Origin of the sequence: Pseudomonas sp. UW4 (assembly GCF_000316175.1) — a bacterium.
Taxonomy (GTDB): domain Bacteria; phylum Pseudomonadota; class Gammaproteobacteria; order Pseudomonadales; family Pseudomonadaceae; genus Aquipseudomonas; species Aquipseudomonas laurylsulfatiphila.
In genome coordinates this window covers 4837241-5062007 of record NC_019670.1, presented here as the reverse complement: position 1 = coordinate 5062007, position 224767 = coordinate 4837241, and the positions used below count along the sequence as shown (strand labels likewise).

205 protein-coding genes, 1 tRNA gene and 1 pseudogene (2 of these 207 cut by a window edge) are annotated in these 224767 nt (G+C 59.8%); 111 read left to right on the top strand and 96 right to left on the bottom strand.

Annotation, left to right across the window (positions count from 1 at the left end):
- A protein-coding gene (locus PPUTUW4_RS22365) for a molybdopterin oxidoreductase family protein (RefSeq protein WP_015096689.1) crosses the window boundary here: on the top strand, positions 1-1730 show its 3' portion. It extends 379 nt beyond the left edge of the window; only the last 1730 of its 2109 coding nucleotides appear in the window; its start codon lies beyond the left edge, outside the window; it ends in the stop codon at positions 1728-1730.
- A 97-nt stretch (positions 1731-1827) separates the two neighbouring features.
- Positions 1828-2169 carry a Grx4 family monothiol glutaredoxin gene (grxD, locus tag PPUTUW4_RS22360; protein WP_007971318.1) on the top strand — a complete coding sequence of 114 codons (342 nt, stop codon included), beginning with the start codon at positions 1828-1830 and terminating at the stop codon, positions 2167-2169.
- A gap of 187 nt (positions 2170-2356) precedes the next feature.
- On the opposite strand, the gene bfr is transcribed toward grxD, so the two are convergent.
- Entirely contained in the window at positions 2357-2833 is a 477-nt protein-coding gene (gene bfr / locus PPUTUW4_RS22355) for a bacterioferritin (protein WP_007985870.1), read from the bottom strand.
- A 198-nt stretch (positions 2834-3031) separates the two neighbouring features.
- Positions 3032-3250, bottom strand: coding sequence for a bacterioferritin-associated ferredoxin (locus PPUTUW4_RS28405; protein ID WP_007985869.1), 219 nt, complete (start codon positions 3248-3250; stop codon positions 3032-3034).
- A gap of 312 nt (positions 3251-3562) precedes the next feature.
- Between PPUTUW4_RS28405 and PPUTUW4_RS22345 the strand changes: the two genes are divergently transcribed.
- A complete protein-coding gene (locus PPUTUW4_RS22345; protein WP_007971324.1) occupies positions 3563-4165 on the top strand; it encodes a peroxiredoxin C in 603 nt (200 codons plus the stop codon).
- A gap of 187 nt (positions 4166-4352) precedes the next feature.
- Here the strand turns inward: PPUTUW4_RS22345 and rnt are convergent, their stop codons facing one another.
- Entirely contained in the window at positions 4353-5030 is a 678-nt protein-coding gene (rnt, locus tag PPUTUW4_RS22340; protein WP_007972317.1) for a ribonuclease T, read from the bottom strand.
- Positions 5027-6073, bottom strand: a complete 1047-nt coding sequence (gene pyrC / locus PPUTUW4_RS22335; protein ID WP_015096688.1) for a dihydroorotase — start codon at positions 6071-6073, stop codon at positions 5027-5029. Before pyrC ends, rnt begins: the two co-directional genes overlap by 4 nt.
- A gap of 159 nt (positions 6074-6232) precedes the next feature.
- Here pyrC and PPUTUW4_RS22330 point away from each other — a divergent pair, with 159 nt between their 5' ends.
- Complete coding sequence (locus tag PPUTUW4_RS22330) at positions 6233-7138, top strand: OmpA family protein (protein ID WP_015096687.1); 906 nt, start codon at positions 6233-6235, stop codon at positions 7136-7138.
- 129 nt (positions 7139-7267) lie between these two features.
- On the top strand, positions 7268-8485 hold the full coding sequence (locus PPUTUW4_RS22325) for an argininosuccinate synthase (RefSeq protein ID WP_007972320.1): 1218 nt from the start codon (positions 7268-7270) through the stop codon (positions 8483-8485).
- Between the two features lie 149 nt (positions 8486-8634).
- Here the strand turns inward: PPUTUW4_RS22325 and PPUTUW4_RS22320 are convergent, their stop codons facing one another.
- Positions 8635-9345 carry a hypothetical protein gene (locus PPUTUW4_RS22320; protein WP_015096686.1) on the bottom strand — a complete coding sequence of 237 codons (711 nt, stop codon included), beginning with the start codon at positions 9343-9345 and terminating at the stop codon, positions 8635-8637.
- A gap of 471 nt (positions 9346-9816) precedes the next feature.
- Here PPUTUW4_RS22320 and PPUTUW4_RS22315 point away from each other — a divergent pair, with 471 nt between their 5' ends.
- Positions 9817-10443 (top strand): response regulator transcription factor, encoded by a 627-nt coding sequence (locus tag PPUTUW4_RS22315; RefSeq protein WP_007972324.1) that lies wholly within the window; start codon positions 9817-9819, stop codon positions 10441-10443.
- An 80-nt stretch (positions 10444-10523) separates the two neighbouring features.
- On the opposite strand, the gene PPUTUW4_RS22310 is transcribed toward PPUTUW4_RS22315, so the two are convergent.
- The 8 genes from PPUTUW4_RS22310 to metG all read right to left on the bottom strand — a co-directional run bounded on the left by PPUTUW4_RS22310 (position 10524) and on the right by metG (position 17371).
- Positions 10524-10703 carry a hypothetical protein gene (locus tag PPUTUW4_RS22310; RefSeq protein WP_007972325.1) on the bottom strand — a complete coding sequence of 60 codons (180 nt, stop codon included), beginning with the start codon at positions 10701-10703 and terminating at the stop codon, positions 10524-10526.
- Between the two features lie 106 nt (positions 10704-10809).
- Entirely contained in the window at positions 10810-11448 is a 639-nt protein-coding gene (nth, locus tag PPUTUW4_RS22305; RefSeq protein WP_007972326.1) for an endonuclease III, read from the bottom strand.
- Positions 11449-11473: 25 nt separating this feature from the next.
- Positions 11474-12058 (bottom strand): Rnf-Nqr domain containing protein, encoded by a 585-nt coding sequence (locus PPUTUW4_RS22300; RefSeq protein ID WP_015096685.1) that lies wholly within the window; start codon positions 12056-12058, stop codon positions 11474-11476.
- On the bottom strand, positions 12051-12662 hold the full coding sequence (locus tag PPUTUW4_RS22295) for an RnfABCDGE type electron transport complex subunit G (protein WP_015096684.1): 612 nt from the start codon (positions 12660-12662) through the stop codon (positions 12051-12053). The genes PPUTUW4_RS22300 and PPUTUW4_RS22295 overlap by 8 nt, the downstream gene beginning before the upstream one ends.
- Positions 12659-13645, bottom strand: a complete 987-nt coding sequence (locus PPUTUW4_RS22290) for an RnfABCDGE type electron transport complex subunit D (protein ID WP_015096683.1) — start codon at positions 13643-13645, stop codon at positions 12659-12661. Before PPUTUW4_RS22290 ends, PPUTUW4_RS22295 begins: the two co-directional genes overlap by 4 nt.
- Positions 13632-14645 carry an electron transport complex subunit RsxB gene (gene rsxB / locus PPUTUW4_RS22285; protein WP_015096682.1) on the bottom strand — a complete coding sequence of 338 codons (1014 nt, stop codon included), beginning with the start codon at positions 14643-14645 and terminating at the stop codon, positions 13632-13634. The genes PPUTUW4_RS22290 and rsxB overlap by 14 nt, the downstream gene beginning before the upstream one ends.
- Positions 14642-15211 (bottom strand): Rnf-Nqr domain containing protein, encoded by a 570-nt coding sequence (locus tag PPUTUW4_RS22280; RefSeq protein ID WP_015096681.1) that lies wholly within the window; start codon positions 15209-15211, stop codon positions 14642-14644. Before PPUTUW4_RS22280 ends, rsxB begins: the two co-directional genes overlap by 4 nt.
- 108 nt (positions 15212-15319) lie before the next feature.
- Positions 15320-17371, bottom strand: a complete 2052-nt coding sequence (gene metG, locus PPUTUW4_RS22275; protein WP_015096680.1) for a methionine--tRNA ligase — start codon at positions 17369-17371, stop codon at positions 15320-15322.
- Between the two features lie 213 nt (positions 17372-17584).
- Here metG and apbC point away from each other — a divergent pair, with 213 nt between their 5' ends.
- Positions 17585-18679 carry an iron-sulfur cluster carrier protein ApbC gene (gene apbC / locus PPUTUW4_RS22270; RefSeq protein ID WP_015096679.1) on the top strand — a complete coding sequence of 365 codons (1095 nt, stop codon included), beginning with the start codon at positions 17585-17587 and terminating at the stop codon, positions 18677-18679.
- A 137-nt stretch (positions 18680-18816) separates the two neighbouring features.
- On the opposite strand, the gene PPUTUW4_RS22265 is transcribed toward apbC, so the two are convergent.
- Complete coding sequence (locus PPUTUW4_RS22265; RefSeq protein WP_015096678.1) at positions 18817-19575, bottom strand: SDR family oxidoreductase; 759 nt, start codon at positions 19573-19575, stop codon at positions 18817-18819.
- 166 nt (positions 19576-19741) lie between these two features.
- On the opposite strand from PPUTUW4_RS22265, the gene PPUTUW4_RS22260 reads away from it, so the two are divergent.
- From PPUTUW4_RS22260 to groL, 4 genes are all read left to right on the top strand, one after another.
- Positions 19742-20473, top strand: coding sequence for a HugZ family protein (locus PPUTUW4_RS22260; protein ID WP_015096677.1), 732 nt, complete (start codon positions 19742-19744; stop codon positions 20471-20473).
- Between the two features lie 66 nt (positions 20474-20539).
- On the top strand, positions 20540-21016 hold the full coding sequence (locus PPUTUW4_RS22255) for an FxsA family protein (protein ID WP_015096676.1): 477 nt from the start codon (positions 20540-20542) through the stop codon (positions 21014-21016).
- Between the two features lie 248 nt (positions 21017-21264).
- Positions 21265-21558: a co-chaperone GroES gene (locus PPUTUW4_RS22250; protein ID WP_007985847.1), complete on the top strand. Its 294-nt coding sequence runs from the start codon at positions 21265-21267 to the stop codon at positions 21556-21558.
- A 49-nt stretch (positions 21559-21607) separates the two neighbouring features.
- Positions 21608-23254, top strand: coding sequence for a chaperonin GroEL (gene groL, locus PPUTUW4_RS22245; protein WP_015096675.1), 1647 nt, complete (start codon positions 21608-21610; stop codon positions 23252-23254).
- Positions 23255-23448: 194 nt separating this feature from the next.
- Here groL and PPUTUW4_RS22240 read toward each other — a convergent pair whose 3' ends face one another.
- A complete protein-coding gene (locus PPUTUW4_RS22240) occupies positions 23449-24192 on the bottom strand; it encodes a phosphatase PAP2 family protein (protein ID WP_015096674.1) in 744 nt (247 codons plus the stop codon).
- Between the two features lie 217 nt (positions 24193-24409).
- Between PPUTUW4_RS22240 and colR the strand changes: the two genes are divergently transcribed.
- The 5 genes from colR (at position 24410) to PPUTUW4_RS30425 (ending at position 28127) form a co-directional block, all read left to right on the top strand.
- Positions 24410-25093: a two-component system response regulator ColR gene (colR, locus tag PPUTUW4_RS22235; RefSeq protein WP_007985839.1), complete on the top strand. Its 684-nt coding sequence runs from the start codon at positions 24410-24412 to the stop codon at positions 25091-25093.
- Positions 25083-26357, top strand: a complete 1275-nt coding sequence (locus PPUTUW4_RS22230) for a HAMP domain-containing sensor histidine kinase (protein WP_015096673.1) — start codon at positions 25083-25085, stop codon at positions 26355-26357. The genes colR and PPUTUW4_RS22230 overlap by 11 nt, the downstream gene beginning before the upstream one ends.
- Positions 26358-26510: 153 nt before the next feature.
- Positions 26511-27179, top strand: coding sequence for a class I SAM-dependent methyltransferase (locus tag PPUTUW4_RS22225; protein WP_015096672.1), 669 nt, complete (start codon positions 26511-26513; stop codon positions 27177-27179).
- A 4-nt stretch (positions 27180-27183) separates the two neighbouring features.
- Positions 27184-27897 carry a lipopolysaccharide kinase InaA family protein gene (locus PPUTUW4_RS22220; RefSeq protein ID WP_015096671.1) on the top strand — a complete coding sequence of 238 codons (714 nt, stop codon included), beginning with the start codon at positions 27184-27186 and terminating at the stop codon, positions 27895-27897.
- Between the two features lie 2 nt (positions 27898-27899).
- Entirely contained in the window at positions 27900-28127 is a 228-nt protein-coding gene (locus PPUTUW4_RS30425; protein ID WP_015096670.1) for a hypothetical protein, read from the top strand.
- 182 nt (positions 28128-28309) lie between these two features.
- On the opposite strand, the gene PPUTUW4_RS22215 is transcribed toward PPUTUW4_RS30425, so the two are convergent.
- From PPUTUW4_RS22215 to PPUTUW4_RS22185, 7 genes are all read right to left on the bottom strand, one after another.
- Positions 28310-31336, bottom strand: a complete 3027-nt coding sequence (locus PPUTUW4_RS22215) for a multidrug efflux RND transporter permease subunit (protein ID WP_015096669.1) — start codon at positions 31334-31336, stop codon at positions 28310-28312.
- Between the two features lie 13 nt (positions 31337-31349).
- Complete coding sequence (locus tag PPUTUW4_RS22210) at positions 31350-32498, bottom strand: efflux RND transporter periplasmic adaptor subunit (protein ID WP_015096668.1); 1149 nt, start codon at positions 32496-32498, stop codon at positions 31350-31352.
- A 199-nt stretch (positions 32499-32697) separates the two neighbouring features.
- Positions 32698-33798, bottom strand: coding sequence for a DUF1513 domain-containing protein (locus tag PPUTUW4_RS22205; RefSeq protein ID WP_015096667.1), 1101 nt, complete (start codon positions 33796-33798; stop codon positions 32698-32700).
- A gap of 14 nt (positions 33799-33812) precedes the next feature.
- Positions 33813-34877 (bottom strand): imelysin family protein, encoded by a 1065-nt coding sequence (locus PPUTUW4_RS22200; RefSeq protein ID WP_015096666.1) that lies wholly within the window; start codon positions 34875-34877, stop codon positions 33813-33815.
- Between the two features lie 27 nt (positions 34878-34904).
- Positions 34905-36332, bottom strand: coding sequence for a di-heme oxidoredictase family protein (locus tag PPUTUW4_RS22195; protein WP_015096665.1), 1428 nt, complete (start codon positions 36330-36332; stop codon positions 34905-34907).
- 283 nt (positions 36333-36615) lie between these two features.
- Positions 36616-37959, bottom strand: a complete 1344-nt coding sequence (locus tag PPUTUW4_RS22190) for an imelysin family protein (RefSeq protein ID WP_015096664.1) — start codon at positions 37957-37959, stop codon at positions 36616-36618.
- Between the two features lie 226 nt (positions 37960-38185).
- On the bottom strand, positions 38186-40237 hold the full coding sequence (locus PPUTUW4_RS22185) for a bifunctional diguanylate cyclase/phosphodiesterase (RefSeq protein ID WP_015096663.1): 2052 nt from the start codon (positions 40235-40237) through the stop codon (positions 38186-38188).
- A gap of 1193 nt (positions 40238-41430) precedes the next feature.
- Here PPUTUW4_RS22185 and PPUTUW4_RS22175 point away from each other — a divergent pair.
- Positions 41431-41694, top strand: a complete 264-nt coding sequence (locus tag PPUTUW4_RS22175) for a DUF6124 family protein (RefSeq protein ID WP_041474947.1) — start codon at positions 41431-41433, stop codon at positions 41692-41694.
- Positions 41695-41877: 183 nt separating this feature from the next.
- Here PPUTUW4_RS22175 and PPUTUW4_RS22170 read toward each other — a convergent pair whose 3' ends face one another.
- The 3 genes from PPUTUW4_RS22170 to PPUTUW4_RS22160 all read right to left on the bottom strand — a co-directional run bounded on the left by PPUTUW4_RS22170 (position 41878) and on the right by PPUTUW4_RS22160 (position 43649).
- On the bottom strand, positions 41878-42474 hold the full coding sequence (locus PPUTUW4_RS22170; protein ID WP_008022038.1) for a Fe-Mn family superoxide dismutase: 597 nt from the start codon (positions 42472-42474) through the stop codon (positions 41878-41880).
- 164 nt (positions 42475-42638) lie between these two features.
- Positions 42639-43241, bottom strand: coding sequence for a LysE/ArgO family amino acid transporter (locus tag PPUTUW4_RS22165; protein ID WP_015096661.1), 603 nt, complete (start codon positions 43239-43241; stop codon positions 42639-42641).
- A 6-nt stretch (positions 43242-43247) separates the two neighbouring features.
- Positions 43248-43649 carry an ACT domain-containing protein gene (locus PPUTUW4_RS22160; RefSeq protein ID WP_015096660.1) on the bottom strand — a complete coding sequence of 134 codons (402 nt, stop codon included), beginning with the start codon at positions 43647-43649 and terminating at the stop codon, positions 43248-43250.
- Positions 43650-43745: 96 nt separating this feature from the next.
- On the opposite strand from PPUTUW4_RS22160, the gene PPUTUW4_RS22155 reads away from it, so the two are divergent.
- The 4 genes from PPUTUW4_RS22155 to PPUTUW4_RS22140 all read left to right on the top strand — a co-directional run bounded on the left by PPUTUW4_RS22155 (position 43746) and on the right by PPUTUW4_RS22140 (position 47801).
- The gene (locus PPUTUW4_RS22155) at positions 43746-44639 is read left to right on the top strand and encodes a LysR family transcriptional regulator ArgP (protein ID WP_015096659.1); all 894 of its coding nucleotides are present in this window, start codon (positions 43746-43748) and stop codon (positions 44637-44639) included.
- Positions 44640-44693: 54 nt separating this feature from the next.
- Positions 44694-45686, top strand: a complete 993-nt coding sequence (locus PPUTUW4_RS22150) for an NAD(P)-dependent oxidoreductase (RefSeq protein WP_015096658.1) — start codon at positions 44694-44696, stop codon at positions 45684-45686.
- A gap of 116 nt (positions 45687-45802) precedes the next feature.
- On the top strand, positions 45803-46675 hold the full coding sequence (locus tag PPUTUW4_RS22145) for a hypothetical protein (RefSeq protein ID WP_015096657.1): 873 nt from the start codon (positions 45803-45805) through the stop codon (positions 46673-46675).
- A gap of 277 nt (positions 46676-46952) precedes the next feature.
- Positions 46953-47801: a cache domain-containing protein gene (locus PPUTUW4_RS22140; protein WP_015096656.1), complete on the top strand. Its 849-nt coding sequence runs from the start codon at positions 46953-46955 to the stop codon at positions 47799-47801.
- 134 nt (positions 47802-47935) lie between these two features.
- Here PPUTUW4_RS22140 and PPUTUW4_RS22135 read toward each other — a convergent pair whose 3' ends face one another.
- Together PPUTUW4_RS22135 and pobA are read right to left on the bottom strand one after the other, a co-directional pair.
- Entirely contained in the window at positions 47936-49453 is a 1518-nt protein-coding gene (locus PPUTUW4_RS22135; RefSeq protein WP_015096655.1) for an MDR family MFS transporter, read from the bottom strand.
- Between the two features lie 78 nt (positions 49454-49531).
- A complete protein-coding gene (pobA, locus tag PPUTUW4_RS22130) occupies positions 49532-50716 on the bottom strand; it encodes a 4-hydroxybenzoate 3-monooxygenase (protein WP_177325123.1) in 1185 nt (394 codons plus the stop codon).
- Between the two features lie 191 nt (positions 50717-50907).
- On the opposite strand from pobA, the gene PPUTUW4_RS22125 reads away from it, so the two are divergent.
- Positions 50908-51804, top strand: coding sequence for a helix-turn-helix domain-containing protein (locus PPUTUW4_RS22125; RefSeq protein WP_015096653.1), 897 nt, complete (start codon positions 50908-50910; stop codon positions 51802-51804).
- Positions 51805-51813: 9 nt separating this feature from the next.
- On the opposite strand, the gene PPUTUW4_RS30080 is transcribed toward PPUTUW4_RS22125, so the two are convergent.
- Both PPUTUW4_RS30080 and PPUTUW4_RS22120 read right to left on the bottom strand, forming a co-directional pair.
- Positions 51814-51990, bottom strand: coding sequence for a hypothetical protein (locus PPUTUW4_RS30080; protein WP_007978514.1), 177 nt, complete (start codon positions 51988-51990; stop codon positions 51814-51816).
- Between the two features lie 205 nt (positions 51991-52195).
- Complete coding sequence (locus tag PPUTUW4_RS22120) at positions 52196-53101, bottom strand: LysR family transcriptional regulator (protein WP_015096651.1); 906 nt, start codon at positions 53099-53101, stop codon at positions 52196-52198.
- Positions 53102-53327: 226 nt separating this feature from the next.
- On the opposite strand from PPUTUW4_RS22120, the gene PPUTUW4_RS22115 reads away from it, so the two are divergent.
- The 3 genes from PPUTUW4_RS22115 (at position 53328) to PPUTUW4_RS22105 (ending at position 56904) form a co-directional block, all read left to right on the top strand.
- The gene (locus PPUTUW4_RS22115; RefSeq protein WP_015096650.1) at positions 53328-54206 is read left to right on the top strand and encodes an MBL fold metallo-hydrolase; all 879 of its coding nucleotides are present in this window, start codon (positions 53328-53330) and stop codon (positions 54204-54206) included.
- Between the two features lie 417 nt (positions 54207-54623).
- Positions 54624-55853: an alpha-xenorhabdolysin family binary toxin subunit A gene (locus tag PPUTUW4_RS22110; RefSeq protein WP_015096649.1), complete on the top strand. Its 1230-nt coding sequence runs from the start codon at positions 54624-54626 to the stop codon at positions 55851-55853.
- A gap of 28 nt (positions 55854-55881) precedes the next feature.
- Positions 55882-56904 (top strand): alpha-xenorhabdolysin family binary toxin subunit B, encoded by a 1023-nt coding sequence (locus PPUTUW4_RS22105; protein WP_015096648.1) that lies wholly within the window; start codon positions 55882-55884, stop codon positions 56902-56904.
- Between the two features lie 68 nt (positions 56905-56972).
- On the opposite strand, the gene PPUTUW4_RS22100 is transcribed toward PPUTUW4_RS22105, so the two are convergent.
- A complete protein-coding gene (locus PPUTUW4_RS22100; RefSeq protein ID WP_015096647.1) occupies positions 56973-57848 on the bottom strand; it encodes a LysR substrate-binding domain-containing protein in 876 nt (291 codons plus the stop codon).
- Positions 57849-58007: 159 nt separating this feature from the next.
- Here PPUTUW4_RS22100 and PPUTUW4_RS22095 point away from each other — a divergent pair, with 159 nt between their 5' ends.
- From PPUTUW4_RS22095 to PPUTUW4_RS22085, 3 genes are all read left to right on the top strand, one after another.
- Complete coding sequence (locus PPUTUW4_RS22095; RefSeq protein WP_015096646.1) at positions 58008-59645, top strand: 5-guanidino-2-oxopentanoate decarboxylase; 1638 nt, start codon at positions 58008-58010, stop codon at positions 59643-59645.
- Positions 59642-61090, top strand: coding sequence for an aldehyde dehydrogenase family protein (locus PPUTUW4_RS22090; protein ID WP_015096645.1), 1449 nt, complete (start codon positions 59642-59644; stop codon positions 61088-61090). Before PPUTUW4_RS22095 ends, PPUTUW4_RS22090 begins: the two co-directional genes overlap by 4 nt.
- A gap of 320 nt (positions 61091-61410) precedes the next feature.
- Entirely contained in the window at positions 61411-62514 is a 1104-nt protein-coding gene (locus PPUTUW4_RS22085; protein ID WP_007978499.1) for an extracellular solute-binding protein, read from the top strand.
- 39 nt (positions 62515-62553) lie between these two features.
- Here PPUTUW4_RS22085 and PPUTUW4_RS30420 read toward each other — a convergent pair.
- A pseudogene (locus PPUTUW4_RS30420) lies at positions 62554-62679 on the bottom strand (metal ABC transporter ATP-binding protein); the annotation flags it as partial.
- 28 nt (positions 62680-62707) lie between these two features.
- Between PPUTUW4_RS30420 and PPUTUW4_RS22080 the strand changes: the two are divergent.
- Genes PPUTUW4_RS22080 through PPUTUW4_RS22070 form a run of 3 tightly spaced genes read left to right on the top strand, consistent with a single transcriptional unit; the run spans position 62708 to position 65535 of the window.
- On the top strand, positions 62708-63616 hold the full coding sequence (locus tag PPUTUW4_RS22080; RefSeq protein WP_015096644.1) for an ABC transporter permease: 909 nt from the start codon (positions 62708-62710) through the stop codon (positions 63614-63616).
- Complete coding sequence (locus tag PPUTUW4_RS22075) at positions 63613-64461, top strand: ABC transporter permease (RefSeq protein WP_007978496.1); 849 nt, start codon at positions 63613-63615, stop codon at positions 64459-64461. Before PPUTUW4_RS22080 ends, PPUTUW4_RS22075 begins: the two co-directional genes overlap by 4 nt.
- An 18-nt stretch (positions 64462-64479) precedes the next feature.
- On the top strand, positions 64480-65535 hold the full coding sequence (locus PPUTUW4_RS22070; protein ID WP_015096643.1) for an ABC transporter ATP-binding protein: 1056 nt from the start codon (positions 64480-64482) through the stop codon (positions 65533-65535).
- A gap of 130 nt (positions 65536-65665) precedes the next feature.
- Here PPUTUW4_RS22070 and PPUTUW4_RS22065 read toward each other — a convergent pair whose 3' ends face one another.
- The gene (locus PPUTUW4_RS22065) at positions 65666-66595 is read right to left on the bottom strand and encodes an AraC family transcriptional regulator (RefSeq protein ID WP_015096642.1); all 930 of its coding nucleotides are present in this window, start codon (positions 66593-66595) and stop codon (positions 65666-65668) included.
- 338 nt (positions 66596-66933) lie between these two features.
- Here PPUTUW4_RS22065 and PPUTUW4_RS22060 point away from each other — a divergent pair, with 338 nt between their 5' ends.
- Both PPUTUW4_RS22060 and PPUTUW4_RS22055 read left to right on the top strand, forming a co-directional pair.
- Complete coding sequence (locus PPUTUW4_RS22060) at positions 66934-67287, top strand: antibiotic biosynthesis monooxygenase family protein (RefSeq protein ID WP_015096641.1); 354 nt, start codon at positions 66934-66936, stop codon at positions 67285-67287.
- 41 nt (positions 67288-67328) lie between these two features.
- Complete coding sequence (locus PPUTUW4_RS22055) at positions 67329-67559, top strand: hypothetical protein (RefSeq protein WP_015096640.1); 231 nt, start codon at positions 67329-67331, stop codon at positions 67557-67559.
- On the opposite strand, the gene PPUTUW4_RS22050 is transcribed toward PPUTUW4_RS22055, so the two are convergent.
- Both PPUTUW4_RS22050 and PPUTUW4_RS22045 read right to left on the bottom strand, forming a co-directional pair.
- Positions 67560-68189 (bottom strand): flavin reductase family protein, encoded by a 630-nt coding sequence (locus PPUTUW4_RS22050; RefSeq protein WP_015096639.1) that lies wholly within the window; start codon positions 68187-68189, stop codon positions 67560-67562. It abuts the gene before it with no gap.
- 203 nt (positions 68190-68392) lie between these two features.
- On the bottom strand, positions 68393-69712 hold the full coding sequence (locus PPUTUW4_RS22045) for an MFS transporter (RefSeq protein WP_015096638.1): 1320 nt from the start codon (positions 69710-69712) through the stop codon (positions 68393-68395).
- Positions 69713-70000: 288 nt separating this feature from the next.
- Between PPUTUW4_RS22045 and PPUTUW4_RS22040 the strand changes: the two genes are divergently transcribed.
- Positions 70001-71137 carry an IS3 family transposase gene (locus PPUTUW4_RS22040; RefSeq protein ID WP_015092973.1) on the top strand — a complete coding sequence of 379 codons (1137 nt, stop codon included), beginning with the start codon at positions 70001-70003 and terminating at the stop codon, positions 71135-71137.
- A 115-nt stretch (positions 71138-71252) separates the two neighbouring features.
- On the opposite strand, the gene PPUTUW4_RS22035 is transcribed toward PPUTUW4_RS22040, so the two are convergent.
- From PPUTUW4_RS22035 to PPUTUW4_RS22020, 4 genes are all read right to left on the bottom strand, one after another.
- Positions 71253-72578, bottom strand: coding sequence for a sigma-54 dependent transcriptional regulator (locus PPUTUW4_RS22035; RefSeq protein WP_015096637.1), 1326 nt, complete (start codon positions 72576-72578; stop codon positions 71253-71255).
- Positions 72572-74338, bottom strand: a complete 1767-nt coding sequence (locus PPUTUW4_RS22030; RefSeq protein ID WP_015096636.1) for an ATP-binding protein — start codon at positions 74336-74338, stop codon at positions 72572-72574. The genes PPUTUW4_RS22035 and PPUTUW4_RS22030 overlap by 7 nt, the downstream gene beginning before the upstream one ends.
- A gap of 252 nt (positions 74339-74590) precedes the next feature.
- Positions 74591-79240 (bottom strand): SpvB/TcaC N-terminal domain-containing protein, encoded by a 4650-nt coding sequence (locus tag PPUTUW4_RS22025; protein WP_015096635.1) that lies wholly within the window; start codon positions 79238-79240, stop codon positions 74591-74593.
- 208 nt (positions 79241-79448) lie between these two features.
- Positions 79449-80972 (bottom strand): fumarate hydratase, encoded by a 1524-nt coding sequence (locus tag PPUTUW4_RS22020; RefSeq protein WP_015096634.1) that lies wholly within the window; start codon positions 80970-80972, stop codon positions 79449-79451.
- Between the two features lie 397 nt (positions 80973-81369).
- Between PPUTUW4_RS22020 and PPUTUW4_RS22015 the strand changes: the two genes are divergently transcribed.
- Genes PPUTUW4_RS22015 through PPUTUW4_RS22005 form a run of 3 tightly spaced genes read left to right on the top strand, consistent with a single transcriptional unit; the run spans position 81370 to position 84183 of the window.
- The gene (locus PPUTUW4_RS22015; RefSeq protein WP_015096633.1) at positions 81370-82476 is read left to right on the top strand and encodes a GGDEF domain-containing protein; all 1107 of its coding nucleotides are present in this window, start codon (positions 81370-81372) and stop codon (positions 82474-82476) included.
- Positions 82469-83404, top strand: a complete 936-nt coding sequence (locus PPUTUW4_RS22010; RefSeq protein WP_015096632.1) for an iron-sulfur-binding ferredoxin reductase — start codon at positions 82469-82471, stop codon at positions 83402-83404. Before PPUTUW4_RS22015 ends, PPUTUW4_RS22010 begins: the two co-directional genes overlap by 8 nt.
- Before the next feature lie 29 nt (positions 83405-83433).
- Positions 83434-84183 carry an enoyl-CoA hydratase-related protein gene (locus PPUTUW4_RS22005; RefSeq protein ID WP_015096631.1) on the top strand — a complete coding sequence of 250 codons (750 nt, stop codon included), beginning with the start codon at positions 83434-83436 and terminating at the stop codon, positions 84181-84183.
- Positions 84184-84372: 189 nt separating this feature from the next.
- Here the strand turns inward: PPUTUW4_RS22005 and pyk are convergent, their stop codons facing one another.
- Positions 84373-85824, bottom strand: a complete 1452-nt coding sequence (pyk, locus tag PPUTUW4_RS22000) for a pyruvate kinase (protein ID WP_007978464.1) — start codon at positions 85822-85824, stop codon at positions 84373-84375.
- A gap of 170 nt (positions 85825-85994) precedes the next feature.
- Between pyk and PPUTUW4_RS21995 the strand changes: the two genes are divergently transcribed.
- Together PPUTUW4_RS21995 and PPUTUW4_RS21990 are read left to right on the top strand one after the other, a co-directional pair.
- Positions 85995-86378, top strand: coding sequence for a hypothetical protein (locus PPUTUW4_RS21995; RefSeq protein WP_015096630.1), 384 nt, complete (start codon positions 85995-85997; stop codon positions 86376-86378).
- A 234-nt stretch (positions 86379-86612) separates the two neighbouring features.
- Positions 86613-86972 (top strand): PilZ domain-containing protein, encoded by a 360-nt coding sequence (locus tag PPUTUW4_RS21990; protein WP_015096629.1) that lies wholly within the window; start codon positions 86613-86615, stop codon positions 86970-86972.
- A gap of 12 nt (positions 86973-86984) precedes the next feature.
- On the opposite strand, the gene PPUTUW4_RS21985 is transcribed toward PPUTUW4_RS21990, so the two are convergent.
- Together PPUTUW4_RS21985 and PPUTUW4_RS21980 are read right to left on the bottom strand one after the other, a co-directional pair.
- Positions 86985-88307, bottom strand: a complete 1323-nt coding sequence (locus PPUTUW4_RS21985) for a DUF58 domain-containing protein (protein WP_015096628.1) — start codon at positions 88305-88307, stop codon at positions 86985-86987.
- Positions 88304-89305 (bottom strand): MoxR family ATPase, encoded by a 1002-nt coding sequence (locus PPUTUW4_RS21980; protein ID WP_015096627.1) that lies wholly within the window; start codon positions 89303-89305, stop codon positions 88304-88306. The genes PPUTUW4_RS21985 and PPUTUW4_RS21980 overlap by 4 nt, the downstream gene beginning before the upstream one ends.
- A gap of 102 nt (positions 89306-89407) precedes the next feature.
- Between PPUTUW4_RS21980 and PPUTUW4_RS29660 the strand changes: the two genes are divergently transcribed.
- Positions 89408-89788, top strand: coding sequence for a hypothetical protein (locus tag PPUTUW4_RS29660; protein ID WP_144443129.1), 381 nt, complete (start codon positions 89408-89410; stop codon positions 89786-89788).
- 143 nt (positions 89789-89931) lie between these two features.
- Entirely contained in the window at positions 89932-92442 is a 2511-nt protein-coding gene (locus PPUTUW4_RS21975; protein WP_015096626.1) for an EAL domain-containing protein, read from the top strand.
- A 3-nt stretch (positions 92443-92445) separates the two neighbouring features.
- Here PPUTUW4_RS21975 and PPUTUW4_RS21970 read toward each other — a convergent pair whose 3' ends face one another.
- From PPUTUW4_RS21970 to PPUTUW4_RS21955, 4 genes are read right to left on the bottom strand one after another with little or no spacing between them, the layout of a single operon-like run.
- Entirely contained in the window at positions 92446-93609 is a 1164-nt protein-coding gene (locus PPUTUW4_RS21970) for a DUF4350 domain-containing protein (RefSeq protein WP_015096625.1), read from the bottom strand.
- A complete protein-coding gene (locus PPUTUW4_RS21965) occupies positions 93606-95150 on the bottom strand; it encodes a DUF4129 domain-containing protein (RefSeq protein ID WP_015096624.1) in 1545 nt (514 codons plus the stop codon). The genes PPUTUW4_RS21970 and PPUTUW4_RS21965 overlap by 4 nt, the downstream gene beginning before the upstream one ends.
- The gene (locus tag PPUTUW4_RS21960) at positions 95137-96114 is read right to left on the bottom strand and encodes a stage II sporulation protein M (RefSeq protein ID WP_015096623.1); all 978 of its coding nucleotides are present in this window, start codon (positions 96112-96114) and stop codon (positions 95137-95139) included. Before PPUTUW4_RS21960 ends, PPUTUW4_RS21965 begins: the two co-directional genes overlap by 14 nt.
- The gene (locus PPUTUW4_RS21955; protein ID WP_015096622.1) at positions 96111-96836 is read right to left on the bottom strand and encodes an RDD family protein; all 726 of its coding nucleotides are present in this window, start codon (positions 96834-96836) and stop codon (positions 96111-96113) included. Before PPUTUW4_RS21955 ends, PPUTUW4_RS21960 begins: the two co-directional genes overlap by 4 nt.
- A 198-nt stretch (positions 96837-97034) precedes the next feature.
- Here PPUTUW4_RS21955 and sbcB point away from each other — a divergent pair, with 198 nt between their 5' ends.
- Positions 97035-98465 (top strand): exodeoxyribonuclease I, encoded by a 1431-nt coding sequence (gene sbcB / locus PPUTUW4_RS21950; protein WP_015096621.1) that lies wholly within the window; start codon positions 97035-97037, stop codon positions 98463-98465.
- Between the two features lie 99 nt (positions 98466-98564).
- Here the strand turns inward: sbcB and mvaT are convergent, their stop codons facing one another.
- The gene (gene mvaT, locus PPUTUW4_RS21945; RefSeq protein ID WP_007933316.1) at positions 98565-98942 is read right to left on the bottom strand and encodes a histone-like nucleoid-structuring protein MvaT; all 378 of its coding nucleotides are present in this window, start codon (positions 98940-98942) and stop codon (positions 98565-98567) included.
- Positions 98943-99278: 336 nt separating this feature from the next.
- Here mvaT and purU point away from each other — a divergent pair, with 336 nt between their 5' ends.
- Both purU and PPUTUW4_RS30075 read left to right on the top strand, forming a co-directional pair.
- On the top strand, positions 99279-100127 hold the full coding sequence (gene purU / locus PPUTUW4_RS21940) for a formyltetrahydrofolate deformylase (protein ID WP_007977367.1): 849 nt from the start codon (positions 99279-99281) through the stop codon (positions 100125-100127).
- 86 nt (positions 100128-100213) lie between these two features.
- Positions 100214-100390 (top strand): hypothetical protein, encoded by a 177-nt coding sequence (locus PPUTUW4_RS30075; protein ID WP_015096620.1) that lies wholly within the window; start codon positions 100214-100216, stop codon positions 100388-100390.
- Between the two features lie 23 nt (positions 100391-100413).
- On the opposite strand, the gene PPUTUW4_RS21935 is transcribed toward PPUTUW4_RS30075, so the two are convergent.
- The 4 genes from PPUTUW4_RS21935 to PPUTUW4_RS21920 form a co-directional block, all read right to left on the bottom strand.
- Complete coding sequence (locus PPUTUW4_RS21935; RefSeq protein WP_015096619.1) at positions 100414-101409, bottom strand: lysylphosphatidylglycerol synthase transmembrane domain-containing protein; 996 nt, start codon at positions 101407-101409, stop codon at positions 100414-100416.
- On the bottom strand, positions 101406-102182 hold the full coding sequence (locus PPUTUW4_RS21930; protein ID WP_015096618.1) for a polysaccharide deacetylase family protein: 777 nt from the start codon (positions 102180-102182) through the stop codon (positions 101406-101408). Before PPUTUW4_RS21930 ends, PPUTUW4_RS21935 begins: the two co-directional genes overlap by 4 nt.
- A complete protein-coding gene (locus PPUTUW4_RS21925; RefSeq protein ID WP_015096617.1) occupies positions 102175-103287 on the bottom strand; it encodes a glycosyltransferase family 1 protein in 1113 nt (370 codons plus the stop codon). Before PPUTUW4_RS21925 ends, PPUTUW4_RS21930 begins: the two co-directional genes overlap by 8 nt.
- Positions 103288-103514: 227 nt before the next feature.
- Positions 103515-105404: a methyl-accepting chemotaxis protein gene (locus tag PPUTUW4_RS21920; RefSeq protein ID WP_015096616.1), complete on the bottom strand. Its 1890-nt coding sequence runs from the start codon at positions 105402-105404 to the stop codon at positions 103515-103517.
- A gap of 188 nt (positions 105405-105592) precedes the next feature.
- Here PPUTUW4_RS21920 and PPUTUW4_RS21915 point away from each other — a divergent pair, with 188 nt between their 5' ends.
- Complete coding sequence (locus PPUTUW4_RS21915) at positions 105593-107071, top strand: helicase HerA-like domain-containing protein (protein WP_015096615.1); 1479 nt, start codon at positions 105593-105595, stop codon at positions 107069-107071.
- Positions 107072-107187: 116 nt separating this feature from the next.
- On the opposite strand, the gene PPUTUW4_RS21910 is transcribed toward PPUTUW4_RS21915, so the two are convergent.
- Entirely contained in the window at positions 107188-107646 is a 459-nt protein-coding gene (locus PPUTUW4_RS21910) for a DciA family protein (RefSeq protein WP_015096614.1), read from the bottom strand.
- A gap of 307 nt (positions 107647-107953) precedes the next feature.
- Between PPUTUW4_RS21910 and secA the strand changes: the two genes are divergently transcribed.
- The 4 genes from secA (at position 107954) to PPUTUW4_RS21890 (ending at position 113746) form a co-directional block, all read left to right on the top strand.
- A complete protein-coding gene (secA, locus tag PPUTUW4_RS21905; RefSeq protein WP_015096613.1) occupies positions 107954-110689 on the top strand; it encodes a preprotein translocase subunit SecA in 2736 nt (911 codons plus the stop codon).
- 120 nt (positions 110690-110809) lie between these two features.
- Entirely contained in the window at positions 110810-112027 is a 1218-nt protein-coding gene (gene argJ / locus PPUTUW4_RS21900) for a bifunctional glutamate N-acetyltransferase/amino-acid acetyltransferase ArgJ (RefSeq protein WP_008015779.1), read from the top strand.
- A 145-nt stretch (positions 112028-112172) separates the two neighbouring features.
- A complete protein-coding gene (locus PPUTUW4_RS21895; protein ID WP_015096612.1) occupies positions 112173-112805 on the top strand; it encodes a glutathione S-transferase family protein in 633 nt (210 codons plus the stop codon).
- Entirely contained in the window at positions 112802-113746 is a 945-nt protein-coding gene (locus tag PPUTUW4_RS21890; protein ID WP_015096611.1) for a Nudix family hydrolase, read from the top strand. The genes PPUTUW4_RS21895 and PPUTUW4_RS21890 overlap by 4 nt, the downstream gene beginning before the upstream one ends.
- Before the next feature lie 134 nt (positions 113747-113880).
- Here PPUTUW4_RS21890 and PPUTUW4_RS21885 read toward each other — a convergent pair whose 3' ends face one another.
- Genes PPUTUW4_RS21885 through PPUTUW4_RS21875 form a run of 3 tightly spaced genes read right to left on the bottom strand, consistent with a single transcriptional unit; the run spans position 113881 to position 117464 of the window.
- On the bottom strand, positions 113881-114462 hold the full coding sequence (locus PPUTUW4_RS21885; RefSeq protein ID WP_015096610.1) for a cob(I)yrinic acid a,c-diamide adenosyltransferase: 582 nt from the start codon (positions 114460-114462) through the stop codon (positions 113881-113883).
- A gap of 2 nt (positions 114463-114464) precedes the next feature.
- On the bottom strand, positions 114465-116501 hold the full coding sequence (locus PPUTUW4_RS21880; RefSeq protein ID WP_015096609.1) for a HAMP domain-containing sensor histidine kinase: 2037 nt from the start codon (positions 116499-116501) through the stop codon (positions 114465-114467).
- Between the two features lie 45 nt (positions 116502-116546).
- Positions 116547-117464 carry a putative 2-dehydropantoate 2-reductase gene (locus PPUTUW4_RS21875; protein ID WP_015096608.1) on the bottom strand — a complete coding sequence of 306 codons (918 nt, stop codon included), beginning with the start codon at positions 117462-117464 and terminating at the stop codon, positions 116547-116549.
- 135 nt (positions 117465-117599) lie between these two features.
- On the opposite strand from PPUTUW4_RS21875, the gene PPUTUW4_RS21870 reads away from it, so the two are divergent.
- Positions 117600-118085 (top strand): YajQ family cyclic di-GMP-binding protein, encoded by a 486-nt coding sequence (locus PPUTUW4_RS21870; protein WP_007977344.1) that lies wholly within the window; start codon positions 117600-117602, stop codon positions 118083-118085.
- A gap of 135 nt (positions 118086-118220) precedes the next feature.
- Positions 118221-119063: a mechanosensitive ion channel family protein gene (locus PPUTUW4_RS21865; protein WP_015096607.1), complete on the top strand. Its 843-nt coding sequence runs from the start codon at positions 118221-118223 to the stop codon at positions 119061-119063.
- A 140-nt stretch (positions 119064-119203) separates the two neighbouring features.
- On the opposite strand, the gene PPUTUW4_RS21860 is transcribed toward PPUTUW4_RS21865, so the two are convergent.
- The gene (locus PPUTUW4_RS21860) at positions 119204-120532 is read right to left on the bottom strand and encodes an OprD family porin (RefSeq protein ID WP_015096606.1); all 1329 of its coding nucleotides are present in this window, start codon (positions 120530-120532) and stop codon (positions 119204-119206) included.
- A 910-nt stretch (positions 120533-121442) separates the two neighbouring features.
- Between PPUTUW4_RS21860 and PPUTUW4_RS21850 the strand changes: the two genes are divergently transcribed.
- Both PPUTUW4_RS21850 and PPUTUW4_RS21845 read left to right on the top strand, forming a co-directional pair.
- Complete coding sequence (locus PPUTUW4_RS21850; protein ID WP_015096604.1) at positions 121443-121868, top strand: HIT domain-containing protein; 426 nt, start codon at positions 121443-121445, stop codon at positions 121866-121868.
- Positions 121869-121871: 3 nt separating this feature from the next.
- The gene (locus PPUTUW4_RS21845; protein WP_007977339.1) at positions 121872-122078 is read left to right on the top strand and encodes a SlyX family protein; all 207 of its coding nucleotides are present in this window, start codon (positions 121872-121874) and stop codon (positions 122076-122078) included.
- A gap of 77 nt (positions 122079-122155) precedes the next feature.
- Here the strand turns inward: PPUTUW4_RS21845 and PPUTUW4_RS30570 are convergent, their stop codons facing one another.
- A complete protein-coding gene (locus PPUTUW4_RS30570; protein ID WP_015096603.1) occupies positions 122156-122758 on the bottom strand; it encodes a cold-shock protein in 603 nt (200 codons plus the stop codon).
- Positions 122759-123287: 529 nt separating this feature from the next.
- On the opposite strand from PPUTUW4_RS30570, the gene PPUTUW4_RS21835 reads away from it, so the two are divergent.
- The 18 genes from PPUTUW4_RS21835 (at position 123288) to nadA (ending at position 137698) form a co-directional block, all read left to right on the top strand.
- The gene (locus tag PPUTUW4_RS21835) at positions 123288-123623 is read left to right on the top strand and encodes a ribbon-helix-helix domain-containing protein (RefSeq protein WP_015096602.1); all 336 of its coding nucleotides are present in this window, start codon (positions 123288-123290) and stop codon (positions 123621-123623) included.
- Between the two features lie 136 nt (positions 123624-123759).
- Positions 123760-123981, top strand: coding sequence for a zinc ribbon domain-containing protein (locus PPUTUW4_RS21830; protein WP_007977333.1), 222 nt, complete (start codon positions 123760-123762; stop codon positions 123979-123981).
- 121 nt (positions 123982-124102) lie between these two features.
- Positions 124103-125878: an aspartate--tRNA ligase gene (gene aspS, locus PPUTUW4_RS21825; RefSeq protein WP_007977331.1), complete on the top strand. Its 1776-nt coding sequence runs from the start codon at positions 124103-124105 to the stop codon at positions 125876-125878.
- A 128-nt stretch (positions 125879-126006) separates the two neighbouring features.
- On the top strand, positions 126007-126753 hold the full coding sequence (locus PPUTUW4_RS21820; RefSeq protein ID WP_007995641.1) for a YebC/PmpR family DNA-binding transcriptional regulator: 747 nt from the start codon (positions 126007-126009) through the stop codon (positions 126751-126753).
- A 130-nt stretch (positions 126754-126883) separates the two neighbouring features.
- Positions 126884-127408 (top strand): crossover junction endodeoxyribonuclease RuvC, encoded by a 525-nt coding sequence (gene ruvC / locus PPUTUW4_RS21815; protein ID WP_015096601.1) that lies wholly within the window; start codon positions 126884-126886, stop codon positions 127406-127408.
- 114 nt (positions 127409-127522) lie between these two features.
- Positions 127523-128131 (top strand): Holliday junction branch migration protein RuvA, encoded by a 609-nt coding sequence (ruvA, locus tag PPUTUW4_RS21810; protein ID WP_007995640.1) that lies wholly within the window; start codon positions 127523-127525, stop codon positions 128129-128131.
- Entirely contained in the window at positions 128132-129193 is a 1062-nt protein-coding gene (gene ruvB, locus PPUTUW4_RS21805) for a Holliday junction branch migration DNA helicase RuvB (RefSeq protein WP_015096600.1), read from the top strand.
- A 127-nt stretch (positions 129194-129320) separates the two neighbouring features.
- Positions 129321-129788, top strand: coding sequence for a tol-pal system-associated acyl-CoA thioesterase (ybgC, locus tag PPUTUW4_RS21800; protein ID WP_007990726.1), 468 nt, complete (start codon positions 129321-129323; stop codon positions 129786-129788).
- Positions 129778-130473, top strand: a complete 696-nt coding sequence (gene tolQ, locus PPUTUW4_RS21795) for a protein TolQ (RefSeq protein ID WP_008052448.1) — start codon at positions 129778-129780, stop codon at positions 130471-130473. The genes ybgC and tolQ overlap by 11 nt, the downstream gene beginning before the upstream one ends.
- 23 nt (positions 130474-130496) lie before the next feature.
- Complete coding sequence (tolR, locus tag PPUTUW4_RS21790) at positions 130497-130949, top strand: protein TolR (RefSeq protein ID WP_162130368.1); 453 nt, start codon at positions 130497-130499, stop codon at positions 130947-130949.
- A complete protein-coding gene (gene tolA, locus PPUTUW4_RS21785) occupies positions 130949-132028 on the top strand; it encodes a cell envelope integrity protein TolA (RefSeq protein ID WP_015096599.1) in 1080 nt (359 codons plus the stop codon). Before tolR ends, tolA begins: the two co-directional genes overlap by 1 nt.
- A 17-nt stretch (positions 132029-132045) precedes the next feature.
- Positions 132046-133326 (top strand): Tol-Pal system beta propeller repeat protein TolB, encoded by a 1281-nt coding sequence (gene tolB, locus PPUTUW4_RS21780; RefSeq protein WP_177325122.1) that lies wholly within the window; start codon positions 132046-132048, stop codon positions 133324-133326.
- Positions 133327-133378: 52 nt separating this feature from the next.
- Positions 133379-133876 (top strand): peptidoglycan-associated lipoprotein Pal, encoded by a 498-nt coding sequence (gene pal / locus PPUTUW4_RS21775; RefSeq protein ID WP_003178634.1) that lies wholly within the window; start codon positions 133379-133381, stop codon positions 133874-133876.
- Positions 133877-133882: 6 nt separating this feature from the next.
- The gene (ybgF, locus tag PPUTUW4_RS21770; protein ID WP_015096597.1) at positions 133883-134722 is read left to right on the top strand and encodes a tol-pal system protein YbgF; all 840 of its coding nucleotides are present in this window, start codon (positions 133883-133885) and stop codon (positions 134720-134722) included.
- Positions 134723-134888: 166 nt separating this feature from the next.
- Positions 134889-135536: a 7-carboxy-7-deazaguanine synthase QueE gene (gene queE / locus PPUTUW4_RS21765; protein WP_007977310.1), complete on the top strand. Its 648-nt coding sequence runs from the start codon at positions 134889-134891 to the stop codon at positions 135534-135536.
- A 1-nt stretch (position 135537) separates the two neighbouring features.
- Positions 135538-136230 carry a 7-cyano-7-deazaguanine synthase QueC gene (gene queC / locus PPUTUW4_RS21760; RefSeq protein WP_015096596.1) on the top strand — a complete coding sequence of 231 codons (693 nt, stop codon included), beginning with the start codon at positions 135538-135540 and terminating at the stop codon, positions 136228-136230.
- 63 nt (positions 136231-136293) lie between these two features.
- Positions 136294-136369: transfer RNA gene (locus PPUTUW4_RS21755), tRNA-Lys, on the top strand.
- Positions 136370-136639: 270 nt separating this feature from the next.
- Positions 136640-137698, top strand: coding sequence for a quinolinate synthase NadA (gene nadA, locus PPUTUW4_RS21750; protein ID WP_015096595.1), 1059 nt, complete (start codon positions 136640-136642; stop codon positions 137696-137698).
- A gap of 135 nt (positions 137699-137833) precedes the next feature.
- Here nadA and PPUTUW4_RS21745 read toward each other — a convergent pair whose 3' ends face one another.
- The 12 genes from PPUTUW4_RS21745 to arcD (PPUTUW4_RS21690) form a co-directional block, all read right to left on the bottom strand.
- Positions 137834-138322, bottom strand: a complete 489-nt coding sequence (locus tag PPUTUW4_RS21745; protein ID WP_015096594.1) for an RDD family protein — start codon at positions 138320-138322, stop codon at positions 137834-137836.
- A gap of 95 nt (positions 138323-138417) precedes the next feature.
- Positions 138418-138630 (bottom strand): cold-shock protein, encoded by a 213-nt coding sequence (locus PPUTUW4_RS21740; RefSeq protein WP_007977299.1) that lies wholly within the window; start codon positions 138628-138630, stop codon positions 138418-138420.
- A gap of 403 nt (positions 138631-139033) precedes the next feature.
- Positions 139034-140158 carry a glycine cleavage system aminomethyltransferase GcvT gene (gene gcvT / locus PPUTUW4_RS21735; RefSeq protein WP_015096593.1) on the bottom strand — a complete coding sequence of 375 codons (1125 nt, stop codon included), beginning with the start codon at positions 140156-140158 and terminating at the stop codon, positions 139034-139036.
- A 36-nt stretch (positions 140159-140194) separates the two neighbouring features.
- Positions 140195-141571, bottom strand: a complete 1377-nt coding sequence (locus PPUTUW4_RS21730) for an L-serine ammonia-lyase (protein ID WP_015096592.1) — start codon at positions 141569-141571, stop codon at positions 140195-140197.
- 204 nt (positions 141572-141775) lie between these two features.
- A complete protein-coding gene (gene gcvP, locus PPUTUW4_RS21725) occupies positions 141776-144628 on the bottom strand; it encodes an aminomethyl-transferring glycine dehydrogenase (RefSeq protein ID WP_015096591.1) in 2853 nt (950 codons plus the stop codon).
- Positions 144629-144639: 11 nt separating this feature from the next.
- Positions 144640-145023: a glycine cleavage system protein GcvH gene (gcvH, locus tag PPUTUW4_RS21720; RefSeq protein WP_015096590.1), complete on the bottom strand. Its 384-nt coding sequence runs from the start codon at positions 145021-145023 to the stop codon at positions 144640-144642.
- Positions 145024-145453: 430 nt separating this feature from the next.
- Positions 145454-146962, bottom strand: a complete 1509-nt coding sequence (locus tag PPUTUW4_RS21715) for a sigma-54-dependent transcriptional regulator (protein WP_007977290.1) — start codon at positions 146960-146962, stop codon at positions 145454-145456.
- A gap of 202 nt (positions 146963-147164) precedes the next feature.
- Positions 147165-147527, bottom strand: coding sequence for a DUF5064 family protein (locus tag PPUTUW4_RS21710; RefSeq protein ID WP_015096589.1), 363 nt, complete (start codon positions 147525-147527; stop codon positions 147165-147167).
- 12 nt (positions 147528-147539) lie between these two features.
- Positions 147540-148469 (bottom strand): carbamate kinase, encoded by a 930-nt coding sequence (arcC, locus tag PPUTUW4_RS21705; protein ID WP_007977288.1) that lies wholly within the window; start codon positions 148467-148469, stop codon positions 147540-147542.
- A 154-nt stretch (positions 148470-148623) separates the two neighbouring features.
- Positions 148624-149634, bottom strand: coding sequence for an ornithine carbamoyltransferase (locus PPUTUW4_RS21700; RefSeq protein WP_007974406.1), 1011 nt, complete (start codon positions 149632-149634; stop codon positions 148624-148626).
- A gap of 82 nt (positions 149635-149716) precedes the next feature.
- A complete protein-coding gene (gene arcA / locus PPUTUW4_RS21695) occupies positions 149717-150973 on the bottom strand; it encodes an arginine deiminase (protein ID WP_015096588.1) in 1257 nt (418 codons plus the stop codon).
- A 33-nt stretch (positions 150974-151006) separates the two neighbouring features.
- Positions 151007-152434, bottom strand: coding sequence for an arginine-ornithine antiporter (gene arcD, locus PPUTUW4_RS21690; protein WP_015096587.1), 1428 nt, complete (start codon positions 152432-152434; stop codon positions 151007-151009).
- 410 nt (positions 152435-152844) lie between these two features.
- On the opposite strand from arcD (PPUTUW4_RS21690), the gene arcD (PPUTUW4_RS21685) reads away from it, so the two are divergent.
- Both arcD (PPUTUW4_RS21685) and PPUTUW4_RS21680 read left to right on the top strand, forming a co-directional pair.
- Positions 152845-154272, top strand: coding sequence for an arginine-ornithine antiporter (arcD, locus tag PPUTUW4_RS21685; protein WP_015096586.1), 1428 nt, complete (start codon positions 152845-152847; stop codon positions 154270-154272).
- Positions 154269-155132, top strand: coding sequence for a DNA-3-methyladenine glycosylase (locus tag PPUTUW4_RS21680; protein ID WP_015096585.1), 864 nt, complete (start codon positions 154269-154271; stop codon positions 155130-155132). Before arcD (PPUTUW4_RS21685) ends, PPUTUW4_RS21680 begins: the two co-directional genes overlap by 4 nt.
- 112 nt (positions 155133-155244) lie before the next feature.
- On the opposite strand, the gene PPUTUW4_RS21675 is transcribed toward PPUTUW4_RS21680, so the two are convergent.
- The 9 genes from PPUTUW4_RS21675 to gap all read right to left on the bottom strand — a co-directional run bounded on the left by PPUTUW4_RS21675 (position 155245) and on the right by gap (position 166351).
- Positions 155245-156591: a CoA transferase gene (locus PPUTUW4_RS21675; RefSeq protein WP_015096584.1), complete on the bottom strand. Its 1347-nt coding sequence runs from the start codon at positions 156589-156591 to the stop codon at positions 155245-155247.
- A gap of 170 nt (positions 156592-156761) precedes the next feature.
- Complete coding sequence (locus PPUTUW4_RS21670; protein WP_015096583.1) at positions 156762-158900, bottom strand: methyl-accepting chemotaxis protein; 2139 nt, start codon at positions 158898-158900, stop codon at positions 156762-156764.
- Positions 158901-159101: 201 nt separating this feature from the next.
- The gene (locus PPUTUW4_RS21665; protein ID WP_015096582.1) at positions 159102-159491 is read right to left on the bottom strand and encodes a YbaN family protein; all 390 of its coding nucleotides are present in this window, start codon (positions 159489-159491) and stop codon (positions 159102-159104) included.
- Between the two features lie 152 nt (positions 159492-159643).
- A complete protein-coding gene (locus tag PPUTUW4_RS21660) occupies positions 159644-160252 on the bottom strand; it encodes a biliverdin-producing heme oxygenase (RefSeq protein ID WP_015096581.1) in 609 nt (202 codons plus the stop codon).
- A gap of 113 nt (positions 160253-160365) precedes the next feature.
- Positions 160366-162930, bottom strand: coding sequence for a TonB-dependent receptor (locus tag PPUTUW4_RS21655; RefSeq protein WP_015096580.1), 2565 nt, complete (start codon positions 162928-162930; stop codon positions 160366-160368).
- A gap of 122 nt (positions 162931-163052) precedes the next feature.
- Complete coding sequence (locus PPUTUW4_RS21650; protein WP_015096579.1) at positions 163053-164018, bottom strand: FecR domain-containing protein; 966 nt, start codon at positions 164016-164018, stop codon at positions 163053-163055.
- Between the two features lie 121 nt (positions 164019-164139).
- On the bottom strand, positions 164140-164658 hold the full coding sequence (locus PPUTUW4_RS21645) for a sigma-70 family RNA polymerase sigma factor (RefSeq protein ID WP_015096578.1): 519 nt from the start codon (positions 164656-164658) through the stop codon (positions 164140-164142).
- Positions 164659-164735: 77 nt separating this feature from the next.
- The gene (locus tag PPUTUW4_RS21640) at positions 164736-165200 is read right to left on the bottom strand and encodes a methylglyoxal synthase (protein WP_015096577.1); all 465 of its coding nucleotides are present in this window, start codon (positions 165198-165200) and stop codon (positions 164736-164738) included.
- A 149-nt stretch (positions 165201-165349) separates the two neighbouring features.
- Positions 165350-166351 carry a type I glyceraldehyde-3-phosphate dehydrogenase gene (gene gap, locus PPUTUW4_RS21635; RefSeq protein WP_007974423.1) on the bottom strand — a complete coding sequence of 334 codons (1002 nt, stop codon included), beginning with the start codon at positions 166349-166351 and terminating at the stop codon, positions 165350-165352.
- 220 nt (positions 166352-166571) lie between these two features.
- On the opposite strand from gap, the gene edd reads away from it, so the two are divergent.
- The 11 genes from edd (at position 166572) to PPUTUW4_RS21580 (ending at position 180211) form a co-directional block, all read left to right on the top strand.
- Positions 166572-168398 carry a phosphogluconate dehydratase gene (gene edd / locus PPUTUW4_RS21630; RefSeq protein ID WP_015096576.1) on the top strand — a complete coding sequence of 609 codons (1827 nt, stop codon included), beginning with the start codon at positions 166572-166574 and terminating at the stop codon, positions 168396-168398.
- On the top strand, positions 168395-169354 hold the full coding sequence (locus PPUTUW4_RS21625; RefSeq protein ID WP_015096575.1) for a glucokinase: 960 nt from the start codon (positions 168395-168397) through the stop codon (positions 169352-169354). Before edd ends, PPUTUW4_RS21625 begins: the two co-directional genes overlap by 4 nt.
- Positions 169355-169541: 187 nt before the next feature.
- Entirely contained in the window at positions 169542-170273 is a 732-nt protein-coding gene (locus PPUTUW4_RS21620; RefSeq protein WP_015096574.1) for a response regulator transcription factor, read from the top strand.
- Positions 170263-171732 carry an ATP-binding protein gene (locus PPUTUW4_RS21615; protein ID WP_007974430.1) on the top strand — a complete coding sequence of 490 codons (1470 nt, stop codon included), beginning with the start codon at positions 170263-170265 and terminating at the stop codon, positions 171730-171732. Before PPUTUW4_RS21620 ends, PPUTUW4_RS21615 begins: the two co-directional genes overlap by 11 nt.
- A 226-nt stretch (positions 171733-171958) precedes the next feature.
- Positions 171959-173218: an AGE family epimerase/isomerase gene (locus tag PPUTUW4_RS21610; RefSeq protein ID WP_015096572.1), complete on the top strand. Its 1260-nt coding sequence runs from the start codon at positions 171959-171961 to the stop codon at positions 173216-173218.
- A gap of 117 nt (positions 173219-173335) precedes the next feature.
- Positions 173336-174634 carry an ABC transporter substrate-binding protein gene (locus PPUTUW4_RS21605; RefSeq protein ID WP_015096571.1) on the top strand — a complete coding sequence of 433 codons (1299 nt, stop codon included), beginning with the start codon at positions 173336-173338 and terminating at the stop codon, positions 174632-174634.
- 157 nt (positions 174635-174791) lie between these two features.
- Entirely contained in the window at positions 174792-175700 is a 909-nt protein-coding gene (locus tag PPUTUW4_RS21600; protein WP_007974433.1) for a sugar ABC transporter permease, read from the top strand.
- Entirely contained in the window at positions 175693-176538 is an 846-nt protein-coding gene (locus PPUTUW4_RS21595) for a carbohydrate ABC transporter permease (protein ID WP_007974434.1), read from the top strand. Before PPUTUW4_RS21600 ends, PPUTUW4_RS21595 begins: the two co-directional genes overlap by 8 nt.
- A gap of 4 nt (positions 176539-176542) precedes the next feature.
- Entirely contained in the window at positions 176543-177703 is a 1161-nt protein-coding gene (locus PPUTUW4_RS21590) for an ABC transporter ATP-binding protein (RefSeq protein WP_015096570.1), read from the top strand.
- 192 nt (positions 177704-177895) lie between these two features.
- Entirely contained in the window at positions 177896-179242 is a 1347-nt protein-coding gene (locus PPUTUW4_RS21585) for a carbohydrate porin (RefSeq protein WP_015096569.1), read from the top strand.
- Between the two features lie 114 nt (positions 179243-179356).
- Complete coding sequence (locus tag PPUTUW4_RS21580) at positions 179357-180211, top strand: D-hexose-6-phosphate mutarotase (RefSeq protein WP_015096568.1); 855 nt, start codon at positions 179357-179359, stop codon at positions 180209-180211.
- Positions 180212-180336: 125 nt separating this feature from the next.
- Here PPUTUW4_RS21580 and PPUTUW4_RS21575 read toward each other — a convergent pair whose 3' ends face one another.
- The gene (locus PPUTUW4_RS21575; protein ID WP_170948639.1) at positions 180337-181197 is read right to left on the bottom strand and encodes a MurR/RpiR family transcriptional regulator; all 861 of its coding nucleotides are present in this window, start codon (positions 181195-181197) and stop codon (positions 180337-180339) included.
- 226 nt (positions 181198-181423) lie between these two features.
- Between PPUTUW4_RS21575 and zwf the strand changes: the two genes are divergently transcribed.
- Genes zwf through PPUTUW4_RS21560 form a run of 3 tightly spaced genes read left to right on the top strand, consistent with a single transcriptional unit; the run spans position 181424 to position 184276 of the window.
- Positions 181424-182893 carry a glucose-6-phosphate dehydrogenase gene (gene zwf, locus PPUTUW4_RS21570; RefSeq protein WP_015096567.1) on the top strand — a complete coding sequence of 490 codons (1470 nt, stop codon included), beginning with the start codon at positions 181424-181426 and terminating at the stop codon, positions 182891-182893.
- The gene (gene pgl / locus PPUTUW4_RS21565; RefSeq protein WP_015096566.1) at positions 182880-183593 is read left to right on the top strand and encodes a 6-phosphogluconolactonase; all 714 of its coding nucleotides are present in this window, start codon (positions 182880-182882) and stop codon (positions 183591-183593) included. The genes zwf and pgl overlap by 14 nt, the downstream gene beginning before the upstream one ends.
- Positions 183594-183610: 17 nt before the next feature.
- Positions 183611-184276: a bifunctional 4-hydroxy-2-oxoglutarate aldolase/2-dehydro-3-deoxy-phosphogluconate aldolase gene (locus tag PPUTUW4_RS21560; RefSeq protein WP_015096565.1), complete on the top strand. Its 666-nt coding sequence runs from the start codon at positions 183611-183613 to the stop codon at positions 184274-184276.
- 300 nt (positions 184277-184576) lie between these two features.
- Here the strand turns inward: PPUTUW4_RS21560 and PPUTUW4_RS21555 are convergent, their stop codons facing one another.
- Together PPUTUW4_RS21555 and PPUTUW4_RS21550 are read right to left on the bottom strand one after the other, a co-directional pair.
- A complete protein-coding gene (locus PPUTUW4_RS21555) occupies positions 184577-185758 on the bottom strand; it encodes an aminotransferase class V-fold PLP-dependent enzyme (RefSeq protein ID WP_015096564.1) in 1182 nt (393 codons plus the stop codon).
- A 20-nt stretch (positions 185759-185778) separates the two neighbouring features.
- The gene (locus PPUTUW4_RS21550) at positions 185779-186015 is read right to left on the bottom strand and encodes a DUF3820 family protein (RefSeq protein ID WP_003227425.1); all 237 of its coding nucleotides are present in this window, start codon (positions 186013-186015) and stop codon (positions 185779-185781) included.
- A 202-nt stretch (positions 186016-186217) separates the two neighbouring features.
- Between PPUTUW4_RS21550 and PPUTUW4_RS21545 the strand changes: the two genes are divergently transcribed.
- The gene (locus PPUTUW4_RS21545) at positions 186218-186685 is read left to right on the top strand and encodes a PA2169 family four-helix-bundle protein (RefSeq protein WP_015096563.1); all 468 of its coding nucleotides are present in this window, start codon (positions 186218-186220) and stop codon (positions 186683-186685) included.
- A 125-nt stretch (positions 186686-186810) separates the two neighbouring features.
- On the opposite strand, the gene PPUTUW4_RS21540 is transcribed toward PPUTUW4_RS21545, so the two are convergent.
- Positions 186811-187281, bottom strand: a complete 471-nt coding sequence (locus PPUTUW4_RS21540) for a MaoC family dehydratase (protein WP_015096562.1) — start codon at positions 187279-187281, stop codon at positions 186811-186813.
- Between the two features lie 41 nt (positions 187282-187322).
- Entirely contained in the window at positions 187323-188267 is a 945-nt protein-coding gene (locus PPUTUW4_RS21535) for an alpha/beta hydrolase (protein ID WP_015096561.1), read from the bottom strand.
- Positions 188268-188506: 239 nt separating this feature from the next.
- On the opposite strand from PPUTUW4_RS21535, the gene fadD2 reads away from it, so the two are divergent.
- Together fadD2 and fadD1 are read left to right on the top strand one after the other, a co-directional pair.
- Complete coding sequence (fadD2, locus tag PPUTUW4_RS21530) at positions 188507-190195, top strand: long-chain-fatty-acid--CoA ligase FadD2 (RefSeq protein WP_015096560.1); 1689 nt, start codon at positions 188507-188509, stop codon at positions 190193-190195.
- Positions 190196-190580: 385 nt separating this feature from the next.
- Positions 190581-192281 (top strand): long-chain-fatty-acid--CoA ligase FadD1, encoded by a 1701-nt coding sequence (fadD1, locus tag PPUTUW4_RS21525; protein ID WP_015096559.1) that lies wholly within the window; start codon positions 190581-190583, stop codon positions 192279-192281.
- Positions 192282-192459: 178 nt separating this feature from the next.
- Here the strand turns inward: fadD1 and PPUTUW4_RS21520 are convergent, their stop codons facing one another.
- Positions 192460-192837, bottom strand: a complete 378-nt coding sequence (locus PPUTUW4_RS21520) for a hypothetical protein (protein ID WP_008054262.1) — start codon at positions 192835-192837, stop codon at positions 192460-192462.
- Positions 192838-193039: 202 nt separating this feature from the next.
- On the opposite strand from PPUTUW4_RS21520, the gene PPUTUW4_RS21515 reads away from it, so the two are divergent.
- From PPUTUW4_RS21515 to def, 3 genes are all read left to right on the top strand, one after another.
- Positions 193040-193231: a CsbD family protein gene (locus PPUTUW4_RS21515; RefSeq protein ID WP_015096558.1), complete on the top strand. Its 192-nt coding sequence runs from the start codon at positions 193040-193042 to the stop codon at positions 193229-193231.
- A 176-nt stretch (positions 193232-193407) separates the two neighbouring features.
- Complete coding sequence (locus tag PPUTUW4_RS21510) at positions 193408-194364, top strand: YihY/virulence factor BrkB family protein (RefSeq protein WP_015096557.1); 957 nt, start codon at positions 193408-193410, stop codon at positions 194362-194364.
- A gap of 2 nt (positions 194365-194366) precedes the next feature.
- Positions 194367-194906: a peptide deformylase gene (gene def, locus PPUTUW4_RS21505; protein ID WP_015096556.1), complete on the top strand. Its 540-nt coding sequence runs from the start codon at positions 194367-194369 to the stop codon at positions 194904-194906.
- A 130-nt stretch (positions 194907-195036) separates the two neighbouring features.
- Here the strand turns inward: def and PPUTUW4_RS21500 are convergent, their stop codons facing one another.
- Together PPUTUW4_RS21500 and PPUTUW4_RS21495 are read right to left on the bottom strand one after the other, a co-directional pair.
- Positions 195037-196173 (bottom strand): IS3 family transposase, encoded by a 1137-nt coding sequence (locus PPUTUW4_RS21500; protein WP_015092973.1) that lies wholly within the window; start codon positions 196171-196173, stop codon positions 195037-195039.
- Between the two features lie 111 nt (positions 196174-196284).
- On the bottom strand, positions 196285-196701 hold the full coding sequence (locus PPUTUW4_RS21495; RefSeq protein ID WP_015096554.1) for a GNAT family N-acetyltransferase: 417 nt from the start codon (positions 196699-196701) through the stop codon (positions 196285-196287).
- Between the two features lie 328 nt (positions 196702-197029).
- Between PPUTUW4_RS21495 and PPUTUW4_RS21490 the strand changes: the two genes are divergently transcribed.
- The 5 genes from PPUTUW4_RS21490 to PPUTUW4_RS30565 all read left to right on the top strand — a co-directional run bounded on the left by PPUTUW4_RS21490 (position 197030) and on the right by PPUTUW4_RS30565 (position 202579).
- Positions 197030-197971 (top strand): fatty acid desaturase, encoded by a 942-nt coding sequence (locus PPUTUW4_RS21490; protein WP_015096553.1) that lies wholly within the window; start codon positions 197030-197032, stop codon positions 197969-197971.
- A gap of 141 nt (positions 197972-198112) precedes the next feature.
- Entirely contained in the window at positions 198113-198904 is a 792-nt protein-coding gene (locus PPUTUW4_RS21485) for a PhnD/SsuA/transferrin family substrate-binding protein (RefSeq protein WP_015096552.1), read from the top strand.
- Between the two features lie 194 nt (positions 198905-199098).
- A complete protein-coding gene (locus PPUTUW4_RS21480) occupies positions 199099-199647 on the top strand; it encodes a sigma-70 family RNA polymerase sigma factor (RefSeq protein WP_015096551.1) in 549 nt (182 codons plus the stop codon).
- Positions 199644-200657 carry an ABC transporter substrate-binding protein gene (locus PPUTUW4_RS21475; protein ID WP_015096550.1) on the top strand — a complete coding sequence of 338 codons (1014 nt, stop codon included), beginning with the start codon at positions 199644-199646 and terminating at the stop codon, positions 200655-200657. The genes PPUTUW4_RS21480 and PPUTUW4_RS21475 overlap by 4 nt, the downstream gene beginning before the upstream one ends.
- A gap of 602 nt (positions 200658-201259) precedes the next feature.
- A complete protein-coding gene (locus tag PPUTUW4_RS30565; RefSeq protein ID WP_015096549.1) occupies positions 201260-202579 on the top strand; it encodes a PAS domain-containing methyl-accepting chemotaxis protein in 1320 nt (439 codons plus the stop codon).
- Between the two features lie 548 nt (positions 202580-203127).
- On the opposite strand, the gene PPUTUW4_RS21465 is transcribed toward PPUTUW4_RS30565, so the two are convergent.
- Positions 203128-203766, bottom strand: a complete 639-nt coding sequence (locus PPUTUW4_RS21465; protein ID WP_015096547.1) for a glutathione S-transferase — start codon at positions 203764-203766, stop codon at positions 203128-203130.
- Positions 203767-204165: 399 nt separating this feature from the next.
- On the opposite strand from PPUTUW4_RS21465, the gene PPUTUW4_RS21460 reads away from it, so the two are divergent.
- A complete protein-coding gene (locus PPUTUW4_RS21460; protein ID WP_007974480.1) occupies positions 204166-204414 on the top strand; it encodes a DUF6124 family protein in 249 nt (82 codons plus the stop codon).
- A gap of 193 nt (positions 204415-204607) precedes the next feature.
- Here the strand turns inward: PPUTUW4_RS21460 and PPUTUW4_RS21455 are convergent, their stop codons facing one another.
- Positions 204608-205639 (bottom strand): LacI family DNA-binding transcriptional regulator, encoded by a 1032-nt coding sequence (locus PPUTUW4_RS21455; protein WP_015096546.1) that lies wholly within the window; start codon positions 205637-205639, stop codon positions 204608-204610.
- A 215-nt stretch (positions 205640-205854) separates the two neighbouring features.
- Between PPUTUW4_RS21455 and PPUTUW4_RS21450 the strand changes: the two genes are divergently transcribed.
- The 3 genes from PPUTUW4_RS21450 (at position 205855) to PPUTUW4_RS21440 (ending at position 208966) form a co-directional block, all read left to right on the top strand.
- Entirely contained in the window at positions 205855-206388 is a 534-nt protein-coding gene (locus PPUTUW4_RS21450; RefSeq protein ID WP_015096545.1) for a gluconokinase, read from the top strand.
- 81 nt (positions 206389-206469) lie between these two features.
- A complete protein-coding gene (locus tag PPUTUW4_RS21445) occupies positions 206470-207822 on the top strand; it encodes a GntP family permease (protein ID WP_015096544.1) in 1353 nt (450 codons plus the stop codon).
- A gap of 121 nt (positions 207823-207943) precedes the next feature.
- The gene (locus tag PPUTUW4_RS21440) at positions 207944-208966 is read left to right on the top strand and encodes an IS110 family transposase (protein ID WP_015096543.1); all 1023 of its coding nucleotides are present in this window, start codon (positions 207944-207946) and stop codon (positions 208964-208966) included.
- A 391-nt stretch (positions 208967-209357) separates the two neighbouring features.
- On the opposite strand, the gene alaC is transcribed toward PPUTUW4_RS21440, so the two are convergent.
- Positions 209358-210575: an alanine transaminase gene (gene alaC, locus PPUTUW4_RS21435; RefSeq protein ID WP_007974487.1), complete on the bottom strand. Its 1218-nt coding sequence runs from the start codon at positions 210573-210575 to the stop codon at positions 209358-209360.
- 137 nt (positions 210576-210712) lie between these two features.
- Here alaC and PPUTUW4_RS21430 point away from each other — a divergent pair, with 137 nt between their 5' ends.
- The 3 genes from PPUTUW4_RS21430 to PPUTUW4_RS21420 all read left to right on the top strand — a co-directional run bounded on the left by PPUTUW4_RS21430 (position 210713) and on the right by PPUTUW4_RS21420 (position 212514).
- Entirely contained in the window at positions 210713-211375 is a 663-nt protein-coding gene (locus PPUTUW4_RS21430; RefSeq protein ID WP_015096542.1) for a LysE family transporter, read from the top strand.
- 67 nt (positions 211376-211442) lie between these two features.
- Positions 211443-211928 (top strand): GyrI-like domain-containing protein, encoded by a 486-nt coding sequence (locus PPUTUW4_RS21425; RefSeq protein WP_015096541.1) that lies wholly within the window; start codon positions 211443-211445, stop codon positions 211926-211928.
- 97 nt (positions 211929-212025) lie between these two features.
- A complete protein-coding gene (locus tag PPUTUW4_RS21420) occupies positions 212026-212514 on the top strand; it encodes an N-acetyltransferase (protein ID WP_015096540.1) in 489 nt (162 codons plus the stop codon).
- Between the two features lie 136 nt (positions 212515-212650).
- Here the strand turns inward: PPUTUW4_RS21420 and PPUTUW4_RS21415 are convergent, their stop codons facing one another.
- On the bottom strand, positions 212651-213136 hold the full coding sequence (locus tag PPUTUW4_RS21415; RefSeq protein ID WP_015096539.1) for a GNAT family N-acetyltransferase: 486 nt from the start codon (positions 213134-213136) through the stop codon (positions 212651-212653).
- A 141-nt stretch (positions 213137-213277) separates the two neighbouring features.
- On the opposite strand from PPUTUW4_RS21415, the gene PPUTUW4_RS21410 reads away from it, so the two are divergent.
- The 3 genes from PPUTUW4_RS21410 (at position 213278) to PPUTUW4_RS21400 (ending at position 215351) form a co-directional block, all read left to right on the top strand.
- Positions 213278-213703: a nuclear transport factor 2 family protein gene (locus PPUTUW4_RS21410; RefSeq protein ID WP_007974498.1), complete on the top strand. Its 426-nt coding sequence runs from the start codon at positions 213278-213280 to the stop codon at positions 213701-213703.
- A gap of 66 nt (positions 213704-213769) precedes the next feature.
- The gene (locus PPUTUW4_RS21405) at positions 213770-214114 is read left to right on the top strand and encodes a YciI family protein (protein WP_015096538.1); all 345 of its coding nucleotides are present in this window, start codon (positions 213770-213772) and stop codon (positions 214112-214114) included.
- A 1-nt stretch (position 214115) separates the two neighbouring features.
- The gene (locus PPUTUW4_RS21400; RefSeq protein WP_015096537.1) at positions 214116-215351 is read left to right on the top strand and encodes an RNA polymerase sigma factor; all 1236 of its coding nucleotides are present in this window, start codon (positions 214116-214118) and stop codon (positions 215349-215351) included.
- Between the two features lie 125 nt (positions 215352-215476).
- Here the strand turns inward: PPUTUW4_RS21400 and PPUTUW4_RS21395 are convergent, their stop codons facing one another.
- Complete coding sequence (locus PPUTUW4_RS21395) at positions 215477-216331, bottom strand: LysR family transcriptional regulator (protein ID WP_015096536.1); 855 nt, start codon at positions 216329-216331, stop codon at positions 215477-215479.
- A 90-nt stretch (positions 216332-216421) separates the two neighbouring features.
- Between PPUTUW4_RS21395 and PPUTUW4_RS21390 the strand changes: the two genes are divergently transcribed.
- Positions 216422-216859, top strand: coding sequence for a multidrug/biocide efflux PACE transporter (locus PPUTUW4_RS21390; RefSeq protein ID WP_015096535.1), 438 nt, complete (start codon positions 216422-216424; stop codon positions 216857-216859).
- A gap of 78 nt (positions 216860-216937) precedes the next feature.
- Here PPUTUW4_RS21390 and PPUTUW4_RS21385 read toward each other — a convergent pair whose 3' ends face one another.
- On the bottom strand, positions 216938-217696 hold the full coding sequence (locus tag PPUTUW4_RS21385; protein ID WP_015096534.1) for an SDR family oxidoreductase: 759 nt from the start codon (positions 217694-217696) through the stop codon (positions 216938-216940).
- 122 nt (positions 217697-217818) lie between these two features.
- Here PPUTUW4_RS21385 and PPUTUW4_RS21380 point away from each other — a divergent pair, with 122 nt between their 5' ends.
- The gene (locus PPUTUW4_RS21380) at positions 217819-218715 is read left to right on the top strand and encodes a LysR family transcriptional regulator (RefSeq protein ID WP_015096533.1); all 897 of its coding nucleotides are present in this window, start codon (positions 217819-217821) and stop codon (positions 218713-218715) included.
- 130 nt (positions 218716-218845) lie between these two features.
- Here the strand turns inward: PPUTUW4_RS21380 and PPUTUW4_RS21375 are convergent, their stop codons facing one another.
- From PPUTUW4_RS21375 to PPUTUW4_RS21365, 3 genes are all read right to left on the bottom strand, one after another.
- A complete protein-coding gene (locus PPUTUW4_RS21375) occupies positions 218846-219568 on the bottom strand; it encodes a TylF/MycF/NovP-related O-methyltransferase (protein WP_015096532.1) in 723 nt (240 codons plus the stop codon).
- Positions 219565-220431, bottom strand: coding sequence for a hypothetical protein (locus tag PPUTUW4_RS21370; protein WP_015096531.1), 867 nt, complete (start codon positions 220429-220431; stop codon positions 219565-219567). Before PPUTUW4_RS21370 ends, PPUTUW4_RS21375 begins: the two co-directional genes overlap by 4 nt.
- 214 nt (positions 220432-220645) lie before the next feature.
- Complete coding sequence (locus PPUTUW4_RS21365) at positions 220646-221668, bottom strand: transporter (RefSeq protein WP_015096530.1); 1023 nt, start codon at positions 221666-221668, stop codon at positions 220646-220648.
- A 271-nt stretch (positions 221669-221939) separates the two neighbouring features.
- Here PPUTUW4_RS21365 and PPUTUW4_RS21360 point away from each other — a divergent pair, with 271 nt between their 5' ends.
- Positions 221940-223565 carry a methyl-accepting chemotaxis protein gene (locus tag PPUTUW4_RS21360; RefSeq protein WP_015096529.1) on the top strand — a complete coding sequence of 542 codons (1626 nt, stop codon included), beginning with the start codon at positions 221940-221942 and terminating at the stop codon, positions 223563-223565.
- A gap of 51 nt (positions 223566-223616) precedes the next feature.
- Here PPUTUW4_RS21360 and PPUTUW4_RS21355 read toward each other — a convergent pair whose 3' ends face one another.
- Positions 223617-223922: a PepSY domain-containing protein gene (locus tag PPUTUW4_RS21355; protein WP_015096528.1), complete on the bottom strand. Its 306-nt coding sequence runs from the start codon at positions 223920-223922 to the stop codon at positions 223617-223619.
- Between the two features lie 209 nt (positions 223923-224131).
- Positions 224132-224767, bottom strand: the 3' portion of a protein-coding gene (locus PPUTUW4_RS21350; RefSeq protein WP_015096527.1) for a glycerophosphodiester phosphodiesterase. The gene runs 492 nt beyond the window's last position; 636 of the gene's 1128 nt are visible here — the last part of the coding sequence; the start codon falls outside the window, past its right edge — the gene reads right to left on this strand; the stop codon is at positions 224132-224134.

The window sequence follows — 224767 nt, the reverse complement described above, 5'->3', positions numbered from 1 at the left end:
TCGGCCTGCTGAAAACCCGCAACCGGTTTTCCGCGACGTCGGTCGATCAATTGCCCCATCACCTGACCAGTCATTTGATGTACGGCCACGGTTTGCTGCTCCCGATCCCGGACATCGATCACACCGATTTCATGCTGATCCTGGGCGGCAACCCGCTGGCTTCGAACGGCAGCATCATGACCGTGCCGGATGTGGAAAAACGCTTGAAGGCGATACAGGCCCGGGGTGGCAAAGTGGTGGTGGTCGACCCTCGCCGCAGTGAAACGGCGGCGATTGCCGATCAGCACCTGTTCGTTCGCCCGGGCGGTGATGCCGCGTTGTTGTTCGGGTTGCTCAACACCTTGTTCGCTGAGGGTCTGACCCGCGACAGCCATCTGCCGGTAGACGGTCTGGAGGACGTGCGGGAGGCCGTCGCGTCGTTCACCGCCGAGGCCATGAGTCCGTTGTGCGCCGTACCCGCCGAACAGATCCGCCAATTGGCGCGAGACTTCGCCGCGGCGCCCTCGGCTGTCTGTTATGGCCGCATGGGCGTCTCGACCCAAGCCTTCGGAACACTTTGTCACTGGGCGGTGCAGTTGATCAATCTGGTCACCGGCAACCTCGACCGCGTGGGAGGTGCCTTGTGCACCGAGCCGGCGGTGGATCTGGTGGCGACGACTTCGGGCGGACATTTCAATCTGTGGCAGAGCCGGGTTTCCGGGCGCCCGGAATACGCCGGAGAACTGCCAGTCTCTGCGCTGGCCGAAGAAATGCTCACCGAAGGAGAAGGGCAAGTCCGGGCGCTGATCACCGTGGCGGGCAATCCGGTGCTGTCCACGCCCAATGGCCGAAAGCTCGAGCAGGCACTGGACGGGCTGGATTTCATGGTCAGCATCGACCTGTACATCAATGAAACCACGCGCTACGCCGACCTGATCCTGCCGTCCACATCGGCGCTGGAAAACGATCATTACGACACTACATTCAACCTGTTCGCGGTGCGTAACGTCAGTCGTTTCAACCGCGCAATCCTCGCCAAACCCGAAGGGGCATTGCACGACTGGGAGATCTTCGTCGGGCTGGCCAAGGCATTTGCCGCCAGGACCGGCAAAGAGTTGAAACCTGCCATCGCGCCGGCGCAAATGATCGATCGCGGCCTGCGCATGGGAATGTACGGCGACACCTCAGAGCACAAGCTATCGCTGGCGACTTTGTTCGATCATCCCCATGGCGTCGATCTTGGCGCACTCAAGCCTAACCTTGCACCGCGCCTGAAGACTGCCAATCAACGCATCCAGGCCGCACCGGCGGCGATTCTCGCTGACCTGGCGCGCTTCGCTGCCTTGAAGGCGCCGGCCGCGGACGAGTTGTTGATGATTGGCCGCCGACATGTACGCAGCAACAACTCATGGATGCATAACTATCATCGGTTGGTGAAGGGCAAGCCACGACACCAGTTGCTGATGCATCCGGACGATCTGGCCAGTCGCGGGCTCAGTGACGGGCAACGTGTTCGGGTCAGTTCGCGGGTGGGTGTGATTGAGGTCGAAGTGCTGGGCAGTCTTGATATGATGAAAGGCGTGGTCAGCCTGCCGCACGGCTGGGGCCACGCGCGGCCGGGCGTGCAAATGTCGATTGCCAGCAGCCAGCCGGGCTCCAGCGCCAACGACCTGACCGACGAATGCCGGATTGACGAACTGTCGGGAAATGCCGCGCTCAATGGCGTGCCAGTGACCGTGGCGGCGGCTTGAATCAGTCTGACGGAGAGACCGAGCAGGGCGCTCGGCTTTCCGTTACAATGCGCCACCGTGCCGACCCATGAGTCGGAAAGTTCAGCCGAGGTGCTCCATGGATATCATCGAAACGATTAAAGAGCAGATTGCCAACAACACCATTCTGCTTTACATGAAAGGCTCGCCAAATGCCCCGCAGTGCGGCTTCTCCGCGAAAGCTGCGCAGGCCGTGATGGCGTGTGGTGAAAAGTTTGCGTACGTGGACATCCTGCAGAACCCGGAAATCCGCGCCAACCTGCCAAAATACGCCAACTGGCCAACCTTCCCGCAACTGTGGGTTGCCGGTGAGCTGGTCGGCGGTAGCGACATCATGACTGAAATGGCCGCTGACGGTTCGCTGCAGAGCCTGATCAAGGACGCCGCCGCCAAGGCCGCTGCTCCAAAGACCGAGGCCTGATCACGTTTCTCTGTAGGAGCGAGCTTGCTCGCGATGGACTCAAAAACGCCACGGGTCGTCAGGCTTCCCGCGTTATCGTTGAAGACCATCGCGAGCAAGCTCGCTCCTACAAGAGCAGGCAACAAAAAGCCCCGCCACTCGAAAGAGGGCGGGGCTTTTTATTGCATCGAAATTAATGGCCTGGAACTTACTCGTCTTCACCCATCTGCGATTGCAGATAGTTTTCGATACCGATTTTGTCGATCAGGCCCAACTGGGTTTCCAGCCAGTCGATATGTTCTTCTTCGGACTCGAGGATATCTTCAAGCAGCTCACGGCTGCCGAAGTCGCCCACTGTTTCGCAATGCGCGATGGCTACCTTGAGGTCGGCATGGCCGGTTTTCTCGATACGCAGGTCGCACTCGAGCATTTCCTTGGTGTGTTCGCCGATGTGCAGCTTGCCCAGGTCCTGGACGTTCGGCAGGCCTTCAAGGAACAGGATGCGCTTGATCAGCTTGTCCGCGTGCTTCATCTCGTCGATGGACTCGTGGTACTCGTGTTTGCCGAGCTTGTTCAGGCCCCAATCTTCGTACATGCGCGCATGCAGGAAGTATTGATTGATCGCGACCAGCTCATTGGCAAGGATCTTGTTGAGATGCTGGATGACTGTAACGTCGCCTTTCATGATGGGGTCCTGCCCTGTATTAGCTGTCAATAGAACAGAGTTTGAGCCGCGTACTTAATAGTGTCAAACCTAAGTTATTGAAACTTAAATGAAAATTAATCGGAATAAGAATGTTTGTGTTCCGCGTCTAGATCATAACTAGTTGATTTTGAGGCATAAAAAAACCGGACATATGTCCGGTTCTTTGAAAATCGATACTTAAGCGGCTGTAAATTCTGCTGGATATGGAATTGCAGCCTGGGCCGTTTGCAGTTTGGTCAGGGTCTCACGGACCACTTCCTTGGCGAGGCAGGCACATTTGCCGCATTGACTGGCAACGCCGGTAGCTACGCGGACTTCCTTGTAGCTGCAGCATCCTTCATAGATCGCATCGCGGATTTGACCGTCGGTGACGCCAGTGCAGAGGCAGACATACATAAGGAAGGACCGTCGCTGATTGTGACTCAATTGCGATGGATCTTAATGTTAACGAGAATGATTGTCAAAGTGGTTTCAGAGTACTTTTCGTCATAAGCGGGGGGCGGCTGACGAACGGTCAATATGGCAAACCGGCGATACAAAACCGTCGGGGATTTCATCGTACCGGGAAAAAACAGCTAAGCCAGCTCAAACACGCGGTGTATGATGGCCGGTCTTTTGCGACCGGGGTTCGTGTCACAGGGCTGTCGCCTCAGGGTGGCAGGCTGATGCGAACCCTGTTTCTCACGCTATTACACCAGGAGATATCCAATGAGCGTACTCGTAGGCAAACAAGCCCCTGACTTCACCGTACCGGCCGTACTCGGCAATGGCGAGATCGTTGACAGCTTCACCCTGTCTTCGGCGATCAAAGGCAAATACGGCCTGGTGTTCTTCTACCCGCTGGACTTCACCTTCGTTTGCCCGTCCGAGCTGATCGCTCTGGACAACCGCATGTCCGAGTTCAAGGCGCGCAACGTTGAAGTGGTCGCCGTGTCGATCGACTCGCACTTCACCCACAACGCCTGGCGCAACACTCCGGTCAACAATGGCGGCATCGGCGAAGTTCGCTACACCATGGCTGCCGACATCAAGCAGGAAATCATGAAGGCCTACGACGTTCAGTCCGCTGACGGCGTAGCGTTCCGTGGCGCGTTCCTGATCGACGACAAAGGCGTTGTCCGTTCGCAGATCATCAACGACCTGCCGCTGGGCCGTAACATGGAAGAGCTGCTGCGTCTGGTCGACGCTCTGCAATTCCACGAAGAGCACGGCGAAGTCTGCCCTGCCAACTGGAAGAAAGGCGACAAAGGCATGAACGCTTCGCCAGAAGGCGTTGCGGCTTACCTGACCGAGCACGCTGCCGCTCTGTAAGGCGCACGCTGCAGGTAAAAAAACCGGCCATCGAGGCCGGTTTTTTTATGCGCGGAAATAAATCTGTGACTGAAATCCCTGTAGGAGCGAGCTTGCTCGCGATGACCTCAAGAACACCGCTGGGTGTCAGGTTCCCCGCGTTATCGTTCACGACCATCGCGAGCAGGCTCGCTCCTACAGAAAGCCATCAATCGTTGAAGTCTTCCCAGCCACCCATCTGTTTCCAGCGATTGACGATGCCGCAGAACAGCTCTGCCGTCTTTTCGGTGTCGTAGCGGGCCGAGTGGGCCTCGCGACCGTCGAAGTCGATGTCTGCTGCCTGACACGCCTTGGCCAGCACGGTCTGGCCGTATGCCAGGCCCGCGAGTGTCGCGGTATCGAAACTGGAGAACGGATGGAACGGATTGCGCTTCATGTCCAGACGCGCAACCGCCGCATTCAGGAAGCCCAGGTCGAAGCTGCTGTTATGCCCGACCAGGATCGCCCGTTTGCAACCGTTGGCCTTGAGTGCCTTGCGCACGCCGCGGAAGATATCGTTGAGAGCAGACTCTTCACTCACGGCCATGCGCAGCGGGTGATCGAGCTTGATCCCGGTGAATTCCAGGGCGGCCGCTTCGATGTTCGCGCCTTCGAATGGTTCGACCCGGAAGAAGTAGGTGTGATCCGGGTAGACAAAACCCTTTTCATCCATGGCGATGGTGGTCGCGGCGATTTCCAGCAGGGCATCGGTGGCGGAGTTGAAGCCACCGGTTTCTACGTCGACGACAACCGGCAGGTAACCACGAAACCGTGCGGCCATTGGATGACGGGAACCGCCACCGCCGCCATTGCCTTCCAGTTCGTCGTCGAAATGGTCTTCACTCACGCGTGTTCCTCCAGCAGGCGCCAGCGCAGTTTTTCACCGGCGCGCAGCGGGATAACGGTCAGCTCGCCAAACGGCAGGCTGGCAGGGGCGGTCCATTCTTCGCGGACCAGGGTGATGCGATCGGTGTTGGCCGGCAGACCATAGAAACGCGGGCCGTTGAGGCTGGCGAAGGCTTCGAGCTTGTCCAGCGCATTGCGCTGTTCGAACGCTTCGGCGTACATCTCGATCGCCGCATAAGCGGTGTAGCAGCCGGCGCAACCACAAGCGGCTTCCTTGGCGTGCTGGGCGTGGGGGGCCGAGTCGGTGCCGAGGAAGAATTTTTCGCTGCCGCTGGTGGCGGCGTCGAGCAGGGCTTCCTGGTGCGTATTGCGCTTGAGGATCGGCAGGCAGTAGAAATGCGGCCGAATCCCGCCCACCAGCATGTGGTTGCGGTTGTACAGCAGGTGATGCGCGGTGATGGTCGCGCCAACGTTGGCCGAAGCCGAGTTGACGAACTGCACGGCGTCAGCGGTGGTGATGTGTTCGAACACCACCTTGAGGGTCGGGAAACGCTCGACCACACGACGCATGTGCTCGTCGATGAAGATTTTTTCGCGGTCGAACACGTCGACATCGCCACGGGTGACTTCACCGTGGATCAGCAACGGCATCCCGACTTCGGCCATGGCCTCGAGTGCAGGGAAAATCTTGTCGATGCTGGTGACACCAGAGTCCGAGTTGGTGGTTGCGCCGGCCGGGTAAAGCTTGGCGGCGTGCACGAATCCGCTGGCCTTGGCCTCACGGATCTCTTCAGGCTGGGTGCGGTCGGTCAGGTACAGGACCATCAGCGGCTCGAACGGGCTGCCGGCCGGGCGGGCAGCGAGAATCCGCTGGCGATAGCCGTCGGCTTCGGCCGCGTTGCGCACCGGTGGAACCAGGTTGGGCATGATGATGGCGCGGCCAAAGGTGCGCGCGACATCCGCGACGGTATTGGTCAACACGGCACCATCGCGAAGATGAATGTGCCAGTCGTCGGGACGCAGCAGGGTCAGGCGGTCGGACATGAGGGGATTCCAGGCGGGTCAAACTCAAGGGAATGCTACCGGAAAAGACTCTTGCAGGCACTCGCTATCAAGTTTTGCCCCAAGCTTCCGATATCCAACAGGTATGCCGTAAACATGTGTGTGTCGGTCTTTTCGTTGTAGAAGCCAGTGGAGCCTCCCGTGCGCCAGCGTTATTTAGCCTTGCTCAGTGTGTTTGCCAGCCTTCCCGCGATGGCGCTCACTTTTCAGACCCGCCTGGAGAGCATTGAGTGGACGGTCGAAGGCGACAAGTTCGAATGCCGCCTGACGCAGCCGATTACCGACTTCGGTTCGGGGGAGTTCGTGCGCAAGGCCGGTGAGCAGGCAACGTTCCGTCTGAAAGCCTATAACCCGATGATGGGCGGAGGTTCGGCGACCTTGCTGGCCGCTGCCGCACCGTGGCAACCGGGGCGTGACGATATCAACCTGGGCACGGTGAGAATCGGCAGCGGCAACGTGTTGTTCAACAGTTCACAGGTGCAGGCCGGACGCCTGATCAGCGGTCTGATGGACGGTCGCAGCCCGGTGGTTCGCCATTCCTCGGGAGATGGCCGGGTGTCGGAAGTGCGCTTGCTGCCGGTCAGGTTCACCAAGGCGTTTGCCGATTATCAAAGCTGCGTGGCCAAACTGTTGCCGCAGAACTTCGAGCAGGTGAAACAATCCCAAATCGGCTTCCCTGGCGGCGGGATCGAACTCGACAGTGCCGCGAAAGCCAAGCTGCAGGTAATGCTGGAGTACATGAAGGCTGATCCGACGGTCAATCACATCGAGCTCGACGGTCACTCCGACAACAGCGGCAACCGCCTGACCAATCGCGACCTGTCGCGGCGCCGGGCCTTGGCAGTGATGGAGTTCTTCAAGGCCAACGGCATCCAGGAGTCGCAAATCACCCTGCGTTTCCATGGCGAACGTTATCCGCTGGCGCCCAATACCAACAACGCCAACCGTGCGAAGAACCGTCGGGTAGCGGTACGCCTGGAGCGGGCAGCGCCTGCGGAACAAGTTGCCCCGCAAGCGACGAAAGCGGCCACTTCGGCAACTTCCTGACCATTAAGTCATGGTCGCGCTCTCGACAGATTCTGTCGCTTGGTCGTCATAAGCTGTCGCGCCTCTGTAAATTATCCTGCATGAGCGGTAGACTTCACGGCTTTCCGTAGAACCCCGTGGAGTGATGGCATGGCGGACGTAAACAAGGTCGTTCTGGCGTATTCCGGCGGCCTGGACACTTCGGTGATCCTCAAGTGGCTGCAGGATACTTATAACTGTGAAGTGGTGACCTTCACCGCTGACCTGGGTCAGGGCGAAGAGGTCGAACCTGCACGCGCCAAGGCTCAGGCCATGGGCGTCAAAGAGATCTACATCGACGACTTGCGCGAAGAGTTCGTGCGCGATTTCGTTTTCCCGATGTTCCGCGCCAACACCGTTTACGAAGGCGAGTACCTGCTGGGTACTTCCATCGCTCGTCCGCTGATTGCCAAGCGCCTGATCGAAATCGCCAACGAAACCGGCGCTGACGCCATTTCCCATGGCGCCACCGGCAAGGGCAACGACCAGGTTCGTTTCGAGTTGGGTGCGTACGCCTTGAAACCTGGCGTGAAAGTGATTGCTCCCTGGCGTGAATGGGACCTGCTGTCCCGTGAAAAGCTGATGGACTACGCCGCGAAGCACGCGATCCCGATCGAGCGTCACGGCAAGAAGAAATCCCCGTACTCCATGGATGCCAACCTGCTGCACATCTCCTATGAAGGCGGCGTGCTGGAAGACACCTGGACCGAGCACGAAGAAGACATGTGGCGCTGGACCGTTTCCCCGGAAAACGCTCCAGACAAGCCGCAGTACCTGGAGCTGACCTACCGCAACGGCGACATCGTCGCGCTGGACGGCGTCGAAATGACTCCGGCCACCGTGCTGGCGACCCTGAACCGTATCGGTGGCGAGCACGGTATCGGCCGTCTCGACATCGTCGAGAACCGCTATGTGGGCATGAAGTCCCGTGGCTGCTATGAAACCCCTGGCGGCACCATCATGCTGCGTGCCCACCGTGCGATCGAATCGATCACCCTGGACCGCGAAGTGGCTCACCTCAAAGACGAGTTGATGCCCAAGTACGCCAGCCTGATCTACACCGGCTACTGGTGGAGCCCTGAGCGTCTGATGCTGCAACAGATGATCGATGCGTCCCAGGTCAATGTGAACGGCGTTGTGCGCCTGAAACTGTACAAGGGCAACGTGATCGTCACTGGCCGCAAGTCCGATGACTCGCTGTTCGACGCCAATATCGCGACCTTCGAAGAAGATGGCGGCGCATACAACCAGGCGGATGCTGCGGGCTTCATCAAGCTCAACGCCCTGCGCATGCGCATTGCGGCGAACAAAGGCCGGAAGCTGTTCTGAGACCTTTGAGCTCATGATGGATACCTGACCTCGTCCTAGACGAGGTCAGGCACCTGAATATGGGGTGTGATGTCAGGTACTGCGTTGTCGGGTGTATTCGTCGCCGCTGACGGTTTCCTGTCTTTCTCCTTCCGATGGTCTGTCCTGCTCTACGCATTGTTGTTTGCCGGTTGGCCGGCTTGATCAATGACCGTCAACCTTTGCGAGACGGGATTGTAGGCAATGTAAAAGGCAGAGCAGTGCTTCCTGGTCTGTCTGGAATGTTTGAGCGCACTGGCCTTCAGTAAAGTCTCTGAAATGGCACTAGTGACAAACAGAATCACGTACGCCATCTTTTCCCGTGGCTTCTGGATTTTTTCCAGCAGCGTTTCAAATTCGACCTCCTGGTTCATACCGCGTGTATCAACGATGCGCAGGTCTTTTACAAATTCCGGTAACTGAAGTTGATGCTGAACGAAGACGGTGCTCTGCAGACCCATCTCCGTTGGCGGGTCCTGTGCACCGCAGGGCGACCGAGCTGGTTGCTGGCCATTCGTTGGCGTTTCCATAGCGGGATTCGCGGACGACTTCCCGGACGTTTTTTTTTCCGACCGCCCAGCATCTTCCATCGCCTTCATGAAATGTTTTCCCTTTTCAAAGTCGGAAGGCGCATACAGTGACCGGTAGTTGAAGTTGAGTGTCGCAAAAAAAAGCAAAAGTAAATAAAACGGAAAGCTGATCAGAAACCAGACATAGAGTTCTCTTTCCTCTTGGTCAAGGAAGGGGAGAGAAACGGCGGCCGAAGTTTCAGAGAGTGTTGCGAATATCGCAATGATTGTCATTGGGTTGGTGATTATCTTTCTGCCATGTTCTGTACTCATGTTGAATTCTCATTTGTTGAGTGTTTTTTGAAGTCTGTTTGATGTGGCTGTTTTGGGTTTTTTATGATTGCTGGTGGTGCTTTAATGATTACTCAAAAAATATAATTAGCTGTAAGAGTAATTGGATGTCTGGTGTGTGATATTTCTGGTGTGAGTGTTGAGTGCGTAAATATAAGTTACGTTTTAGCGCAGAAGTAAGTACTTGTGTTTGTGAGGGGCCGGCTGTTCACGCTGGCTTTTGGAAAATTCTGGTTGTAAATCGATAGGGTCGATTGCTGAAAACTGCGCCACCATGACGCTGATGCAGTTTTCAACTCATTCCGCTCGAGGGATTTTTGTAGGAGAAATCCGTGTTGTTTGTAGGGTATGTCTCTTGGTGTGGGTGGTTGGAAGGGGCGACATGCCATGGGTGAAACGACTAGGCTATTGTGCGGGCTCTAAAAATTCGAACAGCGAAAATTGGACTTGCCCATGAATAAAGTGCTGATCGTGGATGATCACCCCGTCATTCGTCTTGCGGTACGTATGCTAATGGAACGTCATGGCTACGAAGTTATTGCAGAAACCGATAATGGTGTGGATGCACTGCAACTAGCCCGTGAACTTACGCCGGATATTGTCATTCTGGATATCGGGATTCCGAAGCTGGACGGATTGGAAGTCATCGCGCGTTTGTCTTCGACCTCAATGCCGATGAAAGTGCTGATCCTGACTTCTCAGGCGCCGGGGCATTTTTCCATGCGTTGCATGCAATCCGGTGCGGCCGGTTATGTCTGCAAACAACAAGACCTGACGGAGTTGCTCAGTGCAATAAAGGCCGTATTGTCAGGCTACAGTTACTTTCCCAATCAAGCCTTGCATACCGTGCGTTGCAGTTTGGGGAACGCCAGTGAGGCCGACATGGTTGATCGGTTGTCGGGGCGGGAAATGATGGTCCTGCAGCAGTTGGCCAGAGGGAAGACCAATAAGGAAATTGCCGATGGGATGTTTCTCAGTAATAAAACAGTCAGTACTTACAAGACCCGCCTGTTGCTCAAGCTCAATGCAAGGTCCTTGGTCGATTTGATCGAGCTGGCACAACGCAACGGTCTGGTGTGATGGCGTATCTTTGCGACAAGGGGCGTTTGTTGAAGTATGGCACTTAAAAAAAAGCCTCCGTTTCGGGAGGCTTTCAGGTGTCATAAGTCAAAATCGTAGTCGGCCAATTGCTTTTGCAGTCGGCGCTCCTCCAGCAGATTGTCGATGGTGCGGCGTTTGCTCAGATTAGTTTTCGCTACTTCAACCACCGGCTCGGCGTCATCGGTTTCGGCGGTGGTGAAGTCGTCTTCTACGTCCAATTGCTCTTTGCCAGTACTCATTTAGTTGCTCCAGGCTAAGAAGGCCTTTGGCGCTCCTTATATCGACAATCTCCCGGCGGGTAAAAAAGATTTTTTCAATCGACTATTCAATAATCCCAATAGCGCCTCAATCGTCGGAGGTTTTGTGCTTGTATTCGCACAAGTCCTCGATCCGGCAGCTTCCGCATCGGGGCTTGCGGGCGAGGCAGACATAGCGGCCGTGAAGGATCAGCCAGTGATGGGAGTCGAGCAGGTACTCCCTGGGCACGAATTTCATCAGTTTTTTCTCGACTTCCACCACATTCTTGCCGGGCGCAATGCCGGTGCGGTTGCTGACCCTGAAAATATGTGTGTCGACAGCCATGGTCAGCTGACGGAATGCGGTATTGAGTACCACATTGGCGGTTTTGCGGCCGACGCCGGGCAGCGCTTCCAGCTCTTCGCGAGTTTGCGGCACTTCACCGGCATGACGCTCGACCAGCAAGCGGCAGGTTTCGATCACGTTTTTCGCTTTGCTGTTGTACAGGCCGATGGTCTTGATGTACTCCGACAGTCCCTCGACACCCAGGGCATGGATCGCCGCCGGGGTATTGGCCACCGGGAACAGTTTGGCGGTGGCCTTGTTGACGCCGACGTCGGTCGACTGCGCCGAGAGAATCACGGCAATCAGCAATTCGAACGGTGAGGAATAGGCCAGTTCGGTCTTGGGTTCCGGGTTGTCTTCGTGCAGTCTGCGGAAAATTTCCAGACGTTTTGCGGCATTCATGGGCAGTGCGTTTCCTCGTAGGCAATCAATGTGTGGGATTGGGGCGCCAGGCCTGCCAGGCGGCGATCAGCAGTCCGAGCAGAATGAACCCGCCAGGGACCAATGTGGCCAGGCGCAGACCACCATCGGCCACCAGCACCCAGCCTTGCCAGTCAGTTTGCGTTGCACCGGACAGCCACGATAGTCGGTTTCCAAGGGTTGCGTTGCCGATGAGTTCGCGCAACAGTCCCATAGCGATCATCAACGTGACAAACAAGCCACTGAGTCGCAGGCGCTGGCGCCAGCTGTTCTGAAAGAACCCGGTGTGTTCCAGTACGACGCACTGCAAGGCGATCATGGCGCCATAAAACCCCAGATGCTGCTGCCATTGCAGCGACCAGACTTGTGCCGTGAGCTCCGCGCAACTGGTGAGCGTGGCGGCCAACAGAACGCTGGCCGGAAAGCGCGCAGCCGGGACCAGTCGGGATCGCAGGGCGCCCATGGCCGGACTGAACAACCAGGTCACCACCATGAACATCAGGCACAGGCCAAGTGCGGCCATCAGCGAGTGGGTGGCACCGATCAGCGGCGTCAGCATCAGTGCGTTGCGCAGAGTGGATGAGTTATCCATGGGCAGGGTTCCCGAGCAGTTGTTGCCGGTGTTCATCAAAGTAGCGCAAGGCATCGTGCACGGCATTGATCACTGCTCTTGAGGTGATGGTCGCACCTGCGATCTGATCGAACTGCCCCTGATCCTTTTTCAGCGCCCAACCGCTGTCACCGGGCTCTGTTAGGGATTTTCCGGAAAAAATCTGCAGCCAGCCATTGGGCCAGTCGGCGATCCGTGCCCCCAGCCCAGGTGTTTCTGACTGTTTGAGGGTTTTGACGCCCAGCAACCTGCCATTGGCGTCGACAGCGATCATTAGCTCGATGGCACCGGTGTAGCCGAGGGTTTGACTACGCAGCAACACAGCGACGGGTTGCTCGCCCCGGGTCGCCATATAGCCACCCAGCAAGGTGCTGTTTGCCAGGGTGGTTGTTTCGATCCTGATGGGGTGGTCGAGTGGTTGGTTGTCGTAGCTGTCTGGCGGTATCAGGTCCAGCAGATTCCGGCTGTCGAGCAGGCGCTGTTCGGCCGCAATGCGCGGCGCGCTGCCGAGTTGCACGAAGTACGTCACGCCCATGCCCAGTGCGGCCAATAACACCAGAAGCGTGATGCTTGATGTCCGGTTCATGACGCCTCCGGCTGTTGTCTGGCCGCCACGAACCGCTCCAGCGCCGGCACACACAGGTTCATCAACAGCACGGCAAATGCGATGCCGTCCGGATAGCCGCCCCAGGTACGAATCAGATAAGTCAGGAGCCCGACGCCGACGCCGAACAGCAGTTTTGCTCCAGGGCTTCTGGCGCCGGATACCGGTTCGGTGATGATAAAGAACGCCCCGAGCATGGTTGCACCGCTCAGCAGGTGGAACAGCGGCGAGCCATGGGAGTCGGAGCCCGACCCGTTCCAGCACAACAGGCTGATGACGAACAGGCTGGCCAGCATGCCGACCGGTGCATGCCAGCTGATCACCCTTCGTTGCAGGAGAAACATTCCGCCCGCCAGAAACGCCAGGTTGACCCACTCCACACCGCGTCCACCGTAGTGGCCGAATGCCGGATTGCCGGCAAACAGTTCATCCATGGTCAGGCTTTTGTTGATCCGCAGGCTGTCCAGTGCCGTGGCCTGCACCCATGCATCCGGTGCCTGGCCGACACCGAACACTTGCTGCAAGCCACTCAACAGGTCCATGCCATGGGGCGATGGCCAATGGGTCATGGGTTGGGGAAAGGCCACCAGCACCAGAGCAAATCCGAGCATCGCCGGATTGAAGGGATTTGAGCCAACGCCGCCATATAAGTGCTTGCCGAAAATCATCGCAAAAGCGGCCGCGCTGAGGGTCAGCCACCATGGGCAGTAAGGCGGCAGCGCCAGAGCCAGCAAGGTGGCACTGACCAACGCGCTACCGTCACTCAGGGTTGGCCTCAGCGGTTGCTTGCGCCATTGCACGACGGCAGCTTCAACGGTCAGCGCAGCAGCGGCCGCCAGAACCAGGTTGATCAACACGCCCCAGCCGTATAACCAGAACGCTGCGAGCACTCCCGGCAGCACGGCCAGCAGCACCAGCTTCATGGCCTGCTGCAGGCGCTCATCAACGGTTTCAAGGGCTGGCATGGGCGTTCACCTGGCGTTCGGCTTCGCCGAGTGCGCGCTCCAGGGCTTCGATTTGCTCCGCCGGTGCTTCGTTGGCCTGAGCCTTCTTGAGTTCGGCACGGCGCATGGCCAACTGGATCTTGGCCCGCTTCAGATCGGCATCATTTGACGACACCGTTGCGACCGTCGGCGCAGTGGCAGGTGGCGCGGCGCTTTCCAGTTGCACCAGGTTTTGTTCGGCGTCTTCGAACTGCTGTTGCAGGACAATCAACTGTGATTGCTGTTCGAAGGTCGGTGGGTGTCCGAAGGCTTTCAGCGATTTGTGCAGCTGTGCCCGACTCATCGCCACATCGATCTTCGCCTTTTTCAGCGCGGCATCGGCAGTGGCGGCTTTCTGTGCGCGGACGCGCTTGAGGGCGGCCTGTACCGGGTCGACTGCCGCTTCGCTAGGTTGCGTGGCACGTTGCCGGGCTTGGCGTTCGGCGATTTTCTGTTGCTCTTCGCGCTGCAAGCGGGCATTGCGTTGTTCGAAGCGGCGCCGCGCGTGATCGCGCTTGAGGGCACGGGCCTGCTGCGCCTGCGGTGTGAGGGCCAGCCCCCCGACAACCGGCAATACAGTGTCCAGCGGCAGTGGACGCATTTCGATGCAGTCCACCGGGCACGGTGCTACGCAGAGGTCGCAACCGGTGCATTCATCGATGATCACCGTGTGCATCAGTTTGGCCGCCCCAACGATGGCATCGACCGGGCAGGCCTGAATGCACTTGGTGCAACCGATACACTCGGCTTCGCGGATATAGGCAATCTGCGCAGGTGCCGAGCCGCGAGTGATGTCCAGCTCCAGCACCGGCACCTTCAGCAACTCGGCCAGGGCCGCGATGGTTTCGTTGCCGCCGGGCGGGCACTTGTTGATCGGCTCGCCGCTGGCAATGCCTTCGGCGTACGGTTTGCACCCGGGGTGGCCGCATTTGCCGCATTGGGTTTGCGGCAAGAGTGCGTCGATGCTTTGAATCAGACTCATGTTTTGATCAATCCGCTGAATCCGAGAAAAACCACTGCGATCAGGCCGGCACCGATCAGGTCGATCGGCAGGCCGCGAAAGGGCAGGGGCACATCGTTGTCGAGTGTGCGTTGTCGCAGGTCCTGGAACAGACTCAGCACCAGCCAGAATCCCAGGCCGGCACCCAGGCTCAGGGCCGTGGCGTGAAACAATCCTTTATCTTCCTGGGCATTGAGCAGCGCCACCCCGAGCACACCAGCGTTACCCAGCAGCAATGGCCAGAGTCCCTCGAATGTCAGCGTCGAAAATAACCGTGCCAGCACGGTCAGTAACGGAGCGATCAGCAATACACTCAATGGCAGGAACACGAACAGGCGCAGCGACGTCAGTTGCAATGGGACCAGCAGCCAGTGGTAGAGCGCATAGCCGAGGATGCCGACAATCAGCATCAGGCACGTGGTCGCAATGCCCAGCGCATGGATTTGCCGACGTTCGCTGCCCAATAGCGGATCGACGCCCAGCGGCCAGTGCAACACGAAGTTGTTGATCAGGGCTGCACTGATAAGCGTCAGAAGCGTTTCGGTCATGATCGTCCATATCCGATGCTGGATAACTCTGTGGGAGTCAGTATGGGCCAGACATGAAAATCCCACAGTCGCGCCAGGCACGACTGTGGGATCGATTTGCCGCGGATCTTACTTGATACGCTGACCCGGCTTGGCGCCGCTGTCAGGGCTGAGCAGGTAGATCTCTTCACCGCCAGGACCGGCTGCCATCACCATGCCTTCGGAGATGCCGAACTTCATTTTCCGTGGCTTGAGGTTGGCGATCATCATGGTCAGGCGGCCATCGAGCTTGGACGGATCCGGGTAAGCGCTCTTGATCCCGGAGAACACGTTGCGTTGCTCGTCACCGATATCGAGGGTCAGGCGCAGCAGCTTGTCGGCGCCTTCCACGTGTTCGGCCTTGACGATCAGCGCGACGCGCAAATCGACTGCCGCGAAGGTGTCGAACTCGATTTCCGGCGACAGAGGATCCTTGGCCAGTTCGCCATTGCCGGCAGGTGCTGCTTCGCCGGTGTCGGTCTGGCTGGCGGTCAGGTCTTCTTTCGAGGCATCGGTCATGGCTTGTACCTTGACCGGGTCGATGCGGGTCATCAGCGGCTTGAACTCGTTCAACTGATGGTTGGCAAGCAAGGTCGCGTGGTCGCTCCAGGTCAGCGGTGCGACGTTGAGGAACGCCTCGGCGTCGGCGGCCAGCAGCGGCAGCACAGGCTTGAGGAAGATCACCAACTGGCGGAACAGGTTGACGCCGGTGGCGCAGATCGCCTGGACTTCATCCTGCTTGCCTTCCTGCTTGTTCAGCGACCACGGAGCCTTGTCGGCGATCCAGGCGTTGGCGCGGTCGGCCAGGCCCATGATCTCACGCATGGCGCGGGCGAAGTCGCGGGCTTCGTAGGCATCGGCAATGCCTGGCGCGGCGGCCAGGAATGCTTCGGTCAACTCAGGCGCGGCGTTGGTGTCGACCATCACGCCGGCATTGCCTTTGTGGATGAACCCGGCGCAACGGCTGGCGATGTTGACGACCTTGCCCACCAGGTCGGAGTTGACCTTCTGCACGAAGTCCTCGAGGTTCAGGTCGAGGTCGTCGACGCCACGGCCGAGCTTGGACGCGTAGTAATAGCGCAGGTATTCCGGCGACAGGTGATCCAGGTAGGTGCGGGCCTTGATGAAGGTGCCGCGGGACTTGGACATCTTCTGGCCGTTGACGGTCAGGTAGCCGTGCACGTTGATCCCGGTCGGCTTGCGGTAACCGGCGCCTTCGAGCATGGCTGGCCAGAACAGGGCGTGGAAGTTGACGATGTCCTTGCCGATGAAGTGGTACAGCTCGGCGGTGGAGTCCTTGCCCCAGAACGCGTCGAAGTCCAGTTCCGGCGTGCGGTTGCACAGGTTCTTGAAGCTGGCCATGTAGCCGATCGGCGCATCCAGCCATACGTAGAAGTACTTGCCCGGCTCGTCGGGGATCTCGAAACCGAAGTACGGCGCATCGCGGGAGATGTCCCACTGTTGCAGGCCGGCATCCAGCCATTCGGCGATCTTGTTGGCCACGGCATCCTGCAGGGTGCCGCTGCGGGTCCAGGTTTGCAGCATGGCCTGGAAGTCCGGCAGCTTGAAGAAGAAGTGCTGGGAGTCCTTGAGCACCGGGGTGGCGCCGGAGATAGCCGACTTCGGATCCTTCAGGTCGGTTGGCGCGTAGGTCGCGCCGCATTTTTCGCAGTTGTCGCCGTACTGGTCTTCGGTGCCGCATTTCGGGCAGGTGCCCTTGATGAAGCGGTCGGCCAGGAACATTTTCTTTTCCGGGTCGAAATACTGGGTGATCGAGCGCGTGGCGATGTGCCCGGCGTCACGCAGCTTCAGGTAGATCTGGCTCGACAGCTCACGGTTTTCTTCGGCGTGAGTGGAGTGGAAATTGTCGAAGTCGACCAGGAAGTCGGCAAAGTCGGCGCTGTGTTCAGCCTGGACGTTGGCGATCAGTTGTTCCGGGGTGATGCCTTCCTTTTCCGCGCGCAGCATGATCGCCGAACCGTGGGCGTCGTCGGCGCAGACATAGATGCATTGATTGCCGCGGTGCTTCTGGAAGCGCACCCACATATCAGTCTGGATGTATTCCAGCATGTGGCCAAGATGGATCGAACCATTGGCATAGGGCAGGGCGCTGGTGACGAGGATCTTGCGTGGCTCGGACATGGGGCTCGGCTACTTGATGAAACGGAGGTCGGCCACTATAAAGCGCCGGCGCATATTTTTCACCCTGTGCACCTGTTTCATTGGATGAGCAGCCAGAAAAGACCGCAGCCTGCGGCAGCTCCAACAGGGGGCACTCGTAGGAGCTGCCGAAGGCTGCAATTTTTTGAGGTACGATACCCATCATCTTTTCCAGTCCCGTTTTCGGAGTTGCCCATGAGCGCCGTCAATCGCGCAGCGGTGGAAGCCGTCCTTCGCCAATACACCGACCCTTACCTGAACCAGGACCCGGTCAGCGCCGGGTGCGTGCGCAACATCGACATCCAGGGCGACCGCGTCAGCGTCCAGCTCGAATTGGGTTACGCCGCCGGTCTGTTCAAGAGCGGCTGGGCGCAGATGCTGGAAATGGCCATTCAAGGTCTGGATGGCGTGTCGAGCGCCAAAGTTGATATCACCAGCGTGATTGCCGCGCACAAGGCCCAGGCGCAGATCCCGGGGCTGGCCAACGTCAAGAACGTGGTGGCCGTGGCGTCCGGCAAGGGTGGCGTGGGCAAGTCCACCACCGCGGCCAACCTGGCCCTGGCCCTGGCCCGCGAAGGCGCCAAGGTCGGGATTCTCGATGCGGACATCTACGGTCCGAGCCAGGGCATCATGTTTGGTATCCCGGAGCGCACCCGTCCTGAGGTCAAGGATCAGAAATGGTTCGTTCCGCTCAAGTCCCATGGCGTCGAAGTGATGTCCATGGCCTTCCTCACCGATGACAACACACCGATGGTCTGGCGCGGTCCGATGGTCTCCGGCGCCTTGCTGCAACTGGTGACCCAAACTGCGTGGGGCGACCTGGATTACCTGGTCATCGACATGCCGCCGGGTACCGGTGACATCCAGCTGACCCTGGCGCAGAAAGTGCCGGTGGCCGGTGCGGTCATCGTGACCACCCCGCAGGACCTGGCCTTGCTGGACGCGCGCAAGGGCGTGGAAATGTTCCGCAAGGTCAACATTCCGGTGCTGGGCGTGGTGGAAAACATGGCCGTGCACATCTGCTCCAACTGCGGACATGCCGAGCATCTGTTTGGTGAGGGCGGTGGCGTGAAGCTGGCCAACCAGTATGGCGTCGAGCTGCTGGCCTCGTTGCCGCTGTCGATGGTCATCCGCGAACAGGCCGATGGCGGCAAGCCGACGGTGATCGCCGAGCCTGACAGCCAGATCGCCATGGTTTACCAGGAACTGGCCCGTCATGTCGGTGCGCGGATCGTATTGCAGGAAGCTTTGACGCCGGCGATGCCGAATATCAGCATCAGCGACGACTAAAGCTTAGAAATACGATCCCCTGTAGGAGCGAGCTTGCTCGCGATGGACGTAAACGATGACGCGGGCTTTCTGGAAAAATGCATCGCCTTCGAGTACATCGCGAGCAAGCTCGCTCCTACAGTTGATTTACGCAGGACTTAGATCCGCAACCCGCCATCCATCTCCAGAATCCGACCGGTGTAATAGTCGTTCTCGAAGATGTAAGCCGCCGAATGGGCGATTTCCTCAGGTTTGCCCATGCGCTTGAGCGGAATGCCGGCGGTCATCTTCTCCAGCGCTTCAGGCTTCATGCCCAGGGTCATTTCGGTTTCGATGAAGCCCGGTGCAATTCCGGCCACGCGAATGCCGTAGCGCGCCAGTTCCTTGGCCCAGGTCACGGTCGCCGCAGCGACACCGGCCTTGGCCGCCGAGTAGTTGGTCTGGCCGACGTTGCCAGCACGGGAAATCGACGAGATATTGATGATCGCGCCGCTGTTTTTCAGCTCGACCATTTTCGCCGCGACTTCACGGGTGCACAGGAACACGCCGGTCAGGTTGACGTCGATGACCGCCTGCCACTGGGCCAGGCTCATCTTGGTCATTTCGCCATCCTTGACCTTGAGCAACAGGCCGTCACGCAGGATCCCGGCATTGTTGATCAGGCCGTGGATCGCGCCGAAATCTTCGGCGACCTGGGCGACCATGTGGGTCACTTGCTCTTCATTGGCGACGTTGCACAGGTAAGCTCGGGCTTCGACACCCTTGGCCTTGCAGGCCGCGACGGCAGCGTCGAGTTTTTCCTGGTTGAGGTCGACCAGGGCGAGTTTCGCGCCCTTGCCGGCGAAATACTCGGCCATGGAACGACCTAAACCCTGGCAACCGCCAGTGATAATGATTACTTTGTCAGTGAGTTGCATTCGCATGTCCCCCGGTGGCAGGTCTGAGTGGTTTCCTTGTAGAGAGCCTCTCGATCTGCGCCTGACGTGACCCGGCTACACATGAGAACTGCCCCCGATGGCATGCTGGGACTTTCGCCAGCAGCTTGTCCGTTTTTATGACGGATTCTATCTAAGGAGTCATAAATTGAGCGTTGAAGCGGCTAAGCATGCACGAGAATTGCTCCTCAAGGAATACCGTGGAGTGCTCTCGACGCATTCCAAATCAATGCCCGGTTTTCCGTTCGGCTCCGTGGTTCCGTACTGCCTGGACGAGCAGGGCCGGCCGCTGATCCTGATCAGCCGCATCGCCCAGCACACCCATAATCTGCAGAAAGATCCGAAATGCTCGCTGTTCGTGGGCGAACGTGGGGCTGAGGATGTCCAGGCCGTTGGTCGCCTGACCTATCTGGCGCAAGCGCAGCAACTCGAAGACGAAGCCGCCATCGAAGCCGCTTCCGAGCGTTACTACCGCTACTTCCCGGAGTCGCAGGGTTATCACAAGGCCCACGATTTCGACTTCTGGGTACTCAAGCCGGTGCGCCACCGTTACATTGGCGGTTTTGGCGCGATTCATTGGGTCAACGACCTGACCCTGGCCAACCCGTTCGCCGGCAAGGCCGAACTGAGCATGGTCGAGCACATGAACGCGGATCACGCCAAGGCCATCGCCCATTACGTCGAGCTGGCCGGGCTACCGAACAACGTGCCGGCGCAAATGGCCGGTATCGATACCGAAGGCATGCACCTGCGTATCGGCCAGAGCCTGTACTGGTTGCCGTTTCAAGCGCCTTGTAATACGCCGACACAAGTCCGCGAAGCCTTGGTTTCTCTGGCTCACGCCGAACATTGGCCGAAAAATGAAGTGGCCGACGCTTGAATTCACGAAACGGCGACGTCATCTAAGGTCAACTGGCAAGGCATTCTTGCGTTGAGGAACCATTTGATGCGCCCTTTTTTGTTGCTCTTTCTGCTGTTCCCGGTGTTGGAGCTGTTCGTATTCGTCAAGGTGGCAGGGTCCATCGGGTTTTTCCCGGCCCTGCTGCTGATCATTCTCGGTTCGATGTTCGGTGTGTTCGTGCTGCGCATCGCCGGCCTGGCCACGGCCCTGCGTGCCCGTGAAAGCCTGAACCGCGGCGAGTTGCCGGCCCAGACCATGCTCGAAGGCCTGATGCTGGCATTGGCCGGTGGACTGCTGATTCTTCCGGGTTTCATCAGTGATGTGATCGGCCTGTTCCTGCTGCTGCCGTTCAGTCGCCGTCTGCTGGCGGGCAAGATGCGCCAGCGCGCCGAAGAGCAGGCCATGCGTCAGCGAGCGTTCGCCGACGACCTGCAGGCACGCGGCGGTCCAGCCCCCCGTGAACCGTTGGGGCGTGAACCGAATGTGATCGAAGGCGAGTTCGAACACCGCGATACCAAGTAATACGCCCATCGACACGGCACCTTCGGGTGCCGTGTTCGTTTGCGGGGCATCGACCTGAAAAATTTTCGCTACCCGCCCTTGTAATAAGCTTATGCGCCCTTATGTAACGGTCACCGCAAGGTTTCTGGCGAACACGCCAGACAGACTTCCGCGGTTCGCTAGACGAACCGCAACCGGCACCGCCGGCCTTTGTTAAACCCGCCGGGACTACACCGGCCGATGAAAACCACAATTAGGAGAGATCGACAATGAAGCTTCGTCCTCTGCATGACCGCGTCGTCATCCGTCGCAGCGAAGAAGAAAAGAAAACCGCTGGCGGTATCGTCCTGCCAGGTTCGGCTGCTGAAAAAGCCAACAGCGGCGAAATCCTCGCTGTAGGCACCGGCCGCGTACTGGAAAACGGTGAAGTGCGTGCACTGTCCGTGAAAGTGGGCGACAAGGTTGTGTTCGGTCCTTACTCCGGCAGCAACACTGTGAAAGTCGACGGCGAAGACCTGCTGGTAATGAGCGAGAACGAAATCCTCGCTGTTATCGAAGGCTGATTACCCGCTCATTTTCCCGCTACTTCAAAGTATTTAAGGAATATCGATCATGGCTGCTAAAGAAGTTAAATTCGGCGATTCCGCCCGCAAGAAAATGCTCACCGGTGTCAACGTCCTGGCTGACGCAGTAAAAGCGACCCTGGGCCCGAAAGGCCGTAACGTGATCATCGAGAAGAGCTTCGGCGCTCCGACCATCACCAAGGACGGCGTTTCCGTAGCAAAAGAAATCGAACTGGAAGACCGTTTCGAAAACATGGGCGCGCAGCTGGTCAAAGACGTTGCCTCCCGTGCCAACGATGACGCAGGCGACGGCACCACCACCGCTACCGTTCTGGCTCAGTCGATCGTCAACGAAGGCCTGAAAGCCGTCGCTGCCGGCATGAACCCGATGGACCTCAAGCGCGGTATCGACAAAGCGACCATCGCGATCGTCAAAGAGCTCAAAGCCCTGTCCAAGCCATGCGCTGACACCAAGGCTATCGCTCAGGTAGGCACCATCTCCGCCAACTCCGACAACTCCATCGGCGACATCATTGCCGAAGCCATGGAAAAAGTCGGTAAAGAAGGCGTGATCACCGTTGAAGAAGGCTCGGGCCTGGAAAACGAACTGTCGGTTGTTGAAGGCATGCAGTTCGACCGTGGCTACCTGTCCCCGTACTTCGTCAACAAGCCAGAGACTATGGTCGCTGAGCTGGACGGCCCGCTGATCCTGCTGGTCGACAAGAAGATCTCGAACATCCGCGAAATGCTGCCAGTGCTGGAAGCCGTTGCCAAAGCCGGCCGTCCACTGCTGATCGTGGCCGAAGACGTTGAAGGCGAAGCCCTGGCGACTCTGGTTGTGAACAACATGCGTGGCATCGTCAAAGTCGCAGCCGTCAAGGCGCCAGGCTTCGGCGACCGTCGCAAGGCCATGCTGCAGGACATCGCCGTTCTGACCGGCGGTACCGTGATCTCCGAAGAGATCGGCCTGAGCCTGGAAAGCGCAACCCTGGAAAACCTGGGCAGCGCCAAGCGCGTGACCCTGTCCAAGGAAAACACCATCATCGTTGACGGTGCTGGCGTACACGGCGACATCGAAGCACGCATCACTCAGATCCGTGCCCAGGTTGCCGAGACTTCCTCGGACTACGACCGTGAAAAACTGCAAGAGCGTCTGGCCAAGCTGTCCGGCGGCGTTGCAGTGATCAAGGTTGGCGCTGGTTCCGAAGTTGAAATGAAAGAGAAGAAAGCCCGCGTTGAAGACGCCCTGCACGCTACCCGTGCAGCCGTTGAAGAAGGCGTGGTACCTGGCGGTGGCGTGGCACTGATCCGTGCCCTGGAAGCTATCCTGAACCTGAAAGGCGACAACGCTGACCAGGACGTAGGTATCGCTGTACTGCGTCGTGCCATTGAAGCACCGCTGCGTCAGATCGCTGCCAACAGCGGTGACGAGCCAAGCGTTGTGGTCAACGAAGTCAAGAACGGCAAAGGTAACTTCGGTTACAACGCTGCGACTGGCGAATACGGCGACATGATCGAAATGGGTATCCTGGACCCAACCAAGGTAACCCGTTCCGCTCTGCAAGCTGCATCGTCGATCGGCGGTCTGATCCTGACCACCGAAGCCGCTGTTGCTGAAGCACCGAAGAAAGACGGCGGTGCTGGCGGTGGTATGCCAGACATGGGCGGTATGGGCGGCATGGGCGGCATGATGTAAGCCAGCCTTACCCCTGTACGAAAAAACCCCGCCTGCGAAAGCAGGCGGGGTTTTTTATTGACGGGAATTTGAAGGGCGCCTCGGTTTAGTGTGGGAGCGGGCTTGCTCGCGAAAGCGATGTGTCAGACAACATGTTTGTTGAATGTTGAACCGCTTTCGCGAGCAAGCCCGCTCCCACATTTTTGATCTGTGTTTCAGGCACTCACCGGTTGTGCTTTGGCAACAGCGTCGGCTCGGGAAGCAGGCCGATACAGAATCCAGTAATACGACCCCAGGCAAATCAACCAGCAGAACACCGCCGTCCACACGTTGTGCGAGAAGAAGTGTGCGCCCTGCATCATCCGGCTGATGGAAAACACCGAACCCAAGGCAAATGCAAAGACAAATGCCGTACGGGCCATGCGCGGGCGGCGGTCACGCAGCACGAAGAACAACGCAAACAGGGTGAAACCGGTCGCAGCATGGCCACCGGGCCAGCAACGTCCAGGCTTTTCGGTATGCGGGCGAGGGCTCAACAGTTCGCTGTACGTCTCATGGCCGCCGAACTGCTCCAGGCTCCATGGGCATTGCACCGCCGTCACTGCTTTCATTGGCGTAACAAACGACGTCGCCAGCCCCAGCGAGAGCACCAGGCAACCCAGTTCGCGCTTGAACGGTTTGAGCCTGGCCATGAAGAACGAGGCGATGAAGCCGAGGATGGCAAACACCGAGAAGGCGATGACTACTTGCTTGGCGCGATCGTGCAGGATGTCCTCGAGAAAGTAACTGTGGCGTCCGATGAATTCCCCGGCGACCGGGTCGAAAAACAGCCTGGCCAGGTCCATATCCAGACTGGTCAATTCGAGCAACACCAGAATGATCGCGACAACGGCAGGGACTCCAAGGCACACCCAGAAATTGAGCGGGCGAGGAGCGGGGCGGGCTTGGGTCGAAACCATGCGAGTTCCTTGGTCGGTAAAGTGTTCTGAAAGGCGCAGCCACGCAGAGTTTGAACTCGATTGTGTCGTCAACCTGTGAGTCGACAGTGAAAAAATCGTTAATGCCGCAAACGTTTGATTTCAACGGTTACAGCAGCATGCAGTCCTAGCCCTGAGCCACACTTGGCCTTAAGCTGCGCGGGCCATGACGGTCGTTACTGTGGACGGAGAGATGCCCATGCGAATTCTATTGGTTGAAGACAACCGCGATATCCTGGCCAACCTGGCCGATTACCTGGGACTCAAAGGCTATACCGTGGATTGCGCGCAGGATGGTCTGTCTGGCCTGCATCTGGCGGCCACCGAGCATTACGACTTGATCGTGCTCGATATCATGTTGCCCGGCATCGATGGCTATACCTTGTGCAAGCGCCTGCGCGAAGATGCCCGGCGCGAAACGCCGGTGATCATGCTCACGGCCCGCGATCAACTGGACGACCGTCTGCAGGGCTTCAAGTCCGGCGCCGATGATTACCTGATCAAGCCGTTTGCCCTGTCTGAACTGGCGGCGCGTATCGAAGCGGTCATGCGCCGGACCCAGGGCGGCGGGCGGCGGACTCTGCAGGTCGGCGACCTGAGCTATGACCTCGACACCCTGGAAGTCACTCGCGAAGGCCGATTGCTGAAACTCAACCCGGTCGGCCTGAAATTGCTGGCCGTGTTGATGCAGAAAAGCCCGCATGTGTTGCGTCGTGAAATTCTTGAAGAGGCGCTGTGGGGGGACGACTGTCCGGACAGCGACAGCCTGCGCAGTCATGTCCACCAACTGCGCCAGGTGATCGACAAGCCGTTCGCCAAGCCGTTGCTGCAAACCGTTCACGGCGTGGGGTATCGCCTGGCCGAGGGGCGTGATGGAGTTTAAGCAGAGCCTTTCCCAACGAATCATCATTGCCTTTGCGTTGATGAGCGCACTGGTGGCGGGTGCCTTTGCCATGGGCATCGTCGCGACGGTGCACCTGGTGGAGGAAAAACTGATTTCGGCAGGCCTGGGCGGTGATTTGCAGCGCCTGTTGCTGATGGACAATGTCACGGACTGGAGACATCGCCCCGAGCCGGACCAATTGTTCTACTTCAGCAACGGGCCAGGCGATTTCAGGTTGCCCAAGGATTTGCGCCATCTGGAGCCGGGTTTTCACGAAGTCTTCCGTGAGAACCTGTCGTACCACGCCATGGTCGAAATCGTCGACGGCCGACGTTACGTGCTGTTGCAGGACCAGAGCGACTTCGAAGAGCGCGAGCGGGTGCTGTTTGCCGTGGTGCTGGTGGGTTTCGTGCTGAGCCTGGCGCTGGCGGTGTTTCTCGGCTGGGTCCTGGCACGCAAGGTCATGGCACCGGTGGTGCGGCTGGCCCGGCAGGTACGCCATCGCGATCAACTGCTCGGCCTGGCCCCACCTTTGGCCCCGGACTATGCCGCCGACGAAGTGGGCGAATTGGCCGTGGCCTTCGACGCTACCCTCGGGCGCTTGCGTCAGGCCCTGACCCGTGAGCGCTTGTTTACCAGCGACGTCAGCCACGAATTGCGTACGCCCCTGATGATATTGGCCAGTTCCTGCGAGTTGTTGCTGGAAAACCCCGGTCTCGATCAGCGTGGCCGCGCCCAGGTCGAGCGTATCGCCCGGGCCTGTGAAGAAATGCGTGAGCTGGTGCAAACCTTCCTGATGCTGGCCCGTGCCCAGCGCGAAGACGCCGGCATGTCGCCGCAACAGCCACTGGGCCAGGTGGCCGAGGGCCTGGTCGGTCTGTGGCGCGGACCCATTGAAAGCAAAGGGTTGAAGCTGATCTTCGAACCGGGCAGCCCTGAGGCCAGGAGTTACAACGCGACGCTCCTGCATGCGGTGATGGGTAACTTGCTGCGCAACGCCTTGCATTACACAGAACGGGGCTTCATTCGCCTGAGCCTGACGGGCACGGGATTTCTGGTCGAAGACAGCGGAGTGGGCATTCCCGAGGAAAAGCGCGAGGCGATGTTCGAACCCTTCGTTCGGGGCACTGAAAAGCGCGGGGAAGGCTTGGGCCTGGGGCTTTCACTGGTGCAGCGGATCTGTGAAAACCAGGGCTGGAGCGTCAGCCTGACTACGATGGAGCCCAGTGGCTGCCGTTTTCAGGTGGAGCTGTCCCGAACTTGATCTGTTGAGTCCGTCGTCCAGAAACCCCTATCAACTCAGTAAAACCCTGTAATAATTCCGGGTTTCCCATAACGATATTTTCACAAATGGATGACCAGTCACCGACACCACAAAATCTAAGGTAGTTGCATCAGAAGTTCAGGAGCCCTGATGATGGACGGCCCGATCAAGCTCGATTTTTCAGAAAAGTACGACGATCAACACGCGCAACGCTATTTGCGCAAACACCAGGAAGGTCTCGGCCGTCGATTGTCTCACTGGCGTGACGAACAACTGGCGCGCAAGGCGCTGGCCTTGGCTGGCGAGCCTGGTCTGGTCCTCGATTTGCCTTGTGGTGCAGGGCGTTTCTGGCCCTTGTTGGCGGAAAAATCCAACCGTGTGATCATCGGTGCCGATAACTCGAAGTCCATGCTGAAGGTCGCAACCCAGGCGCAACCGGCCGATGTGGTGAAGCGGGTACAACCCTTGCACACGTCTGCATTCGACATCGCCTTGCCGGACAACGCCGTCGACAGCATTTTTTGCATGCGCTTGCTCCACCACATCGGTGAAGCCGGGCATCGCATGGCTATTTTGCGTGAGTTCGAGCGGGTTTCCCGCGACAGCGTGATCCTTTCGCTGTGGGTCGATGGCAACTTCAAGGCCTGGAAACGCAAGCGTTCGGAGAAAACCCGTGGGCAGGAAGGTTACCAAAACCGGTTTGTGTTACCGGCCGCTACTGTAGAGACGGAGTTTGAGCAGGCGGGTTTCCGAATCCAGGAACAACTGGACTTTTTGCCGCTCTATGCCATGTGGCGAGTTTACGTATTACGCAAGAGGTAACAGGATGGCAGTGCAGTGTGCAGCAGAGACGGAAGTCGTTCCCCAGGACCGCTTCGATTACTTCTGGAATCAGCGCGGTGAATGGGTAGAAGAGCCCAACGTCCGTCGCGGCGGGGAAAGCGGCGTTCAACGCCTGATGGGCAACGATGGTCAACTGCTCTACGTCAAGCGCCAGACCGGGCATATCCATCGTAGCTTGCAGCACCCTTTCGGGCGGCCTACGGTCATGCGCGAGCATGCCGCGCTCACCGGTGTGACCGCGCTTGGCGTACGGGTTCCGGAAATCGTTTTCTGTGGGGCACAGCGCGATCCTGTGCACAAGTGGCGTGCCTTGCTGGTCACCAAGTCGCTGGACGGCTTCGAGGAAATCGATCGCTGGTACGCCGGTGGCGGTCGCGAACGTCATGGTGAAGCCATACACGAACGAGTGCTCAAGGACCTGGCTGAAAACCTGGCTCGCATGCACAAGGGCCGCTGGCAGCACGGTTGCCTTTACGACAAGCACGTATTCGTTCGCGTGACCGGTGAGGGCGAGACGGCCAAGGTCGAAGTGGCCCTGATCGATCTGGAGAAATGCCGACAGCGTTTGACGGCCCATCGCGCAGCTGTCCATGACTTGAAGCAATTGCGTCGCCACTCGTCGTTCAGCGACGCAGACTGGAAAAAGCTCGTCTACTTTTATGAGGCGGCGTTTGGCAGCGCTATCAAGGGTTTATAGCGATGAAACTCGAAATTGCACGAGGTTTGTTTCTGGTAGGAGCCTTGGCAGTTGCATCGATCGCGATGGCAACCTGGGAGCAACCACGCCCCCAGGTTCTCAGCTCGATAAGCGCAGAAGAACATTGTCCGTTGCCGCGGGTTGCGAAGGCATCCGTGGCCACTCGACCCGATCATGATCTATTGCTTTTCATGTTCGGACTTTCTCAGGGACTGAGGCCGCAAAGTTGAACCGATTGAAGCCAAAATGAAAAGGCCTCGCACCGACGAGGCCTTTTTTTTTGCCCGGATTTTCAACCTGCACGATTCAATGTGGGAGCGGGCTTGCTCGCGAAAGCGGCTCAACATTCAACAACGATGTTGTCTGACACACCGCTTTCGCGAGTAAGCCCGCTCCCACAGGTTTTTCTGCATCAGGGTTTATCCGGTTTGGCCAGCATCGTGTAGATGCAAGGCAACACAAACAGGGTGAACAACGTGCCGATCGACATGCCGGTCGCGATAACCGTACCGATGTCGAACCGGCTGACCGCGCCAGCACCGGTGGCGATGATCAATGGCACCATGCCAAACACCATCGCCGCGGTGGTCATCAACACCGGACGCAGGCGGATCGCCGCCGCTTCCTCCACCGCTTCCCGTGCCGTCAGGCCCTTGTCCTTGCGTAGCTGGTTGGCGAACTCGACGATCAGAATGCCGTGCTTGCTGATCAGCCCGATCAACGTCACCAGCCCGACCTGGGTGTAGATGTTCATGCTCGACCACCCCAGGAACAGCGGAATCAACGCGCCGCAGATGGACAGGGGCACGGTGACCAGGATCACCAGCGGGTCGCGGAAGCTTTCGAACTGCGCCGCCAACACCAGGAAAATGATCGCCAGTGCCAGGGCAAAGGTGACCCACAGGGCGCTGCCTTCCTGTACGTACTGCCTCGACGCGCCGGCGTAGTCGAAGGCAAAACCGACCGGTGCTTCTTCGCGGGCGATCTGGCGCACGAGGTCGATGGCTTCCCCCATGCTCACCAGCGGCACGCCGGACAGGATGGCGGAGTTGAGTTGCTGGAACTGGTTCAGCTGTCTCGGTCGAGCGCGGTCGGTGACCGTGATCAGGGTCGACAATGCCAACAGCTCGCCCTGGGTGTTTTTCACGTAGTAATTGTTCAGCCAGTCCGGATTGTCGCGGAACGTTCGCTCGACCTGGGCAATGACCTTGTAGCTGCGACCTTCGATGGTGAATCGGTTGATCTCGCCTTCACCCAGCAGAGTTGCCAGGGTTCCCCCCAGATCCTGCATGGAAACCCCCATCTGCGCTGCCTTGGCGCGGTCGATATCCACCACCACTTCCGGCTTGTCGAAGGCCAGGTCAACGTCGACAAATGCAAACTTGCCGGATTCCATCGCCCGTTTTTTTACCCGGTCGACCACTTGCAGCAGCAGTTCGTAATCGTTGGAGGAGTTGATGACGAACTGAAACGGCAAGCCTTCGCCGGTGCCCGGCAGGGACGGCAGGTTGAAGCCGAAGATCTGCAGCCCCGGGATCTTTTCCAGTTTGGCCTGCACCTCGGGCAGGATCTCCATTTGCGTGCGACTGCGATCGTCCCATGGCTTGAGCAGGAAACCGCCGATGCCCGATTGCACGCCGGTGAAACCGTTGATCTGGAATGACGAGTAGTACTCGGGAAACGACTTGAAGATCGCGACGAACTCGTCGGTGTAGGTGTTCAGGTAGTCGAGGTTGGTCGGTTGCGGGGCGTTGGCAATCATGAAAATGATGCCCTGGTCCTCATCCGGCGCCAGTTCCGATTTGGTGAACTTGAGAAGGACCGGAATCAGGCACAACACGATCACGGCGAACACCAGCACTACCGGGCGGGTGTTGAGGGTGCCGTGAAGCATGCTCTGGTAGCGGCGCTTGAGGCGTTCGAAAATCATGTCCAGGCGATGGGCCAGGCCACTGGGGTTCTCGTCGTGACGCAGCAGAAACGCACACATCATCGGCGACAGGGTGAGGGCGACGATGCCGGAAATCACCACCGCGCCGGCCAGGGTCAGGGCGAACTCCTTGAACAGCGCCCCGGTCAGGCCGGTCAGGAAACCGATCGGCGCATACACCGCCGCCAGGGTGATGGTCATCGAGATCACCGGCATGGCGATTTCCCGGGCGCCTTCAATGGCGGCATCGAACGGCGTCTTGCCTTCCTCGATGTGGCGATGAATGTTTTCCACCACCACGATGGCGTCGTCCACCACCAGGCCGATGGCCAATACCATCGCCAGCAGGGTGAGCAGGTTGATCGAGTACCCCATCATCTGCATGAAGAACATGACGCCGATCATCGACAGCGGGATGGTCACCACCGGGATCACCACCGAGCGCAGGGCGCCAAGGAACAGGAACACCACCACGATCACGATCAGCACCGCTTCGAACAGGGTCTTCACCACTTCGTCGATCGAGGCCTGGATGAACAGCGTGGCGTCGTAGGCGATTTCACCCTTGAGGTTCGGCGGTAGCTGGGCCTCAAGTTCCGGCATGATCTTGCGCACTTCCTTGATCACATCCAGCGGGTTGGCGGCAGGTGTCGCCTTGATGCCGATGTACACCGAAGGGGTGCCACCGAAGGAGCTGATGGAGTCGTAGTTTTCCGCACCCATTTCCACGCGTGCCACATCCCGCAGCAGCACACGGCTGTCGCCATCGACCTTGAGCGGAATCGCCCCGAAGGCTTCGGCGGACTTGAGTTCGGTATTGGCGTTGATGCTGGTGACCACGTATTCGCCTTTCACCTCGCCGGCAGCCGAGAGGAAGTTGTACTGGCGCACCGCGTTCGTCACATCGCTGGCACTGAGGCCGAAACCCGCGAGCTTCACCGGATCCAGCCACAGGCGCATGGCAAATACCTGGTTGCCGAGGATTTCGGCCTCGGCCATTCCGGGCAAGGTCGCCAGTTTGGGCTGGATCACCCGCGACAGGTAATCGGTAATCTGTGGGTTGCTCAATTCCTTGCTGAAGAAACTCATGTACATCAGCACTGACGCATTGGCAGATTCTTTGCTCAGCACCGGGTCTTCTGCGTCCTGGGGCAACTGGTTCTTGACCTCGTTGGCCTTGGCCAGCAGTTCGGTAAACAGGCGGTCGCTGTTGGAGCCGATGCGCGCGTAGATCGAGATCACCGAGAAATTCTGGCGACTGACCGAGGTCATGTAGTCGATGCCTTCGGCGCTGGCCAGGCTTTGCTGCATCGGTTGGGTGATGTAGCCCTGGATGGTCTCGGCGTTGGCCCCGGGGTAGGCGGTGGTCACCGTGATCAGGGCGTTTTCCATTTGCGGGTACTGGCGCAGCGGCAGCTTGCTCCAGGCCTGGAAGCCCAGCAGCACAATCAGCAGGCTGACCACGGTTGCGAGAACCGGGCGGCGAATGAACGGATCGGTAAAAGCCATAGGGATTCCTTGATCAGTCCGCGCGAGGCGGGCTGTTCTGCCCGGTCAGGGTCTTGTCGTCGCTGATGGCAATGTGTGCGCCGTTATCCAGTTTGAGCTGGCCGGCGGTCACCACTTTCTCGCCGTTCTGCACGCCTTTGGTGATCATCACTTGCCCATCGCGGCGTTCGCCGGTCTCGACAAACCGCCGTTCGGCGATCAGCACCGGTTGGCCCTTGTCGTCCTTTACCAGGCTGCCATCTTCGGCCTTCTTTGGTACGGCCACATACACCGAGTTGCCGTAGAGCGTGTAGGTAATCGCGCTTTCCGGCACCACGATGCGCGGTTGCGGGTCGGGCAGGAGCACCTGGAGGTTGGCGAACATGCCTGGCATCAACTTGCCATCGGGGTTGGCCAGGGTGGCGCGGACCTGCACGTTACGGGTGCTGTTCTCGACTTTGGGGTTGATTGCACTGATGGTGCCCGGGTACTCCTGGTTCGGATACGCCGCGACAATGACCTGCACTGGCTGGCCGAGTGCAATCTTCGGCACCGACTGCTCGGGCACAAAAAAGTCCACATACAGGCTACTGAGGTCTTGCAGGGTGGCGATCATGGTGCCACTGGCAAGATAGTCGCCAACGTCTACCTGACGAATGCCGATGGTCCCGCTGAAGGGCGCGAGGATGCTTTTTTTGCCGAGCGCAGCCTTGAGTTGATTGACCGTGGCCCTGCTCTTCTTCAGCACCGCCGAAAGTCGGTCGAACTCGCCTTTGGAAATGGCCTGGCTGCCGACCAGTTGGCTACCGCGACCGTAATCGAGCTGTGCCAGCCCGAGGTCGGCCAGAGCCGTTTCCAGCAGGGCACTTTCAACGGCGCTGTCCAGGCGCAGGAGTGGTTGACCGGCCTTGACCTTTTGCCCTGACTCAAATTGCAAATCGATGACGGTGCCATCGGTCTCCAGGCTCAGGTCCACGCCCTGCAATGCCTTGAGCGTGCCAACGGTAGGCAGGCGGGCTTGCCACGGGCGCTCGGTGGCGGTGGCCACGGCAACGCTGATGGCCGGTTTAGGCGCAGAGAAGCCTTGAACCATCGTGTAGATCGAGAAGGCTTTGTACGCGGCCAGGACCAGCACAATCAGTAGAACCACACCCAACATGATCAGCATGCGGCGACGCAGCATATTCCAGTTCCTTGGAGAAAATCAGGTGAGACAGCAGGGCACATTACCGGGAGTCTAGAGGTAATCCAACTGCCGTTTTTACAGGTTGTGAGGTATTAGAGGGGGGAAAGCCTGAAAAGATTCGCCGTCTTGGGTCGCACTGCGGGGTGTACGTCATCCCGATGCCGGCGCGGCCCAAGGCGGCGATCTTTTCAATGATTCAGGCCATCAGATGCAGATGGTTGTCCCAGAGCCCTGCGGGTAGCTCCAGCGGTTTGGCGACCAGGTTTGTCTGGCGGCAGTCGTAGTAACGGCAGCGCCCCTGGCCCGAGGTCACGACAAAACCATCGGCCACGGCGCCGACCCCGGCGCAATCGGGCAGGGGGGCATCCAGGCGTACTTCACCGCTGTCCAGGTCCCAGATGAAGAAGCGGTTGCCCCGCGGCGCAGTCAACGCCACCAGGCGCAAGTCGTTGTGCACCGCGACGCTGGCGGTGTAGTGCCCCATGGCCTGCAACTGGTGCTCGGGCACCGGGAACGCCACGAAGGGCTGGCCGGGCCGCTTGATCGCCAACAGCTCCGACGACTCGTGGGCCGCGCCCATGAACTGTTGGCTGGCGACGATGGTGCCGTCGCTGGCGATGGCCAGATGGCGCACGCTGTTCATCTGCTGGGCGAGGGTTTCCTTGCTCAGCAGGGTGCCGTCACGTTGCATCAGGACCAGGCTCGGTTCCATGGCGTTGAGGTTCATCTCCACCCGGCTTTCGGCCTCGGTGCGAATCCCGCCGTTGGCCACCACCAGGGTTTCGCCATCGGGCATCCACGACACCTGGTGCGGACCCAGGCCGTGGGTGGAAATCTCGCCGCTGTGCACCAGCCTTTCGCCTTCGAACTTATACACACCGAGCAGGCCGCGGCCCGGATCGGTGGTGTCATTTTCGGTGGCGTACAGCCAGTCGCCGCTGTGGTGAATGACCGCGTGTCCGTAGAAGTGCCGGTTTGGCTGCGACACCACGGTTTGCAGGAGCGCGCCGTCGCGCAGGTCGATCAGGTAGCTCTCGGTGCCCGGGCGGCGGGCGACGAACAGTGCAATGGGTTGTGTCGGGTGGTTGATGATGTCGTGGCAACGCTGGCCGACCCGGGTGGCGAACACCTGGGTGCCATCGAGCCGATAACCGACGGCGTAATGCTGGCCATCGGTATCGTCCCGTGCCGAAAGCAACAACGGACTCTTGTCCTTTTGCTTGAACAGCTTCCAGCCGCCCAGCGTCACCGCACCCAGCAGCAAACTCCCTAATGTCAGAACCTGGCGTCGCAGCATGGAACTGGCCCTCATCAGTCACCGTCGTTGGCGTTGAAGCCCAGCTGGATGCCCAATGCCTTGGCCAGATCGGCCTCGTGCAGGCGATGGACGACGTTGAGGCTGTCATACAGCTCGTTGAGTTGCTGGCGGCCGGCCTCGTCATTGAGCATGTCAGTCAGCGAGCGCTGGTTGCCGGCAAACAGTTTCAGCGAGGCGGCATAGGCGGCATCGATCTTGTCGGCCAACGGCTTCTGCTCGCTTGGCAACAGTCCGCGCAGGCCTTTGTTATCCACACCTTCCCAGACCGTTTTGGCGGCCGCGAGGCTGGCTTCGAGGCTGGTCAGGGACGACTGGCTGCGCCAGGCATCGGCCTGGAACGGTTGTGGCACGCCCTTGCTCTGGCGACCCATCGGCGTGCCGAGCTTTTTCTTCAGGGTGTCGATGGCGGTGACTTGAACCCGCAGCAGATCGGCGATCGCTTCGTGGGAGTCGGCGTAACGCTGGTTGGGGAATTTGCTCATCTGCGCGAGCATGCCGTCAGTGTTGTTCCAGCTATGCAGAATGTCTTCGGCCAACAGTTTCTGGCGCTCACCGATGGCGACCAGCAGCGGGCAGTATTTGCTCTTCTGCTCAGCGTTGGCCACGTCAGGCTTGCTGTCGAACAGTATGTATTCGTAGGCCGAGAGGCCTTGCACCACGACGCTGGATTTGACCAGGGCGGCGGCATCGATCTGCGGCTGGGCGCTGACCAGTTGCTCGACCTGACGGCCGACCAGGTTTTTCTTGTCCGGCCAGAACTGCACTTGCCACGAGCGGTTGCCTTCGGCCAACGGCCCGATCAGCAGCGGTTGCAGCTCGGCCCAGGCTTTTTGCGCATGCAGGAAGTCGGCACGGGCGGTTTCCAGGGTTTCCTTGCCTTCGCAGTAGGCGAGGGCGCTGACTGCCAATTGACGGTCGGCTTCAACCCAGCGGGTGTAGGTCGGCAGGATCACCGACTTGGCGATGGCCGCCGACGTGACCGCTTGCGGATCCTGGGGCGAGCAGGCGCCCAGGGCGAGGGCGGCAAGGCTGGTGAACAATAGTTTGGGACGGAACATGTCGGGCTCCCGCGAGTGGAATGCGTGTTAAAGGGAATTCAGGAACGCCAGCAACGCGGCGCGCTGCTCGGCATTGAAAGACAAAACCTGTTGCTGCGCCGCTGTTGCCTCGCCGCCATGCCAGAGCACGGCTTCGAGCAGGTTGCGGGCGCGGCCGTCGTGCAGGAACTGGGTGTGGCCGCTGACCGCCTGTGTCAGGCCGATGCCCCACAACGGCGGGGTGCGCCATTCGCGGCCACTGGCCTGGAATTCGCTACGGTTGTCGGCCAGGCCGTCGCCCATGTCATGCAGCAGCAGATCGCTGTATGGGCGAATCACTTGATTGGCCAGTTCAGGTTCGGCGGCGTTGGCGGCGGTGGTGTATTTCGGTGTGTGACAGGACTGGCAGCCGGCCTGATAGAACAGGGTTTTACCGGCCAGCACTTCAGGTGCGTTGACGTCACGACGGGCCGGTACGGCGAGGTTACGGCTGTAGAACAGCACCAGACGCAGGATGTTATCGCTGACTTCCGGCTCGCCATCGGGGCCGTTGCCACTCGGTGCCTGTTTGCAGGCGGTTTGCGCGTCCGTGCAGTCATCAAAGGGCCGCAGGCTGGTCGTGAGGCCCATATCGCCCGAAAACGCGTGAACATTTTGCTGATTGAGGTTCGGTTGTCCGGCTTTCCAGCCAAATCGTCCAAGCACAGTCTTTTGCTCAGCGTCATCCCAGACCCGGTTTGGTCGTCCGCTGATGCCATTGTTCGCCTTGGCCTGTGCCTCGGCGTTGGCCAGGATCGCCTCGTCAGGGATCGCCTCGAGCAGGCCCAGGCCAATCATCGGCGGCGCTACGCGCGCCGAGAAACGGGTATCGGGATGCATCGGGCCGTAGCCCAGTTGGGTGATGTTCAGGCTCGTTTTGCGCAGCTCGACTTCGGTGCCGTCCTTGAAGCGAACCGGCACGGCGGTGTAATCGACCCGCACTTTGCCTTCGGGGGCCACGCCGGGTACGGCCATGTCCTGGAACTGACCGCCGTAGACGGGCTCCGGCACTACGCCGATCTGCTCGATGACCCTGGCATACGCCGGGGTGTCGGGAATCGACAGGCGTACCAGCATCGACACGGCGTTCACATCGTCCGCAGTCGGCGGATGGCCGCGGCCGTCCTTGATGTGACAGCCCTGGCAGGCATTGGTGTTGAACAGCGGGCCGAGACCATCGCGCGCGGTCGTTGTCGAAGGGGCGATCACCCAAGGGCTGCGGAAGAAGCTGTTGCCAACGCTGAAATCCACACGCCGGGACGGCGGCAGGTTCGCCGAGGGCATGGAAAACGCGTTCTGATCGCTCTTGCGCACCGTCGCACTGCCTCCGGAGCGGGCTTCACCGGGTTCTGCCTGGGTGAATTTCGGGGCGTCATCGCAGGCACTCAGGCCCAGGGCCAGAAACAGTGCGGACAAGCGAAGAGGCAGCGAGGGCATCAGGGATCCTGCAAGACGAGCAAAACAAGGGCGCAAAGTCTAACAGGGGATAAGAATTTGAATAAGAGGAATTATCGTTTGCTTGATGTGGGGCAGGGTTTATCTGGAAACGATGACCCCTCTGTGGGAGCGAGCTTGCTCGCGATGGGGCCATCATGACCAATATCAATGTTGAATGTGCTACCGCTATCGCGAGCAAGCTCGCTCCCACAGGGGATGAGCTGTGGCGGACACAAAAAAGGCGACCCGAAGGTCGCCTTTCTACTCACTCAGCCAGCGTTGATCAGAATTCGTGATCAGCGTTGTCCGGGTTCAGGTCGTTGATGCCCAGTTTGCCAGCGGCGGCTTCGATCGAACCGGTCTGCTTGACCAGCGCAGCGATGGCGTCACGGACGATCTGATTGCCTGCGGTGTTGCCGGCAGCGATCAACTGGTCGTAGTGCTCGCCCTTGTTGGCGTGGTCGACCATGACTTGAAGCTTGGCTTCGGTAGCGGCCAGGTCGTCCTTGAGCGCGGTGTCGGCAGCCGGATCGGCCTTGGCCACCAGGGACGACAGGCTGGCGCCGGTCATTTTGGTGCCGTCGACACGGGTGTATTCGCCCAGGTACACGTTACGAATGCCCTTGGCATCGTAGAAGTGCGAGTTGTGGGTGTTGTCGCTGAAGCAATCCTGTTCGTCTTCAGGGGAATTGGCTTCCAGGGAAACCTTCATGCGCTCGCCCGCCAGTTCGCCCAGGGACAGACTGCCCATGCCGAACAGCATTTTGCGCAGGCCGGTTTCAGCCGGTTCCGCTTCCAGAGTGGCGCGGTAGTTGTCGGCCACGTTCGGCTTCCAGTTGCCGACCATTTCTTCCAGATCGCTGACCAGCAGCTGAGTCACGGACTTCAGGTAGGCACGACGACGATCATTGTGACCGCCTGTAGCCCCTTTGCCTTCCAGGTAGTCCGAAGCCGGACGGTTGCCGGCGCCAGGGCCGGTGCCGTTCAGGTCCTGGCCCCAGAGCAGGAATTCGATGGCGTGGTAACCGGTGGCGACGTTGGCCTCGGAACCGCCCAGCTCGTTCAGGCTGGCGAGTTTTTCCGGGGTGATGTCTTTGACGTCGACCTTGTCTTCGCCGATCTGCACTTCAGTGTTGGCGATGATGTTGGCGGTGGCGCCCGGGTTGCCCAAGGCGTGCTCGTAGGACTTGTCGACGTAGTCGATCAGGCCTTCGTCCAGCGGCCAGGCGTTCAGCTGACCTTCCCAGTCATCAACGATGGTGTTGCCGAAGCGGAACACTTCGCTCTGCAGGTAAGGCACGCGAGCGGCAACCCAGGCAGCCTTGGCGGCTTTCAGGGTGTCGGCGTTCGGTTTGGCGAGGAAGGCATCTACGGCGGTTTGCAGGGTCTTCGCGGTGGATTCGGCATCGCTGTAAACGGCGAAAACGATGTCGGCGTAGTGAGCGACAACGGCTTTGGCGGCGGCTTCGTCGATTTTACCGGCAGCGGCAGGTGCAGCAGCCGGGGCGGCCGCGGTGCTGGCAGCTGGCGCAGGCGCGGCAGCTTTTTCTTTGTCACCTTCGCCGCAACCGGCGAGGGAAATAGCGATGGCCAACAGACTGGCGGTAGCCAGAGGCATACGAATCATGGCGAACATCCTGCTTCGATAGGGGGTGGAGTGGCGCTATGCGCACGCAAAACTGCGACATAATGCAAATCTTTCGCATTATGTGTAAAGGGTTGTAGGTGGAAATATTTCTTATTCACTGTAGGAGCGAGCTTGCTCGCGATGGACGTCAACGATAACGCTGGGAACCTGATACCCCGCGGTGTTCTCAAGTCCATCGCGAGCAAGCTCGCTCCTACAGGGGGGGTTACAAAATAGCGGCGTTGCTGCGCTGGGCCTGTTTCAAATAGAGGCCAAGTTCCCGCGCCGGCAATGGCTTGCTGTAGTGATAACCCTGACCTTCGTGGCAGCCTTCGGAAATGATGTAGGCCTCTTGTTCGGCGGTTTCCACACCTTCGGCAATCACCTGCATGCCCAGACTCTTGCCCAGCTGGATGATGGCGCGAACGATGGTCGCATCATCGTCGTCATCGAGCAGGTCCTGAACGAAGCTCTTGTCGATCTTGATCTTGTCCAGCGGCAGGCTCTTGAGATAGCTCAAGGATGAATAGCCGGTTCCAAAGTCATCGATGGCGATCAGCGCACCGGAGCGGCGCAGGCTGAGCAGATGCTGGGCTGCGGTGCTGATGTCTTCCATCAGGCCGGTTTCGGTGACTTCCAGTTCCAGGCTGCGTGGCGGCAGGCGGTACATTTGCAGCAGATTGTTGACCACCCGTGGCAGTTCGGCGTGGTGCAATTGAACCGTGGACAGGTTGACCGCCATGCGCAGGTCACTGAAGCCCTGGTCATGCCACTCGCGTAATTGTTTGCAGGCCTGGTCCAGCACCCATTCGCCGATGGCGATGATGGTGCCGTTCTGCTCGGCCAGCGGGATGAACAGGTCCGGTGGCACCATGCCGTGTTCGGGGTGCTGCCAGCGAATCAGGGCTTCGACGCCCACCACGCGGTTGTCGCGGTAACTGATCTGCGGCTGGTAGACGAGGTAGAACTGATTGCGGATCAGGGCATCGCGCAGGTCTTTTTCCAGCTCGCGGCGGCGGCGCATTTCGGTGTCGACGCTGGCGATATAGAACTGATAGCGGTTGCGCGAGCGGGTCTTGGCCAGCGTCATGGTCTGCTCGGCCTTTTGCAGCAATTTCTCGGTGCTGTCACCGTCCTCGGGGAACAGGGTGATGCCGATGGTGGCACGCAGGCGAATCTCCTGATGGTCGAGGGCAAACGCCGCTTCGAGATCATCGAGAATGCTTTGTGCCAGCTCGGCGGCCTCGTAGGGTTGTTCGATATCGGCCTGGACCAGGGCGAACTGGTCGCCACCGAGGCGGGCGAGGGCACCCAGGCGACCGCTATGGCCACGCAGGCGATCGGCCAGGGCCAGCAGCAACTGGTCGCCGGTCTGGTAGCTGAACTGCTCGTTGATGCCCTTGAAATCGTCGAGGCCGACACACAACACCGCGACCCGGCGCTGCAATCTGCCGGCGTCGATGAGGATCTTGTCCAGTTGCTGCTGCAATTGCTGCCGGTTCGGCAGTCCCGTCAGGAAATCGTACTGGGACATGCGCAACAGGCTGTTTTCCGCCTCGTGGCGCAGATGGGTGTTGCGTTCGATGGACTCGAGCAACTGGTTGGCGGTGTTGATCCAGATGCCCAGTTCGTTTTTCTCGTGGCCCTTGAGCAGCGGAATCTTGTGTTCGCTGGGACGATCCGGATTGATTTCCGTGAGGTGCTCGATGATCCGCGACAGTGGCTTGGTCAGCAGCCAATGATAGACCAGATACAGCACCAGCCCCATGGCGAGCGCGCGCAGTACGCCGGAAATGAAGATGATCACCGAGCTGACAATGAACCCTTGGCCGTAGGTGGCGGTATCGAGGGTGATGCTCAGGTCGCCGTAATACTCGCTGTAAGGCCCGCGACCGACCAGCTGGGTGGTGAAGGTGCGTTCCTTGCCGAGAATCAGGTCAGTCAGCCAGCGGCTGTGGGAGTGCTGCAATTCGCGGTTTTTTTGCGCGAGCATGGCTTCGTTGGGATGGCCGATGGAGGCCTTGCGCACGGCGGCATCCTGAAACAGACCTTCGATCACCTGCATGCCCATTTCCCGGTCCAGGCTGTAGACGGCCTGGGTCGAGGGGTCGCGAAACATGTCGAGGATGCGTTCGGCATCGCTGGCGACGGCCTGGCGTGTTTTATAGGCATCGAACACGATCTGCGCGCAGCTCAAGACCACGCCTACGATCAATGCCGACAGGAGCACGACCCGGAGCAACTTCACCGACAAGCTGTTCTTGAGTTCCAGCTTCAAAGGGTTATTCCTTGTTCCGTGCGGGTAGCATCAAGTTGCCATGAGTATTGGCAATCCCGTGATGGCAGTCAAAGGGACAATCATCCTTGGGGGATTTTGCCTGCAGCTTGGCTGATTTGCAGTTGTCTTGACGAGTTAGCCTATTAGCACTGTGTCGGTTGTCGAGTCCTTCAACTTGAGGGGCGGGGTGGAGATATTTTCCTTTTGTTTGATGTTAGCCGTCTGTGGCGGTGGGGCAAGGGGCTCGAGGCTTGTTTCATCGTTGGAAAATGCCTTGAATTCTGTGGGGTGGTTTGGGGTTTTGACGGAGTACATATCCATTTCTTTGGTAACGGCGACTTACGGTTCCGCTCTTACAGCGGGTCACTTTTGGGAACGCCCCAAAAGTAACCAAAAGGTCTCGCCCCTTACGTACGGCCCCTCGCTGAGGCTCGGGTTTCCTTCGCTCCGGCATTCATCCGGGGGCATTGCCCTCCGGTCGGCTTCGCTTCGACCTACATGCAATGAGTTCGACTGCGTCGAACGGCGCTGCGCGCCCATCCCCGGATGAACACCTGCGCTCAGCCTGCCGATGGGGCGGGTGGATCAAGATCAAGAGCTGCAGGCGAGCTAACGCTCGGCCTGATGAGTGGTGAAGAGCCTCTGTGTACGCCGCTCTGCCTTTGCTCTTCTGTGGGAGCGGGCTTGCTCGCGAAGGCGGCCTGACAGCCGACCTGTATCTGGCGGATGTACTTTGACCCTGTGGGAGCTGGCTTGCCAGCGATGACGGCCTGTCAACCGACCAATCTCCCACGCCTCCAAGCTGATCAATCCCAGACGCCCGCGTGGGAGTGATGCCAGGGACGCTCCGCGTTACGTTTCTGCGAGATGGCGCGGTGTAGGAAAGCGCCAGAACTTTCCCACGCAGTTTTCAGGTTGTCCGTCGGAAGCGGGCTGAATAACCTTTGGTGATCGCTGAAATGCTTCAGCGATCGGGTGTGAGAACCCGCAAGAGAGTGTTAATCCAGCGCCAGTACCACCATAATTGCCGCCAGCTTATCCGCTGCCAGCAATGCTTTATGGCGGCTGTGTGCGGGCAGACCTCGGTCTGGCCGGATTGCTCTCTTGCCGGTTTCTCACTCCGCACATAGCTGCCACCTCTTCGCCCGCGTGAGAAACGGCGAGAGATGGCTCCAATCGATAAGGAGCATATTTTGGATAAGTTAATCCCCGATCCCCCCAGCAGCACCAAACCCTACAGCCCCCACACCATGTTCATGATCGTTCCCGACATGGACACTGAAACCCTTCTTGCCCACGCCTGTGAATCACTGGCTTCCGCCAATGTCCTGGCGAGTGATTTCGCCACCTACCTGAATGGCCCCCAGCGCAACACAGCGTTGGCCATTTCGCAGATTGTCATGTTGGCGGAGCTGGCGGTGAGTCGCGCGCTGGATAACCTCGATCCGCAGGGATAGGTATTCATTCAGGTTGACCGCGTCATCGTTCTTCGCGAGCAAGCCCGCTCCCACACTGGATCGGGTCGTATACAGATCAAATGTGGGAGCGAGCCTGCTCGCGAAGGGGCCCTGCCGAACGCTGAAAATCCCGGGCAATAAAAAACCCGGCTGATAAGCCGGGTTTCTTGACTGGCGTCGAACTTAAGCGGTGAAGGTTTTGCCTTCGAACTGCTCAGCCACGAATTTCCAGTTGACCAGGTTCCAGAACGCTTCGACGTACTTCGGACGCAGGTTGCGGTAGTCGATGTAGTAAGCGTGTTCCCAGACGTCGCAGGTCAGCAGCGGGGTGTCGCCGTTGGTCAGCGGGTTGCCGGCGCCGATGGTGCTGGCCAGGGCCAGGGAACCGTCAGCCTTCTTCACCAGCCAGCCCCAGCCGGAACCGAAGGTGCCGATGGAAGTCTTGCTGAACTCTTCCTTGAACTTGTCGAACGAACCGAAAGCTGCGTTGATGGCCTCAGCCAGTGCGCCGGTTGGTTGACCGCCGGCGTTTGGCGCCAGGCAGTTCCAGTAGAAAGTGTGGTTCCAGACCTGTGCGGCGTTGTTGAAGATACCGCCCGAGGAAGTCTTGACGATTTCTTCCAGGGTCTTGCCTTCGAACTCGGTGCCTGGCACCAGGTTGTTCAGGTTCACGACGTAGGTGTTGTGGTGCTTGTCGTGGTGGAATTCCAGAGTTTCCTTGGAAATGTGCGGCTGCAGGGCATCGTGTGCGTACGGCAGCGGCGGCAATTCGAAAGCCATGATGATTCTCCTAATCAGGTCAGTTGCGGTGAGCGCAAGGCCGATCACGGGCGGCCAGACAAGCGCCGGGGAGTTTGTACTCTTTGCGGCGCAGGGAGACGGATCATAGCACCGGGGGGGCGGCATAACCACGCAACAACTGTGTGGAATAGAGGTTCCGCCAATCAGATGGCCGCGATCAACTGCAGCGCTACGGCAAACATCATCACCGCCACCAACAGATCGAGAATTCGCCAGGTACCGGGGCGGGCGAGCCAGGGTGCCAGCCAGGCCGCGCCCAGCGCCAGGGTGAAGAACCACAGCAGCGAGGCACTGGCCGCGCCGACTACATAAGCGCCAGGCTCGGTTTGTTGTGCGCCCAGGGAGCCGATCAGCAAAACGGTGTCCAGGTAGACGTGCGGGTTGAGCAAGGTCACCGCCAGCGCGCTGAGCATGACCGCCCGCAGCGAGCGTACGGTCTGACCCTCGCCCTGCTCAAGGCTCTGTTTCGAAAAGGCCCGGCGCAGTGCCTGGGTGCCATACCACAACAGAAACGCTGCACCGCCCCAGCGGGCGATGGCCAGCAATGTCGGGTTCTGTGCCAATACCGTCGCCAGGCCGAACACTCCGGCCGCCACCAGCAGGGCGTCGCAGGCCACGCAGAGTGCCGCGACCGGCAGGTGATGTTCACGCCGCAGGCTTTGCGCGAGGACAAACGCATTCTGGGTGCCGATCGCCATGATCAGGCCAAAGGCCACCAACAGGCCGTTCATATAACTTTGCCACATGATTTTTTACTCCGCGTTGGCTGCCAGATCCCGCAGCACCTGCAGGGCACGGTCGGCGTCGGCCTGGCCGACAAACAAATGGTCGTGGTAGTAGCCGGCAATCACGTTGCAACTGATGCCGGCCTTGCCCAATGCCGTGGCGAATGCGGCGGTCAGGCCAACCGCTTCGAGTGCCGAATGCACGTTCAAGGTGATCCAGGCGGCGATGTAGTCGAAGCGCAGCCCGGCTTTTTCGGCGTGGGAGCGTTCGAGAATCACGGTCAGGCCTTCCTGCTCGCGGAAGCTGCCGACAATCTCCAGGCCCGCAGGCAACTGGCCGTCGCGCAGGGTGCAGAACACGTATTCGCCGGCATTGAGTTGTGGGCTCATGCTGCGCAGCAACGTTGCCAATGAAGTTTCGCCAGCCATGTGGGTGATCCTTGTTCAAGAGTTCTTGCTGGTCATTGTCCCTGCGAAGGCTGTATAAGAAAAACCAATCTTGCTGATCGCTCATTAGGAAAACTGATGTTCGACTATAAATTGCTTTCTGCCTTGGCCGCCGTGGTCGAACAGGCCGGTTTTGAACGGGCGGCCCAGGTGCTGGGCCTTTCGCAGTCGGCGATATCCCAACGCATCAAGCTGCTGGAAGCGCGGGTTGGCCAGCCGGTACTGGTGCGGGCCACACCGCCAACGCCAACGGAAATCGGTCGGCGGTTGCTCAACCACGTGCAGCAGGTGCGCTTGCTTGAACGGGATTTGCAAAGCCTGGTGCCGGCACTGGATGAAGATGGCCTGCCCGAACGCCTGCGGATCGCCCTGAACGCCGACAGCCTGGCCACCTGGTGGGCGCAGGCGGTGGGGGAGTTTTGCGCGCAACAGCATCTGTTGATGGATCTGGTGGTCGAAGACCAGACCGTCGGCCTCAAGCGCATGCGTGCCGGCGAGGTGGCAGCCTGTGTCTGCGCCAGCGAGCGTCCGGTGGCAGGCGCGCGCAGCGTACTGCTGGGGGCCATGCGTTACCGCGCGCTGGCCAGCCCGGCCTTTATTGCCCGGCATTTTCCGCAAGGCGTACGCGCCGATCAGTTGGCCCGCACCCCGGCGCTGGTGTTTGGGCCGGACGATTTCCTGCAGCATCGGTATCTGGCGTCCCTCGGCGTCGAGGGTGGTTTCGAGCACCATTTATGCCCGTCGTCCGAAGGTTTCATTCGATTGACCGAAGCCGGTCTGGGCTGGGGCCTGGTTCCGGAACTGCAGGTACGCGAGCAACTTGAAAGGGGCGTGTTGCGGGAGTTATTGCCAGATAAGCCGATCGATGTGCCGCTGTACTGGCATCATTGGCGTAATGGCGGTCAGTTGCTGGGGCTGCTCACCGATCAATTGGTCAGCGCATCCAAGCAATGGCTGGTGCCCTTGGACTGACGCGCAGCGTCAAGACCTCACGTAATACGCAAAACGAAATATTCGGAGCAATTCATGAAGATTCTGGTTACCGGCGCAAGCGGCTTCATCGGCGGACGCTTTGCGCGTTTTGCCCTGGAGCAGGGCCTGGACGTGCGGGTCAACGGTCGCCGGGCCGAAAGTGTGGAGCATCTGGTTCGCCGCGGAGCCGAATTCATCCAGGGCGACTTGAGCGACCCGGAACTGGCGCGCGAACTGTGTTCGGACGTCGAGGCCGTGGTGCATTGCGCCGGTGCCGTCGGTTTATGGGGGCGTTATCAGGATTTCCATCAGGGCAACGTCCAGGTCACCGAGAACGTGGTCGAAGCCTGCCTGAAGCAACGGGTTCGGCGGCTGGTGCATTTGTCGTCGCCGTCGATCTATTTCGATGGTCGAGATCACCTGGGCCTGACCGAAGAGCAGGTGCCCAAGCGCTTCAAACACCCTTACGCCGCCACCAAGTACCTGGCCGAGCAAAAAGTCTTCGGCGCCCAGGAGTTCGGTCTTGAAACCCTGGCCCTGCGCCCGCGCTTCGTGACCGGGGCTGGCGACATGAGCATCTTCCCGCGCCTGCTGAACATGCAGCGCAAGGGACGCCTGGCAATCATCGGCAACGGTCTGAACAAAGTTGACTTCACCAGCGTGCAAAACCTCAACGAGGCGTTGCTCAGCAGTTTGCTGGCCAGCGGTTCCGCGCTGGGCAAGGCTTACAACATCAGCAACGGCACGCCGATTCCCTTGTGGGACGTGGTCAATTACGTCATGCGCAAAATGGACGTCCCACAGGTCACCCGCTACCGTTCCTACGGCCTGGGCTACAGCGTGGCTGCGCTCAACGAGGGCGTGTGCAAGATGTGGCCGGGGCGTCCCGAACCGACGCTGTCGCGCCTGGGCATGCAAGTCATGAACAAAAATTTCACCCTGGACATCAGCCGCGCCCGGCATTATCTGGATTACGATCCCAAGGTCAGCCTCTGGACGGCGCTCGATGAATTCTGTGGCTGGTGGAAGGCGCAGGATATTCGCTGAGGCTCGAACAGCGCGCCATTTCTGAACCGGATACGGGCTTGGGGGTCAATGGTTGCGGCTGTGGGGTTTATACTGCGCGGCATAAAGCCATTATGTGATTCACAAAGGTTGATTCGATGTCCATGCGAAACGATGCCAACGACGACTTCGACGATGTACCGAGCCTGCGTGCAGACGTTCTCGATGACGACTTTCCGCCCACTGCTCGCACGGTCGTACATTCGCGCACGGCGCCGGTGGTGAAGGTCAAGGCGGCGAGTACCGGTCCCCTGTGGGCGTTGGTCGGGGCGTTGTTCTTTGCGTTCGCGGGCCTGGCCTGGTGGAGCTTTCAGCAGATCTCCCTGATGGAACAGCAACTGGTGGCGACCCAGGAAAGTTTCGCGCGGATCAGCGAAGAAGCGGCAGGGCGCCTGCAGGACATTTCCGGAAAGGTTGTGGCCAGCCAGACCAGTGTCACCACCGACAGCGAGGCCTTGAAGCTGCAAATCCGCCAGCTGGAAGGCAAGCTCCAGGACCAGAGCACCCAACAGCAAGGTGTGGCCGGCCAGGCCTCGGACCTGGACAAGCGACTGGCGCAAATGACCGCGCAAACCACTGAAGTGGACAAGCGCCTTGCACTGCTGACTGCCCAGAACACTGAGCATCAGGCGGTCAATACGCAGTTGCAGGCCGAGGTCAAAGCCTTGAGTGCTGAAGTGGCCGCCCTGAAGAGTGCCCCATCCGACTCTGAAAAATTCGATGCACAGTTGAAAAGCCTGGGTGCCGATATCGTCGCCCTGAAGAAGCAAGGCAACCCGAGCGCTGCCATCGAGCGTCTCGAGCAAGATATCGTCGTGCTCAAGAGCGTGCAGGACAACCGTCCAGCCGCCGCACCGGGCGCGACCAATACCGCGGAGTTCGATGCCTTCCGCAGCCAGGTCACCCGCAACATCAATACCCTTCAGGCGCAGATCCAGAACCTGCAACAGCAGTTGCGCGCCCGGCAGTAATACCAGCTCTTGTGGCGAGGGGGCTTGCTGTGGCGAGGGGGCTTGCCCCCGCTGGGTGGCGAAGCCGCCCCAAATCCATTCGCCGCGGTTTGCCAGATAAATTCCGGCACCTGTTTTACGACTGCTGCGCAGCCGAACGGGGCGGTGCGGCGATCCGACAAGCCCCCTCGCCACAAAAGCCCATCGCACCACAGCATTCCGTGTTTTCCTGAATATCCATGCCTCCCCCCATTGCCGTCTACGCTCTTGAAACACCATCAGGAACGAGGGATACGCAATGGGGTTTCTGCATAAGTCCGCCTTGTTATGCGGCATGTTTTTACTGTGCCTGGGCCAGGCACAAGCTGCCGGGACGGAAAAGGACGACAGCCAGGCGGCCATCGCCCTGCTGGAAAAAGCCTTGGCCTACTACCACGAGAACGGTGACAAGGCCTTTGCGGCGTTCAGTCGCCAGGGCGAGTTTGTCGACAAGGACCGTTACGTCTTTGTGCTCGACACCAAGGGCGTGATGCTTGCCAGCGGCGGACCGTCGTCGGCGTTGATTGGCCGGGACGTATCGCAGGTGCTTGGGCCGGACTTGCAGAAAACCTTCAAGGACGCCCTGAAGGTACCGGAGGGCAATGGCATTCAGCAGGCGGAGTATCGCTGGCAGAACTGGAACGACGGCAAGGTCGAGCGCAAGCATGTCTACTACCAGCGCGTCGGCCAGCGGATTCTGGCGGTCGGTTATTACCTGCCCCGGGCTTCCGCTGAACAGGCCATGGCCTTGCTGAATAAAGCGGCAACCGATCTGGCCAGGGACGAAAAGGGCACCCTGACGGCGATCAATTCCCTCAAGGGCGGCTACCTGCAGGATGACCTGTATGTGTTTGTCGTCGACCTGAACACCCGGCGTTATGTGGCCCACGGCACCAACCTGCGGCTGATCAATACCGATTTCAGCAAGATCGAAGACCCGGAAGGCAAGCCGGTGGGCGAGCCGATTCTGGCATTGATGGCCAAACAGGATTACGGCGAATACGAATACCGCTGGAAAAACCCGGTGACCGGCAAGGTCGAGAACAAGCATGCCTACCTGAAGAAGGTCGGGCATTTTCTGGTGGCTGTGGGGTATTACAGCCCTTGAATCCTTGTGACAGTTAGATTGCTATCGCGAGCAGGCTCGCTCCCACATTGGATCTCCAGTGATTGCAGAGTTTGTGTACGCCAGAGATCACTGTGGGAGCGAGCCTGCTCGCGAATACAGGCAACGCGGTCTACCTATCGAACCTTGTCCTCGCGCCCGCGCAACAACATGTTCGGCATGGCAATCGCCGCCGCCAGCCCCAGCAACGACACCACCGCACTGACCGTCAGCAAGTGCCGGAACGTCAGCAGCAATTCAGCACGCAAGGCGTTCTGCGCCTCACCTGGTGCGGCGTTCAACCCGTCGAGCAACACATTCCCCGAACTGCCTTCGGCAATCAGCGACGAGCCGGCCAGGTGCGCGAAGCTTGAATCCTGCAACAAAGCCAGCAGCAGCGCCGACATCAACGCCACACCCACGGCACCGCCCAGCGAACGGAACAGGTTGGTGGTGCTGGTGGCGACGCCTATGTCTCGCTGGTCCACCGAGTTCTGCGTGCCGACCAATGACGTAGGGAACTGCATGCCCGAGGCAATCCCGCACAGCAGCATGAACAAGCTGCTCACGACGAAGGCCTGCGGTGGGCTGAACGCCATGCCGGTAATCGCGATGGGCATCAGCGCGGCGCCGGTGAGGATCATCGGTTTGTAGCGCCCGGTCACCGAGGTGCGGCGGCCGGCGAAGTACGCGCCAATCGGCAAGCCCATGGCCAGCGGCAGCAGATGCAGGGCGGCGCTGTCGGCCCCGGCGCCGGTGACGCTCTGGAAGCGCAGCGGCATTAACACGATCAGCGAGATGGCCTGGAAACTGGTGAAGAAAATCGTGCACCAGCACAGGATCGCATGGCGGTTGGCGAACAGATGCATGGGCAGCAACGGCTCCCGTGCCCGCCGCTCATGCACCACGAACAGCCCAAGTACCAGTACCGCACAAGCGAGCAGCGCCAGCACCTCGGCACTGCGCCAGGAATGACCCTGACCGACCTGCGTGATGCCCAGCAACAATGCCGTCAGCCCGATGATCATCAACACGGTGCCCAGGTAATCGATGACCGGTTTGCGTTGCGGAACCGGCAGGCCCACCAGCGTGCGATGGGCCACCAGCCAGGCGCCCAGGCCCAGCGGCAGATTGATCAGGAACACCCAGCGCCAGGACAGGTATTCGGTCATGTATCCGCCAAGCACCGGGCCGGCCACGCTGGCCACCGCGTACATGCTGCTGAAATAACCCTGATAACGACCGCGTTCCCGTGGCGGCACGATGTCGCCGATGATCGCCTGGCTCACCGAAATCATCCCGCCGGCGCCAATGCCCTGGAAGATCCGCGCCAGAACCAGTTGCTCCATGCTCTGGGCCATGCCGCAGAATACCGACGCCAGGGTGAACAGGCCCATGCCGAACAGCATCAACTTGCGCCGCCCGTACAGGTCGCCCAGTTTGCCGTAGATCGGCACCGCCACGGTCATGGCCACCATGTAGCCGGAAATCACCCAGGCCAGCAGGCTGACGTCCTTGAACTGTGCGGAGATGGCCGGCATCGACACGGCGACGATGGTCTGGTCCAGCGCCCCGAGAAAGATCGCCAGCATCAGCGCGATCAGCACGCTGCGAATGGCGGGTTTGGGCGTTTCAGGCTGATGGAGGTTGGTCACGGGAAAACCTGCGGGCATTGATTGACCCGCACGAGGCAAGGCGAGCGGGGATGCTCGCCAGTGTAAGTCGATAGCAGGCTATTCGATAGCCTCATAAGGAAGCCCGACATAGTTTTCCGCAATGGTTTTTCGACCCGCCTCGGAACCGATGAAATACTCCAGTTCCGATTCGGCAATGCGCTGGCTAAAGGCATCGTGGTCCTCGAAACGGTGCAGCATCGAGGTCATCCACCAGGAAAACCGCTCGGCCTTCCACACCCGGCGCAGGCAGATTTGCGAGTATTTCTCCAGCAGATCAACGCGGTTTTCACGGTAAACCTTGAGCAGGATATTGAACAGCGTACTCACATCGCTGGCTGCCAGGTTCAGGCCCTTGGCGCCGGTGGGCGGAACGATGTGCGCGGCATCGCCGACCAGGAACATCCGCCCGTATTGCATCGGTTCGACCACGAAGCTGCGCAGCGGCGCGATGCTTTTTTCGATGGACGGGCCGGTCACCAGTTTGTCTGCCAACGCTTGTGGCAACCGCATCTTGAGTTCATCCCAGAAGCGTTGATCCGACCAGTTATCGACATGATCGCTGGTGGGTACTTGAAGGTAGTAACGGGTGCGTGTCGGCGAGCGCATGCTGCACAGGGCAAAACCGCGCTCATGGCGGGCGTAGACCAGTTCGTCGTGGACCGGTGGGGTATCGGCCAGGATCCCTAGCCAGCCGAAAGGGTAGATCCGTTCGAAGACTTTCAGGCTGTCGGCGGGAATCGATTGCCGCGCCACGCCATGGAAGCCGTCGCAACCGGCGATGTAGTCGCAATCGAGTCGCCAGGTCTCACCATCTTTCTCAAAAGTGACAAAGGCTTCATCGGTTTTCATTCCGTGGGGAACGACGTTGGCTGCCTGGTAAATCGTTTGCGCGCCGGCCTCCCGACGGGCGGCCATCAGGTCGCGGGTGACCTCGGTCTGGCCGTAGATCATCACGGTTTTGCCACCCGTGAGGGCGTGCAGATCGATGTGCACCTGGCGCCCGTCGAGGGCCAGTTCGAAGCCGCCATGCACCAGCCCCTCGGCGTCCATGCGCTGACTCACGCCGGCCTGGCGCAACAGCTCTACCATGCCTTGTTCAAGCACGCCGGCGCGGATTCTGCCCAGTACATAGTCCGGGGTCTGACGTTCGAGAATGAGGGTGTCGATACCGGCGTTGTGCAGCAATTGGCCGAGCAACAAGCCTGAAGGGCCGGCACCAATGATGGCGACCTGGGTTTTCAGCGTTTTCATTGTTTTTATGACTCGCAAGCTTCACGCGACCAGGGTCGGTGAATGATTTTTATGGATCGAGTGCTTGCATTTTTCCCTTGCGGGTCTGTCAATTGAAGGTGAAAACTGAGCCGATAGCTGTACATTCTGCCAATCGGTGCGATTATCGCCCGCCATCAAACTCCGAGGCCTGGATTGAAGTGATGAACAAGCCTGACCTGCCTTCGATTCCGGTGTTCAAGCTCTACGGTGAAAGCCTGGATTGGCCGACCCCGGACTTGCTGCACTGTGAAACCATTTCCAAACGCAGCCGCGAACATCATTGGGAAATCAAACCCCACCGCCACGCTGATTTATGCCAACTGCTCTTCGTATTCAAAGGTCAGGCAGAGCTTGAAATCGAAGGCCAGCGTACACAACTGCTGGAACCGGCGATCCAGATCCTGCCACCGCTGTCGGTGCATGGCTTTCGCTTTTCCGAGGACGTGGAAGGGTTTGTCGTGACCCTGGCTGCGCCGCTGATCGCCCACCTGCAGATGCAGTTGGGGCAATCGGTCAATGCCCTGGCCCAGGCCGAAAGTTACCCGGCAGGCAAGGACGCCGAGTACCTCAACAGCCTGTTCAGTGCCTTGCAGAGCGAATACAACAGTCATCAACCGGCGCGGGAAATGCTCATGCATTCGCTGGTCAGCGTGATCGTGGTGTGGGTCAGCCGTCAGGTGATCCAGCGTCGCACCGCCATGGCGCGACCGCAGCGGGCCCGGGAATACCTCAACGGCTTTATTCAACTGGTGGAAGAGACCTATCGCCAGCACGTCAAGGTCGAGGATCTGGCGCACCGGCTGGGGATTTCCGTATCGCACCTCAACGGCACCTGCCGTGAGCTGGCGGGGCAACCGGCGTTGCAGATCATGCACGAACGGCAATTGCTGGAGGCCAAGCGCTTGCTGACCTACACCAGCATGACCATTTATGAAATGTCCGACGTGTTGGGGTTTTCCGATCCGACCAACTTCACGCGCCTGTTCCGGCGTCGTGTGGGGATTTCGCCCAAGGCCTTCCGCGACCGCTTGAAGGCCGATCAGGACAACGAAGCCTGACCCCCTTCGTTACCGGAGGGCGTTGAGGGTGGCGTTATGGGGGATGCAGCGCTCGAAGTTGCAGCTCGCGGCTTCACGGGGCAGGTTGCGCAGTTGCTCTACGCGCCAGGCGGCAGCGCCATACAGCCCGAGCGTGACCGCGCAGGTGATGAAGATCGCGAGGTATCTTCTTGTTCTGATGTTCATGGCGTTGACCTCTGAACGAATACCTTTCGGTACTACATTGAGCATAGGTCAGCGCTGGTGGGTTGCCAGCAATCGCACGGTATTCAGAACACTGATGCCCCCTGTGGGAGCGGGCTTGCCCGCGAAAGCGGTACTTCATGCGCAAAGTTTGCGTCGGATGTACCGACCTCTTCGCGAGCAAGCCCGCTCCCACATTTTGATCGGGTTACAGGCCGATATCCCACGCCGGTTCTTCCGGAAATCTGAGTACCAGAAAATCCAGCAAGCTGCGCAGCGCCACCGGCATGTGCTTGCGTGAGGCATACACCGCATACACGTTCATTTGCCGGGGTTCGGCCGCCGGCAGCAGGCGAATCAATTCGCCGCTGTGAATGTGCACGCCGGCCTGGTAGGTGGGCAGCATCGCCACCCCGCCGCCGGCGATCGTTGCGCGCAACAGCGTGCTGGCTTCGTTGGCGCTGATGTTGCCCTGCACCGGTACTGAAACCTGCTCGCCGTCCTGCTCGAAATGCCAGAGGCTTTTGCCGAAGTAGGAATGGGTCAGGCAGTTGTGCAGGCTCAGGTCCTCGACCCGTTGCGGTGCCGGGTGTTCGCGCAAGTAGGCAGGGGAAGCGCAGATCACCGAGCGGCAAACCGTCAGGCGGCGGGCGATCAGGTTCGGGTCCAGATCGTTGCTGGTGCGGATCGCCAGGTCGATGCGCTCATCCACCAGGTTAACGGTGCGGTCGAGCATCTGCATGTCGACGCTGACGCCGGGGTAACGTTTGACGTAAGCGGCCATGGCATCGGCCAGTTGCGCCTGGCCGAACGAGGTGCTGACGCTGATCCGCAGCAGGCCGCGCGGTGCGTCGTCCGGTTCGCTGACGGCGGCTTGCATGTCGCTGGACAAGTCGAGCATCTGCCGGCAGCGGGGCAGGATCTCGTTGCCGGCGGCGGTCAGGCTCAACTTGCGTGTGGTGCGATGCATCAGGCGCGCGCCAACCCAATCTTCCAGTTCCGCCAGATACCGCGACACCACCGGCCGTGACAGCTCCAGGTGATCGGCGGCGGCCGATTGGCTGCCGAGGTCGACCACCGTGACGAACACACGCATTGCTTGAAGACGATCCATGATTTGCCCGCTTTCAGAAACAAACTATGTTCAAACATCGCATTTTTTGTACCGAGTCAGGCAACTAAGCTCTGTTCCCCTGTAGGAGCGAGCTTGCTCGCGATGGACCCCCAGGCGCCGCGTTTAACCGGCAAGTACGCGTCATCGTTTACGACCATCGCGAGCAAGCTCGCTCCTACAAAAAAGGGCATTCGCCAAGCACCGCATTCGGACAACGGAGCAACAAATGATCGGTTTCACCACCCTCAAGCGCGTTTTACTGGCCAGTGCCGCCCTCGGCTTCGCCGCCCATGCAGCCGCCTCGACCCTGACGCTGGATGTCTACAACCCCGGCGAAAAAGCCATTTTCCCGGTGACCTCGGTGCTGGTCAGCGGCGAAAAGGAAGCGATTCTGGTGGATGCCCAATTCGGCAAATCCCAGGCCGAGCAGGTGGTGGAAAAAATCCGCGCCAGCGGCAAGCAATTGACCACCATCTACATCAGTCACGGCGACCCGGACTACTACTTCGGTCTCGACACCCTGACGGCCGCGTTTCCCAAGGCCAAGGTCCTGGCCTCGCAGCCGACTGTTGATCACATCAAGCAAACCGTCGACGGCAAACTGGCCTTCTGGGGGCCGAAAATGGGCGCCGATGTGCCGACCAAAACCATCGTGCCGGACGTGCTCAAGGGCGACAGCCTGATCCTCGAAGGGCAGAAGTTGCAGGTGCTTGGACTTGAGGGGGCGCAGCCGGATCGCAGCTTTGTGTGGATTCCGTCGATCAAGGCGGTCGTCGGTGGTGTTGTGGTGGCGCAAAACATCCACGTGTGGATGGCCGACACACAAACGCCGCAGTCCCATGCCGATTGGCTGGCTACGCTGCATTCCATTGAAACCCTGAAACCGCAGGTCGTGGTTCCGGGTCATTACCTCGGCGAGAGCGATCGCTCACTGGCAGCCGTGCAGTTCACCGCCAATTACATCAAGGCCTTCGACGAAGAAACTGCCAAGGCCAGGGATTCTGCTGAACTGATTGCGGCAATGAAAAAACGCTTCCCGGCACTGGGCGATGAAAGCTCCCTGGAGCTGAGCGCCAAAGTCGCCAAGGGCGAGATGAAGTGGTAAGTCGTTAATTGTTTCCACGCAGGTGGGAATAGACTTGTACAAACACCTCGAATGTTCGGGGTGTTTGTGTAGGAAACATAAAATTCAATAGTAGCTCGAAGCTCAGATCATTCTTCCCGTCGACAATTAAATGTGCTTCGTGTTTTTTGTTGTGTGGGCGTTTTTTGAGCGTCTTGAGAATTCGAATAAATGATAAAAAGTTGCATGTGTATTGGTGGGATATATAAATATCTCTGATGTGATTAGCTTTGAGGTTATTTTTGTTTGAGTGTTTTTAATCGGTGGAGATAAGTCCTACGTAGTTTGGTGTGGACGGATGATAGTAGGTCGGTTGTTGGGGGCGTATTGTTTTATGGTCATGAGCTCTATTCGTTGCTTTGTGATGTGTATGAATATTAACTCAATCGTGGAGAATATATGGAAAATGATCTGGAGGCGGCTGCCAAGGAGTTGGAGGCCACGGGGGAACAGGTTCTTTCACAGTTGGAAGGTGTTAATAGCATAGTTGATGCTGCCAGATTTGTACCTGTGCAATACTTTGAAAAAAAGGCGGAAAATATTGATGATGAAACATTTATTGTCAAAAAAAATCATGTGGTAATGATTAAGCGTTATGTTCGTGCCGGGCTTTCGTTGCCAGTCAATATCGGCGAAATTGAAAATCATCTTGGGTACAAAAACGCGGGTCACCCGCTGCTTGAACCGACAAGCATGCAGCAGTTCTATCAGGAAATTCATTCGCATGCTTTATCTTGGGCAACCTTGGAGCGAGAGACTAAAAACATCGGAAACAGACTGGACTTGTTTGCCAGAAATTTTTTTGAAAGCGGATCGGCGATCATCAATCTCTTGAAGGCATCCGAAACATACAGGCGCGTGGAAGGCAATATAGATTCACTGAGTGAGGATGAAAAAAAACAACTAGCGTCAATTCCACTGAGTAGTACCGAAACAAAGCGTGTTGAAAGTCTTCAAAAGGCCCTTAAGTTCGCAAAAAAAGATGTTGCGGAATTTTACCTTGCGGTTGCTGGTGTCAATGCTTTGGCTATTGAGTTTTCTCGCAAGATATCGGACGAGTTATTGATCAAGCTTGCACTAAAAATGAACGCTGTCGATGAGGCGAATATCGACAAACATGAAGCTGTTGATGAGCTTCGTAAACAAATAAAGGAGCTTGATGAGACAATTGCTGAAAAGCAAGCGGAGTATGATGATCAGGTAGGGTATGCCTTTACTGGTTTGGTATTCGGTCCACTGGGTCTGATAGTGACAGGCGGTATATTCGGCGCCGAAGCTGAAAAAACCAGAGCGCAGAAAAATGAATTGCTAGAGCAAAAGAATCGATTGGTTGTTCAGATGTCGGCTGCTCGCCTGTCTCAAAGTTTAATAACGCTGACGACAAATTTTTCCGAGATGCACGCATTAATGAAAGATGCTGAAAATGGTATCAAATGCATTGAGGATGTACTCGGTATTATCTGGAATAGTCTGGGTGTGTCTTTGGAAGGGTTCGAAGACGGCGCGAGTGAGATGGATTTGATTTTGTTGGTGCTGAACCTTCAGGCGATTTTTAATCCGTGGAAAACTATTCAAGGGCATGCTCACGCGCTGTCCACGGTTTTCAATCAGGTTGTTGAGGGTAAGTAAATACTATGGTTCAAGGAGGAACTCTGCTATGAAAGACCATGAAACTATTACAAGTAATCATTATGTGCTGCCCGATACCGGCGCAATGAGACGTGCCAAGGATCGATTGAATATGAGTGTGAGTGACGGTGGATTTGATTTTTTGCCATCGTCACGAGAGAAATTATTGAGTGTCAGTAGTGAGCTGAATGATGCACATCAGCAGTTGTTTGATGATGTCAAGAAAATTACTGCGTTATTGGCCAACTCTGGCTTGGAAGCAACGTTGGCGAGTATTGAGGAAATTAATAGCAATACTGCATTGACTGCCTTGCAGAAAGATGAGCACGTTAGTCGGCTGCTGGAGCATGGGGTCGCACGGGTTGCTGAGTCTCAGATCGCATTAGTGGTTGCCAATAAATATTTAGTTCGGGTAACCGAAGATTTTGTTGCGACCCGTTTTGCCGAGTCAACCATTAGTTTGCGTCGTACCTTTGATAGTGAAGTGAACGCTATTGAACAGCGCATCGGGGCTGACGAGGGCGACCTGGAGACGCTAAAGAAGGACAAGCAGTTTATCGACGACGCTATCCAGAAATTCAAGGCCCCGGGCTGGCGGGATATTGTCAGTAGTCTGCTGCCGAGTGCAGAGGAAATCGAGGCCGCAATAAAGTTGGTTGCCACCGGGAAACCGGATAAGGAATTTTTGAAACTAGTATTGAACAAGCTTCAAGGTAACTTTGAAGCGCTCGACCGGGGGCGTCAATTCACCGACCTCGCCCAAGCGCGGGACGCAGTGCGTGATAGAATGAACGAGCTGAACGCCAGCATCAAGTCGGATCAATTACAAGTATGCAAGTTGCAGCGCAAGCTCGGTGCGTTGGATGAACTGGGCGCATTGGATTCGGTACTTTCAAGTTGGTCGGAGCAAGTCGCAAAGGTCGCTGAGGCATACTCGAATTTTCTCCGGGTAAACAACCCAAAATCGATCGCAGATGTGCCGACATTGAAGGGCACTGCCGAGCGTTTTGAAGTATTCTTGAATTACTTGAAGTCCATCAAAAAAAGCTGAGTGGTGATATAAGCAAAAGGCCATGCTTCGCGCATGGCCTGTCCGATTGAATGGGCCAACGCCAAGGTTCATCGCGCCTGTTCCACCAACCACTCCATCAGCTCGCGCAGTTTGGGCGAAGGCCCGGGTTTTTCCGGGAGCACCAGGTAATACGCAAGACCTGTTTTCACCTTCAATTCGAATGGCGTGACCAGCCGCCCGGCACTCAGGTCATCGCCGATCAGCGACCAGTCGCCAATCGCCACCCCCGTTCCCTGGGACGCCATCGACATCGCCAGGTCCAGTGTTTCGAAATGCTGGCCCTTGCCGACATTGGTCAAATTCACATCTGCGGCCTTCAACCAGGCTTTCCAGTCCCGTTCATCGCGGGTCGGGTGCAGCAGCAGGTGTTGTTGCAGATCGGCGGGTGTCTGCAGGGGCATGGGGCCTTCGAGCATCGGTCTGGAGCACACCGGCGTGAGTTGTTCATCGAAGAGTTTTTGCGACATCAATGAATGGTCCGGCGGTGCGCCGTACATCACCGCCGCATCGAACTGCTCGAGATGAAAATCCACGCCGTGCTTGACCGTGGTGGTCAGTTCCACCGGCACGTCCGGGCGTTCCCTTTGCCATTGCAGCAGGCGCGGCAGCAACCAGCGCATGACACAGGTCGGTGCCTTGAGTTGCAGGGTTTCGCGCTTCTCGCCGATCTGCTCCACGGCCTCGTCGATCAGGCCGAAAATCTGCTGCACCCGGGGCAACCACTCCCGTCCTTCGGCAGTCAGGTCCAGACCTCGGGCCTGGCGAATGAACAGCTCATAACCCAGGTGATCTTCCAGCCCGGCGATCTGCCGGCTGACCGCGCCCTGGGTAATGTGCAGTTGTTCGGCAGCCCGGGTGAAATTGCAGCACTGCGCGGTAATCAGAAAAGTGTGCAGCGCCGGCAGGGGAGGCAGTCGTTTCATTGGGATCCAAGGTATGACGTGAGGACATGGCTAGTATGACTTTTTATCCATTGTTGCGGCTACGTGTCGCCCGTTCCAATGAGGCCATTCCCGGGCCTGCCAATCCATCATAAACACAGCGCATGCCCGGCGTCTCAAACGAACAAGAAGGGCAAAGACATGGCGACGTGCGGCGAAGTATTGGTCAAGTTACTCGAAAACTACGGAGTCGAGCAGGTGTTCGGCATTCCGGGGGTTCATACCGTGGAGCTGTATCGCGGGCTGGCCCGTTCGAGCATCAACCACGTGACGCCGCGCCATGAACAGGGCGCCGGCTTCATGGCCGACGGTTACGCCCGCACCAGCGGCAAACCGGGCGTGTGCTTCATCATCACCGGCCCTGGCATGACCAACATCACCACCGCCATGGGCCAGGCTTACGCCGATTCGATCCCGATGCTGGTGATCTCCAGCGTGCAATCGCGCAGCCAGTTGGGCGGCGGTCGCGGCAAGCTGCATGAACTGCCGAACCAGGGCGCACTGTGCGCCGGTGTCGCGGCGTTCTCCCACACCCTGATGTCGGCGGCGGAATTGCCGGGTGTGCTGGCTCGCGCCTTTGCGCTGTTCCAGGCGGGCCGTCCGCGTCCGGTGCATATTGAAATTCCATTGGATGTGTTGGTCGAAGACGCTGACGAGCTGCTCAGCAGCCTGCCGGTCAACATCGACCGCGCAGGTGCTTCGCCGAGTGCCGTGTCGCGCATGACCGAATTGCTGGCCAACGCCAAGCGTCCGCTGATTCTCGCCGGTGGCGGTGCCATCGACGCGGCGGCCGAGCTGACGGCGCTGGCCGAGTTGCTGGACGCGCCGGTCGCCCTGACCATCAATGCCAAGGGCATGCTCGCCTCCGGCCACCCGTTGCTGATCGGCTCGACCCAGAGTCTGGTCGCCACCCGGGCGCTGGTCGCCGAGGCCGACGTGGTCCTGGCCATCGGTACCGAACTGGCCGAGACCGACTACGACGTGACCTTCGCCGGTGGCTTCGAGATTCCTGGCAAGTTGCTGCGCGTGGACATCGACCCGGACCAGACCGTGCGCAACTACCCGCCGCACGTGGCGCTGGTGGCCGACTCGCGCAACGCCGCCCAGGCCTTGCTCAGCGCCTTGTCGCACAAATCCCTGGCCGAACGCCGCAACGATTGGGGTCAGGTACGGGCCGCTCGTCTGCGTGAAGACCTGGCCACCACCTGGGACGCACCGACCCTGGCCCAGACCCGTTTCCTTGAAACCGTCCTGTACGAACTGCCGGACGCGGTGTTCGTCGGTGATTCGACCCAACCGGTATACACCGGCAACCTGACGTTCAACCCGGAGCGTCCACGTCGCTGGTTCAACTCGTCCACTGGTTACGGCACCCTCGGTTACGCCTTGCCGGCGGCGATTGGCGCCTGGCTCGGCGGCAGTGCTAAAGACGGTGCTCGCCCGCCCGTGGTGTGCCTGATCGGTGACGGCGGCCTGCAGTTCACCCTGCCGGAACTGGCCAGCGCCGTTGAAGCGCGCACTCCGGTCATCGTGCTGCTGTGGAATAACCAGGGTTACGAAGAGATCAAGAAATACATGGTCAACCGTGCCATCGAGCCGGTCGGCGTGGACATCTACACCCCGGACTTCATCGGTGTGGCCAAGGCCTTGGGCTGCGCGGCCGAAGCCGTCAGCAGTGTCGAGCAACTGCGCGGCGCATTGCGTGTGGCCCACGATCGCCAGGGCCCGACCCTGATTGAGATCGACCAGGCCGAGTGGATGAAGGCGGTGTCGAAATGACTTTCCCGACTACCCTGGATGGCCTGTACATCAACGGCCAATGGTCGGCCGGCAATGAACACCTGCGGGTGATCAATCCGGCGACCGAAGCCCTGTTGACCACGGTCAATGGCGGCGATGAGCTTGCGGTTGATCAAGCGGTGAGCGCGGCGACCCGGGCGTTCGTCGGCTGGTCGAAAACTACCGGTGCCGAACGCGCTGCCATTCTGCGCAAAATCGCCGCGGGCGTGCAGGCCAACCGTGAAAAACTGATGCACTTGCAGTCGAGCAACAACGGCAAGCCGCAATTCGAAGCCGCGATCGACGTCGATGACGTGATCGCCACGTTCGAGTACTACGCCGGTCTGGCCGAAGGGCTGGACGCGAAGCAGGACAGCGCCATCGAACTGCCGAGCGACGATTTCAGCGCTCGCCTGCGCCGCGAACCTTGCGGTGTAGTTGGCCTGATCGTGCCGTGGAACTTCCCGATGGTGACCACCGCCTGGAAACTCGCCCCGGCCCTGGCCGCCGGTTGCTGCGTGGTGCTCAAGCCTTCGGAAGTCACGCCGCTGCCAGAGCTGGAACTGGCAACGATTATCGCAGAAGCCGGCTTGCCGGCGGGCGTGTTCAACCTGGTGTGTGGCACCGGCCTGGCCGTTGGCGCGCCGTTGTCGGCGGATCCGCGTATCGCGAAAATTTCCTTCACCGGCAGCAACGCCATTGGCGTGCAGGTCATGCAGCGGGCGGCGGAAACCGTCAAAGGCGTGAGCCTGGAACTGGGCGGCAAATCATCGCTGCTGGTGCTGGCCGATGCCGATCTCGACCTGGCGGTGGATGTGGCTTGCGGCGGTGGTTTCTTCAACGCCGGGCAAATGTGCTCCGCCACCAGTCGCGTGCTGGTGGCCGATGAACTGGCCGATGAATTCCTCCGCCGCGTGAAGGCCCGTGCCGAAGCGATTCGCGTGGCCGACCCGTTTGACCCGAACGTGGAAATGGGCGCGCTGGTCAATCAGGCGCAATACCAGCGTGTCCTGGGCCACATCGATCGTGGTTTGAGCGCTGGCGCCAAACTGGTTTGCGGTGGCAATCGCCCGGCGGACCTGCCACGCGGATATTTTTTGCAGCCGACGGTTTTCACCGACGTGCCCCTCGACAGTGCGTTGTGGTGTGAAGAGATCTTCGGCCCGGTGATCTGCGTGCGCAGTTTTGCCTCTGAAGCCGAGGCGATTGCCCTGGCCAACGACAGCCAGTTCGGCCTGGTCGCCAGTGTGGTCACGCGCAATGCCGAGACCGCCGACCGCGTCGCCAACGCTTTGCAGGCGGGGCTTGTGTGGATCAACGCACCGCAGGTGATCTTCCCGCAGACCGCCTGGGGCGGCTACAAGCAGAGCAGCATAGGCCGCGAATTGGGGCCTTGGGGCTTGCAGGCTTTCCAGGAAATCAAACACGTGATCCGGGCTGTCTGACACCGATCACCTGTAGGAGCGAGCCTGCTCGCGAAGGACGTCAACGATAACGCGGGGTACCTGAATGAGCGCGGTGCCCTTGCGTCCATCGCGAGCAGGCTCGCTCCTACAGAAAAGCCATCCGCGTGCCCCGAAAGCAGGCATGCGCTGGCGTCATGGCTTCAATGAATTTTTATCGATAGTCAGGTGTTTTACGCGACCTCAGGATGAACTCACTGGTTCAGCCAAACCCCCGAAAACAGAGGGGTTAACGCTACCCAGTCGCGCGGATGCAACAGTTTCGACCTGCCTTATACCTACAAAAACAAAGGGAGTCCGTAATGGGCGAGCATGATCTGAACAGACGTCAATTCATCAAGACCGTGGGCGTAGCCTCGGTTGCAGCGGCAGCCATGAGCATGCCGTTCATCAAGGCCAATGCCAGCGACACACGCTTTGCCGGCAAGACCCTGCGTTTGCTGACCTGGTCCGATGACACCGGCCTGGCTGCACTGCGCAACATCGCCGCGACGTTCGAAGACAAGTACGGCTGCAAGGTCATCGCTGACCGCACCGGCAGTACCTCGGAAATGGTCGCCAAACTCAAGGCCGGCGGTGATCGTCCGCAGTACGACATCATCACCCTGGCAGGGGTTGGCGCCGAAGGTCTGGCCGCCGCCAACCTGCTGGAAAAACCCGACCTCAACCGCATTCCCAACCTGGTCGATGTACCGGAGAAATACCGCACCGGCGCCAATGGCCACGGTATCGGTTACCTGCTGTGGTGCAACAGTCTGGTCTACAGCACCCGCACCCAGAAAGAAGCCCCGACCAGCTACGCCTCCCTGTGGGATGCCGACGCGGCGCCGAACATCTTCCTCCCGCCGCCGAACTGGACCGAGGCCATGGACCTGATCATCATTGCCGCCAAACTGGCCGGTGGTGACGAGCACAACATCGAACCTGGCTTCAAGAAACTCGCCGAGCTGAAAGATCGTGTGGTGACCCTGGGTGAAAACCCGAACCAGATCGCCGAGCTGTTCCGCACCGGTTCCCTGGACATGGGCGGCCTGTACGCACCGGCGTTCTTCCCGAAACAGATCCGCGATCCGAACTACGGTCTGGGCGCGACCTTTGGCATGAAGGAAGGTTTCTACACCGACCTGATGCTCTCGGTGATGCCGAAGAACCGTCCGGGCGATACCGACATGGCCTATGCCTTCATCAACCACTCCCTGGACCCACTGGTGCAGGGCAAGATGGCTGAAGACATCTACAACGGTCCGGTCAACGCCAAGGCGATCATCTCCGCCGAAGCGCGCAAGAGCCCGTACATCCTCACGCCGGAGCAGATTGCCGAGAAGGCGATCATGCACGACAACGCCTTCCTGGCGACTGTGCATGACCAATGGATTCGTCGTTACACGGAAATCTTTTCTTCCTGATCGAGTGACCTACACAGGATCCTCAAACACTGAAGATCCCTGTGGGAGCGAGCTTGCTCGCGATTGCTGACTGTCATTCAACATTGATGTCGACTGATACACCGCTATCGCGAGCAAGCTCGCTCCCACAGGGGACGAAGTGATTTCGAGTCTTGTGTTTGTCAGCTGCTTTCCATTGACGAGACCCTTTGCTATGGAACACCAACCTCTGACCCATCCGGTGAGTGCCGCTCCCATGCGCGCCGCTCGGGGTGTTTCGCCAACGACGCGCGCCTGGTTTTTCCTCACGCCGTCGATGCTGTTTCTTGGCGTACTGATTGCCGCCAGCCTCTTGGTACTGCGCATGAGCGTGGGCACCAAAGGCGCGGAATGGTCCGGGTTCAGCCTGGCCAGCTACGCCCAGTTGCTGGAACCCTATTACCTCAAATCCCTGATGCTGACCCTGCGCCTGGCGCTGATCAGCGCGGTGATCGCAGTGATCCTGGCGATCCCGGTGGCCTACACCATGTCGCGCCTGACCTCGCCGTTCGTGCGACGGATCTTCCTGGCTGCGGTGTTGCTGCCGTTGCTGGTCAACCTGCTGCTGCAAAGCTACGGCTGGCTGGTGATCCTCGGTCCAGGCGGCATGCTTAACCAGGCCTTGATGGGCCTGGGCCTGATCAAGCGCCCGATCATGCTGTTGTATAACCAGAACGGCGTGTTGATGGGCCTGGTGCAAACCGCCTTCCCGCTGGCCGTGTTGCCGATCGCCAGCGCCATGCGCGGCGTCGCCCGCAGCTACGAAGAAGCCGCTGCCACCCTCGGCGCCAGTCGCTTCCAGGTGTTCCGCCAGGTGGTGTTGCCGATGAGTCTGCCGGGGATCATTACCGGTGCGACCCTGGTGTTCGCCTACAACGCCAGCAGTTTCGTGGTGCCCTTGCTGCTCGGTGGCCGGCGCGTGCCGATGCTGGCGGTGATGGTGCATGACCAGATTGCCCCGTTGATGAACTGGCCCGCCGCATCCGCTGCCGGCGTGGTGCTGATCGTCACCACCCTCGCGATCATGACCTTGTCCGAATACATCACTGGCCGTCGTCGGCGCATGCTGGAGGCTTCCCAATGAGCACCCTGACCAAGAAACGTTATGGGCTGTTGCCCGGCGAGACCGGCAAGTTCGCCGGCATCCTTTCGGGCTTCATCCTGCTGCTGGCGGTGCTGCCGATCCTGACCATGATCGTCATGTCGTTCAGCGGCGCGTCGAACCTCGACTTCCCGCCGAGCAGCTACAGCCTGCAATGGTACAAGGCCGCCTGGCACACCTTCGTGTCGCCGGACGCCAGCGACGTGCTGAGCCTCGGCCAGGCCATGAGCACCAGCCTGCTGGTGTCGTGCCTGACCATGATTTTCGCCACGATCATCGCAGTGCCGGCGGCCTACGCGCTGACCCGTTGCGAGTTCCGCGGCAAGGCCGTGGCCTTGCAACTGATGTCGTTGCCGCTGGTGTTCCCGATGGTGGTGTTGGGTCTGGCATTGCTGCTGGTGTTCGACAGCCTGCCGTTCCATATGACCACCTCTCGTCTGGTGATTGCCCACGTGATCCTGGCGCTGCCGTTCGTGGTGAAGAACTGCACGGCGGCGATGCTCTCCATCGGCAGCGAAGTCGAGGAGGCCGCGCAGATGCTCGGTGCTTCACCGCTGCGGGCGATTGTCGATGTGGTGGTGCCGTTGATGAAGTCGGGAATCCTGGCGGGCATGCTGCTGGCGTTCATCGTCTCGTTCAACGAATTCACCGTGACTTACTTCCTCTACACCATTGATGTGATGACCGTGCCGATCTGGATGTACAGCCGCACCGTGTCTTCACTCGACCCAACCGTATTTTCGTTTGCCGTGCTGATCGTGCTGATCGACTTCGTCCTGATCTGGGCGCTGGAGAAGCTGGTTGGTGAAGGTGGCGTTTCGTTCTGATTTCTTGAGGTACTTCAAATGTCTGGTCTGATTCTGGAAAACGTCGAGAAACATTACGGCTCGGCCTGCGCGGTAACCGATGTGAACCTGCATTTGCCCGAGGGCAAACTGGTGTGTTTCCTCGGCCCTTCGGGCTGTGGCAAAACCACGCTGCTGCGCATGATTGCCGGCCTTGAAACCCTGACCGGCGGCGAGATCCGCCTGGACGGTGAAGACATCGGCCACACCCCGGCCCACCTGCGCAACTTCGGCATGGTGTTCCAGTCCCTGGCGCTGTTCCCGCACATGACCGTGGGTGAGAACATCGCCTATCCGCTGAAACTGCGCGGAGTCAGCAAGGCCGACCAGCAGGCGCGGGTGGTGGAGTTGCTGGAACTGATCCAGTTGCAACCGATGATCGATCGTCCGGTGGCCAAGCTCTCCGGCGGGCAACGCCAGCGCGTGGCGATTGCCCGGGCGATTGCCAACCACCCGAAAATCCTCCTGCTCGACGAACCGTTGTCGGCGCTGGACGCCAAGCTGCGCGAATCGATGCAGGTGGAAATCCGTCAACTGCAACAGCGCCTGAACATCACCACCATCATGGTGACCCACGACCAGCGTGAAGCCATGACCATGGCCGATATCGTGGTCGTGCTGGGTGAACACCGGGTGCAGCAGGTCGGCACGCCGATTGAAATCTACCGGCACCCGGCCAACGAGTTCGTCGCGGACTTCATCGGTTCGGGCAACATCTTCCCGGCCACGGCGCTGGGTGACGGCAAGGTCAGCCTGCCGGGTGGCGATGCGCTGCAAGTGCCGATCTGCAAGAGCATTGTGGCAGGGGAAAAGGTGAAGATGCTGATTCGTCCGGAAGACCTGCAACTGTCGGCGCCTCAGGCGACGGCGGGCAACCGCTTGCTGGGCAAGGTGACCTTCGTGCGCGATATCGGCGCGACCATCGAGACCACGGTTGAGTGTTCCGGGGTGTCGTTTACCGCGCTGAGCACGCCGTGCCAGGGCTTTGGCCTGAGCGTCGGTCATCCGGTGTCGGTGACCTTGCCGGCTGAGGCTTGCCGGGTACTTGGGGCCTGATCCCGGTTTGATGCTGTTTGTACTGGCCTCATCGCGAGCAAGCTCGCTCCCACATTGGACGGTGTACGCTGGACCCTGTGGGAGCGAGCTTGCTCGCGATGAGGCCAGTACTGCTTGCAAAGAAACAAGTTCAGACTGACAACCGCAACCGTGCCAGATCCCGCAACGGCGGTGCCCCGAACAACCGGCTGTACTCCCGGCTGAACTGCGAAGGGCTTTCATACCCGACGCGATACCCCGCCGCCGAAGCCTCCAGCCCTTCGGCCAGCATCAACCGCCGCGCTTCCTGCAGGCGCAACTGCTTCTGATACTGCAACGGACTCATCGCCGTCATCGCCTTGAAGCGGTGATGCAGGGTCGATACGCTCAGGTTCACTTCCTTCGCCAGATCATCGATGCGCAACGGCTGTTCAAAGTTGCCATTGAGCCATTTGATCGCCTGGCTGACGCGATGGCTCTGACTGTTGGCGATGGCGATTTCGTACAGCCGATGTCCCTGTTTGCTGCGCAGCAGTCGATAGAGGATCTCCCGGCGAATCAGCGGCGCGAGCATGGCGATGTCTTTCGGCGTGTCCAGTAGCCTTGCCAGGCGCAGTACGGCATCCAGCATGGCCGTGTCGAGCCGCTCGACATACAGCCCGCGCCCGGTCGGCCGGGTGGGCACGCCGAGGGGGCCGGCGTCGGCGATCAGCGCGGTGATTTCCGCCGGATCGATGTCCAGGCGCAGGGCCAGGATCGGCTCCTCGGCCGAGACATCCACCACCCGTCCACTGAGCGGCATCGAGACCGAGACCACCAGGTAGTTCAACGGGTCGTAGTTGAAGTATTCGTTGGCCAACTGAACTTCCTTGCGCCCCTGGGCCATGATGCACAGTGCCGGTTGCGCGAGCACCGGGGCAAACTCATGGGACTGGCTGTGGCGGGACATGAACAGCGAGCCGATGGCCGTGGCATAACTGCCATCTTCGGCGGTGTTGCGGCGGATGATCGCCGCCAGTTCCGCGCGCTGCTTTTCCATGTCGGTGTCCAGCGGGGCTTGAAAGTGATCGAGCGACGTCATGCGCGGCATCCTCGGCAGGCATGGAGGGAATGGAGCAGAGCATAAGTTTGTGCAAGTGGCAGCGGTAGACACATCCTGCCGGATGCTTGCCTGATTCTGCATGGTGGTGACTGGCGGTGTAGCCACTAGAGCCTTGTGCCGCAAGAACTTGCTTGAAACTCGTAGGGCAGAACCGTGACAGGGTTTTACAGCTTGTTACAGGCTTGTCATGCAGTTTCGCAGGATTGTGCAACGCACCGGCAGGAATCGACTAACGAGACAGGCGTCGCGGCCCTTAACCTTTGATCCTGTCGCAGCCCGTCCCCCGGCTGCCACGCGACTCCCCGGGAGGGTTGAACATGTCCACGCAAATCCCCGTCAGTCATATGGCCTTCGTTCGAGCGCGCGCCGGGCGCTCTGCGGAACTCGGTGTGCGTCTCAGCGCCCTGATCGAACCGTCCCGCGCAGCGCCAGGCTGCCTGAGCTTTAGCTTGCAGCATTCGCAATGCGATCCGGAGTTGTGGCTGGTGTCCGGTTTCTGGAGTGATCAACAGGCCATGACCGCCTACTTCAACACGCCGGCGATGGAGATTTTTGCCGAGCTGGTGCAGGAACTGGTGGTCAACAGTCTGGATTTCCACACCTTCAAGGATGTCTCGGCGGCGCAGGCCCTGGGACAGTCCGCACTGGAGGTACACAAACTGGCCGGTTGAGGGTTTAATGACGGCATTCTCAATCAGCCAGGATGCGCGACATGGCACGTAAAGCCTTTGATCACTTCGAAGCTGTTTCCGCTGTAGTACCGGGCGAGGGTGGTTACCACGCCGCTATCGCCGTCAAGGCGCTGGGTGGTTCCGGCGCTCCGCGTTTTCACAAAGTGCTGGAAGGCCAGATCTTCAAGACCGCCCATGACGCCGACCTGGCAGCGGCCAAAGAGCTGACCCACCTCAAGGACGTCAAAGAAGACGCCGACCTGCTCTGGTGATCACTTCACCGCCTCCGGGCGGTACATCTTGAACAACGCCTCAGGCCCCAGCTGGAAATAATCCGCCGGCCCGCCGCCGCGCAGAATCGGTTCTGCCGCGGCGGTGTCGTATACCCCATCCTTCAACAGCCATTTGGCGATATGCACGGCGACCACTTCACCGAGGATCAGCCAGCTCGGCACCACATTGCCGTCCGCTCGCTGCAATTGGATGATCTGCGTGACCTTGCACTCGAAGGACACCGGGCTTTCGGCCACCCGTGGCACCTGAATGACTTTCGAGGCAACGGTCGTCAGGCCGGCCAGTTCGAACTCGTTGACCTCAGGCCCGACCATCGCGCAGCTCTGGTTCATCTGCTCGGCCAGCGGCCGTGTGGCCAGGTTCCAGGCGAACTCGCCGGTCTGTTCGATGTTGTTCAGGCTGTCTTTGCGTCCGACACTGGAAAAACCAATGATCGGCGGAATGTAGTTGAAGGCGTTGAAGAAGCTGTAGGGCGCCAGGTTCAAGCGGCCCTCGGCATCCTGTGAAGAGATCCAGCCGATGGGACGCGGGCCGACGATGGCGTTGAACGGATCGTGGGGCAGGCCGTGGCCGTTGGCGGGTTCGTAGAAGTGGATGTCGTCGGGCATTGGGGAGAGTTTCCAGAGCTTGCGGGGAGACGTGCATGGTGCAAGCACGCGCCGCGGATTTCCAGTCCGACCTTCCCCCTGTAGGAGCAAGCTCGCTCCCACATTGGACCGCATTCCTCCGAGGGTACGCGGTCAACCTGTGGGAGCGAGCCTGCTCGCGAAGGGGCTTGGCAGTCACCCTTGCGGTAACTGCCTGACGTCTGTCAGTCAGTGACGATCCGCGAATGTTTGCGGGTGTCTTTCATGGTGATGTACACCAGCAACGACACGGCAATACAGGCGGTCACGTACCAGTAGTAACCCGTCTCCATGCCGATGCTCTTGAACCACAGTGCGATGTATTCAGCGGTGCCGCCGAAGATCGAAACGGTCAGTGCATACGGCAGGCCCACGCCCAGGGCGCGGATTTCGGTCGGGAACAGTTCGGCTTTCACCACGGCGTTGATCGAGGTGTAGCCGCTGACGATGATCAGCGCCGCCATGATCAGGAAGAACGCGCCCCACCAGGTCGTGATGGTGTGCAGGGTGGTGAGGATCGGCACGGTGAACAGGGTGCCCAGGATGCCGAAGGCAATCAGGATCGGCCGGCGACCGATTTTATCCGACAGCCCGCCGACAATCGGTTGCAGGCACATGAACAGGAACAGCGTGGCGGCGGAAATGGTGGTGGAGTCGGAAATGCTCATGCCGACGGTGTTCACCAGGTATTTCTGCATGTACGTGGTGTAGGTGTAGAACGCCAGGGTACCGCCCATGGTCAGGCCGACCACGGTCATCAGTTCCTTGGGGTGACGCATCAAGGTGCGCATCGCGCTTTCCTTGGCTTTTTCTTTCTTGGTGAAGGACTCGGTCTCTTCCATGCCGCGACGCAGGTACAACGCCACCACGGCACACAGCGCGCCGATGGCGAACGGGATGCGCCAGCCCCAGGCGTAGAGCTCTTCGGTGGTCAGCAGTTGTTGCAGCACGATCAACACCGCCAGGGCGATGAGCTGGCCGGAGATCAGGGTCACGTACTGGAAGCTGGAGTAGAAGCCGCGACGTTCCTTGGTGGCCATTTCGCTGAGGTAAGTGGCGGAGGTGCCGTATTCGCCACCCACCGACAGGCCTTGCAGCAAGCGCGCGAACACCAGCAGGATCGGCGCACCGATGCCGATGACTTCATAACTCGGGCTCAGGGCGATCAGCAGCGAACCGAAGCACATCAGGTACACCGAGGCCATCAGGGCCTTTTTGCGCCCGACCTTGTCGGCATACAGCCCCATCAGCCAGCCACCGATCGGACGCATCAGGAAGCCCACGGCGAAGATCGCGGCGGTGTTGAGCAGTTGGGCGGTGGTGTCACCCTTGGGGAAGAAGGTCTTGGCGAAGTACAGGGAGAAGGCGGCGTAGACGTACCAGTCATACCACTCGACCATGTTGCCGACGGAACCGCTGAAGATCGATTTGATGCGGCTGGACGTGGTTCTTGCTTTGGCCGGCGCGACAGCCGACCCAAGCGGCAGGGAGTTGGAGTTATCCATTGAAGGATCCTTCGTTTAATTGTTTTTGTGGAGCGCGTTTAAACGCAGCCTGCAGGGGCTATAGCAGGAGCTGTGCCAAGGGGGAGAGGGCCGGTCTAGAGGGGGGGCGGGGTTTTGGTGAGCGGAAATCCGCTCATGGGAAATTTGGTGTGAGCGGAAAACTGCTCATCTGCTCGTAAAAAATGCTGTGTTTGTACCGGCCTCTTCGCGAGCAGGCTGAACTGGCCTAATGATTTTGGACACTTCAATCGGGCGCTATGATGGCGCCCAAATCTGAGGTGTTTGGATATGCGTAAATCTTATTCCAGTGAGTTCAAACTCAAGGCCGCCAGCATGGTGCTGGACGAGGGCCAGTCAGTTCCCGATGTTTGTGCCAGTTTGGATATTGGCCCTACGGCCTTGCGCCGTTGGGTCGACCAGGTTCGCAAAGAACGCTTGGGTTCGACCCCGGTGGGGGCCAAGGCAATCACCGCCGATCAGCGGGAGATTCAGCAGCTCAAAGCGTTGCTCAGGCAAAAAGACCTGGACATTGAAATCCTAAAAAAAGGCCAGTGCTCTCCTGCTTTTGGACTCCAAAGATCATTCTCGCTGATCAATGAGCTGGACGAGCAGTACGGCGTTAACAATTGCTGTCGGGCGTTTGGAGTCACCCGCAGCAGCTTTTACGCCTGGCGTCAGCGTCAGGGCAAGGTGAATCCTGAGCGGGAGAAACTTAAGGCCGTGCTGGTCAAGCATCACAAGGAATCCAGAGCGTCCGCAGGGTCTCGCACCCTGTCCAAGGAACTGCAAGCCAAGGGGCATCGTGTCGGGCGACATATGGCTCGCAGCTTGATGCGCGAAGCCGGTGTTGCCAGCCATCAACGGCGGCGGCACAAGTACAAATCTTCCGGCGTTGAGGCGCTGGTGGCGCCGCATGTGCTCAAGCGCAAGTTTGATGTCACTGCGGTTAACCAAGTGTGGTGCGGCGATGTGACCTACATCAAAGTCGGCACGCGCTGGATGTATTTCGCGGCGGTGCTGGATCTGTTTGCCCGCAGGATCGTGGGCTGGTCGTTTTCGATGATTTCCGATGCCACGCTGACCTGCGAAGCGTTGCGGATGGCGGTCGACCTGCGAGGCCGGCCAAAAGAGGTGCTGTTTCACTCTGACCAGGGCTGCCAATACACCAGTCATAAATTCAGGAAAGAAATGCGCAAACATGGCCTCCTGCAAAGCATGAGTCGCAAAGGTGAGTGCTGGGACAACGCTCCGATGGAGCGTTTCTTTGGAAGCCTCAAGTCAGAGTGGGTACCAGAAGATGGCTACCGCTCGGAACATGAGGCGCGGGTGGATGTGCAGCGTTATGTGATGCGTTACAACAACGTCAGGCTCCATAGCTACAACGGCTACCGGTCGCCGGTAGCTATGGAGAAACTGGCGGCATGAAACCGTAACTGGTGTCCAAAATTAGTTGACCAGTTCAGGCTCGCTCCCACAAGGGATCGGTGTACACAACACCAATGTGGGAGCGAGCCTGCTCGCGAAAGGGCCAGTTCAGACGCTACAGGAACATCTCTCTGCTCAACCCATGCCGCTGCATCTTTTCATTGAAGGTCCGCCGCGGCAGTTGCAGTTCTTCAAGCACCGCCTTGACGTCACCCTTGTGCCGGGTCAACGCGGCGCGCAGGCATTGCGCTTCGAACGCTTCCTGCTGCGCCGCCAGTGACTGGCCGGGCTCGATGCCCAATGGCTCCGGCTCACCGAGCCCCAGTACCTGGCGTTCGGCGACATTCGCCAGTTCGCGCACATTGCCCGGCCAGTCGTGGCTCAGCAGGTGACTCAACTGCGCACCGCTCAACGGTGGAAATTTACGCCCCAGCCGTTCGGCGGCGTTTTGGGCAAAGGATTCGAACAGCAGCGGGATGTCTTCACGGCGTTCGCGCAAGGGCGGTAGGCGCAGTTCAGCGACGTTCAAGCGATAGGCCAGGTCTTCGCGAAAACGTCCGGCCCGCGCTTCGTCGAGCAGGTCCGGTTTGGTCGCGGCAATGATGCGCAAATCCACGCGAATGCTCTGGTTCGAACCCAGTCGCTCAAGCTTCTGCTCTTGCAGCACCCGCAGCAATTTCACCTGCTGGGCCAGCGGCATGCTTTCGATTTCATCGAGAAACAGCGTGCCACCGTCGGCGTATTCGAGTTTGCCGATGCGCTTGCCGGACGCCCCGGTGAACGCACCGCTCTCGTGACCGAACAGTTCGGCCTCGAACAGTTGCTCGGGGATGGCCGCGCAATTGAGTGCGACAAAGGGCTTGTCGGCTCGCGACCCGAAGTCATGCAGGCAGCGTGCGACCAGCTCCTTGCCGCTACCGGTTTCCCCGCGAATCAGCACGTTGACCGGCAGGGCTGCCAGGTCCAGCACCTGCCGGCGCAGGGTCTGCAAGCCACGGGACACGCCGAGCAGCGTGGCATCGAGTTTGGCGCGGTTGTCCGCCTGCTCGTGCAGTGCGCGGTTTTCCAGCACCAGCCGGCGCTTGTCGAGGGCGCGGCGCAGGCTGCCGAGCAGGGTTTCCGGGCTGAAGGGCTTTTCGAGGAAATCGTAGGCGCCGTCGCGCATGGCCTCGACGGCCATCGGTACGTCGCCGTGGCCGGTCAACAGGATCACCGGCAAATCGGCATCCCGGCGTTGCACCTCGGCCAACAGTTCCAGGCCGGTCATGCCGGGCATGCGCACATCGCTGAGAATCACCCCGGCAAAATGCTTCGGTAGCTGCGCCAGACACTCGTCGGCGCGGCTGAACAGCTGCACCTCGAAACCCGACAGGCTCAACCATTGCTCGACGGCACTGCGGATGCTGCTTTCGTCGTCCACCACCATCACTGAGTTCAGCATGGTTCATGCACCTCCTGGTCGATGGGCAAGGTCAGGGTAAACACGGCACCTTTGTCATGATTGTCGGCAGTCAGGCGCCCGCCGGATTCGTGAACGATGGCAAACGATACGGCCAAACCGATGCCCAGGCCATCGCCCACCGGTTTGGTGGTGAAGAACGGATCGAACACCTTGGACAGGTTCTCTTCGGCGATACCGCCACCGTTGTCGATCACGCTCAGGCGCCACAATTGTTCGTCGGCTTCGAGGCGGATTTCCAGGCGTTTGCAGGGTTTGTCCTGCATCGCATCGAGGGCGTTGCGCAGCAGGTTGATCAGCACCTGTTCCAGGCGAATCGCATCGCCGCGCACCCAGGCCGGGCGGGTCAGGTGCAACACAGTGCTGACCTGTTCGTCGCGCAGCCGGGTGTCGAGCAGTTGCAGCGACTGGTCCACCACCGTCGCCAGGTCCAGGCGTTCGCGCAAACCGCTGGGGCTTTTGCGGGCGAAGGTTTTCAGGTGGCCGGTGAGGGCGGCCATGCGCGTGAGCATTTCATCCACCGGTTTGAGCGCTTTGTAGGCGTCGTCGACCCGGCCGTGGTCGAGCAGCAGGCGCAAGGTCGCCAACTGCATGCGCTGGGCGGTGAGCGGCTGGTTGATCTCATGGGCCAGGGCAGCGGACATCTGCCCCAGCGCCGCGAGTTTGGCCGACTGCACCAGGCCCTCCTGGGCGGTGCGCAGGTCGCGGGTGCGTTCTTCTACCAGTCGTTCGAGTTCTTCGCGACTGCGCTGACGCAGTCTGGCCAGACGCCAGCGCTGATTGAGAAACAGCAGCAGGAACACCAGGGTCAGCCACAAGCCGGCAGCAGCGAGGGCGGCATTGCGGCTGTCTTCGAAGGCGACTTGCGGGCGCCGCAGCAGATGCAGGGTCCAGCCCTCGGCTGTCAGCGGCAGGGACTCCCACAGGTAGTCCGCCTTGCCGTCCGGGCCATTGACCCGGACGAGGTCACTGTTGTCGTCGAAGCGCCGCAATGATTGAAACTCCAGCGGCGTCAGGGGCTGCTTGTCGTATTGGCGGGTGGCCTTGAGTTCGGCGTGATCGCTGTCGCCGAGCGGCTTGAGCAGGCGATAGCGCCAGCCCGGCTGGTTGGCGATGAAGATGATCCCGCGCGCGTCGCTGACCAGCAGTGTGTCGCTGCCCTGGCGCCACTCGCGTTCCAGCTCGGGAAATTCCAGTTTCACCACCATGGCGCCGAGGAACTGCCCGTCGTCATCGCTGACCGCGCTGGAGAGGAAGTAGCCGGGAATCCCGCTGGTCACGCCTACCGCGTAAAAACGCCCGGTGCCCTGGGTGCGGGTCTGGTTGAAATAGGGACGGAAACCGTAGTTGTGGCCGACATAACTGCTGGGCAAACGCCAGTTGCTCGCCGCCACGGCCAGACCGGTGCGATCGAGCAATTCCAGGGTCGAGGATTCGGCGGCGCCGTTGATCTTTTCCAGTTTGCGGTTCAACGCATCCTGCTGCCCGGGGCTCACCGTCCCCTTGAGTGCCGAGCGCAACTCCGGATCCAGCGCCAGCACGGCGGGCAGGGCGCGGTAACGTTCGATCAGGGTATGCAGCGACGTGGCATAGAGCGCCAGTTGCTGATTGGCTCGGGCGGCGTCTTCGACCATTGACTGGCGCACGGCGTGGCGCATGGCCAGGGTCGCGGCGATGGCGGCGCCGGCGATGATCAACAGGATGTACAGCGACAAACGCACGTTACGGGAAATCGGCAGCATGCTGGCACAAACAGGTAGAAAGTCGGGCGGGCACGATAGCATGGTGAACCCGCCTGAAGAGACAAGGGCTGCAGAAGATCTACGGGCTTGCGTCGGCTACATATAGACGGATGTTCTTTGCCTCACGTTTGTTGGGTTTGAAATGGGGCTTTCGACGCAATTGCCTTGGTGCATGTCTACATCCGGAACCGCACCTGCAGCCCCGGTTGTCGATAACCGCTAACCGGGGCGTATGCCGATGAATGTCCGGGTTCAATGCAGTGTCCTGTTGACCCGTCGTGTTTCCTCTACGGTTTTGGGCGGATCAAAATTATCGTTTTCATCGGACTCGATGATGTACCAGGTGCGATAGCGCTTTTCCCGGCGCAACGGTTTTTCTTGCGGCGGAGTGCCCTGCAGCATTTTTTTCGCCAGTACGGTGTGTGTCGGCCGGCCGGCGGCGTCGTAGAACTGCTGGTCGTGATACCCGGCTTCACGTATCGCTTCGTCATTGATGTAGCGGTACGTATTGGCGAAGTAAGGCCGATAGATACGCACCGTTTCGCCCTTGTTGTTGTACTCGACCCGCTCGCTGACCCGCCAGCGCCGGGCGGCCTCTGCTTCCTTGGGCCGGCCGTATTTGTCGAGTGTCAGTTGGTCATTCTCCTCCACCCACCACGCCAGGCCGGGTTCGACTTCCTGCTTGGTTTGCAGGGAACGGCCGAAGCCGTCCCAGCAGGCGATGGCCGCGCGGATCTGCAGCTCTGGGTCGCCGGGATAGCGGTCGGCCTGCAAGGTGAGCACATGCACGGGTTCGCGATGAGCATCATTGACGTACCGCTGGAGCAGTTTCTCGTCCGCAGTAGGATCTTCCAACAACCCCTCGAGATGCACCCGCGCCCGGCTGCAGAGATGGCCGTCGGGCAATATGAAACCTTCGCCGCGGGCCCATTCCAGCCAGGACTCGAGAGCGGTCGGGGGTACTTTGCCCATCCAACTGAAGGGGGCGGAGAAGGTGGCGGTGGCGTAATGACCGATCGCTTTGATCTTGTCGGCAATGGCGCCTGCGGGGCTTCGGTCTTCGGGAGGCAAGTAGTTGCGCAGGGAGTGAAAACCGACCTTCTCGCCCAGTTCGGTGCCGTAGAAGCTGGTCACCAATACTTCGCCGAACGCGTTGTAGCGGGCCTCCTGGGTGTTTTGATTGGGGTCGAGAATGCCGGCTGGCAGGAACGATCGGTAGTCGACACCGAGGATGCGTGTGGTGCAGCCATCCGGCAGAGTGACGGCGGTGCTCAGGCACCAGTGCTTGTCATACGCGACTGAGGTGATGCCGTGGCTCTTGGTCTGCTGGAATTTTTCGACGTTATAGAACCCCGCCAGTTTGTGATACACAGGGAAGTTTTTACGCACTGACCACAGGTAGTTTTTCGCGTCGGTCGGGTCTGCGAGCTCAATGGCAGTACGCACCGGCAAGAACAGCTCCATGATGTGATAACCGACTGATTCGAGTTTCTCCTTGAGGTTGAACGGCATGTTGCCATTTTCGTCCTTGAGCTTGTCGAAGGCGCTCAGGGCGGTGGCATCCATTTCGGCGGTTTCCTGATCGCCGGGCAGGGCGGTGAAGATCAGTTTGTCCGGGGGCAGCAGTTCGCCTTTCTCCGGATCCAGATATCGCTGCAGCGCCAAACCGGTCAACACCGCTTTGGCTGCCCAGGCGCCTTTCTCATCGGCCAACTCAAGGAATTTTTCCTGGTAGATGTTGCAGGGCTTGAGTTCGTCCTTTTCCAGCACCAGCGCATTGCTGCGCTGACGATAAGGAATGCCCAGACGCCAGCCATCATAGGCTATCAGGTGGCAATACTCGGCCTTGGTCTCGGTCAGATACCAGCATTGTTGCGCGTCGTCATGGGCGTCCAGCCACCATCTGTTTTCGTAGTCTTCATCGCTTTCGTCGCCAGGTGCGTTGACGGCGAAGGGCGGGCTGTCCTTGTTGGTTTTGCGCCGGGCGTAGTGCACGACGATACCGTGGGTGAGGCCGCCGAACTTGTCCCACTGCAGATTGAGTGTGTGCTGGACCAACGGGTCGTCCGCCACCTGCGGCTCATACTGGTAAGCGATGCTTTCCAACGCCAGTAACTGCAATACGGGATAGGGGTGATGTTTGCCTTTGGGGCGCAATTGGCGAATGAGGAAGCGGTTCTCCTGCACGCTGTAGGGTACGGCCGTTTCGGGATCATCGTCGGCGGCAAAAACCTCCGTACGCAACACCGAGCCGCTGAGGGTTCGGGCCATCTCGCGGGCGAGGTCTTCATCGGGGGCGATCACGCGTCCCGCCGCATCGCTGAGGTGATACTCGTGCAGCAGTGTCGGGCGCAACGCCTTTGCCTCTGCGTCACCGGCGTAATAACCGTCGTCGCGCATGTCGATGGCGCGGCCGGTGTGAAACCAGGTTTTGCTCAGGATCGGCGCGGTGAAACCCGGGCTCGAGCGTTCAGTCGCCGATGCTTCGGTATCGGTTTGCAGCAGCAAGCCAAAACCGCGGAACTCTCGCTCGAAACTGTCGTAGAAACCCTGGCGATAGCTGAAGCCCTGGGTCAGTCGGTTGCCGGTGATTTCATCCAGTTGGGTCTGCTGGCTGACCAGGTGCATGGCGAACGGCAGGTGCGAAACCGGGGCTTTGCCAGCGGCGATCAGCTCGGCTTTTTCGTTCAGCCATTCCTGCGCCGAACTGCGGTAACTCACCCCCGTCACGGCGCCCATGTTGTTGTGACTGGCATTGACCAGATAAGGTTTGGCGCTGACGAAATCGTAGCGCCAGTGCTGGGGTTTCATGTGGGGCACTGTGAGGATCAGGCTGGAACAACCCAGTCCGTTGAGGTCGGCGATGCTCACCTGGCAGAAGCGGTCGTAACGCACACCTTTTGGCCATGGCACTTTTACATAATTTTCTTCGAAGCCTTCACCGGCGTGATTCATGTAGACCCGGAAACCGTCGGACTCCAGGTAGATCAGGTCGACCGCGCCCGAGCCGTCCAGGTCCGCCAGCCGCACCCGCGACGAATCGAACTCGGCATATGGGAATTTCAGCTCGCAAAGGACGAAACCCTTGCCGAATTTTCCATGCCCCAGATTCGGCCAGCATTTGACTTCGTTGTGGCGGATGCGAATCAAGTGTTGTGTCGCGCTGCCCAGTGGATCGCTGAAAGCCACCAGTTCGGTCTGGCTACTGCTCAACAGGGGCAGCGAGTCATCGTTGTCGCCCCGAGGGACGTTGGCCCCTTGGCTGAACCCGATTTCACGACGGCTTGAATACAGGCGCACGCTGCGTGGACCGATCAACGCCAGATCCGTCAGACCGTGGCCCACCAGGTCAGCCAATTGCGCATCGGAATGAAAAAACTCCGAGGGGAACGCATCATAGTCCACGAAGTTCGACCAGCTTCGGTCCGGATTGAGGGTGAAGAACCCGGACATGCCCGGGCGGGCGATCACCCAGTCGAGCTTGCCGTCGCCGGTCAGGTCGCTCAATGACTGGCGAATCGGTTTGCTGCTATCGGCCACGGGAATGCCGGGCAATAACGCCCAGTCGCCGTAGCTCACTTCATTGCCGCCACTGTCGGCACGCTGCGGTTCGCGGTAGTACCATGCCTTGTCACTGCGCATCAGCACGCCCGGAATGCCTTCGCCATACAAGTCCACCAGTTGATAACGCTGGCCGTCATTGAGCCCCGGCATCTGGGGGAACTCGCTGTAACCTTCGCGCTGCGGATCGAGGTCAAACGGGTTGTAGAAAAACTCCATGGGCGGGCGACTTTCCATCTGCCCCTGATTGTCATAGGCCTGGATGTGCGCGGCGGTCAGATGGTTGTAGCCCAGCGCGCTCGGGCGATATTCGAGCAGCAGGCGCTGGACCAGCACCGGATCGTCACCCAGCTCTTCGGTGAATTGATGAAACATCAGGACCTGACGGCACAGGCGCCGGGAACCCAATTCGAAACCGTAGGCGTAATTCCAGAACGGGTCCTTACGCGGTGCCCCCCAATCGCCGCGCTCTATTCCAGGCAGATCGTAAATCGGCACTTGCGTCAGGTCGGCACTGCGTTCGCCGTAATCGAACAGCAGGTGAAAGTGCCAGTCCGCGTCTTTCCAGCCATCGGCTTTCCATGCGTACAGGTTGGCGTTGGCCTGAGCGTTGCCGTACAGGACCCGACGTAGATAACGCTGGGCGCGGTAGTCGCGAAACTGCGGAGCGACCGGTGCTTCGACTTCCCTCTGGTACAGGTACACCACATGTTCACCGCGCAGGTTCAGGCTTTCATCGATCAGCCACACACCAACGTGGAACTTGTCATTCGGATCGGCCCGCCGTGATGCATCGGTTTTGCCGTAGCAGTGCAGGCTGCCGTCGGCGCCATGGATCAGCCAGAAGCCGGCGGGGTTGTCCTCGTCGTCGACTTTGGTCCAGTGCTCAATCAGATCAAACCCGCCTTCCACCCGAGGCCAATATCGCACGACGCGGTGCTCGCCGAGGTTTTTGGCGTCGTTGTACTCACTCACTAATCTGGAAATGATCTGGCCATCGTCACTTCTCTCGGGCATCCACACGTCACCGCCGGGGCCGACCACCTGATCGTTGCCTTCATACTTCGGCACGCCCTTGGTGGTGCGCAGGGTGATGGCGTTGGTGGTCAGGCGCCAGCCGATGCCGAACGGACTGTTGCCGACGTCGCTGCTGTAACCCAGGCCCAGGGCCGGGACCAGGTCGCGGTTGGGGGCCTTGCTGATCGGCAGGGGTAACTCCAGTGATGCAGCGCCGGTGGTGCCCACGCCGCCCCAGCCTTTGCCGATGCTCTGGATGGCACCGCCGCCTTTGGGGAGGGCGGGGGCGTTGATTTCGAGGGAGCCCTGTTGTTCGTTCGCCATGGAAGTGTCCGCCGTGACAGAGAGTGCACCGTGTGCCTTCAAACTATCAGCGACAATGGCGGCTGTAACCTGTCGGATCTGACAGGTTGTCCTAAATTTTTTAGAACAAACGGTGCGTAGGTTTCAGCCTTCGATTACTTTCTATCAGGCGTAAAAAAACCGGTCTGTCATTGCTGGCAGACCGGCTCTTATTGTGTCCTGTCAGTGCTTACTGCACTTCCACCGCCAGGCTTTCACTGATCTTTTTCTGCCAGATGGCAGGACCGGTGATGTGTACGGACTCGCCCTTGCTGTCGACGGCAACAGTCACCGGCATGTCCTTGACCTCGAACTCGTAGATCGCTTCCATGCCCAGTTCGGCAAACGCCAGCACCTTGGACTTCTTGATCGCCTGGGCGACCAGGTAAGCGGCGCCGCCGACGGCCATCAGGTACACGGCCTTGCTGTCCTTGATCGCGTCGATCGCGGTCGGGCCGCGCTCGGATTTGCCGATCATGCCCAGCAGGCCAGTCTGCTCGAGGATTTGACGGGTGAACTTGTCCATCCGCGTTGCGGTGGTAGGGCCTGCCGGGCCAACCACTTCGTCACCGACCGGATCGACCGGGCCGACGTAGTAGATGAAGCGACCCTTGAGGTCCACCGGCAGGGTTTCACCCTTGTTCAGCATCTCGACCATGCGTTTGTGCGCAGCGTCGCGACCGGTGAGCATCTTGCCGTTGAGCAGGACGGTTTCGCCCGGCTTCCAGCTCTGCACGTCTTCCGGGGTCAGGGTGTCGAGGTTGACGCGACGGGCCGACGGGCCGGCTTCCCAGACGATTTCCGGGTAGGCGTCCAGCGGTGGCGCTTCCAGCGAGGCCGGGCCGGAACCGTCGAGCACGAAGTGCGCGTGACGGGTGGCGGCGCAGTTCGGGATCATGCACACCGGCAGCGAAGCGGCGTGGGTCGGGTAGTCCATGATCTTCACGTCGAGCACGGTGGTCAGGCCACCGAGGCCCTGGGCACCGATGCCCAACTGGTTGACCTTCTCGAACAGCTCCAGGCGCATTTCTTCGATGCGGTTCTGTGGGCCACGGGCTTTGAGTTCGTGAATGTCGATGGATTCCATCAACACTTCCTTGGCCATGACGGCGGCTTTCTCGGCGGTACCGCCGATGCCGATGCCGAGCATGCCCGGTGGGCACCAGCCGGCGCCCATTTCCGGGACGGTTTTCAGCACCCAGTCGACGATCGAGTCGGACGGGTTGAGCATGGCCATTTTCGACTTGTTCTCGGAACCGCCCCCCTTGGCCGCCACGTCCACTTCCACGGTGTTACCCGGAACGATGGAGTAGTGGATGACTGCCGGGGTGTTGTCCTTGGTGTTCTTGCGAGCGCCCGCCGGGTCGGCGAGGATCGAAGCGCGCAGGACGTTTTCCGGCAGGTTGTAGGCACGACGCACGCCTTCGTTGATCATGTCGTCCAGGCCCATGGTGGCGCCATCCCAGCGCACGTCCATGCCGACACGGACAAACACGGTGACGATGCCGGTGTCCTGGCAGATCGGGCGGTGGCCGGTGGCGCACATGCGCGAGTTGATCAGGATCTGCGCCATGGAGTCACGGGCCGCTGGCGATTCTTCGCGCAGGTAGGCTTCGTGCATCGCCTGGATGAAATCCACGGGGTGGTAGTAGGAAATGAACTGCAGGGCGTCGGCAACGCTCTGAATCAGGTCGTCTTGCTTGATCACGGTCATGAGTCGCGCTCCTCTAAAAGACGGGAACATTCAATAAGGTGCTTGCAGCTTGGGTGCATCGGTCGGTTGCAAGCACCTTTCAAGGCACGCCGGGCATGCTGGCGCGACGCTAAAAAGGCGCGGCAGTATACCGCGCCTCGTTGAGCGGCACACGCGCCAGTGGTCAAACCTTGGTCTCATTGTCGTCCCCGGTCCCTGTAGGAGCTGCCGCAGGCTGCGATCTTTTGATTTTGTTTTTAAGATCAGGATCAAAAGATCGCAGCCTGCGGCAGCTCCTACAGGGGAATCGGGTCATCCCGAAAATTGAATGGTCATTTATCGGCCACGCCACTAAAGTGACATTCGGTCTGTAGAGTAGGACGCTCTGTCAGTCTCCTTTCATTTGGTGAGTCAACGATTGACCCATAACGCCATCCAGCGCCTGTTGCTCAAACGTTTCGCCCTCGCGGCCGGCACCTATGCCCTGGTATTGCTGTTGCTGTGGCTGGCGTTTTTTACCGGTCACTACGAGGCGCCGCTGGCCAGTGTCGCCATCGGCAGCGCACTGGTCGTGACCAGCCAGGCCGTCTTGTTCGCGGTGTTCTACAGCGGCTGCAACCTGCGTTTCGCCGACCCCAGCTTGACCGAGGCGCAAGTGTTGTTGGGGCTTGGCTGGCAAACCTGGCTGATCGCCCATCTGGACGAAGCCCGGGGTGCGTTCCTGGTGTTTTACGTTCTTATCCTGCTGTTCGGCCTGTTCCATCTGTCACGCCGATCCTTTGTGCGATGCGCATTGCTGGTGTTCTTCAGCTTCAGCGCGATCACTCTGTGGGAGGGCTACCACTTCCAGTTGCCCGACCCGGCCATGGCGGTGTTGCAGGTGTGCGTGCTGTTCATCGTGCTGGTGTGGCTGGTGTTGTATGCCCGCTACGTCCAGGCTTCACGACAACGCATGCGTCAGCGGCGTTTTGCCTTGCAGGCGCACCAGGACACCTTGCGCGGGATGATGCGCCAGCTCGAAGACCTGGTGGCCACCGACGAACTCACAGGCCTGTTCAATCGCCGGCATTTCCTGCGCCTGGCTTCCCGCGAGTTGAACGCCATGGAAGCCGGTGTCGTGCATGGCCTGGCGCTGATCGACCTCGACCATTTCAAACGCATCAACGATCTGCACGGGCATGCCGCCGGCGATCAGGTGCTGCAAGCCTTTGCCGGCGTTGCCACCGCGTGCCTGCGTGACAGCGATGTTCTGGCTCGCTACGGCGGCGAAGAATTCGTGGTGCTGCTGCCCGATTGCGATGCCGACAGTCTGACTTCGTGCTGCGAACGGCTGCGCATCGCCTTCACCGATGTCGAGTTGATCGGTCTGAATGTGCGCAACCTCAGCCTGTCCGCCGGCATGACCCTGCTGGAGCTGGGCGACGACCTCGATGACGCGCTGCAACGGGCCGATCAGGCGCTCTATCGGGCCAAGCGTGACGGCCGCAACCGATGCGCGGCGGCGTGGGAGAACGTCGATGCCTGAGTTGCGGGTTGGCGAGCGCCACTGGTCGGTAGCGGCGGGCAGCAATCTGCTCGACACGCTGAATCAGAACGGCGTGCCGGTGCCTTACAGTTGCCGCGCCGGCAGTTGCCATGCGTGCCTGGTGCAGTGTGTACAGGGGCTGCCGAGCGACAGCCGCCCCGATGCCCTGAGTGCGCAGCAGCGAGAACAGGGTTGGCGCCTGGCGTGCCAGTGCCAGGTGGTCGAGGACTTGCAGGTGCACGCTTTCGACCCGCAGGTCGATGGCCAACCGGCCGAGGTCGCCGCGGTCGATTGGCTGAGCACCACGGTGCTGCGCTTGCGGGTGATCGCGCAGCGACCGCTGCGCTACAGCGCCGGCCAGCACCTGGTGTTGTGGGCGGGCAACGTGGCGCGGCCGTATTCCCTTGCCAGCCTGCCGCAGGAAGACCGTTTTCTGGAGTTTCATCTCGATTGCCGCAAGCCCGGGGAATTCAGCGATGCCGCCCGGCAATTGCGCATCGGCGATCCGATCCGTCTCGGTGAATTGCGCGGCGGTGCCTTGCATTACGATCCGGACTGGCATACCCGGCCATTGTGGTTGCTGGCGGCCGGCACCGGGTTGGGGCCATTGTTTGGTGTGTTGCGCGAAGCGCTGCGCCAGGATCACCAAGGCGCCATCCGTGTCATCCACCTGGCTCATGATGCCGATGAACACTACCTGGCCAAGCCTCTGCAGGCCATGGTCGCCAGCCGTCCGAACCTGAGTGTCGAACTCTGGACTCCGGCCGAGTTGCCAGCGGCTTTGGCGCAACTGCGGCTTGTTTCCCGGCAAACCCTGGCCTTACTCTGCGGAGCCCCCGACAGTGTCGATGCCTTTGCCCGGCGCCTGTACCTGGCGGGATTGCCGCGCAATCAACTGCTGGCCGATGTGTTTCTGCCCCGTGGTTGAGCGCTGACTTTTCAGACGCGAGACCTGCCATGACCGAAGCCATCCAAGTTGAACGCGAACGCGGCCTGTTGACCCTGCGCCTGAATCGCCCGGACAAGAAAAACGCCCTGACTCGCGCCATGTACAGCCAACTGGCCGAGGCGCTGAAACAGGCCGACAACGACCCGGGGATCAGTGCCGTACTGATCAGCGGCTCAGCCGAATGCTTCACCGCCGGCAACGACATCGCCGATTTCATCCAGCAACCGCCGACCAGCCTCGACAGCCCGGTGTTCCAGTTCATGCTCAACCTGCTCGAATGCCGCAAACCGGTGATCGCCGCCGTGGCCGGGGCAGCGGTGGGCATTGGCACGACGATGTTGCTGCATTGCGATCTGGTCTACGTCAGCCGCGATGCGCGCCTGCGCATGCCGTTCGTCAATCTCGGGTTATGCCCTGAGTTCGGTTCCAGCCTGATCCTGCCGCGCTTGCTCGGGCAGGCCAAAGCGGCGGAGTTGTTGCTGCTGGGTGAAGGTTTCAGCGGTGAACAGGCGGCTGCCTGGGGCATTGCCAATGAAGCCTTGGGCAGTGGCGAAGAGGCCTTGGCCAAGGGGCGGGAGATGGGCTTGCGCTTTGAGTCGCTGCCGCCGGAAGCGGTGCGGATCAGCAAGCAACTGATGAAAGCGCCGGATCGGGAGCTGTTGCGCAAGGTGATAGAAGAGGAGGGGGCGTTGTTCACCCAGCGGTTGCGGTCACCGGAGGCGTTGGCGGCGTTGACCGGGTTCATCAAGCGGCATTGAATCTTTCGCTGACTGGGCCGGCCCCATCGCGAGCAAGCTCGCTCCCACAGGGATTGGGATTCACCGCAAAAAATGTGGGAGCGAGCTTGCTCGCGAAGGGGCCGGATCAGGCAACACAAAAAATGGATCAGGCAGCAAAAAGCCCCGCCATTCACATGGCGGGGCTTTTGTTTTTCAGCGACCGGTCACTCAGACCATCGGATCGCCAACGTGCAGGATCTTCATGCCGTTGGTGCCGCCGGTGGTGTGGTAGCTGTCACCCTTGGTCAGGATGACCCAGTCGCCTTTCTGTACTACACCGCGCTTGACGAGCTCGTCGATCGCCTTCTGGCTGACTTCGTTCGGCGCCAGCGAAGCCGGGTCGAACGGGATGGTGTACACGCCACGGAACATCGCCGCGCGAGCCTGGGCTTCGCGGTGCGGGGTGAACGCGTAGATCGGCACCGAGGAACGGATGCGCGACATGATCAGCGGGGTGTAGCCACTTTCGGTCAGGGCGATGATCGCCTTCACGCCCGGGAAGTGGTTGGCGGTGTACATGGTCGCCAGCGCAATGCTCTCGTCGCAGCGCTGGAACTCCTTGCCGATGCGGTGGCTGGAGGTCTTGCTGGTCGGGTGCTTTTCGGCACCGACACAGATACGCGCCATGGCCTGAACGGCTTCCAGCGGGTACAGGCCAGCGGCACTTTCGGCCGAGAGCATCACGGCGTCGGTGTAGTCGAGCACGGCGTTGGCCACGTCGGACACTTCGGCGCGGGTCGGCATCGGGTTCTGGATCATCGACTCCATCATCTGGGTCGCGACGATCACCGCCTTGTTGTGGCGGCGTGCGTGCAGAATGATCTTCTTCTGGATGCCCACCAGTTCGGCGTCGCCGATTTCCACACCCAGGTCACCACGGGCAACCATCACCGCGTCGGACGCCTTGATCAGGCCGTCGAGGGTTTCGTCATCGGCCACGGCTTCGGCGCGTTCGATCTTCGCCACCAGCCAGGCAGTGCCGCCGGCTTCGTCGCGCAGTTGACGGGCGTATTCCATGTCGGCCGCGTCACGCGGGAAGGACACGGCGAGGTAGTCGACTTCCATTTCCGCAGCGAGCTTGATGTCAGCCTTGTCTTTTTCAGTCAGGGCCGGAGCGGTCAGGCCGCCACCGCGACGGTTGATGCCTTTGTGGTCGGACAGCGGGCCGCCGATGGTCACGGTGCAGTTCAGTTCGGTGGCCGTGGCGGTATCGACGCGCATCACCACGCGACCGTCGTCGAGCAGCAGCTCGTCGCCCACACCGCAGTCCTTGACCAGGTCCGGATAGTCGATGCCGACCACTTGCTGGTTGCCTTCGGTCAGAGGATGGCTGGTGGAGAAGGTGAATTGATCACCGATCTTCAGCTCGATCTTCTTGTTGGCGAATTTGGCGATACGGATTTTCGGGCCTTGCAGGTCACCCAGCAGGGCGACGAAGCGGCCGTGCTTGGCAGCGAGGTCACGCACCAGCTTCGCGCGAGCCTTGTGCTCGTCGGGGGTGCCGTGGGAGAAGTTCAGGCGGGCGACGTCCAGGCCAGCCAGAATCAGCTGTTCGAGAACTTCCGGCGAGTTACTGGCCGGGCCAAGGGTGGCGACGATTTTGGTACGACGGACGGACATGCAAAGACTCCTGAGTTCAAGCGCTGAGTGAGGCTACTATGCTCCGAAGGTGTAGTCATTGTTCGTATGCACTACTTTTTTCTTTCTTTATTGAACCTGACAACTTTGCGCCAGGCAGCCTGAAGATTTTCGCCCACGGGTCGATACAACGTTCAAGACAGGAGATCCCCATGCGATTCGTACTCATTGCTGCCCTTGCCGTCGGCGCCCTCAGTGCCACCGGCTGCACCCGTTGGGCAATGAACCATCACTTGAACAATGCCTACAGCGCCTATGACCGGGGCAATTGCGAGCAGGTGATGCTCGAACTGTCCAAGGTCGAACGCGACAGCCGCGCGCGGCCTTACGTGTGGCCGGAAGTGTCGATGATGCGCGGCCAGTGCCTGGAGCGGCAGAAGATGTTTATCGACGCGGCCCAGACCTACCAGTTCATTATTGCCGCCTATCCGCAAAGCGAATACGCCTACCGCGCCCGCGCCCGCCTGGAAACCTTGCAGAGCCTGGGCCACTACCCGCTGCGCAGTGCTGCGGCGGTAAAACCGACGCAGTTCTGATGGCAGGCGAGCATTCCATCGCTGGCTCCCCGGCGGCGCTGAGCTATAGTCCAAGGAACCGGTTTTAGAGCCTTGCCTCTGAATCGGGGCAACACCTGTGACCGGCATAAGCAGGACTCAGCGCCGTAAGGACTGGCGCACCGGGAGCGGGGAGAGCGGGCCAAGACTCAATGAGTACCCGTTCCGAAGCAGTAGTGCGGCTCTGCTTAAGAGCCTTGCATAGCGAAAACGCACATGTTCACCGACCGCCGAATCGAGCGGCATCAACTGCCGTATTTCCTGAAAGTATTCAACGGTATCACCGGCAAACCCATCGGCTACCTGGGCAATGTCTCTGAAGACGGGCTGATGCTGATCAGCCAGCTGCCAATGATGATCGGCGCGGACTTCAACCTGCGCCTGAAAATCCCGGCGACCGAAGGCGGCCAGCGGATCATCGATCTGCAGGCCTGTTGCCTGTGGTGCCAAGAAGACGCGACCCCCCAACATTACGACGCCGGTTTCAGCCTGCAACGGGTACCGCCGGAATATGGGCAATTGGTGAGGGCGTTGAAGCAGTACTTCAGTTTTCAGTCGTTGCCGGCCTCGGCTTGAGATCACTCAGGCTCAAGCTCTTTTCCAGCCCAGATACCGCGTCACCAACGCCGCCCCCAACTCGCCGGGTAGCGCATCCATCACCAGCACACCATGAGCGTTCAAGCGCTCATGGAGTTCGGCGCGTGCATTGAGGTAGTCCACGGTCCCGCAATAGGCCAACGCCTCGGGCAAGGTCTGTACCGGTGACTGGCGCAAGGTGTCGAGCACGTCCTCGCGCAGGCTCGCGACCAGCACCTGGTGCTGCTGGCTCAGGCGCTTGACCGCCTGGAGCAACTCATCGTCGTCCTCTTCGCGCAGGTTGGTCACCAGTACCACCAGTGCCCGGCGTTTTTGCCGTGCCAGCAGTTGCGTAACGGCGGCTTGGTAGTCGGCGCTGCGTTGGCTGCTGTGCAAGTCATAGACGCGATTGAGCAGTGTGTTGAGATGGCTGCTGCCTTTTACCGGCGCAAGATAGCGCGGCTGCTCGCTGGCAAAGGTACTCAGGCCCACCGCGTCGCCCTGGCGTAGCGCGACGTAGCTGAGCAGCAAGCAGGCATTAAGCGCATGGTCGAAGTGCGACAACTCGCCGTCCTGGCTGCGCATGTGCCGGCCGCAGTCGAGCATGAAGATGATCTGCTGGTCGCGTTCGTCCTGATACTCCCGGGCAATGGGCGAGCGCTGGCGGGCGGTGGCTTTCCAGTCGATCTGACGCAGGCTGTCGCCTTCGCGAAATTCCCGTAGTTGATGAAACTCCAGTCCCAGGCCGCGACGCTGGCGTTGACGTACGCCGAGCTGGCTGAGCCAGTTATCCACAGCCAGTAACTGGCCGCCATAGAGGCGGGCGAAGTCGGGATAGACGCGGGTGTGGTCCGCGACATCGAGAATGCGTTTGTCGGACCACAAACCCAATGGGCTCGGCAGGCTGATTTCGCAGTGCTCAAAACTGAAGTGCCCGCGCTTGAGCGGACGTAGCCGGTAGTCGATTCGGCTGTGCTGGCCCGGTTGCAACTCGACAGTCAGCGGCAGGTGTTCGAAGTCCAGGCTCGAGGGTACATGGTCGAAGATCTGTACGCTCAGCGGTTGTGAAAAGTCGTGTTCAAGGATCAGTTGCACATCGCTCCAGCGACCGAGGGCCAGACTGCCGGGTATCTCACGGCTCAGCCGGGGCGAGGGTAATCGCTTCAGCCGAAAGGCATCGAGCAGGGTCAGGACCAGCAATGCCAGGAGCAGTCCCCAATTGATCTGCGTGACGCTCGCCGGCACCGCCAGCTCCAACGCCCGCAGACTGCCGAGCACGATGCCGATGGCCAGTAGCGACGTTAACCAGATCAATAGCAGGCGCGAGGGTTTCACTGCCGCGGCGCCGGTACTTGGTCGAGCATCTGTCGGAGCACCTGATCGACATCCAGCCCTTCGATGTCCAGCTCCGGCGCGATGCGCACACGATGACGCAGCACGGCCAAGGCGCAACCCTTGATGTCGTCCGGAATCACGAACTCCCCGCCGCGCAGCAGCGCACGGGCACGGGCACACCGCACCAGCGCGATGGACGCGCGCGGGCCGGCGCCGAGGGTCAGGCCGGGCCAGCTGCGGGTGGAGCGGGCCAGGCGCACGGCGTAATCGAGCACCTGATCGTCCAGCGCCAGGTCGCTGGCGATGCGTTGCAGGGCCAGCACATCCCTGGCCTGCAACAAGGTGCGCATCGGCTGGACATCGAGCATGTCGGCCCGGGTCGAGCGGCTGACCTGACGCACCATGTCCAACTCTTGCTCGGCGTCCGGGTAATCCATGCGCACCTTGAGCATGAAGCGATCCAGTTCGGCTTCCGGCAGCGGGTAAGTGCCTTCCTGTTCGATCGGGTTTTGCGTGGCGAGCACCATGAAGGGTTGCGGGATCGGCAATGGCTGGCCTTCGAGGGTGACTTGCCGTTCCTGCATGGCTTCGAGCAGCGCCGCCTGGGTTTTCGCCGGGGCGCGGTTGATCTCGTCGGCCAGTAGCAGGTTGGTGAACAACGGCCCTTTGCGCAGTTTGAATTGCTCGGTCTGCATGTCATACACCGCGTGCCCGGTGACGTCGCTGGGCATCAGGTCCGGGGTGAACTGGATGCGTGCGAACTCACCGCCGAAGCAACGGGCGAGGGCGCGTACCAACAGGGTCTTGCCCAACCCCGGTACGCCTTCGAGCAATACGTGGCCGCCAGCGATCAGCGCGGTCAGCACGTCGTCGATCACGCTGTCCTGGCCAATCACGGCTTTTTGCAATTCTTTGCGTACGGCCTGCGCCAGATGACCGGCACGCTGACGCTGTTGAGCGGCATGGCTCGTTGCGTCGGATTCGATCGGCTCATTCATTGGTTCCGGAGCCTTGCTAACTGCTACATTGGTTTTATCTTCCATAAATCAGTCACTTACCTAATCTAACTTTTTTCACGTGTTTTTTTACGCGTGGAAGGAGTGAGTGACTACCAATCTGCTTCATTGCAATCCCATGGCAACCCCACATTTGAGCATTCGTCAGAGGTGGAGGTTAGTCTATCTCAGCCGTCACTTGCCCACTCTGAAGTGCAACTGCCGACATTGCCTGCCTCCATCAAGGGCTACTACCGACCTGGAGCAGTCGGCGAACAGAATAATGGCAAATTAGTAGCTAAGCTTGGTCTGCACGCTCGCCATAGGTGCAGAACGAGGCTGAGGAAATTGAAAGGAACAGAACATCTGGCAAAAGTGATTGCCGACGTTCAGTTCTACAATGGAGAGCGAGGAGAATCGTTACCTGAAACGATGATATTGAAAACAACAAATGAAAATGATTTCGCTTTATCGCCGAAATGTTAAGAGACTGATTCCGAGAGTAAAAAATTTCACCATGAAATTAGCATCGCCAAATGCATTGCTTAGTGTCGGCACAAAAGGTTGATTGGTTTCCGAATACCGCTTCTATTGGTCGATTTAGAAGGATTATGTTTGGAGATTGTGAAATGGATTCTTTCAGGGATAAAAGCGCCGCAAAGCAAGCCATACCCACCAGTTCAAATAAGCCGCGTTCGACCAAATGGCACCGCATGTACTTTTTTCTTGCGGGATTCGACGTGCTGGTTGTTGTGCTGAGCGTGCTATTGAATCACCTGATCGTCGATACCTATCACCGCTCCATCAAGGCAAACCAGTCGTGGGTCCAACAGCTGTCGAGCTATTCAACGCTGGGCAGCCTGGCTTCCACAGTCAATGCGCCAGGCAATAATGTGTTCGATACACATAATGTTGAAGCCGAATCGCGGAACATGAATGAAGCCTTGCGCGTCTTCAACGAGCATTTGGCAATGGCCAAAAAACAGTTGGAAGTACGGATCGCCAATGAGGCTGAACACAGTGCAGATATCCAAGCCTTTACCCTTGCATTGAAGGATGAGGTGGGTGCAGTTGATGCCGCGATGGTCGAAATGGTGAACGAGGCCTTGCTGATCTTTTCCTACTTCAGGGAGGGGCAGTCGGATAATGCCGGCAAACGCATGGCAACGATGGACAGGAAGTTTGCCCTGTTGCTCGCCTCACTCAGTACCGTGCGCGATCGCGTTGGCCTGATTCAAAGCAAGCTCCTGGAGGAGGAGCTTGAGTCGGTCGAAGAACTGCGCCGGGTCGAATACGCGATCATGGTGTTCGTGCTGTTGATGGTCAGTGCGGCCATGATCTACGGGGGCAAGATCAGGCGCGAAATGGAGTCGCAAGCAGCTGAAAGGGAAGGTTATCTGGCAGTGCTGCGCGAAAGCGAGAAGCAGGCCCGCCAGCAGGCATCGCTGCTGGACAAGGCCCAGGACGCCATTGTCGTTCACGGGATGGATAACCGCATCCTGTACTGGAACAAAAGTGCCGAGCGTCTCTACGGTCTGTCAAAGGAAGAGGCACTCGGCAAATCGGCACAGGAGTTGATCTACCAGGGTAGCGCCGCTTTCAATGCGGCCACCAACAGCCTGATCGAAACGGGTGACTGGGCGGACGAAGTGACACTTCGACGCCGGGATGGCTGCACCATCACGCTCGAAAGTCATCGAACCCTGGTGCGAGACGATGATGGCCAGCCGCAATCCGTTCTGTCGATCAATACTGACATCACCCACCGCAAGACCGCTGAGCAAGAGGTCCAGCGTTTGGCCTTCTACGATCAGTTGACCGGGCTGCCCAACAGGCGGCTCATGTTGGACCGGTTACAGCATCTGCTGGCGGGCAGCTCCCGTAGCCTGCATACGAGCGGGATAATTCTCATTGACCTGGATAACTTCAAGGCACTGAACGACACGCTGGGGCATGACAGAGGCGACATGTTGCTGCAGCAAGTTGCTCTGCGCCTTTGCGGCTGCATACGCGAGAGCGACACCGTGGCTCGCCTGGGCGGAGACGAATTTGTCGTCCTGCTGGATGGCCTTAATGAGAACCCTCCAGAAGCAGCTATCCAGGCCAAGGCTATTGGCGAAAAGATTCTCAACTCTCTGAACATTTCCTACCAGTTGGATGGATATGAGCACCACAGCACCCCCAGCCTCGGCATTGCGCTGTTCCAGGGGCAGCTGAGCACAGCGGACGATATTTTGAAGCGCGCTGACCTGGCGATGTATCGCGCCAAGGCGGCGGGCCGCAATACCATGCGCTTCTTCGATCCGGAAATGCAGGCGGTTGCCACGGCACGCGCCAGACTGGAAGTAGACTTGCGCCAAGGCTTGCAGGACAACGAATTCATTCTTCATTACCAGCCGCAGGTCAATAGTGAGGGCCGTATCATTGGCGCAGAGGCACTGATGAGATGGCAGAATCCTGAGCGCGGAGTCGTGTTTCCAGGCGAGTTCATTCCATTGGCAGAGGAAACGGGGTTGATTCTGCCGTTAGGCCGTTGGGCGCTGCAGGCAGCCTGCACTCAGCTGGTTGCCTGGGCAAAGCATTCGGAAACCGCCCGGCTGGGTATGGCTGTGAATGTCAGCGCCCGCCAGTTTCACCATCCGGACTTCGTCGAGGAGGTACTGCAAGTACTGAGATACACGGGGGCCGATCCGAAGAAATTGAAACTGGAACTGACCGAAGGCCTGCTGATTGAGGATATGGAAGGTACTGTCGCCAAAATGATCGAGTTGAAAGAGATCGGCATAGGCCTTTCGCTGGATGATTTCGGTACCGGCTACTCGTCACTGTCATACCTCAAGAGCCTTCCGCTGGATCAACTCAAGATCGACCAGTCCTTTATCAGAGATGTGCTGGTTGATTCCAACGACGCCGCCATCGCCTGCGCGATTGTGAGCCTGAGCAAGATATTGGGGCTTTCGGTGATTGCAGAAGGTGTGGAGACAGAAGCTCAGCGCACCTTTCTGGTCAAGCATGGCTGCCAGACCTACCAGGGTTTCCTGTTTTCCCCGCCACTGCCAGCCGAACAATTTGTGGAGTATGTTCGCGAAAGGTTCATGGCGAGCACTGATTTCCCATGGACCAAGACTGAATCGCCATAAAGATCATAAGGCGTTCCTCAGGGATTGCAGGTGGGCGACCTGACGGCTGAATTCAACGCTGGAAAGCCGTTGATTCGGACGCGGGCTCATGGCCTGGCTGATAGCGCGTGTGGGTTGGCCGGTCAGGCGTGCGAGCAGCAACCATTGTTCGGCGACGGCGAGTTGTTCAAAGCCGGGATGGCGACGTCGCACGCGCCGCAGAATGTCCTGCTGCAAGGCTTGCAGCAGGCCGGCTTGACCGTTGCGGCGCAACAGGAAGTCGGCACTGGCGCGCAGGTGCTCCTGCAGTTGCCGGCGTGCTTTCGGTGCCGGTTCCAGCAACGGCCCCTGACGCACGCCAAAGTGCCAGAAACCCAGGCCGATCAAGGCGAACAACGCGACCAGCGCCTGGGGGAAGTAACGCAGCAGCAAGGTCGGCAGGCTGTCGTGATCGGTATTGAAGATCAGCGTCACGCGGGTGTCGGCGGTCAGGTACCAGAGCAGCCAGGCGTTGTCGTATTGCTCGACGGCCGGGGTTTTCCACAGGTCGGCATCGGTGACCACGATGATCGAGCCGAGTCCGTAATCGAGTTGCATCATGTGCGTCGCCCTGGCGCTGTTGGCCCAGGCCTGGGCGAGGTTTTTCGGGTCCTCGAGATGGAAAGCGGTATCGAAACCGGCATAGGCCGGGGCGTTTTCGTCTTCCAGATAGAGCTTGGTCAGTTGTGGGTAAGGATCGTCACCGACATCCGGAGGCGGCTCCTTGAGGTCTTTGCTCAAGGACTGGCGCAGTTGTACCCGGTCAAGCAGCAGGTCATTGCTGTGGCCGAGTTTTTCATCCCACAACGACTCGGCGACGAACAGCAGCCGGCCGCCGCCCCGGGTCCAGTTCATCACCTGGTCGATTTGCCGTGGCGTCATGTTGTAGCGGTCCCCGAGCAACAACAGGCTGTGTCGATGCGGATCGAGGCTGGGCAGGATGTCCAGGCCGTTGGCGTGATCGACGCTCAGGCCTTGCTGACGCAGGAACAGCTGCGCCGCCAGATAAGGATTGGCCCTGGCTTCGGGAGAAGGACCGTGGTCGATTTCGACCTGGTAAGGGGTTGCCTTGAGGTACAGATAAACACCCAGTGCAGCCACCAGCACAGCGAGCAGGGCAATGGCGATCGTCCCCCGGCGCCGACTCAACGGAGCGCTTCCGGGTCGAACAACACGCGCCAGCCGTCACACAATTCCTGTTGCACCTGTGCGGGGGGCAGGCGGTGACCGTAGGCCATGCCTTGCCAGTGCCCGGTCAGGTTTTTGCTGTAGGCCAGCAAGGCTGGTTGCTGTAATTGCTCGATGCGCTGCAGCACCTGCCCTTCAGTGTCGGCGGCCTCGAGCGTGATGTTGAAGTCGTGCGACAGGCGGCTGAGCAGGGCGCGATAGAGCAAGCCGAGGGCTTCGCGCGGACGGCTCTGCCAGAGGCTTTCGGCGCGGGTGGCAATGTCGGCGGGCAGGGACTCGGGCTTGAGGTCCAAGCCAAACGCCTGTTGCGGCAATGGGCGAACGGATTTAGCGCTGAGGGGCGGTCGCCGGCTGACGAACGCCTGCACCCAATCGCGATAGCGCCAGATCAACAGGCCGACAGCACCGATGACGATGCCCCATAGCGCGATTTCAATCAGGTTCGCCAGGGCTCTGAAGCGCTGTCCCTCAAACAGCTGCAACAGGGACTTCAACCATTGCGGTGTCTGCCCGTCGCCCGACGCTTCAGCGCCCGGCGGGTCTTTGCTGAAGCGATAGCGCGTCTGCGTTTCCCGGTTCTTGAAGGGCGGCTGTTCGAGGATTGTCTTGATGCTGTCCCTGGCGACCTGGGTGTTCAGGGGCTGGTCCAGCAGGCGTGGGCTGTCGGGTGAAATGGCCGGTTCGGCGGCCCACACGCTGTGTGCAGGTGACATCAGCAACATCACGGCGATCAACAGCACGCTGCTTGCACTGATCAGACGCTGGCGCATCCGGCGGAACACCAGTTCGATATCCCAGGCCTCCAGCACAGTGCGCCGGTTCAAATAAAGGCTGAAACCGCAGGCGACATAGATCGGTTCCCAGACCACCAGCACCAATGCATAAAACAGGTTGGTCAGGTGTTCCAGCCAGCGCCAGTCCTGGGTGGCCGCAGAGATCAGCGTCTGCCAGCTCCAGTCGAGCGCGACCTGTTGTGGCAACAGCAGATAGAACAACACCATCAAGCCGATCCACAGCGCGCCTTCCAGGTGCGCGCCGATGATCGTCAGCCAGCGTGCGGCGCCGGCGTCCCGCTGCAACAGCACCTCTAAACGCTGCTGGCGTTGTTGTCCGTCGAGGCCTTCGAGTTGCGCCACCGGCATCACGAAACTGCGCTGCAGACTCAGGCGTCGCCAGGTCAGGCTGGCCAGCAATTGCCCTTTGAGCAACCGCGGCCATTGCCGCAGGGCCTGCTTGAGCGTGGGTGTTTCGCCGAACATGGCTTTGGACAGGATGTACAAGGGCAAGCGGTCGAATGCCGGTTTCAGCCACCAGAAAATCAACACGGCGAGAGAAGGCGAGTCCCAGAGCCCCCAACTGAGCAACGCGAACACCGGCAGCGTGAGCAACGCCCAACTGGTCATCAGCAGGCGTCGGTGGCGCTGGCTCAGGAGCACGCCGAGGTCCATGGCTTCCCATGTCGAGCGCGGGCGAATGACCACGCTGGCGTCATTCAGGCGCATGGCGGCGACGTCCGGCGAATACGAAATAAATCACCACCAGCAACCAGAGTGCCGCGCCGACCAGGTACTTGGTCTGGTACGAAGGGCGAGTCATTGATGACCAGTAGGCTTCGATAAACGCCGCGATCAACAGAAACAGCATGACCCCGCAGATCAGCTGCACGCTCTCGCGCGCCGCCAATTGCAAGGACTCGGCACGGGGCAGGCGCCCCGGGGCGACCAACGCCCAACCCAGCTTCAGACCGGCGGCGCCTGCCAGGGCGATGGCGCTGAGTTCGAAAGCGCCATGACCGATCACGAATGACCAGAAGGTCTGCCCGTAGCCGACGTAGGTCAGGTGCCCGGCCACCGCACCAATCATCAGGCCGTTGTAAATGAGGAAGAACACGCTGCCCAGGCCAAACAGCAAACCGCTGGCGAAGGTCTGAAAGGCAATGCCGATGTTGTGCATGATGTAGTAGCCGAACATCACCCAGTCTTCACTGGCGGCCCGTTGCACCGTGCGCCCGAGGTGGCCGGCAACGGGGTCGTACATACTTTGCATTTCGCTGACTTGCTCGGCGGGGATCAGGTTGTAGATCAGCTCCGGGAACAGGTACACCAGCAGCGCGAAACCGGCCAGGCTGACAAAGAACATCAGGCTGGCGGCGAGCACGAAACGCCACTGTTCGCGCACCAGGCGCGGGAAATCCGCGAGGACGAAAGCCAGCGCATTGGCCCCCAGGCGGCTGCGGTGACGGTAAAGCTGTTGATGCCCGCGCAGCACGTGTTGCTGCAACGAGTCGATCAGAAAACTGCTGTAGCCACGCTCCCGTGCCAGTGCCAGGTGCTGGCAGAGGCGTCGGTAGTCCTTCGGGAAACTGCCGGCGTCGGTAACCTTGCCGTCCCGTTCCAACTGCTCGAGCAGCCCGCAGAAACGTTCCCACTCGGCCTTGTGCCGACGTTCAAAAAGGCTTTGTTTCATGTCGGCCCCAACAAACCGCGGGCGATGCCGTTGAGCTCGGTCACCGCTTGCGGGGCCGGGACGTGCAAGGGTTGGGCGAGAATGGCAGCCAGTTCATCGACCCGCGCCCGGGAGAGTTCGCCCTGGCGCTCGGCAAACCCGAGAATGGCCCGTTGCTCGCTGAGCGTCAGGGCAAATGCCGTGCGGCGGGGCTGGGCTTCGGGGAGCGCGGGGCGGGTGTGCGAGTGTTCGCGGTAGATCACCAGGGTCCCGGCGGCGATATCGCCAAGGCGCTTGAAGTGGGGGTGTTGCAGGCAGCTGATGGCCCCGAGGAAGTAGCCGAAGGGCAACAGGTCGACAACGCGCAGCAGGTTGCGCAGCAGCGAAGCGGACCAGCCGACCGGGGTGCCATCGTTGTGCACCACCCGCAGTCCCATCCATTGCTTGCCCGGCGAGCGACCCTGGTTGAGCACCTCGAACAGCACCATGTACCACCAGCTCACCACGAACAGCAGGATCGACCCGAGCCCGGCGCCCAATTTGCCGAGCATCGCCAGCGCAATGAACAGCACACCGAGGACCAGGCCGCGCAAACCAAGATCGATGGCGAACGCCAGTGCACGAACCATCAACCCGGCCGGACGCAGTGGCAGGTCGACGCCCTCCGGCGTTTCGACCTGGTACCGCGTATCCAGCGGTGGTGACAGCGGCGCATTCCGTGGCTGTGCTGTGGTCTCGAGCATGGGCACCTGATGATGTGGCCTGGATCGGGATTGTGTATCCATTCGATGCTAGCAGCCTATTCGAGGGGCGGGGGCGCAGGGAAACGACATAACTGTGTATTGCATGGCGAGCCGTGCAAGATGCTTGAATGACAGACTACTGGCCGGGGCGTGAGGTGAACGCCTAGACTTTGCCGATCTTCAGTTCAGGAATCGCCCGTGACCTCCATCTTCTGGTACGACTACGAAACCACTGGCATCAATCCCCGTTGCGACCGTCCGTTGCAAATGGCCGGCCTGCGCACCGACTTCGATCTCAATGAAATCGACGAGCCGGTCAATCTTTACTGCCAGCCCAGCGACGACATCCTGCCGCACCCGGCCGCTTGTGCGATCACGGGAATCACGCCCGGGCAACTGCAGGCACAGGGTTTGAGTGAAGCCGATTTCATGACCCGGGTGCATGCCCAGCTCGCGGCACCTGGCACCTGTGGTGCGGGGTACAACACGCTGCGTTTCGATGACGAGATGACCCGCTACAGCCTGTACCGAAACTTTTTCGACCCTTATGCGAGGGAATGGCAGGGCGGCAATAGCCGCTGGGACCTGATCGATGTGGTGCGCGCCGCTTATGCCTTGCGCCCCGATGGCCTGCAATGGCCGACGGACGACGAAGGGCGGGTCACGCTCAAGCTCGAGCGCCTGACTGCGGCCAACGGCATCGATCATGGCAATGCCCACGAGGCGCTGTCGGACGTTCGCGCGACAATTGCACTGGCGCGCCTCATTCGGGAAAAACAGCCAAAGCTCTACGCCTGGCTGTTTCAACTGCGCAGCAAGCAAAAAGTCATGGACCAGATACGCCTGCTGCAACCGCTGGTGCATGTTTCCGGACGCTTTTCGGCGGCGCGCAGCTATGTGGGGGTGGTGTTGCCGCTGGCCTGGCACCCACGCAACAAGAACGCCCTGATTGTCTGTGACCTGCACCTGGACCCCCAGGGCCTGCTCGACCTGGATGCCGAAAGTTTGCGTCAGCGCTTGTATACCCGCCACGACGAACTGGCTGAGGGGGAGTTGCCAGTGCCGTTGAAGCTGATACACATCAACAAGTGCCCGGTGGTGGCCCCGTTGTCGGTACTTCGCCAGGATGATCAGCAGCGCCTGGGTCTGGACATGGCGCTGTATCAACAGCGAGTGCTGCAGCTAAATGACACGCGGAAAGTTTGGCTGGATAAAGTCCTGGCGATTTATGCCCGCGAAGATTTTTCCCAGAGCCAGGACCCGGAGCAACAGTTATACGATGGATTCATCGGTGATCGGGACCGGCGTTTGTGCGAACAAGTCAGAACCGTTGACCCGATGCAGTTGGCACAAGAGCAGTGGCCTTTCGATGACGAACGCTTGCCTGAATTATTATTTCGATATCGCGCACGCAACTTTCCCGATACGTTGAATGCCGAGGAGCAAGAGCGCTGGCGAATATTCTGTCAGAAACGTTTGTCAGACCCCGGATGGGGGGCGCCAAATACCCTCGAAAGTTTTGTAGAGGCTGCGGCCCAATTGAGCGTTAGTGCTACTGCGTTTCAGCAGGGGGTGCTCGGTGAGTGGCAGGATTATGTCCTGGGATTGCGTCAGCGTTTGCATCTTTGAAATCGAACCTGCCGCTGCTTAAAGGCCGCGCATAAAAAACGCCAGCATTTGCTGGCGTTCTTTTTTTGTCACGGATCCATCTGCGACAGGCTCTGAGGCTTAGCCCAGCAGGGTAGCCCAGCCTTCTACCACGTCGCCGCCCCACTTGGCTTTCCACTCTTTCAGAGTCTTGTGGTTGCCACCTTTGGTTTCGATGACTTCGCCGTTGTGCGGGTTTTTGTATTGTTTAACTTTGCGAGCACGCTTGGTGCCGGTAGTTTTCACTGCACCACCGCGTGGTGCCTTGGTTTTCGACTCTGGATCCAGCAGCGCGATGATGTCACGCAGGGACTTGGAGTATTCACCCATCAAGGTGCGCAGTTTGCCTTCGAATTCCAGCTCGGTTTGCAGTTTGTCGTCTTGGGACAGGTTCTTCAAACGGGCTTGCAGCTCTTTGATAGCTTCTTCGGTGGCGCGATATTCGTTGATCAAGGACATGGGAACTACCTTATGTTGTACGCTGGATGGCAGGTGACAGTGCGGCAATAATAGTCACGGTGTTTCATCAAGTAAACATTTAAGACAACTTTATTTAATTTAGTTGCTGTGTCTCGGGCGTACATTGGTAATGCCGTTATTAGTGTGATCCCGGTCCGTCAGATATACATAATTTAACAATTGCCCGGCACCGCTAGAGCATCCGGACGAACCGGCACGGTTGTTGTCGGTCCAGCCGCACCGACCTTCCGGCAGGGCGAAACGTCAACAATACTGCAGTTTTGCTGCGCAATCGCTAGAATGGCGGCCTTTGCGAAGTTCTGGAGTTTCCCCCTCATGCGCACTTTTCGTCTGGTGATTTCTTGCCCGGACCGTGTTGGCATCGTTGCCAAAGTCAGTAACTTTCTGGCATCACACAACGGTTGGATCACTGAAGCGAGCCATCACTCGGACAATCTCAGTGGCTGGTTCTTCATGCGTCACGAAATCCGTGCCGACTCCCTGCCATTTGGTATCGAAGCGTTGCGCGAAGCCTTTGCCCCGATCGCCGAAGAGTTCTCGATGGACTGGCGCATCACCGATACCGAACAAAAGAAGCGTGTCGTGCTGATGGCCAGCCGCGAGTCGCACTGTCTGGCCGACTTGCTGCATCGCTGGCACAGCGATGAACTGGACTGCGAAATCTCTTGCGTGATTTCCAACCATGATGACTTGCGCAGCATGGTGGAGTGGCACGGCATTCCGTACTACCACGTCCCGGTCAATCCGCAGGACAAGCAGCCGGCTTTCGCCGAGGTATCGCGCCTGGTCAAACAGCACGACGCCGAAGTGGTGGTGCTGGCCCGTTACATGCAAATCCTGCCGCCCGAGTTGTGCAGCGAATACGCGCACAAGGTGATCAACATTCACCACAGCTTCCTGCCGTCGTTCGTCGGTGCCAAGCCTTATCACCAGGCCTCCCTGCGTGGTGTGAAGCTGATCGGCGCGACTTGCCACTATGTGACCGAAGAGCTGGATGCCGGCCCGATCATCGAGCAGGACGTGGTGCGTGTCAGCCACAGCGACAGCATCGAAGACATGGTGCGGTTCGGCCGCGATGTCGAGAAGATGGTGCTGGCCCGTGGCCTGCGTTATCACCTGGAAGACCGGGTGCTGGTGCACGGCAACAAAACCGTCGTCTTCTGACAGACGCACGACGCGGTTGAAATTCGAAGGGCCTGGGCGTTCAATCGCTCCAGGCCCTTCGCCGTTTCTGCACCGAGGACATGAACATGGCCGATCCACTGGACAAAGCCACATCCAAGGCTCCCGCCACGCTCGGCGAGGGTTGCCTGAGCCGCTACGACCCCGATGATATGGGGCCTGAAGACGGTACGGAGTTTCCGGGGGCGGCTGAGTTGTGGGAGCAGCTGCAGCAGGAGTCTGACGATGAAACCGGGAAGGATTAAAAAAATCGCAGGCTGCGATCTTTTCAGGCCTGCCTGATTTTCATCAATTTCTTCAGCAGCGGCCGCCCCAGCATCAGCAAAAACACCGGCCCACCGACCAGCAAGTAGAAGTAATACGTCACCGCCCGCCAAATCAGAATCGCCGCGGCTGCCGTGGATTTCCCTACCATGGGTGCCAAAAGCGCCGCCGACGTCAGCTCCGCCGCCCCGGCTCCGCCCGGCAGAAGGCTGAATTGCCCGGCGCTGAGGGCCAGCATCTGGATCAGAAAACTCCAGGCCCACTGCAAATCCGCGCCGAGCCCGCGCAACGCCAGATAGAGCACGCTGTAGCGCAGGAGCCAATGCACACAGGTCAGGACGAAAACCTTGACCAAGGTCTGCGCGGGCAATTTCAGCGTGTCGGTAAACGCCGCCAGAAACTGCAGGAGCTTGCGTGCCCAGCGCATTCGCGTGGTTGCCTTGACATTGACTCGGGCGAGCCATCGACCGCTCAGGCGAATCAACGAGCGGTGATAGCGGGCGACCATGGCGCAGGTGATCAAGCCGCCGAACAGCGAAACAGCGCTGACCATCAGCATCCATTCCATGCGCTGGCTGAGGTGCTGGAACAGGGCGTAAACGAGAATCCCGCTCAGGGCGCAGAGGAAAAACAGCAAGTCGCTCAGTTGGTCCATGGCAAACACGGCACTGCCCCTGGCCGGACGCACGCCGTGACGCGCCAGCAACGCCATGATCGTCAGCGGCCCGCCGCTGCCACCGGGTGTGGCGCAGTAGGCAAATTCGGCGGCCATCACCACGCCAAGGCTCCTGAGCCGGCTGACCTTGTGGCATTGATCCCCCAGCAAAAGGCGCAAACGCAGGGTGTTCACGCCCCAGCACAGCAGGATCATGCCGAACATGATCAACAGCCACGGCAGCGGAAAACCGCTCAGCCGGGAACCGATTTCGCTGCCGCCCAACAGTAATGGAATCAGCACCGCCGCGAGCAGGCCGACGAGCAATAGCAGGGCGCGACTCATGCGGCACAGCCCATTCGGTTGTTTTGCAGCGCCAGCCACTGGGACTTTGTCATCGGAACGCGTCCATTATCGAGCAGGCGCTCAAGGGTTTGCAGCCAGTATCGGTGCGAGAACTCGTGGCGCATGTCCACCGGGTGCAAGCCCAGGCGAATCACCGGGGCGTGCTGCCAGCATTGTTCACGGCGGTCGCTGACGAGCTTCGATACACCCCGCCGCCAGGCACTGCGCGCACTCCAGACCAGCCCCGGCGCCTCGATCGCGGTGAAATCCGGTAGCCGGTATAAATGCTGCGAGTCGCTGGTGTAACTCAGCGGCAATTGGCGCAATGCCTGGCGAGTGCCCTGGCTCATCAGCCAGGCCGGGGCGACGAACCCTTCCAGCGGCCAGTCATGCCGGTGGAACATCTCGATGCCCGAGCGCAGGCGGGCGAGGGCGGCTTCTTGTGACAAACGATAAAACTCGCCTTCGTGGGTGTAGACCCGACGCATGAACCAGTCGCGGGGATTGAGGGTCATCGGCCCCTCGTCGCTATGGAAATAGCCATGCAGTACCAGTTCGTCGCCCCGGGCGACCCTGGCACTGAGCTGGCGGCAAAACGGCAGATGGGCGTCCAGGTTGTTGTGTTTGTGGTAATCGGGAACCACCAGCCAGGTGATCGGCACGTCCCCCAAGGCGTCGACGGCTTTGACGAACGGTTGGTAATCGGCCCAGGTGGGGGGGGCCACGTCGTGCAGTACCAGCAGTAAAGCGGGCCTGTTCATGGACTCAACCATTGGCTGTCAGCGGCCATTGGCTGCCGAGCACGGCGTGGTAGTGGCACAGCAAACTGGTGACCACCGTGTCCCAGGCGTAATGTCGTTCGACATGTAACCGCGCTTGGCGGCCCAGCGCTACGCTGCCCGAGCCGAACAGTTCTCGAACAGCGGTGGCCATCGCGGCTGGATCGTTCGGCGCGCAAAGCCGGCCGCAGTCCTCGGTGACGATTTCCTCGAAAGCCCCGGCCGCCACGGCCACCACCGGAATACCGCTGGCCATGGCTTCGAGTATCACCAGACCGAAGGTCTCCTGATCGCCGGCGTGCAGCAAGGCGTCGGCGCTGGCCATCAGGCGGGCCACCTGTGGCGCCGGGCAGAACTTGTCGATCACTGTCACATTGGACGGCACGGCTGTCGGCATCGACGAGCCAACCAGCAGCAGGTGATAGCGGCGGCCCAGGCGTTTCATGCATTCGAGCAGCACTGGCAGGTTTTTTTCCTTGGAACCGCGCCCGGCGAAGATCAGCAGCCGGGTGTTGTCGTCCAGGCCCAACTCGGCCCGCAGCCCGGGGTCTCTGGCATCGGGATTGAAGGTTTGCAGGTCGACGCCCAAGGGTTGCACGAACACATTCCTGACCCCAAGCCCGGTGAGTTTGTCGGCCATGACCCGACTGGGTGCCAGGACCCGGTCAAAGTTGCCGTAGAGCTTGCTGACATAGGCCTCGACGTTATTGGTCACCCAGTTGCCCATGCGGTTGCTGACCAGCAGCGGCAGGTCCGAGTGATAGAAGCCTATGACCGGTACATCGAGTTGCCGTCGTGCGTCCAGCGCTGCCCATGCGGTGAGGTAGGGGTCGCCGACTTCGATCAGGTCAGGTTGCAAATCCTGCAGGACATTGCGCCAGGGCGCGAGACGCAGCGGGAAGCGATAGCCTTTGCCGAAGGGCAAGGCAGGGGCAGGAACGGTGAAGATGCCATCCTGCTCGGTCAAGGACGATCCGGGGATCAGCAAACTGTGGCGAATGCCCGGCTTGACGCCCAGGCGACGGTGCTTTGCATCCAGATAAGTACGCACGCCACCGCTGGCAGGGGCGTAGAACATGGTGATGTCAGCGATATGCACGATGAACGATCCTCCGGTCCCGGTATTCCCTTGGTTGACCTTTATGAAGGATAGATGTTCGGTTGGGGTTGTGCGGGTGGGATGTCAGCGGGTTTTGTAGTGTTTGGCAGGCCGCCTTCGCGAGCAAGCCCGCTCCCACAGTGGATTTCGGTCGTACACAAAGTTTGTGTCCACTGAAGATCAAATGTGGGAGCGGGCTTGCTCGCGAAGGGGCCGGTGAGCGCGCCTCAGATCCTGAAACTTCCGACTAGCTGCTTCAACCGCGCCGCCTGCTGCTCAAGGTCCGAGCACGCGCGCAAGGTCGATTGCAGGTTTTCCACGCCTTCCTGGTTCAGCGTGTTGATCTCGGTGATGTCGACGTTGATCGACTCCACCACGGCGGTCTGTTCTTCGGTCGCGGTGGCCACCGACTGGTTCATGCCGTCGATTTCCCCGATACGCAAGGTCACGCTGTTCAGGCGTTCGCCCGCGAGGTTGGCGATTTCCACGCTGTCCTGGCTGTGGCGCTGACTGTCGCTCATGGTGCTCACCGATTCCCGGGCGCCGACTTGCAGCTCCTCGATCATGGTTTGTACCTGTTGCGCCGATTCCTGCGTGCGGTGTGCCAGGTTGCGCACTTCGTCCGCCACCACGGCAAAACCTCGACCGGCTTCACCGGCGCGTGCGGCTTCGATCGCGGCATTGAGTGCCAGCAAGTTGGTTTGCTGGGAAATGCTGGTGATCACTTCGAGAATCTGCCCGATGTTCACGGTTTTGCTGTTCAGCGATTCGATGTTGGTGCTCGAGGCACTGAGCATGCTCGACAGTTGATTCATCGCCACGATGCTGCGGTCCACCACTTGCTGGCCGTCTTCGGCCAGGCTGCGGGCATCGCTGGCCTGGCTCGAAGCCTGAGCGGCGTTGCGGGCGATTTCCTGCGCGGCGGCGCCGAGCTGATTAATGGCGGCCGCGACACTGCTGGTGCGCGAGGCTTGCTGGTCGGAGTTGAACATCGACGAGTTGGAGGCCGCGACCACGCGCAACGCCACTTCGTTGACTTGCCCGGTGGCCGAGGACACTTCACGGATCGAGCCGTGAATGCGCTCGACGAAACGGTTGAACGCGGTGCCGAGGGTGCCGAATTCGTCATTGTTCTGGATGGTCAGGCGTTTGGTCAGGTCACCTTCGCCGTCGGCGATGTCGGCCATGGCGCGGGTCATGACGTGCAACGGCTGGATCAGGATGCGAATCAACATGCCGAGCAGGGCGATGATGATGGCCACGGCAATGATGGTTGCAACCACAGCCGAGGTGCGGAACTCGCTGAGCATCGAGTAGGCTTTTTCCTTGTCGACCGACAGACCGATGTACCAGTTGACCGAAGGCAAACCCTTGATCGGAGTAAAGCTGACAATGCGGGTCTTGCCGTCGACGTCCACTTCGCTGAAGCCGTTGCCGATGCGCGGGGTGTCTTTCGGATACGCCTCGCTCAGGGACTTCATCACCAGCGCTTTGTCCGGGTGAACCAGGATCTTGCCGTCGGCACTGACCAGAAACGCGTAGCCCATGCCATTAAAGTCGCGGGCACTGAGGGTAGCGATCAGGGTTTGCAGGCTCAGGTCGCCACCCACCACACCGACGCTCTGTCCGGCTTTTTTCGAAGCCGTGGCCATCGAGATGATCAGTTGGCCGGTTGCCGCATCGATGTAGGGTTCGGTCAGGGTCGGCGTGCTGCTGTTTTCGGCGCCTTTGTACCAGGGGCGAACACGCGGATCGAAACCGTCCGGCATCTTTGCGTCCGGACGAATGGTGAAGTGCCCGGTGGCATCGCCCAGGTAGGACGCCATGAAAGTCGACGTCAGGCTTTTCTGCTCAAGCAGGCTGGCGACATTGGCTTGTTCGGGGTTGATGGCGATGTTTTGCGAGAGGTTCTCAATCAGCAAAATGCGCCCGGCCAGCCAGGTCTGGATGTTGTTGGCGGTGACGTCACCCATCTCGTTGAGATAGTTGTTGAGGTCCTCGCGGATGGCATTGCGCTGCAAATAGTCGTTGTACAGCGTGAATGAGGCGAAGGCGGCAATAACAATGAGGGCGGCGGCAAGCAGGATTTTATGGCTGAAACGCAGATTTTTGTTCATGGCTTGGGGTTCCGCTAAGGTCTTAATGTCCAGCGCGTGCTTTTATAAAGGGACGCACGACGGGCAAGGTTAAAAGCAATTGAATTTTCCGACTCTCCTTAGGGAAATTTCCTACCAGATCGTGTCTGACTGCTTTGTCGTTATCTCTATCGGCCGTGTAGGACCAAAGATTAATCATGGGTGACCAAATGCCTGACTCACTGCAACTCGTTATCGGCGCCGACCTCAAAGGGCAGCCGATTGCCCAGGCCATGCGCCTGGCCAATCGCCACGGTTTGATCGCGGGCGCGACCGGCACCGGAAAAACCGTGACGTTGCAACGAATGGCCGAAGCTTTCAGCGATGCCGGCGTGGCGGTGTTCGCCGCCGACATCAAGGGTGACCTGTGCGGCCTTGGCGCCGCGGGCAACCCCCAGGGCAAGGTCGCCGAGCGGATTGCCGGGATGCCGTGGCTCAACCACAAGCCTCAGGCTTATCCGGTGACGTTGTGGGACGTACAGGGCCAGTCCGGTCATCCTTTACGCACAACCTTGAGTGAAATGGGGCCGCTGCTGTTGGGCAGCCTGCTGGAACTGACCGACAGTCAGCAGTCGGCGCTGTACGCGGCGTTCAAGGTGGCGGACCGCGAAGGCCTGTTGTTGCTCGATCTCAAGGATCTGAAAGCGTTGCTCAATCACCTGCGGGACAACCCCGAGTTGCTGGGCGACGATGCGGCATTGATGACCACCGGCTCCAGCCAGGCGCTGCTGCGACGTCTGGCGACCCTGGAGCAACAGGGCGCCGATGCCTTGTTCGGCGAGCCGGCGCTGCAACTCGAAGACATCCTCCAACCCACTGCCGATGGCCGCGGGCGCATTCATTTGCTGGATGCCAGCCGTCTGGTGCACGAAGCGCCGAAAGTCTACGCGACGTTCCTGCTGTGGCTGCTGGCCGAGCTGTTCGAGCAACTGCCGGAGCGTGGCGATGCCGACAAACCATTACTGGCGCTGTTCTTCGACGAGGCCCACTTGTTGTTCAACGGGACGCCCCAGGCATTGCGTGATCGTCTGGAACAAGTCGTGAGGCTGATTCGTTCAAAAGGCGTGGGTGTGTATTTCGTCACCCAGTCGCCGGGTGACCTGCCCGATGATGTGCTGGCTCAGTTGGGCTTGCGCATCCAGCACGGACTGCGTGCGTTTACCGCCAAGGAGCAAAAGTCCCTGCGTGCAGTGGCCGAAGGTTTCCGGCCGAATCCGGCGTTCGATACGTTGTCGGTGTTGACCGAACTCGGGATCGGTGAAGCACTGGTCGGCACGCTGCAGGAAAAAGGCACCCCGGAAATGGTGCAGCGGGTGCTGGTAGCGCCGCCGCAATCGCGGATCGGGCCTTTGACCGGTGCCGAGCGTACGGCGCTGATTGCCGGTTCGTCGTTGCAGGGGCGTTATGACAAGCCGATTGACCGCGAATCGGCCTATGAAGTGCTGATGGGGCGCAAGGGCCTGGCGCCCGAGCCCGAAGCGGAGCAGGGCAAGCAGGAGCCGAGTTTCACTGAACAGGCCGGGGAATTCCTCGGTACGGCAGCAGGGAAGGCGCTGAAATCGGCGATGCAACAGGCGGCGAACCAGCTTGGCCGACAGTTGGTGCGCGGCTTGATGGGCTCATTGCTGGGTGGCAGCAAACGCCGCTAGCTTGAGCGAACACAGTCAATGTGGGAGCGAGCCTGCTCGCGAATCGGTGTGTAAGGCAACATCATTGTTGAATGTTATGCCGCCTTCGCGAGCAGGCTCGCTCCCACAGGGGATGCCTATGAGGTTTTGCTTTTGGCGTGCGCGGCCAACCGCTCCAGCGCTGCCCGCAGATTCGGGTCGCTGATCCCGTCGGCCGTGGCCTGAATGGTGGCCGCAGCATCGTCCGACAGATCCATGGTGTGCCCGGCCGCGCCCCGCTGGACGGTAGGTGGCTGCACCTTGAACAGGATTCGCGTCAGGTTGGCAAACTCGTCGAACAGTTGCAGTTGCCGTTGCAGGCGCTTCTGCTGGTAGCGCAGGCGGGTTGCCCAATGACCGTCGGTGACAATCAGCAACAAACTGCCTTCGCGCCAGGACGCCACGTGGCAATGCTCGCGAGCGGCGGGTTGCAATTGGCTTTCGAGCAAACGTTGCAAATGACCCAGGCGTTGAGCGTGGCCGAGAATGGCTTTCAGCGGCTTGGCTTCGCGTAGTAGAACGGCGGGTACTTTGGCCGTAAGTGGGCGAAATGCCATGATCAGACACCTGAAGTAACAGAGCCGCCATGGTAGCAGAAAGCACCGGATGCGCCCGCCCATTGCTTTTGTGGGCGCTTTACCCATTAAATCAACAACTAACTTCTGCCTTGAACGGCTTGAAATTGAGCAAAACGCCCCTATTTTAAGTGAGCCCCGTCAAAGCGCTGTGCCAGCATCGTGGAATATCGCCACTTTCCTCACCACCGTTTCCGGGTAGAATGCTCGTTCGCATGCGGCCATGAGGGCTGCACGGGCGACTCACGGGGCCGCCCTCCATCCCTTTAGTGTGGAAGATCCTGCCGATATGTTTGCGCCTTTGTTAAAGAAACTTTTTGGAAGCAAGAACGAGCGTGAAGTCAAACGCATGCTCAAGACGGTGCAACTCGTCAATGCCTTCGAAGAGCAAATGGTGGCCCTTTCGGACGATCAATTGCGTGCCAAGACCAGCGAGTTCAAGGCCCGTATCGCCAAAGGGGAATCCCTCGACAAGCTCCTGCCAGAAGCCTTTGCGGTCGCCCGCGAAGCCGGCAAGCGTGTCATGGGCATGCGCCACTTCGATGTCCAGCTGATCGGCGGCATGACCTTGCATGAAGGCATGATCGCGGAAATGCGTACCGGTGAAGGCAAGACCCTGGTGGCAACACTGGGTGTTTACCTCAACGCGCTGTCCGGCAAAGGCGTGCACGTTGTGACGGTGAACGACTACCTGGCCCGCCGTGACGCCAACTGGATGCGCCCGCTGTATGAATTCCTCGGCATGACGGTCGGCGTTGTCACGCCGTTCCAGCCGCCGGAAGAGAAGCGTGCTGCCTACGCCGCCGACATCACCTACGGCACCAACAACGAATTCGGGTTCGACTACCTGCGCGACAACATGGCGTTCAGCATGGAAGAAAAATTCCAGCGCGAACTCAATTTTGCCGTGATCGACGAAGTCGACTCCATCCTCATCGACGAAGCCCGTACGCCGCTGATCATCTCCGGTCAGGCCGAGGACAGCTCCAAGCTGTATATCGAGGTCAACAAGCTGATCCCGCAGCTCAAGCTGCACGTTGAAGAAGTCGAAGGCGAAGTGACCCAGGCCGGTCACTACACCGTCGACGAGAAGACCCGTCAGGTCGAACTCAACGAAGCCGGTCACCAGTACGTCGAAGAAACGCTGACCCGCATCGGCCTGCTGGCTGAAGGCGAAAGCCTGTACTCGGCGCACAACCTGAGCCTGCTGACTCACGTCTACGCCGGCCTGCGTGCGCACAAGCTGTTCCATCGCAACGTCGAATACATCGTGCAGGACGGTCAGGTCGTACTGGTCGACGAACACACCGGCCGTACCATGCCGGGTCGCCGCTTGTCCGAAGGCCTGCACCAGGCCATCGAAGCCAAGGAAAACCTGAACATCCAGGCCGAAAGCCAGACGCTGGCATCGACCACTTTCCAGAACTACTTCCGTCTGTACAACAAACTGTCCGGCATGACCGGTACGGCCGACACCGAAGCGTTCGAGTTCCACCAGATCTATGGCCTGCAGGTCATGGTGATTCCGCCGAACAAGCCGCTGGCGCGTAAAGACTACAACGACCTGGTGTTCCTGACCGCCGACGAGAAATACGCGGCAATCGTGGCCGACATCAAGGAAAGCATGGCCGCTGGTCGTCCGGTGCTGGTGGGTACCGCCACCATCGAAACCTCTGAGCACATGTCCAGCCTGCTCGTGAAGGAAGGCATCGAACACAAGGTTCTGAACGCCAAGTTCCACGAAAAGGAAGCCGAGATCATTGCCCAGGCCGGTCGTCCGGGTGCACTGACCATCGCCACCAACATGGCCGGTCGTGGTACCGACATCCTGTTGGGCGGTAACTGGGAAGTGGAAGTGGCTTCCCTGGAAAACCCGACCCCTGAGCAGATTGCCCAGATCAAGGCCGACTGGCAGAAGCGTCACCAGCAAGTGCTCGAATCGGGTGGTTTGCAGGTGATTGCATCCGAGCGTCACGAATCGCGCCGTATCGACAACCAGCTGCGTGGTCGTGCCGGTCGTCAGGGCGACGCCGGTTCCAGCCGTTTCTACCTGTCGCTGGAAGACAGCCTGATGCGCATCTTCGCCTCTGACCGGGTGAAGAACTTCATGAAGGCCCTGGGCATGCAGCCTGGCGAGGCGATCGAGCACCGCATGGTGACCAACGCCATTGAAAAGGCCCAGCGCAAGGTTGAAGGCCGCAACTTCGACATCCGCAAGCAACTGCTCGAGTTCGACGACGTTAACAACGAACAGCGTAAAGTGATCTATCACATGCGTAACACGTTGCTGGCCGCCGACAACATCGGCGAGACCATCACTGACTTCCGCCAGGACGTGCTCGACGCTACCGTCAGCGCACACATTCCTCCGCAATCGCTGCCTGAACAGTGGGACGTGGCCGGTCTGGAAGCTGCGTTGCAGAGCGACTTCGGTGTGACGCTGCCGATCCAGCAATGGCTCGACGAAGACGATCACCTGTACGAAGAAACCCTGCGCGAGAAGCTCATGAACGAGCTCGTCGCGGCGTACAACGAGAAAGAAGACCAGGCGGGCGCCGAAGCGCTGCGCACCTTCGAGAAGCAAATCGTTCTGCGCGTTCTGGACGACCTGTGGAAAGACCACCTGTCGACCATGGACCACCTGCGTCACGGTATCCACTTGCGTGGTTATGCCCAGAAGAACCCGAAACAGGAATACAAGCGCGAGTCGTTTACCCTGTTCTCCGAGTTGCTGGACTCGATCAAGCGCGACTCGATCCGTGTGCTGTCCCACGTTCAGGTTCGCCGCGAAGACCCTATCGAGGAAGAGCAGCGCCTGCGCCAGGAAGCCGAGGCATTGGCCGCTCGCATGCAGTTCCTGCATGAAGAAGCACCAGGTCTGGAGCAACCGGAAGTGCTGGGCGAAGAGGTCGATGTGGCTCTCGCCGCTGCCCCGGTTCGCAGCGAGCACAAGCTGGGTCGCAATGAGCTGTGCTACTGCGGTTCGGGCAAGAAGTTCAAGCATTGCCACGGGCAGATCCAGTAAAACCCGTTTCAATCGCTGAAATACCCGCGCCGCGACCGGCTTCTGCCGTCGCGGCGTTTTACCATTCGAACCACCGTCTTCCTGAAACGGTGCTGACATCATTTATAAAGGAGCGCATTCATGGCTGTTGGTCTTGGTCCTTTGCCAACGTTGCACCCGGTTGCCGGTTTTGAACTCGGTATCGCCTCGGCTGGCATCAAGCGCCCGGGGCGTAAGGATGTTGTGGTCATGCGCTGTGTTGAAGGCTCCACGGTAGCCGGCGTGTTCACCCTGAACGCCTTTTGCGCTGCCCCGGTGATCCTGGCCAAGCAACGCGTACAAGGCCCTGTGCGTTACCTGCTGACCAACACCGGCAATGCCAACGCCGGTACCGGCGAGCCAGGCCTGGCCGCCGCCGAGCGCACTTGCGCCAAACTGGCCGAGCTGACTGGCGTCGATGCCAGCCAGGTGCTGCCGTACTCCACTGGTGTGATCGGCGAACCGTTGCCTGTGGAGAAAATCGAAGGCGCGCTGCAAGCGGCCCTTGACGACCTGTCGATCCACAACTGGGAAGCTGCCGCCACCGGCATCATGACCACCGACACCCTGCCCAAAGGTGCCAGCCGTCAGTTCCAGCACGACGGCGTGACCGTCACCGTGACCGGCATCAGCAAAGGCGCCGGCATGATTCGCCCGAACATGGCGACCATGCTCGGCTACATCGCGACCGACGCTAAAGTCTCCCGCGATGTGTTGCAAAACCTGATGCTAGATGGCGCCAACAAGTCGTTCAACCGCATCACCATCGATGGCGATACGTCGACCAACGACTGCTGCATGCTGATCGCCACCGGTCAGGCTGCGCTGCCGGAAATCACCCGCGCCGAGGGCGAGTTGTTCGCCAAATTGAAGCAAGCGGTGTTTGAAGTGTGCATGGACGTGGCCCAGGCCATCGTTCGCGACGGCGAAGGCGCGACCAAATTCGTGACCGTTGAAGTCAACGGCGGCGGCAATCACCAGGAATGCCTGGACGTTGGTTACACCGTGGCTCACTCGCCGCTGATCAAGACCGCATTGTTTGCTTCCGACCCGAACTGGGGCCGTATCCTGGCCGCTGTTGGCCGTGCCGGTGTGCCGAACCTGGACGTGAGCAAGATCGACGTATTCCTCGGCGACGTGTGCATTGCCAGCCGTGGCGCGCGTGCCGCGACCTACACCGAAGCCCAGGGCGCAGCGGTGATGCAGCAGGAAGAAATCACCATTCGTATCGAGCTGGGTCGTGGCGATTGCAGCGAAACCATCTGGACCACCGACCTGTCCCACGAGTACGTGAAGATCAACGCCGAGTACCGTACTTAAGACCGAGTCGCCTCTATCGCGAGCAGGCTCGCTCCCACATTGGATGTGTGTACACCGCGAACCACTGTGGGAGCGAGCCTGCTCGCGATGGCGGGCGATCAGACACTAAACAGTCTGGCCATACCCCCATCAAAAGGTCCCGAACATGAGCCTGCACCTGATCATCGGCGACAAACTGCATTCCTCCTGGTCCCTGCGCGGCGCTCTGGCCCTCGATCTGGCTGGCGCCTCCTACACCGAAGAACTGATCAAGCTGAACCAGCCGGACACCCGCGAGCGCCTGCTCAAGCATTCGCCGACCGCCAAGGTCCCGCTGCTGAAGACCGAACACGGCACCATCGCCGACTCCCTGGCGATTGCCGAATACCTGGCAGAACGGTTCCCCGATGCGAACCTGTGGCCCAAAGACACCGCCGCCCGTGCCCAGGCGCGTTCGGCGTGCGCGCAGATGCACAGCGGCTTTTTCGCCATGCGCGGCAACATGCCGTTCGACCTGAGCCATGACGCAGCGCTGTCGCCAGTCCCGGCCGATGTCCAGGCGGACATCGAGCGCATGTCGGCGTTGTGGGCCGAGTGTCGTGCCGCGGCGACCGAGAGCGGTCCGTACCTGTTTGGCCGCATCACGTTGGCCGACGCGTTCTTTGCACCCATCGCTGTGCGTCTGCGTACCTATCGGGTGAAACTGTCCGCGGCTGACGAAGCCTATGTTGAAACCCTCTACCAATGGCCGGCGTTCAAGGCCTGGCAGAAGGCCGGACTGGAGGAGTTGGAAAAGTGAAGCGAGTCCATGTCGCCGCCGCCGTCATCCGCGATGGCAGTGGCCAGATCCTGATCGCCCGCCGTGCCGATTCGCAGCACCAGGGTGGCCTGTGGGAGTTTCCCGGGGGCAAGGTCGAGGCCGACGAGTCGGTCGAAACCGCACTGGCCCGTGAGCTCCATGAAGAGCTGGGCATCGTGGTCGACGCGGCGCGCCCGCTGATCAAGGTCCGGCACGATTACCCGGACAAGCAGGTGTTGCTGGATGTCTGGGAGGTCTCGGCGTTTAGCGGCGAGCCCCACGGCGCCGAAGGTCAACCGCTGGCCTGGGTGTCGCCCCGCGATCTGCCGGGTTACGAGTTCCCGGCGGCCAATCAGCCGATCGTCGCGGCGGCCCGATTGTCATCGCAGTACCTGATTACCCCGGAAGATCTGGAAACCCCGGCGTTGCTGCGTGGCATCCAGAAAGCCATTGCCGGTGGCATCAAGTTGATCCAGTTGCGCGCACCGAACGGTTACGATCCCAAGTATCGCGACCTGGCCGTCGATGCGGTGGGCCTGTGTGCCGGCAAGGCACAATTGATGCTCAAGGGGCCGTTCGAATGGTTGGGCGACTTCCCGTCCGCGGGTTGGCACATTACCTCGGCGCAGTTGCGCAAATACGCAGCGGCTGGCCGACCGCTACCGGCATCGCGCTGGCTGGCGGCGTCGTGCCATAACGCTGAAGAGCTGGCGCTGGCCGAACAGATGGGGGTGGATTTCGTGACCCTGTCGCCGGTGCAACCCACCCTGACTCACCCAGGCGCAGAGCCGTTGGGTTGGGAGCAGGCGTCGAGCTTGATCGAGGGCTTCAGCAAGCCGGTGTTCCTGCTGGGTGGTGTTGGCCCGGCCGAGGTCGAGAAAGCCTGGGCGGCGGGTGCGCAGGGTGTGGCGGGGATTCGGGCATTCTGGCCTGAGGCCTGAGGCCTGATTCTGTGCTGTAGCTTCTGACGCCATCGCGAGCAAGCTCGCTCCCACATTTGATCGCATTTTTTCAGCAGCAATGCGGTCACCTGTGGGAGCGAGCCTGCTCGCGAAGGGGCCCTGACAGGCGCCGACTAAACCTCAGGTTTCGCCGCAGGCTGCCAAAGAATTTCCGCCACTCCCTGACGCTTGGCAATCAGCCGCGCCACCACAAACAACAAATCCGACAACCGATTGATATACGCCAGGCCAACCCCGGCCAACGGTTCAATTGCATTCAATTGCTGGCACCGCCGCTCGGCACTGCGCGCCAGGCTACGGCAGACATGGGCCTGGGCAATCAGCGCCGAACCGCCGGGCAAGATGAAGTTTTCCAGTGGTCCCAACTCTTCATTCCACACATCGATCGCCGCTTCCAGGCGCTCGATTTCCGTTGCATTCAACGCCTGATACACCGGCATTGCCAGCTCGCCTCCCAGATCAAACAATCGATGCTGGCAGGGCGCCAAAACCTCGATCACTTCCTGCAAGCCTGCAAAAGTATCCGTTTGTGCCGCCAACCCGGCCAGCAACACGCCCACCTGACTGTTGAGCGTATCGACTTCGCCAATGGCCTCGATCCGCGGGTGATCCTTGGGGACGCGACGGCCATCGCCCAGCCCGGTCTCGCCTTTGTCGCCAGTGCGGGTGTAAATCTTCGACAGACGAAAGCCCATGGTTACCTCGATAGCAGATTGAGTTCTTGCGCGACAGGTGGCGTGCTCGCCAGGGGCAGGCGCAAGGTGAAGCAAGTGCCTTGGCCCAGGGTCGATTGCACTTCCATCTGCCCTTTGTGGTTATTGGTGATGATGAAGTACGACACCGACAGCCCAAGTCCGGTGCCCTGACCGATTTCCTTGGTGGTGAAGAAAGGTTCGAAGGTGCGTTTGCGCACGCTTTCACTCATGCCGATGCCGTTGTCCTCGACCTGGATTTCCGCCCATGGCGGGTTCAGCCGGGTGCGCAGAATGATCCGCCCCGGTTCGCTGTCGTCCTCGCGCTGGTGAATGGCTTGCGCAGCGTTTTTCAACAGGTTGAGCAGTACTTGCTCCAGTTCGTTGGCGGTGCCGGGGACCGGGCCCAGCGCCGGGTCGAACTGACGAATGATGGCCTGCCCCTTGAAGTCGAAGCCGATCGCCAGGTCGAAATCGTTGCCGGCGATTTCCACCGCCTGATCGATCAGGGCGGGCAGGTCGCACGGGGCCATCTGGCGGGTGCTGCGACGGCTGAAACTGAGCATGTGGGTGACGATTTTGGCGGCCCGGGCACCGGCCTGCTGGATACCGTCGAGCAACTGTGGCACTTCGCGGATTTTCAGATACTGATTGACCGTCGCCAGTTCGATGCCGGCCTGTTCGGCCACTTCCAGGTTTTTCGGCAGGTCGGGGGACAGGCGTCGGCGAATGTTTTGCACGTTGTGCAGGATCGCACCCAGCGGATTGTTGATCTCGTGAGCCATGCCGGCGGCAAGACCGCCTACCGACAGCATTTTCTCCGACTGCACCATCATTTCTTCCAGGGACAGGCGCTGGGTGATGTCGTCGATCCGGATCACCACGCCACGCCCGGCACCGCCCATCAGCGGATAGAAAGTCAGGGCGTAGTGGCGGGGCTCGTCGTCCTTGAGCCAGGTGACACGTTCGATTTTGGCCACCGTATGCTGCTCGACCGTTTCCTTGAGTTGCGGCAAGAACGGCTTGAGCGGTTCGAAGGCGAGGAAGATGGGCTGGTTCAGGGCTTCATCGAGGCGTGTGCCGGACAGGGCGCTGGCTTCCTGGTTCCATTGAGTCACGTAGAGCTGTTCGTCGAGGGCGATCAGCGCCGACGGCATGGAGTCGATGATGCTGTTGAGGTAGTTCTGAAAGCCCGTGAGCTTTTTCTCGATCTTGCTGCGCACCTGGACTTCGAGCTCCAGTTTGCGGTTGGTATGACGAGTTTCTTCCGCCAGGCCCTGGGCCTGGTCGTAAGCGGCCTGGGAGTCGTCCCGAGCCCGCTTGAGTTGCTGCTCCCTGGCCTCGATCCGCGAGAGCATGGTGTTGAACGCCTCGGCGAGGCTGCCGATTTCATCGTGGTTTCCTCGCGAAGCACGCAGTGCGTAGTTTTCTTCACGGGTGACCTGTCGCGACAACTCTTCAAGCTGGTGGATCGGCCGGGTGATCAGGCGCTTGATCTGGCGGGCAATGATCAGCCACAGCAGCACGCTGAAGATCAGAATGCCCAGGCTGGCCGTCAGGGTCCCGGTGTAGAACGCCACTGGCAGTTCACTGCTGGCGACCAGCAGCAAATGTCCCGGTGCAGCGCCGGGGCGGGCCAAAGTGATGACTTGATTGGTGCGAAACTCGGTGACCTGCCAGTCTTCGATATGCCGGAAATGTTTGGGCAGCTCCAGATTGTCGCCATGCTGCAATTGCGCCAACCGCTCACCCTTTGCGTCATACAGGGCTGCCGCGCGCAACGGTGAATAGCTGTTGAGTTCATTCAACAGGCGCTCGGCGCTTTGCGGTGACGCCAGGGCTTCGGAGGCCAGGCTGGGGTTGGATACCAGCCGGCCGATGGTCTGCAGGGCCTGAGGCGCCATGCTTTCCTGGGAGATGTAGTACGCGGCGCTGATAAAGGTCAGGTTGGCAACCAGCAGGACGGTGACCATCAGTACCAGCAGGGCGGCCAGCAGTTTCTGGCCGACGGGCAGGTTTTCAAGGCGCTGGCGCAATGGCATCGGATTCATCGCAGACAAGGAACAAGTGGCCAGCGTAGCCGCTGCTCAGTCGCTGGGCAATCCAAGGCTTTGCAGGCGCGCGATCAACCTTGCCTGAAGTTGATTGAGGTGAGGCAGGTTCAGTTGATGACGCCCGGCCACTTTGCAGGCGTAGCCCAGCAGGTAGCTGATTTCCGTGCGGCGCTGGCTCGTGACGTCCTGATGCATCGACGAGTAGTTGGCCGCGGTGGCGTGAATCACCCGTTCGACTTCTTGCTGCAGGTTTTCGGCGGCTGCCGGCTGACCGCAACGCTCAAGCAACTCCACCAGTTCACCGCACAGGGTGGCCACTTCGCACTGATGTTGCTGCAAACCGCCGTTGCGGCAATCGTGCAGCACCGTCAGCGGGTTGATCGCACAGTTGAGAGCCAGCTTGCGCCACAGCCTGGTCAGAATATCGGTGCTCCACTCGTGAGGGATGCCGGCAGCGCTCAAGTCATCGAGCCAGATCGGCGCGACCGGATGGCTCGCATCTCCCAGCCAGGTGAAGCCATGTCCTGCAAACACCACACGCCAATCGCCATCGCGGAAGGCGCCTTCGGTGCTCGAGGCATAGATGCAGCGTGCCTGGGGAACCTGTGCGGCCACCGCGTCCTGGCTGCCCAGGCCATTTTGCAGCAGGATCAGTTCGGCGCCGGGGGCCAGGCGTGACGCCAGTCGGGCCACCGCGCTTTCGGTATCGTAGGCCTTGCACGCCACCAGCAGGCGGTTGATCGGCTCGCTGCTGTCCGCTGTTTCGGCGGGCACGGCGTAGTGTTGCGCCTGGCCGTGTTCCACCAGTGTCAATCCACCTGCAGCCTCATAGGCCTGCAGTCTCGCGGTGTCCCGCAGGATCAGCCTGACCGGCACGCCAGTCCGTGCCAGACGTGTTGCCCATAAAGTGCCGAGGCTGCCGGCGCCGAGTACATGCCAGGTGGTGGACATCAGCTTTTTGCTCTGTTTAAGGCGTGCATCGGCAGCTCACAGTGAATGATGGGAAAGACCCGTTATAATCAGCGCGGATTTTAACCGCAAGCCAGGCGCGCTCCATCGGTGCGCCTTTAAATTTGGAGAGATTACATGCCGTCGTTCGACGTGGTATCCGAACTGGACAAACACGAAGTCACCAACGCGGTCGAGAACGCCGTCAAGGAGCTCGATCGTCGTTATGACCTGAAAGGCAAAGGCAGCTTCGAGTTCAAGGAAAAAGACCTGACCGTCAACCTGACCGCAGAAGCGGATTTCCAGCTCGAAGCGATGATTGAGATCCTCAAGCTGGCTCTGGTCAAGCGCAAAATCGACGTGCAGTGCCTCGAAGTCAAGGATGCCTTCGCGTCGGGCAAGCTGATGAAGCAGGAAGCCGTCCTCAAGGAAGGCATCGACAAGGAGCTGGCGAAGAAAATCGTTGCTCACGTCAAAGATGCCAAGCTCAAGGTCCAGGCAGCCATTCAGGGCGAGCAGGTTCGTATTACCGGCAAGAAGCGTGATGACCTGCAAGAAGCCATTGCTGTGCTGCGGGCCAAGGAGTTCGGAATGCCGCTGCAGTTCAACAACTTCCGCGACTGACCTTGAGCGGGAACCTCTTGGCGTTTGTGACGTCGCAGACCCAGGCAACGGCAGAAACGATTGAACCCGTCGCAGTTCGATCTTTCTGCCGCTTTTTTTACGCATGCCGCATAGCCGGAAAACAGGAGAAAGTAGATGGATTTAAGCGCTGAGGTAGACAACCTGGTCAAGGTATCCCAAACCTGGATCCCGATGATCATGGAATACGGCAGTCGCGTACTGCTGGCGGTCATCACCCTGGCCATCGGCTGGTGGCTGATCAACAAAGTCACGAAAAAGCTCGGCGGTCTGATTGCATTGCGCAATGCCGACCTGGCGCTGCAGGGCTTTATCAGCAGCCTGGCGAACATCATCCTCAAGATCCTGCTGGTCGTCAGCGTAGCCTCGATGATCGGTGTGGAAACCACTTCGTTTGTGGCAGCGATTGGTGCGGCGGGCCTGGCCATTGGCCTGGCTTTGCAGGGCAGTCTGGCGAACTTCGCCGGCGGCGTGTTGATCTTGCTGTTCCGTCCGTTTCGTATCGGCGACTGGATCGAGGCTCAGGGGGTTGCCGGCACCGTCGACAGCATCCAGATTTTCCATACCGTACTTCGCACCGGTGACAACAAGACCATCATCGTACCCAACGGTAATCTGTCCAACGGCATTATCACCAACACCAATCGCCAGCCGACCCGCAAAGTCGTGTTTGATGTGGGCGTCGATTATGAAGCGGACTTGCAGAAAGCTCGGGAAGTGTTGCTGGAGTTGGCCACGGATCCGCGTGTATTGACTGACCCGGAACCTCAGGCAGTCATTTCGACATTGGGTGACAGTTCTATCACTGTTTCCCTGCGTGTCTGGGTGAAGACAGCGGATTATTGGGATGTGATGTTCATGTTCAACGAACTGTCCCGTGATCGTTTGAGAGAGGCCGGCATCGATATTCCATTTCCACAGCGGGTTATTCGTGTGGTTCAGGAGTCCGCAGTGCAGTGATAGACCTTGTCATACATGCCTGACTTTTCGGTCAGACATCTAGGTTGATTGTTCAATAATTGAACAATATTCACAGGTAACAAAAAAGGCCCATCCAAAGATGGGCCTTTTGTTTGTTACCGCAAACTAACTGGATGCGATTACAAAACCGACAGCGGGTAGTCGACGATGAAACGGAACTCTTTCACGTCGCCTTCACCTTCGTCAGCGTTAGCGAAGTGCCATGCTTGACGAATACGGAAGGAGAGGTCTTTTGCCGGGCCAGTCTGAACAACGTACTTGGCTTCGAAGTTGGTCTCGTTGTGCTTGCCATCCGCACCGTACAGGCCAGCGTAAGCGCTGTTGGCTGGAGTGTTGGTACCGTCGATGTCCCAACCTTTAACGTAACGGGTCATGAAGCTCAGACCTGGAACGCCGTACTCAGCCATTTTCAGGTCGTAACGAACCTGGGCAGACTTCTCGTTCGGAGCGTTGAAGTCAGAGTACTGGATGGAGTTGGCGAGGAAGATCGAGTCGCCGCCGCGGTTGTTCTTGCCCACACCGATGTAGTCGAACGGAGTGTCACCGTTGACCTTCTGGAAGCCCAGGGTAATGGTGTGTGCTTTCATGAACGAGAAAGCAGCAGCCAGGGAGTACGTGGTGTTGCTGATATCGCCGGCTTTGGCATCACCAGTGTCTTTGGTGTTGTAGATGTTACCGTCCAGGTTCAGCGATTCGTCGCCGCCCAGCGGGATGGTGTAGTTCAGGTTGGCGTAGTACTGGTTCCAGATGTCTTCCAGCTTGGCGCCGTACAGCGAAGCCGACAGGTTGTCGGTGATGCCGTACTTGCCGCCGAAGTAGTCGATCTTGTTGGCGCTAACGCCGGCGTAGGTTGCCCACAGGTCGCCGTCACGGGCGTTTCTGTCCTGGCTGCTTGCCGAGTAGAAGTGACCGGCTTCGAGGTCAAGGTCTTTGATTTCGCTGCTCTGCAGTTGGATACCGCTGGCAGTTTGCGGCAGGATGCGGGAGCCGCCCACAGCGAACACTGGGGAAGTGCTTGGCTGCATATCGCCGACTTTCAGCTCGGTTTTCGATACGCGGAATTTAACGGCGCCGCCGGCTTTGCCCTGGCTGTCGTTAACTTCGCCATCAGCGTCACGGCTCATGTTGCCGGTGCCACCGGTGCCGTCGCCACCGTCCAGCTTGATTGCCAGGTAACCGTACGCATCAACGCCGACACCGATCAGGCCTTGGGTGTAACCGGAGCTGAAGTTGCCCCAGATACCTTGGGTCCAGTCTTTCTGGTCGGTGGCGCCATCTTTGCGGTCACGGTTGAAGTAGTAGTTGCGAACCAGCAAGTTCAAGGAGCTGTCTTCAACAAAACCTTTGGCTTCAGCCTGGTCACTTACGAAAGGTGCGGCCGTAGCCAATTGGGTACTGGCTGCTGCTGCAACTGCCAGTGCGATCATGCTCCACTTCATCACGCGCATCGTGATTTGCTCCTTTGGTTTTAGAAGAGTACTGCCGTCCCACCTGTTTTATTATCTGGGCGGCTCTTTCTTTTTGTGTCGGCGCAAACTTATATCACGCCGACAATGTTGGCGATACTTGCGTATCTAACCTTTCGCCTTCTTTACGACCATGTCGCAAACAGCGAGGTAGATGTCGCAAATTTCGAGCTCCGACGCAACCGGGTTGACAGCTTTAATGCTGTTTTCTGAGCCTGGGTGTCGGTAAAAAGAGTCCTGGTGAAACGTTTGAATCTCCATCGGGCTACCTTGCCACTGTCTTTTTTGCCTGAATGCCCCCCGCTTCCAGCGGGTGTCACTCAGGTGATGTTGGGTATTCATGCAACAAGCGTGCACAAAATCAAGTTTTTGGTACGGTTTTTTTAAATTGACGCTCTGGCGCTGTAAAAGCCTCATAAAACCGGGGGGTTCAAGCGCCTTTGTTGCGGGCTTGACGCGTTGCCTCGCATCATGTTGCACCCTTCTGGTCGACTGCCTGACAACCAAAAATGTTACCGGTTCACCCCGCCAGTGAGTAAATGGCGGATGTCGAAGCATTCAGCGTAGACCCACTGTGCGATCTTGGTGCAAAAAATTTTAACCTTGTACTGAATTCATTCCTGTTGATCGAGTGTCTGGCGCGAACTCTTCGTTGTTTATCAGTCATTTCGGCGTTTTTTTTCGGCTGACCGGTTCTGTGGTGGTGCGCGACGTCAAAAAGTGTCTCATTCGGGGGCGGGCTGTCAGCTTTTCGCTGGTGCTCGTGGCGTCTGTGCAAGGTTCGCCGTGAAGCATGCGCCGTTCGCAGGTATGCTGCCGTCCGGTCGCTTGGTGCGCTGCTCCTCTGGATGGGCGCTAAGCTGAAAATGATGACCCGGCGGGAGTACGCGCAGTGTTCGCTTTAGATCCACGACTTCAACAAGACACGTTACCGATCGGGGACTTTCCGCTCTGCCGGTTACTGCTGTCCAACGACTCGAACTATCCCTGGTTCATCCTGGTACCTCGTCGTGAGGCTATCAGCGAGATATTTCAATTGGATGTCGCAGACCAGCTGCAGCTTTGGCAGGAGACGACGGCGCTTGCGCAAGTGCTCAAGGACTCGTTCGATGCGGACAAATTGAATGTTGCGGCGCTGGGCAATGTCGTCAGCCAGTTGCACATGCACGTGATTGTGCGCAAGCACGAAGATGCCGCCTGGCCAGCGCCAGTTTGGGGCAGGCATCCGGCAAAACCCTACACTTCGGAGCAGATTGCCGCCATTCGCGAGCGTTTGCGTCTGATATTGACCGATGACTTTACGTTTCTGGAGGGCTGAACCATGAGCCTGGAAGAACGCGTTACCGACCTTGAAAGCCGCCTGGCCTTTCAGGATGACACCATCCAGGCATTGAATGATGTGCTGGTCGCGCAGCAGCGGGTGGTTGAGCGTCTTCAACTGCAAATGGCTGCGTTGCTCAAACGGCAGGAGGAAATGGTCGGCCAGTTCGAATCGTTCGAAGAGGAAGCGCCACCGCCGCACTACTAAGTACCTGCAGTAAGCAACATGCAGGCATTAAAAAACCGCGTACAGCCAGGCTGTGCGCGGTTTTTTTCAGCCTTGAATCAGCGACGCGGCAGTGCGGCGATCACATCTTCGGCTTGCAGGCCCTTGTCACGATTCATGACAGAGAATTCCACGCGCTGGCCTTCTACCAGGACACGGTGGCCTTCACCGCGAATGGCCCGGAAGTGGACGAAGATATCGTCGCCGGAGTCGCGGGAAATGAAGCCGAAGCCTTTGGACGTGTTGAACCACTTGACGGTGCCGGTATCGCGGTTGCTCATGTCGTAGCTTGGCGAGGCAGCGACCGGTGACGATTTGTAGAAGCTGATGCCCAGGTGCAGGGCAACAGCGATCAGGGCTGCGACCAGGCTGAATAGAACGGCAGGTTGACCGGCGATGACAGGCATCGGCGCGATCAGCGTCAGAGTCTGCAGGACTACCGCCAGAGCCAGCAGGACACTGACCAGGTTTTGCAGTTGGTGGCGCGGACCTTTGTTCCAGTAAGGGATGACAGGTGCAAGCGTGAGATTGAGCAGGCCGAAGAGGGCCAGGTACAGCGCATCAGGTTGTTGCAGGTAAGGCAAGGCTTCAGGGTGCAGGCTAGGGATGAAGGACAGCAGCAAGGCTGCTGCGCCTATCAACAGATGGACGATTTTCAACATTTTGATTAACTCACTTTAAGGCAGCTCACAAGGAAGAGCTGATGGCGCACGGTTCGCTTCAAGACAATAAAGAGGCGTTGGACACGTGCCCGGTATCAGCCTATGCGCCATGCCCGGAAAAATAGGCACTGGCGACACGTCGTCTATTTAACAGCAAAGCCGCAAGCTACTCAAATCAGGGCGTCCGGCGGCTCTTTGGCGGTGATTTGCCGCAGGTTGTCCGAAGTTTTGCGGCTGCGGTAAGGCAGGTGACTTGCTGATCCGCGTATGCAGGCGCATGAAAAGTGGCGTGGCTGCTTGGCGTTCTTCTTTCCTACGCCATTGCGTAGGTGCTTCTGAAGGGGGCATCGCTTCGCTGCGTGGGAAAACGTCCGGAGTAGGGCGATCTCCAGGGTCTGCCATAAGTTGTTGGCTTATCCTACGTCGAGGGTCATAAAGTCGGCTGGAAAATACCTTTGCACCTGCGTTTTTATAAGTCGACAGGCAGTTTCGCTTTAAGAAACCAGGATGGCAAAGGAGTGTCAGCGTTATGGTTTATGAAAGGCAAGAAGAGGGCCGATACGGTTCGCACAGGGATGTAAGGGTTGATCCGTTTGTTCGCGAGTTCGATATGGGATTGGCTCAGCCCATGTCCCGATCCGTACGATTGAATGGCTTCGCAACCTGTTTGCGGCTTGAGCAGGTTTATTGGGATGTTTTGGGGGGGATGGCCCGGGCCAACGGTTGTTCGGTCAGTAGCCTGTTATCCCATCTGGATCGCGAAGTTCACTTGCGTCATGGCGGAGTAAGGAATTTCAGTGGATTGGTGCGGGTTGTCTGTGTCGTACACAGCCTCAAGGAAGGGGGATGCATCGTCACCGCCTAGTCAGGGCGACGAAAACGGCAGAGTGTCGGTCTGTGCAGTCTTACGGCTGCACAGGCCGCATTTAATGGATATAATCCCGCTCTTTGCCGCGAAACCCTGCGTGTGCGGTAGCAATCTGATCGCCGAGACAACCTCCATGCCGATGTACGATTATCAATGTGCTTCCTGTGGTCATCAGTTGGAAGCCATTCAAAAGATCAGCGATGCACCGCTGGTCGACTGCCCTGCCTGTCAGGCGCCAGAGCTTAAGAAAATGCTGTCCATGCCGGGCTTTCGCCTCAGCGGCACGGGTTGGTACGAAACCGATTTCAAGACCGGTTCCAAGAAGAACCTGGCCGGCGGCGACAAAGCTGACTAAGGTCCTGCACCTGAATTGAACGACACACGCGAGTTCTTGCATCACCCGGCGCCTTTTTAAAGGCGGGGCTGCTGTAGGATCTCCAACCGAATTTCGAATTACGAGAAGTGAAACCACGACCATGATGCGCAGCCATTATTGCGGCCAACTGAACGAAAGCCTGGACGGCCAGGAAATTACCCTTTGCGGATGGGTTCACCGTCGCCGTGACCACGGTGGGGTGATTTTCCTCGATATCCGTGATCGTGATGGTCTGGCCCAGGTCGTGTTCGATCCGGACCGCGCTGAAACCTTCGCCGCGGCCGATCGCGTGCGCAGCGAGTACGTCGTGAAGATCACCGGCAAGGTTCGCCTGCGTCCGGCCGGTGCGACCAACGCCAACATGGCGTCGGGCATGATCGAAGTCCTCGGCTACGAGCTGGAAGTGCTGAACGAATCGGAAACCCCGCCGTTCCCGCTGAACGAATTCTCCGACGTCGGTGAAGAAACCCGCCTGCGCTATCGCTTCCTCGACCTGCGTCGCCCGGAAATGGCCGAGAAGCTGCGTCTGCGCTCGCGCATGACCACCAGCATCCGTCGCTTCCTGGACGAGAACGGCTTCCTCGACGTCGAGACGCCGATCCTGACCCGTGCTACCCCGGAAGGCGCGCGCGACTACCTGGTGCCGAGCCGTACTCATGCCGGTTCGTTCTTCGCCTTGCCGCAATCGCCGCAGCTGTTCAAGCAACTGTTGATGGTGGCCGGCTTCGACCGTTACTACCAGATCGCCAAGTGCTTCCGCGACGAAGACCTGCGGGCCGACCGCCAGCCGGAATTCACCCAGATCGACATCGAGACCAGCTTCCTCGATGAAAAAGAGATCATGGGCCTGACCGAGCAAATGATCCGCAACCTGTTCAAGGAAGTGCTGGGCCTGGAATTCGGCGAGTTCCCGCACATGACCTTCGAAGAAGCCATGCGCCGCTACGGTTCCGACAAGCCAGACCTGCGTAACCCGCTGGAACTGGTCGACGTGGCCGACCAGCTCAAGGAAGTCGACTTCAAGGTGTTCAGCGGCCCGGCCAACGACCCGAAATGCCGCATCGCCGCCTTGCGCGTGCCTGGCGGCGCGAGCATGCCGCGCAAGCAGATCGACGACTACACCAAGTTTGTCGGCATCTACGGTGCCAAGGGCCTGGCGTACATCAAGGTCAACGAGCGCGCCAATGGTGTTGACGGTCTGCAATCGCCGATCGTGAAGAACATCCCTGAAGCCAACCTCAACGTGATCCTGGATCGTGTTGGTGCAGTTGACGGCGACATCGTGTTCTTCGGTGCCGACAAGGCCAAGATCGTCAGCGAAGCGTTGGGCGCATTGCGCATCAAGCTCGGTCACGACCTGAGTCTGCTGACCTGCGAATGGGCTCCGATGTGGGTCGTTGATTTCCCGATGTTCGAAGAGAACGACGACGGCAGCTTCAGCGCCTTGCACCACCCGTTCACCGCGCCGAAGTGCTCCCCGGCGGAGTTGGAAGCCAACCCGGCGGGCGCTCTGTCCCGTGCCTATGACATGGTGTTGAACGGCACCGAGCTGGGTGGCGGTTCGATTCGTATCCACCGCAAAGAGATGCAACAAGCGGTCTTCCGCCTGTTGGGCATCAACGAAGTGGAACAGGAAGAGAAATTCGGCTTCCTGCTCGACGCCCTGAAATACGGCGCTCCGCCGCACGGTGGCCTGGCCTTCGGCCTGGACCGTCTGGTGATGCTGATGACCGGCGCGCAGTCGATCCGTGAAGTGATCGCCTTCCCGAAAACCCAGAGCGCGGCCGATGTCATGACCCAGGCGCCGGGCCAGGTGGATGCCAAGGCATTGCGCGAGTTGCACATTCGTCTGCGTGAAACGCCTAAGGCCGAGTAAGGCTGACCCGAAGGGCGCATCTGCGGATGCGCCCTTTCTTTATAGGCAGAGTTGTTCAAGATTTTTGTTTGCCGGCCGGCGCAATACAGCGCGGCGGGCAATGTTTCAAAGAGAATTCGGAGCGAGTTATGGCAGGTCATTCCAAGTGGGCGAACATCAAGCACCGCAAAGAACGTCAGGATGCCAAGAGGGGCAAGATCTTCACCAAGTGGATTCGTGAGCTGACCGTCGCTGCCCGTCAGGGTGGTGGTGATCCAGGCTCCAATCCGCGTCTGCGCCTGGCCCTGGACAAGGCCCTGGGTGCCAACATGAGTCGCGACATCATCGATCGTGCTGTCGCCCGCGGTACCGGCGCTGCCGACACCGACGACGTGGTCGAGCTGACCTACGAAGGTTACGGTCCAGGTGGCGTGGCGGTGATGGTCGAATGCATGACCGACAACCGTAACCGTACCGCGGCCGCAGTTCGCCATGCGTTCAGCAAGTGCGGCGGCAACCTCGGGACTGACGGTTCGGTGGCCTATCTGTTCGAACGCAAGGGACAGATCTCTTTCGCCGCCGGCGTTGACGAAGACGCGCTGATGGAAGCGGCCATGGAAGCCGACGCCGATGACGTGGTGACCAACGAAGACGGTTCGATCGACGTTTTCACCTCGTTTGCCGGATTCTATTCCGTGCGTAACGCACTGGAAGCGGCGGGCTTCAAGGGTGACGACGCGGAAATCGTCATGCTGCCGACCACCAGCGCCGAGCTCGATCTGGAAGGCGCCGAGAAGGTCCTCAAGCTGATCGACATGCTCGAAGACCTGGATGACGTGCAAAACGTCTACTCCAACGCGGAAATCCCGGAATCGGTGGCCGCACAGCTCGGTTGATCTGTTTCTTCTGTAGGAGCGAGCTTGCTCGCGATGAGCCTGAGAGCGCCGCGTCAATTCAGGCAACCCGCGTTATCGTTAACGTTCATCGCGAGCAAGCTCGCTCCTACCTTTAAAACCCGCAGGCGTTATGACTTTAATTCTTGGTATCGACCCCGGTTCGCGCATCACCGGTTACGGTGTGGTTCGTGATACCGGCCGTGGCTGCGAGTACGTCGCCTCCGGTTGTATCCGCACCGGTGCCGGCGAGTTGCCTGAGCGACTGCAGATTGTCTATCGCGGGGTGCGGGAGATCATTCAGACCTACCATCCGGTGACCATGGGGATCGAAAAGGTGTTCATGGCCCGTAACGCTGATTCCGCCCTGAAACTGGGGCAGGCCCGTGGCGCGGCGATCGTGGCGGGAGCCGAGGAAAGCCTGGAAATTGCCGAATACAGCGCAACCCAGGTCAAGCAGGCAGTGGTCGGTACCGGCTCGGCCAACAAGGAGCAGGTGCAGATGATGGTCATGCACATGCTCAAGCTGACCAGCAAGCCGCAGATCGATGCTTCGGACGCCCTGGCCATTGCCATCTGTCATGCTCATACCCGCTCCAGTCTGCTGCCCCATGGTCTCGGGGCGGCACGCAGTCGTGGCGGGCGCCTGCGTCTCTGATAGCATCAGCAATCATTTTCATGGGGTGAGGGCGTTTCGCCCGGGTTGTCGGCGCCACTCCCTTGCTCCATCAGTCGCTGGCCCAGAGCTGGCCAACGCTCAAGGATTTGTAACGTGATTGGACGTTTGCGCGGCACCCTGGCTGAGAAGCAGCCTCCACACCTGATTCTGGATGTAAACGGTCTGGGTTATGAACTCGAAGTGCCCATGACGACCCTCTATCGCTTGCCGTCGGTCGGTGAGCCGCTGACGTTGCACACTCATCTGGTCGTGCGTGAAGACGCACAGTTACTCTATGGTTTCGTCGGCAAGCGTGAGCGCGATTTTTTCCGCGAGTTGATCCGCCTCAATGGTGTCGGGCCGAAACTGGCGCTGGCCTTGATGTCGAGTCTGGAAGTCGATGAACTGGTTCGTTGCGTACAGTCCCAGGACACTTCGGCACTGACCAAGGTGCCAGGTGTGGGCAAGAAAACCGCCGAGCGTTTGCTGGTGGAACTCAAGGATCGCTTCAAGGCCTGGGAAACCGTACCGGCCATGTTTGCCCTGGTGCCGAACCAGCCGGATGGACCGGCCCCGGTGAACACTGCTGAAAATGACGCCGTCAGCGCCCTGATCTCCCTGGGCTACAAGCCGCAGGAAGCGAGCAAGGCGGTGTCTGCGATCAAGGAGAAAGGTTTGAGCAGTGAAGACATGATCCGTCGCGCCTTGAAGGGAATGATCTAAGTGATTGAAGCTGATCGTCTGATCGCCGCCACGCACAGTCCGCGTGAGCGCGAAGAAGTCCAGGACCGGGCGATCCGCCCGGTCAGCCTGGCGGAATACATTGGCCAGCCGACCGTTCGCGAGCAGATGGAGTTGTTCATTCAGGCGGCTCGCGGTCGTAACGAGTCCCTGGATCACACGCTGATCTTCGGGCCGCCGGGCCTGGGCAAGACCACCCTCGCCAACATCATCGCCCAGGAAATGGGGGTGTCGATCAAGAGCACTTCGGGCCCGGTGCTGGAGCGTCCGGGTGATCTCGCAGCACTGTTGACCAACCTTGAGCCTCACGATGTGCTGTTCATCGACGAAATCCATCGCCTGTCGCCCATCGTTGAAGAAGTGCTGTACCCGGCCATGGAAGATTTCCAGCTCGACATCATGATTGGCGAAGGCCCGGCTGCGCGTTCGATCAAGCTCGATCTGCCACCGTTCACCCTGGTCGGCGCAACGACCCGGGCAGGCATGCTGACCAACCCGTTGCGCGACCGTTTCGGCATCGTTCAACGTCTTGAGTTCTACAATAACGCCGACTTGTCGACGATCGTCAGTCGTTCGGCGAGCATCCTGGGTTTGCCGCTGGACCCGGAAGGCGCCTTCGAAATCGCCCGCCGTGCCCGTGGCACGCCACGAATTGCCAACCGACTGTTGCGCCGGGTACGAGATTTCGCCGAAGTTCGCGCCAAGGGGCATATCACCAAGCCGATTGCCGATCTGGCGCTGAACCTGCTGGACGTCGACGAGCGTGGTTTCGATCACCAGGACCGGCGCCTGTTGCTGACCATGATCGAGAAGTTCGATGGCGGGCCGGTCGGGGTCGACAGTCTGGCTGCCGCCATCAGCGAAGAGCGTCACACCATTGAAGACGTGCTGGAGCCTTACCTGATCCAGCAGGGCTACATCATGCGCACGCCAAGGGGGCGAGTGGTGACGCGGCATGCCTATCTGCATTTCGGTTTAAACATTCCGTCACGATTGGGCGAAATGCCCGTGGCAGACGAGTTCCTCGGTGCCAGTGACGATTAATTAACGTTGCGTGCTGATTTTTTCGGGCAATGTAGGGTCCCAGGACCGTACTTTCGCAAGAAAGCCGCAGATCAATGAAAAACAGTTGCCTGGCCGGATTGGCAACCTGAGGAGTAAGCACTAGAGTATGCGCGCGCAAAACGGGCTTGAGCCTTTCGCACATCGTTGTCGCGTTTATTACGAGGACACCGATGCGGGCGGCATCGTGTATTACGTCAATTACCTCAAGTTTATGGAACGGGCTCGAACCGAGCGGCTGCGAGATCTGGGCTTTGCCCAATCACAGCTGGCAGGGGAGGACCTGTTGTTCGTCGTGCATTCCAGCGAAGCGCGCTACCACGCGCCGGCGCGACTGGACGACGAACTGCTGGTAAGCGCTGAAGTAATCGAATTGAACCGTGCCAGCCTGCGCTTCAAGCAGCAGGTCAGGCGGGCGACGGATAATGTGCTGCTCTGCGAAGGGCAGTTTCTGGTGGCCTGTGTGCGCACTGAAAGTTTGAAACCCCGGGCCATTCCCGAAGCTCTACGAGCGGCCTTTGCCGACGTGAGCGGCGCGGGTACACACTCAAAGCAGGAGATAAAGCGTGGAAGCTAACGTCGTCGACCATTCCTCCATGTGGAGCCTGGTCAGCAATGCCAGTATCGTGGTGCAACTGGTAATGCTGACCCTGGTAGCCGCATCGGTGACCTCGTGGATCATGATCTTTCAGCGCAGCAACTTGCTGCGCGCCGGTCGACGTGCCCTGGAGAGCTTTGAAGAGCGCTTCTGGTCGGGTATCGACCTGTCCAAGCTGTACCGCCAGGCCGGCAGCAACCCGGACCCCGATTCGGGTGTCGAGCAAATCTTCCGTGCCGGTTTCAAGGAATTCTCCCGCCTGCGCCAGCAGTCAGGCGTTGATCCGGAAGCGGTCATGGAAGGCGTGGCCCGTGCCATGCGCGTTGCGATTTCCCGCGAGGAAGAAAAGCTCGAACAGAGCCTGCCCTTTCTCGCCACTGTCGGTTCCGTCAGCCCCTACATCGGTCTGTTCGGTACCGTCTGGGGGATCATGAACTCCTTCCGTGGCCTGGCCACCGCCCAGCAAGCGACCCTGGCCACTGTGGCCCCGGGTATCGCCGAAGCACTGATCGCCACGGCCATCGGTCTGTTCGCGGCCATTCCAGCCGTTATCGCTTACAACCGTTTTGCCGCTCGCAGTGAAACGCTGATCAGCCGCTACTACACCTTCGCCGATGAATTCCAGGCGATCCTGCACCGCAAAGTGCACACCAGCGAAGAATAAGCAGGTAATTTCCAATGGCTTTAATCGCTCGAGCACGAAACAAGCGCAAGCCGGTCGCCGAGATGAACGTAGTGCCTTACATCGACGTGATGCTGGTGCTGCTGGTCATCTTCATGGTGACCGCGCCGATGCTCAATCAGGGCGTGAAAGTTGATCTGCCCAAGGTTTCCAGCGAAGCCTTGCCGCAGGACAACAACACCCAGGTCCTGACCATTTCCATCAAGTCTGACAAGACCTACTACTGGAACCTTGGCAGCGAAGTCGACACCGAGAAGCAGCAGGACAGGGCGATGACCCTGCCGCAGATGACCGACGCGGTGACCAAGATCATTCGCGTCGGCAACGAAGGCGGCAAGCGTACCCAGGTCTTCATTCGCGGCGACAAGAGTGTCGACTACGGCTCTGTCATGGGCGCCATGGGCGGATTGCAGAAGGCCGGCGTCGGTAATGTTGGCTTGATTACCGAGGCGCCCTGATGCAGCAACAGCGAGAGCCGTCCGCCTCGGAAAGCTACTTCTGGCCTAGTGTCTGGGCGATTGGCTTGCACGTGCTGGTGTTCGGCATGCTGTTTGTCAGTTTTGCCTTTACCCCGGAGTTGCCGCCGGCCAAGCCGATTGTCCAGGCGACCCTGTACCAGCTGAAATCGAAAAGTCAGGCGACCACCCAGACCAATCAGAAGATTGCGGGTGAGGCGAAGAAATCCGCCGCGCGCCAGACCGAAGTCGAGCAGATGGAGCAGAAAAAGGTCGAGCAGGAAGCGGTGAAGGCTGCGGAACAAAAGAAAGAAGAAGCGGCTCAAAAGGCCGAGGAAGCCAAGAAGGCCGACGAGTCGAAGAAAGCGGAAGAGGCAAAAAAGGCTGATGAAGCCAAGAAAGCCGATGAAGCGAAGAAGACCGCCGAAGCCAAGAAGGCAGAAGAGAAACAATTGGCTGATATAGCCAAGAAGAAAGCGGAAGAAGAAGCCAAGAAGGCTGCTGAAGAAGAGGCCAAGAAAGCGGCCGCTGAAGAAGCCAAGAAAAAGATCGTCGAAGACGCGAAGAAGAAAGCCGCGGAAGACGCCAAGAAGAAAGCCGAGGCTGAAGAGGCGAAGAAGAAAGTCGCCGAGGAAGCGAAGAAGAAAGCTGCTGCCGATGCTGCGAAGAAGAAATCGCAGGAAGCGGCGCGTAAATCCGCCGAAGACAAAAAGGCTCAGGCCCTGGCAGATTTGCTTTCCGACACGCCGCAGCGTCAGCAGGCCTTGGCCGATGAGCAGGGCGACGAAGTCGCCGGCAGTTTCGACGACCTTATTCGTGCGCGTGCAGCGGAAGGCTGGGCTCGTCCACCTTCGGCACGCAAAGGTATGACGGTCGTGTTGCAAATCGGCATGTTGCCGGACGGTACGGTGACTTCGGTCAGCGTGTCCAGGTCCAGTGGCGACGGTCCGTTTGACGCATCGGCTGTTGCAGCAGTGAAGAATATTGGACGTTTGACAGAAATGCAGGGAATGAAGCCGAGTGATTTCGCTCCGTATCGTTCATTCAAGATGACATTCACACCTGAGGATCTAGCCTTGTGAGAAACCTTCTTCGAGGAATGCTGGTCGTTATCTGCTGCATGGCAGGGATGGCGATGGCAGATGAGAAAAACATTCTGGTTACCAGTGGCAGCGATCGGGCGACCCCGATCGCCGTTGTACCGTTCGGCTTCCAGGGCGGTAGCGTGCTGCCGGACGACATGGCGGAAATCATCGGTAACGACCTGCGCAACTCGGGTTACTACTCGCCGATTCCAAAGCAGAACATGATCAGCCAGCCGAGCCAGGCCGGCGAAATCATCTTCCGTGACTTCAAGGCACTGGGTGCCCAGTACGTCATGGTCGGCAGCATCGTTCCGGCGGGCGGTCGCCTGCAGGTGCAATATGCACTGTTCAACGTAGCCACCGAGCAGCAAGTGCTGACCGGCAGCGTGTCGGGCGGTGTCGATCAGTTGCGCGACATGGCGCACTACATCTCCGACCAGTCGTTCGAAAAACTCACGGGTATCAAGGGTGCCTTCTCGACTCGCCTGCTGTACGTAACGGCCGAGCGTTTCTCCGAGAACAACACTCGCTACACCCTGCAGCGTTCGGACTACGACGGTGCCCGCGCCGTGACCCTGCTACAATCGCGTGAGCCGATCCTGTCTCCGCGTTTCGCACCGGATGGCAAGCGCATCGCTTATGTCTCCTTCGAGCAGAAGCGTCCGCGTATCTTCATGCAGAACATCGACACCGGTCGCCGTGAGCAGATCACCAACTTCGAAGGCCTGAACGGTGCACCTGCCTGGTCGCCGGATGGCAATCGCCTGGCGTTCGTGCTGTCCAAAGACGGCAACCCGGACATCTATGTGATGAACCTGGGCTCGCGTCAGATCAGCCGCATCACCAACGGTCCTGGCATCAACACCGAACCGTTCTGGGGCAAGGATGGCTCGACCATCTACTTCACTTCCGACCGTGGCGGCAAACCGCAGATCTACAAGACCAGCGCAGGTGGCGGCGGTGCCGAACGCGTGACTTTCGTCGGTAACTACAACGCCAACCCTAAATTGTCGGCTGATGAAAAGACGCTTGTCATGATTCACCGTCAGGATGGCTTCACCAATTTCAAGGTGGCGGCCCAGGATTTGCAGCGCGGTAGTGTAAAAATCCTCACTGATAGCACTCTGGACGAGTCGCCTACTGTCGCGCCCAACGGCACCATGGTAATCTACGCCACCCGCCAGCAGGGCCGGGGAGTCTTGATGCTCGTGTCCATCAATGGACGCGTAAGGCTCCCGCTTCCTACCGCACAAGGCGAAGTCAGAGAACCTTCCTGGTCCCCTTACCTGAACTGACGCGGCGCTATACGTTTTACTTAACACACTGGGGTTCATTAGGAGTTTCACGATGGAAATGCTGAAGTTTGGTAAATTTGCTGCGCTGGCACTGGCCATGGCTGTAGCTGTAGGTTGCTCGTCCAAAGGCGGCGACAATGCCGGTGAAGGCGCGGTAGATCCAAACGCTGGTTACGGCGCAAACACTGGTGCAGTTGACGGCTCCCTGAGCGAAGAAGCTGCACTGCGCGCTATCACCACTTTCTACTTCGAATACGACAGCTCGGACCTGAAGCCAGAAGCCATGCGCGCTCTGGACGTTCACGCCAAAGACCTGAAAGCAAACGGCGCTCGCGTTGTTCTGGAAGGCAACACCGACGAACGTGGTACTCGTGAGTACAACATGGCACTGGGCGAGCGTCGTGCGAAAGCCGTTCAGCGCTACCTGGTACTGCAAGGCGTTTCCCCAGCTCAGCTGGAACTGGTTTCCTACGGCGAAGAGCGTCCAGTTGCTACCGGCAACGACGAGCAGTCCTGGGCTCAAAACCGTCGCGTCGAACTGCGTAAGTAATTCGTCATGCGAACGTGCCGTCGTGCTGTAACTGTTCTGGCTCTCAGCCTCGCGCCGCTTGCGGCGTGGGCTGCGGTTCCTGTGGTCGATAATGACTCCGGCTATAACAATAGCGGGAGCAGTTATCCGCCTGCAGGTTACGGTACGAACGGCGCCTATGCCGGGGGAGGGGTTTCGACCCCTGTCTCGGCACAGGGCCAGCTGTTCAACCAACTGCAACAAATGCAAGAACAGATCTCGCGCCAACAGGGTGTGATCGAGGAACTGCAAAATGATGTAGCGCGCATGAAGCAGGAAAGCCTGGAGCGATACCAGGATCTTGATCGGCGCATAGGAACCGGCGTTGCACCAGCCGCGACTCCTGAAAATTCTTCCACCGGTGGTGAATTGAACGCCCCCGGTGCAGCCGCAGGTGCAGCAGCTGGCGCAGCCGCCGCTCAAGCACCTGCAGCGGGTAGCGAACCGGCAGATCCGGCGAAGGAAAAGCTCTATTACGATGCTGCCTTCGACCTGATCAAGGCCAAGGATTTCGACAAGGCCAGCCAGGCTTTCGCCGCATTCCTGCGCAAATACCCGAACAGTCAGTATGCGGGCAACGCCCAGTACTGGCTGGGCGAAGTGAACCTGGCCAAAGGCGATCTGCAAGGTGCAGGTCAGGCGTTTGCCAAGGTTTCGCAGCTGTATCCCAAGCACGCCAAGGTGCCTGATTCGCTGTACAAGCTCGCTGATGTAGAGCGCCGTCTCGGTCATACCGACCGGGTCAAGGGCATTCTGCAGCAGGTCGTGTCCCAGTATCCGGGCACTTCCGCTGCTCAGCTGGCGCAGCGTGACCTGCAGAAAATGTAAGGCGGCTTGAGCCGTTTCAAAGAAACCCGCGCTTGTCGCGGGTTTTTTCGTTAGAATTCACCCCCTTTTTCTGAAACACGCTTTTTGGGATCTGCGCATTGCCGGGGTTCCTTGAAGTGCCTGACGGAGGCGGACAGCCTGTTTAGCTGTTACGCCCGTGGCGACTATGCAAGACACATTGAGAATCACCGAAGTTTTCTACTCGTTGCAGGGTGAAACTCGGACTGCCGGCCTGCCCACGGTTTTTGTGCGCCTGACCGGTTGTCCGTTGCGTTGCCAATACTGCGACAGCGCCTACGCGTTCACCGGCGGAACCATTCGCACCCTCGACGACATCCTCGAGCAGGTCGCCGGTTTCCGCCCGCGTTATGTCTGTGTCACGGGCGGCGAGCCCCTGGCGCAACCCAACGCCATTCCCTTGCTCAAGCGCTTGTGCGACGCCGGTTACGAAGTGTCACTGGAAACCAGTGGCTCTATCGATATCTCGCCAGTAGATTCCCGGGTCAGTCGCGTTGTCGACCTGAAAACCCCGGGATCGAAGGAAGCGCACCGCAATCGCTACGAAAACATCGAGCTGCTCACGCCCAACGATCAGGTGAAGTTTGTCATCTGTTCGCGGGAGGACTATGACTGGTCCGTTTCCAAACTGATCCAGTACGGCCTTGACCAGCGCGCCGGCGAAGTCCTGTTTTCGCCAAGCCACCATGATCTCAATGCCCGGGACCTGGCGGACTGGGTGGTGGCGGACAACCTGCCAGTGCGTTTGCAATTGCAGCTGCATAAATATCTATGGAATGACGAGCCGGGGCGCTGAAATGACTGAACAACTCAACACTGCTGAAAAACGTGCGGTCATCCTGCTGTCCGGTGGCCTGGACTCGGCGACCGTGGTGGCCATGGCGCGCGCCGAAGGCTACAGCTGCTACACCATGAGCTTCGACTACGGTCAGCGCTCTCACGCCGAACTGTACGCCGCCGAGCGCGTGGCGCGGGATCTGGGGGTGGTGGAGCACAAGGTGATCGGCCTGAACCTTAACGGCATGGGTGGCTCGGCGCTGACCGACCGCAGCATCGATATTCCGGAAGCGTTGGGTGAGGGCATTCCTGTCACTTACGTGCCTGCGCGTAACACGGTGTTCCTGTCCCTGGCCCTGGGCTGGGCTGAAGTGCTCGGTGCGCGGGACATCTTCATCGGCGTCAATGCGGTGGATTACTCCGGTTACCCGGACTGCCGTCCCGAGTTCATCGAGTCGTTCGAGCGCATGGCCAACCTGGCAACCAAGGCCGGCGTGGAAGGCAATGGCTTCCGCATTCAGGCACCGCTGCAAAACCTCAGCAAGGCGCAGATCGTCCAGGCGGGCGTGAAGCTTGGCGTGAACTATGGGCTGACCGTTTCCTGCTATCAGGCCGACGATGATGGCCGTGCGTGCGGCAAATGCGACAGCTGCCGACTGCGCGCGGAAGGCTTTGCAGCGGCCGGAATCAGCGACCCAACACCTTATTTTTGATTTTTTTCAAAATAGGTGTTGAATAGTCCTTAAAAATCAGTATTATACGCGCCACCACACAGCGGGTCGTTAGCTCAGTTGGTAGAGCAGTTGGCTTTTAACCAATTGGTCGTAGGTTCGAATCCCACACGACCCACCATTTTTAGCAGTTTTAAAAGTCTGGAAGGCCCACGCAAGTGAGGATTTCCGGATTTTTTTTTGCCTGCGATTCAAGTCCGCCTCGCTTCGGGCTGCTGCGCAGGGCGCAGGTCAGAATCATCTTTTGCATCTGTCGGATATTCTGTAGCCTTGCGCAGCTTCAACGCTGTCCGTGCCTGATGAATACCCACTTTCCCGGCGGTACCCTGAAGGGTCTGGAGCCGGGTGTATACTCGACTTTCGCGCGAATGCGCTTGCAGGTCTTGCGAACATGACGCAAATATCCGAACGCCTTCTGGTTCAAGCCCACCTCGACGCCAAACAGCCCAAACCGCTGACCGCCGATGAAGAGGCTTACTACCGTGCCGCCATCGCTGCCGAGCTCAAGGCTCAGGACGCGGTGCTGGTGGCCCACTTCTATTGTGACCCTGTCATTCAGGCGCTGGCCGAAGAGACGGGGGGCTGTGTCTCCGACTCGCTGGAGATGGCCCGCTTCGGCAATGCCCATCCGGCCAAGACCGTGGTCGTCGCCGGCGTGAAGTTCATGGGGGAGACTGCCAAGATCCTCAATCCGGAGAAACGCGTGCTGATGCCGACCCTCGAAGCGACCTGTTCGCTCGACCTGGGTTGCCCGGTGGACGAGTTTTCCGCGTTCTGCGATCAACACCCGGAGCGCACGGTCGTGGTGTACGCCAACACTTCCGCTGCGGTAAAAGCCCGCGCGGATTGGGTGGTGACTTCAAGCTGTGCGCTGGAAATCGTCGAAAGCCTGATGGACAACGGCGAGACCATCATCTGGGGCCCGGACAAGCACCTGGGTACCTACATCCAGCGCCAGACCGGTGCCGACATGCTGCTGTGGGACGGTGCCTGCATCGTTCACGAAGAGTTCAAGTCCAAGCAGCTTGAAGACATGAAGGCGCTGTACCCGGATGCGGCGATCCTGGTGCACCCGGAGTCGCCGACTTCGGTGATTGAACTGGCCGACGCCGTGGGCTCCACCAGTCAGTTGATCGCGGCGGCACAGAGCCTGCCGAACAAGACGCTGATTGTTGCCACCGACCGCGGCATCTTCTACAAGATGCAGCAGCTGTGCCCGGACAAGGTCTTTATCGAAGCCCCGACGGCGGGTAACGGCGCGGCGTGCCGCAGTTGCGCACATTGCCCGTGGATGGCCATGAACACTCTTGAGCGCACGCTCAAGGCGTTGAAAGAAGGCACGAACGAGATCTTTGTCGATCCGGCGCTGATCCCGCAGGCGATTCGACCTCTCAAGCGGATGCTGGACTTCACCCAGGCGGCGCGGATGAAACTGGCGGGTAACGCATAAGATCTTTCAACCAAGCACAAAAAACTGTGGGAGCGAGCTTGCTCGCGATAGCGGCGTATCAGTCACCATTGAAATTGACTGACACTACGCCATCGCGAGCAAGCTCGCTCCCACAGTGGTTTCTGCGTCGGGAAATTATTTGGTCTTCTTTGGAATCCGCACAAGCCGGGTGTTGGAATACATGTCATGCCAGCTGCGTTGCTGTTTGTCGAACAGCGACCAGAAGAACCCAAGGCCAACACACAGCAAGGAAGCGATCGACACCACAAAGCGCAACAGCGCCTGCCACAGGCTGATGGATGAGCCGTCGGCGTTCTGGACGCGAATGCACCAGACCTGCATGCCCAAGGTCTGACCCGACCAGGTCCAGAATTTGGCGAAGAAGCCAAACAGTACGAACAGCAGGACTGTGGAGAGCAGGGGATCGCCGTCCAGCGCGCCGGCTTCGGTCAGGGTGCGCATCCTTTCTTCGCCGATGATCGCCATCTGGATCATCTTGTAGATGCCGCTGGTGACGATCAGCAGGGCGGTGCACAGCAGGAAATCATAGAACATGGCTGCCAGACGACGACCCAGACCAGCGGCAGGAAAGTCGCCCTGGGGAGTAAGCAGGTGTTTCGACATGGCAGGCTCTCGGCGGAAAAAGAAGCCATTTTACGGATTTGCGCGCACAAAAAAGCCCCTGATGTCAGCATCAGGGGCTTTTTCGTTACAGAAGATTAGGCTTCTGCTTGTACTTCGTCAGCCTGCATGCCTTTCTGGCCCTGCACGGCGATGAAAGTCACTTTCTGGCCTTCTTTCAGGCTCTTGAAGCCGTTGCCCTGGATGGCGCGGAAATGCACGAACAGATCCGGACCGCTTTCAGGAGTGATAAAACCAAAACCTTTCTCGTCGTTAAACCACTTGACGGTACCGCTCTGACGTTGGGACATTTCTTATTTCCTTTGACGCAAAAAATTAATGACAGTCTCCTTCTCATGAAAGAGTACTGGGGCTGGTTGCAGGAGAGTAAGAAGACGTCGAACGGGATGTAGCTAACTTGTAGGCTACTGCCCAGGTCACGATTCCAAGCGACCCATGCAAACACAGTGAACAAACTCTACGCCAACTACGGGAGAAAAAACAAGCCCTGTGAAGGCCCCGTATTTCCTCAGGTTGATGGCAAAGTCAGTCCACTAGTGGGGCCTTATACGCTAGCGCTGTTCAAATGTTTTCGATCGTTATAAGCAAAGTTCATAATCGAAGCTTAGAGCCAAACAATGCACTATTTTATGGCGGTTGCGTTACACATTAGTGCACAGTTAACGCAACCGCGTTACTTATAGGAACATTCAATCAGCCGCGATAGTAGCGTTGTGGAACAAATGGCATTTTGCTTACAAGCAAAGGCACCTTTTTCCCACGCACAATCGCCCAGACGGGTGTGTCCAGTGCGATATAGGCGCTGTCGACATAACCCATGGCCAGCGGCCCGCCCAGGGTCGGCCCGAAACCGCCACTGCAGACGCTACCGATGATGTCGCCGGCTTCGTTGACGATCTCGGCGCCCTCGCGCACCGGTGTGCGTTCCTGCGGTAACAGGCCGACGCGCTTGCGGCTGACACCTGCCTGTTGCTGGGCGAACACGGTTTCGGCGCCAGGGAAGCCGCCGGCCCGAGCGCCATCGGCGCGACGCGGCTTGGAGATCGCCCACAGCAGGCTCGCTTCGATCGGGCTGGTCTCGGTGTTCATGTCATGCCCGTACAGGCACAAGCCCGCCTCCAGGCGCAGGGAATCGCGGGCGCCAAGGCCGATGGCGGCCACTTCCGGTTCGGCCAGCAGGGCGCGAGCCAGGGCTTCGGCGTTGGCGGCGGGGACGGAAATTTCGAAACCGTCTTCGCCGGTGTAACCCGAGCGGCTGACAAAACAGTCCACGCCCAGCAGCTTCACGCGGGCGAACTGCATGAAGGTCATCTTCGCCACTGTAGGGGCCAGGCGCTCCAGTACCGTCACGGCAGCCGGGCCTTGCAGGGCGAGCAGCGCACGCTCTTCGAACAAAGGCTCGATCGTGCACTGCTCACCGATGTGCTTGCGCAGGTGGGCCAGGTCCTGATCCTTGCAAGCGGCGTTGACCACCAGGAACAGTTCGTCATTGCCCAGATTGGCGACCATCAGGTCATCGAGGATGCCGCCCGTCGCATTGGTGAACATCGCGTAACGCTGCATGCCCACCGGCAGGTCGATGATGTCCACCGGCACCAGGGTTTCCAGGGCCTTGGCGGCATCGGCGCCGGTCAGGCGGATCTGGCCCATGTGCGAGACATCGAACAGCCCGGCCTGGTCGCGGGTGTGCTGGTGTTCTTTCATCACGCCCAGCGGGTATTGCACCGGCATGTCATAGCCGGCGAACGGCACCATGCGCGCGCCGAGTTCGATGTGCAGTGCGTGCAACGGGGTTTTCAACAGTTGTTCGGTGGACATATTCAGCTCCTGAAGAAGGGTGCAGATGAGCGCGCATCAGCACTCGATAATGTTGACCGCCAAACCGCCACGGGCGGTTTCCTTGTATTTGCTTTTCATGTCGGCGCCGGTCTGGCGCATGGTGCGGATGACCTTGTCGAGGGAGACGAAATGTTGCCCGTCGCCACGCATGGCCATGCGCACCGCATTGATGGCCTTGACCGAACCCATGGCGTTGCGCTCGATGCAAGGCACCTGCACCAGCCCGCCAATCGGGTCGCAGGTCAGCCCGAGGTTGTGTTCCATGCCGATTTCCGCGGCGTTCTCCACTTGTTGCACGCTGCCACCGAGCACTTCGCACAAGGCTCCGGCCGCCATCGAGCAGGCGACGCCGACTTCACCCTGGCAGCCGACTTCGGCGCCGGAAATCGAGGCGTTTTCCTTGTACAGAATGCCGATGGCGGCGGCAGTGAGGAGAAAACGCACCACCCCGTCATCATTCGCGCCGGGGATAAAGCGCATGTAGTAATGCAGTACCGCCGGAATGATCCCGGCCGCACCATTGGTGGGTGCCGTGACCACGCGTCCGCCGTTGGCGTTTTCTTCGTTGACGGCCAGGGCGTACAGGTTGACCCAGTCCAGCACTGACAGCGGATCGCGCAAGGACGATTCAGGGTTGCTGCACAATTGCCGATGCAGCGCTGCCGCCCGGCGTTTGACCTTCAAGCCACCGGGCAGGATGCCTTCATTACGGCAACCGGCGGCGACGCAGTCCTGCATGACCTGCCAGATTTTCAGCAGGCCGGCGCGGGTTTCCGCTTCCGGGCGCCAGGCGCTTTCGTTGGTCAGCATCACCTGGCTGATCGACAGGCCGTATTTGGCGCAATGAGCGAGCAAGTCCTTGGCGCTTTTGAAGGGGAAGGTCAGGGGCGTGGCGTCTTCGACGATGCGATCGGCGCCTGCTGCGTCCTCATCAACGACAAACCCGCCACCCACCGAGTAGTACTCGCGGCTGCGGATCTGCAAACCCGCCGCATCGAAGGCGCGAAAAATCATGCCGTTGGGGTGATAGGGCAAGGGTTTGCGAATCATCGCCAGGTGTTCTTTCTCGTTGAACGCGATGCTGTGTTCGCCGAGCAGGTTCAAGCGTGCGTTGCTGCGAATCTCTTGCAGGCGCGCAGCGACGGTTTCGGTATCCACGGTGTCCGGGTGTTCGCCTTCCAGGCCCAGCAGCACAGCCTTGTCACTGCCGTGGCCTTTACCGGTGGCGCCGAGCGAGCCGTACAGCTCGACCTTGACGCAGGTGGTGGCCGTCAGCAGCCCTTCACGGCGCAGGCCTTCGACGAAGCGCACAGCGGCGCGCATCGGACCGACGGTGTGGGAGCTGGAGGGGCCGATGCCAATCTTGAACAGGTCGAACACGCTTAACGACATGGTGGTTCTCCGGTTTCTTGTTATAGGAATTCACGGAACATAAGACTTGGCACAGATCCCTGTGGGAGCGAGCTTGCTCGCGATAGCGGTCGTTCAGTCGACATTGATGGTGGCTGTCAGTCCGTCATCGCGAGCAAGCTCGCTCCCACAGGGTTGTGGGGTGTTCTGGAAATCGGGGGCGGATCAATCCGCCCCCTCATTGGTTTAAGCGTAGCTTTCGATCGACGGGCAGGCGCAGACCAGGTTGCGGTCGCCGAACACGTTGTCGACGCGACCGACCGGCGGCCAGTACTTGCCTTCGATCAGCGACGCAACCGGGTAAACCGCTTGCTCGCGGCTGTACGGGTGCGACCACTCGCCCACCAGTTCCTTGGCAGTGTGCGGAGCGTTTTTCAGCGGGTTGTCGTCCTTGTCCAGGGTGCCGTTTTCCACCGCGCGGATTTCTTCGCGGATGCGGATCATGGCGTCGCAGAAGCGGTCCAGTTCTTCCTTGGATTCGCTTTCGGTCGGCTCGATCATCAGCGTGCCGGCTACCGGGAACGACATGGTCGGCGCGTGGAAACCGAAGTCGATCAGGCGCTTGGCCACGTCATCGACGCTGATGCCGCTGCTGTCTTTCAATGGACGCAGGTCGAGGATGCACTCATGCGCCACCAGGCCGTTGCTGCCGGTGTACAGCACTGGATAGTGCTCTTCGAGGCGACGGGAGATGTAGTTGGCATTGAGGATCGCCAGCTGCGAAGCACGCTTGAGGCCCGCGCCACCCATCATGCGAATGTACATCCAGGTGATCGGCAGGATGCTCGCGCTGCCGAACGGTGCCGCGCAAACGGCGCCTTCCTTGCGCTCCATCTGTGCGTGGCCCGGCAGGAACGGCGCCAGGTGCGATTTCACACCGATCGGGCCGACGCCCGGGCCGCCACCGCCGTGGGGGATGCAGAAGGTCTTGTGCAGGTTCAGGTGCGACACGTCGCCGCCGAACTTGCCCGGCGCGCAGAGGCCGACCATGGCGTTCATGTTGGCGCCGTCGATGTACACCTGGCCGCCGTTGTCATGAACGATGCCGCAGATTTCGCGGATGCCTTCTTCGAACACGCCGTGGGTCGACGGGTAGGTGATCATCAGCGCGGCGAGGTGCTCGCGGTGCTCGATGGCCTTGGCGCGCAGGTCTTCGATGTCGACGTTGCCACGGGCATCGCACGCGGTCACGACCACACGCATACCGGCCATCTGAGCGGTGGCCGGGTTGGTGCCGTGGGCCGACGACGGGATCAGGCAGATGTCGCGGCGGTCTTCGCCACGGCTCTGGTGGTAGGCACGGATCGCCAAGAGACCTGCGTATTCACCCTGGGAGCCGGCGTTCGGTTGCAAGGATACCGAGTCGTAGCCGGTCGCAGCGCACAGCATGGCTTCCAGTTCGTCGGTCAATTGCTGATAACCGGCGCTTTGCTCGGCCGGGGCGAACGGATGCAGGGCACCGAACTCGGCCCAGGTCACCGGGATCATTTCGCTGGCGGCGTTGAGTTTCATGGTGCACGAACCCAGCGGGATCATGGTGCGGTCCAGCGCCAGGTCCTTGTCCGCCAGTTTGCGCAGGTAGCGCATCAGCTCGGTTTCCGAGTGATAACGGTTGAACACCGGGTGGCTGAGGATCGGCGACTGACGTACCAGCGCGGCCGGGATGGCGCTCTGCACCGAGGCGGCGAGGGCGGCGAAGTCCGGCAGGGTCTTGCCGTCGGACAGCAGGCTCCACAGGGTTTCAACGTCGGCTTGAGTGGTGGTTTCGTCCAGGGACAGGCCCAGGCGTTCGCCATCGACCACGCGCAGGTTGATGCGCTGGGCGTGCGCCTTGTCGTGCAGGGCGGCGGTTTGAGCGCCGGTCTTCACGGTCAGGGTGTCGAAGAAGTTCGCTTGCTCGACGTTCAGACCCAATGCGCTCAAGCCTTTGGCCAGGATCGCAGTCAGGTGATGCACACGATTGGCGATCTGCGTCAGGCCTTTCGGACCGTGGTAAACGGCGTACATGCTGGCGATGTTGGCCAGCAGCACTTGCGCGGTGCAGATGTTCGATGTGGCTTTCTCGCGACGGATATGTTGCTCGCGGGTCTGCATGGCCAGGCGCAGGGCCGGGTTGCCGAAACGGTCTACGGAAACACCGACCAGGCGGCCCGGCATGTCACGCTTGAATGCATCCTTGGTGGAGAAGTACGCCGCGTGCGGGCCACCGAAGCCCAGCGGCACGCCGAAGCGCTGTGCGCTGCCGATAGCCACGTCGGCACCGAATTCGCCCGGTGCGGTCAGCACGGTCAGGGCCAGCAGGTCGGCCGCCACTGCGACGAGGGCGTTGGCGGCGTGGAAACGTTCGGTCAGCTCGCGGTAATCGAACACGTCACCGTTGCTTGCCGGGTATTGCAGCAGGGCGCCGAAGAACGGCGTCACGTCGGTCAGTTCGCGCTCGTCGCCAACCACTACGTCGATGCCCAGAGGCTCGGCACGGGTGCGCAGTACGTCGAGGGTCTGCGGGTGGCAATGCACGGAGGCGAAGAACTGGTGGCTGCCTTTGTTCTTGCTCAGGCGTTTGCAGAAGGTCATGGCTTCGGCAGCGGCGGTGGCTTCGTCGAGCAGCGAGGCGTTGGCGATCGGCAGGCCGGTGAGGTCGCTGATCAGGGTCTGGAAGTTCAGCAGCGCTTCGAGACGGCCCTGGGAGATTTCTGGCTGGTACGGGGTGTAGGCGGTGTACCAGGCCGGGTTTTCCAGCAGGTTGCGCAGGATCGGCGACGGCGTGTGGGTGCCGTAGTAACCCTGGCCGATGAAGGTCTTGAACAGCTGGTTTTTGCTCGCGATGGACTTGATCAGGGCCAGGGCATCGGCTTCGCTCAAGCCGTCTTCCAGGCCGAGGACGCTGGTGCCCTTGATGCTGTCGGGAATCACGCTGGCGCTCAGGGCTTCCAGGGAGTCGAAGCCGAGGCTGTTGAGCATGGCTTGCTCGTCACCGGCGCGCGGGCCGATGTGACGGGCGATGAATTCGTTGGCAGTGGTCAGATTGATCTGGGTCATGTCAGTGCTCCTCAGGCTTCGGCTTGGGCTTTGATCAGGCGGTCGTAGGCGTCCTGATCCAGCAGTTGGCCGACAGCGCAGGCATCGGCAGGTTTGAAACGGAAGAACCAGCCTTCACCCAGCGGATCTTCGTTGACCAGCTCAGGGCTGCTGTCCAGCGCCGGGTTCACTTCCAGCACTTCGCCGTCCAGCGGCATGTACACGCCGCTGGCAGCCTTTACCGATTCCACGGTGGCGGCTTCGGCGCCTTTGTCGTAGGACTGCAGCTCAGGCAGTTGAACGAAAACCACGTCGCCCAGGGCGTTCTGTGCGAAAGCGGTGATGCCGACCGTGACGCTGCCGTCAGCTTCGGTGCGCAGCCATTCGTGATCTTCAGTAAAACGCAACTCGCTCATGGAAACTCCTAAGGGGCCAGACTCGTCTGGTGGACGCGATTGAATGCTTGGGCGATGCCCTGGTTATGGAGAACTACATAGCAAGAACGCGGCCAATGTTGTTTTTATTGTTATTGATCAATGATTTAGGCGGTTGTGACAAAGATAGAAATTCATTCGCTGTAGCGAAATCGATACGGCGTATGTCAATGATAAAAGCCGAGGTGGATCAAAGCCTTGCACAGCCGTGATCGGAGAGGTGTGTAGCGATATCGTTCCGCTGTAGCGCTTTCAGTACAGATGGAGGTCGTTTTTGGCGCGATTTTCAGATCAGCTGCTAACCCTGTGGGAGCGAGCCTGCTCGCGAAGGCGTAGTGTCAGGCAATATTGAAGTGACAGATCCACCGTATTCGCGAGCAGGCTCGCTCCCACAATTGTTCGGTGTCAGGTCTCAGGCTTTGCCGGGAATGCCGTACTTGCGCAACCGATGGGCAATCGCGGTGTGGGAGGTTTGCAGGCGGGTCGCCAGTTGCCGGGTCGAGGGATAGCTGACGTAGAGTTTTTCCAGCAGGGTCTTCTCGAATTCGTCCATGGCCTGTTCCAGGCTGTCGACGTCATGGTCGCCCTGGCGGGCTACCGAGGTGCCGGCGATGTCGAGGTCACCAATGTCCACCAGGCTGCTTTCGCAAATCGCCGCGGCGCGGAAGATCACGTTCTGCAATTGCCGCACGTTGCCCGGCCAGCGGTTGCCCAGCAGCGCCGGGTAAGTGCCTGGCGCCAGGCGACAGATCGGGCGCTGGATCTGCGCACAGGCCTGCTGCATGAAGTAGCGGGCCAGCAGCAGGATGTCCTGGCCGCGCTCGCGCAGGGGCGGGACTTCGACGTTGAGGACGTTGAGGCGATAGAACAGGTCTTCGCGGAACAGGCCTTCGCTGACCATTTTTTCCAGGTCGCGGTGGGTGGCGCTGAGGATCCGCACGTTGACCTTGACCTCACGGTCACCGCCGACCCGGCGAAAACTGCCGTCGTTGAGGAAACGCAGCAGCTTGGCTTGCAAATACGGCGACATCTCGCCGATTTCATCGAGAAACACCGTGCCCTGGTTGGCCAGCTCCATCAGCCCTGGCTTGCCGCCACGTTGCGCGCCGGTGAAAGCGCCGGGGGCGTAGCCGAACAGTTCACTTTCGGCGAGGTTCTCCGGCAATGCCGCGCAGTTCAACGCCAGAAAGGGTGAGCTGTGCCGGGCGCTGATGGCGTGACAGGCACGGGCCACCAGTTCCTTGCCGGTGCCGGTTTCGCCCTGGATCAGCAGCGGTGCATCGAGGGCCGCCACCCGCTGGGCGCGCGCCTTGAGGGTGCGGATCACCGGGGACTCGCCGAGCAGGGCATCGAAACCTTCGGCGTGGTCATGGTGCAGTGCGGAAAGACGTTCGCCGATGCGGTTCGGCTGGTACAGGGTCAGCAGGGCGCCGGCGTCGGTGATCGGTGTGGCGTCGAGCAGGAAGGTCTGGCCATTGACGATGATTTCCCGCAGCGGCAGGCGAAAGCCGTGTTCGAGCAGGGCGTCGAGCAAGGCCGGGTCGGCAAACAGCTCGGCCACACTTTCACCATTCGGTTCGCGGCCGTACAGGGCGATCAACGCCGGGTTGGCCAGCAGCACCTTGCCGTCGCTGTCCAGTGCCAGCACCGGGTCGGTCATGGCGGCAAGCAGCGCGTCGAGCTGCAAGTGCCGACGCTGGCCGGGCAGGATGTCGACCACCGTCACCGCTTGCACGCCACGCACGCTGAACAGGGCATCGCGCAGTTCTTCGAGGACTTGCGGGCTCAGGGTCGGGGCGTCGATGTAAACATTGGGCGGGACCATTTCCACCGCATCCAGGTTCAGATTGCGCCCGCCAAGCAGGGCCAGGACTTCCTGGGTGATACCGACGCGGTCGATGAAGCTGACGTGGATACGCATGGGGCGGTTTTGGTTCTGCAGTGCGGAGGGTGGCAAGTATGCCTTGGGGCGGGCTAATGGTGAAATTTTGAAACTGATTTGCAAGTGTCCACCGAACCAATGTGGGAGCGAGCCTGCTCGCGAAGGCGTCGTATCAGGCACCATTGATAGTGACTGATACACCGCCTTCGCGAGCAAGCCCGCTCCCACAGGGAAATGTGGGCTACTCGAAGCTCTCGAGATCTATCGGGTCGCCGGATTTCATATTCAGCTGCTTGCGGATGTCTTCGAACATCAAATCGTAATGCTTGTGCACCGAGCCGATCTGGCTATGTGTCTTTGGGATACCGTACTTCTCTGCGATTTTCGTCACGTTGTTGGCAAAGTTGTAGGCCTCCTCCTTAGGCAGGAAGAAGGTCTCTGTCATCGCCTTTCCCTGCATGCTGCCATGCATGGTGAACTCGATCCCTTTGCCTTTCTTGGGATCCTGCGCGACCTTATAGTCGAGGTGCACGTTATAGCTGACATCATCCTTGGTCAGCGCGTGACGCTCGATGTGCAAGTGGCCTGGCTCAAACATTGCCATATACGTCTCTCCTTACAAGTAAATAATGCCCGGTGTCGCCGTGCTGATGCGCGTACCGGCCTTGCCCTGGACGATCGCTTCGATGTCCGCGAGCGAGCCAATCACCGCCACTTTTCCAGTATGGCGCGCGAATTCGCAGGCTGCCTGCACCTTCGGTCCCATGGAGCCGGCGGCGAAGCCGAGTTTTTCCATTTCGTCGGGGTGTGCCTGGGCGATGGCTTTCTGCGTGGGTTTGCCAAAGTCGATGAAAGCGGCGTTGACGTCGGTGGCGATCACCAGCAAGTCGGCTTCAAGCTGTTCGGCCAGCAGCGCCGAGCACAGGTCCTTGTCGATGACCGCTTCGACGCCCTCGAGTTTGCCGGGCGAGGTATACATGGTCGGAATGCCGCCGCCGCCGGCGCAGATCACGATGCTGCTTTTTTCCAGCAGCCATTTGATCGGACGGATTTCGAAGATGCGCTTGGGTTTCGGACTGGCGACCACGCGACGGTACTTGTCGCCGTCCGGGGCAATGGCCCAGCCTTTCTCGGCGGCGAGTTGTTCCGCCTCGGCCTTGCTGTAGACCGGGCCGATGGGTTTGGTCGGGTTCTTGAAGGCCGGGTCATTGGCATCGACTTCGACCTGGGTCAGCAGGGTCGCGAAGGGCACTTCGAAGTCCAGCAGGTTGCCCAGTTCCTGTTCGATGATGTAACCGATCATGCCTTCGGTCTCGGCACCGAGCACGTCCAGCGGGTAGGGCGAAACCGAGGTGTAGGCCGCCGCCTGCAATGACAGCAGGCCGACCTGGGGGCCATTGCCGTGGGCGATGACGAGTTGGTTGCCGGGATGGATCTTGGCGATCTGTTCGGTGGCGATCCGGATGTTGGCGCGCTGGTTGTCAGCGGTCATCGGTTCGCCGCGGCGGAGCAGGGCATTACCGCCCAGAGCAACGACGATACGCATGGTGTCAGTCCTTCTAAACAGGGGAGAAGTGGATGACTCGATCCATTGTGGGAGCGAGCCTGCTCGCGAAAGCGGTGTGTCAGTCAACATCAACTTTGAATGTCAGACCGCAATCGCGAGCAGGCTCGCTCCCACATTGACCGGGATCCAGTCTTTAGAGGTCAGCCAGCGTCGACACCAGAATCGCCTTGATGGTGTGCATGCGGTTTTCCGCTTGCTCGAAGGCGATGCAGGCCGGCGACTCGAACACGTCATCGGTCACTTCGATGCCGTTGCTCAGGTGCGGGTACTGCTCGGCAATCTGCTTGCCGACCTTGGTATCACAGTTGTGGAACGCCGGCAGACAGTGCATGAACTTGGTGCGCGGGTTGCCGGTGGCTTTCATCAGTTCGGCGTTGACCTGGTACGGCAGCAGTTGCTGGATGCGTTCGGCCCAGGCTTCAACCGGTTCGCCCATCGACACCCAGACATCGGTGTGGATGAAGTCGACGCCCTTGACCGCCGCTTTCGGGTCTTCGGTGAGGGTGATGCGCGCGCCGCTTTCTTCACCGTACTGTTTGCAGCGGGCGACCAGGTCGTCCGCCGGCCACAGGGCTTTGGGTGCGCAGATGCGCACGTCCATGCCGAGCTTGGCGCCGATCAGCAACAGCGAGTTGCCCATGTTGTTGCGCGCGTCGCCGAGGTAGGCGTAGCTGATTTCGTGGATCGGTTTGTCGGCGTGTTCACGCATGGTCAGCACGTCGGCGATCATTTGTGTCGGGTGATACTCGTCGGTCAGGCCGTTGAACACCGGTACGCCGGCGAACTTGGCCAGCTCCTCGACGATTTCCTGCTTGAAGCCACGGTACTCGATGGCGTCGTACATGCGCCCGAGCACGCGGGCGGTGTCCTTCATGCTTTCCTTGTGGCCGATCTGCGAGGAGTTCGGGTCGATGTAGGTGACGTTGGCGCCCTGGTCATAGGCGGCGACTTCAAACGCGCAGCGGGTGCGGGTCGAGGTTTTTTCGAAGATCAGCGCGATGTTGTTGCCCTTGAGATGCTGCTGTTCGGTGCCGGTGTACTTGGCACGCTTGAGGTCGCGGGACAGGTCGAGCAGGTAGCGCAATTCGCGAGGGGTGTGGTGTTCCAGGCTCAGCAGATTGCGGTTATGGATGTTGAACGCCATTTTGGATCTCCTAAGGTGTCGGTTATCCCCTTGGTCCGTGCATGCCCTTGGGTAGAGGGCAGCGCGGGCCAAGGCTAATAGGTTAGTAGTCAATCGGATCGCGGATGATCGGGCAGGTCATGCAGTGGCCGCCGCCCCGTCCCCGGCCGAGTTCGCCGGCGCTGATGGTGATGACCTCCACCCCGGCCTTGCGCAGCAGGGTATTGGTGTAGGTATTGCGGTCGTAGCCGATGACCACGCCCGGCTCCACGGCCACCACGTTGTTGCCGTCGTCCCATTGCTCGCGTTCGGCGGCGAAGCTGTTGCCGCCGGTTTCCACCACGCGCAAGGCTTTGAGGTTGAGGGCCTGGGCCACGGTGTCGAGGAAGTTGGTTTCTTCGCGACGGATGTCGATGCCGCCTGCCTTGCTTTCATCGGGACGCAGGGTGAAGGCGACAATCTGGTTCACCACTTCCGGGAAAATCGTGACGAGGTCGCGATCGCAGAAGCTGAACACGGTGTCCAGGTGCATCGCCGCGCGGGATTTCGGCAGGCCGGCGACTATCACTTTCTCCACGGCCTTGTTCTTGAACAGGTTCACCGCCAGTTGGGCAATGGCCTGGCGCGAGGAGCGTTCGCCCATGCCGATCAACACCACGCCGTTTCCGATGGGCATCACATCACCGCCCTCAAGGGTGGCGTTGCCGTGGTCCTTGTCCGGGTCGCCGTACCAGATCTGGAAGTCGGCGTTGGTGAACTCGGGGTGGAATTTGTAGATGGCGGTGGTCAGCAGGGTCTCCTGACGGCGCGCCGGCCAGTACATCGGGTTGAGGGTGACCCCACCGTAGATCCAGCAGGTGGTATCGCGGGTGAACTGGGTGTTGGGCAGCGGCGGCAGGATGAAGCTTGAGTGGCCGAGGAAATCGCGGAACATCTCGATGGCCTTGCCGCCGAAACTGGTCGGTAAGTCGTCGCCCGATACGCCGCCGATCAGGAACTCGGCGATGTGACGTGGCTCCAGGCTGCGCAGCCACGACGCGGTTTCGTTGATCAGGCCCAGACCCACCGAGTTGGCGGTGATCTTGCGCTCCAGAATCCAGTCCAGGGCTTCGGGGATGGCGACGATGTCGGTCAGCAGGTTGTGCATTTCCAGCACATCGACGTTACGTTCGCGCATCTTGGTGACGAAGTCGAAGTGGTCGCGCTTGGCCTGGGCCACCCACAGCACATCATCGAACAGCAGTTCATCGCAGTTGTTCGGGGTCAGCCGCTGATGGGCAAGGCCTGGGGAGCAAACCATGACTTTGCGCAGTTTGCCGGCTTCGGAATGGACGCCGTACTTAACTTTTTCCGTGGTCATTACAGTGATCCTCCAGATGACAAAACAATTGCATTACAGGGTCAGGAAGCCGTCGTAGAGACCGTAGGCCGCCACCACGGCGCCGACGACCACCGCAGCGAAAATCAGCTTCTCGACGTTGGTGAAAACCGGTTTGTCGATTTCCAGCTTGGCCTTGGCGAACAGGATCACGCCGGGGGCGTAGAGCAGGGCGGACAGCAGCAGGTATTTGGTGCCGCCGGCGTACAGCAGCCAGATCGCGTAGACCAGGGCCACGGCGCCGATGATGAGATCTTTCTGCCGACCGCCTGAGGCGCCCTCGTAGGTTTCGCCCCGCACGGCCAGCAGCAGTGCGTAGGCTGCCGACCACAGGTACGGCACCAGGATCATCGAGGTGGCGAGGTAGATCAGCGACAGGTAAGTGCTGGCCGAGAACAAGGTGATGATCAGGAAGATCTGCACCATGGCGTTGGTCAGCCACAAGGCATTGACCGGTACATGGTTGGCGTTTTCCTTGCGCAGGAATGCCGGCATGGTGTGGTCCTTGGCAGCGGCGAACATGATCTCCGCACACAGCAGCACCCACGAGAGCAACGCCCCCAACAGCGAGATGATCAGGCCGACGCTGATCAGCACTGCGCCCCAGTGGCCGACCACATGCTCCAGCACCGCCGCCATCGACGGGTTCTGCAATTTGGCCAGTTCCGGCTGGGTCATGATCCCCAGCGACAGCACGTTCACCAGCACCAGGAACAGCAATACGGTGACAAAGCCGATCACGGTGGCATTACCCACGTCGCTGCGTTTTTCCGCCCGGGCCGAAAAGATGCTCGCGCCTTCGATGCCGATGAACACCCACACGGTGACCAGCATCATCTTGCGCACCTGATCCATCACGCTGCCCAGGTCCGGGTTCTTGAGACCCCAGATGTCAGCGGTGAAGATGTCCAGTTTGAAGGCGAACAACGCGATCAACATGAACAGCACCAGCGGCACGATCTTGGCGACGGTGGTCACCAGGTTGATGAACGCTGCTTCCTTGATGCCTCGCAATACGAGGAAGTGCACGGCCCACAGCAACACCGACGCACCGATTACCGCGGCGACGGTATTGCCTTCACCGAAAATCGGGAAAAAGTAGCCGAGGGTGCTGAACAGCAAGACGAAGTAACCAACGTTGCCCAGCCAGGCACTGATCCAGTACCCCCAGGCGGACGAGAAGCCCATGTAGTCGCCGAAACCAGCCTTGGCGTAGGCGTAGACCCCGCCGTCCAGGTCGGGTTTGCGATTGGCCAGAGTCTGGAACACGAACGCCAGGGTGAGCATGCCGACGGCGGTGATTGCCCAACCGATCAGAATGGCGCCGACATCGGCACTGGCGGCCATGTTTTGCGGCAAGGAAAAGATCCCGCCACCAATCATCGAACCGACGACTAAAGCAACCAGTGCGCCGAGTTTTAGTTTTCCGGGAGCTTCAGACATTGCATGACTCCAATGCAGGAGAAGAGAGGCCAGCAGATTAATTCCGTTGGTTATCCAATCAGCTGACTTGGATCACTAAATGAGAGCGTTCCCAGTTTGTTGGCGGAGTGCCATCACTTCAAGGCGGCTGCTTGTAATGCTTGATTTAGAGCCTTCGAGTGAATTATTTCAGTTAATTTGTATTCTGTTTCGAATTATGACGCTAGTTGGTTTTTCAGAATTCGCCAATCTTCTTCGAGGGTTTTTGTACAAAATTGATGTATTGGAAAAGCGTATACAACAAATGATTATATCGGCGCCTCTAATAGCCGTTTTGTGCAAGTAAAAAGACATAGGTTGGCGTTATCCAATAAACGTTATTACGCTTCAACAGTTTAGTTGACGCCCCCCGGAAAAATGGAGATGCAACGATGTCGCAATCACCGAGCAAGCTTCGCCTGAGCGCATTGATCGCCCTGGTGGTGGGTTCGATGATCGGTGGCGGGATCTTTTCCCTGCCGCAAAACATGGCCGCCAGAGCCGATGCCGGAGCGATCCTGATCGGTTGGGCGATCACCGCCGTCGGCATGCTGACCCTGGCGTTCGTGTTCCAGACCCTGGCCAATCGCAAGCCGGAGCTGGAGTCCGGGGTATATGCCTATGCCAAGGCCGGGTTCGGCGACTACATGGGCTTCTCGTCCGCCTGGGGGTACTGGATCAGTGCCTGGCTGGGCAACGTCGGCTATTTCGTGCTGCTGTTCAGCACCCTTGGTTATTTCGTTCCGGTCTTTGGCGAAGGCAACACGCCGATCGCCATCGCCTGCGCTTCGGTGCTGCTCTGGACCGTGCATTTTGTGGTGATGCGCGGGATCAAGGAGGCCGCGTTCATCAACCAGGTAACCACCGTGGCCAAGATCGTGCCGTTGATCATGTTCATCGTGATTGCCGCCGTGGCGTTCCAGGCGGACATCTTTACCCTCGATATCTGGGGGCGTAACAACCCGGAATTCGGCAGTGTGATGGATCAGGTTCGGCACATGATGCTGGTCACCGTGTTCGTGTTCATCGGTATCGAGGGGGCCAGTGTCTATTCGGCCCGGGCGGAGAAACGTTCCGACGTGGGCCGGGCGACGGTGATCGGGTTCATTGGGGTATTGGCACTGCTGGTGCTGGTGAACGTGCTGTCGCTGGGGATCATGACCCAGCCGGAACTGGCGAAACTGCAGAACCCCTCGTTGGCTGCGGTGCTTGAGCATATCGTCGGCCACTGGGGGGCAGTGCTGATCAGCGTCGGCCTGGCGATCTCGTTGTTGGGTGCATTGCTGTCCTGGGCGCTGCTGTGCGCCGAAATCCTGTTCGCCACGGCGAAAGACAAGACCATGCCGGCATTCCTGACCAGGGAAAACGCCAACCGTGTGCCGGTCAATGCAATGTGGCTGACCAACTCGATGATCCAGTTGTTCCTGCTGATCACGCTGTTTTCCGCCGGCACCTACACCAGTCTGATTTATCTGGCGTCATCGATGATTCTGGTGCCGTACCTGTGGTCGGCGGCCTATGCGGTATTGTTGTGCGTGCGCGGGGAAACCTACCAGCAGGCAAGCGCCGAACGCAGCAAGGATTTGCTGGTTGGCGTCATCGCCTTGAGTTACGCGGTGTGGTTGCTGTACGCCGGTGGCCTGAAGTATTTGCTGCTGTCGGCGTTGCTGTATGCGCCGGGTGTGATCCTGTTTGCCAAGGCCCGCCATGAACAGGGCATGCCATTATTCACGACGCTCGAGAAAGGCATTTTCACCGCGGTCATCGGCGGCGCCGGGCTGGCGGCTTATGGGTTGTATAGCGGGTTGCTGAGTCTGTGAAGCTGCTGCTGACGTATCAGCCACCCTATGACTGGCCGGCCATGCTGGGATTTTTGTCGGCTCGGGCGATTGCAGGACTGGAAACGGTTGCCGACGGCGTCTACTCGCGCAGCATCGATCTGAAGGGGATGCACGGCAGCTTTTCTATCCGGCCTGCCACGTCTGACGCCCTTGAGCTGAGGCTGGACTTTCCCGACCCGAGCGCCGTGCCCGACATCGTCGCAAGCGTGCGGCGGATGTTCGATCTCGATGCCGACCTCGCCACCATCCATCGGCATTTAGCGGGTGATCCGCTGATGGCCCGGTTGATTGCCGAGCGTCCCGGACTGCGTGTGCCGGGGGCGTGGGACGGGCTGGAACTGGCGATCCGCGCGGTGCTGGGGCAGCAGATTACGGTGGTCGCGGCGATTCGCCTGGCGGGGAAACTGGTGGCGCAATATGGCGTGCCACTGGGTAAGCCGTTAGCGGGTTTGAGTCATGTGTTCCCCTCGGCGCAGGTGCTGGCGCAGGCCGATCTGGCTGCGTTGGGCATGCCGAAAAGCCGAGGGCGGACCTTGTCGGGTGTGGCTCAGGCATTGCTTGATGACCCGCGATTGTTCGAGCCCGGTCGGGAGGGGGGCGTAGCGCGGTTGCTGGCGTTGCACGGGATTGGTGACTGGACGGCGCAATACATTGCGTTGCGCCAGTTGCGGGAGATGGATGGATTTCCCAATGGCGATGTGGGGCTGGTCAATGCGTTGGCGGCACTGGAGGGTGGGCCGGTGACGGCGAAGCAGCTGTTGGCGCGGGCGGAAGCGTGGCGGCCTTATCGAGGGTATGCGGCGCAGTTGCTGTGGACTTCGTTGAGTCGGGTGGACTGAGTTGATCCGGGTTTTTTGTTGCCTCTTCTGGCGTCATCGCGAGCAAGCTCGCTCCCACAGGGGACCGCGATCACATGTGGGAGCGAGCCTGCTCGCGAAGGCGATCTGACAGTCACCACTGCGCGGGATGTGAACCCAGTTCCGTTGCCGGCAGCGCCCATTGCAACGGCGTCGCCGTGATCTTCAGCGGCACCTGCAACCGATGCGCCGGCCCCCAGGACGTTTGCTCCACCAGCGTCCCCAGATCCTGTTGATCTTCGCCACGCAACGACTCGTCCGGGCCGGGCCCATGCTCGATCAACAACTTCGCCGTGCGCGCCAACGACAATCGCGCCGAGCCACCTGTACCGTCGCTCAACCGTTGCGCCAACAACCTGATCGCACTGGCCGCCATCAAATACCCGGTGGCGTGATCGAGGGCTTGCACGGGGAGCGGTGTCGGCTTGTCGCTACTTTTCCAACGCATGCCCGCTTCGGCAATGCCACTGCTCATCTGTACCAGGCTGTCGAAGCCCCGGCGATTTTGCCAGGGGCCACTCCAGCCATAGGCGTTGAGGCAAACATCAATCAAGTCCGGGTTCAGTGACCGGCGTTGATTCGTGCCCAAGCCAAGTCGCTCCAGCGCATCGGCACGATAGCCGTGGAGCAGAATGTCGGTGTCCTTGAGCAGGGATTCGAATACGTCGCGGTCGGACTTGTCGCTCAGATCAAGACGCGCACAACGTTTTCCCAACGTGACTTCCGGCACCACCCCCGGCTCGTTCCAGGTCGGCGGGTCGATGCGCAGGACATCGGCGCCCAGGCCTGCCAGAAAGCGGCTGGCGATGGGGCCTGCCAGGACCCGGGTCAAGTCCAGCACCTTGATGCCGGCCAGTGGTCGAGCCACTGAACCTGTCCACGGTTTGCTGCCCTGGCCGGGGTGGCTGGTGAGTTGAATCAAGGGCTCGGCATTGACCGCCTGGCCTTGAGGATGGACCTGCCATTGATCCCAGGTGCGCATTTCGGCGGCACAACCACCGGCATCGACCACTGCCTGTTCCAGCTCGCTTTTCGCCCATTGCGCTACTTTGTCGGCCATCGCTGCGCGGTCGGCACAGGCACCGAGCACGCGTTCGGCAGCGGCGCGGTGATGGGGGGCGTTGGTGTGCAGGCGAATCCAGCCGTCGCGGGTGGCGTAGTCACCGGCCACCGCGTCCCACAGCGGCGGAACGGTCCAGCCTATGGGGCGAATCGAGGTCGCGAACCAGAAGGACGCCAGACGTCGGTCAACTTCAAGGTTTGGCAGGCGTCCGGTCTGTTGGTGCAGCAGTTCGCTGGCGGCCTGGCCGGCGGCGGCGATGCTCGCGCAAGCCAGTTCGGTGACGGCAAATGCCGAGGGCAGGGCGCCCGTGGCGGTGAACGAGATCGGGGTGTTGGGCAAGCCGAGCGCGGCTTGAATGGACGTGAGCAGATCAGTCATCGAAGGCCCTCCGGAGCGAGAGCCAGATCTTAGATCAAATCAGGTGACAAGCCAGATGAAACCTGTGGGAGCGAGCCTGCTCGCGAAGGCGAAGTGTCAGCCACATTGATGTTGCATGGGCTGCCGTCTTCGCGAGCAGGCTCGCTCCCACAGAGGGATGTGGCGATGGTTTAAACGCGGAACTGATCCATCAATTTCATCTGGTGTGTGGTCAGGGTGTTGAGCTGGCTGCTGATCTGCGCCGACTCGGTGGCCTGGCCGGTCAGGGTTTCGGTGACGGTGCGGATCGCCGAGACATTGCGGTTGACCTCTTCGGCGACGGCGCTTTGCTGCTCGGCGGCGCTGGCGATTTGCAGGTTCATGTCGCTGATCACGGTGACCGCGTCGCTGATTTTGCTCAGGGCCTGGACCGCCTGCTGGATCTGCCCGGCGTTGCTGTGGGCCTGGGTCTGGCTCGAGTGCATGGTGGCGACCACACCACGGGTACCGGACTGGATGCGTTCGATCACCAGGCGAATTTCCTCCACCGAATCCTGGGTGCGTTTGGCCAGGTTGCGCACTTCATCGGCGACCACCGCAAAGCCGCGACCGCTTTCGCCGGCACGGGCCGCTTCAATCGCCGCGTTGAGGGCTAGCAGGTTGGTTTGTTCGGCGATGCTGCGGATCACTTCCAGCACCGAGCCGATCTGTTCGCTGTTCACCGCCAGGGCTTCGACTTCGGTCACGGCCTTGCTGACTTCGTCGGCCAGTTGATTGATGTCGCGGGTGCTGCGCTCGATGATGGACATGCCGTCGCGGGCCGACTGGTCGGCACCCTTGGCGGCGTTGGCCGCGTTCGAGGCGCTGTTGGCGACATCGTGGGCAGTGGCGCTCATTTCGTTGGACGCGGTGGCGACCTGGTCGATTTCGCGGAACTGCACCTGCATGCCTTCACTGGTCTGGCGGGCGATTTCCGAAGACTGATCGGCCGTGCCGCGGGCATCGGTGATGCTTTGCTTGATCTGCGCAATGGTCGGCTGCAGCTTGTCGAGGAAGCGGTTGAACCAGCTCACCAGTTCGCCCAGTTCGTCCTGCTTGCTGTAGTGCAGGCGCTGGGTCAGGTCACCGTCGCCACTGGCAATCGCCTTGAGCATTTGCGCCACGCTGTTGATCGGTCGGGTCACGCCGGACGCGGTGAGCCGCATCAGCAGCAGGCCGATCACACCGGCAATCACCGCCACCGACAAGGCCTTGATCGTGCCGCTTTGCTGGGCATCGTCGAGTACCGCTTGCAGCTTCACCGAGTCGGCCAGCAGCACTTGTTTGGGCAAGTCGATCACCACGGCCCAGGCCTTGGCATCGGCAATCGGGCTGACCGGGTACACCGCGCGGATCAGGTCGCCTTGCTGGAGAATCTTCGGTGCACCGCTGCCAAGCAGTTGCAGGATGTCCTTGCCGTCGGCACCCAGGGTGTCGCCGATGCTCTTGCCGACTTTTGCTGCATCGACGCTGTAGGCGGCCAGCACGCCAGTACCGGAGACGATCAGCATGTGCCCGGCGCTGTTGAACAGTTCACGCTGAGAGTCGACCGCCGCCGCTTGCAGGGCGTCGAGGGCGATGTCGATACCGACCACACCGATGGACTTGCCGTCCACCAGCAGCGGTACGGAAATGGTGGTCATCAACACCTCCTTGCCGCCGACAGTATCGGCGTAGGGGTCGAGCAGGCAGATGCGCTTGCTGTCCCGAGGGCAGGTGTACCAGACGTTGTACGGCGTGCCGCTGAGGTTCAGGGTGGTTTTGGTCATGTCCTCTTCGACCATGATCGTGTTCAGCGACTCACCCCCGGCACGGCTCCAGTAGGTGGCGAAACGCCCGATCTCGTTGGATTGACGGGCGGCGTCGTTGGCGAATTCGCTGTCCTTGCCGTCCAGGCCGTTGGGTTCGAATGCCAGCCAGATGCCCAGCACTTTGCCGTTGCGTTCGAAGGCGGTTTTCAGGCTCTGGTTCAACTCTTCACGCAAGGCGCCGGGCTCGAGCGAACGCTTGGCGGCCAGGTTGCGCATGTCCTGGATCTGGTCCGCCAGGGCGCTCACCACCGTCAGGGTTTCACCGAACGTCTTCTGCACCCGCACCGCCTGCTCGGCGGCCTTGGCCTGCAGCAGGTCCTGCACACTGGCGGTGAGCATTCTGCTGCTGGAATCGCTGACCAGATCATCGTTCTGATTGGTCTGGTAGATGTTCATGCCCACTATCAGGGCGACTACCCCCAGCAGGCACAGACCGGACAGCAGGACGATTTTCAGGCGGATGGACAGTGAGTCGAACATAGGGCGAACTCGCGAATGGATGAAGTGTTGGCTGTGAGCCGTTGCGGCTCACTCGCTAAATCCATTTAGCGCCGATCAATGCACATCGGCGTGAAGGCCAGGTTACATGAATGGGCTGCCGACGAACGGTAGTGGTTGAACGTTTGCGCAGAAAAATGTGCCGAAAACGGGTGTAAAAAGAGGAAAAAACGCGGGGCGAGTTCAGGAGGGTTGCGGCAGCGATTCCGGTCGTGACCAGATCCACAGGTTGCCCAGCCCCATCCCGGCAATCGCCAGGTAGATCGGCCAGCCGTGATCGAGCATCACCAACATGAGACCGGCGCATAACAGCATGCTGACGGTGGCGCTGACCTTGGCGCGGCGTGCGATGACTTTGCCGTTGCGCCAGTTATGGAGGATGGGGCCGAACAGCCGGTGGTTTTCCAGCCAGGCACTCAGGCGCGGCGAACTGCGGGTCGCGGCCCAGGCGGCCAGCAGGATGAACTCGGTGGTCGGCAGGCCGGGAATGACGATCGCGATCAGGCCGATGCCCAGGCTGACATAGGCCAGCAGGCCGAAGAGGAGGCGGGAGAGTTTTGAAGAGGTGGGCATGGGCTCAAGGCAGCATGTGAGGCGAATCGAAATCTTGCAGACTTGCTTCGTCCAATGTGGGAGCGAGCCTGCTCGCGAAAGCTGAGTATCAGTCGACATAAATGTTGAATGTCAGACCGCTTTCGCGAGCAGGCTCGCTCCCACAGGGGGTATCAGGCGACTTCTGGGGCGGTGGCGTAAGCCTGCTCCAGCAACACGGTGAAGCGGTTGAACGCGTCGAGGGCGCCTTTTTCTACTTCGGCTTCTTCCTGGGCGCTGAACTCAAGGCCGTCCAGGGTTTTGACGAAGCGCTTCCAGCCTTCCGCGCGGCCGCCGGCCGGTTCGCCGAGGTGACGGGCACCGAAGGTTTCGCTCAGGCCAAGGCCCACGGCACGCTTGATCAGGAACGCTGCGCCGAGCTTCGAACCTTCGGAGACGAAGATCCAGCCCAGGGCCTCGGCCTTGGTCGGGTGCTTCAGGGCACCGGCGACAGATGCCGGTACGTCGGTGTCCAGGTCTGCCAGATCCGCCTTGGCCGCATCGGCGCGGCAGCGGGCCGGCAGGTCCGGGACGATGGCGGTCAGTTCGACATCGTTGTACAGCGACACCAGTTCCGACTGGAACAGGTACTGCGCCACCACGAAGCGGGCGAAACTGGCCTGGGTTTCAAACGGGGAGTGGGCCTTGACCAGGGCATCGAGCTTGCTGTGCGGCTCGTGGGTGATCTGGTTCAAACGCTGCGAACGCAAGTTGGGGCGTTGTTCGGTGGCCTGGGGAGTCATGGCAATTCCTTGAAAAAGAAGAGGCGCTTGGTAACGAGACGAACAGGAGGGCGCCTGACAGTAAAAAATCCTCGCCGGGCGGCTTGTTTAAAGCGCCCGGCGGGATGAGCGGATCAGATATCCCAGATCAGGTTGACCGCGAAGTTGCGACCCGGCTGGGTCAGGCGATCGAGGTTGGCCGGTTGGGTCACAGAGGCTTCGCCGACACTGTCGTAACCGCGCACGTCATCCCACAGCCAGTACTTCTTGTCGGTCAGGTTGTAGACGCCGCCGCTGACGGTCACGTCGTCGGTCACCTTGTAGAACGCGCTCAGGTCCAGAATGCCGAAGCCCGGGGTCTTGAACTGGGTGCTGGTGCCGTCCGGGGTCTTGAAGGTGCTGCTGTCGACGCGGTCCTTCTTCTTCACCAGTGTCCAGTTGAGCACACCGCCATAGGTGTCCTGCTCGTAGCCGAGGCCGAACACACCGGTCAGCGGGTTGACGCTGTTGAGCGGCTCGCCGCTGTCGTCGTTGCGACCGTAGGCATAGGCCACCGAGCCCTGGGTGTACAGGCCTTGCGGCGCGCCGAAGGCGTCGAGGTTCAGGCGTCCCTTGACCTCGGCACCCTTGATGGTGGCGTGCTTGATGTTGTTACTCTGGAACGTGGTCTCGGTGTAGCCGGGAGTGATGGCGTTCTCGTCGATGAAGTCGCGGTATTTGTTGTAGAACACGGCTACGTCAAACGAGCCCTGCTCGAAGTTGCCGCGCAAACCCGTCTCGTAGCTTTTGCTCTTTTCCGGTTCGAGGTCCGGATTAGGCGCGACCCGATAGCCGCCGGCGAGGTTTTCGAAACGGCCATACAACGCCTTGGCGGTCGGGGTGCGGAAGCCTTCGGCGTACTGGCCGTACCAGGTGTAGTTATCGTTGAAGCTGTAGGTGGTGCCGAACTTCGGCGACAGGCGATGCCAGGTCTTGGTCTCATCGCTCACCGTGCCGTTGCCGCTCTGGTCGGCGGTGGCCAGGAACTCTTCGGTGATGTGCGGCTTGAGTTGGGTGTAGTCGTAGCGTGCACCGGGTACGAAGGTCCAGTTGCCCCAACCGATCTGATCCTGGGCGAACAGGCTGTAGCTGTTGACGGTCGGGTCCGGGAAGTCACTGGCCGGTGTCAGCGTGTCGGTGGCGCTGGGGGCGCCGATGACCCGGCAGGCGCCGGCCACGGTCAGGCAAGTGCCGGTACCGGTACGCAGGCCGGTGATTTTGTCCTGCTTGATGGTGGTGCCATAGGTGACGAGGTGTTCGGTGTCGGCAATGGCAAACGACTTGTCGACCTGGGCATCGAATACCCATTGGCGATCCTTGTAAGTGGTATCGCGGTTACGCAGTACGGTCCGCGACGGCGCATAGATTTCTTCGGTGCTCTGGTCGGTCTTGGCGATCTGGTAGTTCAGCGTCCACTTGATGTTGTCAGCCAGTGCACTGTCCAGGCCGAAGCTGTGTTCCAGGCCAAAGCGTTCACGGGTGATCGTGTCGTTGCCGGTGCGGGACTTGTAGAAGCCGAAGCCGCGTCCGGCATTGAACGGGCCGCCCACCGCGCTCAATTGATTGGTGTCGCGGTCGTCCTTGTAGTGCTCGTAGGTCAGGCCCAGGCGCGCGTCGTCGGCGTAATCCCAGCCCAGTTTTGCCAGCACGCTGGTGGTGCGAGCGTCCTGGGGGTTGGCTTCAGTACGGTTCAGGCCAGTGCCGCCGGTTTCGCCATAGGACTCTGTTTCATGACCGTTGCGTTGACTGAAGTGCAACAGGCCATCGAACTCGCCGCTGCGGCCGGCGACGGTACCGGACGTCAGCCAGCTTTCATCGGCGGAGCTGTAGCCGGTTTTCAGGCGTGCACCGACATCCTTGCCCGGTTTGATGATGTCGTCCGGGTCCAGCGTGTAGTAGCTCACAGCACCGCCAATGGCGTTGCTGCCATACAGCACCGACGCCGGGCCCCGGAGAATTTCCACGCGCTTGACGATTTCCGGGTCGACATAATTGCGGTTGGTCTGGGCATACGGGCCGTTGAAGAAACCGTCGGGCACCTGCACCCCGTCGACCTGGGTCAGCACGCGGTCGCCATCGATGCCGCGAATGTTGTAGCCGGTGATGCCGGCGCGCTGGCCTGCGCCGCCTACCGAAACACCGGGTTCGTAGCGCACCAGTTCCTTGATGGTATTGACGTTGTTGCGGTCCAGATCTTCGCGCGTGTAGACAGAGACGGTGCTCGGTACGCTGTTCACATCCTGCTCGTTACGGGTGGCGCTGATGGTGACCTGATCCAGATTGAGGGCACTGCTGCCACTGCGCTTTTCCAGCACGATGCTGTTATTGCCCAGTTTGCGATAGCTCAGGTTGGTCCCCACCAACAGGCGATCCAGGGCTTTCTCCGGCGACAGCGAACCACGGACGCCCGGCGAAGCCACACCTTGCGCCAGCTCCGACGACACGCCGACCTGCCAGCCGGTCACTGCGGTAAAGGCATTGAGTGCCGATACCAGAGACTGTTGGGGAATGGCGAAGGCGTAGTCGCCCATTTTGCGAGTCGACGGCTCGGTGGCGGTGGCGGCCATGAGCGGTGCGGCACCGGCCATCAGGATGGCAGCGGTCAGCAGCGACAGCATGCGCGAAGGTGAGGTGTCTGGGCGGGTGAGGCGAGAGGACATCGATAGCGCTCCGTGTCGCACGAATCTTTATAGGTGCTGATTGGCATGGTTAGATGCGAATCAATTGCATTGGCTATAACGAGACGTACAGGGTTTGGCTATCGAGTAAAAATAATTCTCATTCAGTTCAAGATGACCAGCGCCGGGAATTCCTGGAGCCGTGCCGAGGTGATGTGGGCCAGGGAGCGAACCACATCCAGTGGCTGATCGAGGCGGTAGTTGCCGGTCACGGCGACATCGGCCAACTGTTCGTTGTTGTTGATGATCCAGCCCGGGTAGTAGCGACGAAGCTCCGCCAGCACCTGGTTCAACGGGCAGTTTTCAAACACCAGTCGCCCCTGGACCCACGCCAGGTCGGTGGCGGCATCCAGTTTGGCCGGGCGGTCGAAGCCGTTGGGGCCGATGCGAATGCTTTCCCCGGCGGACAAGCGCACCCGCGCATCGTCACGGGTGGCGCGCAAGTCGACATCCCCGCGCTGCACCCGCACCTGTGCCACGCCGTCGAGGTAGCGCACGGCAAACGCGGTATCGCGAACGCTGGCGGTGACCGGGCCGGCGTCGATTTCCAGTGGCTGGTTGCGGTTGGCCTGCACTTCGAAAAACGCTTCACCCTGATACAGGCGGGCAACGCGTCGTTGGTCGTTGATGGTGCTTGAGAACGCCGAATTGGTATTGAGCAGGACTTTGGAGCCGTCCTCCAGTTGCAGACGCTGGCGCTCGCCGACCACGGTCAGGTGATCGGCCTGCAGGCGCATCGGCAAATTGCTGAAATTGAACAGGCCGAGCAGCAGCACGGCGGCGGTGGCCAGCGGTTTCCAGTGCGGACGCAGGCGGGCGAGGACCGTGACTTTCGCGGGACGGTCGGCCAGGCTTTGCGCGCATTGCGCCACGTGCGGGCCGTCCCAGATCGCCTGGGCCTTGGCGAACGCCTGGGCATTCAACGGATCGGCGTCAAGCCACGCCTGGAATTGTCGGGTCTGCTCCTCGTCTTGACTGCCGAGCACGATCAGCCAGTCCAGGGCCTGGTCCATCGCACTTGCGGGATCCTGCGCCAGATAAGGCTCAGGGGAGCGGTGGTTGTCCGTCACGGTGTTTCCTCGGCAGTGTCTGTGCACGGCTGTTTTTTTAGTGAAGCGTTAAAAGTGGGCCAAGGGTAGCAAAGCCCGATGATCAGCGCAGTCGGCCCAGGTAAGCGGGAGGTCCTGATGCTCAGTTGGCGCCCATGCGATCGGCGACACCGATGCAGATCGACATGATCAATTTGAGTTCTTTCTGCACGGTGCTGAGGGATACGTTCAGCTCGTCGGCGATCTCCTGGTAGCTATGCCCGTGCAGGCGGCTGAGGATGAAAATCCGCTGTTGGCGGGCGCTGAGTTCACTGAGGCTCACGTTCAGGCGCTCCAGCAATTGTTCGGCGTGGGCGGCGTCTTCGGCGCTGCTGGTGGGGGCGGCGACGCTCTGCACCACCTCCTGCGGTACGTCGTCGACCATGGTGCGCGAATGGATGCGCCGCGCGCGCAAATGGTCCAGCGCCAGGTTGCGCGCCGTCTGGAAGACAAAGGGCTCAAGATGATCGATGGCCCGTTCGCTCAATGCACGGGTCACCCGCAGGTAGGTTTCCTGCAAGAGGTCTTCAGCGGTGCTGTGATTGTTGACCATCCGCTCCAGCGTGCGCAGCAGGGAGGTGCGCTGGGCGAGGAAAACGTGGTTGAAGCGCGACTGACTCACGGGAGAACCTGATCCATTTCGAGCTAATGATAATGCTTATCATTAGCTCGAGTGGTCAAGTACTGATTTGTGAAGCTTTACGCGCGCCCCTGCAAATAGCTCGCGTAATCGGGAATCCGATGGGTATGCGCCTGATCCATCAACGGGCTGCCGAGCAGGTAGTCGGCGCTGCATTCGTTGCACGCCACCGGGATGTTCCACACCGCTGCGACCCGCAGCAATGCCTTGATATCCGGGTCGTGGGGTTGTGGCTCGAACGGGTCCCAGAAGAACACCAGCATGTCGACCCGCTGCTCGGCGATTTGCGCACCGAGCTGTTGATCGCCACCCAGCGGACCACTGATCATGCTTTCCACGGGCAGGTCGAGGCGTTGTTGCAACAACAACCCCGTGGTGCCGGTGGCGACCAGATCATGCCGGGCCAGTCCGTCTTTCTGCCGTTCGGCCCAGTCCAGCAAGAACGCCTTGCAGTGGTCATGGGCGACCAGGGCAATACGTTTGCGCGCTGCCATGGTCTTTTGCGTAAAGCTGATGCCGATCATCGATTGTTACTCCAGACATGACACGCACCTTGTAGGAGCGAGCCTGCTCGCGATGGACTGTAGAGCACCGCGGGGCATCAGGTTCCCCGCGTTATCGTTAACGACCATCGCGAGCAGGCTCGCTCCTACAAGACCGGGGGACGTGCTGCTTATTCTGCGTTGCACAGCGCCAGGCAGTTATCGAGCATGCGGTTGGAGAAGCCCCACTCGTTGTCGTACCAGGCCAACACCTTGAGCAGTTTGCCGCTGGATTTGGTGTGGTTGGCGTCGAAGATCGACGACAGGGGATTGTGGTTGAAGTCGCTGGAGACCAGCGGCAGGGTGTTGTACCCAAGGATTTTCGAGTGCTGGCTGGCCTCTTTCATCAACGCATTGACCTCATCGGCCGACGCTTCACGCTTGAGCTGCACGGTCAGGTCCACCAGCGACACATTGATCACCGGGACGCGCACCGACATGCCGGTCAATTTGCCCGCCAGTTCCGGCAGCACCAGGCCCACCGCTTCAGCAGCACCGGTCTTGCTCGGGATCATGTTCTGGGTGGCCGAACGGGCGCGGTACGGATCGACGTGATAGACGTCAGTCAGGTGCTGGTCGTTGGTGTAGGCATGAATGGTGGTCATCAGACCGCTTTCGATGCCCAGCTCGCGGTGCAGTACCTGGGCCACCGGGGCCAGGCAGTTGGTGGTGCACGATGCATTGGAGATGATCTGGTGCGATTGGCGCAGAATGTCGTGGTTGACCCCGTAAACGACGGTGGCATCGGCGCCTTTGGCCGGGGCCGAGATAATCACTTTGCGCGCGCCGGCCGTAATATGCGCGGCGGCTTTGGCCCGGTCGGTGAACAGGCCGGTGCATTCGAACACCACATCAATCTTTTCCGCAGCCCAGGGCAGATCGGCCGGGTTGCGGATGGCACTGACCGAAATGCGGTCGCCATTGACCGTCAGGCTCTCCTGGTCGTGCTGGACATCGGCATCGAACGTGCCGTGAACGGTGTCGTACTTGAGTAGATGAGCATTGATCGCGCTGTCGCCCAGGTCGTTGATGGCGACGATCTGCAGATCCTGACGGTAGCCCTGGGTATAGAGTGCGCGCAGGACATTACGGCCGATGCGGCCAAAACCATTGATTGCGATTCGAAGAGTCATAGTGCAGCGCTACCGTCGTTTTGTTGTTGGAATTACAAGATTATTCGCAAAAAAATAGAAAACAAGCCTTTTTAATGGCAATATTTTGTTCAATCTACAACGAGTGACCTGAATCAACTGGTCCAACCGATCAAGAAAACCGTCTGTCATCCCATCGACACCGGCCTTTGATCAGCATAGACAATCAGGTCGCCACATCCGTTAGCCTGGAGTTCTACACATGCATCCCCGCGTCCTTGAGGTCACCGAACGGCTTATCGCCCGCAGTCGCGCCACGCGTGAGGCTTACCTTGCATTGATTCGCGGTGCGGCCAGCGACGGGCCGATGCGCGGCAAGCTGCAATGCGCCAACTTCGCCCATGGCGTGGCCGGTTGCGGCAGCGACGACAAGAACAGCCTGCGAATGATGAACGCCGCGAACATTGCGATTGTTTCGTCATATAACGACATGCTCTCGGCGCACCAGCCTTACGAAGTCTTTCCCGAACTGATCAAAAAGGCCCTGCGCGAGATCGGTTCCGTCGGCCAGTTCGCCGGTGGCACACCGGCCATGTGCGATGGCGTGACCCAGGGCGAGCCGGGCATGGAGCTGAGCCTGCCGAGCCGCGAAGTGATCGCGCTGTCCACCGCCGTGGCGCTGTCCCACAACATGTTCGACGGCGCGCTGCTGCTCGGCATCTGCGACAAGATCGTGCCGGGCCTGATGATGGGCGCGCTGCGCTTCGGCCATCTGCCAATGATCTTCGTGCCGGGCGGACCGATGGTCTCGGGCATTTCCAACAAGCAGAAAGCCGACGTGCGGCAGAAATACGCCGAAGGCAAGGCGACCCGCGAGGAGCTGCTGGAATCGGAGATGAAGTCCTACCACAGCCCTGGCACCTGCACCTTCTACGGCACCGCCAACACCAACCAGTTGCTGATGGAAGTCATGGGCCTGCACTTGCCGGGCGCGTCCTTCGTCAACCCGAACACGCCGCTGCGTGACGCCCTGACCCGCGAAGCCGCGCATCAGGTCACGCGCCTGACCAAGCAGAACGGCGACTTCATGCCGATCGGCGAAATCGTCGACGAGCGTTCGCTGGTCAACTCGATTGTCGCGCTGCACGCCACCGGCGGCTCGACCAACCACACCCTGCACATGCCGGCCATCGCCATGGCGGCGGGCATTCAACTGACCTGGCAGGACATGGCCGATCTCTCCGAAGTCGTGCCGACCCTGAGCCACGTCTACCCGAACGGCAAGGCCGACATCAACCACTTCCAGGCCGCGGGCGGCATGTCGTTCCTGATCCGCGAACTGCTGGAGGCCGGGCTGCTCCACGAAAACGTCAACACCGTGATGGGCCATGGCCTGAGCCGCTATACCCAGGAGCCGTTCCTCGACAACGGCGAGCTGGTGTGGCGCGAAGGCGTGACCGACAGCCTCGACGAAACCATCCTGCGGCCGGTGGCCCGCGCGTTCTCGGCCGAAGGTGGCCTGCGGGTGATGGAAGGCAACCTCGGTCGCGGGGTGATGAAAGTCTCCGCCGTCGCCGTGGAAAACCAGATCGTCGAAGCGCCGGCCATGGTGTTTCAGGATCAGCAGGACCTGGCCGATGCGTTCAAGGCCGGCTTGCTGGAGAAGGATTTTGTCGCGGTGATGCGCTTCCAGGGGCCGCGCTCCAACGGCATGCCCGAGCTGCACAAGATGACGCCGTTCCTCGGCGTGTTGCAGGACCGCGGCTTCAAGGTGGCGCTGGTGACTGACGGACGCATGTCCGGCGCGTCGGGGAAAATTCCGGCGGCCATTCACGTCAGCCCCGAAGCTTATGTCGGCGGCGCTTTGGCGCGGGTGCAAGAGGGCGATATCATCCGCGTCGATGGCGTCAAAGGCACCCTGGAGCTTAAGGTGGACGCCGAAGAATTCGCAGCGCGCACGCCGGCCAAGGGCCTGTTGGGCAACAACATCGGCACCGGTCGCGAACTGTTTGGTTTCATGCGCATGGCCTTCAGCTCGGCGGAGCAGGGCGCCAGCGCCTTTACTTCTGCCCTGGAGACGCTTAATTGAAACTGGCTTTGGTCGGTGACATCGGTGGGACCAACGCACGTTTCGCGTTGTGGAAAAACCAGCAGCTGGAATCGGTCCAGGTGCTGGCAACGGCGGATTTCCCCAGCCCGGAAGAGGCGATCAGCCTCTACCTCAACGGTCTGGGGCTGGCGCGGGGTTCGATCGGTTCGGTGTGCCTGTCGGTGGCCGGTCCCGTCAGTGGTGATGAGTTCAAGTTCACCAACAATCACTGGCGTCTGAGCCGCAAGGGTTTCTGCCAGACCTTGCAGGTGGATCGACTGTTGCTGGTCAACGACTTCTCGGCCATGGCCCTGGGCATGACCCGTTTGCAGCCCGGCGAATTCCGCGTGGTCTGCGAAGGCACGCCGGAGCCATTGCGCCCGGCCGTGGTGATTGGCCCGGGCACAGGCCTGGGCGTCGGCACCTTGCTGGATCTGGGCGAGGGCCGGTTTGCTGCGTTGCCAGGGGAGGGCGGTCACGTCGACTTGCCTTTGAGCAGCCCGCGTGAAACCCAACTCTGGCAGCACATCTTCAACGAGATCGGCCATGTCAGTGCTGAAACCGCGTTGAGCGGCGGCGGCTTGCCCCGCGTCTACCGGGCGATCTGTGCGGTGGACGGACACACGCCGGTGCTCGACACGCCGGAAGCCATCACCGCCGCCGGGCTGGCGGGCGACCCGATTGCCGTGGAAGTGCTTGAGCAATTCTGCTGCTGGCTCGGTCGCGTGGCGGGCAACAACGTGCTGACCAGCGGTGGGCGCGGTGGCGTGTACATCGTTGGCGGAGTGATTCCACGGTTTGCCGATTTCTTCCTCGAAAGCGGTTTCGCCCGCTGCTTCGCCGACAAGGGTTGCATGAGCGATTACTTCAAGGGAATTCCGGTGTGGCTGGTGACGGCGCCGTATTCGGGCTTGATGGGTGCGGGTGTGGCCTTGGAACAATCAAACCCAGCTTGAAACCCGATTACCTGTAGGAGCGAGCCTGCTCGCGATGGACGTCAACGATAACGCGGGCATTCTGAATGCACGCGGTGCCTTCAAGTCCATCGCGAGCAGGCTCGCTCCTACAGTGGTTTTGTGGTGTTTGTAAAAATGGTGCATCAGGCATAATCCGCCCAATTCAAACAACAAGGATGCCTTCGAAGTGAGCTCAGTCAACAAGTCGATTTTGTTGGTCGATGACGATCAAGAGATACGCGAGTTGCTGGACACCTACCTGACTCGCGCCGGGTTCCAGGTGCGTGCCACTGCCGATGGCGCCGGTTTTCGCCAGGCGCTGAACGAGGCGCCGGCCGACCTGGTGATCCTTGACGTGATGCTGCCCGACGAAGACGGCTTCAGCCTGTGTCGCTGGATTCGCCAGCATCCGCGCCAGGCGCAGGTGCCGATCATCATGCTCACCGCCAGTTCCGACGAAGCCGACCGTGTCATCGGCCTGGAACTGGGCGCCGACGATTACCTCGGCAAGCCGTTCAGCCCACGGGAATTGCAGGCGCGGATCAAGGCGTTGCTGCGCCGCGCGCAGTTCGGTCAGGAACGGAGCGGCGGTGAGGTACTGGCCTTCGATGACTGGCGCCTGGACATGGTCAGCCATCGGTTGTTTCACATCGATGGTGAAGAGGTAATTCTCTCGGGTGCCGACTTCGCGCTGCTGAAACTGTTCCTCGACCATCCGCAGGAAATCCTCGACCGCGACACCATCGGCAACGCGACCCGTGGCCGTGAACTGATGCCGCTGGATCGCATCGTCGACATGGCGGTCAGCCGGTTGCGCCAGCGCTTGCGCGACACGGAAAAGCCGCCACGGTTGATTCGCACCGTGCGCGGCAGCGGCTATCAACTGGCGGCCAATGTGGTTGCCGGCAATGGCCACTGAGATGTTGCGCAAGCTCGCCGCCAGGGTGCCGATGCCGCGTTCGCTGCTCGGGCGGATGTTGCTGTTGACCTTGCTGGCCGTGCTGTTTGCCCAAGCGCTGTCGAGCGTGATCTGGGTGTCGCAACTGCGCGCCACACAGCTCGAGGGCCTGGTGACCAGCGCCCGCAGCCTGGCCCATTCGATGACGGCCAGTGTCAGTTATTTCCGTTCGTTGCCGGTGGCGTTTCGGCCTCTGGTGCTCGATCAGTTGCGCAGCATGGGCGGCACCCGGTTCGTGGTCACGCTCAACGACAAACCCCTGGGCATGGAAGTGCTGCCCATCACCCCGCGCAAAGAGGCGGTGCTCAAGGCGGTGGACGAGGTGCTGCGCCAGTCCCTCGGCCAGGACACGGACATCTCGGTGACCTTCGTCAGTCCGGAAGACCTGCGCATCTTCAATGGCGGCCTGAAACTCGATGAGTTGCCACGCTCCTGGGCGCACTACGCGTTGACTCTGGAACCGGTGAACCCACCAGTACTGGTCACGCAGATCCAGATGGCACCGGGCGAATGGCTGTACATTGCCTCGCTGTTGCCCGAGCCCTACACCAGTCTTGAAGAGCAGGGCCTGCCGGCGCAGCAGGTGTGGTTCATCGTCCTGACCAGCGGCTTTCTGCTGTTGTTCATCGGTCTGCTGGTGCACTGGCAGAGTCGTCCGCTCAAGCGCCTGGCGCGGGCCGCGCGCGATCTGTCGCTGGGTGCCGACGTGGAACCGGTGGCCGAGGGCGGTGGCAGCGAAGTGGTCGAGGTCGGGCGCGCCTTCAACACCATGCGCGAGCGCATCAGCCGTTACCTGACCGAGCGCAGCCAGTTGTTCAGTGCGATCTCCCACGACTTGCGCACGCCGATCACCCGTTTGCGCCTGCGCGTTGAATTGCTCGAAGACGAAACGCTGCAAGCCAAGTTCGGGCGCGATCTGGACGAGCTCGAATTGCTGGTCAAGGGCGCGCTGCAATGCGTGAAGGACACCGACATCCACGAGAACATCGAGCCGGTGGACCTCAACCATGTGCTCGACTGTCTGGTGGAACCGTACCTTGCGCCCAACGGCAATGGTCGCGTGACCCAGCAGGGGCGGGCGCTGGCGGCGTATCCGGGCAAACCCCTGGCGCTCAAGCGCTGCATCGGCAACCTGATCGACAATGCGTTGAAGTACGGGCAGAACGCGCACCTGCACATCGATGACGATGACCGCGCGTTCATCCTGCATGTCGATGATGAAGGGCCCGGCGTGCCGGAGCAGCGGCTGGAGCAGGTGTTCGAACCGCATTTCCGTCTGGCCGGGCAGCAGCAGGGGTATGGGTTGGGGCTGGGGATTGCCCGCAACATTGCCCATAGCCATGGCGGCGAGGTCAGCTTGCAGAACCTGCGTGAAGGCGGGTTGCGGGTGACCTTGCAGTTGCCGCGCAGTGTCGACTAGTCAGACCGCGTTATCGTTCTTCGCGAGCAGGCTCGCTCCCACATTGGATTTGTATAAGACGCAACCCCTGTGGGAGCGAGCCTGCTCGCGAAGGCGTTAGAAGATTCAACACATCCCTCAAGATAAATGTCACGGTCTGGTGACATAACCCACCCCCTTCGTTACAAGCCGACCTTCGTCCGTTGTTTAGACTGCCCCTCAGTCATAACAACAAAAAAGGTACGCCATGGACACCCTCCAACCCGCCTTCAGCAGTTGGCTGAACGCACCTGCCCATCAGCAATGGCTCGCCGCCGAAGGCCTGCGCCTGTTGAGCTTTGCCAAGGCTTCCAAACTCCCAGAAGGCTTTGGCAACCTCGATGAAAAGGGCCGCCTCCCGGCCGATGCGCAAGCCCAGACCATGAACACCGCTCGCATGACCCACAGCTTCGCCATGGCCCATATCCAGGGCTTGCCGGGCTTTGCCGAGCTGGTCGATCACGGTGTTGCGGCCCTACGTGGTCCGTTGCGCGATGCGGTTCACGGCGGCTGGTTCGCCACTGCCGACCATCGCGACGGCAACACCGGCAAGAACGCCTACCTGCATGCCTTCGTCGCGCTGGCTGCCAGTTCTGCGGTGGTCGCACAGCGTCCCGGTGCGCAAGCCTTGCTCGATGGTGCCATCGACATTATCGACACCTGGTTCTGGAGTGAAGAGGAAGGCGCGATGCGCGAATCCTTCAATCGCGACTGGAGTGAAGAGGAGGCGTACCGGGGCGCCAACAGCAACATGCACGCCACCGAAGCCTTCCTCGCCCTGGCCGATGTCACGCAAGACAAACGCTGGTTGTGCCGCGCCCAGCGCATCGTCGAACGCGTGATCCATGGTCACGCCGCTGCCAACGATTACCTGGTGATCGAGCATTTCGACCGCCACTGGCAGCCACTGCGGGACTACAACCGTGACAATCCGGCGGACGGTTTTCGCCCCTACGGCACCACCCCGGGACACGGTTTCGAGTGGGCGCGGCTGTTGCTGCATCTCGAAGCTTCGCGGGTGAGCGCCGGGATGCTCACGCCGGGCTGGCTGGTCACCGACGCGCAAAAACTCTTCGAGCACAACTGTCGTCACGGCTGGAACATTGATGGCGCGCCGGGGATTGTCTACACCCTGGATTGGGACAACAAAGCGGTGGTCCGCCATCGCCTGCACTGGACCCATTGCGAAGCCAGTGCCGCCGCCAGTGCACTGATCAAACGCACGGGTGAAGTGCAGTACGAACAGTGGTACCGCCTGTTCTGGGAATTCTGTGACAGTCATTTCATCGACCGCTGTGATGGCAGCTGGTATCACGAACTCGATCCGCAAAACCGCCCGAGTGCCGACATCTGGCCCGGCAAGCCTGACCTTTACCACGCCTGGCAAGCCGTGCTGATTCCGCGCCTGGCGCTGGCGCCGAGCATGGCCACGGCGCTGGCGCAGTTGTCCCAGAGCGGTTCTATGTAACCATGCGGTGACATTCGCGCATCCCTTCGTTACCTGCGAGGGGATATCCCCTGTTTAGAATCTTATGCAGCGCAAGCAACAGACTTGCATGCATAACAACAAGAAAGGTGCTCCTAGATGAATGCGATTTCTCGCCTCGCTACTGTCATTTCTCTCGCTTCCCTGTCTGCGCTCCCCCTCAGTGTCCTGGCCGCCGAATCCAAAGGTTCCGTTGAAGTCGTTCACTGGTGGACCTCCGGTGGTGAAAAAGCAGCGGTCGATGTCCTGAAGGCTCAAGTCGAAAAAGACGGCTTCACCTGGAAGGACGGCGCAGTCGCCGGTGGCGGCGGTTCCACGGCCATGACCGTACTCAAGAGTCGCGCCGTAGCCGGCAACCCGCCAGGCGTGGCGCAGATCAAGGGTCCGGACATCCAGGAGTGGGGCAGCACCGGCCTGCTCAGCACCGACGCGTTGAAAGACGTTTCCAAGGCGGAAAACTGGGATGGCCTGCTGTCGAAGAAAGTCTCCGACACCGTAAAGTACGAAGGTGATTACGTTGCCGTGCCGGTGAACATCCACCGCGTCAACTGGCTGTGGATCAACCCGCAAGTGTTCAAGAAAGCCGGGATCGAAAAAGCCCCGACGACCCTCGAAGAATTCTATGCCGCCGGTGACAAGCTCAAGGCCGCAGGCTTCATCGCGCTCGCCCACGGCGGTCAGCCTTGGCAGGACAGCACCGTGTTTGAAGACGTGGTGCTCTCGGTCATGGGCGTCGACGGCTACAAGAAAGCCCTGGTCGACCTGGACCAGAAAACCCTGTCCGGCCCGGAAATGACCCAGTCGTTCGCCGAGCTGAAAAAGATCACCACCTACATGGACCCGAACCGCGCCGGTCGTGACTGGAACATCGCCGCCGCTGAAGTCATCAACGGCAAGGCCGGCATGCAGATGATGGGCGACTGGGCGAAAAGCGAGTGGACGGCAGCCGGGAAAGTCGCGGGCAAGGACTACCTGTGTGTAGCGTTCCCGGGCACTGAAAAGGCCTTCACCTACAACATCGACTCCCTGGCGGTGTTTAAGCTCAAGGCTGATCGCAAGGGCGACATCGCTGCCCAGCAAGACCTGGCCAAGGTCGCTTTGGGCACCGACTTCCAGAAAGTCTTCAGCATGAACAAGGGTTCGATCCCGGTGCGTAACGACATGCTGGGCGAAATGGACAAGCTCGGTTTCGACGAGTGCGCCCAGAAGTCGGCGAAGGACTTCATCGCGGACGACAAGACCGGCGGCCTGCAACCGAGCATGGCGCACAACATGGCCACCTCCCTGGCCGTGCAGGGCGCGATCTTCGACGTGGTCACCAACTTCATGAACGACAAGAACGCTGACCCGGCCAAGGCCAGCGCCCAACTGGCTTCGGCTGTCAAAGCTGCCCAGTAATCCCTGACACAGCCTGACCCAATGTGGGAGCGGGCTTGCTCGCGAATGCCGTCTGACATTCAACATTAATGTCGACTGACACATCGCTTTCGCGAGCAAGCCCGCTCCCACAAGGGGCCACCGTGTCGATTCATTTCTCTAAACCTGGATTATCCCGATGAGCTCTGTGGCGGTTTTCAGCAAAGCCTCACCGTTCGATGCGCTGCAACGCTGGCTACCCAAACTGGTACTCGCGCCGAGCATGCTGATCGTGTTGGTTGGCTTCTACGGTTACATCATCTGGACGTTCATTCTGTCCTTCACCAATTCCAGCTTCATGCCGAGCTACAAGTGGGTCGGCCTGCAGCAATACATGCGCCTGATGGACAACGACCGCTGGTGGGTCGCGAGCAAGAACCTCGCGGTGTTCGGCGGCATGTTCATCGGCATCAGCCTGGTGCTGGGCGTGTTCCTCGCCGTGCTGCTGGACCAGCGCATTCGCAAGGAAGGCTTCATCCGCACCGTCTACCTGTACCCGATGGCGCTGTCGATGATCGTCACCGGTACCGCCTGGAAATGGCTGCTCAACCCTGGCCTGGGCCTGGACAAGATGCTGCGTGACTGGGGTTGGGAAGGCTTCCGTCTCGACTGGCTGGTGGATCAGGATCGCGTCGTCTACTGCCTGGTGATCGCCGCCGTATGGCAAGCCTCCGGGTTTGTCATGGCGATGTTCCTGGCCGGCCTGCGCGGTGTCGATCAATCGATCATCCGTGCCGCGCAAGTCGATGGTGCGAGCCTGCCGACCATCTACCTGAAGATCGTCCTGCCGAGCCTGCGTCCGGTGTTCTTCAGTGCCTTCATGATCCTGGCGCACATCGCGATCAAGAGCTTCGACCTGGTCGCGGCGATGACCGCGGGGGGGCCGGGTTATTCATCCGACCTGCCGGCGATGTTCATGTATTCCTTCACCTTCAGCCGTGGCCAGATGGGCATCGGTTCGGCCAGCGCCATGCTGATGCTCGGCGCCGTACTGACCATCCTTGTGCCGTACCTGTACTCCGAGCTGCGAGGCAAACGCCATGACTAATCAACTCGGAAAATCGGGCATCAGTTTCAGCCGCATCGCGATCTACGCCACCCTGCTTTTGGCAGCGGCGGTGTACCTGATCCCGCTGGTGGTGATGCTGCTGACCAGCTTCAAATCCCCGGAAGACATCCGCACCGGCAACCTGCTGAGCTGGCCGACCGTGATCGACGGCATCGGCTGGATCAAGGCCTGGGACGTGGTCGGCGGCTACTTCTGGAACTCGGTGAAAATCACCGTGCCGGCGGTGCTGATCTCGACCTTCATCGGCGCGATGAACGGCTACGTGCTGTCGATGTGGCGCTTCCGTGGCTCGCAGTTGTTCTTCGGCCTGTTGCTGTTCGGCTGCTTCCTGCCGTTCCAGACCGTGCTGCTGCCGGCCTCGTTCACCCTCGGCAAATTCGGCCTGGCCAATACCACCACCGGCCTGGTGCTGGTGCACGTGGTCTACGGCCTGGCGTTCACCACGCTGTTCTTCCGCAACTACTACGTGAGCATTCCGGATGCGCTGGTCAAGGCCGCAAGGCTCGATGGCGCGGGCTTCTTCACGATCTTCCTGAAAATCCTGCTGCCGATGTCGATCCCGATCGTGATGGTCTGCCTGATCTGGCAGTTCACCCAGATCTGGAACGACTTCCTGTTCGGCGTGGTCTTCGCCAGCGGCGATGCCCAGCCAATTACCGTGGCCCTGAACAACCTGGTCAACACCAGCACCGGGGCCAAGGAATACAACGTTGATATGGCCGCCGCGATGATCGCCGGGCTGCCGACACTGCTGGTCTACATATTCGCTGGCAAGTATTTCCTGCGTGGGCTGACGTCCGGCGCGGTCAAGGGGTAGAAAGATGGCAACTCTCGAATTACGCAACGTCAACAAGACCTACGGCCCCGGCTTGCCGGACACCCTGAAAAACATCGAACTGAAAATCGATGACGGTGAGTTCCTGATCCTGGTCGGCCCGTCGGGCTGCGGCAAGTCGACCTTGATGAACTGCATCGCCGGCCTGGAAACCATCAGCGGCGGCGCGATCCTGGTGGACGACGCCGACATCAGCGGCATGAGCCCCAAGGATCGTGACATTGCCATGGTGTTCCAGTCCTACGCGCTGTACCCGACCATGAGCGTGCGCGACAACATCGCCTTCGGCCTGAAGATCCGCAAAATGCCGACCGCGGAAATCGACGAAGAAGTCGCTCGGGTTTCCAAGCTGTTGCAGATCGAACACCTGCTCAGCCGCAAGCCCGGCCAGCTCTCCGGTGGTCAGCAACAGCGCGTGGCGATGGGCCGAGCATTGGCGCGGCGGCCGAAGATTTATCTGTTCGACGAGCCGCTGTCCAACCTCGACGCCAAGCTGCGGGTCGAGATGCGCACCGAAATGAAACTGATGCACCAACGCCTTAAAACCACCACGGTCTACGTGACCCACGACCAGATCGAAGCCATGACCCTGGGCGACAAGGTGGCGGTGATGAAGGACGGGATCATCCAGCAGTTCGGTACACCGAAGGACATCTACAACAACCCGGCCAACCTCTTTGTGGCGAGCTTCATCGGTTCGCCACCGATGAACTTCATCCCGCTGCGCCTGCAGCGCAAGGACGGTCGCCTGCTGGCACTGCTCGACAGTGGCCAGGCCCGTTGCGAGCTGCCGCTGGGCATGCAGGACGCAGGCCTGGAAGACCGCGAAGTGATACTCGGCATGCGCCCTGAACAGATCATCCTGGCCAACGGTGAAGCGAACGGTTTGCCGACCATTCGTGCCGAAGTCCAGGTCACCGAACCGACCGGGCCGGACACCCTGGTCTTCGTCAACCTCAATGACACCAAGGTCTGCTGCCGCCTGGCGCCGGATGTGGCGCCTGCTGTGGGGGAGACCCTGACCCTGCAATTCGATCCGGCGAAAGTGCTGCTGTTCGATGCCAAGACAGGGGAGCGTTTGGGCGTTGCCGGCGCGCCAAATGCCGAGACGCATGCTGACAACGTCGCACAGTTCAAAGGTAGATAGAGATCAATGTGGGAGCGAGCTTGCTCGCGATAGCGGACTGACATTCAACATCGTTGTCACCTGATACACCGCCATCGCGAGCAAGCTCGCTCCTACAGGGGGGGATTCGCAATGCACGGCCTGTCGCGCATTGCACCGGATGTAACCGCGTTAAAAAAGAAAAGTTAATAACAATAAAACGAGGATGTAGGGATGAAGATGAAGAACAAGGCCCGGTTGATCTGCCAGGTTTCAGCAGCGGCAGCACTGGTTCTGGCCGGCAATGCGATGGCCGATGAGGCGTTCAGCTCCGACTCCAGGTGGATGACGGGCGATTGGGGTGGCGAGCGTACCAGGCTGATCGAGCAAGGCATCGACATCAAGATGGACTACGTCGGTGAAGTCGGCGGCAATCTGCATGGCGGCTTCAACGATGACAAGACCGCGCGCTACGCCGACCAGTTTGGCCTGGGCGCGGCGCTGGACCTGGAAAAACTGTTCGGCTGGGACAATACCCAGGCCAAGATCCAGCTTACCAACCGTAACGGCGAGAACATCTCCAACGACCGTATCGGTGACCCGCGTGCCGGCACCTTGAGCTCCTCCCAGGAAGTCTACGGTCGTGGCCACATGGTGCGTCTGACCCAGTTGTGGATTCAGCATCAGTTCTTCGACAACAAACTGGACGTCAAGGCCGGTTACTTCGGTGAAGGTGAAGACTTCAACACCTTCCCGTGCGAATTCCAGAACCTGGCGTTCTGCGGATCCCAGGTCGGTAACTGGGCCACCAACATCTGGTACAACTGGCCGGTCAGCCAGGCGGCGATCCGCGTGAAGTACCACATCAATGACGAGCTCTACGCCCAGATTGGTGCGTACAACCAGAACCCGACGCAACTGGAACACGGTAACGGCTTCAAGCTCAGCGGCAGTGGTACTGAGGGCACCGTGTTGCCGGTCGAACTGGTCTGGTCGCCGAAGGTCAACAACCTGCCGGGCGAATACCGTGTCGGCTACTACAAAAGCACGGCCAATGCCGACGACGTTCTCAAGGACGACAACGGCCAGGACGCAGCGACCACCGGCAACCCTTATCGCGTCCACGATAGCAAGCACGGCTACTGGTTCGTCGCGCAGCAGCAACTCACCAGCCACAATGGCGATGCATCCCGTGGTCTGAACATCGCGGCCAACGCCACTTTCCACGACAAGGACACCAACTTCATCGACAACTACCAGTCGCTGATGTTCGTGTACAAGGGCCCGTTCGACGCACGTCCAAAGGATGACGTGGGCATCGGTTTCGCCCGTATCCATGTCAACGATGACGTGAAGAAAAACGCTGAACTGACCAACGTGGCCAACGGTGTTTCGGAATACGACAATCCGCTGTTCTCGCCCATTCGTGAAACCGAATACAACTACGAGATCAACTACGGCTTCCACGTGACCAACTGGCTGACCGTACGTCCCAACCTGCAATACGTCACTCACCCGGGTGGTGTGGATGAAGTCGACAACGCGCTGGTGGCCGGCCTGAAAATTCAGTCGGTGTTCTAACGCGTCTGCGATAAGCTTCTCTCCATGTGCGCATATTTGCGGACAGCCATGGCTGTCCGCTTTTTTTTGCGGGCCGCGCACCCCGGTGACAGATGATTTTCAGGACCGTGGCACATGCTTGAGCATCCGCTACAACGCTTCTTCAAATCCTTGCGCGAACGTCCGGTGTTCGCGTGGGAGCGCTATCAGATGCGCGACGTGCTGGTGATCGATCATCCGCTGTGTCAGGCGGTGTTCAGTCGGCAGGGCGCGCAGTTGCTGCACTTCCAGCCCAAGGGGCAAAAGCCCTGGCTGTGGTGCGCGGCAAAGTGGCCGCAGGTCGGCGCCATTCGCGGTGGTGTGCCGGTGTGTTGGCCCTGGTATGGCCGGCATCCGAGCGAAAACGCCTGGCCGTCCCATGGCTGGGCGCGGCTGCTCGACTGGAAGCTGCTCGAAAGCAACAGTGACGACGAAGGCGTGCGGTTGCACTGGCAGCTGAAGTTGTGCGACTGGCAGGTGGACCTGCACGCCCATCTGGGAGAGCGAATGGACTTGCGCCTGAGCACCGAGCATCAGGACGACATGCCGTGCCAGATGAGCCAGGCTTTGCATGCTTACTGGCGTATTGGCGATGTCAGTGAGATAGCGCTGTCTGGGCTCGAAGGAGCGCAGGGTTATGACCAGTTGAGCCGACAGGTGTGTCAGCAGGAAGGCGAGTTGCGCGTGGACGGCGGTTGTCAGCGGGTGTTCCAGCATGACGGCGAATTGCAGCTCAACGACCACGCCTGGCAGCGGGCGTTGTGCATCGACACTGGCGAAACGGCCGACACGGTGGTGTGGCATCCCGGTTCGCGGCCGTTGCTCGGCGTGACCTGGAACGAGATATCCGAATTCGTTTGCGTAGAGGCAGCGAGTGGCGGCACCGACAGTCTGTGCCTGAAACCTGGGGAGCGGGCGCATCTGAGTTTGCAGGCGCGGGTGGGGGTTTAGTTCAGCATCTGTGGTGCTCCGTATACCGCCATCGCGAGCAAGCTCGCTCCCACATTTGGAATGCATTCCCCTGTGGGAGCGAGCTTGCTCGCGATGAGGCCATTCAGGGCGATGGAGATGCTGGATTAATTAAACTCATCCCCAACCGGATACCGGCTGGCATTCAGGCTCTCCTTGATCTTGCGCAAATGCGGCTGGAAATCCACGCCCCGACGCAAGGTCATGCCAGTGGCAAGCACGTCCAGCACGGTCAGCTGGATGATCCGCGACGTCATCGGCATGTAGATGTCGGTGTCTTCCGGCAGCGGAATGTTCAGGCTCAGGGTGCTGGCCTTGGCCAGCGGCGAGTTCTCGGCGGTCAGGCCCAGCACCGAGGCGCCGTTTTCCCGGGCAATCCGCGCCACTTCCACCAGTTCGCGGGTGCGACCGGTGTAGGAAATGATCACGAACAGCTCGCCGGTATGGGCCACCGAGGCAATCATGCGCTGCATCAACACATCCGCGTGGGCCGTGACGGCGAGGTTGAAGCGGAAGAACTTGTGCTGCGCATCCAGTGCCACCGGGGCCGAGGCGCCGAGGCCGAAGAAGTGGATCTGCCGGGCCTGGATCAGCAGGTCGACGGCGCGGCTGATCAGGTTCGGGTCCAGTGCCTGGCAGGCGCTGTCCAGCGAGGCGATGGCGCTGCCGAAGATCTTCTGGGTATAGGCCTCCGGATTGTCATCGGCCTCCACCGCGCGGCTGACGTACGCGGCGCCACTGGCCAGGCTCTGGGCCAGTTGCAGCTTGAGTTCGGGGTAGCCGCTGACGCCGAACGAACGGCAGAAACGGTTGACCGTCGGTTCGCTGACTGAGGCGGCCTGGGCGAGGGCGGCGATGCTGAAGCGGGTGGCCTGCTGCGGGTTGAGCAGGATCACCTCGGCGACTTTGCGTTCGGCCTTGTTCAGCTCTTCAAGGCGATTCTGGATCTGCTCCAGTAAATTTCGCACGCGGTCCATATAAGTATCCTTTACAGCTGCGCCAACAAGCGCGCGGCTAATGCAAAAAGGGCCTTTGGTGAGGCCCATAACGGTGGCCTATCCTACTGATGGCTCAGACCGACCACCACTCGGAATCTGTATTTTGCGAAAATGTTGTGGTTATTACTACATTTTCCCTTGAGTGATGCCTTGAAAAAAGGTATTTGTAGCTTAACTTGATAAAAGAACAAACATCATGCTCTCGATTACGGTTGAACCGTGCACCTTTGCCTTGTTCGGCGCCCTTGGCGATCTGGCCTTGCGCAAGCTGTTTCCTGCCCTTTATCAACTCGACGGCGCTGGCCTGTTGCACGAGGACACGCGAATCATCGCGCTGGCCCGTGAGCCGGGCAGCGAGCAGGAACACCTGACCTTCATTGCCTCCGAGCTGCGCCGCTATGTCGGTGCCAAAGAGCTGGACGAAGCCGTGGTCGAGCGTTTTCTGGCGCGCCTGAGCTACCTACACGTCGACTTCCTCAAGTCCGAAGATTATGTGGCCCTGGCCGAAGTGGCCGGCACCACGCAACGGGTCATTGCCTACTTCGCCACGCCGGCTGCCGTCTACGGCGCGATCTGCGAGAACCTGGCCAAGGTCGGCCTGGTGCAAAACACCCGTGTGGTGCTGGAAAAGCCCATCGGTTCGGACCTGGAATCCTCGCGCAAGGTCAACGACGCCGTGGCGCAGTTCTTCCCGGAGAACCGCACCTACCGCATCGACCACTACCTGGGCAAAGAGACCGTCCAGAACCTGATCGCCCTGCGTTTCGCCAACAGCCTGTTCGAAACCCAGTGGAACCAGAACTACATCTCCCACGTGGAAATCACCGTGGCCGAGAAGGTCGGCATCGAAGGCCGCTGGGGTTACTTCGACAAGGCCGGCCAGCTGCGCGACATGATCCAGAACCACCTGCTGCAACTGCTCTGCCTGATCGCCATGGACCCGCCGGCCGACCTGTCCGCCGACAGCATCCGTGACGAGAAGGTCAAGGTGCTCAAGGCCCTGGCGCCGATCAGCCCGGAAGGCCTGACCACCCAGGTGGTGCGCGGCCAGTACATCGCCGGCTACAGCGAAGGCAAAGCGGTGCCGGGGTACCTGGAAGAACCCAATTCCAACACCCAGAGCGATACTGAAACCTTTGTCGCCCTGCGTGCCGACATCCGCAACTGGCGCTGGGCCGGCGTGCCGTTTTACCTGCGTACCGGCAAGCGCATGCCGCAGAAGCTGTCGCAGATCGTCATCCATTTCAAGGAACCGTCGCACTACATCTTCGCTCCCGAGCAGCGCCTGCAAATCAGCAACAAGCTGATTATCCGCCTGCAACCGGACGAAGGCATTTCCTTGCGTGTGATGACCAAGGACCAAGGCCTGGACAAAGGCATGCAGCTGCGCAGCGGTCCGTTGCAGCTGAATTTTTCCGACACCTGGAGCAGCGCACGGATTCCCGATGCCTACGAGCGGTTGTTGCTGGAAGTAATGCGCGGCAATCAGAACCTGTTTGTCCGTAAAGATGAAATCGAAGCCGCGTGGAAGTGGTGTGACCAGTTGATCGCCGGGTGGAAAAAATCCGGTGATGCGCCCAAGCCGTACGCGGCCGGGTCCTGGGGGCCGATGAGCTCCATTGCTCTGATCACGCGGGACGGGAGGTCGTGGTATGGCGATATCTGATTTGAAACTGCCGCAGGGCGTCAGCGCCCATGGGTTCAAGAGCCCGGTGCTGCTGGCTGAAAGCCTGGCACTGAGCGTGGCGAAAAAACTGAGCGACGCGATCGACGCACAGGGCACTGCGACCCTGGTGGTCTCCGGTGGCCGCAGTCCGGTGGCGTTTTTCCAGCACCTGGCCAGGCAGTCGCTGGACTGGTCGAACGTGGTGGTCAGCCTGGCCGACGAGCGCTGGGTGCCGGTGGAGCACGCCGACAGCAACGCGGGCCTGATCAAGCGTTATCTGTTGCAAGGTCCTGCGGCCAAGGCGCAGTTCCTGAGCCTGTACAGCGCCAGCGCCAACCTTGAACAGGCAGCAGAACAGGCCGACCGCTTGTTGTCCGAACTGCCGGCGATCGACGTGCTGATCCTCGGCATGGGTGATGACGGCCACACCGCGTCGCTGTTCCCCAACAGCCCGAACCTTGCCGAGGCATTGCAGGCCGATGGTGTCCGTCGTTGTTGGCCGATGCTGGCGCCGACTGTGCCGCATCAGCGCCTGACCATGAGTCGCGCGCTGCTGGCCTCGGCCAAACACAAGGTTCTATCGATTTCCGGTCAGTCCAAGCTGACCACCCTGAGTACCGCACTGGCCGGCGACGATGTCGCCGCAATGCCGGTGCGCGCATTTCTGCAACCCACGTTAGAGATTTTCTGGTGCCCATGAGCCAAGGAACAGCCGCTATGACAAACCCATCCCCGACCGTTTCCATGGCGGACAAAGTTGCCCTGATCGATAGCCTCTGCGCGAAAGCACGGATCCTGCCGGTGATCACCATCGCCCGCGAGCAGGACGTACTGCCGCTGGCCGACGCGCTCGCGGCTGGTGGCCTGACAGCCCTGGAAGTGACCCTGCGTTCGCAATTCGGCCTCAAGGCCATCCAGATTCTGCGCGAGCAGCGTCCGGAACTGGTGACCGGTGCCGGCACCGTACTGGATCGCCACATGCTGGCGGCGGCGGAAGCGGCGGGTTCGCAGTTCATCGTCACGCCGGGCATCACCCGCGACTTGCTGGAAGCCAGTGTCGCCAGCCCGATCCCACTGTTGCCAGGCATCAGCAATGCCTCGGGCATCATGGAAGGCTACGGTCTGGGTTACCGCCGCTTCAAGCTGTTCCCGGCCGAAGTCAGCGGTGGCGTTGCGGCCATCAAGGCGTTGGGCGGCCCGTTCGGCGAAGTGAAATTCTGCCCGACCGGCGGCGTGGGACCTGCCAACATCAAGAGCTACATGGCGCTGAAAAACGTCATGTGCGTGGGCGGTAGCTGGATGCTTGATCCGGAATGGATCAAGAACGGCGACTGGTCCCGCATTCAGGAATGCACCGCCGAGGCCCTGGCGCTGCTGGACTGATCGCTTCACCCTACACTTCGTTGTGTGTTCTACGGCTTTACGGTGCGCTTGGTCGGTGCACCGTTTTTTTTTGCCTGAAAAAAATGGCCTGGATCGGCTCATACCCCCTGTGGGAGCGAGCTTGCTCGCTATGACGGTGACGAGTGGCGGGGGGAAGACAGTTGCTCCCACAGGTTCGGCGCTAACCCTTGTAGGAGCGAGCCTGCTCGCGAAAAACCCGAGGGCGACACTGGGCATCAGGTTTCACCCGCTATCGTTCACGACCATCGCGAGCAAGCTCGCTCCCACAATGGTGAGTGTTCAGCGCAGTTCTTTCAGCGCGATGATCAACTGCTGCATATGGTCGGCAGTGCTGGTCAATCCCGGTGTCACGCGGATGCACGGCCCGCAAGCCGCGCCACTGCGCACCACGGTGAACAGGTTGTAGTCGTTGAGCAGCCTTTCGACCATCACCTGTTGATCGGCCTGTTGGGTAAAGCGCATCGAGGTGATGCCGCAATACAGCCGTGGATCATCCGGGGTCAACACCTCGATGCCCGGAAGTTCGCGAACTTCGCGCACCCACAGGTTGCGCAGATAATTGAGCCGCGCGCCCTTGGCCGCGGCTCCTCCCATCGCCCAATGTTCTTCGAGCACCAGCGGCAGGGTCAGCAGCGCCGGGATGTTGGGGGTGCTGTACGAGGTTCGGGCGCGGATGTCAGTGGGCGGGAAATGCATTTCGCCCATGTCCGGGTCGATGTCGGCCAGGCGTTCGGGGGCGATGTAGATATAGCCAAGCGTCAGCGGTGCACCGATCCACTTGTGCAGATTGTAGCCGGCGAAGGCGATGCCCAGTTCGCTCAGGTCAAACTCGAGTTGGCCGAGGGCATGGGCACCGTCGAGGATGACGTCAATCCCCTGTTCCTTCGCCGCGGCCGCAATCGCCTGCACCGGCATTACCAGGCCCGTGCGATGGGTGACGTGGGTCAGGGCCATCAACTTCAGCCTTGGGTGCCGTGCGAAGGTTTCGCGGTAGGTGTTCAGCAGACTGTCGAAGGTTGCCGGGTGTGCGTGTTCGATTTCGATCACTTCAACGCCGCGATTACGCGCCAGCCAGCGCATGGCGCCTTTGACCGTGTCGTATTCAAGATCGCAAACCAGTACCTGATCGCCGGGCTGCAGCCGGTTGTAGTTGCGGATCAGCGACTGCAAACCTTCCGACGCGTTGCGGGTCAGGGCGATGCTGTCGCCGGGGACGCCTGTCAACCTGGCCAGTTGCGCGCGGATCTTCAGGCTGTCGCCCTGTTCGAAGCGCTGACGTACGTACACCGAATTGCTGCGATTGATCAGCTCGATGTTGCGTTGGTACTCCTCGACGACCGTGCGCGACATGCGACCGAAGTAACCGTTCTCCAGGTTGAGCGGGCCGGGTTCGACATCGTAGCGGTCGGCAAAGGTTTGCCAGAAGGCTTCATCACGGGCGCGGCGGGTGTTGTCAGGCATGAGGGTGCTCGGTAGGTGATTCAGTGACGCGGGGCCGGTTTGCCGTGTTTGGCGCGCAGCGGTTCGAGCAAGTCCGACAACCCGTTGTGATCGATTTCCTGCATCAGGGCCAGCAAGCCGCCCAATTCGCCGTGCGGGAAACCCTCCCGGGCGAACCAGTTCAGGTAAGGGCCGGGCAGGTCGGCAATGATTCGACCCTTGTATTTGCCGAAGGGCATTTCACGGGTGATCAGCAGTTCGAGCTTTTCAGGATTCATCGATCGGTCGTCTTGATTCAGTCAGTCTGGAAAATACAGGCATTCTGCATGCAGGCCAAATGACAGATCATGCAAATAAAGCGGATACAGATTTTTTGTTAATGGATAACTGTTTGAAAAATAACGATTAGTTAAGCGATTCCGAGCTGGCATGCAGGGTGCAGTACTCATTGCATCTTTCATCAACCGAAGGAATTGAAAAATGACTGACATGAATAAAGAAGCGATTTCTGTACTCAATGACCTGATTGAAACCAGCAAGGACGGTCAGGCCGGGTTCAAGACTTGCGCTGAAGACATCAAGCACCCTGAACTCAAAACCCTGTTTATCAATCGTTCGACCGATTGTGCTACGGCTGCTGCGGAGTTGCAGTCCGCGGTGCGTTCGATGGGTGGCGATCCGGAAACCTCCACCAGTGTCAGCGGTGACCTGCACCGCCGCTGGGTCGACGTGAAGTCGATGTTCACCGGTAAAGACGAGGAGGCCGTGCTCAATGAAGCCGAGCGCGGTGAAGACCATGCATTGAAGGCTTATCGGGATGCCATGGAGAAGATCAACAAGCACAACCTGGTGGGCATTCGTGACCTGGTTGAGCGCCAGTACCATGGTGCGCAACGCAATCACGATCAGGTCAAGGCCCTGCGTAACCAGGCGCGTGCGCGTTCGTAAGCCTGGCTGAAACCACTGTGGGAGCGAGCTTGCTCGCGATGAGGGCCTGACATTCAACATTGATGTTGACTGATCTGGCGCTATCGCGAGCAAGCTCGCTCCCACATTGTTTTTTAACTGGTCAATCAGCCGATGCTGATCGCCGGCAGTTCCGTCAGCGTCACGCTCTGTTGCTTGCGTGGCGCGAGGATTTCCGCTTCGCCATCCACCACCAGTTCATCACGTTGATTGAACACACGAGTGGCAATGCGTACGCGAAACTTCGGCAGCTTTTCCAGAATTTCCAGGCGCACGGTCAGGGTGTCGCCGATCTTCACCGGTTTCTGAAAGCTCATTGTCTGACCGATATAGATGGTCCCCGGCCCAGGCAATTGGCAGGCGACCGCCGCGCTGATCAACGCACCGCTGAACATGCCGTGGGCGATGCGCTCCTTGAACATGGTGCTGGCGGCGTATTCGGCATCCAGGTGCACCGGGTTGTGATCGCCGGACATCGCGGCGAACAACTGGATGTCACGCTCTTCGACCGTCTTGCTGAAGCTGGCGGTCTGGCCCACTTCGAGGGCTTCGTAAGGGGTGTTGGTAACCTGGGTCATCTGTCTCAATTCCTGTGACGAATTAAAAAATCCACAAAAAACTATTCGGATCGGTGCGGCCGAGGGGTGCTCAAGGCCTGGGCGATCCAGTTCAGCACATCGGCGACGATTTCATCGCGGTTGCTCTCGTTGAACAGTTCGTGCCGGGCCTGCGGGTAAACGGTCAGTTGCAGGTGCTGGCTGCCGGCCGCCCGCAACGCGTCGGCCAGATCCTTCAGACGTTTGCCTTCGCTCACCGGATCACATTCACCGCCAATCACCAGCAGCGGCAGGCCCGGGTCGATCTGGGCGAGATTGGACGCTTTGCTGATTTGCTGCAAGCCACCGAGCAAATCGATCCACAGTTGATTGGTGCAGCGGAAACCGCAGAGCGGGTCGTTGACGTACAGGTCGACCTGCGCCGGATCACGGCTGAGCCAGTCGAACGGCGTGCGTGCCGGTTTGAATTTGTTGTTGAACGAACCGAACGACAGCCATTCGATCAATGCGCTGCGGCCTTTACCGCCCTGGCGCAGGCGTTCGAAACGGGCGATTTGCCGTGCCGCGCGATAAAGCGCCACGGGCTGGAAGTTCGAGCCGCTGAGGATTGCCCCGTGCAGGCTGGCACTGTGGTGCAGCAGATAGGCCTGGGCTATGTAACTGCCCATGCTGTGACCGAGCAGCACAATCGGTGTGCCAGGGTGCTGCTGGCCGATGTGCTGGTTGAGGCACGCCAGGTCGCTGACGACCTTGCACCAGCCGTCGTCATCGGCGAAATGCCCCAGGGTCCCGTTTTCGGCAGTTTTGCCATGTCCACGCAGGTCCGGCGCACACACGCCGTAGCCCTGATCACAGAGTTTTTGCGCAAGGGCTCCATAACGGCCGCTGTGTTCGGCCATGCCATGGGCCAGCAGAATCATTGCCTTGAGGCTGCCATCGGGTAGCCACTGGTTGACGAAGAGGCGGCTGTGGTCGCTCGTGGTCAGCCAGAAAGTGTCATGGATCATGGCGGTTCCTTTGCACTGAGTCGTTGCATTGTATAGCGCATCCCGTTGCGTGCGTCTGATCAGCCCACAGCAAGGCTGGAAGATTCACACGATCAATGACGGCTTCGGGCATATTTGCCTGAATCGCCATAGCTGCTAGTGTCCGTGAAGCTCCGCTTTTCGCTTTCTGCCTTTGAGGGATCAGGGAGAAATGACAGAAAAGCGGCCCCGGATAGATTCAGGTAAAGAGGACAAGAACAATGCAACCTGATTTCTGGAATGACAAACGCCCGGCCGGCGTCCCCCTGGATATCGATCTGGGAGCCTACAAGTCGGTGATCGAGGTGTTCGAGCGTTCCTGCAAGAAGTTTGCTGACCGCCCTGCGTTCAGCAACATGGGCGTGACCCTGACCTACGCCGAACTGGAACGCCAGAGCGCTGCCTTCGCCGGCTACCTGCAAGCCCACACCGACCTGGTGCCGGGTGACCGCATCGCGGTGCAGATGCCCAACGTCCTGCATTACCCCATTGCCGTTTTCGGCGCCTTGCGCGCCGGGTTGATCGTGGTCAACACCAACCCGTTGTACACCGCGCGGGAAATGCGTCACCAGTTCAAGGATTCCGGTGCCCGGGCGCTGGTGTACTTGAACATGTTCGGCCAGAAAGTCCAGGAAGTGCTCCCCGATACCGACATCCAGTACCTGATCGAAGCGAAGATGGGCGACCTGATGCCCACCGCCAAGGGTTGGCTGGTCAACACTGTGGTGAGCAAGGTCAAGAAGATGGTTCCGGACTATTCCTTGCCCCAGGCCGTCTCTTTCAAGAGCGCATTGCGCATGGGCCGTGGCCTGGGCATCAAGCCGCTGAAGGTCGGCCTCGACGACATCGCCGTGCTGCAATACACCGGTGGCACCACCGGCCTGGCCAAGGGTGCGATGCTGACCCACGGCAACCTGGTGGCGAACATGCAGCAGGCACGGGCCTGCCTCAGTCAGTCGGCCAGCGACGGTCAGCCGCTGCTGCGTGAAGGCCAGGAGGTGATGATCGCACCGCTGCCGCTGTACCACATCTATGCCTTCACAGCGAACTGCATGTGCATGATGGTGACGGGCAACCACAACGTGCTGATCACCAACCCACGGGACATCGCCGGCTTCATCAAGGAGCTGAAGAACTGGCGGTTCTCGGCGCTGCTGGGGCTCAACACACTGTTCGTTGCGCTGATGGATCACCCGGATTTCAAGACCCTGGACTTCTCCAGCCTCAAGCTCACCAACTCCGGCGGCACTGCGTTGGTCAAGGCCACCGCCGAGCGTTGGGAACAACTGACCGGTTGCCGCATCACCGAAGGTTACGGCCTGACCGAAACCTCGCCGGTGGCTTGTACCAACCCGTATGGCGAGCAGTCCCGGATCGGCACGGTCGGCCTGCCGGTGCCGGGCACCACGCTGAAAGTCATCAGCGATGACGGCGTCGAACAACCTTTGGGTGAGCGCGGCGAGTTGTGCATCAAGGGTCCGCAGATCATGAAGGGCTACTGGCAGAAACCTGAAGCCACGGCCGAAGTGCTGGATGCCGAGGGCTGGTTCAAGTCCGGTGACATTGCGGTGATCGATCCGGACGGTTTCGTGCGCATCGTTGACCGCAAGAAGGACATGATCATTGTCTCGGGTTTCAACGTGTACCCGAACGAAATCGAAGACGTGGTGATGGCTCACCCGAACGTCGCCAACTGTGCGGTCATCGGTGTGCCTGACGAACGGTCGGGGGAGGCGGTGAAGCTGTTCGTGGTGGCCCGTGAAGCGGGCGTCAGCCTTGAAGAACTGAAGGCTTACTGCAAGGAGAACTTCACGGCGTATAAAGTACCGAAGCACATCGTGCTGCGCGAATCGCTGCCGATGACGCCGGTGGGCAAGATCCTGCGGCGGGAGTTGCGTGATATCGCCTGATCGGTGAATGGCCGCGCTTCGCGCGGATCGCGGGCAAGCCACGCTCCCACAGATTCACTGTTGTGCACACACTTTGTGTACGACGCGAACCTTGTGGGAGCGGGCTTGCCCGCGATGCTTTTCGGCGTACGCTAGAGCCCATGAATTCCGTGGCTTTCAGGGCTTTATAGGTTTTTTGCTCTAAAATGACTGCTTGTAAGTCTTGAGTCACAAATGTGACCGTAGAGGCCGCTTTTGGCTCTAGTCGACCCTTGGCAAAGCTGCTACTCTCGGCGCGCTTTGTGACTTCTCGGCCTTCTGTCAGCCAGATTCACCAATGACCAAACACCAATAATAATCGCATCAAATGCGGTGCTGAATTCGCGTTGCTGAGGAGTGGGCTTCCATGATCGAAGACTTTTGGAAGGATAAGTACCCAGCTGGGATTGCTGCTGAGATCAATCCAGACGAGTATCCGAATATTCAGGCAGTGTTGAAGCAATCCTGCCAACGCTTCGCCAACAAGCCGGCATTCAGCAACCTGGGCAAGACACTCACCTACGGTGAACTGTACGAATTGTCCGGTGCGTTTGCCGCTTACCTGCAACAGCATACCGATTTGCAGCCTGGCGATCGAATCGCCGTGCAACTGCCCAACGTGTTGCAGTACCCGGTTGCCGTCTTCGGCGCCATCCGCGCCGGGCTGATCGTGGTCAACACCAACCCGCTGTACACCGCGCGGGAGATGGAACACCAATTCAACGACTCCGGTGCCAAGGCCCTGGTCTGCCTGGCCAACATGGCGCACCTGGCTGAAGCCGTGGTGCCGAAAACCGGCGTCAAGCACGTGATCGTCACCGAAGTCGCCGACCTGCTGCCGCCGCTCAAGCGCCTGCTGATCAACAGCGTCATCAAGTACGTGAAGAAGATGGTGCCGGCCTATCACTTGCCAAAAGCCGTCAAGTTCAACGACGTGCTGAGCAAAGGCCAGGGCCAGCCAGTGGCCGAAGCCAATCCGGCCAGCAGCGATGTCGCGGTGCTGCAATACACCGGCGGCACCACCGGTGTGGCCAAGGGCGCGATGCTGACCCACCGCAACCTGGTGGCGAACATGCTGCAGTGCAAGGCGCTGATGGGTTCCAACCTCAATGAAGGTTGCGAGATCCTGATCACGCCGCTGCCGCTGTACCACATCTATGCCTTCACTTTTCACTGCATGGCGATGATGCTGATCGGCAACCACAACATCCTGATCAGTAACCCGCGTGACCTGCCGGCGATGGTCAAGGAACTGTCGAAGTGGAAGTTCAGCGGCTTCGTCGGTTTGAACACACTGTTCGTGGCCTTGTGCAATAACGAAGGCTTCCGCAAGCTGGATTTCTCCGCGCTGAAAGTCACCTTGTCGGGCGGCATGGCCCTGCAACTGGCCGCGGCCGAACGCTGGAAGGCGGTCACCGGTTGCGCCATCTGCGAAGGCTACGGCATGACTGAAACCAGCCCGGTGGCCACGGTCAACCCGATCCAGAACATCCAGATCGGCACCATCGGCATTCCGGTGCCGTCAACCCTGTGCAAAATCATCAACGATGCCGGTGTCGAACAACCGATGGGCGAAATCGGCGAACTGTGCGTTAAGGGGCCGCAGGTCATGAAGGGTTACTGGCAACGCCAGGAAGCCACCGATGAAATCCTCGACAGCGAAGGCTGGTTGAAGACCGGTGACATCGCGCTGATCCAGCCTGACGGCTACATGCGCATTGTCGATCGCAAGAAAGACATGATCCTGGTGTCCGGTTTCAACGTGTACCCGAACGAGCTCGAAGACGTGCTGGCGACCCTGCCGGGCGTGCTGCAATGCGCGGCCATCGGTGTGCCGGACGAGAAGTCGGGCGAAGCGATAAAGATTTTCATCGTCGTCAAGCCAGGCGTGACCCTGACCAAGGAGCAGGTGATGGAGCACATGCGCGCCAACGTCACCGGCTACAAAGTCCCGCGCTCCGTGGAGTTCCGCGATGCACTGCCGACCACCAACGTCGGCAAGATCCTGCGTCGTGAATTGCGCGATGAAGAGCTGAAGAAGATCAACGCGAAGAAAGCCACCGCGTAACCGACAAAAAGCCCCGCAGATGCGGGGCTTTTTTGTTTGTCTGAATGCTTGGTGGCGCCTGTCAGACCGCTTTCGCGAGCAAGCCCGCTCCCACATTTAACCGGGTTCCTCCAGGAGAAATGCGATCAAATGTGGGAGCGGGCTTGCTCCGGGCGGCGTTCCGACGAAGCTTTTGCTTTTATTGGCGAAATGGCGCGAAGTTGACGTTGGTGCCCGCCGGGCGCATGTCTTGCAGGAAGGAGTCCTTGTCGGCGCTCAGTTCCAGGCTCAATGCAGCCTTGCGCTTGCCTTCATTGCGCACCACCAGCCCTTCGAGCTTCTCGCGCAGGAACACGGTCGGCACTTTCAGGTGCAACAGCTCGTCGGTGGCCGGCGTGTGCATCAGCAGGTGGATCCACTCGTATTGACCGATTGCCAGGCGCGTCACCGGGAGGTCGAACCACCAGATGTTGCGATTACGGTTCAATTCGGCGAAGTGGCAGTTGTTGACGCCAAGCACAGCACCGCCGAGTTCCTGGTTTCTGCGGGCAATGGCCTGCTTTTTATCGAGTTTCATAACATTCCTACGGGATTGGATCTTCAGCGCCATGGCCTGAACGTGTTGCGCATTCTCGGGGGTTGGCCCGCAAACATAAAGCGCAACCTGCACTCAACGATGAAATGTCGTGATGAAAATAAATGAAACTCCCTGCAAAAGCCTCCGGTCAACCATGTGTAACGACTTTTCCTCCGATTGAAACGTTCACAGGAGAATCACCATGAGCAGCACAACCGATAAAGTCAAAGGCATGGCCAATGAAGCCGCTGGCAACGTCAAGCAAGGGGTGGGCAAGGCCACCGGTAACGACAAAATGCGCGCCGAAGGCGTGATGCAGGAAAAGAAAGGCGAAGCCCAGCAGGCGGTTGGTAAAGCCAAGGATGCACTGAAAAAAGGCATCGACAAGGCGTGATCCAGCCTTTAATAAAGTTAAGAAGCGGCCATCCTCAGATGGCCGTTTTTGTGTCAGCCTGAACTTGAGGGAGGAAAATGTTTCAAAGTCGCGAAACAGGCTGATTTGATGTAGAAAACGGCCCCTGAGTCGCCACGACTTCAACCCAATTCCGTATGCGGCGAATGGAGACGCGAATGATTTTTCCGGACATGAGAGGCATGCCCCTGCACCGTGTGATGATGCGCACGGTCACCGAGTTCATCGCCGATGAGATGTCGACCTATGCCTCGGCGCTGGCCTATCAAATGCTGTTTTCGCTGTTTCCGTTCATCCTGTTCCTGATTGCCCTGATCGGCTTCCTGCACCTGCCGGACTTCTTCTCCTGGCTGCGCCTGCAATCGGAGCTGGTGCTGCCGCCCCAGGCGCTGGAACAGGTCAACCCGGTGATCGACCAGCTTCAGCAGGCCAAGGGTGGTTTGCTCTCGGTGGGTATCGTGATTGCGCTGTATACCGCCTCTGCCGGTGTGCGGCTGATGATGAGCGCGATGAACGCGGCCTACGACGTGGTTGAAGGGCGCCCGCTGTGGAAACGCTTCCCGTTGTCGATCATCTACACCGTCGGCATTGCCGGCATGCTGCTGATCGCCGCCGCGCTGATGGTGCTCGGGCCGCAGGTGATGGGCTGGATCGCTGCGCAAGTCGGCCTTGAGTACTTTATCGTCACGCTCTGGACCATCGCGCGCTGGCCGGTGATCGTGATTCTGCTGATGGTCGCGGTGGCGCTGATCTACTACGTCATGCCCGACGTCAAACAGGAATTCCGCTTCATCACGCCGGGCTCGGTGCTGGCGGTGGTGGTGTGGATCATTGCCTCCCTGGGCTTTGGTTTGTACGTCAAGGAGTTCGCCAACTACAACGCCATGTATGGCAGTATCGGTGCGATCATCGTGCTGTTGCTGTACTTCTACATTTCCGCCGCGGTGCTGCTGCTGGGCGCGGAGATGAACGCGGTGATCGAACACATGTCGCGAGAGGGCAAGGACCCTGGGGAAAAAGTGGCTGGCGAGCATGGTCCTGTCCATGAGGAAAAACACCACGTCTCGGGCCTGGGCCGCGATCACTCAATCAAACCGACAATTGATGAAACCTGATCATGATTCGTGAAATTCTGAAAATGGGCGACGAGCGCCTGCTGCGCATTGCCCCGCCAGTACCGGCCGAGATGTTCGACAGCCCCGAGCTGTGGCAACTGATCGATGACATGTTCCAGACCATGGAGAGTGTGGGGGGCGTTGGCCTGGCTGCTCCGCAGATCGGCGTCGACCTGCAACTGGTGATCTTCGGTTTCGAGCACAGCGAGCGGTATCCGGATGCCGAGGCCGTGCCGCAGACGATCCTGATCAACCCCTTGATCACGCCGCTGAGCCCGATCATGGAGGAGGGCTTCGAAGGCTGTTTGTCCGTACCCGGCCTGCGCGGCGCGGTACAGCGTTACCAGCAGATTCGCTACGAAGGCGTCGACCCCAAGGGCGAGCCTATCGTGCGCGTTGCTTCGGGGTTCCACGCGCGGGTGGTGCAGCATGAGTGCGACCACCTGATCGGCCGCCTGTACCCGTCGCGCATCACCGACTTCAGCAAGTTCGGCTTCACCGAAGTGATGTTCCCGGACCTGGATCCCAACGCCGACGATTAATCGCCGCAAAACCCTGTGGGAGCGAGCTTGCTCGCGATGGCGGTGTATCAGTCGCCAACAATGTTGACTGACCGGGCCTCATCGCGAGCAAGCTGAACTGGTCAACTAATTTTGGACACCAGTTACGGTTTCATGCCGCCAGTTTCTCCATAGCTACCGGCGACCGGTAGCCGTTGTAGCTATGGAGCCTGACGTTGTTGTAACGCATCACATAACGCTGCACATCCACCCGCGCCTCATGTTCCGAGCGGTAGCCATCTTCTGGTACCCACTCTGACTTGAGGCTTCCAAAGAAACGCTCCATCGGAGCGTTGTCCCAGCACTCACCTTTGCGACTCATGCTTTGCAGGAGGCCATGTTTGCGCATTTCTTTCCTGAATTTATGACTGGTGTATTGGCAGCCCTGGTCAGAGTGAAACAGCACCTCTTTTGGCCGGCCTCGCAGGTCGACCGCCATCCGCAACGCTTCGCAGGTCAGCGTGGCATCGGAAATCATCGAAAACGACCAGCCCACGATCCTGCGGGCAAACAGATCCAGCACCGCCGCGAAATACATCCAGCGCGTGCCGACTTTGATGTAGGTCACATCGCCGCACCACACTTGGTTAACCGCAGTGACATCAAACTTGCGCTTGAGCACATGCGGCGCCACCAGCGCCTCAACGCCGGAAGATTTGTACTTGTGCCGCCGCCGTTGATGGCTGGCAACACCGGCTTCGCGCATCAAGCTGCGAGCCATATGTCGCCCGACACGATGCCCCTTGGCTTGCAGTTCCTTGGACAGGGTGCGAGACCCTGCGGACGCTCTGGATTCCTTGTGATGCTTGACCAGCACGGCCTTAAGTTTCTCCCGCTCAGGATTCACCTTGCCCTGACGCTGACGCCAGGCGTAAAAGCTGCTGCGGGTGACTCCAAACGCCCGACAGCAATTGTTAACGCCGTACTGCTCGTCCAGCTCATTGATCAGCGAGAATGATCTTTGGAGTCCAAAAGCAGGAGAGCACTGGCCTTTTTTTAGGATTTCAATGTCCAGGTCTTTTTGCCTGAGCAACGCTTTGAGCTGCTGAATCTCCCGCTGATCGGCGGTGATTGCCTTGGCCCCCACCGGGGTCGAACCCAAGCGTTCTTTGCGAACCTGGTCGACCCAACGGCGCAAGGCCGTAGGGCCAATATCCAAACTGGCACAAACATCGGGAACTGACTGGCCCTCGTCCAGCACCATGCTGGCGGCCTTGAGTTTGAACTCACTGGAATAAGATTTACGCATATCCAAACACCTCAGATTTGGGCGCCATCATAGCGCCCGATTGAAGTGTCCAAAATCATTAGGCCAGTTCAAGCTCGCTCCCACATTGGATCTCCAACAGGGTTGAGTAAGTTAAACGCCTGGCGCCAACCCCATGGCAATCATCGGTTTACTACGCGCATACCGGCTCAACCGTTCAACCATCGCATAAGGCATCGGCGGATCGAACGTAAAGCCGCGTCGCTCATAAAACCCGCGTAAGTCCGGATGACAGAACAACCACACTGGCAGTTCGCAATCCTTCACCGCGGCCGCAATCAACCCGGCGGCTATCCCTTGTTCCCGGCACTGCGGATCGACAAACAACCCGGTCAGCCAATGCCCGCCGGACACCGGGCGCAAACACAGTGCGGCCACAATCCCGTCACGCCGGGCCACCCAGAGCTGCGCGTCGCGCACGGCTTTCATTGATGATTGGTGAGCGCGATAGAACTTGTTCATCAATGGCCATAACGGCTCGTCGAGCAGGGTGTAGTGGGTGTCGGGCATGGTCTCGGACTGTCGGTGTGCAAAGCGGCGATTATAAAAGAACACGCACGCCGGGATAGGTGTATACCTGAACTCACATCCCCACGAGTGGAGTACGCATCATGTCCAAAGGTATGGATTCAAAGAAAGCAGACAAGAAAAAGCCGGCGAAAACCGCTATTGAAAAGCGTGCCGACAAGAAAGCCAAAAAGGTCAATGTGTTCGGGCATTGAGCCTGCGCTGACCGATCGCTCCCGCGCAATGCGGGAGCGATCATATTGCAAATAATCTGCAAGAAATCCGGGCGTCGTTGCACAAAAGAGGATTGGTCCCCGATCCGAGCAATGCCATGCCTCATTATTTCGATGCAGCCCACCGAGAAGAAATCGAAACCCTGCGCCAACGCCTCACCGCCCGCACCGAGTGGCCGACCTGGTTGCTGTTGATTGGCGTGTACAGCGCGTGGTTCACCCTTGTTCTGGCCAGTGATTCATTGGGCCTGTGGTTGAGCACGTTGTTGCTGATTCCCGTGGTGGTGCTGTGGCTGTCGGTGCAGCACGAACTGCTGCACGGTCATCCGACCCGCTGGCCGCTGCTGAACAAAACCCTTGGCTACGCACCGTTTGCCATCTGGTATCCCTACACCTTGTATCGCGACAGCCATTTGCTGCATCACCGCGATGAAGACCTGACCATCCCCGGTCGCGATCCGGAAAGCCGTTACCTGAATGCCGAGCAGTGGCAGGGCAGTTCGTTGTTCGAACAAGGCCTGCACTGGTTGAACAAAACCGTGCTCGGGCGCTTTCTGCTCGGTGCGCCAATCGCCTTGCTGACGCTGGCCCGGGAAGAACTGCAACGCCTGAAAAGCGGTGAGCGCCAGGCCTGGTTGATGTGGCTCAGCCACGGCGCCTGGACCCTGTTGATGCTGCTGTTCATCGCGCGCTACAGCGTGTTGCCGGTGTGGCATTACCTGTTCTTGATCAGCGTGCCGGCGCTGTCGATCGCCATGATTCGCTCCTACTATGAACATCGACCTCATGCTGCGCCGGAGCAACGTACCGTGCTCAATGAAGCGGCGTGGCCGTGGCGCTGGCTGTTCCTGAACCTCAATTTCCACCTGGTGCACCACGAATTGCCGGGGTTGCCCTGGTACGACTTGCCCCGCGCTTACCGGGCCCGCCGCGAGCAATGGCTGGCGCGCAGTGGTGGATTCCTGGTGCAGGGGTATGGGCAGCTGTGGCGTGAATACGGCGTAAAGGCCATCGACAGCCCGAGGCATCCGTTTCACTGATTTTTTTGCCAGACGCTTTCCCCTGTGGGAGCGGGCTTGCCCGCGATGGCGATTTCAAATCCAGCACACCTGGTGACTGATCCAACGCTATCGCGGGCAAGCCCGCTCCCACAGGGAACTTCGTTGTATGGAGATACGATGATGACCCAACACATCGCCGAACTGCTGATGTACACCGCCCCCGAACCCATCCACCAGGCCAACGAACGCTGGCTGGCGCGAATCCTCGAGCACCTGGGCGAAACCCGCGGCGATGCCGAAGGCCTGTCACTGATGGAGATGTGGTTGTCGCCGCAGTTGCTGCTCACCCAAACCTGCGGCTATCCGCTGATGACAGCCTTGCGCGGCAAGGTCCGGGTGTTGGGGCGACCGCGTTACGAGATGCCGGACAGCAGCGGCGGCAATCACTGCAGCCTGATCCTGGGGCGCGTCGATGATCCGCGACAGACTCTGGCGGATTTTCGCGGCAGTCGAGGCGTGATCAATGGCCATGACTCCAACAGCGGCATGAATCTACTGCGCCACCGGTTGGCGCCGTTGCAGCGTGACGGGCGTTTTTTTGCCGAGGTCGGCATCAGCGGCAGTCATCGCGAAAGCCTGCGCTGGTTACGCGAGGACCTTGCCGATCTGGCGGCCATCGACAGCGTGACATTTGCCTGTCTGGCCCGATACGCCAAGGAGGAAGTGATCGGCTTGCGCGTGATTGATCGCAGTGCGCTGAGTCCGACGTTGCCCTACATCACGGCAGCCACCGTCAGCGATCAGCAGGCGGAAGGGCTATTGCAGGCGATGAATCAGGCGTTGTGCGAATTGCCTGACGTCGCCGAAATCCTCGGGTTGCCCGAGGTGCTGCCCGCCACTGAAAGCGACTATCAGGTTGTGCTCGATTATCAGCGTGAGGCCGAGGCGCTGGGGTATGGGGATTTGCGATAGGGCGCAAATGTCGGGTCGACAGGTCCATTTTTCGCGGGCAAGCCCGCTCCCACAGGGTTTCGGTGTATCTGTGGTTTAATTCCATAAGAGAATATAAAAATAAGTTTTAAATATTATTAATGAATAAGGCTACTTGCTAGGATTCGCCTCACCGGACCACCGGACATTCAGCGACCCCTAACCCAGGAGCCCCTATGTCCGGCGCCGATATTCTTCACCGCAAACACGTGGACGGACTGTTCCGCGCCCACTATCACTGGCTCTGCACACGTCTGCGTCAGTCTCTGTACGATGCCGCCGCTGTCGAAGACATCGCCTGCGAAACCTTCCTGCAACTGCTCCAGGCGCCTGGCCTGACGGCCATCCGTGAACCCCGTGCCTTGCTCACCACCATCGCCCGGCGCCTGCTCTATCAGCGTTGGCGTCGAGGTGATCTGGAGCGCCAGTACCTTCAGCAACTGCAGCAGGCCGAGCCGATCCACGCCGAATCGCCGGAGGAACTGGTTCAACGGTCCCAGACCCTGACCCGTGTGGAGCGCAGTCTTCAGCGGCTGCCCGGCAAAGTGCGCTCGACCTTCCTGCTGGCGCGGATCGACGGCCTGACCTATCCGCAAATTGCCGCTGCGCTGGGCATCTCCCTGCGTTCGGTCAGCGACTACATGACCCGTTCCCAGGCCCTGTGCGACCGGCACAGCGCCAACCAATCCCTGAACCGCCCACTCCAGAACAAGAGGTCCGCATGAGATCGATCAAAACCCTGCTCGGCAGTTCGCTGCTGGCCCTGAGCCTGTTGTCCCACCCGGCATCGGCCACGGAAAAAGCGGCGCCTATCCATTTTGGCGACATCACCTGGGAAAGCGGCAGCCTCATCACCGAAATCCTGCGCCTGATCGTTGAAAAAGGTTACGGCTACCCGACCGACACGTTGCCGGGCAGCACCGTCAGCCTGGAAGCGGCGCTGGCCAAAAACGATATCCAGGTCATCGGTGAAGAGTGGGCCGGACGCAGCCCGGCCTGGGTCAAGGCTGCCGCCGAGGGCAAGGTCTTCGGCCTTGGCGATACGGTCAAAGGCGCCACCGAAGGTTGGTGGGTGCCGGAGTACGTGATCAAGGGCGATCCCGAGCGCGGCATCAAGCCCTTGGCCCCGGAGCTGAAGTCCGTTGCCGACCTGGCGAAGTACAAGGATGTATTCCGCGACCCCGAAGACCCGAGTCGTGGACGTTTCCTCAACAGCCCCACCGGCTGGACCTCGGAAATCGTCAACAGCCAGAAACTCAAGGCTTATGACCTGACCGCCAGCTACGTCAACTTCCGCACCGGTTCCGGCGCAGCACTGGACGCAGAAGTGGCGTCGTCGATCCGCCGTGGCAAACCGGTGCTGTTCTACTACTGGTCGCCGACGCCACTGTTGGGGCGATTCAAACTGGTGAAGCTCGACGAGCCGCCGTTCGACGCCGAAGCCTGGAAAACCCTGGCCGACGCCAACAACCCGAACCCCAAAGGCACGCGCTCGATGCCGGCGAGCCTGGCCATCGGCGTGTCGGCACCGTTCAAGGCGCAATACCCGGACCTGGTGACGTTCTTCGAAAAAGTCGACCTGCCGATTGATCTGTTGAACCAGACCCTGGGCCAGATGAGTGAAAAACGCCAGAACCCCCGCGAAGTCGCCGAAGCGTTTTTGCGTGAGCAGCCGCAGGTGTGGAAGGGCTGGGTGCCGGGGGAGGTGGCTAGCAAGGTGAGTGCGAGCTTGTAGTACTGCCTGAAGTTTCTGCTGTGCTTGAACCGCCGTCTTCGCGAGCAAGCCCGCTCCCACAGGGGGTCTTTGTTGACCACAGGATTTGTGGACACAACAGATCCAATGTGGGAGCGGGCTTGCTCGCGAATGTTCTCAAGTCTTACACCAATTGAGTGGTCAGTGCCGCTTTCACCGCCGGTCGCTGATCCCCCCCAACAAGCCGCTGAACCGTTTTTGTCCTCAATGCTGGCCGACTAGTGGCCTTGCAAGCCCAAGCTTGCTGTCTATGATCAGCTGAAACTGGCTATGTCGACCGTGATGGGGCGGTCGTCTTGCTAACAGAGTGCGCAATCAAAGGCACCGACACTTGAACACAGGGAGCCGTGCGCTAAATGGAATTTGATTCGAATCTGTTAGGGCTGGCCCGCATGCGGGCTATCAAGAGAAGGATGTCTTGATGAGCGTGTCGCTGTAAGGACCCTCCGATTGATCATCGTTTATCACCTGACTAGTCCTTCTTTTTGGAGGGATGCGTGTGCCTGTTCCACGGAACGTAGTGGTGGATGTGAAAGACCTGCAACTTTCATCAATCAAAAAATTGCGCGCAAGGTGATACAACAATGTTCAACCTACATCACAAGGCTGACCTGCTGGAAATCGAACGCTTCAGCTGTGCGCTGACCGAGGCCAACGCCAAGCTGGCGGCGGTCAGTCGTTCGATGGCGATGATTGAATTCACCCCGGACGGCATCATCATCGATGCCAACGAAAACTTTTGCAGTGCCATGGGTTACAGCGCCGAAGACGTGCGTGGCAAGCATCACCGGATCTTTTGTGAAGAGCAGTACTACCGCAGCGACGACTACACCAAACTGTGGCGCGACCTGGCGCGGGGCGAGCCGCTGAGCGGGACCTTTTTGCGCTTGCACAAAAGCGGCCGTGAAATCTGGCTCGAAGCCAGCTACATGCCGGTGCTGGGCCCCGACCGGCAGGTCAAGAGTGTAATCAAGGTCGCTACCGACATCACCGCCCGGATCAACAAGGAACACGAAAACGAAAGCCGACTCGCCGCGATCGGCCGCTCCATGGCCGTGATCGAATTCACGCCCGAAGGCAAGGTCATCAGCGCCAACGACAACTTCCTGAAAACCATGCAGTACTCGCTCAACGAAGTGGTGGGGCAGCATCACAGCCTGTTCTGCCACCGTGCCGAAGCCGAGTCCCAGGGTTACCGCAATTTCTGGGCTTCGCTCAACCGCGGCGAATATCACTCCCATCGTTTCGAGCGCAGGAACAAGCAAGGTCAGACGGTATTCCTCGAAGCGTCCTACAACCCTTTGTTCGACGCCAAGGGGCGTTTGTACAAAGTGGTCAAGTTTGCCAGCGACATCACTGCCCAGATGACCACCCTGCAAACCGCCGCCGAATCCGCCCACAGCACCTCGGTGCAAAACGACGTCTGTGCGCGCAAGGGTTCCGAAGTGGTGCAGCAGACGGTGCAGATCATCCAGGACATTTCCCGCGACCTGAACGAAGCGGCACTGAGTATCGATGCCGTGAGCAAACAGTCCGACATCATCGGCACCATCGTGCAGACCATCCGTGGCATTGCCGATCAGACCAACCTGCTGGCACTCAACGCGGCCATTGAAGCGGCGCGGGCCGGTGAGCACGGGCGCGGGTTTGCGGTAGTGGCCGATGAAGTGCGCAGCCTCGCGGCGCGTACCAGCCAGGCGACGCTGGAGATCGTCGAGGTGGTGCGCAAGAACCACGACTTGTCGCTCAGCGCCGTGTCGAGCATGCAATCGAGCCTGAGCCGAACCGGCCTGGGCGTGGAACTGGCGAACGAGGCCGGCGAGGTGATCCTGGAAATCCAGCAGGGCTCACGGCATGTGGTGGATGCGATCAGTCAGTTCAACTCGACGTTGCAACTGAACTAGTCGCGGTAACTACAACTGCAGGAGCCAGCTTGCTGGCGATGGACTCCAGTGCGCCGCGTTTATCCATCTCGCACGCGTTATCGTTAACGACCATCGCGAGCAGGCTCGCTCCTACAGGGGACCGCAATTGTAGGAGCCAGCCTGCTGGCGATGGACTCAAGTGCGCCGCGTTTATCCATCTCGCACGCGTTATCGTTAACGACCATCGCGAGCAAGCTCGCTCCTACAGGGGACCGCAATTGTAGGAGCCAGCCTGCTGGCGATGGACTCAAGTGCGCCGCGTTTATCCATCTCGCACGCGTTATCGTTAACGACCATCGCGAGCAAGCTCGCTCCTACAGCAGACCGCAATTGTAGGAGCCAGCCTGCTGGCGATGGACTCAAGCGCGCCGCGTTTATCCAGGCCACACGCGTTATCGTTGACGACCATCGCGAGCAAGCTCGCTCCTACAGGAGACCGCAATTGTAGGAGCCAGCCTGCTGGCGATGGACTCAAGCGCGCCGCGTTTATCCAGGTCACACGCATAACATCGGCAACCTGCGGCCGTTCAAGGCAAGCCGTTGCAGCAATGCTTCAGGAAGCCGGGATGTTGCGCCAGGCGCTTGAAATACTCATCGACGGCGGGGTAGTCCGGGCGCTCGATCGGGGTCATCAGCCAGCGATTGACGGACAGGCCGATGACGATGTCGGCCAGGGTAAACCGTGGGCCAGCGACATAGGCCTTGGTGGTCGCGAGTTGATGTTCGAGGATGGCCATCTTCTGGTTCCAGCCACGAATGCCGACCTCGAGGCTATGCGGGTCCTGGAACTCCGGGTCCTTGCGCACCAATGCCATGAACGGGTATCTCCAGGATGGATTGAGCTCGGTGGCTTGCCAATCCATCCACTGCTCCACACGAGCGCGGGCGGCCGGTTCGGCAGGCAGCAGCTCGGCATGATGGTGATGGTGTTTGCCCACCAGGTAGCGACAGATGGTATTGGACTCCCATAACACCCCGGCTTCATCGATGATCACCGGCACCTGCGCGTTGGGATTGAACCGGAGGAACTCGGGGCTGTGGGTAGAGGCAAAACCGCTGCCCCAGTCCTCGCGTTCGTAGGTGATGCCCAGTTCCTCGCAGGTCCACAGGACTTTTCTGACGTTGATGGACGACGCTTTGCCGAGAATCTTCAGTACATGTTCCATGTTCTGCTCCAGCGAGAATGACGTACAGGCAATTGTAGGTGGTGGCATGTAGGAAGGCGCTGTAGGAGGGCGGCTTCAGATGAGTTGTGCAGGTTACGCTTTCTTGCACCCTTGCCTACAACTACGCCAGAATCCGCCGACTTGTGCGCCTGGTATCCGGACTCTATCGTTCCGTGTCGCTGCAAATTCAGCGATCGGGTCTAGCAGCCTGGATACTTTAGACGCATGACGTCCACCCATCGTGATCTGCCCGCCAGTTCACGTTATGGCGGCTGTGCGTGGGAAGACCTTCGGGTCTACCGGGTTCTAGAGTCCTGGTCTGCTAGCCCGCGCACGGCTGCCACCTTATTTTCGTCTAGCAGCGAATCGTGGCAGCTCCATCACTCTAGGAGCATTGCCATGTTCAAACCCACGCCCAACCCCCCACGCAATCCCAGCCCGATGTTTTCCATCTCACCCGGCATCAATAACGAAACGCTGTTGGCGCACGCCTGCGAGTCACTGGCCTCGGCGAGTGTGATGACCAATGACTTTGCTACGTTTCTGGAAGGCAGCCAGCGCAACACGGCGCTGGCGATCGCACAGATCATCATGCTGGCGGAACTGGCGGTGAATCGTGTGCTGGATAACCTCGATCCGCAGGATTGAACACTGAGCGAAGGTGAGGGGGCTTTTCTGTGGCGAGGGGGCTTGCCCCCGTTGGGTTGCGAAGCGACCCCAAAAACAGACACTGCGGTCATACAGTTAAACCAAGTGAACTGGATTGCGACTGCTCCGCAGCCGAACGGGGGCAAGCCCCCTCGCCACAATGTCTCTTGCCTGACCACATTGGTGCAGGTGCTTATGTGCTCTCCCGCACCTTCAACTCAAACCCCATGTCCTGCACCGGCCTGGCCACGGTGTTGCCGGCCATCAGTGTCAGCATCTGCTCAGCCGCGCGGCGGCCGATGGCCTCGCGCGGGGTGTTGATGCTGCTCAGGCGCGGGACCATGTGTTCGGACATGGGCAGGTCGTTGAAGCCGAGGATCGCCACTTGCTCGGGGATCTTGATCCCGTGTCGCATCGCTTCGAGCAGCGCGCCCTGGGCCAGGTCGTCGTTGCCGAAGAAGATCGCATCGACATCCGGGTGGCTGGCGATCATCTGCAAGAACAATTCGCCGCCCAGGCCGACCGAGGACGGGCGGGGCGTCAGCACTTCCAGCGCCGGGTCGTACAAGCCGGCCTTTTGCAGGGCTTTGCGGAAACCTTCGCCGCGCAGCAAGGTGCGCTGGTCCAGTTGCGCGCCGATGTAGGCCAGGCGTTTGCGACCGCGGGACAGCAAGTGTTCGGCCGCCGTTTCGCCGGCCGCCAGTTGCGAGAAGCCCACGCAATTGAGCCCGGCGGCGCTGTCCAGCTCCATCATGTACACGCAGGGAATGTTGCTGGCTTCGATCATCCGCCGCGAGCTTTCGGTGCGGTCGAACCCGGTCAGCAGCAAGCCGCGTGGCTGATAGGCCATGTAGTTGCGCAGCAGGTTTTCTTCTTCATCGCGTGAGTAGTGGAAGTTGCCGATCAGCACTTCGAAGCCCTTGGGGCGCAAAACCTGATGAATGGCTTCCAGGGTGTCGATGAACAGCAGGTTGGACAGCGACGGCACCAGCACCACGACTGAATGGCTCTGGGCCGAGGCCAGGGCGCGGGCGGCAGGGTTGACGACATAGTTGAGTTCCAGCGCCGCTTTCTGCACTTTTTCCACCAGTTCGGTGGCCACGGTGCTGACGCCACGCAGGGCGCGGGAAGCGGTGATCGGGCTGACGCCGGCCAGTCGGGCAACTTCGTTCAGGGTAGGGCGGCCAGTGGTGCGGGTATTTTTATCGTTCTTGGTTGTGTTCATCGACGGCTTGCCAAACAAAATTCAAGGCACTAAGGTAGCGCTGTCTCGATGCAGCTGCAAATGCGTGAGCGAGGGTTCGCCTGATCCTCGCTTTTTGGTGTTGGGACCTAACCTGCTGCAACCCACAAAATGACAAGAAAGGCGTCGGCAACTTCTGCTTTTGGTCTAGTGTCATAACTGGCAAAGGTAGCGCTGTCTGCGCGCTGAGGTGTTACATGAACCATCCCATCACCGCCCTGGTCATCATGGGCGTTGCCGGTTGCGGCAAGACGTGCGTCAGCGAGGCCCTGTGCCAACTGAGCGGCGCTACGGCCATTGAAGGCGACTCTTTCCATCCTGCCGCCAATATCGAAAAGATGAGCGCGGGGATCCCCCTGAACGATGAAGACCGCGCCGGCTGGCTCGACAGCCTGTGCGATGAACTGCGCCGTGTCGACGCCAAGGGCGAGCGCCCGGTGCTGACCTGTTCGGCGCTCAAACACATCTATCGCGAACGTCTGCGCAGCGCCTTGCCGGGCCTGGGCTTCGTGTTCCTTGAGTTGACCCCCGAGGTGGCCGCCGACCGTGTGTCCCATCGACCGGGCCACTTCATGCCGTCGACCCTGATCGACAGCCAGTTCGCCACCCTCGAATCGCCCGTCGGCGAGCCGTTGACCCTGGCGCTGGATGCTTCGACCCATAGCGTCGAGCAACTGGCTGCGCAGGCTCATGCCTGGTGGCAGGCGAACGGCCTGAAACAGGCGGTTTGACTGTGCTTGCAAAGACAGCGCTGTCCTCGCGGCTTCTGACTAACCCGCTTTCATAACAACAACAACCAGGAGACACCCCTAATGTTTGGCATGTCCCACGAGACGTTCCTGCTGCTCGATGCAGTGGTCACGGTGATCGGGCTTATCGTCCTGATCACCAAGTTCAAATTGCACCCCTTCCTTGCCCTGATCATCGCCGCAGCCTTCCTCGGGCTGACCTCCGGCATGCCGATCGGCACCATCATCAAGGCGTTCCAGGACGGCTTCGGTGGCGTGCTTGGCTTTGTCGGCATCATCCTCGCGCTGGGTACGATGCTCGGCAAAATGATGGCCGAATCGGGCGGTGCGGATCAGATTGCACAGACGTTGATCCGCGCTTTCGGCAAGGACAAGGTGCAGTGGGCGATGATGTTCGCGGCGTTCCTGGTCGGTATTCCGCTGTTCTTCGAAATCGGCTTCGTGCTGCTGATCCCGCTGGTGTTCATCGTTGCTCGCCGCACTGGCGTGTCGATCATCAAGATCGGTATCCCGCTGCTGGCGGGTCTGTCTGCGGTACACGGCCTGGTGCCGCCGCACCCGGGTCCGCTGCTGGCCATCGGCGTGTTCGGTGCCGACATCGGCAAGACCATTCTGTACGGCCTGATCGTTGCGCTGCCAACCGCCATCATCGCCGGCCCGATCTTCGGTACGTTCATTGCCAAGCACATCCCTGGTCATCCTAATCAGGAGCTGGTGGATCAACTGGCCCGCGAATCGGATTCTGCCGATCTGCCGAGCTTCGGCATCACGCTGGTGACCGTGCTGCTGCCAGTGTTCCTGATGCTGCTCAAGACCTTTGCCGACGTGGTGCTGCCCGATGGCAACATCTTCCGCGCCTTCATGGACCTGATCGGTCACCCGATTTCGGCGTTGCTGCTGGCCTTGCTGCTGTCGCTGTATACCTTCGGTTACAAGCAGGGCATCGGTTCCAGCCAAATGATGAAATGGCTGGATGCCAGCCTCGCGCCGACCGCCGCGATCATCCTGATCATCGGTGCCGGCGGTGGCTTCAAGCAGATGCTGGTGACCAGCGGTGTGGGTGACGTGATCGGCCACATGGCGGTAAACGCACAGATCTCGCCGATCCTGCTGGCCTGGCTGGTGGCGGCGGTGATTCGTATCGCCACCGGTTCGGCGACTGTGGCGACCATTACTGGCGCGGGCATCGTGGTGCCAGTGGTGGGGATGATTCCGGGCGTGAACCGTGAGTTGCTGGTGCTGGCCACCGGTGCCGGTTCCTTGATCCTGTCGCACGTCAACGACGCCGGCTTCTGGCTGGTCAAGCAGTACTTCAACATGACCGTGGCCGAAACCTTCAAGACCTGGACGGCGATGGAAACCATCCTGTCGGTGGTGGGCCTGGGCTTTATCCTGTTGTTGTCGCTGTTCGTCTAAGCGATTCGACAGACACAAAAAAACCGCAGCGATGCGGTTTAATGAGATGGTCAGCCTGACCGAGAAGCCCTGCAGGTTTACGCTTGCAGGGCTTTTCTCGTTTTCGGCCGGAGGATCTCTCATGAACACGATGACGCTTCTCGGTATCGACATCGGCAAACACAGTTTCCACTTGCATGGCCAGGACTCTAAAGGCCACCAGGTCTTGCGCAAAAAAACCAACCGCGGCCAATTGCTCAGTACATTGGCCCAGCTACCGGCCTGCACGGTGGTGATGGAGTCGTGCGGCGGCGCCCACTGGCTGGCTCGACAGATCGGTGCGTTGGGCCACGAGGTGAAGCTGATCGCCCCGCAGTACGTCAAACCATTCGTCAAAGGCAACAAAAACGACTTCATTGATGCCGAAGCGATTTGCGAGGCGGCGAGCCGCCCCGCCATGCGCTTCTGCTCGATCAAAACCGCAGAGCAGCAAACGCTTTCAGCCCTGCATCGGGTCCGTGAATCATTGATTGGCCATCGCACAGTGGCGACCAACCAGATTCATGGCTTTCTGCTGGAGTTCGGGATCAGCCTGCCTATTGGAGTCACTGCGTTGCACCGCGTGCCAGCGCTGCTGGACGATCCACAACACCCCGTTCCAGTACGCCTGAAGGGTGTGGTGATGCGTCTTCATCGTCAAATTCAACAGCTCAGTGATGAAATCAAGGACATCGAGTCCGACCTGAAACAGCAGTTGAAAGAAGATGATGCCGGGAGTCGTCTGCAGAGTATTCCAGGTATTGGTCCCATCACCGCCAGCGCGGTATTGGCCGATGTGGGCGATGCGTCGAACTATCGAAGTGGTCGTGATTTTGCCGCTTCACTAGGGCTGGTGCCGAAACAGTACTCAACGGGTGGCAAGACGGTGCTGCAGGGGATCAGCAAACGTGGCGACAAGCACATACGCCAACTGCTGGTGCAGGGCGCGCGGGCCCTCATGCAGCATATCGATAAGCGGGAAGATGCCCTTGGGCCTTGGGTTCGAGAACTGCTAACGCGTCGACACGCCAATGTTGTCGCCTGCGCGCTGGCGAACAAACTGGCGCGAATCGTGTGGGCGGTACTGGCCAAAGGCGGCCAGTACGCCCCACATCCGAACGTTTGAACCTACAGCTTTACCACCGGCTTTTGCGACGTCACTGACTGATGACAGTAAACGGCATATGGCCCGACTGAGAACCTGGCACAAAAATCAGCTTTAGAGGCTGACGGTTTTTTCAGGACAGTCGGGAGCGGCTACTCATCGAGGGCCGAGCGTTGTTACAGCAACGCTCACAACGAGCCCGAATACATTAGCGCAAGCCAGCTTTACCGAAAACAGCCAAAGAGGTTGCAGGAGACGGGCTGACCATACATTTTTGTGGGTGATCGATTTCAAGGACCTATACAAGACCCTGTGGGAGCGAGCTTGCTCGCGATAGCGGTGTATCAGTCGCCATTATTATTGACTGATACGACGCCATCGCGAGCAAGCTCGCTCCCACAGGAGATATGGGTCAGGTGTTGGATTTGGTGACTAGCCCATCCGCGCGGAACATCCCGCGAATCCCGCGTACGGCCTGGCGAATCCGGTCCTGGTTTTCGATCAGGGCAAAGCGCACGTGATCGTCGCCGTACTCGCCAAACCCGACGCCCGGCGAGACACACACCTTGGCCTCGGCCAGCAGTTTCTTGGCGAACTCCAGCGAACCCAGGTGCGCGTATGCCTCAGGGATTTTGGCCCAGACGTACATCGACGCTTTCGGGTTTTCCACCATCCAGCCCAGTTCATGCAGGCCCTTGACCAGTACGTTGCGGCGCTGCCGATACTGCTCGGCGATGTCGCGCACGCATTGCTGATCGCCTTCCAGGGCAGCAATCGCCGCCACTTGCAGCGGGGTGAAGGTGCCGTAGTCGTGGTAGCTCTTGATCCGCGCCAGGGCGTTGACCAGTTCCGGGTTGCCGACCATGAAGCCGATGCGCCAGCCGGCCATGTTGTAGCTCTTGGACAGGGTGAAGAACTCCACCGCAATGTCCTTGGCCCCCGGCACCTGCATGATCGACGGAGCTTTCCAGCCGTCGTAGACGATGTCGGCGTAGGCCAGGTCGTGCACCACCAGCACGTCGTACTGCTTGGCGAGGGCGATGACGCGCTCGAAGAAGTCCAGCTCCACGCACTGGGCGGTCGGGTTGGACGGGAAACCGAGGATCATCATCTTCGGTTTCGGGATCGAGCCGCGAATGGCCCGCTCCAGCTCCGCGAAGAAATCCACGCCCGGTACCAGCGGCACCGACCGCACCTGGGCGCCGGCAATCACGGCACCGTAGATGTGAATCGGGTAGCTCGGGTTGGGCACCAGCACGGTGTCGCCCTGATCCAGGGTGGCCAGCATCAGGTGTGCCAGGCCTTCCTTGGAGCCGATGGTGACAATGGCCTCGCTTTCCGGGTCGATGTCGACCTCGTAGCGGTCCTTGTACCAGTTGGAAATCGCCCGGCGCAGGCGCGGAATGCCCTTGGAAGTGGAGTAGCCGTGGGTGTCTTCGCGCTGGGCCACCGTGACGAGTTTTTCGACGATGTGCGGCGGCGTGGCGCCGTCGGGGTTGCCCATGCTCAAGTCGATGATGTCTTCGCCACGACGACGGGCGGCCATCTTCAGCTCGGCGGTGATGTTGAAAACGTAAGGGGGGAGTCGATCGATGCGCGCAAAGCGGCGCGGCGAACCTTGTTCGGCCATTGTTGCCTCGGATAACGTAAGCGCCCGGAACCGTCCGAGCGACGCAGGTCAGCGGTGACCTGTGGCGGAATGTAAGGGCAGCTGTGGCAGACTGTCCAGCCTCAAAGTAAACAAATTTTTCCGAAGGATAGGGTTCGATGGAATTTACCAGCGGCTTCTTGCTGAGCCTTTCGCTGTGCCTGGATATCGGCGTGGCCAACATCGCGATGATCACCCTGGCCATGCAGCGCGGCTATTTCCAGGGCTTTGCCCTGGGCCTGGGGACATGCGTCGGCGACCTGATCTACGCGGTACTGGCGCTGGCCGGCATGACCGTGTTGCTGCAGTACGAAACCGTGCGCTGGGTGTTGTGGATCGGTGGCTCGGCGCTGCTGGTGTATTTCGCGGCGAAGATGATCTATTCGGCGATTCACCACGAAGCGGTGCTGGCGCAATCGGCCGAGGTAGGGCACAACTCCCATCGCAAGGAGTTCTTTCGCGGGATCTTCCTGGCCATGTCGTCGCCTAGCGCGATTCTCTGGTTCGCTGCGGTGGGTGGCACGCTGATCGCCCGTTCCGGCGGCGGTGGCGCCCTCAGCTCCGCGCTGTTTCTCGGCGGTTTTCTCTGCGCGGGGATTCTCTGGTGTGTCGGGCTGTGCTTTGCCGCGAGCCACGGCGGCAAGTTGCTCGGCGACAAGTTGCTGCGTTATTCCTACATGGCATCGGCGGCGATCTTCTGCTATTTCGCGGTCTACGTGATCCTATCGGGTTACAACGAGTTTGTTGGCGCCGGTGCGGCCGAGCCGTTGCACGCCCTGTAACTGGGCGAATCGGGTTTGGCTTCTATACTCCCAGCCGAACCCATTTTTATGCGTCAGGAGTCGAGTCATGGATGAGCCAGCACGCGTCGAACTGACGCAACCGCGCTTCGAGCACGGGCACTTCCTGCTGATTGCAGGGCTGGGCGGAAAATTCACCCAGCAAACCACCCAGGGCATTCCCGAACTCTGGGAGAAATTCATCCCGCATCTGGGCCAAATTCCGGGCCAGAAAGGCGAAGTCACCTACGGCGTCTGCTGCAATTTCGACGGCAAGGGCGGCTTCGATTACATCGCCGGGGTCGAGATCAGCAAGCTCGACGACTTGCCGGAAACCTACCGCTGGGTGGAAGTTCAGCCGCAGCTTTACGCGGTGTTCGAACACAAGGGGCCACTGGACACCTTGCCGCAACTGTTTCAGTACATCTTCGGCACCTGGCAGCCGCAGTCGGGGCATGAGGTGTTGGATGCGCCGGAGTTGGAGCGCTACAGCGAAGACTTCAACCCGAAGCTCAATACCGGCAAGCTGGAGATCTGGATACCGATCAAAGCGTGAGAGGTGTGTCGGGAGGCGGATCAGCCGATTCGTCTCTCGATGTCCCACGGCGGCTGATTTATCATCCCCAGCCTTTCCCTGCTGATCCCGAGCCGCCATGAACACCGTCATCCGCAACGTCACCCCCGCCGATCTGGACCGCTGCTTTGCCATCGAAACCCTTGCTTATGAAGGTGACGAAGCCGCGACCCGCGATAAGATCGCCACCCGCATCGCCACTTGGCCCGAGGGGTTTATCGTTGCTGAAGTGGACGGGGTCGTCGCCGGTTTCATCAACTCCGGCGCGGCGTTTCAGGTGGAAATGTCGGACGAAGCGTTCAAGGAACTGATCGGCCACGACCCCGCCGGGCCGCATGTGGTGATCATGTCGGTGGTGGTGCACCCGGATTATCAGGGCCAGGGCCTGGCCAAGCTTTTGATGGGCGAATTCATCGAGCGTATGCGTGCGATGGGCAAGGTCAGCATCAACCTGATGTGCAAGGAGCGGCACATTCCGTTGTATGCAGGGTTCGGCTTTGCCTACGTCAAGCCATCGGCGTCGGACCATGGCGGCATGGCGTGGCATGAGATGGTGCTGGAGCTCTGACCCGACATAGATCCTCTGTGGGAGCGAGCTTGCTCGCGATGGCGGCGTAACATTCAACAAAGATGTCGACTGATCATCCGCTATCGCGAGCAAGCTCGCTCCCACAGTGGTTTTGTGGTGTTGGTGGGGGCCGTGTTCAAAACACCAACCCCATCCGCCGCTCATAGCCGATCCTGCCCTTGTACGCCTCGCCACTGTCGACAAAGCCAAACCTTGCATACAGGGCGATGGCAGCTTCGTTATCGGCATCCACCGACAGCTCCAGCCCCCGGATTTCCGGCCAGGCCAGGCGCGCTGCCTCGGGCAGTGCCTGCAGGCAGGCCTTGCCGTAGCCTTTGCCCTGGGCACGTTGATCGACTTGCAGGGCATGCAGGGTGGCGCTGTGTTCGTCGGCCCAGGCCGGCAACACCGGCGGACGCTTGAGCAGCAGGAAGGCCACGGGAATATCTTCGGCCAGCAGGGCAAATCCTTTGACCCCCGGGCCGGGCCTGGACAACAAGGTGTGCAATGCACCGTGGATATCACCGGAGAACTTTATCTGCTCCGGATGAACTTCAATGGCCTCGACCTGCTGGCGCTGCAGCGCATTCAAGCTTTCGTAAGGCACGAGTCGGGTTGTCACGGGAGTGTCCTTTTTCCAACATGAATAGAACTTCGGATTCTAGCGATTCTGGCCGTTTGGATTATTTTTATTTCTTCTGTCGATTCGCCGGATCGCCAGACGACTAAGGGTGTCTTCCAATAAAAACCACGGAGAACCACCATGAACTCGCAAACCCAGATCCAGAACCTCATCGAGAACTATCGTCAGGCGGTCATGGCCAAGGACATTGAAAAAGTCATGGCCCTGTATGCCGATGACATCGTCTCCTTCGACGCGGTCAAGGCCCTGCAATTCAAAGGCAAGCCGGCGTATCGCGCGCATTGGCAGGCCTGCATGGAAATGTGCCCCGGCCCGCACATCTTCGAATTCCACGAAATCACCATCGAGCCGTCCCAGGAAATTGCGTTCGCTCACTGGCTGGCCCATTGCGGTGGCACCAACGACAAGGGCGAAACCCAGGCCTGCTGGATGCGTGTCTCACAGTGCTATCGACAGGAGGCCGGGCTGTGGCAGATCGTCCACGAACATTGGTCGGCACCGTTCGACATGACCAGCGGCGCGACGCTGTTCGACCTCAAGCCCTGATCGTCGGGAAGCCGAGCCAGAATGCCAGTCAGCGACCATAGTTGATCGTTCGATAAGGAGAGCGTGATGAAGTACTTATGCCTGGTCTACAGCGATGAGCACCTGCTGCATTCGCTGCCGGAAAGCCCGAAGGACGAAGAGTGCATGGCCTATGCCGAGTCGATCCAGGGCAGTGGCCGGATGGTCGCCGCCGAGGCGCTGGAGTCGGTGCAGACCGCCACCACTGTGCGCATGCGCAACGGCAAAATGTCGATCACCGATGGTCCATTCGCTGAAACCAAGGAGCAGCTGGCCGGTTTTTATCTGATCGATGCCAAGGACCTCAACGAAGCCATCCAGGTCGCCGGGAACATTCCGGCGGCCCGGGTCGGCAGTGTCGAAGTGCGCCCCGTTCGGCAGCTGAATCCTTAAGATGCCAGGGCTGCCGGTTCAGGCGCAGGTCGAGCGGGTCTATCGCGAAGAGTCGCGGCGCATTCTTGCGACCCTGATTCGTTTGCTCGGTGATTTCGACCTCGCCGAAGAAGCCTTGCACGAGGCGTTTTTCATCGCGGTCGAACGCTGGCAGCGTGACGGTGTGCCGGACAATCCGCGGGCCTGGCTGGTGTCCGCCGGGCGCTTCAAGGCCATCGATGCCTTGCGCCGCCGCGCCCGTTTTGCCGCGTCGCAGCCCTTGCTGATCGCACAGCTGGAGGAGTTGGAACAGGCGGACTGGAGTGATGAAGACGTGGAAGACGATCGCCTGCGGCTGATCTTCACTTGCTGCCACCCGGCCCTGGCGGCGGACGCGCAAGTGCCGCTGACGCTGCGGGAGGTCTGCGACCTGACCACGGAAGAAATCGCCCGGGCCTTTCTCTCGGCCCCGGCCACCATCGCCCAGCGCATCGTGCGCGCCAAGGCGAAAATCCGCGACGCGAAAATCCCTTATCAAGTGCCGACGCTGGCTGAGTTGCCCGAACGCCTGGACAGCGTATTGCGGGTGATCTACCTGGTGTTCAACGAGGGGTACTCGGCGTCCATCGGCGTCGAACTGGTCCGCGAGGAATTGACCCGCGAGGCGATCCGTCTCGGCCGGTTACTGGTGGAGCTGTTGCCGGAGCCGGAGGTGATGGGCTTGCTGGCGTTGATGCTGCTGCACGAGTCGCGGCGCCCGGCCAGGACTTCGGCGAGCGGCGAGTTGATTGTGCTGGACGAGCAGGACCGTTCGCTGTGGGACGCCGGGTTGATCGCTGAAGGCTGCGCGCTGATCGAGCACGCGCTGGGCACGGGGCGATTCGGGCCCTATTGCCTGCAAGCGGCCATCGCGGCAGTGCATGCCGAAGCCTCGACGGCGGGGGAAACCGATTGGCCGCAGATTGTCGGCCTGTATGACGTGCTACTACGGGCGGTGCCGTCGCCGGTGATCGAGTTGAATCGTGCGGCGGCGATTTCCCAACGCGATGGACCGCAGGCGGGGCTGACGCTGGTCGACGCCATTCTGGCGCGGGGCGAACTGCTGGACTACCACCTGGCGCATTCGGCGCGGGCGGAGTTTTGTCGGCAACTGGGTCGCAAGCAAGAGGCGCGGGCGGCGTGGGAACGGGCACTGGAGTTGACCCGGCAGGAGCCGGAGCGGCGGTTTATTGAAGACAGGCTCAAGGCGTTGGAGTGATGTTGAATGTGATGGACTCATCGCTGGCAAGCCAGCTCCCACAGGGGCAGTGGTGCACATAAGTTTTGTGACCGACACAATAACCTGTGGGAGCGGGCTTGCCCGCGATAAGGGCCGAAGGACCTTCACTCCAGCATCTTGCCCAGCAACCAGCTCCCCGCCGGCCCCGGCGGATTAAGCCGCGACCACAACGCATCCACCGACACCGTTTTCGGCCAGCCGCGCACCACCAGTTCCTGCAGGGTTCCGGGCCCGAAGCGCTCCACCAGCCAGCGGGGCAACGGCGCCCAGCCGAATCCGCCCTGGGCCATTTCCAGCAGCATCAGATAACTCGGTGCCGACCAGACGCGACCCTTCGCCCGACTTTCATAGGGATTGACGATGGTCGCCAGGCGCAGTTCGCGGTGTTGCTGCAGGACGTCCTGATCGACGTAGTCCAGCCTTGCCAGCGGGTGGGTAGGGGACACGAACAGGGCGATTTCCGTGCGCTCGTCCACCGTCGAACTGACCAGGTCCGGCGGGTAACTGTCCTGCATTTCGGCGAAGGCAATCTGCGCCCGGCCGCTTTGCACCAGCGACACCAGGTCATCGCATTCGGCGATCAGGCATTCGAGTTCAAGGTCCGGGTAACGCTGCTCGAAGGCACTGAGTGACGCCTCGAAACGGTCCGACTGATAGGTATCGGACAGCGCCACCGTCAGCTTCGCTTCCACCCCTTGGGACAGTTGACGGGCGCTCATCTCCAGGCGACTGCTGGCGGCCAGGATGTCTTCGGCCCGTTGCAGCATGACGCGTCCGGCCGGGGTCAGCCCGGGCTTGCGGCTGCTGCGGTCGAACAGCGTCAGGTTGAGGTCGATTTCCAGGCTGGCCACTGCCGCGCTGATGGTCGACTGACTGCGGCCCAGCTTGCGCGCCGCGGCGGAAAACGAGCCTTGGGTCGCGGCTTCGACAAACGCCAGCAACACTTCGTGAGAGGCCATGAACTATCGCCTTGATCGATGGTTATTGGTTATGAAGTATCGGTGTGATGACAGATCATGGCAACCACAGTCACTCAAGGGAGTTCGGCCATGAGCGCCAACAAATCCATTACTGAACGTATTTTCCAGGCCATCGGCTTCGAACTGCTGGCCATCCTGATCTGTACCCCGCTGTTGGCCTGGATCATGAAGAAACCGATGCTGGAAATGGGCATGGTCACCGTCCTCATCGCCGCCCTGGCCCTGGCCTGGAACGTGGTCTTCAACGGGATGTTCGACCGGGTGCTCAAGCGCCTCGCCATCGCCCACAACGCCTGGGTTCGCGTGGTGCATGCGCTGTTGTTCGAAGGCGGTCTGGTCGCGCTTGGCGTGCCGCTGATTGCCTGGTGGCTGAATGTCAGCCTGTGGCAGGCGTTCCTGCTGGATATCGGTGTGTTGCTGTTTTTCCTGCCGTACACCTACGTGTACCACTGGGTGTATGACGTGGTTCGGGAGCGGGTGGTCGTGCGCCAGTCTTGCGCGCAGTAACGAAAAAAAGATCGCAGCCTGCGGCAGCTCCTACACCCAATCGATGTAGGAGCTGCCGCAGGCTGCGATCTTTTGATCTTACAAAAACATCCCCCCCGACGCCTCGATGCGCTGGCCATTGATCCACTGGCTGCCCGGCGCCAGCAGCAGCGCAATCGCGGCACCGATGTCATCCGGCAAACCGGCGCGACCCAAGGCGGTGTTGTTCGCCACCAGGGTGTTCAACCCGGGGTTGTCGCGCACGGCGCCATCGCCGAAATCGGTTTCAATCGCGCCGGGTGCGAGGATATTCACCGCGATGTTGCGCGCACCGAGTTCCTTGGCCTGGTAGCGGGTCAGCACTTCCATCGCGCCTTTCATCGCCGCGTAGGCGCTGTGGCCCGGCAGGCTGAAACGGGTCAGGCCACTGGAAATGTTGATGATGCGCCCGCCGTCATTGAGCAATGGCAACAAGCTCTGCGTGAGGAAAAACGGCCCCTTGAGTTGGATGTTCACCAACAGGTCGAACTGTTCGACGGTGGTGTCCACAAAGTTGGCGTGCAGGCCGATCCCGGCATTGTTCACCAGAAAATCGAAACGCTCGCACTCGAAGTGGCTGTGCAAGACCTTCGCGACTTCGCTGGCGAAGGCGCTGAAGCTTTCACTCCGGGCAACGTCCAGTTGCAGCATGACGGCGCGACCGCCCAGGCTTTCGATCTCGGCCACCAGCGCCTGGGCCTCATCGGCGCGACTGTTGTAGGTGCCGATGATGTCGATGCCTTGGGCGACCAGATGCAGGGCTGCGTTTTTGCCGAGGCCGCGGCTGGCGCCGGTGATCAGTGCGATTTTACGGTTCATGGGACTTCCTCAGGTGCAGTGGGCGGTTGATGTGAGAAAGTTTATTTATCCGCTCATTGGTGATAAACAGAGTGAAACCGGAATCACTGGTCGGATAAACCGAACAATTAAAGAGCGGGCTGATGAACAAACTGGAACTGTTGCGCACCTTTGTCCGTGTCAGCGAGATGTCGAGTTTCACCCAGGCCGGCGAAAGCCTCGGGCTGCCCAGATCTACGGTGTCCGAGCATGTGCAGGCGCTGGAGGCATTGCTCGGCACCCGGCTGTTGCAACGCACCACGCGCAAGGTCCAGGCGACCCAGGATGGCCTGGTGTTGTATGAGCGCAGCAAGGACCTGCTGTCACACATGGACGAGATCGAGGGCTTGTTTCGCCAGGACGAGGCGTCGCTGGTGGGGCGAATCCGCATCGACCTGCCGAACATTCTCGCCCGTCGCGTGGTCATGCCGCGCCTGCCGGCGTTCATGGCGCAGCACCCACTGCTTGAGCTGGAAATCAGCAGCACCGACCGTCGGGTCGATCTGCTCGCCGAAGGTTTCGATTGCGTGCTGCGTATCGGCGCCCAACCGGACCAATCGGTGGTGGCGCGACACCTGTGTGACTTCACCATGGTCAATTGCGCCAGCCCTGCGTATCTGCAGCGCTATGGCGTGCCCGAGCGGCTGGAGGATCTGGCGCGGCATCGGCTGGTGCATTACGTCGGTGTGCTGGGCGCGCGTTCGGAAGGTTTTGTGTACGTCGACAAGGGGCAGGTGCAGCGACTGCCGATGGCCGGCAGTGTCACGGTCAACAGCACTGATGCCTATGAGGCCGCCTGCCTGGGTGGTTTCGGGCTGATTCAGGCGCCGAGAATGGGCATGCAGCAATACCTGCAAAGCGGTGAACTGGTCGAGGTGTTGTCGCCGTTCAATGCACCGTCCATGGAGGCGTCGCTGCTCTATGCCCGGCAGCGGCATTTGCCGTTGCGGGTGAGGGTGTTCATGGACTGGCTGGGAGAGGTGATCCGCTCGGCCATTTGATGTTAACCCTTGTGGGAGCGAGCCTGCTCGCGATGGCTGCGTGACAGTCAACATCAATGCTGAATGTCAGACCGCTTTCGCGAGCAAGCCCGCTCCCACAGGTTTTTGCATCAGATTCCAGGTCTTTGGATCAGACGTGGAAGTAACCCACGCACGAATCGAACGGCAGGCGCTTGAGTTCGATCTTGTTCAGGTCGAGCACTTCACGCAGGGCCTTGGTTTCGCCCGGGAAGTTGCGGTAGGCGACTTCGTCGAGCACCACGATCGCGCCTTTGGGCATGTACGGCAGGAAGGTTTCCAGCGCGACTTTGGTCGACTCGTACAGGTCGGTGTCGAGGATCAGCATGGCCACGACCAGGTCCGGGCGGGTCTTGACCCACTCCGGTACGGTCTTGACGATGTCGCCCTTGACCAGCTCGCAACGCGGGATTCGATTGACCGGGCGCAACAGGTCGTTGGCGTCGATCATGTCCTGGATCAGCGACTGGTCGGTGTCGGAGAACATGGTCTCGTTGACGTCGGCCGGGTCTTCTTTCTTGTCGATGCTCTGGAAGCCTTCAAAGGTGTCGAAGCCCACGATCGAACGGTTGATCGCGTAGGGCTCGAGAATCATCGACAGATGCATGTAGAGCATCAACGAGTTGCCCTTGTACACGCCGCATTCAATGATCGCGCCCGGTACTTCGGCGACCTTCTTGAACAGTTCCATGCGCGACAGCGCGGCGGTTACGCCAATGCGGTTGGCGAAGACGAACGGAGCGTCGGCCACGTATTCGGCATCGACCCGTTTCAGGACGTTGGTACGGGTTTCGTTGTACTGGGCCTCGGCGGGCGTGATGCGACGCTTGGTCATTGCGGGATTCCTTGGAAATTCGAAAAGTCGTGGACGTGGAAGTAGTCTTTGAAACCGGCGCCGACATCCGGGCAGGCGCTGTCGACGTTAATCGCGCCGCGCTTGTGCCTGATGTCGTCGAGGTGCATCAGGCGAAAGTCCACGCTGAAGCGGGTCTGTTGCGTGTAATTGGGCACGGTGCCGTGCAGGTGCGAGCCTGAAAACACCAGCATCTCGCCCGTGTTGCCGGCGACGCGCAGTTCGGAGGCCGTGTTGATGGCTTCGGTGGGCACCGGGTGTTGGCGCGCCTCTTCCTTGATGTTGTCCTGGGCGCGTTGGCGTTGCACGCCGATCCAGTCGGCCAGGCTCCACTGCGCCGAGGTGTTTTGCACCGGGGCGTCGAAGTAGGCCGGGTTGATCATCATGGTCTGGTCAGGCTGGATCGTGTAGACCGGCATCCAGGTATTGATCTGGCAGTCGACTCCGCCGTACCAGGTATCGCGATGAGGCTTGTAGGCATAGCTGACGCCGGCGTGCAGGTAGTCGTAGTTGGGCACGACACGGATGCGCGGTACGTCGAATATGAATTCCTCGGGAGCGGCACCGATTTCGTCGGTGAAACTGCGGATCAGCTCCTTGGCCCGCAGGCTGTTGGTGAACTGCCCCTTGAGGCGAGTCACCAGCACCACGAACTCTTGCACCGGCATCAGCGTGTGCAGCGCCTGGTGGTTGGTTTCGCCATCGAAGGCGGCCGTGATGCTTTCCTGGGCGAACGCACACAGCTCTTTGGCGGCGCGCAGCTGAGTGTTCAGGAAGATATCGCCGGCGTAGATGGCTTCTTTGAAGTCAGCTTTGTGTTGAAGCTGATTGATGTACAGATTCACGATTCCACTCCTGAATACATCGAGTCTCTTAAGAGTCGGCCACACGTTAGCAAACTGAAGTGCAATCTGACGGGTGCCGGATCAATAACAGCGCAAACCCCTGAATTTGCGATGAAATGCGTTTGCCGGACAAAAAAATCCCGGTTCAGATACTGTCCGGGATGAGGTTGTGCACCCTGTAATAGGCGCTGCCAAAGGCTGCGATCTTTTGATCTTAATAATCCTGCTGCTTGCGAAACGCCCAGCGTCCGGCAATCACGGTAAAGGTCGCGACCAGTGCCACCAGGATCCAGAATCCTTGCGGGTCATCGGCCAACGGAATGCCGCCGACGTTCATGCCGAAGAAACCGGCGATGATGTTGATCGGCAGCGCCAGCACCGTCACCACTGTCAGGGTGAACAGCGTGCGGTTGGTCTGTTCGTTGATGTTGGCGGCGATCTCTTCCTGCAACAGCTTGATCCGCTCACCCAGCGCCGTGAGGTCGTTGATGATCAGCGCAAACTCCTCGGTGGATTTGCGCAGTTCCTTCACGTCTTCCTTTTGCAGCCATTGCGGCGGCCGGTTGAGCAGGCGCAGCAATGAGCCTGGCTCCAGCGCCAGCAGCCGTTGCAAGCGCACCAGCACCCGGCGATTGGCGCCCAGCTCGGCGCGGTTGGTCGACAGGCGCGAGGAGAGCAACTCGTCTTCGATCTGGTCCACGCTCTGGCTGGTCTTGCGCACGATCTGGGTCAGCACTTCACCCTGGTCGCGCAGCAGATGCACCAGCAGCTCCAGCGGGGAGCGAAAGCATTCCCGGGCCTTCACCGACGAGCGCAACTTGTCCACCGAGTGCAGCGGCTGCAGACGGGCGCTGATGATCAGCCGGCTGCGGGCGCACACCCACAAGGTCGAGACATCCGAGGAGACCATGTTGCTGAGGTTGAACACCACGTCGTTGACCACCGCCAGCAACGCGGAGTCGACATGCTCGATGCGGGTCGAGCGCGAGCCTTCGTGCAGCGCTTCGAAAAACTCCTCGGGCAATTGCAGATGGCTTTTCATCCAGCGCTCGCACGCGGCATGGGCCAGGTTCAGGTGCAGCCAGAGAAACTGTTCGTCACTTTCCGGTTGTTGCAGGTACTGCAAGGCTTGGGCGGAGTTGATTTCCCGACCGGCCTCACCGGGGCGAAAACTGAAACCGTAAAGAAGGCCGAACAGATCCGTATCGCGATGACTGTGATCGATGCTGTGGTTCATTAGGACTCGCAAGGGAGGCGCCTGTCGCGTGTTTTACAGGTTCACTTGAGCGGCATCATCGCAAGCCTGGATGACGTTTTTGTGACAGAAAAATAACGCAAACGAATGCTCTACCGGTGGTCGGTTTTTTCTAAAGAATCGCTCTGGCACGCCGATCACGCTTGGGTTAAGTTGCGCGCCGCAGGCCTCGGCCGAGACCGCAGACAGGGATGTCCGGACACCTTTCACGCCTTTTTGGGGCGTGCCTCATTCCTGTCATGAGTACCCATCGATGCTTTTGCAAAAGTCCTTGAGAGCACAAATTCTCGCCCTGCTGAGTGGCAGCCTGCTGGCGATGCTGTTGATCGCCCTGGCGTGCTTTCACTTCCTGTCCAGTGGCGTGCAGAGCTACGCCAATCTGATCGAGGGCCCGCTGCATACCTCGCAATTGATCGATGAAGCCAACCTGCAATTCAAGGTGCAGGTGCAAGAGTGGAAAAACGTCCTGTTGCGCGGCAAGCAACCGGCGGACTTGAGCAAGTACTGGGGGCAATTCGAAGAGCGTCAGCGCGATGTGCAAAACATCCTTGGCGAGCTGGCCGCGCAGAAAGGCATCGAGCCTCAACTCAAGACGCGCATCGAGCGTTTGCGTGACGAGCATCGTCAGTTGGGCGTGGCCTATCAGAAGGGCCGTGATGCGTACGTGGCCGCCGGGGGGGATCCATCGGCGGGCGATACGGCAGTCAAAGGCGTAGACCGCGCGACCAGCGATCAGATGAGCGCACTGGTCAGCGAGTTGCGCAAGCAGGGCGCCGAACAGTCGACCTTGATCAGCGCCGCCGCCGATCGCACGGTGCTGCTGGGGCTTGTCGTGATGCTGGTTTCGGGGTTGTTGATCGGCCTGCTGAGCCTGTGGCTGGTCAACCGCAATCTGGTCGAACCGATCCGCAAACTGATCGACTACGTGGCGCAACTCAGCCAGGGTCGTCTTGCCGAGCGCGTGGCCAGTACCCGACAGGACGAGTTGGGCAAACTGGCGATCGCCGCCAACACCCTGCGCGATTTCCTCGCCGAAACCTTCAGCCGTTTGCAGCGCAGCGCGACGGATCTGGATAGCGCCAGCGGTGAGTTGAACTCGATCGCCACCGTGATGGCCGGCGGCACCAACGAGCAGTTCAACCGCACCGATCAGGTGGCCACGGCGATGAACGAAATGTCCGCCACGGCGCAGGAAGTGGCGCGTCATGCCGCGCAAGCGGCGCGGGCCGCCGACGATGCCGACCAGTCCGCCCAGCAGGGCGAAAAAGTCATGCAGGGCACGATCCACACCATCACCCAAATGCGTGGCGAAATCGCCAACACCGCCACGGTCATCCGCCAACTGGAAACCGACAGCGGGCGCATCGGCAAGGTTCTGGAAGTGATTCGCGGCATCGCCGAACAGACCAACCTGCTGGCGCTCAACGCGGCCATCGAAGCGGCCCGCGCCGGTGAGGCCGGGCGCGGTTTTGCCGTGGTGGCCGATGAAGTCCGCAGCCTGGCCCAGCGCACGGCGGCGTCGATCATCGAGATCAACCAGATCATTCAAACCGTGCAGACCGGTGCTATCGAAGCAGCCCAGGCGATTGAAAGCGGTCAGTCGCGCAGCGAAGAAAGCGTGCAGCAGGTGACCGAGGCCGGCGCCATGCTCGAACGCATCACCCTGGCCGTGGAAGCCATCCGCGACATGAACCGGCAGATCGCCACCGCAGCCGAAGAACAGACCTCGGTGGCCGAAGACATCTCGCGCAACCTCACCGAGATCACCAGCATCGCCAGCACTAACCTTGACAACGTGCAGCGCACCGAAGCGGCGAGCAACAACCTGCACGGCTTGTCGGGGCAGTTGAACGAGGTGACGGCGCGCCTGAGCGCTTAAACGCAAAAAGCCGCACGATCGTCAGAGCGTGCGGCTTTTTGTGTGTTGCGATTACTTGTCTTGCTTGTTTTCCAGGACCTTGCCGTTAGAGGCATCGATGTCCACATCCCACTCGACGTTCTTGGCGTCGCGCAACTCGATCTCATACTCGTAACCGTTGAAATGGTTATCCAGCTCGGTTTTGGTGATCGTGGCGCCCGGGTGCAGATCCAGAGCGATCTTGTTCAGATCTTCCAGAGGCTTGATCTTGCCGTCCTTGACCAGTTGCGGGATCTGATCCACGCGCACGTCGGCCTGGGCCAGACCGGCAGTGAGGGTCAGGGTTGCAGCGGTAAACAAAGCAGTCAGAGTCTTCATGGGCTTCTTTCCTTGGGTGATCTGTTCAAGTGAGATCAGGTTAGCTTTTGTAACTTAAGCCACCCTTAAAACCCTCTACATGTCCTGCATCAACTCCTGTGGGAGCGTGGCTTGCCCGCGATAACGGAGTGTCAGTCAGCGTTGATGTTGAAGCTGATGGCCTCTTCGCGGGCAAGCCACGCTCCCACAGGGTTTTGCGTGATTGCGGATCAGTAGCCGTTGTTCTGTAGTACCTGCGCCACGCTGGCCACCGCCGGACGTTTATAGAACTTCAACAACTCACTGGCGCGGTTGGTGAAAATGCCGTCGACGCCGGCGTCCATGACTTTCTGGTAGTCCACCGCATCGTCGATGGTGTAGACGTGCACCAGCAGGCCCTGATCGTGGGTGTACTGGTTCATCCAGGGTTGCACCAGGTCCGAGTAACTCTGGTCGCCGCCCTGGGTCAGTGCGGCGGACGGGCCGGTGCCGATGGCGCCCTGGGCCTTGGCGTAGTCGACCCAACGCTGGAATTCGGCTTTGTCCTTTGGTTGTTGGGCGGCGTAGTAAGCGGCCTTGTCCTTGGCGCCGGACTCGGCAAAGGTCACCCTGGACTTGGGCTCGATGCTGCCTTCACCGACCCACAACAGCAGGATCTTCGGCACCTTCGGCATTTCCTTTTGCAGCAGTTCGAGACTGCTCTTCTCGAAGGTCTGCAGAACCACCTTGCCGTTGCCCTGGCCTACCGCCAGCTCGCTGTTGGCCGGTTTCGATTCGCTCGGGTTCAGCCAGCCACGGGCCTGGAGTTTTTCCTTGAGGTCGTGTTCGATGCCGGGAAACTGCTTGGGTTCCTTGGTCTCGATGTA

What these genes read in the sequence shown, in the direction of transcription:
- grxD (WP_007971318.1), top strand. Translation starts at nt 1,828, where the DNA reads ATGGATATCATCGAAACGATTAAAGAGCAGATTGCCAACAACACCATT.
- bfr (WP_007985870.1), bottom strand. Translation starts at nt 2,833, where the DNA reads ATGAAAGGCGACGTTACAGTCATCCAGCATCTCAACAAGATCCTTGCC.
- PPUTUW4_RS28405 (WP_007985869.1), bottom strand. Translation starts at nt 3,250, where the DNA reads ATGTATGTCTGCCTCTGCACTGGCGTCACCGACGGTCAAATCCGCGAT.
- PPUTUW4_RS22345 (WP_007971324.1), top strand. Translation starts at nt 3,563, where the DNA reads ATGAGCGTACTCGTAGGCAAACAAGCCCCTGACTTCACCGTACCGGCC.
- pyrC (WP_015096688.1), bottom strand. Translation starts at nt 6,073, where the DNA reads ATGTCCGACCGCCTGACCCTGCTGCGTCCCGACGACTGGCACATTCAT.
- PPUTUW4_RS22325 (WP_007972320.1), top strand. Translation starts at nt 7,268, where the DNA reads ATGGCGGACGTAAACAAGGTCGTTCTGGCGTATTCCGGCGGCCTGGAC.
- PPUTUW4_RS22320 (WP_015096686.1), bottom strand. Translation starts at nt 9,345, where the DNA reads ATGAGTACAGAACATGGCAGAAAGATAATCACCAACCCAATGACAATC.
- PPUTUW4_RS22315 (WP_007972324.1), top strand. Translation starts at nt 9,817, where the DNA reads ATGAATAAAGTGCTGATCGTGGATGATCACCCCGTCATTCGTCTTGCG.
- PPUTUW4_RS22310 (WP_007972325.1), bottom strand. Translation starts at nt 10,703, where the DNA reads ATGAGTACTGGCAAAGAGCAATTGGACGTAGAAGACGACTTCACCACC.
- nth (WP_007972326.1), bottom strand. Translation starts at nt 11,448, where the DNA reads ATGAATGCCGCAAAACGTCTGGAAATTTTCCGCAGACTGCACGAAGAC.
- PPUTUW4_RS22300 (WP_015096685.1), bottom strand. Translation starts at nt 12,058, where the DNA reads ATGGATAACTCATCCACTCTGCGCAACGCACTGATGCTGACGCCGCTG.
- PPUTUW4_RS22295 (WP_015096684.1), bottom strand. Translation starts at nt 12,662, where the DNA reads ATGAACCGGACATCAAGCATCACGCTTCTGGTGTTATTGGCCGCACTG.
- PPUTUW4_RS22290 (WP_015096683.1), bottom strand. Translation starts at nt 13,645, where the DNA reads ATGCCAGCCCTTGAAACCGTTGATGAGCGCCTGCAGCAGGCCATGAAG.
- rsxB (WP_015096682.1), bottom strand. Translation starts at nt 14,645, where the DNA reads ATGAGTCTGATTCAAAGCATCGACGCACTCTTGCCGCAAACCCAATGC.
- PPUTUW4_RS22280 (WP_015096681.1), bottom strand. Translation starts at nt 15,211, where the DNA reads ATGACCGAAACGCTTCTGACGCTTATCAGTGCAGCCCTGATCAACAAC.
- metG (WP_015096680.1), bottom strand. Translation starts at nt 17,371, where the DNA reads ATGTCCGAGCCACGCAAGATCCTCGTCACCAGCGCCCTGCCCTATGCC.
- apbC (WP_015096679.1), top strand. Translation starts at nt 17,585, where the DNA reads ATGAGCGCCGTCAATCGCGCAGCGGTGGAAGCCGTCCTTCGCCAATAC.
- PPUTUW4_RS22265 (WP_015096678.1), bottom strand. Translation starts at nt 19,575, where the DNA reads ATGCAACTCACTGACAAAGTAATCATTATCACTGGCGGTTGCCAGGGT.
- PPUTUW4_RS22255 (WP_015096676.1), top strand. Translation starts at nt 20,540, where the DNA reads ATGCGCCCTTTTTTGTTGCTCTTTCTGCTGTTCCCGGTGTTGGAGCTG.
- PPUTUW4_RS22250 (WP_007985847.1), top strand. Translation starts at nt 21,265, where the DNA reads ATGAAGCTTCGTCCTCTGCATGACCGCGTCGTCATCCGTCGCAGCGAA.
- groL (WP_015096675.1), top strand. Translation starts at nt 21,608, where the DNA reads ATGGCTGCTAAAGAAGTTAAATTCGGCGATTCCGCCCGCAAGAAAATG.
- PPUTUW4_RS22240 (WP_015096674.1), bottom strand. Translation starts at nt 24,192, where the DNA reads ATGGTTTCGACCCAAGCCCGCCCCGCTCCTCGCCCGCTCAATTTCTGG.
- colR (WP_007985839.1), top strand. Translation starts at nt 24,410, where the DNA reads ATGCGAATTCTATTGGTTGAAGACAACCGCGATATCCTGGCCAACCTG.
- PPUTUW4_RS22230 (WP_015096673.1), top strand. Translation starts at nt 25,083, where the DNA reads ATGGAGTTTAAGCAGAGCCTTTCCCAACGAATCATCATTGCCTTTGCG.
- PPUTUW4_RS22225 (WP_015096672.1), top strand. Translation starts at nt 26,511, where the DNA reads ATGGACGGCCCGATCAAGCTCGATTTTTCAGAAAAGTACGACGATCAA.
- PPUTUW4_RS22220 (WP_015096671.1), top strand. Translation starts at nt 27,184, where the DNA reads ATGGCAGTGCAGTGTGCAGCAGAGACGGAAGTCGTTCCCCAGGACCGC.
- PPUTUW4_RS30425 (WP_015096670.1), top strand. Translation starts at nt 27,900, where the DNA reads ATGAAACTCGAAATTGCACGAGGTTTGTTTCTGGTAGGAGCCTTGGCA.
- PPUTUW4_RS22215 (WP_015096669.1), bottom strand. Translation starts at nt 31,336, where the DNA reads ATGGCTTTTACCGATCCGTTCATTCGCCGCCCGGTTCTCGCAACCGTG.
- PPUTUW4_RS22210 (WP_015096668.1), bottom strand. Translation starts at nt 32,498, where the DNA reads ATGCTGCGTCGCCGCATGCTGATCATGTTGGGTGTGGTTCTACTGATT.
- PPUTUW4_RS22205 (WP_015096667.1), bottom strand. Translation starts at nt 33,798, where the DNA reads ATGCTGCGACGCCAGGTTCTGACATTAGGGAGTTTGCTGCTGGGTGCG.
- PPUTUW4_RS22200 (WP_015096666.1), bottom strand. Translation starts at nt 34,877, where the DNA reads ATGTTCCGTCCCAAACTATTGTTCACCAGCCTTGCCGCCCTCGCCCTG.
- PPUTUW4_RS22195 (WP_015096665.1), bottom strand. Translation starts at nt 36,332, where the DNA reads ATGCCCTCGCTGCCTCTTCGCTTGTCCGCACTGTTTCTGGCCCTGGGC.
- PPUTUW4_RS22190 (WP_015096664.1), bottom strand. Translation starts at nt 37,959, where the DNA reads ATGATTCGTATGCCTCTGGCTACCGCCAGTCTGTTGGCCATCGCTATT.
- PPUTUW4_RS22170 (WP_008022038.1), bottom strand. Translation starts at nt 42,474, where the DNA reads ATGGCTTTCGAATTGCCGCCGCTGCCGTACGCACACGATGCCCTGCAG.
- PPUTUW4_RS22165 (WP_015096661.1), bottom strand. Translation starts at nt 43,241, where the DNA reads ATGTGGCAAAGTTATATGAACGGCCTGTTGGTGGCCTTTGGCCTGATC.
- PPUTUW4_RS22160 (WP_015096660.1), bottom strand. Translation starts at nt 43,649, where the DNA reads ATGGCTGGCGAAACTTCATTGGCAACGTTGCTGCGCAGCATGAGCCCA.
- PPUTUW4_RS22155 (WP_015096659.1), top strand. Translation starts at nt 43,746, where the DNA reads ATGTTCGACTATAAATTGCTTTCTGCCTTGGCCGCCGTGGTCGAACAG.
- PPUTUW4_RS22150 (WP_015096658.1), top strand. Translation starts at nt 44,694, where the DNA reads ATGAAGATTCTGGTTACCGGCGCAAGCGGCTTCATCGGCGGACGCTTT.
- PPUTUW4_RS22145 (WP_015096657.1), top strand. Translation starts at nt 45,803, where the DNA reads ATGTCCATGCGAAACGATGCCAACGACGACTTCGACGATGTACCGAGC.
- PPUTUW4_RS22140 (WP_015096656.1), top strand. Translation starts at nt 46,953, where the DNA reads ATGGGGTTTCTGCATAAGTCCGCCTTGTTATGCGGCATGTTTTTACTG.
- PPUTUW4_RS22125 (WP_015096653.1), top strand. Translation starts at nt 50,908, where the DNA reads ATGAACAAGCCTGACCTGCCTTCGATTCCGGTGTTCAAGCTCTACGGT.
- PPUTUW4_RS30080 (WP_007978514.1), bottom strand. Translation starts at nt 51,990, where the DNA reads ATGAACATCAGAACAAGAAGATACCTCGCGATCTTCATCACCTGCGCG.
- PPUTUW4_RS22120 (WP_015096651.1), bottom strand. Translation starts at nt 53,101, where the DNA reads ATGGATCGTCTTCAAGCAATGCGTGTGTTCGTCACGGTGGTCGACCTC.
- PPUTUW4_RS22115 (WP_015096650.1), top strand. Translation starts at nt 53,328, where the DNA reads ATGATCGGTTTCACCACCCTCAAGCGCGTTTTACTGGCCAGTGCCGCC.
- PPUTUW4_RS22110 (WP_015096649.1), top strand. Translation starts at nt 54,624, where the DNA reads ATGGAAAATGATCTGGAGGCGGCTGCCAAGGAGTTGGAGGCCACGGGG.
- PPUTUW4_RS22105 (WP_015096648.1), top strand. Translation starts at nt 55,882, where the DNA reads ATGAAAGACCATGAAACTATTACAAGTAATCATTATGTGCTGCCCGAT.
- PPUTUW4_RS22100 (WP_015096647.1), bottom strand. Translation starts at nt 57,848, where the DNA reads ATGAAACGACTGCCTCCCCTGCCGGCGCTGCACACTTTTCTGATTACC.
- PPUTUW4_RS22095 (WP_015096646.1), top strand. Translation starts at nt 58,008, where the DNA reads ATGGCGACGTGCGGCGAAGTATTGGTCAAGTTACTCGAAAACTACGGA.
- PPUTUW4_RS22090 (WP_015096645.1), top strand. Translation starts at nt 59,642, where the DNA reads ATGACTTTCCCGACTACCCTGGATGGCCTGTACATCAACGGCCAATGG.
- PPUTUW4_RS22085 (WP_007978499.1), top strand. Translation starts at nt 61,411, where the DNA reads ATGGGCGAGCATGATCTGAACAGACGTCAATTCATCAAGACCGTGGGC.
- PPUTUW4_RS22080 (WP_015096644.1), top strand. Translation starts at nt 62,708, where the DNA reads ATGGAACACCAACCTCTGACCCATCCGGTGAGTGCCGCTCCCATGCGC.
- PPUTUW4_RS22075 (WP_007978496.1), top strand. Translation starts at nt 63,613, where the DNA reads ATGAGCACCCTGACCAAGAAACGTTATGGGCTGTTGCCCGGCGAGACC.
- PPUTUW4_RS22070 (WP_015096643.1), top strand. Translation starts at nt 64,480, where the DNA reads ATGTCTGGTCTGATTCTGGAAAACGTCGAGAAACATTACGGCTCGGCC.
- PPUTUW4_RS22065 (WP_015096642.1), bottom strand. Translation starts at nt 66,595, where the DNA reads ATGACGTCGCTCGATCACTTTCAAGCCCCGCTGGACACCGACATGGAA.
- PPUTUW4_RS22060 (WP_015096641.1), top strand. Translation starts at nt 66,934, where the DNA reads ATGTCCACGCAAATCCCCGTCAGTCATATGGCCTTCGTTCGAGCGCGC.
- PPUTUW4_RS22055 (WP_015096640.1), top strand. Translation starts at nt 67,329, where the DNA reads ATGGCACGTAAAGCCTTTGATCACTTCGAAGCTGTTTCCGCTGTAGTA.
- PPUTUW4_RS22050 (WP_015096639.1), bottom strand. Translation starts at nt 68,189, where the DNA reads ATGCCCGACGACATCCACTTCTACGAACCCGCCAACGGCCACGGCCTG.
- PPUTUW4_RS22045 (WP_015096638.1), bottom strand. Translation starts at nt 69,712, where the DNA reads ATGGATAACTCCAACTCCCTGCCGCTTGGGTCGGCTGTCGCGCCGGCC.
- PPUTUW4_RS22040 (WP_015092973.1), top strand. Translation starts at nt 70,001, where the DNA reads ATGCGTAAATCTTATTCCAGTGAGTTCAAACTCAAGGCCGCCAGCATG.
- PPUTUW4_RS22035 (WP_015096637.1), bottom strand. Translation starts at nt 72,578, where the DNA reads ATGCTGAACTCAGTGATGGTGGTGGACGACGAAAGCAGCATCCGCAGT.
- PPUTUW4_RS22030 (WP_015096636.1), bottom strand. Translation starts at nt 74,338, where the DNA reads ATGCTGCCGATTTCCCGTAACGTGCGTTTGTCGCTGTACATCCTGTTG.
- PPUTUW4_RS22025 (WP_015096635.1), bottom strand. Translation starts at nt 79,240, where the DNA reads ATGGCGAACGAACAACAGGGCTCCCTCGAAATCAACGCCCCCGCCCTC.
- PPUTUW4_RS22020 (WP_015096634.1), bottom strand. Translation starts at nt 80,972, where the DNA reads ATGACCGTGATCAAGCAAGACGACCTGATTCAGAGCGTTGCCGACGCC.
- PPUTUW4_RS22010 (WP_015096632.1), top strand. Translation starts at nt 82,469, where the DNA reads ATGCCTGAGTTGCGGGTTGGCGAGCGCCACTGGTCGGTAGCGGCGGGC.
- PPUTUW4_RS22005 (WP_015096631.1), top strand. Translation starts at nt 83,434, where the DNA reads ATGACCGAAGCCATCCAAGTTGAACGCGAACGCGGCCTGTTGACCCTG.
- pyk (WP_007978464.1), bottom strand. Translation starts at nt 85,824, where the DNA reads ATGTCCGTCCGTCGTACCAAAATCGTCGCCACCCTTGGCCCGGCCAGT.
- PPUTUW4_RS21995 (WP_015096630.1), top strand. Translation starts at nt 85,995, where the DNA reads ATGCGATTCGTACTCATTGCTGCCCTTGCCGTCGGCGCCCTCAGTGCC.
- PPUTUW4_RS21990 (WP_015096629.1), top strand. Translation starts at nt 86,613, where the DNA reads ATGTTCACCGACCGCCGAATCGAGCGGCATCAACTGCCGTATTTCCTG.
- PPUTUW4_RS21980 (WP_015096627.1), bottom strand. Translation starts at nt 89,305, where the DNA reads ATGAATGAGCCGATCGAATCCGACGCAACGAGCCATGCCGCTCAACAG.
- PPUTUW4_RS21975 (WP_015096626.1), top strand. Translation starts at nt 89,932, where the DNA reads ATGGATTCTTTCAGGGATAAAAGCGCCGCAAAGCAAGCCATACCCACC.
- PPUTUW4_RS21965 (WP_015096624.1), bottom strand. Translation starts at nt 95,150, where the DNA reads ATGCGCCTGAATGACGCCAGCGTGGTCATTCGCCCGCGCTCGACATGG.
- PPUTUW4_RS21960 (WP_015096623.1), bottom strand. Translation starts at nt 96,114, where the DNA reads ATGAAACAAAGCCTTTTTGAACGTCGGCACAAGGCCGAGTGGGAACGT.
- PPUTUW4_RS21955 (WP_015096622.1), bottom strand. Translation starts at nt 96,836, where the DNA reads ATGCTCGAGACCACAGCACAGCCACGGAATGCGCCGCTGTCACCACCG.
- mvaT (WP_007933316.1), bottom strand. Translation starts at nt 98,942, where the DNA reads ATGTCCTTGATCAACGAATATCGCGCCACCGAAGAAGCTATCAAAGAG.
- purU (WP_007977367.1), top strand. Translation starts at nt 99,279, where the DNA reads ATGCGCACTTTTCGTCTGGTGATTTCTTGCCCGGACCGTGTTGGCATC.
- PPUTUW4_RS30075 (WP_015096620.1), top strand. Translation starts at nt 100,214, where the DNA reads ATGGCCGATCCACTGGACAAAGCCACATCCAAGGCTCCCGCCACGCTC.
- PPUTUW4_RS21935 (WP_015096619.1), bottom strand. Translation starts at nt 101,409, where the DNA reads ATGAGTCGCGCCCTGCTATTGCTCGTCGGCCTGCTCGCGGCGGTGCTG.
- PPUTUW4_RS21930 (WP_015096618.1), bottom strand. Translation starts at nt 102,182, where the DNA reads ATGGTTGAGTCCATGAACAGGCCCGCTTTACTGCTGGTACTGCACGAC.
- PPUTUW4_RS21920 (WP_015096616.1), bottom strand. Translation starts at nt 105,404, where the DNA reads ATGAACAAAAATCTGCGTTTCAGCCATAAAATCCTGCTTGCCGCCGCC.
- PPUTUW4_RS21915 (WP_015096615.1), top strand. Translation starts at nt 105,593, where the DNA reads ATGCCTGACTCACTGCAACTCGTTATCGGCGCCGACCTCAAAGGGCAG.
- PPUTUW4_RS21910 (WP_015096614.1), bottom strand. Translation starts at nt 107,646, where the DNA reads ATGGCATTTCGCCCACTTACGGCCAAAGTACCCGCCGTTCTACTACGC.
- secA (WP_015096613.1), top strand. Translation starts at nt 107,954, where the DNA reads ATGTTTGCGCCTTTGTTAAAGAAACTTTTTGGAAGCAAGAACGAGCGT.
- argJ (WP_008015779.1), top strand. Translation starts at nt 110,810, where the DNA reads ATGGCTGTTGGTCTTGGTCCTTTGCCAACGTTGCACCCGGTTGCCGGT.
- PPUTUW4_RS21895 (WP_015096612.1), top strand. Translation starts at nt 112,173, where the DNA reads ATGAGCCTGCACCTGATCATCGGCGACAAACTGCATTCCTCCTGGTCC.
- PPUTUW4_RS21885 (WP_015096610.1), bottom strand. Translation starts at nt 114,462, where the DNA reads ATGGGCTTTCGTCTGTCGAAGATTTACACCCGCACTGGCGACAAAGGC.
- PPUTUW4_RS21880 (WP_015096609.1), bottom strand. Translation starts at nt 116,501, where the DNA reads ATGCCATTGCGCCAGCGCCTTGAAAACCTGCCCGTCGGCCAGAAACTG.
- PPUTUW4_RS21875 (WP_015096608.1), bottom strand. Translation starts at nt 117,464, where the DNA reads ATGTCCACCACCTGGCATGTACTCGGCGCCGGCAGCCTCGGCACTTTA.
- PPUTUW4_RS21870 (WP_007977344.1), top strand. Translation starts at nt 117,600, where the DNA reads ATGCCGTCGTTCGACGTGGTATCCGAACTGGACAAACACGAAGTCACC.
- PPUTUW4_RS21865 (WP_015096607.1), top strand. Translation starts at nt 118,221, where the DNA reads ATGGATTTAAGCGCTGAGGTAGACAACCTGGTCAAGGTATCCCAAACC.
- PPUTUW4_RS21860 (WP_015096606.1), bottom strand. Translation starts at nt 120,532, where the DNA reads ATGCGCGTGATGAAGTGGAGCATGATCGCACTGGCAGTTGCAGCAGCA.
- PPUTUW4_RS21845 (WP_007977339.1), top strand. Translation starts at nt 121,872, where the DNA reads ATGAGCCTGGAAGAACGCGTTACCGACCTTGAAAGCCGCCTGGCCTTT.
- PPUTUW4_RS30570 (WP_015096603.1), bottom strand. Translation starts at nt 122,758, where the DNA reads ATGTTGAAAATCGTCCATCTGTTGATAGGCGCAGCAGCCTTGCTGCTG.
- PPUTUW4_RS21835 (WP_015096602.1), top strand. Translation starts at nt 123,288, where the DNA reads ATGGTTTATGAAAGGCAAGAAGAGGGCCGATACGGTTCGCACAGGGAT.
- PPUTUW4_RS21830 (WP_007977333.1), top strand. Translation starts at nt 123,760, where the DNA reads ATGCCGATGTACGATTATCAATGTGCTTCCTGTGGTCATCAGTTGGAA.
- aspS (WP_007977331.1), top strand. Translation starts at nt 124,103, where the DNA reads ATGATGCGCAGCCATTATTGCGGCCAACTGAACGAAAGCCTGGACGGC.
- PPUTUW4_RS21820 (WP_007995641.1), top strand. Translation starts at nt 126,007, where the DNA reads ATGGCAGGTCATTCCAAGTGGGCGAACATCAAGCACCGCAAAGAACGT.
- ruvC (WP_015096601.1), top strand. Translation starts at nt 126,884, where the DNA reads ATGACTTTAATTCTTGGTATCGACCCCGGTTCGCGCATCACCGGTTAC.
- ybgC (WP_007990726.1), top strand. Translation starts at nt 129,321, where the DNA reads ATGCGCGCGCAAAACGGGCTTGAGCCTTTCGCACATCGTTGTCGCGTT.
- tolA (WP_015096599.1), top strand. Translation starts at nt 130,949, where the DNA reads ATGCAGCAACAGCGAGAGCCGTCCGCCTCGGAAAGCTACTTCTGGCCT.
- tolB (WP_177325122.1), top strand. Translation starts at nt 132,046, where the DNA reads ATGCTGGTCGTTATCTGCTGCATGGCAGGGATGGCGATGGCAGATGAG.
- pal (WP_003178634.1), top strand. Translation starts at nt 133,379, where the DNA reads ATGGAAATGCTGAAGTTTGGTAAATTTGCTGCGCTGGCACTGGCCATG.
- ybgF (WP_015096597.1), top strand. Translation starts at nt 133,883, where the DNA reads ATGCGAACGTGCCGTCGTGCTGTAACTGTTCTGGCTCTCAGCCTCGCG.
- queE (WP_007977310.1), top strand. Translation starts at nt 134,889, where the DNA reads ATGCAAGACACATTGAGAATCACCGAAGTTTTCTACTCGTTGCAGGGT.
- queC (WP_015096596.1), top strand. Translation starts at nt 135,538, where the DNA reads ATGACTGAACAACTCAACACTGCTGAAAAACGTGCGGTCATCCTGCTG.
- nadA (WP_015096595.1), top strand. Translation starts at nt 136,640, where the DNA reads ATGACGCAAATATCCGAACGCCTTCTGGTTCAAGCCCACCTCGACGCC.
- PPUTUW4_RS21745 (WP_015096594.1), bottom strand. Translation starts at nt 138,322, where the DNA reads ATGTCGAAACACCTGCTTACTCCCCAGGGCGACTTTCCTGCCGCTGGT.
- PPUTUW4_RS21740 (WP_007977299.1), bottom strand. Translation starts at nt 138,630, where the DNA reads ATGTCCCAACGTCAGAGCGGTACCGTCAAGTGGTTTAACGACGAGAAA.
- gcvT (WP_015096593.1), bottom strand. Translation starts at nt 140,158, where the DNA reads ATGTCCACCGAACAACTGTTGAAAACCCCGTTGCACGCACTGCACATC.
- PPUTUW4_RS21730 (WP_015096592.1), bottom strand. Translation starts at nt 141,571, where the DNA reads ATGTCGTTAAGCGTGTTCGACCTGTTCAAGATTGGCATCGGCCCCTCC.
- gcvP (WP_015096591.1), bottom strand. Translation starts at nt 144,628, where the DNA reads ATGACCCAGATCAATCTGACCACTGCCAACGAATTCATCGCCCGTCAC.
- gcvH (WP_015096590.1), bottom strand. Translation starts at nt 145,023, where the DNA reads ATGAGCGAGTTGCGTTTTACTGAAGATCACGAATGGCTGCGCACCGAA.
- PPUTUW4_RS21715 (WP_007977290.1), bottom strand. Translation starts at nt 146,962, where the DNA reads ATGCGTATCCACGTCAGCTTCATCGACCGCGTCGGTATCACCCAGGAA.
- PPUTUW4_RS21710 (WP_015096589.1), bottom strand. Translation starts at nt 147,527, where the DNA reads ATGGCAATGTTTGAGCCAGGCCACTTGCACATCGAGCGTCACGCGCTG.
- arcC (WP_007977288.1), bottom strand. Translation starts at nt 148,469, where the DNA reads ATGCGTATCGTCGTTGCTCTGGGCGGTAATGCCCTGCTCCGCCGCGGC.
- PPUTUW4_RS21700 (WP_007974406.1), bottom strand. Translation starts at nt 149,634, where the DNA reads ATGGCGTTCAACATCCATAACCGCAATCTGCTGAGCCTGGAACACCAC.
- arcA (WP_015096588.1), bottom strand. Translation starts at nt 150,973, where the DNA reads ATGACCACGGAAAAAGTTAAGTACGGCGTCCATTCCGAAGCCGGCAAA.
- arcD (WP_015096587.1), bottom strand. Translation starts at nt 152,434, where the DNA reads ATGTCTGAAGCTCCCGGAAAACTAAAACTCGGCGCACTGGTTGCTTTA.
- arcD (WP_015096586.1), top strand. Translation starts at nt 152,845, where the DNA reads ATGTCGCAATCACCGAGCAAGCTTCGCCTGAGCGCATTGATCGCCCTG.
- PPUTUW4_RS21675 (WP_015096584.1), bottom strand. Translation starts at nt 156,591, where the DNA reads ATGACTGATCTGCTCACGTCCATTCAAGCCGCGCTCGGCTTGCCCAAC.
- PPUTUW4_RS21670 (WP_015096583.1), bottom strand. Translation starts at nt 158,900, where the DNA reads ATGTTCGACTCACTGTCCATCCGCCTGAAAATCGTCCTGCTGTCCGGT.
- PPUTUW4_RS21665 (WP_015096582.1), bottom strand. Translation starts at nt 159,491, where the DNA reads ATGCCCACCTCTTCAAAACTCTCCCGCCTCCTCTTCGGCCTGCTGGCC.
- PPUTUW4_RS21660 (WP_015096581.1), bottom strand. Translation starts at nt 160,252, where the DNA reads ATGACTCCCCAGGCCACCGAACAACGCCCCAACTTGCGTTCGCAGCGT.
- PPUTUW4_RS21655 (WP_015096580.1), bottom strand. Translation starts at nt 162,930, where the DNA reads ATGTCCTCTCGCCTCACCCGCCCAGACACCTCACCTTCGCGCATGCTG.
- PPUTUW4_RS21640 (WP_015096577.1), bottom strand. Translation starts at nt 165,200, where the DNA reads ATGATCGGCATCAGCTTTACGCAAAAGACCATGGCAGCGCGCAAACGT.
- gap (WP_007974423.1), bottom strand. Translation starts at nt 166,351, where the DNA reads ATGACTCTTCGAATCGCAATCAATGGTTTTGGCCGCATCGGCCGTAAT.
- edd (WP_015096576.1), top strand. Translation starts at nt 166,572, where the DNA reads ATGCATCCCCGCGTCCTTGAGGTCACCGAACGGCTTATCGCCCGCAGT.
- PPUTUW4_RS21615 (WP_007974430.1), top strand. Translation starts at nt 170,263, where the DNA reads ATGGCCACTGAGATGTTGCGCAAGCTCGCCGCCAGGGTGCCGATGCCG.
- PPUTUW4_RS21610 (WP_015096572.1), top strand. Translation starts at nt 171,959, where the DNA reads ATGGACACCCTCCAACCCGCCTTCAGCAGTTGGCTGAACGCACCTGCC.
- PPUTUW4_RS21605 (WP_015096571.1), top strand. Translation starts at nt 173,336, where the DNA reads ATGAATGCGATTTCTCGCCTCGCTACTGTCATTTCTCTCGCTTCCCTG.
- PPUTUW4_RS21600 (WP_007974433.1), top strand. Translation starts at nt 174,792, where the DNA reads ATGAGCTCTGTGGCGGTTTTCAGCAAAGCCTCACCGTTCGATGCGCTG.
- PPUTUW4_RS21595 (WP_007974434.1), top strand. Translation starts at nt 175,693, where the DNA reads ATGACTAATCAACTCGGAAAATCGGGCATCAGTTTCAGCCGCATCGCG.
- PPUTUW4_RS21590 (WP_015096570.1), top strand. Translation starts at nt 176,543, where the DNA reads ATGGCAACTCTCGAATTACGCAACGTCAACAAGACCTACGGCCCCGGC.
- PPUTUW4_RS21585 (WP_015096569.1), top strand. Translation starts at nt 177,896, where the DNA reads ATGAAGATGAAGAACAAGGCCCGGTTGATCTGCCAGGTTTCAGCAGCG.
- PPUTUW4_RS21580 (WP_015096568.1), top strand. Translation starts at nt 179,357, where the DNA reads ATGCTTGAGCATCCGCTACAACGCTTCTTCAAATCCTTGCGCGAACGT.
- zwf (WP_015096567.1), top strand. Translation starts at nt 181,424, where the DNA reads ATGCTCTCGATTACGGTTGAACCGTGCACCTTTGCCTTGTTCGGCGCC.
- pgl (WP_015096566.1), top strand. Translation starts at nt 182,880, where the DNA reads ATGGCGATATCTGATTTGAAACTGCCGCAGGGCGTCAGCGCCCATGGG.
- PPUTUW4_RS21560 (WP_015096565.1), top strand. Translation starts at nt 183,611, where the DNA reads ATGACAAACCCATCCCCGACCGTTTCCATGGCGGACAAAGTTGCCCTG.
- PPUTUW4_RS21555 (WP_015096564.1), bottom strand. Translation starts at nt 185,758, where the DNA reads ATGCCTGACAACACCCGCCGCGCCCGTGATGAAGCCTTCTGGCAAACC.
- PPUTUW4_RS21550 (WP_003227425.1), bottom strand. Translation starts at nt 186,015, where the DNA reads ATGAATCCTGAAAAGCTCGAACTGCTGATCACCCGTGAAATGCCCTTC.
- PPUTUW4_RS21545 (WP_015096563.1), top strand. Translation starts at nt 186,218, where the DNA reads ATGACTGACATGAATAAAGAAGCGATTTCTGTACTCAATGACCTGATT.
- PPUTUW4_RS21540 (WP_015096562.1), bottom strand. Translation starts at nt 187,281, where the DNA reads ATGACCCAGGTTACCAACACCCCTTACGAAGCCCTCGAAGTGGGCCAG.
- PPUTUW4_RS21535 (WP_015096561.1), bottom strand. Translation starts at nt 188,267, where the DNA reads ATGATCCATGACACTTTCTGGCTGACCACGAGCGACCACAGCCGCCTC.
- fadD2 (WP_015096560.1), top strand. Translation starts at nt 188,507, where the DNA reads ATGCAACCTGATTTCTGGAATGACAAACGCCCGGCCGGCGTCCCCCTG.
- fadD1 (WP_015096559.1), top strand. Translation starts at nt 190,581, where the DNA reads ATGATCGAAGACTTTTGGAAGGATAAGTACCCAGCTGGGATTGCTGCT.
- PPUTUW4_RS21520 (WP_008054262.1), bottom strand. Translation starts at nt 192,837, where the DNA reads ATGAAACTCGATAAAAAGCAGGCCATTGCCCGCAGAAACCAGGAACTC.
- PPUTUW4_RS21515 (WP_015096558.1), top strand. Translation starts at nt 193,040, where the DNA reads ATGAGCAGCACAACCGATAAAGTCAAAGGCATGGCCAATGAAGCCGCT.
- PPUTUW4_RS21510 (WP_015096557.1), top strand. Translation starts at nt 193,408, where the DNA reads ATGATTTTTCCGGACATGAGAGGCATGCCCCTGCACCGTGTGATGATG.
- def (WP_015096556.1), top strand. Translation starts at nt 194,367, where the DNA reads ATGATTCGTGAAATTCTGAAAATGGGCGACGAGCGCCTGCTGCGCATT.
- PPUTUW4_RS21500 (WP_015092973.1), bottom strand. Translation starts at nt 196,173, where the DNA reads ATGCGTAAATCTTATTCCAGTGAGTTCAAACTCAAGGCCGCCAGCATG.
- PPUTUW4_RS21495 (WP_015096554.1), bottom strand. Translation starts at nt 196,701, where the DNA reads ATGCCCGACACCCACTACACCCTGCTCGACGAGCCGTTATGGCCATTG.
- PPUTUW4_RS21490 (WP_015096553.1), top strand. Translation starts at nt 197,030, where the DNA reads ATGCCTCATTATTTCGATGCAGCCCACCGAGAAGAAATCGAAACCCTG.
- PPUTUW4_RS21485 (WP_015096552.1), top strand. Translation starts at nt 198,113, where the DNA reads ATGACCCAACACATCGCCGAACTGCTGATGTACACCGCCCCCGAACCC.
- PPUTUW4_RS21480 (WP_015096551.1), top strand. Translation starts at nt 199,099, where the DNA reads ATGTCCGGCGCCGATATTCTTCACCGCAAACACGTGGACGGACTGTTC.
- PPUTUW4_RS21475 (WP_015096550.1), top strand. Translation starts at nt 199,644, where the DNA reads ATGAGATCGATCAAAACCCTGCTCGGCAGTTCGCTGCTGGCCCTGAGC.
- PPUTUW4_RS30565 (WP_015096549.1), top strand. Translation starts at nt 201,260, where the DNA reads ATGTTCAACCTACATCACAAGGCTGACCTGCTGGAAATCGAACGCTTC.
- PPUTUW4_RS21465 (WP_015096547.1), bottom strand. Translation starts at nt 203,766, where the DNA reads ATGGAACATGTACTGAAGATTCTCGGCAAAGCGTCGTCCATCAACGTC.
- PPUTUW4_RS21460 (WP_007974480.1), top strand. Translation starts at nt 204,166, where the DNA reads ATGTTCAAACCCACGCCCAACCCCCCACGCAATCCCAGCCCGATGTTT.
- PPUTUW4_RS21455 (WP_015096546.1), bottom strand. Translation starts at nt 205,639, where the DNA reads ATGAACACAACCAAGAACGATAAAAATACCCGCACCACTGGCCGCCCT.
- PPUTUW4_RS21450 (WP_015096545.1), top strand. Translation starts at nt 205,855, where the DNA reads ATGAACCATCCCATCACCGCCCTGGTCATCATGGGCGTTGCCGGTTGC.
- PPUTUW4_RS21445 (WP_015096544.1), top strand. Translation starts at nt 206,470, where the DNA reads ATGTTTGGCATGTCCCACGAGACGTTCCTGCTGCTCGATGCAGTGGTC.
- PPUTUW4_RS21440 (WP_015096543.1), top strand. Translation starts at nt 207,944, where the DNA reads ATGAACACGATGACGCTTCTCGGTATCGACATCGGCAAACACAGTTTC.
- alaC (WP_007974487.1), bottom strand. Translation starts at nt 210,575, where the DNA reads ATGGCCGAACAAGGTTCGCCGCGCCGCTTTGCGCGCATCGATCGACTC.
- PPUTUW4_RS21430 (WP_015096542.1), top strand. Translation starts at nt 210,713, where the DNA reads ATGGAATTTACCAGCGGCTTCTTGCTGAGCCTTTCGCTGTGCCTGGAT.
- PPUTUW4_RS21425 (WP_015096541.1), top strand. Translation starts at nt 211,443, where the DNA reads ATGGATGAGCCAGCACGCGTCGAACTGACGCAACCGCGCTTCGAGCAC.
- PPUTUW4_RS21420 (WP_015096540.1), top strand. Translation starts at nt 212,026, where the DNA reads ATGAACACCGTCATCCGCAACGTCACCCCCGCCGATCTGGACCGCTGC.
- PPUTUW4_RS21410 (WP_007974498.1), top strand. Translation starts at nt 213,278, where the DNA reads ATGAACTCGCAAACCCAGATCCAGAACCTCATCGAGAACTATCGTCAG.
- PPUTUW4_RS21405 (WP_015096538.1), top strand. Translation starts at nt 213,770, where the DNA reads ATGAAGTACTTATGCCTGGTCTACAGCGATGAGCACCTGCTGCATTCG.
- PPUTUW4_RS21400 (WP_015096537.1), top strand. Translation starts at nt 214,116, where the DNA reads ATGCCAGGGCTGCCGGTTCAGGCGCAGGTCGAGCGGGTCTATCGCGAA.
- PPUTUW4_RS21395 (WP_015096536.1), bottom strand. Translation starts at nt 216,331, where the DNA reads ATGGCCTCTCACGAAGTGTTGCTGGCGTTTGTCGAAGCCGCGACCCAA.
- PPUTUW4_RS21390 (WP_015096535.1), top strand. Translation starts at nt 216,422, where the DNA reads ATGAGCGCCAACAAATCCATTACTGAACGTATTTTCCAGGCCATCGGC.
- PPUTUW4_RS21385 (WP_015096534.1), bottom strand. Translation starts at nt 217,696, where the DNA reads ATGAACCGTAAAATCGCACTGATCACCGGCGCCAGCCGCGGCCTCGGC.
- PPUTUW4_RS21380 (WP_015096533.1), top strand. Translation starts at nt 217,819, where the DNA reads ATGAACAAACTGGAACTGTTGCGCACCTTTGTCCGTGTCAGCGAGATG.
- PPUTUW4_RS21375 (WP_015096532.1), bottom strand. Translation starts at nt 219,568, where the DNA reads ATGACCAAGCGTCGCATCACGCCCGCCGAGGCCCAGTACAACGAAACC.
- PPUTUW4_RS21365 (WP_015096530.1), bottom strand. Translation starts at nt 221,668, where the DNA reads ATGAACCACAGCATCGATCACAGTCATCGCGATACGGATCTGTTCGGC.
- PPUTUW4_RS21360 (WP_015096529.1), top strand. Translation starts at nt 221,940, where the DNA reads ATGCTTTTGCAAAAGTCCTTGAGAGCACAAATTCTCGCCCTGCTGAGT.
- PPUTUW4_RS21355 (WP_015096528.1), bottom strand. Translation starts at nt 223,922, where the DNA reads ATGAAGACTCTGACTGCTTTGTTTACCGCTGCAACCCTGACCCTCACT.